Source organism: Thalassotalea montiporae, assembly GCF_053485855.1.
This window is the reverse complement of sequence record NZ_JBQRUO010000004.1, coordinates 1-230,686: the sequence shown is the minus strand read 5'-3', so window position 1 is coordinate 230,686 and position 230,686 is coordinate 1. Positions and strand designations below refer to the sequence as shown.

Sequence of the window (230,686 nt, the reverse complement as noted above, 5' to 3'; positions counted from 1 at the left end):
TTGACGATCTGATAGAGGACCTTGCAAAAGGCTTTGAGCGTTTGGTAGGTAAAAACTAACCAAACAATTAGTGGCTAATTTTGTTTTAGAAACGAAACCATGGAAGTCAAACTTATATCAGTACGTGATGCACAGGCAATCTCTGAATATTACGCTAATAATCACCTACACCTAGGTAAATGGGAACCGCTTAGGCTGGATGGCTACCACGCTATTAGTGCATGGAAAAGTAGACTAGTTACCATGGAAAAGGAACAAAGAGAGGGGCGAACAGCATTTTTTGTTTCTTATAGCCCAGAAACTTCAAAAATCATAGCGACTTGTGTTCTCTCCAATATTGTTAGAGGACCGTTTCAAGCGTGCAATATGGGGTACTCTATCGCCAGAGAATTTGAAGGGATGGGGTTAATGAAAGCGCTCTGTGAGTACGTTATCGCCTATGCGTTTGATGAGTTGGGATTGAATAGAGTAATGGCTAACTATATGCCCAATAATACTAGGTCAGAAAAGTTGTTGTCTGGCCTTGGTTTTGAGATAGAAGGCAAAGCCAAAAACTACTTAAAAATTAATGGGCGATGGGAAGATCACATTCTTACATCGCTGTTGAACCCCAGTAATATTGGGTAGTGAAGCGTGCGAGTTACGATAAGTCGCTAAAACAACATTAAAAACTACTATTAGGCTGAGTAAGAAACTCAATTTCTTCCGGTGTAGATGCTCGGCCCAGTATTTTATTTCGATGTGGGTAGCGACCAAATCGGTCGATAATTGCTTTGTGTTGCTGCTCAAATTTTAAATTATTTTCGTTGCCTAAAGCGGTGTATAGCTTTAATGCTTCTTGGTGGATAAACTTAGATTCAGAGTGCATAAACGGCATATACAAAAAGCTTCGTTGTTCAGCCGTAAGTTCATTATCAAAGCCTTTTTCTATGGCATGTTGTGCAAGCGCTAAAGCCAAATTATCACAGGCAAAGGCTTGAGGGGTATCGCGATAGATATTGCGAGAAAACTGATCGAGTACAATCACTTCTGCTAGCGCGCCTTCGGCGTTATCTCGCCAAGCAAATAATTCACCGACACTAACTTGTTTATGCAAGTCTGCAAAACGTTTTTCAATTGTGGCATCAAGTTCTGCGTCTTTTTGCCACCACTGTTTTGGAGTTAGCTCTTGAAACCAAAAATCGATGACTTTTTTAAACATATTAGGGCCTTTATATGATTATCCTCTAGGGTAATTTTTTATTGCTATGTCACTTAATCCGACTTTATCAAGTAGCGCTAGATATCTAAAGTCGCCTCTTACAGACGCTAAGCGTGGATCATTACGTATAAAAACGAGGCAATTTGAACGATACTCAACAGCTTCTTGTAGTAGCTCAAATGCTTTGTCGAGTTGTTCAAGTTGTATGTAAACAATGGCCGACTCATAGGGGCAAACATAGGCTTTACTTTGATTTGCTTCGGTTAACAAGGACAAAGCACGTTGTTCATCACCCATGGCAGCAAAAGACTGTGCCAAGAAAACCAGTGACAATGGCGAACGATTGCTTAGTTTCACGCCTTTTTGCGCAAGTTTGATGCTTTGTTGGTAATTTCCATTGATGTACAAAGCAACTGCTTGGCTAAGTTTTGGTGAGGGCATATTAGGATGTAGTTTAATTTTTTCTTCGCCCCAATGAATGGCTTCTTCCAGTTCGCCTAGCATCATTAGCGACCATGCTCCCCATTCAGCCAGTTCTTCATTTAACGGGTCAAGAGCATCTGCTTTTGCCAGCGACTGTTTTGTTAGCTTTACTTCACCAAGTGCCGAAAAATATAAAGCAAAGCCAAGTTCAGTTAGCATTATGTCTTGACGACGAAGTTTAGCTTCCGTTAGAACTTTCCATGCATCTGTCCAAAGCCAAGTATGCACGTAAGCAAGACCAAGTGAAGAGCGGGCGATGGCTGAATCAGGGCTAATTTTCAAAAGCTCTACGGTCGATGTAACGACATGAGGCAAAACATCTTTAGGTTTTTCGTACAGTGTCATGATTGCTCGATAAGCATTAGATTTGGCGAGGTAAGCGGCTTCAAAAGCTGCGTCTAATGCAATTGCTTGAGAAAAATATTCTATCGATTTAATCATCGTTTCATGAGTCATCTTTGAAAACAGGTATTGTCCTTCAACATAAAGTTTATAAGCGTCGGTACTTGTGGTGGGAAGTTCAGCTAACTGAGCTTTTTCAGATTCATTCATCAACACCTTAAGCGAAGAGGAAACCGCCGTTGCAACTGCTTCTTGTAGCTGAAAACTGTTGAGTTTATCCAACGTTAATTGATAGCTGCCATCCCAGATAACATTGCCTCGGTTTAAATGCTCAAGCTCTGTATTGATTTGAATCGTCCCCGATTTATCAACGGCTACTATACCGTCTAGCACGTAGTCAATATTGGGAAGCCGTTGACTAATAAAGTCGCGAGTCTTATTAGCTTTGAAGGCAAAAGATGACGGTGGCGGCACAACCTTTAAACCGGAAATTTTTCTAAGCGATTGAATTATTTCTCGCGTAATTTGATCAGCAAATGGGGATAAATGATTGGGGATGTCACCCGAAACTGAAAAAGGCACTACCAGAATATAGGGCCTGCTATCGTGTTCGGAATAAAAGCCAGCTCCCCAATTTATCAAAAATACGAGACCCAACAAAAGTAGGAAAAATAGGAGTGTTTTCTTATTGCTTAATGAAAATAGTAATGTGTGCGGAACTCCCTTTGGCGGACTAGGCTCAGGTTCTTGATTCTCTGCTTTGATTTCATTGACAGGGCAAATAAATTGGTAACCACGTGAGCGAACAGTTTTGATCACAGATTGACGTTCTGCGTCGTCGTTAACCAGCTTACGAATATTTTTAATATGGTTGCTCAAGCTGGTGTCTGAGACGATTCGACCATGCCAAACCTGTTCAAACAGTTCATCTCTGGATATCAAACGATCACGATTTCTTAGCAAGTACAGCAATAAATCAAAAACTTTTGGCTCAACTGATTGTTGTTGACCACGCACTTTAATAACAAAATGCGTAGCGTCAACTTCAATGTCATTGAACCTGTATTTCATTAGATATCCCTGTATTCCCGTCATATTAGCTAATCGTTAGCAAAATATTACCGAGATCTTATGTTTGCCAAGCGATTTCATCGCAGACTTCCTGTTACTCAAATAAGTGCAAATAAACTCAAATAGATGCAATAAACGCAAAAAAAGGAGATCGACAATGCCATCACCACTAGAAGTGTTAATCGACCCTGTAACTATAGGTCAACTCACTATTTATGCGGTGCTTATTACGGTAGAAGTACTATGGCCTGCTCGTCAGCTAGCTAGGGTTCGGGGCTGGTACATCAAAACTGCAGGGTTTTTCATACTTTACTTGTATCTCGCAACTTATCTTCCCTTGTTGTGGGATCCCTATTTAGTTAATTATCAGCTAGTTAGTTTGGAGTCTGTGCATCCGATTATCTCAATTTTTCTTGCACTGTTTGTTTTTGAGCTTTTAGTTTACCTATGGCATAGAGCAATACATAAGTCCGGAGTACTTTGGTGCGTGTTTCATCAGATGCATCACAGTGCAGAGCGTGTAGATACGTTTAGCGCGTTTTATTTTAGTCCATTAGACATGATAGGTTTCACTTTAGTGGGCAGTTTTACGTTAACCATTGGCGTGGGGTTGGCGCCTGAAGCAATCACTTGGTTTTTGTTTATCACAATGTTTTTGGTTGTTTTTCAACATACCAATATTAAAACGCCTCAGTGGCTAGGTTATTTTATTCAGCGGCCAGAGAGTCACTCTGTTCATCATCGTCGTGGCGTGCATGCTCACAACTATTCAGATTTACCAATAATTGACATTATCTTCGGTACTTTCAACAACCCAAGAAATTTCGTTGAAGAAGTTGGCTTTTACAAAGGCGCTTCAAAAAGAGTAGGAGATATGCTTATGTTTCGAGATATTACGAGCGAAAAGCTAGATTCAGAAAACGTCAAAACCACCCTTCTATAACGTGAATATAACGCGAAGGGTGATTAGTGAGACTATGGGAGAGAAGTTACTCTATTCCTTTGGTGATAATTACTTTTTGCCTTTAGCGATAGCTGCTTACCGCCTTTAGCGATAACTATTTACCACCCTTAGCGATAATTTCGCGAGCAATCTCATCGGCTACCATACCGGTTGGTTTGCCCGTAGATGCTGCCTTGGTGAAAACATCTAACAAAGTATCGTAGATTTCTTCAACTTTTTGAGTGGCTTTATCGGGGCAGTAATCATCTTCAAATGAGATATTGATAATGCCACCAGCGTTAATCACGTAATCTGGAGCGTATAAAATACCGCGATCAACCAAAGCTTGATCGTGTTTTGGTGTAGCTAACTGGTTGTTGGCACAGCCACCGATGATTTTGGCTTTAATACGATCAATTGTTGTGTCGTTGATTGTCGCACCTAGGGCACAAGGGGCGTAAATATCGCAGTCCACATCGTAAATATCATTTAGGCCCACCGCTTGTGCGCCAAATTCTGCTTGTGCTTTATTGACGGCTTCTTGATTGATGTCGGTAACTATCAATTTTGCGCCAGCGTTATGTAGGTGTTCACATAAGTAATAACCAACGCTACCTAAGCCTTGTACAGCAACGGTTAAGTCAGTTAGATCATCTCGGTTAAATTTGTGTTTTACCGCCGCTTTTAGGCCTAAAAATGTGCCTAATGCGGTAAAAGGGGCTGGGTTGCCACTTTTGCCTTCTACACCAGCAACAAACTCTGTTTCGGTATTGGCAATAGCAATATCGCCCGTGGTGATGTTGACGTCTTCAGCGCTGATATAGCGACCCGCTAAGCCATTAAGTGCTCGGCCAAAGGCTTTAAACAAGGCTTCAGATTTAATTTTACTAGCATCGCCAATAATTACTGACTTACCACCACCCATCGCAAGGCCGGCCATGGCATTTTTATAGGTCATGCCTTTAGATAAACGAAGTACGTCAACTAGTGCTTCTTCATCGGTAGTGTAATCCCACATTCGACAGCCTCCAACTGCGGCACCTAGGGCTGTGCTATGAACAGCGATAATTGCTTTTAACCCACTTTTCTCGTCACTACAAAATACGACTTGTTCGTGGTTGTCAAAATCTACTAAATCGAAAAACGCCACACTATTTCTCCATGAAATCAAGGCGAAAGCTGTTTGCTTAGCGCACTTGTGATTGCGAAAGTGTCGCGAACATTATCACTTACGTAAACGTCACGCTATATGCTGTGATTAATTAGTCTGAAAAGAGGTGTTAAAAATTGAATACAAGCTCGGCTCAGCTCAGAAAATGCGCGCTTTGTACGAAAATTATCGCGTTGGTTAAATAGGCTTTTTGAAACTAATATAAACTAGTGACTGAGGTAGCACTTTTTGACTGCTGCATCCATTGTCGCGCAGGCCATTTGCTGTTTGGGTAAACCTGCTTCCATAAACACAGCGCCAACAGGATAGAAGTCATGTTTAACAAAATAATCTACCGCATCCAGCGGACTATGAATAAATACTTGTTTGAGGTTGAGATCTTTAGCAACTCGCAATAAACCCGCTAGCACTAACTTATCTAGTTTTTGTTTACGATGTTCTTTAATAACAGCGATACGACCTATCTGGCCTGATGGAAGGATGCGACCAGTGGCGACGGGCTCTTGGCTGATATCGTCGCACACCAGCATATGAATTGCTTTTCGGTCTTTACGATCAAATTCGACGCGTTTAGGTATGCGGTGCTCACAAATAAAAACCCGCTCTCGAACAGTTTTTAACAAGGGAGCGGCATGCTCCCACGGAACTCTACATACACTGTATTGCATACGATTAATCGATATACCAGTACCCCATATTTAACACTTTAGTTAACATTTGTATGTTATTCAAACAGTGTGTGAAACTTTCTAACTGTTTTGTAGCCAAAGCGACATTTTTTGCCAATAGCTGACCTAATTCGCTTGTTTGCTGCGTTAATGAAATCCGATCACCATTAATATACAAGTCACCGTTTTGTTCGTTGATTAGCGCTTTAACACCTAACACAGGGCGAACAAAAATTTCAGGATCTGCTAGATAACCTTTAACCGCTTCTTCGGTAAATGGCTCCATTGGGATCAGCACTTCCAATGCATGATGGCTACGAGTGGTAAAGGTGGCAATCATATCGCTAAACAAATCGATATCACCGGTTTGCGTTAACATAAATTTTTGCAGTTTTTTAATATCTTCAGCGGCAAGTAACTCTGGTTGGCTGGTGACAGTGCGATCCGGATCGTTAAAACGGTGTTCGGCTAATTGCTTATCAATGACTGCATCCGCTAGCGCTGAAATCATGTCTTGGCCACTAGGTGCTTGAAAGCCTACGGAGTAGTTCAATGAATTGTCTATGGAAACACCGTCATGTGGGTGATTCGGTGGAATATATAAAATATCGCCAGGTTCGGTAATAGCATCAATCACAGGCTCAAATGGTGATACTTGTTTTAAGTCTTCATGAGGCAATAACTGTGCTAACGAATCGTCAGGTAAACCCACTTGCCAACGTCTTTTCCCCTCACCTTGGGTGATAAAGACATCGTATTGATCTAAATGAGGGCCTACGCCGCCGCCGGGTGTGGAAAAGCTGACCATGACATCGTCGATGCGCCAGCTCGGTAAAAACTTGAATGGTTCTAGCATTTGAGCGGTAGTTTCAGACCAGTTGTTTACCGCTTGCACTAGTAGAGTCCAGTTTTCTTCACCGAACTCGCTAAAATCTTCGAATGGCCCGTGTTTGACTTGCCAGTTAGTCGGTTCACCACTCTCAGAACCATCATTGGCGATAATACGTGATTCTAACTCTTGCTCCATGGCAAGGCCGGCTAGTTCATCGGCAGAAATTGGATCTTGGAAGGCTTGAAAACCACCTTTGATCAGAAGTGGCTTTTTTTGCCAATATTCGGCAAGAAATAGTTCGGGGGTTAAATCGCCCCAATTAATGGTGTACATAATCTTTGTCTCTGGTTTCTTGCATACTGAGCTCTAGTGATAACTCAGTTTCGCAAACAAAAAAGAAGACCTAAGCCTTCTTTTTGTATCTTTAATTTCCGTTAGCAATTTCTGACCATAGCCTATTGGCTAACAGTCATCAGCTATAATTCGTCGATAAAGGCAACAGCGCGGCCAATATAAGTTGCCGGTGTTAGCTCAGCAAGCTCTGCCTTAGCTGCTTCTGGCATATCAAGATTAGCTACAAACTCGCGCATTACTTCAGCGTTTACGCGCTTACCACGAGTTAACTCTTTTAGTTTTTCATAAGGCTTTTCAATACCGTAACGACGCATTACCGTTTGAATTGGCTCAGCTAAAAGTTCCCAGTTTTGATCTAGTTCATCTGCTAATGATTTTTCATTCACTTCTAACTTGCTGATACCTTTTAGTGTCGCTGCGTAGGCAATTAGAGCATGACCAAAACCAACACCTAAGTTACGAAGTACAGTAGAGTCCGTTAAATCACGTTGCCAGCGCGAAACTGGAAGCTTTTGTGCAAGGTGAGCAAATAACGCATTAGCAATGCCTAAGTTACCTTCTGAGTTTTCAAAATCGATTGGATTAACTTTGTGCGGCATGGTTGATGAACCAATTTCACCCGCAACGGTTTTTTGCTTAAAGTGACCAAGAGCGATGTATGCCCAAATGTCGCGATCGAAGTCGATCAAAATTGTGTTAAAACGCGCTACCGCATCAAACAGCTCTGCAATGTAATCGTGCGGCTCAATTTGGGTAGTAAAAGCATTCCACGTAACACCTAATGACGTGACAAATTCATTTGAGAAGTTGTGCCAGTCCAGGTTAGGGTAGGCAGAAAGGTGAGCGTTGTAGTTACCTACAGCACCGTTGATTTTACCTAATAACTCAACTTGAGCAATTTGCTCGCGTTGGCGTTTTAAACGAATGTAAACATTCGCCATTTCTTTACCCATAGTGGTAGGTGACGCAGGTTGACCATGCGTGCGCGCCATCATAGGAATAGTTTTGTACTCTACAGCCAATGCTTTAACCGCTGCTAAGATTTCATCTACAACAGGTAATAACACTTGTTCACGACATTCTTTAAGCATTAATGCGTGTGACAGATTGTTGATATCTTCTGAGGTACAAGCAAAGTGAATAAACTCTGTGACAGCGTTTAGCTCAGCATTGTCAGCAATTTTTTCTTTTAAGAAGTACTCAACTGCTTTTACATCGTGGTTGGTGGTTGCTTCAATGGTTTTAACGCGTAGTGCATCTTCTTCGCTAAAGTTAGCAACGATGGCGTCAAGCACTGCATTTGCTTCGTCGGAAAATGCAGGAACTTCCGTGATGTCAGCAGTGGCTGCTAACTTTTGTAACCAACGTACTTCGACGGTAACGCGGTATTTGATTAGGCCAAACTCACTGAAAATAGGGCGTAAGGCTTTGGTTTTGCTGCCGTAACGACCATCAACCGGTGAAATTGCTGTTAATGCTGAAAGTTCCATAGTTTTTTCCTACAACAAATGTTTTGGTTTGTTATTAATTAAGTGTGAACGTTAAAAACTTTTCTTGGCGAAATTTATTCTAGTTAATGAATTTACGTGCCTAGTAAATTTCGCCTAATAATTGCTCTGCTTGTGCCAGTATTTTAGTGCGTGAAAACAAAATATTGCGGCGTTTACCGCCTACTTGTCGCCATAAAACAGCGCTACGAATACCTGCTAACAGTAATGCTCGGATTTTATGCTGATTGCTTTCCTGCTTTAATATAGCAGGTTCACCTGCTACCTGAATGCGCGCACCTAGCGGGCTAATAATATCGCTGTAAATGCTAGCAAAGCTGCTTAGTAAGGTATTGCTGTCAACGTCGTAGTGACCACTTTGACGCTTGGCTTGGTCGATACGCTCGCCCAACACGCCAAGTTGTTTGCGGTTTTTAGTTAAACGACGTTCCAGGTTTAACAAGCTAACAATATAGCGGGTTAATTCAGGGTCTTTTTGTTTAGTTTGATCGCCAAGATGGCTGACTAATACCTGTAACCCCGGTTTTATGTTGGCTAAGTTACCGCCATATACCGCTAGTGTATTTTCAGGCGAGGTATTGGTAATGCCGCTTAGCATCATGCCAAGCTGTTGCTCGTCAATTTCCCCTTGACGCGCAAGTTTTTGTACCATGCTGGCTATCTGGCAGATAGCAGCAAAGGTGATAGTTTGATCTCTCATACAGCTTATCGAATTAGTGTATTAATTATGCCGCCACCTAAGCACACTTCGTCTTGGTAAAACACCACTGACTGGCCCGGTGTTACTGAGCTTTGTTGCTCATCGAATAGAATTTCGTACTCGTCATTTTCAAGTGGTGTTACTGTGCAGATTACATCTTGCTGGCGGTAACGTGTTTTGACTGTGCATTTAAATGGTGCTGTGATCTCATTGCGATCCACCCAATGCAGTTGATTAGCAATTAAGCCTTTAGAAAATAGGCGAGGATGATTATGGCCTTGACCCACAATCAGCACGTTGCGTTTTAAATCTTTGTCTACCACATACCAAGGCTCATCACCGGCATTGGCCAAACCTCCAATGCGTAAGCCTTTGCGTTGACCTAACGTGTGGTACATTAAACCGTCATGATCGCCAATCACTTCACCTTCGGCAGATTCAATTTTTCCTGGCTGAGCGGGTAAGAATTTTTGCAAGAAATCTTTAAATTTGCGTTCGCCAATAAAACAGATACCCGTGCTGTCTTTCTTGTTGTGAGTAATCAAATCAGCTTTTTCTGCGATAGCGCGTACTTCAGGCTTTTCAATATGACCCACTGGGAATAGCGTTTGACCTACTTGCTTATGGCTTAATGTGTATAAAAAGTAGCTTTGATCTTTGTTGTTATCTAAGCCGCGGATCATATGCCATTTGCCTTCACCGCTCGCGTCTTCGCGATATTCGCGCTGTACGTAGTGACCTGTGGCAATGTAATCAGCGCCTAAGTCTTCGCAAGCAAATTCTAAAAAGGCTTTAAACTTAATTTCTTTGTTACACATGATGTCTGGGTTAGGAGTACGACCTGCTTTGTATTCAGCAAGGAAATATTCAAATACGTTGTCCCAGTACTCAGTGGCAAAGTTGATGGTGTGTAACTTGATGCCAAGCTTGTCACATACAGCTTGTGCATCTTTTAAATCTTCTTCTGCGGCGCAGTATTCGTCGTTGTCGTCTTCTTCCCAATTCTTCATAAACAAGCCTTCAACCTGATAGCCTTGCTGCTGAAGCAAGTAGGCTGATACAGATGAATCGACTCCGCCAGACATACCAACAATAACGCGCGTGTCTTGTGGCGCCTTTGTGTTGGGAGCGATGGCTAATGATGAAGTTGCAATAGATGACATTAATTAATTGACCACGATAGAAAAAAGGCGCCGAATTATAGCATAGGGATTTTTTATAGCATAGAGGCCACAAGTCGCCTCCATTAAGTTTTAAAGGTTAGTTTTTAGCATAGATAGCGATATCTTATTTCCAGCTAAATAGTCTTCAATACATTCAAGTACCATAGGGCTACGTAGCTGGTTTGCTTTGGCTTTAATTTCTTCTAGTGTTAGCCAATGACAAGCGATGATATCGCTGTCTTGCGGTTGGCTGACAGGCCACTTGTTATCTTCTTTAGTTGAGTCTAGATGGGTCAAATTACTTAGCTTGTAGACAAAACAAAAGCGTAAAAAATAAAGGTTTAACTCAGAGCGATGAAAGTAGTAAATGCCAGAAGCATAAGCAGGCTCACCAGTTAATCCCGTCTCTTCCTGTAATTCTCTATTTGCTGCAGCCACCAGATTTTCGTTTGCTTCTAAGTGACCGGCAGGTTGATTAAAAACAGTGTTGCCATTTTCCCTTTCTTCTACCAAGAGAAACTTACCTTGATGGTGGACGATAGCTGCAACAGTCGTATTAGGCTTAAATTGTGTAACGCCGTGGTCATTCATTGATTTAGGTACGCTCTTTTTGTTATTAACTAGTTTTCTTTTGCTTTTGTAGTACGGTCGGGATTATTACTACGTTTTCTCTGTAACTTGCTTGATAAGCTCAACTTATTCTCAGCTTTTCTTTGGCGCGTCTTTGGCTTGCTAGGAGTTATTGTTTTTGTGCTCGTTGTCGCTTTTTTATTCGCCTTTGTACTAGGTGCGTTCATTGAATCTTGTTTGACCAAAATAAACTCACCATTCGCAATATTATCGAGCGTCCATTCGCCAATGGCATAGCGAACTAAGCGCAGTGTTGGGTGACCAATATGTGCGGTCATGCGTCGTACTTGACGGTTTCGACCTTCGGTAATAATAATTTCCAACCAAGTGGTGGGAATATTCTTTCTTTCGCGAATAGGGGGATTACGAGGCCAAATGTTTGGCGCTGAAATAATTTTTACTTTCGCAGGCTTAGTAGGGCCATCGTTGAGTTCCACACCTTGGCGAAGTGCTTTTAGCTTATCTTCAGTGGGTACACCTTCTACTTGTACCCAGTAGGTTTTCGGCGCTTTGAACTTAGGGCTGGCTATTTTATGCTGCAATTGACCGTCGTTAGTGAGTAGCAATAATCCTTCGCTGTCTTTATCTAAACGACCCGCCGCATATACCTCTGGAATAGGGATAAAATCTTTTAATGTTTGTCGATGTTGATCATCGGTAAATTGGCAAAGCACATCATACGGTTTGTTAAATAAGACAATTTTTCGATTTTCATCTGAAATTGGGGATTTTTTCTTTACTGGTCTGACCTTGTTGGAAAGATGACCTTTAGCCCTTGTTCTTGCGTTTGTGTTGAGGCGTGTCAACGTATCTTGCCTTATTAAATTATGGTTAGGTTGAGTGCCTGCTATTTTAAAGTAGTTTGTTTTTAAGTAATATGCGCCATCGAAAAAAATATTTTGTTGCTGAGTTTGTCACGAGCTTGGTGGCACGTTCTTAACGAAACTAGGATATTCAATGAGTAAAGATACATCAAAGATCATTTACACCATTACTGATGAGGCGCCAGCACTTGCGACTCAATCTCTACTACCTATTATTAAAGCTTATACTGCTTCTTCAGGCATCGATGTCGAAACTCGTGATATCTCATTAGCAGGTCGTGTTATTGCTAATTTCCCTAAGTACTTAACTAAAGAGCAACGTATCGGTGATGCGTTAGCAGAGCTTGGCGAACTAGCGAAAACACCGGAAGCAAACATTATTAAGTTGCCAAACATTAGTGCGTCAATTCCACAATTACAGGCAACGATTAAAGAATTACAAGCGAAAGGTTACAACTTACCAGATTACCCAGAAGAGCCACAAAGTGAAGCGGAAGAGTCAATTAAATTGACTTACGCCAAAGTACTTGGCTCTGCAGTAAACCCTGTACTTCGCGAAGGTAACTCAGATCGCCGCGCACCGGGCTCAGTAAAGCAATACGCGAAAAACAACCCACACTCAATGGGCGCTTGGTCAAGTGAGTCAAAATCTCACGTTGCGCATATGGATGCGGGTGATTTCTACGGTAGTGAAAAATCAACAACAATCAATGGCGCGACTCACGCAAACATTGAATTTGTTGCTGAAAATGGCGACGTCACCTTATTAAAAGAGCATATCGCCCTTGAAGACAAAGAAGTGATTGACGCGTCAGTGATGAACGCAAAAGCACTTGTTGCTTTCTTCGAGCAAGAAATCGAAAAAGCACAAAAAGAAGATGTGTTGTTCTCTTTGCATATGAAAGCAACCATGATGAAGGTTTCTGACCCTATCATCTTCGGTCACTGTGTTAAGGTTTACTACAAAGCGGTATTTGAAAAACACGCTGCAGTATTTGACCAATTAGGTGTTGATGCTAACAATGGTATTGGCGATGTTTACGCGAAAATCGGTCGTTTACCTGCTGAAAAGCAAGCTGAGATTGAAGCTGACTTGCAAGCGGTATACGAAACTCGCCCACCAATGGCGATGGTTGACTCAGATCGCGGCATCACTAACTTGCACGTACCAAGCGATATTATTATCGATGCGTCTATGCCAGCAGCACTGCGTGCATCTGGCCAAATGTGGGGTCCAGACGGTAAGCAAAAAGATACTAAGTTTACTATCCCAGATCGTAACTACGCAGGTGTATACCAAGCAGTAGTTGATTTCTGCCGTGAAAATGGCGCATTTGATCCTACAACTATGGGTACCGTACCAAACGTTGGTCTAATGGCTAAAAAAGCGGAAGAGTACGGCTCACATGACAAAACTTTCACAGCGGCAGCAAACGGCACCATTCGTGTTGTAGACGCAGCAGGTCACGTATTACTTGAGCAAGCTGTGGAAGCGGGTGATATTTTCCGTATGTGTCAGGCGAAAGACGCACCAATTCAAGATTGGGTGAAACTAGCGGTTAATCGTTCACGCTTATCTGGTATGCCAGCAGTATTCTGGTTAGATGAAAACCGTGCACACGATGCTGAGTTAATTAAAAAAGTAAATCAGTACTTGCCAGAGCACGACACTGACGGTTTAGATATTCGTATTCTTGCACCAGTTGATGCGTGTCAGTTCTCGTTAGAGCGCATGAAAAAAGGCGAAGATACCATTTCTGTGACGGGTAACGTGTTACGCGATTACTTAACTGACTTGTTCCCAATTTTAGAGTTAGGTACATCAGCTAAGATGCTATCTATCGTACCACTTATGAACGGTGGTGGACTATTTGAAACGGGCGCTGGTGGTTCAGCACCTAAGCACGTACAGCAGTTTGAAAAAGAAAACCACTTACGTTGGGATTCTTTAGGTGAGTTCTTAGCACTAGCAGCGTCATTAGAGCACTTAGCAAACTTTGCCGGTAATGCCAAAGCACAAGTACTTGCTGATACCTTAGATGCGGCAACAGCAAAATTCTTGCAAGAGAATAAATCACCATCGCGTCGCGTTAACGAGCTTGATAACCGTGGTTCTCACTTCTACCTAGCAACTTACTGGGCAGAAGCACTTGCTGCGCAAGGTAAAGATGCTGAGCTAGCCAAAGCCTTTGGCCCAGTAGCACAAGCATTAACCAAGCAAGAAGAGAAAATTGTTGCTGAGTTAAATGACGCACAAGGCGTTGCTATGGACATTGGTGGTTACTACTTCCCGAACGAAGCGCAAGCATCAAACGCTATGCGTCCAAGCGAAACGTTAAACACTATTTTATCGACACTGCTATAAACCTTAGCGATTAAATGCGATAAATAGTGCGTTTCAACGCAAAATTGACTAAGCCCGCTCAAAGCGGGCTTTTTTATGCATGTAGCAAGTGATATCAGTCATTAATGAGCTTGACAACTTACCGTAATCGTATGTTAATCAAACTCTACTGATTTACTTTCTAACGTGTGCATTCCATTCTTGCAATGCTAGGCAAAAAGGAGTTTTAGATGGGTTTATTTGAGGGCTTGTTGTTAATTACCACGATTCATTTATTAGCTGCGGCATCTCCAGGGCCAGATTTTGTCTTGGTATCACAGCAAACATTAGCGCATGGTAAAAAAACTGGTCTACTTTGCAGTTTAGGAATTGCACTGGGGCTGGCCGTGCATATCGTTTATTCCTCGCTAGGGTTAGCTGCAATTATCGCCAACTCTGAAACGATTTTATGGGGCATTAAGCTGCTTGGTGGCAGCTATTTAATTTATCTTGGTATTCAGGGGCTAAAGGCTAAACAAACCAATGTAATAGATGCTAGTGCATTAAGTACGGAAGTTTCTCCCCAGTTATCTAACAGTAAAACCCTTGCTAAAGGTTTTCTGTGTAATGCGTTAAATCCGAAAGCGCCGATTTATTTTGTTGCTTTGTTCACTATGGTGTTATCGCCCACAATGCCCTTGTATCAATTGGCGATTTACGGTGCTTGGATGATGATCTTGCAGTTTGCTTGGTTTGCGACTGTTGTAATCTTGCTTAGCCGCCCAAGAATAAATAAACAGTTTCAACAATTTGGTCACTGGTTAGACAGAGTATTAGGTGGTGCGATGTTGCTGATGGGGATCAAAGTTATTACCAGTAAAATCAATTAACGAATTCTGGCTGAATGGTTGTTTGCTGCTATGTATTGCTCCTGGTTTAATTCTTGGTTTTTTAAGTGCACCTATACGCTGATCACTGCTCCAATTTGGATGATTCAGGGGGTAGGAACTAAACGCTCTGCTATTCGACTCCCTGAAGCACAAGGTGAGCGCAAATTTGTTGTTGGCAAGCGTAATCATCAAGATAAAACTGCGGCGGCTGAAAAGCCAATTAAGATCACGGTTATTGGTGATTCGGTTGCTGCTGGTGTTGGGATAACATCAATTAAAGATGCTTTGGCAGGACAGCTGGCAGCTGAGCTTAATTCCAGATTCGATGTAGAGGTTAAATTAGCTGTGTTAGCAAAATCGGGCGATAAAATAGCTGATTTACATTCCGCTATACGCAATGAAATTGCAGAAGTTGCCGACTATGTCGTTATTTCCATTGGTGTTAATGATGCAAAAGGGTTTACATCAAGCCGAAAATGGTCACAACAGCTTAATGAATTGATGACGTTAATCGAGCACAAGTATCAACCTCAACAAACTTTATTACTAGCAATACCGCCGCTTGAATGTTTTCCTCTATTAAAAAAGCCACTTGCGAGTATTTTAGGTTTTCGTAGCAGCCGTCTTAATGATGCGACCAACAAACTCCTACAATTAGCTCCTGAGCGTTTCAGTCTTGTTAATTACGAGCTAATTCCTGATGAAAAGTACTTTACGGCCGATGGATTTCATCCAAACGAAACAGCTAGCCTAGCTATCGCTAAGGCGATTGTAAACCAATATTTAATTAACAAAAAAGTTCGCTAAATAATTATCAAATAACAGAGTTTTTTGCTTGGTTTATTGCCAATGGGTAGTTATTCTTAAGTTGAGCCTAAGGCGAGTTTACCGATGTGGATTCTTTATTGGAATATAGTGCTTTATATCATTCATGTGATTTATATTGGTTATCGGTTTTGAAAAATTAGTGTCATTACTCTTTTTCGTTTAGGTTACAACTCTGGTCAGCGTACCTAGTGATAATAACTCAGCATTTCAGGGGAGAGCCTTATGTCTTCGCAAATAACAATTCCAGCAGACGGGCAAAAAATTACCATCGAAAACGGTCGATTGAACGTACCGAACAACCCAATTATTCCATTTATCGAGGGTGATGGTATTGGTATTGATGTCACGCCAACTATGCGCAAAGTGGTAGATGCGGCAGTTAAGGTTGCTTACCAAAGCGAGAAAAAAATTAGCTGGATGGAAGTGTACGCAGGTGAAAAAGCGACGGAAGTCTATGATTCTGAAACTTGGCTTCCAGAAGAAACATTGGCCATGTTTCGCGAATACCGAGTAGGTATTAAAGGGCCTTTAACAACGCCAGTTGGCGGTGGTATTCGCTCACTTAATGTGGCACTACGTCAAGTGTTAGATTTGTATGTGTGTCAGCGCCCAGTGCAATGGTTTACAGGTGTTCCTAGCCCTGTGAAGCATCCAGAAGCCGTTGACATGGTGATTTTCCGCGAAAATTCGGAAGACATTTATGCGGGTATCGAATACAAAGCAGGTACCGAGCAAGCTGATAAGATTATTAAATTCTTAACTGAAGAAATGGGCGTATCATCGATTCGCTTTACTGAGGACTGTGGTATTGGTATTAAGCCAGTGTCAAAAGAAGGTACACAGCGTTTAGTGCGAAAAGCGATTCAATATGCAATCGATAACGATCGCGATTCTGTTACCTTAGTGCACAAAGGTAACATCATGAAGTACACCGAAGGTGCTTTTAAAGAGTGGGGTTATCAATTAGCACACGATGAGTTTGGCGCTGAACTACTGGACGGTGGTCCATGGTTGTCACTTAAAAATCCAAAAAATGGTAAAGAAATTATCATTAAGGATGTTATTGCTGACGCTATGTTACAACAAATTTTGTTGCGCCCAGAAGAGTACAGCGTTATTGCTACGCTAAACCTTAATGGTGATTATTTGTCTGATGCACTTGCTGCGCAAGTCGGTGGAATTGGTATTGCACCGGGGGCAAATATTAGTGATGAAGTGGCAATTTTTGAAGCAACACATGGCACGGCACCTAAATACGCAGGCTTGAATAAAGTGAATCCAGGCTCTGTAATTTTATCTGCTGAAATGATGCTACGCCATATGGGCTGGACAGAAGCGGCCGATTTAATGCTACAAGGTATGTCTGGTGCAATTGGCGCTAAAACAGTGACGTATGACTTTGAGCGTTTAATGGAAGGAGCTACGCTGGTGTCTTGTTCTGAATTTGGTGATGAAATTATTAAGCACTTAGCTTAACGTTTAAGTAATTAGTGGCCTGCTTTTAGTAACAGTACAAGTAACACTAAAAGCAGGCATTAAAAAACACAGCCTAGGCTGTGTTTTTTTATTAGCGCGCTGTTGATTAATTTACTAAATTAATTTTCTGCTTCAGGTTCAATAGGTACTATACTTGCCGCGTGATGCCCTTTAGGGCCTTCATTCAACTCGTAATTAACATCCTGACCTGCTTTTAGTGTTCTGTATCCTTCCATCTGGATGGTAGAGTAATGAGCAAAGATGTCTTCTCCACCATCATCAGGGCGAATAAAACCGAACCCTTTTGCATTGTTAAACCATTTAACCGTACCGTGAGCCATACTTCTACTTCCTTCTATATCCTGCGGTATAATTTAGGTATGCTTCCCATAACATACACGTATAAACGCGGCGGCTAAAAAATAGCCACCTGTAAATCGTAGAATATGTGTGAGAATAGTCAAGATATTTACAATATTTTTTACAATTTTTTAATAACCTATTTTTCATAAAAAGGTTCAGCAAATTTAACCTGTAGAGACTAATATAGATTTATGAGTAACTGGAAAGAACTGACAGAATCCCAGCATGATACGGAAGAGCTAACTAAGGAACGTATTGATGAACCTCCTCGTTATCATGTTGTTTTGTTAAACGATGACTATACGCCTATGGATTTTGTGGTTGAAGTTTTACGTAGGTTTTTTAATATGGATTCTGAAAAGGCTACTGAAATCATGCTAACTATTCATTATAAGGGTAAGGCTCGTTGTGGCACATATTCTGCTGAGATAGCAGAAACTAAAGTAGACCAAGTTGTTCGATACGCTGCAGAAAATCAACATCCGTTGCAATGTTCAATGGAAAAAGCGTAACAGTGCAAGATTTAAGTAAGCTGGAGTATCTATGCTGAATAAAGATTTAGAAATTTCGTTAAACTTAGCGTTCCGTCAAGCTAAGGATTCTCGCCATGAATTTATGACGGTAGAGCACTTATTGCTAGCACTGCTGGATAACCCATCAGCGGTCGAGGCACTTAAAGCCTGTGGTGCTGACATGTCTAAATTGCGCAAGAGTTTAGAAGATTTTATTGGTGAAACAACGCCGGTCATTCCCGCTGGAGAAGATGATCGTGAAACTCAGCCAACACTAGGTTTTCAACGTGTTTTGCAACGTGCAGTTTTTCATGTGCAGTCTTCTGGTAAGAATGAAGTTAATGGTTCAAACGTGCTTGTTGCAATTTTTAGTGAGCAAGAATCACAAGCCGCCTATATTTTGAAAAAATCAGATATTACGCGTTTAGATATTGTTAACTTTATCTCTCACGGTATTTCAAAAATCGAAAATGGCGACAGTGCTAGCCACGAAGAAGTGGAGCAGCAGCAAGATGAAGAACCAAGAGTAGTAGAAAGCTTTGCGGTAAACCTCAATGAAGAGGCGAAAAAGGGCAATATAGACCCGCTGATTGGCCGTGACGATGAATTAGAGCGTACGCTTCAGGTATTGAGCCGTCGTCGCAAAAATAACCCGCTATTTGTTGGTGAAGCAGGAGTTGGTAAAACTGCTATTGCAGAAGGTTTGGCGGCAATGATTGTCAGCGAAAAAGTACCAGACTTTTTAGTAGATGGCACAATTTACTCACTTGACATGGGCGCTTTGCTCGCAGGTACTAAATACCGAGGTGATTTTGAAAAACGCTTTAAATCACTGCTTAAAGAGCTAGAAAAAGAAGCGAATGCGATTCTGTTTATAGATGAAATTCACACTATTATCGGCGCAGGTGCAGCTTCTGGTGGTATGATGGACGCTTCCAACCTTATTAAGCCTTTGCTTTCATCAGGTAAGCTTCGTTGCCTAGGTTCTACGACTTATCAAGAGTATCAAAGTATTTTTGAGAAAGACCGCGCATTAGCTCGTCGTTTCCAAAAAATAGACATAGCCGAGCCTAGTGTTGATGATACGACGAAAATACTGCAAGGATTGAAAGAAAAATACGAAAGCCATCACGGTATTCGTTATACCCATAAAGCATTGAAAGCGGCAGCTCAATTGGCTGACAAATACATTAACGAACGTTTTTTACCTGATAAAGCGATTGATATCATCGATGAAGCTGGTGCTAAGCAACAACTAGTTGCACCGTCTAAGCGTAAGAAAGTGATTAATAACAATGATATTGAGTCAATTGTCGCGAAGATGGCACGTATTCCTGAAAAATCGGTGTCTAGCTCAGAAAAAGATAACCTGCAAAATTTAGATCGTAATCTGAAGTTGGTTGTTTTTGGCCAAGATAAAGCCATTGATGAGTTAACGTCTGTTATTCGCTTATCACGAGCTGGTTTAAGTAATGAAAGCAAACCGATTGGCTCTTTCATGTTTGCAGGGCCAACTGGTGTTGGTAAAACGGAGGTTACGCAGCAGCTTGCTAAAATCTTGGGTGTTGAGCTATTGCGTTACGATATGTCTGAGTACATGGAAAAGCACGCGGTTAGCCGATTAATTGGTGCACCTCCTGGCTATGTCGGGTACGAACAAGGCGGTTTGTTAACAGATGCTGTGATTAAACATCCACATGCCGTTGTGCTGTTAGATGAAATTGAAAAAGCACATCAAGATGTATACAACATTTTGTTGCAAGTAATGGATCACGGTACCTTAACTGATAACAATGGCCGAAAAGCTGATTTTAGAAATGTTATTTTAGTGTTGACCACTAACGCAGGTGTTACTGAAACAACACGTAAATCAATTGGCTTTAAGCAGCAAGATCATAGCCTTGATGCGATGGATGAAATTAATCGCGTATTCACACCAGAATTTAGAAACCGTTTAGATAATATTGTTTGGTTCAATCACTTAGACACAGACATTATCTATCAAGTTATTGATAAGTTTATTGTAGAACTTCAAGCTTTACTTGATGAAAAAGGTGTGTCACTTGAACTTAGTGCAGATGCGAAATCTTGGCTTGCTGAGCGCGGCTACGATAAAAACATGGGCGCACGACCTATGGCTCGGTTAATTCAAGAGCAACTTAAGAAACCATTGGCGAATGAACTGCTATTTGGTGAATTAGTTGGTGGTGGTGTTGTTAAAGTGACGGTTAACAAGAAAGATGAACTTGTGATCAAAGCTGAAAGCAACAAAAAAGAGCTAGTGGAACATTAACCCGCTATCGCTTTGCTGGACAATAAACAAAAGCACATAAACCAAAAAAGCCCTGATATTCAGGGCTTTTTTGTAGATAAATCTTTTAACTCTTTCTAAAAGAAAGGTTTAAACGTTATCTGGCACGGAAAATAATGCGACCTTTCGATAAGTCATACGGCGTTAATTCAACCGTTACTTTGTCACCAGTTAAAATACGGATGTAGTTCTTGCGCATTTTACCTGAGATGTGAGCTGTAACAACGTGACCGTTTTCTAACTCAACGCGGAACATGGTGTTAGGTAATGTTTCTAACACAGTACCTTGCATTTCAATATTTTCTTCTTTCGCCATTGGGCGTTTAACCTCTAAAAGTTCATGGATATAAAGCTGCGCAGATCATGCCCAATTGTGATGACAAAGTAAAGCGTCAAGGCTATTTATTTGTTGCTAACCCGCTTATTTAGCGAGAATAGCTTGGGCTAGGAACGATATGCCACTGGTTGTTATACAGCCTTTGGTGTGGGTAAAACTTAGTTTTATAGTTCATTTTTTGGCAATCATCGATTTGATAGCCTAAATAGAGAAACTCTTTACCCAGTGATTGTGCGACATGGATTTGCTGCAATATAGAATATATACCTAAGCCGTTTTTGCGATAATCAGGATCGTAGAAGGTATAAACGGCAGACAGTGCACTTGGTAATTCATCTGTTACTGCGACACTCACTAACTTGTCACCATCATAGAGCTCAACAAAGTACTGCTTGCAAATATGAGTGAATAAGAAACTTTGATATTGCTCTGCGCTAGCAGGGTACATAGCACCATCAGCATGAAGTTCATTGATATAGCGCTCGAACAATGGGTAGTATTGTTCACTTGGCGTGCGACTTTTTACGAGTCTTAGGTGTTGATTCCTTTTTAACGAACGCTTTTGGCTTTTGCTAGGTGTAAATTCTTGTACCATGACTTTGACCGATTGGCAGGCATGGCAAGTTTTGCAATGAGGGCGGTAGACTTGTTCACCACTGCGACGAAAGCCTTGATGCATTAAATAATCATATTGATTCGCTTGCGCATGTAACTCATCAACAACAATCAATAGTCGCTCTTGGTTACCAGGTAAGTAGTTACAGGAAAATTCTTTGCTGATACCCAAGCGAAAATCATAAATCATTAGCAAAACCTCAGCTAAATTACGGCCAATAATAAAATATTAGCTGCTAATAATACGTGGTGTCCAAAATTCGCTTGGAAGTGATAAATGCAGCATGGCTTGTTGCTGCTGTATAAACTCGTCACGAGAAACTTCAATGCAGCCCATATCTTCGAGAAATGGATTTGTGATCTGACAGTCAATAAACTTTACGCCGCATACTTCTAGCGCTTTAGCCAGAACAACTAGTGCAACTTTAGAAGCGTTCGGTGCTTTATAAAACATCGACTCACCGCTAAAAAAACCATTGATAGCAACACCATATAAACCACCTACTAATTTTTCTTGCTCCCATACTTCAACAGAATGGGCATGACCTAGCAGGTGTAACTGGCGATAACCAGAAATCATCTCAGGTAGAATCCAAGTTTCGTCTTGGCGAAATGGTGCATCTGCACAAAGCTCAATTACTTGGTCAAATGCTCGATTAAATGAAACCTGATAGGGGGTTTTGTTAAGAAATTTACGCAGTGTGCGATTAATGCGAATGTCGCTAGTTGGAATAATGGCACGTGGGTTAGGAGACCACCACATAATGGGCTCGCCGTCACTAAACCATGGAAATATGCCTTCGCTATAAGCTTGAACCAATCGTTGCGGGGTGAGGTCGCCACCCACAGCGAGTAAGCCGTTAGGCTCGGTAAGTGCAGTATCTAAAGGCGGAAAAGCCAAACTATTTGGGTGAATAAAGGAAATAGATTGGCTCATAATTTTCCTGCTAAATACTGCTTGTTATTTAACAATTACTTGCTAGTGCTTGGGCGCTTTTAGCCTTTTGCATCCAAGTAACGTTCTGCATCTAATGCTGCCATACAGCCAGCACCCGCAGACGTGATTGCTTGACGATAGATATGATCTGCTACATCACCTGCAGCAAATACACCTTCAACACTAGTTTGTGTTGCATTTCCGTTGGTACCACTGTTAATGGTTAGGTAGCCATCTTTCATATCCAGCTGACCTTTGAAGATATCAGTATTTGGCTTGTGACCAATGGCGATAAACGCACCTTGCACTTCTAACTCTTCAGTAGCATCTGAATTTGTGTCTTTAATTCGAACGCCAGTAACGCCCATATCATCGCCTAGTACTTCATCTAATGTACGGTCTAAGTGTAAAACAATATTGCCGTTTTCAACTTTGTCCATTAAACGTTGCGTTAAGATCTTCTCTGAGCGGAACGTGTCACGACGGTGAATTAAGTGAACTTCAGAAGCAATATTTGATAAGTACAATGCTTCTTCAACGGCTGTGTTACCACCACCAACAACACATACTTTTTGGTTGCGGTAGAAGAAGCCGTCACAGGTTGCACAAGCAGAAACACCTTTACCCATGAAGGCTTCTTCTGAAGGTAAACCTAGGTATTGTGCTGATGCGCCCGTACAGATAATTAATGCATCACAAGTGTACTCGCTGCTGCCTTTTAAACGGAATGGGCGAGTTTCAAGGTCAACTTCTTCGATGTGATCAAAAATGATTTCGGTATCAAACTTTTCTGCGTGTTTTTGCATACGCACCATTAAGTCTGGACCTGTTAAATCATCTGCATCACCAGGCCAGTTTTCAACTTCAGTCGTCGTGGTTAACTGACCTCCTTGCTGCATACCGGTGATCATGACTGGGTTTAAGTTAGCGCGCGCTGCATATACTGCTGCCGTGTAACCTGCTGGGCCAGAGCCTAAAATAAGAAGAGGAACGTGTCTTGCTTCGCTCATGGGTTCTCCAAAAAATTCGTTTCGATAATATGATTTCTATTGATTGGGATTTTAATAAAGTTATTCAAGAGTGGGAAATAACTTTTCGTAAATAAAAAAAAGCGCCTCTTATATCAAGGGCGCTTTTTTAAACACTGACTAATTTAAGAATTGCAGGCTACTAAGTGCAACGATTAAGCGTTAGCTAAAGCGGTTGCTGGCTCAATAAAGTCAAAACCAAGGTTGTCTGCTACTTCTTTAACTGTCACTTGGCCATTAATGACATTCAAACCATTTAATAAGTGCTGATTGTCATTAAGTGCTTGTTTGTAACCTTTGTTTGCCAATTGGATAATGTAAGGCAAAGTTGCATTGTTTAGTGCAAACGTTGATGTGCGCGGCACAGCACCTGGCATGTTGGCGACACAGTAGTGAACAACATCGTCAACAATATAAGTAGGCTCAGCGTGTGTGGTAGGTGTTGATGTTTCAATACAACCGCCTTGGTCGATAGCAACATCAACAATAGCAGCACCAGGCTTCATGTTTTTAATGTGCTCTTTAGTAACTAGCTTAGGCGCAGCAGCACCTGGAATTAATACGCCACCAATAACAAGATCAGCTTCTAATACGTGCTTTTCTAACGCATCTGCAGTTGAGTAAATTGCTTTCACTTGGTTGCCGAATAAATCGTCAAGCTTACGTAAAACGTTAACATTTCGGTCTAGAATAACTACATCAGCACCCATGCCAACTGCCATTTTAGCTGCGTTAGCGCCAACCATACCGCCACCAATAATCACAACTTTTGCTGGCTCAACGCCCGGTACGCCACCTAATAACATGCCACGGCCAGCATTAGATTTTTCTAGCGCTTGTGCACCCGCTTGAATCGACATGCGACCAGCTACTTCTGACATAGGCGCAAGTAGTGGTAAGCCACCGTGATTATCTGTCACCGTTTCATAGGCGATACAAACGGCTTTGCTTTTTACTAAGTCTTGAGTTTGCGGTAAATCTGGTGCTAAGTGTAGGTAAGTGAAAAGAATTTGGCCTTCACGTAACATTGCACGCTCAACTGCTTGTGGTTCTTTTACTTTAACGATCATTTCTGCCTGCGCAAAAACTTCTTCCGCTGTCGCTAAAATGCCAGCGCCAGCTTCAATATAATCTTGATCGGTAAAACCGATGCCAATACCAGCATTGGTTTCAACAAAAACGCTGTGGCCATGGTTAATTAGTTCACGTACGCTCGCTGGCACCATGCCAACACGGTATTCGTGATTTTTTATTTCCTTTGGTACACCGATGATCATAATTATTTCTCTATGGGTTGAAATTGGTGACTAGTATAGTAGTAAATATGTAGAGCATCCTGTCGTAATTTGCTATTTTGTAGAGAATAAAGCTGCAAAAACGCAAAAAACTAGAGAAATATAAATTATGCCGCTAAGTCGCTCGAATAATCGTCACACTAGCAATAAGAAAATTGATCGTATTGATAGAAACATCCTAGAAGAGCTGCAAAAAAATGGCCGTTTATCTAATGTTGAATTGTCTAAACGAGTAGGGTTAAGCCCAACACCTTGCCTTGAGCGGGTTAAACGTTTAGAAAGTGATGGCTATATCGTTGGTTATCGGGCAATTCTAGACCCAACGCTGCTAGACGCTGCATTGTTGGTAATTGTTGAAATTACCCTTGAGAAAACAAGCCCTGATGTGTTTGATGACTTTTCTAAGGCGGTGCAAGACTTAGATGTGATTCAAGAATGCCACCTAGTTTCAGGCGATTTCGATTTTTTACTAAAAACTCGGGTAAAAGATATGGCAGCTTATCGCGAACTTTTGGGCGATACCTTGCTGCGCTTGCCAGCGGTAAGTGAAAGCCGCACTTATGTTGTCATGGAAGAAGTAAAATCTGCCAATGTAATCCCTGTCGTGCGTTAAACGGCGATTTGTCGTTTTCTCTTGTCTTAATTTTTGTTATTTTACAAAAACTAAAACAATAATTTTCCAAGTGGTAATTCTTTGTCTTCTTCTCGAGAAAAATTAACCGGTGCGCAACGTTTACTTGAAGCAGGTCTACTGATCTGCTCAGTGCTCGCTATGTATTTAATGTTGGCACTATTTACCTTTGACCCGGCAGATCCAGGCTGGTCGCAAACCGGCTATCAAACGCCTGTACGAAATTTAGGTGGCTCGGTAGGTGCGTATTTATCTGATCTATTACTGAATCTATTTGGGGTAATTGCCTATACCTTACCTTTCGTGATTGCCGTTGTTGGTTGGTTATTGTTCCAACGCTTTTATCGTCTTATGCAACTTGATTACCTGACTTTAGGGTTAAAACTGGTTGGCTTTTTTATGTTTTATATTGGCGTAACCTCGCTTGCCAGTATGAATTTTGACGACATTTTTTACTTCTCTGCGGGCGGTATATTAGGCGATGTGCTTAGTGGAGCATTTCTACCATACTTTTCGTTTGTTGGCTCAACGCTACTGTTTTTACTACTAACTTGCACAGGTTTTGTCTTTTTGACAGGTATCTCGTGGTTAGAGGTGATTGATAACATAGGTCGTTATGCAATTGCCGTTGCTTTGTATATCGCAGGGCTACCGAAATTAATTGCTGAGAAATTTAATAGTGAGCCAAAAGAAAAACCGCTAGAAAACAAAAAGGCAATGAAAGAAGCGAAAGCGGATGTCGACGAAAGTGATCCGCTGTTTAATGAGACACATCTAGAAGACAAAACGTTTGAAGAAACACCTGAGCCTGTTAAGCAAGCATTTGAACAATCACGATTTGATGGTGCAGAAGACGACTTGGCAATTGCTGAACAAACAAATCAAAACAAGGATGATTACGACGAACCAGCATTTGCTATCAGTGATGATTTAGATGATAACTTAGGCAATAACTTCAGCGATAAGTTAAGAGAAAACACAGGTGAAAACATAGAGCCAAGTCTTGGCGATATGGGCAAGGAGCGTGTTGAACCATTTATTGAGATAGATGAACTGATGACTGGCCCGCTAACGGTTAACGTGCAAGAAAATGTTAGTGAGTCTGAAATTACTGCCGCATTTGAGCCAGTAGAGAAAATTCAGGTAGAAGAAACGCCAACGCTACACGATAAAATCAATCAGCAGTTAGATGAGCAGGCAAGGGCAGAGGCGGACGCCGCACCTGATTTTGCATCGCTACCGTCTCTCGACTTACTTGATCGTTCAGACAAACAGAAGCATCCGATAGATCAAGCGCAGCTTGAACAAGTATCACGCTTAGTTGAAGCTAAACTTAGTGAGTTTGGCATCAAGGCAGATGTGGTAGATGTATTCCCTGGCCCAGTTATCACTCGTTTTGAATTGGATCTAGCACCAGGGGTAAAAGTTAGCAAGATTACTAATCTATCGAAAGATATTGCCCGTTCGCTATCAGCGAAAAGTGTTCGCGTGGTCGAAGTGATTGAAGGCAAGTCAGTGATTGGTATCGAATTGCCAAATAAACATCGCGAAACTGTGTACTTCTCTGATGTACTCTCTTGTGACACTTTTGAGCAATCAAGTTCAAATTTGGCAATGGCCATTGGAAGTGATATTTCCGGTAAACCTGTCGTGGCTGATCTTGCCAAAATGCCGCACTTACTGGTTGCTGGTACCACAGGCTCTGGTAAGTCAGTTGCGGTAAATACCATGATTGTCAGTATCTTGTATAAGTCGTCGCCTGAAGACGTTCGCATGATCATGATTGACCCGAAACAAGTTGAATTATCAGTTTACGATGGTATTCCACATCTACTATCAGAAGTTGTGACCGACATGAAAGAAGCAGCTAATGCGCTGCGCTGGTGTGTGGGTGAAATGGAGCGTCGCTATCAATTAATGTCTAAGCTTGGTGTTCGTAACCTAAAAGGCTACAACGATAAAGTGGCTAAGGCGATTGCTGAAGGTGAGCCATTAATTGACCCGCTATGGCAACCAACCGATGCATTTAGCAATACACCACCTACGCTAGAAAAGCTGCCATCAATCGTAATTGTCGTGGATGAATTTGCCGACATGATGATGATTGTTGGTAAAAAAGTGGAAGAGCTTATTGCCCGTATTGCACAAAAAGCACGTGCTGCGGGAATCCACTTAATTCTTGCCACGCAACGCCCATCTGCTGATGTTATTACCGGTTTAATTAAAGCAAATATCCCGACTCGTATGGCACTACGTGTTCAGTCGCGTATTGAATCACGCATTATTCTTGATCAACAAGGTGCAGAGCAGCTTCTGGGTATGGGTGATATGTTCTATTTACCGCCAGGTGAAGCAGTGCCAGTGCGTGTGCATGGTGCCTTTGTCAACGACGATGAAGTACATGCTGTAGTCAGCGACTGGAAGTCTCGTGGTGAACCAAATTACCTAGATGAAATCAAATCAGGTGATACTGAGCAAGAAATTTTGCTGCCGGGTGAGCAAGCGGAAACGATGGAAGGCGCAGAGCTTGACCCACTTTATGATGAAGCGCTTGCGTTTGTTAGTGAAACGCGACGTGTTTCAATTTCTAGCGTACAGCGTAAGTTCCGAATTGGCTATAACCGTGCGGCTCGTATCGTTGAAGATATGGAAATGCAAGGCGCTGTATCACCACCGGGTCATAATGGCGCACGTGAAGTATTAGCGCCACCACCGGTCAAAGACTAGTCAAAGACTCGAGAGAATGTAATTTGAAAATGAAGAAGAATTTTGTTGGTATGGCATTGTTTACTAGCATGGCCAATACCATGCTCACTACCGTGCTTACTGCCACGTTGAGTGTTAACTCCTTCGCTGTCGAAGTTAATGAGCAAGTATTAAATAGCGCAAGTGCTAATGAATTAGTTTCGCCTGCAACAAATAACCAGTTGGTAAACAACGAGGCTAAAACAGAGCTGCTGGCAAAACTAGCGCAGCTTGAAAACTTAGCAGCGAGCTTTACGCAAAATGTTTATGATGTAGACAATAATCTGCTACAAACTGGGCAAGGGCAGTTCACCTTAGCAGCTCCCAACTATTTAAAATGGCAAACGACATCACCAGAAGAATCGACCTTAGTTTCTGATGGTGAAACCTTGTGGTTATTCGACCCATTTATCGAACAAGTGACCGCTTATTCCCTAGCGAACAGTATTAGCAATACGCCTATTTTATTGCTAACCAGCACAGATGAGTCACTTTGGCAGCAATACGAAATTAGCCAAATGGCCAATGAAGCATTTAAAGTGGTTGCTAAAAGTGAAGATGCACAGGTGAAAGAGTTATTACTAGCCTTTAGCGGCGATGTGCTTTCAGGCTTTACCATTGTGGATGCAACGGGTCAGCACAGTGAGTTTCTTTTGGAAAATATCGCGGCAAATCAAACATTAGCCAGCGATGTGTTTTCTTTTCAAGTCCCAGAGGGCATGCTGCTAGATGACCAGCGCTAAAGGCTCTCGCAATACTGGCGTCAACTTAGGGCTGGAACTCGATTTAGGCTTTGAGCAGCAAACTGAGTTTATGCCACTAGCTGCCCGACTTCGCCCCAAAACGTTAGATGATTATGTTGGACAGCAACATATTTTGGGGCAAGGGATGCCGCTGCGCCAAGCGATTGAACAGCAGCAAAGTCATTCTGTTATTTTCTGGGGACCACCGGGTACTGGAAAAACCACATTAGCCGAGATCATGGCTAATCACGCCAATGCGGAAATTGAACGTATATCGGCGGTTACTGACGGCATAAAAGAAATTCGTAAGGCAATTGAAGCGGCAAAAGACCGTTTGATTCATCGCCAGCAGCGCACGGTTTTGTTTGTTGATGAAGTGCATCGTTTCAACAAAAGCCAGCAAGACGCTTTTTTACCTCACATCGAAGACGGCACTATAGTGTTTATCGGTGCGACGACAGAAAACCCAGCGTTTGAGTTAAATCGAGCCTTGTTATCTCGTGCTCGGGTATATGTACTGAATAAACTCACGGCTGAGGATTTAAGTCAGGTTTATCACAATGCGCTGACTCACCTTAACCGAGAACGTGCTGATAACAAAGCAGCGGCAATTGTATTTGAGCCTGAAGCCATTAATAGCTTGCTGTCGGTTGCTAGCGGTGACGCTCGTCGGTTACTCAATTTAATTGAAAATAGCCTGACTCACGCCGTTGATGGCTCAGCGATTACTGAGCAGCAAGTGTTAGAAGTAGCGGGCAGTAAAATTGCGCTATACGATAAAGGCGGTGATGCCTTTTATGATTTAATCAGCGCTTTTCACAAATCAGTGCGTGGTTCAGATCCAGATGCGGCGTTATATTGGTTTGCCAGAATACTTACCGCAGGTGGCGACCCGCTATACGTTGCCCGTCGCCTTTTAGCCATTGCCAGCGAAGATGTGGGCAATGCTGACCCAAGAGCACTAACCATTGCCATAAATGCATGGGATACTTTCCAACGTGTTGGCCCAGCAGAAGGTGAGCGAGCAATTGCCCAAGCGGCGGTCTATCTTGCACTTGCGCCAAAGAGTAATGCTGTATACACCGCATTTAAACAAGCGATGGCCATGGCTGCACAAACCAGCGAACTGGATGTACCGATACATCTAAAGAACGCCACCAGCAATATCACCAAAGGGTTAGGGCATGGTCAGGAATATCGGTATGCACATGACGAACCTAATGCTTTTGCCGCTGGCGAGTGTTATTTCCCGCCAGAAATTAGCCAAACGCGATTTTATCAGCCAACCGAGCGTGGCTTAGAAAAACAGTTAAAGGCAAAACGAGAGTATTTAGACCAACTTAACAGGGATAGTGATGAGCAACGCTTTAAATAGTGTCAGTATCTATTTGCTAGTGGCACTTGGTGGTGCCTGTGGTGCCAGTTTACGGTTTTTTATTTCGCAATTAGTCCTAAATTGGCTAGGAAAGGGATTCCCTTTTGCGACATTGATCGTTAATATTTCGGGCTCATTTATAATGGGTCTGTTATACGGGCTTATAGAGCAGGGCGTTATAGAAGTCGCCATTACCCGAACACTGATTGGGATAGGCTTTCTAGGTGCATTAACGACCTTTTCAACGTTTTCATTAGATACTGTGCTGCTTATTCAGCATGGTGAGTATTTTAAAGCGGTTACCAATATACTGCTCAATGTTGTACTTTGTGTGGGTGCAGCAGCACTCGGTATATTTTTAGTAACCCATCGGTAAAGTGACTAACAATGCTTGACGCAAAACTTTTAAGAACTGATTTAGAACAAACAGCAGCAGCGCTCGCGAAACGCGGTTTTACACTTGATGTAGAAAAATTAACAGCGCTTGAAGAACAACGTAAAGCCATTCAGGTAAAGACCCAAGAATTACAAAGTGAACGTAACACACGGTCAAAATCAATTGGGCAAGCCAAAGCTCGTGGTGAAGATATTCAGCCATTGCTTGCACAAGTTAGCCAGTTAGGTGATGACCTAGAAGCTGCGAAAAACGAAGAAAAAGAAGTGTTAAAAGCAATTAATGATATTGCTGCAGCAGTGCCAAATATCACTCATGAGTCTGTGCCAGCAGGCGATAGCGAAGACGATAACGTTGAAGTTCGCAAATGGGGCGAACCAAAAGCTTACGATTTTGAAGTAAAAGATCATGTAGACATCGCGACTGCGTTAGACAAAGGACTCGACTTTGAAAGTGGTGCCAAGCTTGCGGGAACGCGTTTCGTGGTAATGCGTGGTCAAATTGCCAAGCTGCATCGTGCGCTAGCTCAATTTATGCTTGATGTGCATAGCGAAGAGCACGGCTATGAAGAAATGTATGTGCCTTACTTAGTTAACCACGATTCACTATACGGTACTGGTCAATTACCAAAGTTTGGTGAAGATTTATTCCACACTGACTTATCTTCAAAGACTTTCTCACTTATTCCTACCGCGGAAGTGCCACTAACAAACTTAGTGCGTGATGAAATTGTTGATGAGAAAGAATTACCAATTAAGATGACTGCGCATACGCCATGTTTTCGCAGTGAAGCCGGTTCATCCGGCCGTGATATCCGTGGTCTAATTCGTCAGCATCAATTCGATAAAGTTGAAATGGTGCAACTTGTTAAACCAGAGACTTCATTTGATGCGTTAGAAGAATTAACAGCTCACGCGGAAAACATTCTGAAAAAGTTAGAACTTCCGTTTAGAACGGTTGTACTTTGTACTGGCGATATAGGGTTTAGCGCGACTAAGACCTACGATATTGAAGTCTGGTTACCAGCGCAAAACACTTATCGAGAGATCTCGTCTTGTTCGAATATGGGTGACTTCCAAGCGCGTCGTATGCAAGCACGTTTCCGCAATAGTGAAACTAACAAGCCAGAATTGCTACACACACTTAATGGTTCTGGTTTAGCGGTTGGCCGTACGCTAGTTGCGATTTTAGAAAACTATCAGCAAGCTGATGGCTCAATTGAAATACCAAAAGTATTGCAGCCATACATGAAAGGCTTAACTCACATCGGTAAATAGCTTTCATCGCTATAAGTAGAGTTCAGCTAGCTTCGTTAACTTAAGTTAATGATAAAGTTAGTAATATGTAAAAAGTCCGGCTTATGCCGGATTTTTTGTTTCTAACAAATATTAATTACATTTTTAATGTAATGGTTTTAATTAATCTCGGGTCTTGATGAAAAAGTTATTCAGGATTTTGTATTTTGCTTAAAAACCTTTTCGTTCAAGCCATCGTTTTCGTATTAATTTTTCAGTTTGTCTCATGGGTTCGTGAAACGAATATGTTGTCTAGTGATACGCAAGTATCGCAAGATATTGTACTTACTTCGTTAGATGGTGACGAAGTGGCAATTAAAGCAGATAGTAAACCACTGGTTCTTTATTTTTTTGCGCCTTGGTGTCAGATCTGTCATATGAGTATTGGCAACCTACAATCAATTTACGAGAAAAATGGTGATATTGATGTTATTGCCGTTGCACTCGATTATACAGAGCAAGACGAAGTAGTAAGGTTTACTCAGCAGCACCAACTCACATTCCCTGTGGTTTATGGTAATGAACGCCTTAAACAAGAACTGATGGTGAGTGGTTATCCTAGCTACTATGTACTTAACGAAGATAACACAGTGGAAAGTAAATCTATGGGTTATTCAACGGAATTAGGTATTTATTTACGCGCTTTGTAAGATGCGTTTCGTGACTTGCGCTTTCTAACCGACACAATTGTATATCGTATTATTAATATGAGCTTGGCAAACTAGTGTGCGTTAAGCTAGTTTGCTTGGCGTTTTTTGAAGGTATGGTCTATCACAGTGAGCGACTGGATTACCTACACATAGCTTTTACCGCTTTATTAATCAACTAACTTGACAACGCATAGAAGCGCAGTGACACCGCTACAAGGCTAACCAAGCGGATTAGCTTTTCAAGCCAGCAAGTTCTGCCTCAAGTTCTTTAACACGATTATTAGCTTTGGCAGCGCTATTGGTAAGTCGCTCAAAGGTATTAGTTTGGTTGTACTTCATAAACTCGATTTGCTCTTTAAGCTTAACGCGCTCTTCCTTCGCTTCCTTGCCATTCAATTGTTCTTGATGCAGTTGGTTTTCTAGTTCTCTAACTTTTAATAAGGCTTGCTCTGATTTGGTGGTTAGTCTTTCAACCGTGGCAATATTATTGCTTTTTACGAACTCCACTTGGCTAGCAAGCTTGGCATTTTCCTGACGCAGCTCATTAGCTTGGAGCTCAGCGTTACTAATTTTTGCTTCTGCTTGTGAGTATGTTTGTTGTTGCTTGGTGAAGTTTTCTTTATCAACTTGGTGTGCTTGCGTCGATTCTTCCAATTTCTGAGTTAATTGGTTAATTTTCGTCGCGGCATCAGACACAGATCCCTTCAATTGGTCAATGATTTCATCTTTATTAAGTGATGCTTCGTTTAACGCTTGTGTGTTTGCTTCTCGCTGCGCTATTTCACTAGATAGCAAATCATTTTGTTGTTGCGCCTTTTTAAGCTTGTCCTCGCTATCAGTTGCCTGTTGTTTATATTGATTCAGTTCGCTCGTTAATGACTGAATCACATCATCGGAACCTTTAGTCGCTTCAGACAATAAATCAGTTTGGCGGTTGTTCAACTCTGTCACTGTTTGATGGTGAGCTGCTTTTATCGCATCAATGTCACTGTCATGCTGCTGTTTGATATCATCAATCACTGTTTGATGATCGCTCGTCTGCGCTTCTAATTCAGTGAGTCGTGACTGAAATTGCTGCGTTGTTGCTTCTCGCTCGTAGGATAATGCTTGTTCGTGGGCAAGGTTAAGGGATTCGATCGCACTAGAATGCTCATTTTTTACTGTTTGTAAGTGGTGCTCTAAATTTGAAATTTGCAGGTTGCTAGCTTCTGAGGCTTGAGTTATTGATTCCTGGTGGTTTTGCTCCAGTTCAGCTAATTTCTGAGCAGATAATTCCCTGAACTCTGTAAATGCTGTCGTTGTTTCAGAGAGTTCATCCCTTAATTGCTGTGCTTCGCTACTGTGCTGTTTAACGAGTTGCTCTTCTAGCGCACTTAATGCCTTTTGCTTATCGTCTTGTGCTTGCAACTTATATGAGGAAAATTCTTTAGTAACCTTATCTAATGACTCATGAAGTTGTTGCTCAATTTCTTGATGATTTGCTATTAACCTTTGTTCAAGTGCAGTTAAAGCCTCCTCTTGGGCGTGCTTTGCGTGCTCTTTATTTTCTCGTAATTCATTCTTAAGGTGAGCTATTGAGTCATCGCGATCTTTGGTAAAGCTCGCCATGCTTTGCTTATGACGCTGTGTTATCGCGTCAATTTCACTTGTGTGTTCTGATATGCGAGCGGTCATACTTTGCTGATGCTCTTCTTTAATCTGCTGAATGCGTTCAGCTTGTTCTGTTTTTAAAGAAGCAATAATTTCAGTGAGTGATGCATTTTCGCTTTGTACATCAGTTAACAGGTTCTCTACCTTGGCAAGCTTATTCGTTAGGTAGCTTTCTAGCTGACTCGCATGATTAATTTTTTGTTGATATTCACCAACCGCATTAGCTACTGACTTTTCAATATCGGCATTAATTTGCTTTAAAATATGATCGCTTAAAGATGGTAGTTCAGATTGTTGATGGCTAATTTCGGCTCGCCACTGATTGAAAAATTTAACGAGTAGTTGTTGAGGGGCGTCAAAGTGATCAAACAAGGCTTCAATAACATTCCCTTGCTCGGTTTTAGATACTTCATCACAAAAGCGCTTGATGTCTTCGTATGCTACAGACACTCTTATATTCCTTTATTGCGTTTTATTCAGCCACAGTAATTTTTAACATATTATTTACTAAGGTTAAATGTATAGAATTGAATAATATGACAATTAAACGAAGGTTAAGTGGCATATGATCATCAATATTTATTTTCACGTAGACGAATAAATAGGGTTTAGTTAATCTATCAATACCTAATAACAGCGGATAGCTAGGGGCTCGGCGCTAGTTAGCCAATAACAAACTAATTATTCGGGCATTAAACATGACTTCTTCCTTGTCTTCAGTTAATTCAATTCTTTTTGTCTGCATGGGCAATATTTGCCGTTCGCCAACTGCCGAAGCTGTGTTTAGAGCTAAGGCGAATCAAGCTGGGTTGGATATAACAATTGATTCCGCCGGAACAATCGGCGCCCATGTTCGTGAAAAACCTGATCACAGATCACAAAAAGCAGGAATGGAACGCGGTTATTCGTTTGAAGGTATTCGCTCGCGAAAAGTTGCTAGTTCAGATTTTGAAAAGTTTGATTTAGTGTTAGCAATGGATAACCAAAACTTACAAGATCTGCTTAACAATTCACCGACCGAACACCATCATAAAATAAAACTTTTCTTGGAGTTTGCAGATAACTTTGAAGAAACGGAAGTGCCAGATCCATACTATGGCGGTGCAGGTGGTTTTAAATACGTTGTTGATTTAATTGAAGATGCGAGCGATGGTCTGATTAATCGCATCCGTGGGTAGTAAATTGCGTAGTTACAACACCAGATTTAACTTCTGCGTTTTTTCACTGCGTCGGCTAGTACCGCTAACACGTCTTCACTCGTGCTAAAGTTGATACAAGCATCTGTGATACTTTGACCATAAGTTTTCGCTTTGCCATCAATAACCTCTTGGCGACCTTCAACAATAAAGCTTTCAACCATCACACCAAAAATAGCCGTAGATCCGCCAGCAATTTGCGCTGCAATGTCTTGTGCTACCAAAGGTTGTTTGCTGTGGTCTTTACTGCTGTTGCCATGGCTGCAATCAACCATTAATGGCTTATTAATGCCTGAATCAAACAAGGCTTCTTGGGCTGTTTCAACATGGTTTGCTTGATAGTTTGGTTCCTTGCCGCCGCGTAAAATCACATGCGCGTGAGGATTGCCATGTGTTTGGTAAATACACATTTGACCTTTTTTATCCGGTGAGTAGAGTACGTGGGGGACGCTGGATGCCTTAATGGCATCAACGGCAATTTTAACATTACCATCAGTACCATTTTTAAAACCAACAGGGCAGGACAGTGCTGAGGCAAGCTCTCTGTGTACTTGGCTTTCTGTAGTACGGGCGCCAATTGCGCCCCAAGTAATTAAATCAGAGATATACTGGCCCGTGACCATATCTAAGAACTCAGTGCCTGCGGGCAAACCTAACTCGTTAATATCAACTAATAGATTACGCGCCAAGTTTAAGCCTTTTGCTACATGGAAAGATTTATCAAGATCAGGATCACTAATTAGCCCCTTCCAGCCAACGGTTGTGCGCGGTTTTTCAAAATAAACACGCATAACAATCATTAACTCGTCTTGATATTTTTCATGCAATACTTTGAGCTGCTTGGCATAGTCTAGCGCTGCTTCAGGATCATGTATTGAACAAGGACCAATAACAACCACTAAACGGTCATCTTCTTTGTTAATAATACGTTCTACTTGCGCTCTACTTTCGATAATAAATTCAGCGGTTTGCTCAGAAAGTGGGATTTGCTCAGCTAATTCTGCAGGTGAGGCGAGATGCTCAATTAGCGTGGTTCTAATTTCGTCGGTTTTGATAGTCATTTAACTTAGCTTTAATGTGCTGCCGGCAAGTATGCTTTTAGGCTTAAGCGGCAGCATGAATAATTGCGGTTAACATAGCGAAAAAGTTAACTAAAGTGAATTAGTTTTATCGCTAGTTACCGCGTTTTATCGCATTAGTACTTATGACGACGCAGGCCCGTTTCTGCCAGAATTTTTGCAGTGATTTCTTCTACTGAAAACTTTGTTGAATTAATGAACGGAATTTTCTCTTTTTTATAGAGTTTCTCCACTTCTCTAAGCTCCATTCGACACTGTCTGGCCGAGGAGTATTTACTGTTTGCTCTGCGGTTATCACGGATGTCCATCAATCGCTCTGGATCTATCGTTAAACCAAAGATTTTTTTCTTATGCTGCTTAAGGAAGTTAGGCAGCTTAAGCTCGTCCATATCGTCATCAGTGAATGGATAGTTCGCCGCTTTGATACCGTATTGCAGTGCTAAATAAAGAGAAGTTGGCGTTTTACCTGAGCGCGAAACGCCTACTAAAATAATGTCGGCATCGGCGTAGTTGGTAACATTTGAACCATCATCGTTCGCTAGTGCATAGTTAACCGCATCAATACGATAGTCATAGCTATTTTCGTGAATACTATGGGTGCGATGCGCTTTGGGTTTGGCTTGTACGCTTAATTCTTTTTCCAGTGGCGAAACGAAATGCTCTAAAAAATTATAAATAATGGCATCACAGCTATCGATAATTGCTCTTATCTCAGGGTTAACAAAGGTATGAAAAACCAAAGGCTTCTCACCAGAGCGTTTAGAAATAGCATTAATTTTAGCTTTTGCTTCTTCGGCTTTTGCCACAGTTTCTACAAAAGATATCGTATGGTGTTCAAACTCCATGGGGAATAGGGAAAGTAAGGCATGGCCAAAAACTTCAGAAGTAATCGCGGTTCCGTCTGAAATATAGAAAGCTGGGCGCATTTTGATCTCTCTTTTGAAAACTTACAAATTTTGTTTTGGTATTCGTGGGCTCCAGTGTAGAATGGCCGCGCTTTAAATATCAAACATATTTCCAGCTAGTGGTATTGTTTTTGATCGAAGTCTATATTCAAGTGGCTTTTGCTCGTTAGCATTAATAACGTGACTAGAGTTACTTGACTATATACTTTACAAAAATGACTAATCTTGGAGATATTGTCGTGCAAGAAAACGTACTTTGGTATGAACAGCTGGGAATGAATGATGTCGACCGTGTTGGCGGTAAAAATGCATCATTAGGCGAAATGATTTCAAACCTGGCTAATGTTGGGGTGCAAGTCCCTGGCGGTTTTGCCACTACAGCCTTCGCATTTAATGAATTTCTTGAACAAAGTGGCCTAAACGACAAAATTTATCAATTGCTAGATAGCCTAGATGTTAGCGATGTTAACGCGCTAGCTGAGTGCGGCGCTACTATTCGTCAATGGATTATTGACACTCCTTTCCTTCCGCAAATGCAACAAGACATTGAGCAAGCTTACGCAAAGCTCGCTGGCGAATTTACTGAAGACGCTTCATTTGCCGTACGTTCATCGGCAACCGCAGAAGATATGCCTGACGCTTCATTTGCTGGCCAGCAGGAAACTTTCCTAAACGTTAAAGGCCTAGATGCAGTAATGGTAGCGATTAAGCACGTATTTGCTTCGCTATTTAATGACCGTGCTATCTCATACCGTGTTCACCAAGGTTATGATCATCGTGGTGTTGCGCTATCAGCCGGTATTCAGCGTATGGTACGCAGTGACATTGCAGCAAGTGGTGTAATGTTCTCAATTGACACTGAATCTGGCTTTGAAGATGTGGTATTTATCACTTCAAGCTACGGCTTAGGTGAAATGGTGGTGCAAGGGGCGGTAAACCCAGATGAATTTTATGTACACAAGCCAACGTTAGCCAATGGCAAACCAGCTGTGGTGCGCCGTACTATTGGTAGTAAAGCCATTAAAATGGTTTACGCGGATAGCCAAGAGCACGGTAAGCAAGTTGAAATTGTTGACATGGAAGAGTCACTTTCGAATCAGTTCTCTATTACTGATGAAGAAGTGATGGAGCTTGCCAAGCAAGCAGTGATTATTGAAAAGCATTACGGTCGTCCAATGGATATTGAATGGGCGAAAGACGGTTTAGACGGTAAACTTTATATCGTTCAGGCGCGTCCTGAAACGGTTCGTAGCCGAGAAAGCGCTAATGTAATGGAACAGTTCCAGTTACAAGAAACTGCTGCTGTGATTTGTGAAGGTCGTGCGATTGGCCACAAAATTGGTTCAGGTACCGCAAAAGTGCTTTCTTCACTTGAAGAAATGGACAAAATCCAGCCGGGTGACGTGTTAGTAACAGATATGACTGACCCTGATTGGGAGCCAATCATGAAGCGCGCATCAGCGATTGTTACTAACCGTGGTGGTCGTACTTGTCACGCGGCGATCATCGCTCGTGAAATGGGTATTCCGGCGGTTGTTGGTTGTGGTGATGCAACAACGCGTATTAAAGCGGGCGACGAAATTACTGTTTCTTGTGCTGAAGGTGATACCGGTTTTATTTACGACGGTAAATTGGAATTCTCAGTGACCACTTCGCAAGTGGATGAAATGCCTGAACTACCACTTAAAATAATGATGAACGTGGGTAACCCAGACCGTGCGTTTACTTTTGCTCGCCTGCCACATGCTGGTATTGGTTTAGCCCGTTTAGAATTTATCATTAACAAAATGATCGGTGTGCATCCAAAAGCGTTACTTAACTACGATGCACAATCGGCCGATTTAAAAGCGGAAATTGACGACATTATTGCCGGATATGCCAACCCTGTAGAATTCTACATTGCCAAGTTGACGGAAGGTATTTCAACATTAGCTGCAGCTTATGCACCTGAGCGCGTAATTGTTCGTATGTCTGATTTTAAATCAAACGAATATGCGAACCTAGTGGGTGGTGAGGAGTTTGAGCCGGAAGAAGAAAACCCAATGATTGGCTACCGTGGTGCTTCTCGTTATATTTCTGAAGACTTCCGTGATTGTTTTGCCCTTGAATGTGAAGCGGTAAAACGTGTACGTAATGAAATGGGCTTAACCAATGTTGAGATCATGATCCCGTTTGTACGTACCTTGGAAGAAGCGTCAGCAGTCATTGATATTCTTGCTGAGCACGGTTTAGAGCGCGGTAAAGACGGCTTAAAAGTGATCATGATGTGTGAATTACCATCGAATGCACTTTTAGCTGACCAATTCTTAGATTACTTCGACGGCTTCTCTATTGGTTCAAATGATTTAACGCAATTAACCTTGGGTCTAGACCGTGACTCTGGCTTAATCGCGCATTTATTTGACGAGCGTAATCCAGCAGTAAAAGAGCTACTAGCAATGGCGATTAAAGCTTGTAAAGCACGCGGTAAATATGTGGGTATTTGTGGCCAAGGGCCAAGCGATCACGCTGACTTTGCCGCTTGGTTGGTAGAGCAGGGCATCGATAGTGTTTCGCTTAACCCTGATACGGTATTGCCAACTTGGTTGTACCTTGCTGAGCAATACCAAGCTTAAGCAATACAAAAGCTGAGTAGTATCAAAGCTAAGTAAAAATTAGCTTTAAAGGCTCTATAAAAACAAAGCCTAAGCAAGTATAAAAACTGCTTAGGCTTTTTTCGTTTATCACTCCCATTCAGTAAGTGTCATGCTATACTGATTTTCTGTAAATTTTCTTGTTGTTATTGCTGTTCGTATGCTTCCTAGGTTAGACCCTGTTGAATTAATTAAACCGATTTATCAAGACTTTATTAACGCGCTTAAGCAAACTGCCTATAAAGGTGAAATTAGTAGCCAATATAGTGCTCGTTTAGCGGTAGCGACCGACAATAGTGTCTACCAGCAGTTGCCGCAATTGGTGCTTTGCCCACGCACTAAACAAGATGTGCAACTCATTACTGAACTAGCGAGCCAAGCGCGATTTAATGATATTAAGTTCAGCGCTCGCGGTGGCGGGACAGGTACCAATGGCCAAAGCTTAACGCCGGGTGTGGTGATAGATTTATCAAAATTTATGAACCGCATTCTGGAAATCAATGTCGAAGAAAATTGGGTACGAGTTGAAGCAGGTGTTGTTAAAGACCAGCTAAATGACTATTTACGCCCATACGGCTTCTTTTTCTCGCCAGACTTATCAACATCAAATCGCGCCACTATTGGCGGTATGATTAACACTGATGCCTCAGGTCAAGGTTCATTGGTTTATGGTAAAACCTCAGATCACGTATTAGGGCTATCATCAGTATTAGCTGATGGTTCATTGATTAATACTCAACCGATGCCGATTGAGCAGGCGGAAACGCTAGCGTTAGAAAATAGCAGTTTAGGTAAAATTACTAAGCAGCTGCTAGCCAGTTGTCGTGATAACCGTGAGCTCATTCTTAACAAATTCCCGCGCTTAAACCGCTTTTTAACCGGTTATGATTTAGAGCACGTCTTTAATGATGACTTAACCGTATTCGACCCAACTCGTGTCATCACTGGCTCAGAAGGTTCACTGGCGGTGGTTTGCGAAGCAAAACTCAACTTAACGCCAATCTCGAAAGCTAAAGCGCTGGTGAATATTAAGTATGATAGTTTTGATTCTGCGTTACGGCACTCGCCTGATTTAGTTAGAGCAGAGGCAACCTCAGTTGAAACCATTGATAGCAAAGTACTTAACCTTGCCAAAGAAGATATTATTTGGCACACCGTTAGCGACTTGATCACTGACGTGCCGGGTAAGGTCATGGATGGCCTTAACATGGTTGAGTACAACGATGAGTCGACAGAAGCACTAGAACAGCGTATCGAAGTGCTTGAAGGTATTTTGCAACAAGATATGGCGGCCGATAAAGGCATTATTGGTTATCAAATTACATACGACCTTGGCAGTATTGGCCGTTTGTATGCAATGCGCAAAAAGGCGGTGGGTTTATTAGGTAACACGCAAGGTAGCCAGAAGCCGCTAGCCTTTGCCGAAGACACTGCTGTACCACCAGAAAACCTAGCAGATTTTATTGGCGAATTTCGTGAATTGTTAGACAGTCACCAACTAAATTACGGTATGTTTGGCCACGTTGATGCCGGTGTTTTGCATGTTAGACCTGCGCTGGATATGTGCGACCCTGAACAAGAAAAATTACTTCGCACCATTTCCGATCAAGTCGTACAGTTAACCGCCAAATATGGTGGCCTAATGTGGGGTGAGCATGGCAAAGGCTATCGCAGTGAATACGGTCCTGAATTTTTCGGTGAAACTTTATTTAACGAGTTACGCAAAGTGAAAACGGCATTTGACCCGCTCAATAAAATGAATCCGGGAAAAATTTGTACGCCGATAGATTCGCAAGAGTCTTTAGTCTCAGTGGATGACACTAAGCGTGGCTATTTTGACCGCCAAATCTCAACGCCGATTAAAACCTCTTTCGAATCTGTACTTGGCTGTAACGGCAACGGTTTATGTTTCAACTATGATACATCGAGTCCGATGTGTCCTTCATCAAAGGTTACGCGTGACCGAAGACATTCGCCCAAAGGCCGTGCTGGTCTTATGCGTGAATGGTTGCGCTTAATGGAAAACAAAGGTGTTGATTTACTTAAAGTTGAAGAAGACCTTGATGGTTGGTCGGTAAAACGCTTGTTAGATAAAGTTAAAAACAGTATTTCTACTAGCTTATCGGACAAAAACAACAACGACTTTTCTCATGAAGTGATGGACGCGATGCAAGGCTGTTTAGCGTGTAAGGCTTGTGCGAGTCAGTGTCCGATTAAAGTTGATGTACCTGATTTTAGAGCTCGCTTTATTAATCTGTATCACAGCCGTTACTTTAGACCGCTAAAAGATCATTTAGTCGCTAACGTTGAAACATTAACACCTATGATGGCGAAAGTACCTAAGCTGACTAATGCGGTACTTGGCTCAAGTATTTATCAATCGTTTTCGAAAACTGCGATCGGCTATGTTGATACGCCATTGTTGAGTTACCCAACCTTAAAGCAGCGATTAGCTAATCGCGATTTTACCCAGTTTGATTTAGCGAAGTTAATGCTGCGCACAGAGCAGGAGAAGGCGAAAACCTTGCTCGTTGTGCAAGACCCGTTTACAACCTTCTACGATGCAAAATCTGTTGAGGCGCTAATGGTATTGGCGAGAAAACTCGGTTTTGACCCAATATTATTGCCGTTTAAACCTAATGGTAAAGCTCAGCATGTGAAGGGCTTTTTATCTCGATTTGCCAAAACTGCACAGTCGACCGCAGATTTTCTTAATGAGTTGCATGAGCTAGGCATTGCCATGGTCGGGATGGATGCGTCATTAGCGCTATGCTACCGCGATGAATACCGTCAAATATTGGGTGATAAACGTGGTGACTTTAATGTGTTTCTTGCCCATGAATGGTTGGCAAAGGTTGTAGAAACTACAACTCAAGAAGAGCATCCTAGCGTTGCAGCTAGTGTCGATTTTAAACTGTTTGCTCATTGCACAGAAAAAACGGCTTTGCCGAAGTCTGAGCAACAATGGCAGCAAATATTTAGTCACTTTGGTTTGACGCTAGATAAAGTAGTCGTAGGCTGCTGTGGTATGGCAGGTACTTATGGTCATGAAGCCGTGAACCTTGATAACTCAAAAACCTTGTTTGAAATGAGCTGGCAAGGCAAGTTAAACGAGCTAAAAGATGAACAAGTATTGGTAACGGGCTTCTCATGTCGCAGTCAGGCGAAACGTTTTGCCAAAGTACAGGCTAGACATCCAGTAGAAGCGTTGGCGCAACTGTTATCATAGCCGTTTAAAAATTGCCGTTTAAAAAGTAGTTTCATAAAAGCATATAACAGCCGCTAGATGAGTGATAGCTCGTTATTAGCGGCTTTTTTGTCAGCTATTTTTGTGGTTGCAAGTGGTATCAGACAAACCCTAGCTAAACGCTTTTTTCACTAATTCAAAACTCTTTTTACGATCTTCAAAATGGTAAACGTTTGAGACCATCATCACTTCGTCAGCATTAAACTGGGCTTGTATCTCTTCTATGGTGGCTTTTACTTGCGCTGGTGTGCCAATTGCTCGTCTTGGCAGGCGCTGTTGGATAAAAGCACTTAACTGAGGTGATACAGGATATTTTGCCACTTGCTCAGGCGTTAAGAAGTCACCTTGCCACTCACCAGTAATGTAGCGATAGTAATTGACCTCGTAACTCTTAGCGAGCAGGTGTGCATAGTCTTCATCTTCGGCGCAGAAAGTCGCAATTGTTACTGAAGTATATGGCGTTTCTTGCTTAGCACTTGGTTTAAAGTGCTGCTGATAATAATTAGTAACTTGCGTTGATGCATGTGGGTTAATAAACAGCGCTAAATTGTAAGGTAAACCATGCTGCGCAGCTAACACCGCGCTGTCTTGGCTTGAACCTAACATCCACATTGGCAAATGCTTTGGCGGCTTAGGGCTGACGGTTGGCTCTGCGTTTTCATTGTTTAGGTAATGCCACAGCTCCTCAACCTGTTGTGGAAATTTATGAAAGTCCGGACGACCATTGGGTGCAAGTGCTGAAGCGGTTAGCATATCGGTGCCGGGCGCACGACCGATACCTAAATCAATACGATCGGGGTATAAGTTGGATAACATTGAAAATACTTCAGCTACTTTGTAACTACTGTAGTGAGGCAACATAATACCACCCGAGCCCAAGCGAATTTTACTGGTCGACGCGCCCAATGCCGAAAGTAACACTTCTGGAGCACTACCCGCTAGCGCAACAAAACCATGATGCTCTGAAATCCAAAAGCGATGGTAGCCGAGCTGCTCACAAAACTGTGCCATCTCGATGGTTTCTTGTAGTGCTGTTGTGGCTGAGTCAAAGGTGCGCGCGAATGATTGATCTAATACCGAAAGTTTAAAAGTCATAGCTGGGCTTTGTTTTAAATAAGTGGTTAACTGGAAGTTTAAATTAAGTTTTTAACTAGAGTTTTGCTTTGTCACTAGCGCTCAATATAACGAAAACATTTGGTGCGACAAAGCAGTTTACCTATTGGTTTTCGTTATTATTGATATAAGTTAGCGTTGGCAATTTTTGCTAGTGCCAAAATCATGGCTTGCTGGTAGGTAGATTGTCTGGTCACTAAACCATTAGTAAATAATCCCATCGCGCCTGACTTTTGCTTGGCATTATGGGTATTAAAGAGTTTATCAATTACATCGCCTAATTCTTCACCTTGTTGCAATGCTTGATAAACGCCTTCTGGCAACGGAAGTTGGGCACTCAGGCCAATGGCTTCTTGATTTGTTTCGGCACTAGAAATAACGACATAAGCAAACGCGGCAGGGCCGTAATGGTAATGATTAACGCCGCCTTCGATGGCAATATAATAATCGGCGGAATCGCCAAATTCTTGCTGGCAATGCAACACACGATTCTTTGCGCCAAGCAAGGTTTCTGCCTCTGTCATTGGCTGTTCGGCGACGCCCGAAGGTGCATCGACCGAAGTGACAATGATGTCGTGTTCAGGAAAGTAAGATTGAAACGCAGCTTTTGCAGCATTAACTTTAACGGGATTTTTAGAGCCGATGATGAGATTGAGTTTGTTAGTGGTCATTTGATTTTTTATAGATGTTAAATATTCTTTGACAAAATTAGCGCTTTTTATCTGCTTTTACTTGATACATGGCCTGATCGGCAATGCAAATAAGTTCGTCAAGAGTTTTGTTTTTCTCCGCAACGACAGAGCCAATACTAATGGTGTTGGTGGGAAGCGCAAGCTGACGATTTGCTTGTTGATAATGTTCACTAATTTTTTCTGCAATAGTAGCTAGATCTTCGGCGTGATTTATTTGTAACACGCATGCAAACTCATCGCCGCCAATCCTTGCAAGAATATCGCTTTCGCGAATATTGGCTTTGATACTTTCGGCAATGGAAATCAATACTTTATCGCCAATATCGTGACCATATTTGTCATTTAATTGTTTAAAGTTATCAGCATCGATAAATAGTACGCCTAACAATAGCTCCACTCGCTTCGCTAGTTTAAAACGTTGTTCGGCAAGCAGCATAAATGCGCGTCGGTTGTGTATATTGGTAAGTGGATCAACCATAGCGATTTGCTGCATTTTGTCGTAGTTATCAATAATTTCTAAATCATCTTCGATAACCGAACGAAACTCTGATAGTAACTCAATATGATTGTTGTCATAGTCTGTTTTTTGTAAATCCATAACACAAATGGTGCCAAATGGTTTGCCATCGGGCCAGTTAATGGGCATACCAAGATAAGAATTATAGCCGTCGTCACTTACCTCAGGGTTAGTTTGCCATTCTTCAAGTTCAGTGGCGTTTTGTACATAGAGTAACTGGTGTGATTCAACTACTTTTTTGCAAAAAATATTGGTTGCAGTAGGGATGGTACTGCCTGCTGGGTAGGGATTTTCTTCTTGCTGACTGGCAATGACTACCTGATACCCTTGTTCTGTGTATTGCACAATAAAACTTGACGGCACCTGATAAAGTTTCGACATCAGGTTAATGGTTTTTTGCCATTTATTGAGCGGCACATTTTCTTTGGTTTGTTCAAGAATAAATTTGTTGGCGGACAGCATCTAAAATTCAATACTCTTTATTGTTTAGTGGTTGACTAATACCAATTGAAATAAATATTTAATCTTTCAGCGAGAATTAAAAGGCATAAAGGCACAGGTTACAAGCTCCATGCCTAACCTAAGTACCTAAATCCATGTAGGCAAGATAATGGTTGCAGAGAATGATTACTTCTCTTTTTCCTACATCAGAAGTATAGCCAATATCTCTGTATTTATGCCTGGTAAACTCTTCCTTGGGAACCTGGTAGCAGAGCTGATTATTTCGCCCAAATTTATTCGATGAGCAACTATGCCTGTACAAGTTTGCCTAATTCTTCCACCGCTAATAGGGCTATGAATATATCAATTCAATAATTCTTTAATTCAATAATTCTTTAATTCAATAGGTATTAGGCGTTAATTAATGGAAAATGTCTATGGTAATTTGCAAAGCACTTCTCTAAGGAAAATTCTGGAATTAGTATTGTGCGCTTAATAGTTGGGATTAAACCTAGCACTAGAGCATTGCGAAGATATGCCCCAGTGCTAGCGGGCTATTTATTGTTGAACTTCTAGCTTACCACCTGTTCCTAGACCACCTTCAACTTGTTGCGCTTTATAGTTACGTAATGCTTTTACCATTTGGTTGTATGAGTCAGCAAATGCCGCCGTAACAATTTTACCTTCCGGTGTATTCGAATATGCTCCTGCACCTAACAAGGCTCCAGCGAAGAGAGCACCACCGACTCTGAAGTCTTGATTTTCCGCATTACCAACCGCAGCTGATACTTGCACGCCGGATCGGTTATCTATTAACAGCAAGGTGGTCGCGGCTTCATTTTTCTTAAACCCACCGGCAACTGCCGCGCCAACTGACCCAAATAACGCACCTGCTATCGCGCCTATTCCGCCCGTGCCTTTTTCAGAGAATTGGATAGAAGGGGATAAGGTATAGTCAGCGGCAACCATCTGGCCTTTACCAAAATTACTACCGCCTCGAGACTCACCAGATGACATCAGTTCTCGTTCTGCTTTCATTGCCGCCATTGCTGCACCACGTTCAACTACAACAAAACAGTTGGATTGCTGTATCATCAATCGGATAACCGGCACTGTACTGCCTAAGTCAGGTGCTCTGCGTTGATACATTGACCACCAAGGTAGACTGCGATCTTCAAAAACTGACATAGTGCCAAGGGTTTTATCACAGCTTTCAAGTTGGCTGTTTCTATTGTCTGTGTTTGCGCCACCAGCGCCGCCAGTGATAGTACCACCACCTTGACCACCGCCCATTTTAGGATCTGTACTCATACAAGCGCTTAACATAGTGACAGCGCAAGCCACCGTACTAAAGTATAAAAAGCCTTTTTTCATTATTTTTCTCCCGTTTTTTAGCTATTGAATTGCTCAATAAAAGTGTTTGCTAAAAACAACTAAGCAAATTTAAACAATGCCTGTTTTCCAAAAAGCACAGTCAAAAAGTGTTGTTGAAACGGTAAATAACAGCCAAAAGTCCGTTTTCAAAAGGCCACAGCTATTTTTCTGTTAGGAAAAATTCACTATTAATAAACCTTAGACGGGGATGTAAAAGTTGGCAATAAAATGAGGAAATTAGAGTGTTTGTCGCAGGTTGAAGGCATTTAAAAGCTGCCAATGGCAATAAACACTATGCTCAAGATAGGGAACTTGTAACCTTCTTGTAACTTAATTTGTAAATTTAGCTAGCAGGGTTAAGAAGGGGCTGGCTCGGCGCTGAAGAAAGAACGGCGATAAAATAAAAGCTTTTGGAAAAATAGGCAATGAGAATTGATTCAAATACTTCAAAGCTAAATATGTTGCCAAATAAGTTGTTTCGCAGGCTTGCATGTCGTTGAGTAGATTATCGTTTGCCTAAAGGCTACGCCAGAACAAACTATGCCAGAAGAAATTAAACCAGAGCAAGTTATGCTCTGGCTTATTAGTTATTATTTTCGCTGTTTGTTGTATTTGTCTAATAACTTAAATACTTTCTTAGCGATTTGAGTGTTGTCTTGATGGCCAGCAAATTTTTCTGCGTATTTACCAAGTGCAATAACGGGTACATCTATTGCAGTATGACCGCCTGAAGTCCAACCGGTATTTGAACGTGTATCGAGTAATTTCTTAATTGTTTTAGCAACAAGTCTAGTTGTATTAGGCTTACGTGCTTTACCTTGCTCTGGCTTAGACAATTGCTCGTAGGCCGTTAATTGTTGCTCAGCGTCTACTTTCGATTTTACAAGCGCATCGTATTCTGCTTGAGTAAGCGCTAGGTTGAAGAGTTCATCTGCTTGTTGTTTAGTGAATGACTTTTCTAGTAAAACTTTGGCAATATGGGCAGGTGAATGTAATTGCTTTTTAAGCACATCTGGCTGCCATTTGTACTCACCGTGAGCTGCAAGCGTTAAACCACCAGTACTGTGATCCGCAGTTAGAATAACAGTGGTGTTAGGGTGCTTTGCAACATAACCTTCCAAGTATTCAATTGTTTTAGCCAGATCATCCATTTCTGCCATGGCTGCACTAATATCATTGCTGTGGCCAGCCCAATCTACTTGGCTTGCTTCAACGAGTAAAAAGTAGCCTTTATCTTGATTCGCTAGCAAATTAGTCGCCGCTTTTGTCATTTTCGATAAGCGGTGACGATCGGTATCGTCGAGCGCGTGTGGTAGACCGACATCAGCAAACAAACCTAATGCTGGTTGTTTGTTGTGCAAGTCTGATAATTGTTGGTAAGCATCAATGTATTGAACACCTTGTGAAGTAAGCTCTTCAACTAATTGGCGATCGTCACGAATAAAATACTGCCAACCACCACCAAACAGGACATCAAATTTGATTTTACCTTTGATGCGATCGTCTACGTAACTGTCGGCAATTTCATTGTAATTTCGGCGATATTCGTTATGTGCAAGGTATGATGCTGGCGTTGCATGGTTAACTTGTGAAGTCACCACCGCACCAGTTTTCATGCCATAGTGCTTGGCACGCTCTAAAACAGTTTCTACTGGTTGTTTGTTAACGTCCACGCCTATGGCACCATTGTAGGTTTTAATCCCTGCTGAAAGAGCAGTTGCGCCAGCGGCGGAGTCGGTAACGTAACCTGAGACAAGAGCAGGGTAGGTTGACGCCATACCCACTAAGTATTTATCGAAAATTGTCGGTTCAACCGCTTTCGTATTTGGATCATCATTATAGTAGCGGTAACCTGTGGTGTAAGCTGGCCCCATGCCATCAGCTATCACCATAATAATATTGTGCGGTTGTTCTTTTGCTGCAGCACTACATGCTGCTAAAACACATAAAGAAGAGAGTAATTTACGCATTGTGATTCTCAATTATTTTAACGAAAGTTCGACCCAAACGAGGCGATGATCTGAAGAAGCCGCGCGACTATCAATTAAGCGATATAGCGGCGAATCGTTGGTTGGCCAGAAGACGCCGCTATCTGTTAGTTTCCAACCAAACGTTGATGGCAATACATAGTCGGCGCGCATACCCCAATGAGCAGTGTGGTATTGTGCATTTGGGTTATCTGGCTTGCTTTGCTCACCACCTTGACTGCTAGGCGTAGGATCGTTAACGCTAGCATGGGCGAGTAAATTACCTATGCCGTCTTTATTGGCATCGCCATCAGTTGTCGAGGCATTTAAATCACCCAAAATAACAAACGGTGCATCAGGGCTTAATGAACCTTTTACGCCTTTGTCATCATAAATGTAGCTGCCTTTAGTACCTGAGATGTAATCTTGCCAAAAACGTATTTCATCGTGATTACGTTTGCCGTTTCTATCTTCTGGGCCATCAAATACAGGTGGTGTCGGGTGACTAGCTAGTACGTGAATAACTTTGCTGTCAATAATCACAGGCACGTCCCAGTGTGATTTGGATGACAGTCTTAGTTGTTGCCATACCTCATCAGTGTAGTAACCTTTATCTGACTCTGGTTGCATTGGCTTTAATGCGTTTGGCATATCTTGCCATTTAAAATTTTGAAACGTTCGAATATTGGTGTGATCAATAGGGTACTTGGATAACAATGCCATACCAAAATGACCAGGGAAGTAACCAAAGCCATAAGTATCTTGCGGCGTTGTGATCTTACCATCACCATTGATATCAATCGGCGCTTTTACACCCGTATTAACAGTGCCTTGGTAATAGTAGGGGTAGCTAATAGCAGCTTGACCTTGCTGACTTTTAGCTAGGTAATCAGTCAAAAACTTTTGCAATGCAATGGCATTATTGTCGGTACGGTCAAACTCGTTCAACAGTAAAATGTCAGGATTAACTCGCTGAATAATTTCGGCGATGTTTTTGATTTGCTGATGTTGGCTAGCCAAAGCTGCCGTTAGTTCGCTTCCTTTTGGCGTAACTTGGCCGCGCTCACCTCTAGGGAGGTAATTAAGTGCTTCCATGCTAACGTTAAAGGTGGCAATTTTGATTGTATCAGCAGCCATAGCCGTCGCCATTGTTGATAGTATTAAGCCAGTACCGGCAAAGAGTTTTTTCATAGATAAGTTCTTATTTTAAGCCACAACCACGAAGCACAAAATCGGTTAAAAACGCAATAACTTGCTGTTCGTCTTCTTCTTCGTAGTCAGCCTGATTCATCACCGTTAAGATTTGTGTTTCAAAATCTGCGTAGTGTTGAGTCGTTGACCAGATGGCAAAAATTAAATGATACGGATCAATATCAGCCATTTGGCCACTATCAATCCAATGTTGAAATAATGCAGCTTTTTCTCGAACCCACTTTCTTAAATAGGTTCTTGCAAAGTCTTTTAGATGCTGTGCACCTTGGATAATCTCCATGGCGTAAATTTTTGATGCGCCAGGATGTTGAAATGACATTCTAACTTTAGACGCAATAAATTTTTCAATCGCAGCAGCAGGTCCATCTTGTGGATCAATATCACCAATGCCTTCGTCCCACATGTCTAATGTGCGTTCCAATACGGCATGATAAATATTGTCTTTATTTTTGAAGTAATAAAGGATGTTAGCTTTGGGCAGTCCAGCTCGATCGGCGATTGATTGCACCGTCGCACCTTTGAAACCTTGTAAAATAAATTCCTCTTGCGCAGCTTCGAGGATTTTAGCTTCACTTAAAGCGCGAATAGTTCCTTGTTTTGATTCTTTTTTTGCTACATTCATCCTTTACTAACCAATATTTGACCAATTATTAAAATACAATTTGATTTAACTTGTTAAGTTTACAACAAAAATTCAGCCCAAAATAGAGTTTAACCAGATAGTCAAATTATACGAAGAATAATTTAAGTTGGTCTATGGGGCTATTTTAAACTTTTGTGAACTCTGTATGACCACCTACAAAATGTTCTATTTTGTAAAAATCTCGCAAATCATACCGCAACATTCCGCTCGCATAGCTGAAATATTTTTGTTTATTTAAACCGCACAAAATTCCTCTCAAAGTCACTAGAAATCAGGACTAACTGAGCAATTTAAAGGGGTTAGCTAACTTTCTGGAGTGTTAACAAGTGGTTGTTAGTGCATCAAAAAGCACAAAAAACAACCTGACCAAATAGACAAATTGTAATTAAATTGTAAAATAAAGATGCTTTAATGATGCCAGTCATAAAAGTGTAACAAGTGTTTAGTCGTGAACTTCACATGAGCATTAAAAATAAAACCAAGGAAAATATGATGAAAAGTCATCGTCTCTCACAAATAGCTGGTGCGGTAGTTGTCGCGCTTGGCTTATCAACATCAGCAATGGCGGCTGATACAACATCTGCGGGTTTACGCGGTAATGTTGTGTCGCCAGCAGGTGAATTAGTTTCTGGCGCAGAAATTACTGTGTTTGATACTCGTACCGGTAGCGTTAAAACATTAGTTTCTAACGAAACAGGTAGCTTCAACTTACGTGGCTTACCAGTAGGTGGTCCATACATCGTATCAGTGAAAAGTGGTGCGGGTGATAAAGTTATCGAAGATGTATATCTTTCACTAGGTGATACATTAAACCTTAGTTTAAACCTACAGCAGTCTTTTGAAACGATTCAAGTGACTGGTGCACGCATGCATCAAAGTGCCGGTGAAAAAGGTCCTTCGACAAACTTTGGCTTAGCGGATTTAGAAGCAGCGCCAGCTATCAACCGTGATATTAAAGACTTAGTTCGTATCGACCCTCGTATTTACATTAACGAAAGTCGTGACGATGGTATTCAATGTGCGGGTGCAAGTTCACGTTTCAACAGCTTCACGGTTGACGGTATCCGTACTAACGATAACTTTGGTCTAGGCTCGGGTGGCTACCCAACAATTCGTATCCCGTTCTCTTACGATTCAATTTCACAAGTTAACGTAGAGCTAGCGCCATTTGATGTTCAGTATGGTGGTTTCACAGCGTGTAACATTAATGCTGTTACTAAATCTGGTACCAATGAACTTGAAGGTGGTTTCTTCTACGATTACACCAGTGATTCATTACGTGGCGACAGCCTTGAAGGCGAAGATATCGCAACTGGTGACTTTGATGAAAAACGTTACGGCTTTAATGTAGGCGGCGCGTTAATCAAAGACACATTGTTCTTCTTTACTTCATACGAAAAATTAGAAGGCTCTGACTTGTTTGACCGCGGTACAGCGGATTCAAATGCAGCGGTACCAGTAGCTGGTTTATCTCAAGCTCAGTACGAAGAAATTTTAGATATTTCTCGCAATGTATACGGCTATGAGCCAGGTGATTTAATCACCAGCTTGCCAGTTGAAGATGAAAAAATCATGGCTAAGCTTGATTGGGTCATCAATGAGCAGCACCGTGCTTCAATTGTTTACAACTACAATGACGGTAACACCATTCGCGAATCAGACGGCGATTCAAACGAATTTGAATTCTCAAACCATTACTATGATCAATACGCAGAGTTTGAATCATATGTGGCCTCTTTAAATTCAGATTGGACCGATAACTTCTCAACTGAGATTCGTATCGGTACGGCTGATTTTGAACAAAGTGTAACACCACTTGCAGGTACTGATTTTGGTGAAGTACAAATTCGTACTGAAAACAATGGTTCACGTGCCACTGTATACTTAGGTGCAGATGACTCTCGTCATGCAAACCGTTTAACTTACGACACAGATACTTTTAAAATTGCTGGTACTTATTTAGTAGGTGACCATGTAATTACTGGTGGTTACGAGCAAGAGCGTTTAGACGTATTTAACTTGTTCGTTCAGCACACTGAAGGTGAGTTCCGTTTCGATTCAATCGACGATTTCCGTAACGGTTTAGCTGCACGTGTTTATTACTATAATGCCACAGGCACAAACAACCCTGCTGATGCCGCTGCTGAATTTGGTTATGAGATTCATACCGCTTACATTCAAGATGAGTACTTCTCATACGAGCATGACTTAACCGTTACCTTCGGTTTACGTTACGACTGGTACACAAGTGATGACTTCCCAGAAGAAAACCCACTAATTGAAGAGTTATATGGTTTCTCTAACCGTCAAAACTTCGATGGTGAAGGTTTACTTCAGCCGCGTTTAGGTATCAACTGGCAACCACGTGAAGATCTAGAAGTGCGCGGTGGTATTGGCCTTTACTCAGGTGGTAACCCGAACGTTTGGTTAGGTAACAACTACCAAAATAATGGTGTTGTACAAACACAAACGCAATTCCGTGGTGTTGAGCTATTTAACACGCCTCATACTGGCGATGGTCGACCAATTTGGAACGTACCACAAAATCAATTCGACGCGGTTGCTAACGGCGAAGGTGGTGCTGGTGGTATTAACATCTTAGATCCGGACTTCGAGATCCCGTCAGAGTGGAAGTACGCGATTGGTGCAACTTTATACTTGCCAAACGACTACGTATTAATGGCTGACTACTTGTACACAGACGTGAAAGATGCTGCGATTATCAGCGATATCACGCGTCAAGACACAGGTGTTGACGCACCAGATGGTCGTCCAATCTACACTAGTTCAAACGGTCGTAGCCAAGACTTCATGTTAACGAATGTGAAAGGTGACTCTGGTTACCGTAAGTCATTCTCTCTTGCACTATCTAAAACCCACGACTGGGGCTTAGATTGGACATTAGCTTACGCTTACACAGCAACAAAAGAAGTTAGCCCAATGACCAGTTCAGTAGCTTTTTCAAACTACTTGAACAATACCTCGGATCCAGAAAATCCAGGCTTAGGTACGTCTAACTACGAAATTCCTCATCGTTTCACATTAAAAGTGAACTATACACATGAGTTCTTCGAAGGTTACGAAACTAAGTTCAGCGTATTTGCATCAGCTAACGAAGGTCGTCCATACAGCTACACCTTTGACGGTGGCTTCCAGTTCGGTGACTCTGTTGGTTTCATCGACCGTCACTTACTATACATTCCAGACGGCGCAAACGATCCTAACGTAGTATTTGGTGATGACTTTGACCAAGACGCCTTCTTCGCATATTTAGATAGCGAAGGTTTGAGCAAGTTTGGTGGCCGAATCATGCCACGTAACTCAATCAACAGCGATTGGTGGACTAAGTTTGATATCAAGATCTCTCAAGAGCTACCAGGCTTAATGGATGGTCACAAAGCAAGTGCTTTCATCGTAGTTGAAAACTTCGGTAACTTATTAAATGACGATTGGGGCGTGTTGTACGAAACTAGCTTCCCACGCGCTCAGGAAATGGTTGCAGCGTCAATCAACGACAATGGCCAGTACGTATATGAAGAGTTTATTCAGCCACAAGGTCAAACACGTGTTGCTGATGCATCTCTTTGGGAAGTTCGTGTAGGTGTTAAGTACGACTTCTAATCGATTTCCAATATAAATTAATAAACCGCACGTCATGTGCGGTTTTTTTTGACTCAACAATCCTGCTGCAAAGTCTTCTAATTTATGAGGACGGTTAATAATCAACCAACCATATGGTCAGCGCATTTGAAATCAAATTGTCTAAATATGCAGCAACAAACGTACAAAGTATCAACATCATTCCTGTATGTTGTTGAAATATATATGTATGTTTGTTTTTTATTCGTTTCTGCTTAGTCTTAATTAATTGTAATTATCTGTCTAAAAAATACCTGTCCAAATAGACAAAGTGTAATTAATTTGTAAAATACACATGCTTTCATGATGCCAGTCATAAAAAGCATAACAAGTGTTTAGTTTGTATTTCACGAACACCAAATAAAACCAAGGAAAAATTGATGAAAAGTCATCGTCTCTCAAAAATAGCTGGTGCGGTAGTTGTCGCACTTGGTATGACAACTTCAGCTATGGCTGCGGATACTGCGTCGAGTATTCGCGGTACTATTTACGGTCCTAGCGGTAACGTAGCGCCGAATACAACTATTGTTGTAATCCACGAGCCGACAGGCACTCGTAAAACGGTAACAACGAATGAAAGCGGTAGTTTCTTAGCGAAAGGCCTGCGCGTTGGCGGTCCTTATAAAGTTATTATCGACTCTGATGAATACCGCGACGCAGAAGTTAAGAATGTTTATCTATCGTTGGGCGAAACGCAACGCGTAGATCGTCAACTAGAAAGTGACAATGTAGAAACTATCGTTGTTACTGGTAGCCGTGCATTATTTAACTCGAACGCTAGCGACAGTTACTTCAACTCTGAAGATATCACTTCAACACCAAGCTTGAATCGCGATCTTAAAGACGTGGTTCGTAACAACCCGCTAGTTGTTATTAAGCCGGGGAGCGAAAGCCAAATGACTATTGCTGGTGCTAACCCGCGTACTAACTCAATCAGTATCGATGGTATTCCGTTAAACGATGACTTTGGTCTAAACAACAACGGTTACCCAACACAACGTAACCCATTCCCATTAGATGCACTTGATCAAGTAACAGTAAGCGTTGCGCCAACACATGCAAAATCAAGTGGTTTCACTGGTGGTGCTGTTGATGCCGTATTCAAGTCAGGTACGAACGAATTTCACGGCAACATGTTCTTCGAAAGAACAAGTGATGCTTTAGCGGGTACGCCAAAAAATGATGGTGTTGACGTTCCAATTGAGTTCGAAGAAGAGAACTATGGCTTCACGTTAGGTGGCCCAATTTTAGAAGACAAATTATTCTTCTTTGCTGCCTACGAAAAATATGACTCACCACAAGTATTAGAGTACGGCCCAGCAGGTTCTAGTAAAGGTGCTAACAAAACAACTGCAACCGTTGGTGATGTAGCAGCAGTGCAAGAAATTGCTAGCCGAGTGTACGGTGTTTCTGAGATTGGCTCTGCTGAAAGTCAACCACAACTAGAAGATGAAAAATACATCATCAAGCTAGACTGGAACATTAACGATGATCACCGTGCTAACTTCGTTTACATGTTCAACGAAGGTAACGACACGCGCAACACAACGACCAGCGAGCGCGAGCTACGTTTAGACTCTCACTGGTACAACAACACACAAGAGCTAAAGAACTACAGTGCTAAGCTTTACTCTGATTGGACGGCAGATTTCTCATCTGAGATCAGTATCACTCAAAAATCAGTAGAAACAGGCCAAGTTTCACTTCGCAGCGAGCTAGGCTTAGGTGATATCACTATCAACAATATCGATACTGATAATGATGGTGAAACCGGTTCAATCGCTTTCGGTTCTGACCAATTCCGCCACTCAAACTCGTTAAGCAACGACCTAACGATTTTAAAGTTTGACGGTACGTATTTATACGAAGATCACGCAATCGATTTTGGTATCGACTACAAGATCTTAGAAGTTGAAAACCAATTCTTACCTAACTCTCGTGGTACAACGACATTTGATTCACTATCTGATTTCGAAAATCGTTTAGTGTCTGAGTACACGTACGAAAACGGTTTAGGTAATGACCCTCTAGCTGTTGCAGCTAACTTCGAGCGTAAAGATTTAGCGCTATACGTGAACGACACTTGGGATATTACTGACGAGTTAACGTTATCTTTCGGTCTTCGTTATGAGCGCTTTAGCTCAGATGACAAACCTACGTTTAACCAGGGTTTACTTGACCGCACAGGATTCGACAATACTTTCAACCTAGACGGTGTTGACATTGTATTACCTCGTTTCGGTTTCACTTACCTATACAACGATGATGTTACTTTCCGTGGTAGCGTTGGTCGTTTCGCAGGTGGTAACCCGAACGTTTGGATTTCAAATTCATACTCTAACGATGGTGTAAGTGCACAGCGCTTTGGTCAACGTGACTTTGAAGCGCCAGCAAATATCTTAACGACACCAACACCTGATGCGATCGCAGCTATTGATAGCGGTACGCGTGGTAGTGTGACTAACTTTATCGATCCTAACTTCGATATTCCGTCACAGTGGACTTACATGCTTAACTCAGACGTGACGTTAAACATTCCTTACTTAGGTGATGGTTTCGCTTGGACAACAACAGCAATCTACACTGAGAAAGAAAACACAGCAGAGTGGATTAACGCTGCATTGCTTCAAGAAGGTGACGTAGTTGGTTCAACGTTAAGTGGTGCACTTCCATTCTACGACACGCGTGAATTAGAAATTATGCTAACCAATGCGGATCGCGATGGCCGCTCAGTTATCTTAAGCACAGGTATTGCGAAAGAGTGGGATAACGGTTTTAGCTTCGATATGTCTTACACAAACCAAGACATTACAGAAGGTAACCCAGGTGGTTCTTCTACTGCACGCAGTAACTACCGTTTCGGTCACTTCTTAGATCACCAAGAAACGCAAATTGGTACTTCACCATACGAAACAGAGCATCGTTTTGTGCTTAACTTAGGCTTCAAAACTGAGTTCTTCGAAGGTTATGCAACACGCTTTAACTTATTCTTCGAGCGTCACTCAGGCTCTGCGTACAGCCACTTAGTTGACCTAACTAACCTACAAGGCGGTCGCTTCTTCAACCAAGACTTGATCCAACCTTCTGGTTTCTTCACAACATTTGGCGGTAACTACTTAGCATACGTACCAACGGCTAACGATCCTAACGTAAGATACGAAGGTGTTACTGAGCAAGAAGTACTAGCTCACTTCGATAGCTTAGGCCTTTCTGGTTTTGCTGGTAGCCACGTAGATCGAGGTCAAGCGCAATCTCCATGGGTAACTAACTTAGACCTATACGTATCACAAGAATTACCTGGCTTAATGGATGGTCACAAGGGTGAAGTTTACTTCGTAGTAAATAACTTATTAAACCTAATCGATTCATCAAAAGGTAAAGTGTACCGTCAGAACTTCGATACTCGTGAAGTTATCGAAATGGACATCGACGCTTCTACAGGTCAGTACATCTACGGTGATATCTTAAGTGATGACTTCACTTTTGAAGCACGCGATTCAGCATACCGCATTAAGATTGGTGTTAAGTACACTTTCTAAGGTAATCTATACGTAAAGCGTTATCGCTTTAAAATGATAAAAACCGCGCTAATTAGCGCGGTTTTTTGTTTTTCAGCTTGTAATTTTTAACTAGTAATTATGCAAACAGTCATTTATTATATAACCTGACCATATGGTCAGCTATTGAGTTAGTCAAACTAGCACAATGAGCCCCGAAATCTAATACAAATACACAGCAAGTGGTACACAACAATGACAAAAGAAACTTGGCACCAATTAAAGCAATCAGCCAAGCTAGGTTTTGACCGCGCTTACGCCCCGTATAGTAAGTTCCACGTTGGCGCAGCGGCACTAGACAATCAAGGTAACGTATTCTTTGGCTGTAATGTAGAAAATGCATCTTACGGCTTAACCGTCTGTGCAGAGCGCAACTGCATTGCGCAGGCAGTGATTAATGGCAGCCAAACACTCAATCAATTAGTGGTGTATACCGAGCAAGAAAAACTTACGCCGCCATGTGGTGCATGCCGCCAAGTTATTGCTGAATTTATGGCACCAGAGTGTGAAGTTAAGGCAATGAATCATCTAGGTAATGAGAAAACATGGACGGTAGCGCAGTTATTACCTGATGCCTTCACGCCTAAAGACCTTTTGTAATTGACTCAAACTTAAGCAAGTAAAATTAAGCAAACAAAATTAAGAATTTAAAGGGAATAAGTATGTTACTTCCTCAAGAAGTTATTCGCGTTAAGCGCAATGGCGGCGAATTATCAAAAGAACAAATTCAGTGCTTCGTTGATGGCATCACCAATGGTCAATTCAACGACGCACAAGTTGGCTCTATGGCAATGGCTATTTTTCAACAAGGCATGGCAACGCAAGAAATTGTTGCATTTACTCAGGCGATGATGCATTCAGGTACGGTATTAAGCTGGCCAGAATTAGATCGCCCAGTGGTAGATAAGCACTCTACCGGTGGTGTCGGCGATAAAGTTAGCTTTATGCTAGCTGCAATTGTGGGTAGTTGTGGCGCATACATGCCGATGATCGCAGGCCGTGGTCTAGGGCATACAGGTGGTACGGTTGATAAATTGGAAGCCATTGCTGGCTTTAATACACAGCCAACGATTCCTGAATTTAAAGCATTGGTGAAAGAATTGGGTATCGCTATTATCGGTCAAACGAATGACTTAGCACCTGCCGATAAACGCCTTTACGGTATTCGTGATATTACCGCAACCGTAGAATCTATTCCGCTTATTACTGGCTCGATTCTATCGAAGAAGCTTGCCTCTGGTTTAGATGCGTTAGTAATGGACGTTAAAGTTGGCAACGGCGCCATGATGCAGAACATGGATGATGCAATAGCACTTGCACAAAGTATTGCCAATGTTGCAAATGGCGCGGGTGTAAAAACCCAAGCAATTATTACCGATATGAATCAAGTACTAGGTAACAGTGCTGGTAATGCGGTAGAAATTATCGAAACAGTCGATTATCTAACAGGCGCATATCGTGAAGAGCGTTTGCACAATGTAACTGTTCGACTTGCGCAAAGCATGTTGATCAACACAGGCATTGCTGACAATGAAGCACAGGCACTAGAAAAAATTAACCATGCATTAGACTCTGGCGCAGCGGCTGAATTATTTAGCCGTATGATTCATCGCATGGGCGGCCCAGCTGATTTGCTTGAATCACCTTGGCAGTCGATGACGAAAGCTAATGTTATTCAAGACGTAACTGCACCAGTAGATGGTTATATTGCTGGTATGGATACTCGCGATATCGGCTTAACTATCGTCGGCATGGGCGGTGGCCGTACAGCGAACGATCAACAAATTGACCACAGTGTTGGTTTTGATCAGATCAAACCTATCGGCACTAAAGTAGCAAAAGGTGACGTGATTGCTCGCGTTCATGGTAAAGATAAAGCACAAGCGGATACAGCGAGTCAGCAATACCTTGCCGCGTTTAGCTTTAGTGAGCAAGCTGTTGAAACTTCACCAGAGATTTATCAAGTTATTGATTAAAAAATAAAAGTTGATAAGGTTTTTAGTTTAATTAGCAATTTGCGCAAAATAAAAAACGGTCACTTAAAAAGTGACCGTTTTTGTTTTAACTAGCTAAAAAGCTTGGCTCAGAAACTTACTGACATTCAGCAAATTTTGAAATTCGATTTACCAAACCAGTGCTTTAAAATGCTTACGACATAACGACTCGTATCTGTCGTTACCTCCCACTTCAACTTGCTCACCAGCGGTAACGGCTTTGCCAGACTCGTCGATTCGAGCGACAAAGTTTGCTTTTTTACCGCAGTGACAAATGGTTTTCAATTCAATGAGCTTATCAGCCCAAGCGAGTAGGGCAGCGCTTCCTGTAAAGGTATTGCCTAAAAAGTCGGTGCGAATACCATAGGCTAAGACAGGAATTTTTAACAAATCAACCACATCGGTCAGCTGCTTAACTTGTGCCTCGGTTAAAAACTGTGATTCGTCAATAAGCAAACAATCTACTTTTGCCGTTTCATTAACGTGACAAAGTGCTTGATATAAATCGGTTGTTTCATCGAACAACTGTGCATCGGCATCAATACCTAGACGCGATGTGATTTTCCCTTGCTGATAACGGTCGTCGAGTTTAGCGGTAAACAATACACATTGCATACCGCGCTCATTGTAGTTATAGGCAGACTGCAATAAGTGAGTAGATTTACCTGCATTCATCGCAGAATAGTAGAAATAAAGTTGTGCCATAGCGTTAACTTACAATTACTAAAAATCCTAGCGCTTAGTAAGCGCTAGTTGATGTAGTGTTGTCGTCGCTATGCCCTAGCGTGGCTAGCAGGTTGTTAAGCAAGCCGCTTGCGCCAAAACGAAAGCGTTCTGCATTAACCCAATCTTCACCTAATAGTGATGATGCCATATCAATGTATACTTTCGCATCTTCTGCGCTGCGCACACCGCCAGCGGCTTTAAAGCCAACCTTTGGATTTGTTGCTTGAATTGCTTCGAGCATTACTTTTGCAGCTTCTGGTGTTGCGTTAACGGCTACTTTACCGGTTGATGTTTTAATGAAGTCAGCACCTGCGTTGATACAAATTTCGCTAGCTTGGCGAATAAGCGCATCAGTTTTAAGCTCACCGCTTTCAATGATCACTTTTAATACAACATTTACTTGTTGGCACGCTGCTTTACAAGCCTTTACCATGTCAAAGCCAATCTGCTCATTACCGGAGATTAATGCTTGGTATGGAAATACCAAATCAACTTCATCTGCGCCGTAAGCAATCGCTGCATTTGTTTCAGCTACTGCGATGGCAATGTCGTCACCACCTGCTGGAAAGTTAGTGACTGTGGCAATTTTGATGTTGGCTGCGTTGAGGGTCGCTAGCTTCTTTTTCGCGTGTGGAATAAAGCGCGGGTAGATACAAATGGCAGCGGTGTCACCGGCAGCGCTATGTGCTTGCTCACATAGATGTTCAATATCAGCAATGGCTTCGCTATCGGTTAAGCTGGTTAAATCCATTAACGCTAGCGCTTTTTCTGCGTATGTATTTAGTGTTTGTTCGCTCATTGTAAAACTCTTTAATTATAAACTGATAAATACACCGGCAATGGCGGCGCTCATTAGGTTTGCTAAGGTTGCAGCAATCATTGCGCGAACACCTAAGCGGGCAATATCAGGGCGTCGACTTGGCGCCATTGAACCAATACCACCTAATAAAATGGCAATTGAAGACAAGTTAGCAAAACCACATAATGCGAAGGTAATAATAGCTTGTGTGGTAACACTTAAACTTTCTTTAACTTCGATAAATTGTGCGTAAGCAAAAAATTCGTTAACGACAATTTTTTGTCCGATAAAGCTACCCGCTTGCAGCATTTCGTCAACAGGTACACCAACGATAAACGCGATAGGGGCAAATAAATAACCTAAGATCCATTCAATTGTTAAACCTTCAAAACCAAACAATCCACCAATGCCTTGCACTATGCTGTTAAGTAGGGCAATTAACGCAATAAAGGCAAGTAGCATTGCACCCACATTCACTGCAAGTTTTAACCCTGATGCGGCACCTGATGCCGCAGCATCGATAACATTCGCTGGCTTTTCTTCACCATCATTAAAGGCAACGTTTTGCTCTAGTTTTTCGCGTGATTCAGTTTCTGGCATGATGATTTTAGCCATCAATAAGCCGCCAGGTGCTGCCATAAATGATGCTGCGATTAGGTATTTAAGTTCAACACCTAAACCGGCATAGCCTGCCAAAACAGAACCAGCTACCGAGGCTAAACCGCCAACCATAATGGCGAATAGCTCAGAGTTACTCATGTTTTTAATGTATGGACGAACGACTAGCGGCGCTTCGGTTTGCCCAACAAAGATATTTGCTGTTGCCGACAAAGACTCAGGTTTACTGGTGTTGAGTAACTTTTGTAGGCCACCACCAATAACTTTAATCACTTGTTGCATAATGTTTAAGTAATAAAGTACGGCAATCAGTGAGGAGAAGAAAATGATGACAGGTAACACACGAACAGCGAAAACAAAACCGACACCATTTTCAAACATGGCATCAGTACCTAGCCCGCCAAATAAGAAATCGATACCAGCTTTCGCTGAATCAATCACATGTTGAACGCCATTTGACATTGATGCCAGAACATCTTTACCAAATGGAATGTAAAGTACAAAAGCACCAAGCAACACTTGCAAACCGAAAGCTAAGCTAACAGTTCGCCAATTAATGTCTCGACGTTTGTATGACAGTGCATAGGCAATTGCGAGCAGCGCAACAATACCCAGCACGCCACGCAGTGCTGTTAAATCCATAAATTCCTCTAATTATTGTTATAGGTAAGTTGGCGAATCTTGGCTTTTAATACTTCTATTGCCATTCTGTTTTTTCCGCCACGGGTTATGACGATATCAGCATGAGCCTTAGCCGGCTCGATAAACTGATAATACATAGGTCTTACTGTTTCCAGATATTGGTTAGTAATTGAATCAATGCTGCGACCGCGCTCTTGAGTGTCTCGCTTAATACGGCGAATCAAGCAAATATCCAATGGCGTGTCCATGTACACTTTAATGTCAAAACTAGAACGAAGTTGTTCATTAGTCAGTAACATGATCCCTTCAATCAAGATAATCTTGGTTGGATTGATCGTTACTGTCTCTGCTGTACGGGTATGCGTTTTATAGCAATAGGTCGGGCACTCAATTGCTTTACCTGCAGTTAAATCGCTTAAATGTTGATGTAATAACTCATGTTCAAACGCATTTGGATGATCGTAGTTGGTACGAATACGCTCTTCCATTGGCAAATCATCTTGCGCTCGGTAATAAGAATCTTCCTTAATAATAGAGATACCTTGCTCTCCTAGCTCAGGTAATAGTTCATCATATATGGTTTGAGCAAAAAGTGTTTTGCCTGAGGCCGATGCACCAACAACAGCGATAATAGTTGGTTTTGCTAATTGATCAGCATTCACTTGGTTAGAAATCCCACTAAAAAGAAAGTTTATGGCAGCTATAAAAACTACTCTGTTAATTGTCGCGTATTTTGACGCTTTTTTCTCAATTTTGATAGAGCTTGAAGCGTCTGTTATCAAATTCGAACAACTATTTTGTCATTTTGATTGAAAACTAAGCGATCAGCGCAATATTAAACTTGTCTTTGCCTAAAAAGCTGATAAATTACCACATCCTGACCAAACGGTCATGTTTATTTGGTTTTATTAAGTGAAATTTAAAGCAAGACTGGCTGCTTTAAACTAAACACATTTTATTAATGTTTATCTTCGAAACGGATATAATTTAAACATTAAATTTCTTTAATGCCCACGTTTGGGATTTAACACAAAGTTGAGGTTGTAATGGCGCGCGTCATTTTAATGGTCATTGATGGTTTTGGTGTAGGTCATGCACCTGATGCTGAAAAATTTGGTGATGTAAGTGCCAATACATTTGCTAATTTAGCACGTGAATTTGAGGCACAAGAAGGACGTCCATTACATTTACCTCAATTGGCGAGTATGGGCTTGCTGGAACTGGCAGAGCAAGCAAGTGGTACTCGAGTAAACCACGCACCGGTTGAACAAATTAATGGTGCCTATGGTTACGCTGCGGAATTAAGTACTGGTAAAGACACGCCATCAGGTCATTGGGAAATGGCAGGTGTACCTGTACTGTTTGATTGGGGCTATTTTAGTGATAAGCAAAATAGCTTCTCTGCTGAGTTAATGGCAAAAATTAATGAAGCGACAGGTTTTGAAGGCATGTTAGGTAACTGTCATGCCTCGGGTACTGTGATTATTGAACAGCTTGGTGAAGAGCACGTTAAAACTGGCATACCTATTTGTTACACCAGTGCTGACAGCGTCTTCCAAGTAGCTGCACATGAAGAGCATTTTGGCTTAGACAACTTATATAAGTACTGTGAAACAGTACAAAAAATTGTTGAACCAATGAATATTGGTCGTGTTATTGCGCGTCCGTTTGTTGGCGATGATGCAAAATCATTTACACGCACAGGTAATCGTCGCGATTATTCTATTTTACCACCGGCACCAACCATGCTTGATAACATTACTAATGCAGGCGGTACGGTAATTAGTGTTGGTAAGATTGCTGACATCTACGCCCACCAAGGTGTTTCAATTAAAACAAAAGCAACGGGAATTGATGCATTAACAGACGCTACGATTGAGCATATCAATACAGCAGAAGACAATTCATTAATCTTCACTAATTTAGTGAATTTTGACCAAGACTTCGGTCATCGTCGTGATCCTGTTGGATACGGTAAAGCGCTTGAAGCGTTTGATAAACGCATTGTGGAGATAAAAGCAGCAATGCAACCGGGTGACTTGCTCGTTTTTTCAGCAGATCATGGTTGTGACCCAACTTGGCAGGGTACAGATCATACTCGCGAATATGTGCCAGTACTTGCTTATCATTCTTCGATAAAGTCAGTAAATTTGGGCGAAAGAACAACATTTGCCGATATTGGCCAAACAATAGTTGAAATATTTGAGGTCAAAAAACTTTCCTACGGGACAAGTTTTTTAGACGAATTAAAATTTAGCTAGTAGAATGTTTACTCGAAGTCGGGGCTCGCGCACAAAAAAATAACAGCTAGTCCCGTTTTTGCTTATTACTTACGCAACCTTCGGGAGAATATAATGAAACTGTTGAAGCAGTCTTCACTTGCACTTTGTGTGCACGCCGCTCTTTTTTCCACCACTGCGATTAGTTTTAATGCTCAAGCTGAAGAAGCCGAAGCAGAAAAAGTCGTTGGTGTTGAAGTTATTGAAGTAACCGCTCGTAAAAGAACTGAAAACGTAAAAGACGTTCCAATTGCGGTATCAGCATTAACGCCTAAAAAACTAGAAGTGTTAGGTTCATCTGGTATGGATGTACGTGCACTTTCAGGTAAAGTACCAAGTCTACTTATCGAATCTTCTTTCGGTCGTACTTTCCCGCGTTTTTATATTCGTGGTTTAGGTAACACGGATTTTGATTTACTAGCCTCTCAACCTGTTTCTTTAGTTTACGATGATGTAGTACTAGAAAACGCATTAACTAAAGGTATGCCAATGTTTGACATTGAGCGTGTTGAAGTTTTGCGTGGTCCGCAAGGTACACTTTTCGGTCGTAACACGACTGCTGGTATCGTTAAAGTTCAATCTAAAAAGCCAACGCAAGATTTTGATGCTAACGTGTCTGCATCATACGGTACCTATGGTTCAACTGACCTACGCTTAGCAGTAGGTGGCGGTTTAACTGATACATTATCTGGCCGTATTGCACTTCTTCAACAAGATCGTGACGATTACATCGACAACGAAGCGCCTGGTTTTGAAGCTAAAGATCAGCTAGGTGGCTACAGCGAAACTGCTGGTCGTGTTCAGTTACTTTGGGAGCCAAACGACGAATTCAGTGCGTTGTTTAACTACCACTTCCGCGATGCTGAAGCAGATGCTCGTATTTTCCGCGCTAACATCATCAAGCCAGGTACTAATGACTTGATTGACGGTTTTGATCGTGACACTGTTTTCCAAGATGCGGCAAGCCGCAACGAGCAAACAGTTGACATGAAAGGCGCAAGCTTAAAGCTTGAGTACGACATGGGCGATCACACGCTAACTTCTGTTAGTGGTTATGAGTCTGCAGAAATTTTCTCTGTTGGCGATATCGATGGTGGTTACGGCGCTGCGTTCTTACCTAGCGGTTCTGGCCCAGGTGTTATTCCATTCCCATCAGAAACTGGCGCAAGAATGCCAGATCACAAGCAATTAACGCAAGAACTTCGTATTTCAAGCAACGAGCTTGGCAAATTAGATTACCAATTTGGTTTATTCTACTTTGACGAAGACTTAACCATTAACAACTTAAGTTTCGACACCTTAGGTGGCGGCGCTCAAAATGGTATTGCCGTTCAAAACATGGAAACTACAGCATGGGCAGTATTCGCTTCTGTTGATTACGAAATTTCTAACCGTGTAAATGTTAACGGTGGTATTCGTTACTCTGATGATGAGCGTGAGTGGGACGGTACTTTAGTACAATCTCCATTTGGCGCACCAGGTTTTAGCGAAGCAACCAGTGTTGATGACTCACAAGTTTCAGGTGACTTAAGCGTTAACTACCGTTACAGCGATGAGACTAACTTATACGCGCGTATCGCTCGTGGTTACCGTGCACCAAGTATCCAAGGTCGTAACTTATTGTTCTCTGGTAATGCAACAACAGCTGATTCAGAAACCGTTGCGTCAATCGAAACTGGTTTCAAATCAACAACAGCTGACAGAATGGGTCGTTTAGACGGTTCTGTATTCTATTACGAAGTTAGCGATCAACAGTTAACTGCAGTTGGTGGTACTGGCAACTTAGCATCACTATTAAATGCAGACAAAGCAGTAGGTTACGGTTTTGAATTAGACGGTGAATACTTCATCACTGCTGATTTAGTTGTTGCGGGTAGCTTGAGCTACAACAACACTGAAATTCAACAAAGCGATTTAGGTGTAGCACCTTGTGGCGCAAACTGTACTGTTAAAGATCCAATTAACGATCAAGGTTTCGCGCTAATTGATGGTAACTCATTACCGCAATCTCCAGAGTGGATCAGCAACTTATCTGTTCGTTGGTCTAAAGAGTTAGGTGAAGGTGAGTTATACGTTTACTCAGATTGGTCATACCGTAGTGAAGTAAACTTCTTCTTATACGAGTCTGTTGAATTTGAAGGGGATGCATTACTTGAAGGTGGCGTTCGTGTAGGTTACGAATGGTACGGTGACGATGCAGACTACGAAGTAGCTGTTTTCGGTCGTAACATTACTGACGAAGAGCAACTAACTGGTGCAATCGACTTTAACAACTTAACTGGTTACATCAACGAAGGTCGCTTCTGGGGTGTTGAGTTTAAAGCGAACTTCTTCTAAGTTTTACATTACTTAGTTGAGTCACTTTAATGTTTGATAGTTTGTGTTCATAGCTCTTTGGACACAAACTTAAATAAACTCAAATAAATATAAAAGTGCTCTAGATAAACAAAAAAGCCGAACTAATGTTCGGCTTTTTTATGTGTTAACTTTTCACGTGCTAATTGATTTTAGCTAAAAGGTTTAGTCAAAGGCTAAACCTTTTTTATCTATTAAAGTACGCTTTCCAGCGTTAATTCCATCATATCTTTGAAGGTGTTTTCACGCTCATCGGCTGTGGTTTCTTCACCTGTTTTGATGTGATCACTAACCGTTAATACAGTTAATGCTTTTTTACCGTACTCTGCTGCAACACCGTAAAGGCCAGCTGCTTCCATTTCTACGGCTAAAATACCTAAGTTTTCCATTTTAGCGAACATTTCTGGTTTTGGTGTGTAGAACAAATCAGCAGTAAAAATGTTACCAACGTGAACATCTTTACCTAGCTTTTCTGCTGTATCTACAACATTTTTCAATAAACCAAAATCAGCAGTTGCTGCAAAGTCACAATTGTCTAGGCGATTGCGGTTTACATTTGAATCCGTGCTTGCTGCCATACCAACAACAATATCACGAACCTTAATATCGTCACGTACTGCGCCACATGAGCCAATACGAATAATTTTTTCTACGCCGTATTCTTTGTATAGTTCGGTCGCGTAAATTGAAATTGATGGAATGCCCATACCTGAGCCCATCACAGAAACTAGCTTGCCTTTGTATGTGCCGGTAAAACCGAACATGTTGCGTACACGAGTGACGCATTTTACGTCTTCTAAGAAATTGTCTGCAATAAACTTGGCGCGTAGTGGGTCGCCAGGCATTAGTACTGTTTCGGCGAAGTCGCCGACAGCAGCTTCAATATGTGGTGTTGCCATAATAAAACCTTGTGTTGATGAGGTTTCAGTAAGTTTCAAGCCAGAATCGGTTCTGCTATCAAGGATTTTTTACTGAAGCGTTTAAAAAATAATAATGTGCTTTGTTATTTGTTAGCTAAAGAATCGTTCGACAATCCAGTGATAGCCAACGCTGCCTAAGTAAATACCAAAAATACCTACGATGCCTGAAATTACTGGTGGTGCAGGTAATGGTAGCTTAAACAGGGAAAAAATTACCCCAACTAAAGCACCTGTGCCTAAAGATAAAAGCACTTCACTCATAAATGCTCCTTAGCGCATAGTTTACTTTGTACGCAGTGCTCGCTTTTCACTGTCGGAAAGAAAACTCATGGTAATGGCGTTTTCTTGCAGTTTGGTGAACTGCTCAGCGGAAAAATCAAACAACTGCTTCGCTAACTCGAACTCATGCTTAATTTCTATTCCTTCAACAGCTGGATCGTCAGTGTTCAAACACACTAAATTACCATTTGCTAAGAAAGTAGTAATAGGGTGCTGACGTAAATCACTGACCGTACCTGTTTGAAAATTAGACGTCAGGCAAGATTCGAGGCCGATATTATACTTGGCCATATGGTCAAGTAAATCTTTATCTTGATAACTGTTCACACCATGGCCAATTCTTTCTGCGCCCAATAGGTTGATAGCTTGCCAAACGCTCTCTGGGCCTTGGGCTTCACCCGCATGTACTGTAATGCGCATGTCCGCGTTACGCGCTTGCTTAAATAAATCAACAAACATTTCGCAAGGAAAATTGGTTTCATCACCAGCCAGATCAATGCCGGTAATGTGTTGCTTATGAGTAAGTAGGGCGTTTAACTCAGTTGTACAGTGTTCAATGCCAAAGGTGCGACTAAGGATACCGAGTAAATTAATTTGAATGTCATAATCTTGTTGGCCTGATTTAATACCATCGACGACTGCAGCAACAACGTCTGCCACAGGCAGTTTATTGGTCATTGCCATATAAAAAGGCGAAAATCTAAGTTCAGCGTAACTCAACCCTGCATTGTAAGCATCTTCAACATTTTCATAAGCAACGCGTTTTACGTCATCCAATGACGTTAGCACTTTGACACCCCAATCCAATTTAGCTAAGAACGAGAGTAAATCAGGTTCACTTTCTTGGATTTGTACGTGAGGTAAAAAGTCTTGGAGGTTTGCGGCTGGCAATTGAATATTGTTTTGCTGAGCAAGTTCCCAAGTGGTTTTCGGACGAATGTTACCATCGAGATGGCGATGCAGATCAATAAGTGGCAGGTTTGGGTTGTAGCTGGTCATATTTTCCTTATTTTTATCAGTACTTAATAGGTACGTAAGTTTACTTGGCTATGGCTTAGCAAGTGATGATTATAGGCTGCTAATTAGCCAGTCTGTTGTGCAAGTTGCAATTGCTCAACATTATACCGCTTTTTTCGTAGTGAATGGGGGATTTTCGTTTGGTTATTGCAGTTATTCCTGCTAGATTAACTGCGGGATTAATTATTTAGGCGTCTAGACGTAGAAATAGTAATTAAAATAGACAAAGACGTTAAACAAAAGTTTGTTTCAAGCAAAGCAAACGTTAAGTAGTAAGAGAATACACATGTACCAAACCGACGATATCCGCATTAATAAAATCAAAGAGTTATTACCACCAGTAGCGTTAATCGAACGATTTCCAGCTACCGAGCAAGCGTCGGCAACGGTATTTGAAGGCCGACAAGCAATAAGTAATATTTTTAATGGTAAAGATGACCGTTTACTTGTCGTTATTGGTCCATGTTCTATTCATGATACAAAAGCGGCAATTGAATACGGCCAACGATTAGTTAAGCTTCGCGAAAAGTATAAAGAAAATCTTGAAATTGTGATGCGAGTTTATTTTGAAAAACCGCGCACAACGGTTGGTTGGAAAGGGCTTATTAACGATCCTTATCTCGATAACAGTTTTAAGTTAAACGACGGCCTGCGCATGGGGCGAAAGTTGTTGCTTGATGTTAATGATATTGGCTTACCCACTGCCGGTGAATTCTTAGATATGATCACCCCGCAATACATGGCCGACTTTATGTGTTGGGGAGCCATTGGTGCTCGTACTACGGAAAGCCAAGTTCACCGCGAATTAGCCTCTGGCCTGTCGTGTCCGGTTGGTTTTAAAAACGGTACCGATGGCACCATCAAAGTTGCAGTTGACGCCGTTGGCGCAGCAAGTGCTTCACACCACTTTTTGTCAGTAACTAAATACGGCCATTCAGCCATTGTTGAAACCGCAGGTAACCCTGACTGTCATATCATCTTGCGCGGCGGTAAAGAGACTAATTACGATAAAGACAGCGTTAAAGAGGTAACAGACCAACTAGCGAGTGCCAAGCTGAACACTAAAATCATGATTGATTTTAGCCATGCTAATAGCAAGAAAAAGTTTGAAAATCAGATGCTAGTGAGCGATGACGTCGCTGCACAAATTGCTCAAGGTAACCAAGACATTTTTGGTGTTATGGTAGAAAGTCATTTAGTCGAAGGTCGTCAAGACTTAGTTGATGGTAAAGCTGCTAACTATGGTCAAAGTATTACTGATGCTTGCATCGGTTGGGAAGACACGGAAAAGCTGCTTGCTCAACTAAATGATGCGGTTGCAACCCGTAACAAATAGATTGCCAGTTTTTATTTGTAAACAATAACATTTACTATCTCCAAAAAGCCGCTAACTTGAACAGGTAGCGGCTTTTTTTGTGCTTGTCTAATAATTCTGCGATAGTGTGCACAGGCTTTAATCGTTAAATACATAGGTATATGGATCAGTTAATTAATCAAGTTATTAGCCAAGTAAATAGTGTCGTGCTAGGCAAAGACAAAGAGGTTCGCCTTGCAGTAGCGTGTTTGTTAGCGAAAGGGCATCTGTTAATTGAAGACTTGCCGGGCATGGGGAAAACCACGCTTGCTCAAGTATTAGCTAAAGTGTTTGGCTTAAGTTACCAACGTTGCCAATTTACCAGTGACATGCTGCCATCCGATGTGACAGGTATTTCTATTTTTGACGCTGAGCAAAAGCAATTTGTACTTCATCATGGTCCTATATTTAACCAACTCGTGCTCGCCGATGAAATTAATAGAGCCAGCCCTAAAACACAGTCAGCACTTTTGGAGGCGATGGAAGAGCATCAAGTAAGCATTGATGGTGTGACGCATGAATTACCTTCGCCATTTTTTGTGATCGCAACACAAAACCCGCTGTTTCATGCTGGTACAAACCCATTACCAGAGTCTCAGCTTGATCGGTTTATGATGCGTTTATCGCTCGGCTTTCCTGATGTTGAAGCAGAAAAACAAATATTGTTAGGGGAAGGGTTAAAACAAAAAGTTGAGCAGGCAGATTGTGTCCTGAATCATCAGCAACTAGCTGATATTCAAAAAGCGGTTAATGAAGTGAGTGTGTCGGAAGCTGTGCTGGAATATATTATTGCGCTCAGTCATGTATCACGCTCAAGTGATTTTAATGCCAATCCTTTATCACCTCGCGCAGGCAAAGCATTGCTCAATGCAGCTAAAGCTTGGGCTTTTATCCATCAACGTAATTACCTATTACCTGAAGATGTTCAAGCGGTTTTTACTAGCGTATGTGAACATAGATTAGATGCAGGTGTCACTGAGTTGGCGCGCGATGGCGGTTTAGCGTTAGAAGTAATGAAAAAAGTAGATGTACTATCACCATTATCGTGACCGTATCAGTAAGCATTATTCGTTAGTGTCAAAGATCAGGTTATTAAATTGGTGTTGCGACTAATGAAAAGTTTAAACCAAGTTGATTAATCCCCCTTGTTAATTAATAGCTTGAGTTGATCAATAAGCGTAGCTAGATGATAAATACCTTTAAACAATACTGGGCAAATAAGTTCAATCAATGGCTGACAGTACGAGTGCCTGTTGCAAGCGAATTTGAATTATCTAATCGTAATATCTTTATTTTTCCTACTCGTTTTGGCTTAGTTTATATCCTTGTTTTATTGATACTTTTCTTGCTTGGGACGAATTATCAAAACAATGTCATTATTTTGCTAAGCTACTTAATGGGCAGCTTTTTTATTACGGTAAAACTGACTGCTTTTTTTAATTTAAAAGGCTTAGTGATACGAGCAGAGCGCTATGCACAGGGCTTTCAAGGGCAGGATATACCGGTAAAAATAACGCTTGATGCCAACTCAGCAAAACATGGCTTGACGCTCGGGTTTAAAGATCAATCAACCACACAGGTTAAATACGCAGGTAAAACATCAAATTCAAACCCTAAAGACCGTCAAACAGAGGTCACCATTTACTTTCATGCAAACAAGCGCGGCATCATCTCACCTGGTCGTGTAAAGATCTTAAGCGAACATGCGTTTGGTCTGTTTCGGGTTTGGTCTTGGCTAGACTTTGGTCATGAGCTAGTGGTTTATCCTCACCCTAAAGCGATAGCCAGTAAACATTTATTGGAGATGCCAAGCGTGGCGGAAGATGGTGAGTTGGCAGTGAGTCATCGTGAGGGTGATGAGTTTAAAGAATTGGCATCATTCAAACCGGGCGAGTCAATGTCGCGTGTCGCATGGAAACAGTTAGCACGCGGACAAGGTAAACTCACTAAACACTACCATCAATTAACTGGGCAACGGCGACATTTGTCATTAGACATGCTGCCACCAGTATCAATAGAGCAAAAACTGTCCTATTTATGCTACTTGGTGTTGCAATATAGCCAAGCCAGTTACTCTTTTGGCTTGTCACTTACACAAAAGCATATTAACGCCGATCACGGTGAACAACATAAGCAACAATGCTTACGCGCATTAGCTGAGTTTAATGGATAGGGGCTAATGTTGGATTCAATCGTCAAAACTAACCCCAACAAACGACCAAAAAATTTAGCGCAACTTTTAAATGAAAAGCGCGTGAATTTTTCGGTATTTGATTTTAAAAATCGCTCAGGTGCAGAGCATTATCAGTTAAGTTTACTTAATTGCTGGCTACTGCTGCTAGTTCAAACCTTAACATTAGCCTTATTCGTTACCGAGTTAACAACTTGGATGCTAGCACTTATCGCACTAAGTCTATTATGGCAAGTTGCCCGAATTAGCACAGCTAAACATCAAGCTAGTCGCCTAACTAGAGGTCAGGGTCGGCAAGGAAAAATACAAGCAACGCCACGACTGATTGTTGCATTATTTGCTTTAACTGGTGCAGGGATCATTATTCTTAACGGTCAGTCGTTGGGCTTGCTGTCAAGCATGGTGCACTTAATTTGCTTTGCTTATGCCATCAAAGCTTTTGAAATTCGCAAACGGGCTGATTTCTTTCAACTGATTCTCATTGGTCTTTTTTTACATGCATGCGCCTTAATTTTTACGCAAAACATTTGGTTCGCAGCGCTTGTTGTCATGTTAGTAACCTTAAATTTCGCCTTGTTATACCGAGTCTTTGCCAGCGCTATTGGCATCCCTATCGCTTATCGCGAAACGGGTAAGCTGCTATTGCTAAGTATTCCACTTGCCGTTGCGCTATTTGTTTTTTTCCCGCGTTTGTCACCATTTTGGCAAGTACCGCTAGCGAACACGGCTAAAACTGGGTTAGGTAGTGATGTAAGGCCTGGTGATATTGCGAAACTCGCGTTGTCAGATGAGTTGGCATTTCGTGTCCAGTTTGAAGGCGCTATACCCGCCAAAACACAAATGTATTGGCGCGCGATGACTATGCCATTTTATAACGGTCAACGATGGAGCCGAAGCCAAAATAACAAACCACCGCTTTATTTGGCTAGTGAGCCTGAATATCAGATATCTTCGGATGATCGGCGCGCTTACACTTATCAAGTGATGGCAGAGCAAAGCAATCAACATTGGCTATTTGCCCTAGATACAGCTTTGGCGCCGGGAAACGATGCTAGGCAGCTTAACGATTTTTCGCTAATTAATAATCAGCCATTAACCAAAACAAAATCTTATCAGGTAACTAGTTTTCCGAATGCGATACGTGAGCCCGAAATGTCTGAGGCATTTCAACGTTTCTATAAGCGCATACCTGATGATGCTAACCCGCAATTACAAGCGCTAGGACGCGAACTGGCAGCGCAATACCAAAATCCGCAAGCGCTTATCAATCATGTCTTAGCGCAATTTCGAGAGCAAGCGTATTTCTATACGCTAAGCCCGCCGTTACTTTCAAATAACAGCCTTGACCAGTTCTATTTTGATACCCGATCAGGTTTTTGTGAGCATTATGCGAGCAGTTTCGCCTTTTTAATGCGCTCAGCGGGTATACCAGCGAGATTGGTGACCGGATATTTAGGTGGGGAACGCAATGAACAGGGTAATTATTACGCCATTTATCAATATGATGCACACGCGTGGACAGAGGTGTGGCTTGAAGGTCGTGGCTGGGTAGCGGTTGATCCAACCTCTGCGGTAAGTCCGGATAGGGTCAGTGATAATATGGCTGACGCCCTTAGGGAACAACGAATTAATTTAGCTGGCGCATTTAGTTGGCAAGCATTTTCAAGTGCTGCGTGGTTAGCCAATATTCGCATGCAAATAGAAGCAATAGATTATCAATGGAATCGCTTGGTACTGAGTTACAGTGTGGATAAACAATCACGTTTTCTTCGCGAATTACTCGGTAGCGGCAGTTTTTGGAAGTCAACCGCCATCGTGATGAGTGTGTTTCTGCTAATGTTCTTACTGCTCTGGTTGCGGGGTGTATATCAGCAACCATCAGTTAAATTGCCTCGCTGGCAACGGCAGTTTAACAAGTTGTTAGTGAAATTAGCCGAGCAAGGTGTTGAACGAGCGCCGCATCAGGTGCCTAACAGTCTAGTACCGCTAATTGCGGCCCATCATAATGAAGCGAGTATCTTGTTCGCTAAGCTTTGTCAGTTACACGATCTTCTAAGGTATCAAACGCTGTCTCACGATGAATTTAAAACGCAGGAAAAATTGTTTATTCAGACTTGTCGCGAGTGCAATAAAACGCTTGGCTAAACGTTAAGCGCAGAGCCAAGCCTTTAAGGGTAAAGCGTTTGTTATGGCGAGTATTGATGACGGTGCGTTTGGCATTGCTTTAATAATTGTATAAATTCTTCGCCACTTCGGTCTAACGCAGACAATGGCAAATACACGTGATAGCCATACGCTTTTGCAAGTGCTTGCGTGTGGTGCATGTATAACGCAATTGGCCCTTTAAGCAAGTCGTCATGATGCTTATAAGGGGAAAAATTAATTTGTGCCTGTTCAATGGTTAACAGTGATTGTGTTATTGCCATGGTTAACAATGGACGCTGTTCATGAGGAAGCCGGCTTGCCAGTCTTGGGGTAATTGATTCAACTAAACTGTCGCAATTGCTTAGCCTGATACCTATGTAGGGTAAAATTCGGCGGTCTAAATCAACTTGCACATTAAGTTGGTCAAAACGGAGCACATCAGTCCACGGCAGTTTCCAACCACCATATTTGTGCGAAAACTTGATGCCTTGCGGCGATATTAACAGGCTGTACTCAGGTTCAAATCGCTTTGTTAAGCCAACAAATAAAGTCACTAAACTTGCCAGTAATAACAAGGTGATCACTAGCCTAAACTCACTCCAAAAGTGATGGCTAATGGCAATTGTTACAAGTAAACCTATAACCCCGAGTAGGGTTAAAAACTGCCCATGATTGTTGGCTATCGGTTTAATTTTTATTTCTGGCATAAATTGCGAATCAATTCAAAAACTAAGGATAAATTAGCAAAGCAAGTGGCGATTAGCACTTATTTTTGGCTTGTCGCCGAGTTATTTTCTGACTAACTTTAAAGGTGTAGCAGTAGTAACAGGAGCTCAGTTATGCATTTGCACACCAGTACTCATACGGACCATGATTATGCGCGGATGATTGCTTTTTTAAGTTATATCACGATTATTGGTTGGCTCGTTGCCATTGTCCTTTATGGGCAAAACAAGCAAGGTATAAACAAACGCCAATTTACCAGTTTTCATTTGCGTCAATCACTAGGGCTCATTATCACGGCAGCAGTTTTGTCGTTTATTCCTTTGATTGGTTGGATGATGAATCTAGTTGTCGCAGTATTTTGGCTGATTAGTGCTTTTTATGCGTTTAAAGGGGAATATTATCGGGTGCCTTGGCTCGGTAATGAATATCAAAATCAATTGCGCTTTATCACCTAGTATAAGCGTACAGGCTCAGCATAAATTAACGCCATTTGCTCTAGGTACATTAGTTGCCTCAGTTTAATAAAGGATTTATCAAAAATTGGGCAAACAAACATCCCTAACAAAATTAGACTAGTGTTAGCAGGTAGCGTGTGATTAAATTTAATCATCATCGGTTACCTGCGATAACACATTGATTTATATCTATCCTGCTAACAAAATGGAAAATTTGTTAGCGCTGTTTAACAAAATCCAACAAATTTCTCCGCTCTCTCTTTTTGAACAAGAGCACATCATTGTCCAAAACGCTGGTATGCAACACTGGCTTAACATGTCGATTGCCCAATCGCGTGGCATTGCTATGAATATCGAATTTGCGCTGCCTGCTCAATATTTATGGAAATTATTGAGAGAAATAGCCAGTGAAGATGAAGTACCAGAGCAATCTTTGTATTCAAGAGAAGTGCTGGTATGGCGAATCTACCAGTTGCTAAGTGACGATATCATTGCGTTAGATCCCACGTTTGAACAGGCAACACAATACTGGCAAGCAAGCAGCAATGCTAGCGAACAGCAGCAAAAACGCTATCAACTGGCGATGAAAGTTGCTGACTTATACGAGCAATACCTTATTTTTAGACCCAATTGGATAGACAATTGGAGCCAACAAAACTTTATTTTCGCTGATGAAGATAATGTTTCAGACGATACCACAAAGCAAACCTATTATTGGCAAGGGAAGCTTTGGTATTTGTTGCAACAACGTCAAGAATATAACCCTGTTGCTTTGATGTCTGCAGCAGCGCAGCGAATTGCAGAAAAGGCAGGGCAGTTGCCCAAACGCGTTTCATTTTTTGGCATTAACGCGCTACCACCAATGTGGATAAACTTTTTAGAGATGCTAGGTGAGCATATCGATATCCACTTTTTTCACCTCAACCCTTGTGCAGATTATTGGGGTGATATTCAAACAGAAAAGCAATTTGTTAAACAGTTGTTTGATGAGCGCTTAAGCCAATGGACCGATGAAGTTAAGAACCTTGCCAGTGCGGTCGGTAACCCGTTACTTGCCAACTGGGGGCAGCAAGGTCGTGAGTTTTTAGCTCAGCTGCAACAAGTTAGTACCCTCAATATTGATGTTTTTGAACAGCACAAACCAGATGAACAGTTTGTCGATAACGATAAAGGCTTGCCATTACTAACGCAGTTACAACAAGATGTGCTGAATTTAGCTGATGCAAGACAAGCACCGAGTCAATTGGTAGATGACAGTTTAACTGTGACTAGCTGTCACAGCGCGTTTCGGGAAGTGCAGGCCCTGCATGATTGGTTATTGCATCAGTTAAACCAAGACCCTTCGCTAACACCAAAAGATATTTTGGTGATGTGTCCAGAAATAGAACAATATGCACCATTTGTTCATGCGGTATTTACCCGAGGCTGGCAAGATCTTGCGGATGATGTTCCGCCACTTCCATGCTCGATAACCGATCGCAACGTGCACAATGCTGATCCGCTAATTGCTACATTTGTAGATTTACTCACGCTGCCCGATAGCCGTTTTCACGTAACCTCAATTATCGCAATGTTGCGCCTTGAAGCCGTGCAGCAACAGTTTAACTTAACCAGTGAAGACGTCGTTAAGTTGAGTGCTTGGCTAGAACATGCTGCCGTTCATTGGGGGTTATCGAAAAATCACAAAGAACAGGTGCTTGGTGCTAGTGGCTTAACCGATGCATTTACTTGGCAACAAGGCTTGAGCAAATTATTGCAAGGTTTTGCTTATGGTGATGAATTAACGGTTGCTGGCGAACAATTACTCCTGCCAGATGTTGAAGGCCAAGACGCCTTTATTCTTGGGCAGCTAATGCTATTTCTTGAGCATTTAGAAGACAGTAGTCAACAATTAAGCCAACCTAAAACACCTGAAAAATGGCAACAATATCTCACAGAGTTAGTTGCTGAACTTTATCACCCAGCAGCCGTGCAAAGCATTGATATTATTTATCAGGCACTTGGTTTACTAACTGAATACACGCACACCGCCGAATTTAACCAAACAGCTAACACTGGCAAAGGAGCCCCAGAAACACTGGATTTACTTGTTGTACGTGAATTCTTAACCGCTCACTTTTCAACGCCAGACACTGGCCGACAATTTATGATCGGGCAAGTAACGTTTTGTTCTATGTTACCTATGCGCAGTATTCCTTTTAAAATCATTGCGGTACTTGGTCTTAACGATGGCGAATATCCACGTCAGCGCCAACCACTGGCATTTGATTTAATGAATAGCACACCAGCCAAACTCGGCGATCGTTCAAGGCGTGGTGACGACAGATATTTATTTTTAGAAGCGCTAATTTCAGCCCGAGACAAGCTGTACCTCAGCTACCAAGGGCGAAGTGTACAAAATAACAAGGTGCGTGAACCTAGTATTATCTTGCAAGAGCTTTTTGACTATCTAACGGCGGGCTATGGTTGGCAATGCGATCTAAAAACCGGCAGCCATATTCGTCAAATGCCGTTGCAAGCATTTAGTTTAGATAACTATCGCGGCCCGTATCCAAGTTTCGATGCCCATTGGCTTAAATTGGGGTCAGCCAATACAACTAAAGTTGAAGATACTGTACCTTCAAGCCTTGTCGGTAAATGGGATGTTACTGGTGATAATGAAAAGAGCTTTGACAACGACGAGCAAATGCTGCAACTGTTAGAAGAGGACATTGAAATCGAATTAAACGATTTGATCCGCTTCTATCAACACCCGAGTCGTTGGTACGCGCAACGGGTATTAGGCATTTATTATGAACAAACAGAGCCAGCACCAAGTGATGTTGAGCAGTTTAGTTATGACCGTTTAGCAAGTTATCAGTTAAAACAAGCGCTATTAACGGCTAGCTTATCTGAACCTAGTCAATTAGCGAACGAGGAAAAAGCGCAAGCGTTAACTGCAACGTTAGATGATGTTAAAAAACAGGCAAGGCTCTCTGGTCGATTTGCTGACACGCCACTCACCGCCCAGTTGTTTGATAAGTGGCAAGAAGATAACGATGTGTTTAGCCAAGCAATTGTTGACGCAGAGCTTGGCGACACAGAGTTAACGACTTTTTCGTTACCGACAACAATTGATATAACACTAGGGCAATTGAAATCCCCAGAACAACATAAAGAACAAACCAAGCTAAATTGCATTATCCGCGGTAGCTTGCCTGCAAATGAACAAGTGATTGGTTTTTATCGACCATCAACAGCTAAAGCCAAAGACTTATTCAGCTTGTATTTGGCTCGACTTATTTCAACTATTGCTGCTGACAATGGGCACCTTGAATTTGAGAACAAATCCGTAATTGGGCTTTATTTTGATACTAAGCAGCAAAAAGTCAGCCAGTACCTATGCCAACATAGCCAACATAGCCAACATAGCCAACACATAAATGATGCCAAAGCACAGCTAAATAACATTGTTAACTTTTACTTGCTTGGTCAGCAAAAACCGTTGTTGATCAATGCAGATATTGCGCACAAGGCGTTCAATGCACGCAAGTTTGAACAAGTTCAACTCGAAAACTATTGGTACGATGAAAACAACATGCTCGCGCCTGGCTATGACCCGTATATGCAATTTTTCTGGCCTCAGTGCCCAGCTATTGATGACATGATGCCAATGCTCAACGCCATTTATGAGCCCATGTATCAAGTGCTATCTAAATCAAAACGATAGTGAAAATGCTCTAGTTAGCGCACAGAAATTAATGAAAAGAATTTGATGTAATGAAGCTACAACCATTATTTGCAGAGCACCTTCCGCTGTCTGGGCGACATTTAATTGAGGCCAGTGCTGGAACAGGTAAAACCTTTAACATCACGCGAATATACTTGCGGTTGTTATTGGAAAAAGGTCTAACCGTTGAACAGATTCTGGTGATGACGTTTACCAAAGATGCAACGGAAGAAATTAAAAGTCGTATAGGTCAAACGTTGCGAAATACCATTGCTAAGTGGGATGAGTTAACAGCAACAGAGCCGTTTTATCAGGAAATGGCTAAAGATTTAGACAAAACAGAAGCAATGGCAAAACTGCATCGCGCCTTATTGTTTTTAGACGATGCGGCAATTTTTACCATCCACGGTTTTTGTAAGCGGGTATTGAGCGAGTTTGCCTTTGACAGTGGTTTGTTATTTAACTTAGTGATGGAATCAAGCTGCCAAGAACAGACGTTAGAAGCGGTGCAAGATTGGTATCGTTTGATTGCGAAACAAGATCCCGATAGCTACTTAACCATCGCTGAATTTTGGCCTGAGCCTGAACAATTTATACAAGTATTTTCTGGGGCAATTGACAAGCACCATAGTATCACTACGCCATCTACGGCAGAGCTTTGCCAGCAGATAAATGCACTAGCAGTTGATGCAGCGAATTCGCTCTCAAGCCACCAATCATTTTTATTTGAGCATTTAGTCAACAATCAAAAAGGCGCAAAAAAAGAGGAGCGTATTAGCGAGTATGAACAGTTAGCTTCGTGGCTAAACAATGCAACTGCTGCTGAATTATCACAATTACTGGCAATGCCTTCAATGCCTGCAAGTTTTATTGATGGCCGCCGCTTTGGTCGTTCAAAAGCAAAAGCCGAGATTGTAAAAATCGTTTCGCCAGTTAATGAATTAAAACCAGTGATTGCTGATATAGCAGGACAAGTTAAACGAATTCAGGCTTATGAGATTATTGCACGCAGCCTTAAATCGATTGCAAATGCCGTGGCCGAGAAAAAACAGCGTCTAGGTCTATTAAGTTTTGATGATTTGATTGCTATTTTAGCCCAGCAACTATCGTCAGGTGACGCTGGTCGTATATTGGCAAATAAGCTTGCAAAGCAATATCCCGCGGCCATGGTTGATGAATTCCAAGATACCGACCCCAATCAATTCGATATTCTTACGAATATTTACCAAAACACTGACAATGCAGCCTTGTATTTAATTGGCGATCCCAAGCAAGCGATTTACGCGTTTCGAGGTGGTGACATTTTTACCTATTTATCGGCACGAGATTTTTGCCAGCACTTTTGGGTAATGGACACGAATTGGCGATCTAGCGCTGAAATGATCCAAGGTTATAACCGCTTGTTTTATGGCACGGCATTAGATCAGAGCGCAAAGCACATTTTTGGTAAAAACATCCCTTATTTTCCCGTAGCGGCTTCAAATATGGTTAAGCCAGTGGCTCTGGCGGATAATGATTTACCGCTACAGTTTGTACACTTTCCATTTGATGATGAATCCGCAACCGCTAAACCTGCCCAACGCGCTGAAATGGCCCAGTGGTTAGCGCAAAAAATTGTTTCATTGCTCAATGACAACCAACAGCAAGTATCAGCATCAGATATTGCCATTCTAGTGCGAGATGGAACAGAAGCCGCCATCGTTAAAGAAGCATTAACCGAACATCAGCTTGCCAGTGTTTATTTAAGCAACCGTAGTAATTTATGGCATAGCGAGCAAGCTCAACAGTTATTATTAGTGCTTAAAGCAGTGTTGTTTTTAGAGCAAGATCGCTACTTTAATGCCGGCTTAGCTTCGGGCTTGTTAGGACATACGCCGTCAAGTTTATTGGCGCTGTCGGCAAACGAGTTAGCATGGCAAGAAGTTAAATTTTCGTTTAAGGCTATTCGTGACGAGTGGCAGTACAAAGGCTTTATTTCTGCAGCGCTCAAACTACTTCATGAACACGTTGCAGTAAATGGCGAGCACAAAGAAAGGGCACTGACGAACTTATTACATTTGTTTGAATTACTGCAAGCAGCGAGCGCTCGTTACCATCAACCGCTGGAGTTACTTTATTGGTTTGAGCAACAAATTAGCACCGATAGCACAGAATCAGACGCTGAGCTTAGATTAGAAAGTGATGAGCAGCTAATTAAGATCGTCACCCAGCATGGTTCGAAAGGGCTTGAGTATCCTATCGTTTTTGTTCCTTTTGCTTCGCGTCATAAAAATCCGAGTAAGATTGGCAATCGCAACGTTACTGTAATTGAATATCACGATGAACAAGGGCAGCTTCACACCAGCTTATCTGCGAATAAACAGCAAGTTGCACAAATGGCAGAAGAAGCATACGCGGAATCTATTCGCTTGCTTTATGTGGCGGTAACCAGAGCCGTGCAACGTTGTTATTTACTCGTTGCCAATTTTGATAAAGTTGAAAACTCTCCGTTGGGTAAAACCTTAACTTGGTCTGCTGATGTAGTGATAAGCGGTGAACTACAACCCCTGTCTCAGCAGTACCCTAACGCCATAGGATACTGTGCCATTGAGAGTAGCGCGATTACTGATGATAAGATTGGTGAACAAAACACTGAAATCGCAGCCATAAATAATCTAGGCACTAATACTCACATTAACGCTAACGCCTCCCCCAAACTTGCTACGTTCACCAGTAAAATCGAGCGTGACTGGTGGCTAAGTTCGTTTACCGCCTTGAGTAAAAATTTACGCCATGGTGGTGTCTCCCTGCCTGATAGGGATTTAGATCAGCCAATGGCAGTTTCAGCTCCTGCCGTTAATCGCATAGGGTTTGATTTAGCCAAAGGCGCACAAACAGGTAACTTGTTACACGATTTGCTTGAACAAGGAGACTTTCAGCAAGGTGATTGGCGTAGCTTGTCTGAAGCGATGAAAATAAAATATGCTGCTTTGCTTGAGGGCTGGTCTGGCGAGGAACTTGCCGCTTGGTGTGAGCAGCTCGTCACTTATGAAATCGCTGAAGATCTAAGCTTGGCGAATATCGCTCCCAAGGCAGTATTAAAAGAGCAAGAATTTTATTTTCCGATGGAACAAGCCAGCAGTCAAAAACTCGCGGTATTGGTGTATCAGCACCGACAACGGCTACTCGCACGTTCAAACTCACAATCCAAAGCAGTCAAATTACCCGCTTATCAAGCATTGAAAGGCATGATGCACGGCTTTATTGATTTAATTTTTGAATACGAAGGTAAATATTACGTTTGTGACTATAAATCAACGCACTTAGGTGATTCATTTGAACACTACCATGGTGAGGCATTGCAGCAAAACATTGCAGACAACTATTATGATTTGCAGTATTTAATCTACTGTTTGGCGCTGCATCGTTTATTAAAAAGTCGTATTGATGATTACGATCCAGCGCAACACTTTGGCGGCGTATTTTATTTATATTTACGAGGTATGAACAACAAGCAAACAGCGGGTGAACGTACAGGTGTATTTTTTAGTGATATTAGTGGTGAGGAACTTGATGAACTCGACGCGCTATTTTCAAACCACGTATCTTTAAACCAAGTGCCTTCAAAACAAGTATCAGTAAAGAGTGTTGAGTGATGAGTGCAGAAATAGATAACAATCAAAAGCAAAGCTGTCAAAGGCAGATCCGTCAAACAAAATGCTATCGAAAGTTTTCTGAGGCAGCAGCACGTATCTCAGGTATCGCGCCAATTGATTACTTTTTTGCGAACGAACTTACCACGGCGACAGCAGCGAATGAACTGACTGCTGATGAAAAAGAGGTTTGGTATCATTTGCTAATCGCGCTTAGCGCTTCAGTGCGCGATGGTCACACTTGCTTGCCGCTAACACATGTTGCAGGTCAACAATTTGGCTTGGCTAGTGACGACAATGTAATTACTCATCATGGTTTTTCTTTTCCGAATGATAAACAACTACTCACTTTGCTCGCAAAAATTCCTTTCTTAGCGGCTTCGGAGCTAGCTGTAACTCAACCAAACATCTCAAACGCTGAAAAAGCAGAAGTAAATGTTGATGGCACGTTAGCCGTGGTATTTGAGCATAACTGTTTGTATATGCGTCGCAACTATCAATTTGAGAAAGAACTGAAACTAGCATTAGTAGAAAAAACACAGCTAACGCTCGATTACACGCAAGCGGCGATAACTGATGTTGTTGACTCGTTGTTTCCAGAAAACGAAGCTAAAGAACCTAATCAAGCTAGCCAAGCCACTGGTGCTAGGCAAGCACCAGAAGTTGACTGGCAAAAACTAGCGGTGGCAAACAGCGTTAACAAAGGACTTAGTATTATTGCCGGCGGCCCTGGTACAGGTAAAACCTATACGGTCACAAAATTGTTGGCAGCGCTATCAATGCTTAGCCAATCGCGATTAGACATTGCACTAGTCGCACCAACAGGTAAAGCGGCGCAGCGATTATCTGAATCGATTCAAAATGCCGTAACCGGTTTTCGAGGCGTTATCGCAGACAATGTGCTTGATGTTATTCCAAGCAAAGCACAAACACTGCACCGTTTGTTAGGGGTGATCCCAAATCAAGTGAATTTTCGAAAAGGAAGCGACAACCCCTTAGATTACGACGTTATTATTATTGATGAAGTCTCAATGGTGGATTTGCCGCTTATGGCTAGGCTATTTCGGGCAATCCCCGCTAAGTGTCAAGTGATAATGCTAGGCGACGCCGACCAATTGCCTTCTGTTGCACTTGGCTCGGTATTAGCTGATATTGCGGTTAGGCCTCATCTTGGCTATAGCAAAGCAAACCTTAACTACCTAGCAAAAGTATGCCAACTATCGAGTGAACAAGCTAAGCAATTACCAAAAGCAAAAAAACAGGTTGCTGATCATTTATCAATGTTGCTTAAGAGCCGTCGATTTGACGGTGAAGGCGCCATCGGTAACATTGCAATGGCAACAATTGCGGGTGAAGCGCTGCAAAGTTGGCAGTATATTAGTGTTAACAGCACAAGTCGTGACGATATTACGTTATTGCCACCTGTGATGACTCAATGGCTCAATCAGTATGTTAAACGCTACTATCAGCCAGTATTGGAAGCTGAAAACATTACACAAGCATTTGAGCGAATGAGTCAGTTTCGTATTTTGTGTGCCACAAGAGTTGGAAACGACGGTGTTGAGGCAATTAATCAGCAAATAATCTCGCTGTTAAAAGGCAATTACCAGCAAGATAAGTTGTTTCATGGCTTACCTATTATGATCAATGAAAACCATTACGGACTTGGACTTTACAATGGTGATATAGGTATTATTTGGAAAAATGCGCAGGGGCATTTAGTGGCGTATTTCGAGGATACTGCGATAAACGAAGGAGGCGTTTCTTCGAACAACCGAACGCCCGGTTTCAAAACCATTATTCCGTCACGTTTACCGAGTTTTGAACCTGTCTTTGCCATGACCATTCATAAAACACAGGGCAGTGAATTTGAACATGTTGTAATGGTTCTGCCCAATAAAGCTGATAATCAGCTACTGACGCGTGAGCTAATTTATACTGGCGTTACCCGCGCAAAGAAAAAGTTAAGTTTAAGTTGTAGCGAGCCAGTTTGGTATCGAGGTGTTGATGCTAAAGTTGAGCGCTACTCTAATCTTTCAATCTGACAATACACGTCAACACAAATTTGGTTTGATTATTGAACTATTTATGTAGATTTATTTATTGAGAATTATTTATTAAGCACTATGAAAATCCAATCTGTAAACAAAACTGATTACCGTAAAAAGCTAAATCAATTCACCATCGCTTTTGTTATTGCGTTTGCCTTATTGGCACTTACTTTTGGTAGCCTATTTATCGCGTTATTCGCGGCGCCAATCGTTGACCCTGAAACGCAAAGCAATTTTCGTTACAACTTAGGAGGCGTTATCCTAGCGCTTGTCACAATGGCGATGATAATCAACAGTGTAAAAAAGCATGAGTTTTTAAAAGATATTTACTATGTTTGGCAACTCAAACAAGTGCACAACGCTATCTATCGCAAACTTGCTAAAATCAAAGCGGCACAAGCAGAAGGTGACGAAAATACACTTGTTATACTCGCATTTTATTATCAAACACTTAAGCAAGTTTACGAACTTGACGACAATACGTTAACGATTAACAACGTAAATTTAGAAATTGATAAATTGAAGCAGAAGTTAGGCGATGAAACGTATGAACAGCATGTTCATCAGTTCGAAAAAAGCATGCTAAATGCTTATTAAGTAAAACTGCATTCAAGTTGCCGAATTTTGAATAAGAATAACAAGGAGGTTTAATATGCTAGAAACAACAACTTTAACGTCTAAAAGCGTAATACTTGCGCCGCTTGGTGTTGAACATAAAGATGCGTTACTGGACGCAGCGTCAGATGGTAATCTATGGGAGCTTTGGTTTACTTCGGTACCAAACAAAGCAACCATTAATAACTATATTGAACAAGCACTCGCTCAACAGGGAAAAGGACTTTCGCTGCCTTTTGTCGTCATCGAAAAACACACTCAAAAAATTATTGGCACAACACGGTTTTGTAATGCAGATAAGGTTAACCGACGACTTGAAATTGGCTTCACTTGGTATGCAAAAAGCTATCAACGCACCTCAGTAAACACTGAGTGTAAACTGTTGTTGCTAACTCATGCGTTTGAGCATTTAAATGTGATAGCCGTTGAATTTAGAACTCATTGGCATAACCTAAAGTCGCGCAACGCGATTGCGCGCTTGGGAGCAAAGCAAGATGGGGTGCTACGAAACCACCAAAAGATGGCCGATGGCTCCTATCGTGACACAGTTGTTTTCTCTATTACTAATACAGAGTGGCTAGCCGTTAAAAACAACCTTATGTTAAAGCTGAATAATTAACCTCAGTTCTGAATAACCTCAGCGCTGAACAACCAATGTGCTTCTAGCGGCTATTTTTGACCAGAAACTAAGATTAAATAAGGGAAAAACACAGTAAGAGTTAACTTTGTTAACACTACCATTTTCCGCGCATTTTAAACGGTTTTTCACTGCTCGGGTTCATTTGGTTGTAGGTTTTTATTCGCTGGTTTTTGCCTGCAATGATCTTAATTTGGTACCAAGACTCTCTGGCAAGCACAAACGCTTTGCTATGCCACCACGCGTTTTTGTATAGCTTCTTAACTGCAGCAACCGCATCGGGCGATTGCTGACTAATTTCTCTAGCGAGTGTCATCGCAGCTTCAAACGGCACGTCACTGACTTTAGTGATCAAGTTCAGTTTTTGTGCTTGCTTAGCGGTAATTTCTCGCCCCGTCATTGCCAGTAATTTAGCTTTATCGGTTGGTAGGTGCTCTTTTAGCGCAAGCGTACCTCCCATATCAGGAACCAAGCCCCAACGAGCTTCCATAACCGATAAAATAGCTTCTGGGTGTGCAATTCTAAAGTCTCCACCTAGCGCAATTTGTAAACCACCGCCCCATACTCTACCGTGCAATACCATAATGACGGGTACAGTGATTTCTTGCCAACCCGTTGATACGTATTGTGCAAGATTAGCGCTACCTGGGCGCCACTTAAACAACAAGGTCACAAAGTTTTTGGCTGTGCTCATCACCGACTTAACATCAAGCCCTGTGCAGAAATCAACACCTTCGCCTTGCACAATAACCGCTCGAATCGCTAAGTTTTTCTTGAGTGTTTTTATTGTTGTGCGAATCGCCTTGAACATTTCAACGTTTAAAGCGTTGTGTTTGTCTGGGCGGTTCAACGTCACAATCGCGATATTTTCTTCAATACGGGTGGTAACAAGTTGCTGATTCATAAGGCTGTTTTAATTGTTGTTAAGTTAAAGATGACTTGTTTTGTTTTATTTAAAGATCGAAATCATCAGGTAAGACCACTCAACATTAACTAAATCATGTCGCTAAGTAAATCATGCGATAAGTTAAATATAATTTAACCGTAGAATACCGGAGCTTGTGAAGTTAGATTATTAGGTGTAAAACCTGATAACTAACGTACCCACTGTGAAGATGCATTATTTAGGAATGATTATGCAAACGAATAGGCGAGCTAATAAACCAGTTAATCAAAGAATAACAGCTAATACTTGCGCTAGCACTGCCAATAAGAATAACGCCTCAAACCCATATGGCAGGTTAGCTAAATGCTTTCTTTTAGCCGCAAGCTTGAGCGCGGTGCCAACAACTCATGCCTACGAAGAAAAACCGATAGCAATTGCCATTCACGGTGGTGCGGGCACCATCGACAAGTCAAAAATGACACCACAAAAGCGCGCTCTATATGATGCTGCTCTATCCGCTGCTGTTAACAAAGGCTACGAATTATTAGCACAAGGTAAAACAAGCCAGCAAGCCGTTATTGCTGCCATTCAAATTCTTGAAGACTCGCCTTTGTTCAACGCTGGTAAAGGGGCGGTTTACACGTTTGATGAAACGCACGAACTTGACGCATCTATTATGCATGGCAGAACTCTTAATGCTGGCGCGGTTGCTGGTGTGAAAACGGTGAAAAGTCCAATAGCGTTGGCACAAGCAGTAATGGAAAAGTCTGTTCACGTTATGCTGTCAGGAGAAGGGGCTGAGCAATTTGCTAAATCACAGAACCTAATGATGGTTGAAAACAGTTATTTCGACACAGAGCACAGATACAAAGCGTTGATTAGGGCGAAACAAAAGTTAGCGGAAAAAGAGCAAGAGCTTAAAGACTTTCATGCAGCTCACCACGTATTAGATGCTGAGTATAAATTTGGTACTGTCGGTGCTGTCGCTTTGGATAAGTATGGTGATTTGGTTGCTGGCACTAGTACTGGCGGTATGACTGCTAAACGCTACGGTAGAGTGGGTGATGCGCCAATTATTGGTGCTGGCACTTATGCCAACAATGCTAGCTGCGCCGTATCAGCAACCGGTCACGGTGAATATTTTATTCGATATCACGTTGCCGCTGATATATGCGCGCGCATGCAATATCAAGGGGTAAGCCTTAAACAAGCCTCAGATACCGTGGTTAATAAAGTGTTGGTAGAGGCGGGTGGTGATGGTGGTGTTATTGCGATTGATCGCAATGGTAATATTGCTATGCCGTTTAATAGTAAAGGTATGTACCGAGCAAGTCGTAAGCATGGCGAGCAAGCAAAAGTCGCTATTTTTAAAGATGAATAAAAATCTTCTGATAATGGTATGAAATCTTGAGTTTTTATGTCTAAAGTTAAAGTGAAACTAGGAAGTAATTACGCAAAGAAGGTCAGTTATGGAATCAGTACAAATAAAAGAATATATGAACCATTACCCCGTGACATTCACTCCAGATATGGTGATCGAAGAAGCATCGTTTAGGTTGTTGAAAACCAAACAGCTTGGTGGGCCTGTAGTTGATGAGACTAAAAAGTTAATCGGTTATTTATCTGAAAGCGACTTGCTCAAAAATATGCTGGCGTCGAGCTATCATCGAGAACATATTGCCAACGTTTCTGATATCATGCAATGTGATGTGCTATCGGTAAAACCTTATGGCAGTGTGGTCGAACTTGCTCAGCAAATGCTTGATGACAAGCCTAAAATTTACCCCGTAGTTGACGACGACGGCATTTTGCTCGGTACGATAAGCCGTAATGATGTATTACAGGCAGTAGATCGCCATCTTAGGGTTATCTACGCTGCCAGTTAACGGCACAAACAGCAAAGAAATAGAGATAATTCAAAAAGCTATTTGAAAAACAAAACGTTAGTTAAATCATATAAGCGGGAACCTAGTTCCCGTTTTTTATGCCATGTACTAATTTTGTTTCTGTTTCAGGTTACTAAAGCAATTTAGCGCATACTTTGGTACTATCGCTTCCCAGTAAACAATTCGATATAAAACGCGCCGAACGCTATTGACTAATTTAACTTAGTGTTAGTCTAAAGTGGCCAACTAAACGCTAAGAACATACTTAGCTTTGCACAACAAATATAATTCAAACTCAGCAATTCAGATTAATGACCAGCAATAATCACTCGACGCCCAGTCAATCATCACCGAATCAAAAATCACCTAATCAATCAACGTCTCAACTGCACAGTCAGCTACTGACTCAACTTGACCTTGTAAAACTTGCCGACAAAGGCAGACTAAAAAAACGAATTTTTGGTACCAAGAAAATCAAAGATGTGAGTAAACGAGAAAAAGCGCTAGAAAAAATCTCGCATGCAATTGAAAAATCGATTGCTAGTAAGCAAAACAAAATAGCGAACAGGCCAAAGATTAGTTATGCCCAAGGCTTACCTGTTTCTGAGTCCGTTGATGAAATTGCAGAAGCAATTGAATACAATCAAGTGGTTATTATTGCCGGTGAAACCGGTTCAGGTAAAACTACTCAAATCCCCAAAATATGTATGGCCTTAGGTCGAGGTGTCGAAGGCATTATTGGCCACACCCAACCACGTCGAATTGCGGCTAGAACCGTGGCAAGTCGAATTGCGGAAGAGGTTGGCTCTGAGCTTGGCAAAGCCATCGGTTATAAGGTGAGATTTAACGATCAAGTCAGTGACGATAGTTACGTTAAGCTGATGACTGATGGCATTTTACTTGCCGAAATGCAGCAAGATCGCTTATTGCGCCAGTACGATACGATCATTATCGATGAAGCACACGAGCGAAGCCTAAATATTGATTTTATTCTGGGCTATCTAAAGCAAATATTGCCTAAGCGCCCTGATCTTAAAGTGATCATTACCTCAGCTACCATAGATCCTGAGCGTTTTTCTAAACACTTTAATAATGCTCCCATTATTAGTGTATCTGGTCGTACTTACCCAGTAGAAATGCGCTACAGACCGCTTGTAAGGGGTGATGAGTCAATTGATGTGATTTCAGGCATTATCGATGCCGTTGATGAAGTCTCAACATTGAGCAACGGTGACATACTCATCTTTCTCAATGGCGAACGAGAAATACGCGATACTGCCGCTGCGCTAGAAAAACAAAATTATCGCAATACCAACGTACTGCCACTTTATGCGCGATTAACGGTAGCAGAGCAAAACAAAATATTTCAATCCCATGCCGGACGAAATATTGTGTTAGCGACTAACGTTGCTGAAACCAGCTTAACTGTACCGGGCATAAAGTATGTGATTGACCCAGGTACAGCCCGTATTTCTCGATATAGCTATCGAACCAAAGTTCAGCGATTACCGATTGAGCCGATATCGCAGGCCAGTGCAAATCAGCGCGCTGGTCGTTGTGGTCGTGTATCGGCAGGTGTTTGTATACGCCTTTATTCAGAAGACGATTTCCTTTCAAGGGATGAATTCACTGATCCAGAAATACTGCGTACAAACCTAGCAATGGTTATTTTACAAATGTTGTCGCTTGATTTAGGTGATATTCAAGACTTCCCATTTGTACAAGCACCTGACAATCGCAATATCAATGACGGTGTGCGTTTGTTAGAGGAGTTAGCGGCTATTTCACCCGCGCCCAAAGGAGCTAGTCAACGCAAGTTAACCAAAACGGGGCAACAACTAGCACGTTTCCCTATCGATCCGCGTTTGGCAAAAATGGTGCTTACCGGTATTGAACTTGGCTGTTTAGAGCAAGTGTTTGTTATTGTTAGTGCACTGAGTATTCAAGACCCGCGCGAACGTCCTCATGAGAAACAGCAAGCTGCTGACGAAAAGCACAGCCGTTTTAAAGACAAACAATCTGATTATAAATCTTTATTAAATTTATGGCGTTATGTACAAGCGCAGCAGCAAGCACTATCAAATAACCAGTTTCGTAAACTGTGTCAGAAAGAATACCTTTCCTATATTCGTATTCGCGAGTGGCAAGACATTATAGCTCAGCTAAAACAAACAATTGCTGAAATGAATGTATCGCTGAGCCGCATTGATGAAGAAGACGAGAGCCAAATGGCGATAGTCCATCAAGCGCTGCTTTCTGGGCTGTTAAGCCATATTGGCCAGTTAGACGAAAATCGTGAATTTAAAGGGGCACGAGGCAGTAAGTTTTATATATTCCCGGGCTCGCCACTTGCGAAAAAACCACCTAAATGGCTAATGGCAGCAGAGCTAGTCGAAACCAGTCGTTTATTTGGTCGCATGGTGGCGAAAATTGACCCGACTTGGCTTGAATCTATGGCTGACCACTTGATTAAGCGCAGTTATAGCGAACCACACTGGGAGAAAAAACAAGGGGCTGTCATGGCCTATGAGCAAGTATCACTTTATGGTTTGGTCATCGTGCCAAAACGCAAAGTGGTGTTCAACCAAATAGAGCCCGACACTTGCCATGAAATTTTTATTCGCGAAGCGTTAGTTAATGGTGATAGCACCATCAAAGCGAAGTTCTTAGCGGCTAACCAAAAGCTGGTTGAAGAAATTGAAACGCTCGAGCAAAAAGCCCGCACCAAAGGCTTTCTGATTGACGAGCAACTCATGTTTGAATTCTACCAAGCGCGTATTCCACAAGAGGTTATTTGTCAGCGTAGTTTCTTGTCTTGGTGGAAAAAAGCGGAACGTGATAACGCCAAACTATTGAACTTTACCAAAGCATTTTTATTGCAAGAAGACGAAAGTAAAGTTTCTAAAACCCAGTACCCTGATGTTTGGCAGCAAAACAACCTGATCATGCCGCTCACTTACCATTTTTCGCCGGGCGAAGAAGACGATGGTATTTCGGTGCATATTCCGATTGGTATTCTAAATCAGGTTCAAGCGGTCGGGTTTGATTGGTTAATTCCGGCGCTGCGTGAAGAGCTGGCAATTGCGATGATCAAGGCGTTACCTAAAACGCTAAGACGAAACTTTGTACCTGCGCCCAATTACGCACAAGCAAGTTTGGCGAATATGGATGCCAATATGCCGAAAAATCAGTTGAGTTTCGCTGATTCATTAGCGAAACAATTGCTGCGTATGACCGGCGTGCGTCTACCTGAAGATGTTTGGGAACAAGTTCAACTGCCTACGCATTTAACTATGAACTTTAAAGTGGTTAGCGATAAAGGCAAGTTGATTAAGCAGGGGCGTGACTTGGTAGAGTTACAACAAGCACTGCAAGGAAAAGTTAAATCAACAATAAAACAAGTTGCAGAGAAGGGAATTGAGCAGGCTAACTTAACGGAATGGGATTTTGGCGATCTACCGACGGGTTATGAAAAGAAAATGGCGAATATTACTGTTAAAGCCTTTCCCGCACTCGTGGATAAGAAATCTTCCGTTGCCATTGAGTTATTCGAACAACAAAGTACTGCCGAACAAGCCATGTTGTTAGGGGTGACTCGATTGGTATTAATCAACATACCGTCGCCGATAAAATATTTGCAAGAAAAGCTGCCAAACAAAGCCAAACTTGGACTGTACTTCAATCCATTTGGTTCAATTGCCGATTTACTGCAAGATTGTATTCAAGCAACAGCAGGGTATTTGATTAAGCAGCATAAGATCCCTCGCTCACAACAACAATTTAATGAACTACGTGATATTGTTCGCGCAGAAATTGCTGATCATGTGTTAACTGCCGCTATTAAATTAGAGCGCGCGCTGAATCTGCATCACGACATACGAAAGAAGCTCAAGGGCTCAGTGCCACTTAACATGATACAAAACCATGGCGATGTGAAAGATCAGTTGGATAAGCTTATTTTTAAAGGCTTTGTGACTACATCTGGCATTGATAAGTTGGACGATTTAATACGCTATTTGAATGGCATATTGCGTCGCATGGAAAAAATGCCTATCGACCCTAATCAAGATCGACTAAAAATGTTGGAAGTTGAAAAGGTTAGTAAGGCGTTGGAAGCGCTGATAGCTAAGCAACGTAAAGACCAACCGCTTGCTCCAAGCTTTATCGAATGTCGTTGGATGATTGAAGAATTACGGGTAAGTTTGTTTGCGCAGAACCTAGGAACGGCTTACCCAATCTCGGTGAAACGAATAGAAAATCACCTCAAATCAATAGAATCTGACAATAGCTAAATTGACAGCTATTATCATTAACAAGTATAACTAAACTGCAACTTCGAATATTTACAGAATTTATTTCGAATAAAAGGGAGAACCAATGGTTAATTTTGACGATAAGCGCAATTTTTATCGCATGCTACTTAATAGTGAAGTGAAGGTCACTATTATCGATGACGAAATTAACAGTGAATTTGTGGCGACGTGTCGCGATTTAAGTGCAACAGGTATGGCAATTGAAATGAGTCATCCGCTTGAAATGGGCACTCGTGTTAAAGCGAAAATCGAATCGGCAAATGCGTCAGTTCAAGCATTAGACGTGAAAGGCAAAGTCGTTCGCATCGAAGAAGAAGCAACGGATTTATACTTAGTTGGCATCGCCATTGACGATATGGACTAGCCAGCATAGTCGATATTTACTCAGGAGCCGGCGCGCGATCCAATCGTTGGCTAAGGCAGTTAACTCATAGTGTTAACATGGTCAGTTAACACTATGAGTTGATGACAAGCGCTCCTGAGTGATTAGATATTTACTATACGTTTTCCTAACAGACTGATATTTATCGCTGCATCCTAGTGCTAGAGCGTCTTGCCTTGTAAGTATTCGTTTCGCAAATCACTCAGTATACACTCAGTATAAAAGTGCAAAGTCACTTCGATTATTATCCATTTTAAGTACTCTTCATTTAACACCTTTCTGGTATCAAATTATAACTATGTAGGCCCAAGTGCTAATTGCTCAGCCTAGCATGGTCTAGTCTAGTAAGTCCTATTGCTGTTAACTCATCTTGAGGGCAGTAAAAAGAACCGCTAGCAGCTCATTAGCCATACAAAACTGAGATTTTGTAAACCCGATATAAATTTTCCACGTAAATACACATAACAACTATCGTCGTGCTCTAACGCGCCTGCTTTTTATGCACTCAGGTTCAACACCTTTTTGTGATGCCTAAATGAAAGGCATAATTGCTTATGATACTTAACGCCTTGTTATTTAATGTGTGCTGGTTTGGCCTTATCTTTTGGGGTAACTATTTTATACCTGTCGTTTTTGTTTGGTTGGCATGGCACTTGAAAAACTGTCCAAATCCTAAACAAGAGTTTCAGTTGATTTTTCAAGTAGCCGCAATCGGGCTAATTATCGATTCATCGTTAATGCATGTAGGCATATTTAGTTTTGAGCAAGAGTCGTTAATTATTCCTGCTTGGCTGTTGGTACTTTGGGCAGCGTTTGCGGCAACTTTAAACCACAGTATCAAACTTATTTGTCGAAATGTCACCATCAGCCGTTGTATCGGAGCGTTTGTTGTACCGATGAGTTATCTTGCTGGAGAGCGTTTAGAGGCGGTTTATTTCCAATTCTCTTATCTAGCGACTGTCGCCACCATATCCATCGTCTGGATGTTACTTCTCCCATATCTGATGTCTTTGACAGTTGAACAAAAACAAGGCTACGCATAACGCTATGCTGAAAAAAATATTCATTTTACTCATTGGGCTACTACCTATGTTATCAATAGCAAGTAATGCTGCGGCGATGTCTGCGAATGCAAACAGCTTCCCACAAGAGCTAACCGAAATAAAACAACCACTTGTACTCGTTGGTAAAGCAAAGTTCAGCGTTTTATTTTGGCACATCTATGATAGCGCGCTGTTTACTTACGATGGAAAATACCAAGAAGACGCAGCGTTTTTATTTGAGATAAATTACTTGCGTGATATCAGCCGTGACGATTTAATCGAAAGAACTGTGGAGCAGTGGCAACACTTAGGTGTTGATTCTATAAAGTACCAACCTTTTCTAGCCGATTTAGCCAATATCTGGCCTAACATAAGTAAAGGCGATCAACTCGCCATGTGGACAGATGGGCAATCGACGGCATTCTACTTTAACCAAGCTTTTCAGGGGCAAATAGCGGATCCCGCATTTAGCCAATTGTTCGCAAGCATTTGGTTGTCTCCGCAAACAAGCCAGCCCAAACTGCGTAAAAAATTGCTAGGAAACTAATTACCATCAACTAATCATCATGATCGGTTAGTGAAACCATCTGTGCTCAAATGCTAAGGAATTCCGTTTGAAAATCACGATAGCTAAAACCCTATTCGCCATTGCAACTTTCTCATTACTTACAGGGTGTGGTCATCACATCAAAGACTATGATGCTACGCAGCCAAAGTTTGAGCTCGATACCTATTTTGATGGCTCTGTAACAGCATGGGGCTTGGTGCAAGACTATACCAACAAGGTAACTCGTCGATTTTGTGTTGAAATAGAGGGTAGTTGGCAGGGCAATAAAGGTACGCTGGTAGAAACTTTTTATTTTAATGACGGCGAGCGAAGCTTCCGTACCTGGCAATTAGTGAAAGACGGCGATAATTATCAAGGAACCGCTGAAGATGTGACGGGCACTGCCACTGGAATGACCCAAGGTTTTGCATTTCAATGGCAATATCACTTGCAGCTGGCCATTGACGGTACAGATTATGAGTTTTTTCTTGACGATTGGATGTACCAAGTTGATCAATCGCGGGTTTTTAACCGTACGTCGATGAAGAAATTTGGGATAGAAGTTGCAGAGCTGACATTATTCTTTGACAAACAACAACCTGTTCGAGGCTGCCAGTAGGCACTAAACGTTAATTTTTAGCTGCTTTTTCTTGTAAAACATATCAAGACGCTTGGATGCAAAATCTAAGGGTGTTTCTTTTTTCTTTATATCTTAACTAATTGAATAATATAGAAAATAAACGATCAAAAAGTAATCTATTGTGAACTCGTTGGCGTAACTATGTCGTCACTAATAAAAACGAGGGCATAACATTGAAAGCGTCAACTTTATTAATCACGGCATTTGCCAGCCTACTATTTTTGCAGGGGTGCGACGATGATGACGATCGTCCTAATGTAGTAATCCCTGAACCTCCAGCTGCAGAGCCAAACACCGTAGTCGATGTTGCGGTGGCAGACGGTAACTTCACAACCTTAGTTGGTGCATTACAAGCAACAGGCTTAGACCAAACGTTAGATGATGCAACTGCAAGCTTTACGGTTTTTGCACCTACAGATGCTGCGTTTGAACTTCTAGGGCAAGATACCATTAACGCCTTACTAGCGGATACCGATACCTTATCAGACATTCTAACCTACCACGTCATTGCCAGTGAAGTTGATGCGGCTGCGGCGATTGCGAGTGCCGGCATGAAAGTAGAAATGGTAAACGGTGACCAAGTTGGTTTGTCACTTAGTGGTGATAATTTGTTAGTCAACACTTCAACGGTAACAACAACCGACATTATGACGGACAACGGGATTATTCATGTAATTGACGCTGTACTGATGCCCCCGTCAGACCCTGGTATGCCAACGGCAAATATTGTTGATACCGCTGTCGCCGCGGGTTCATTTACGACATTAGTCGCGGCGCTGCAAGCGACTGGATTGGATGCAACCTTGGCAGATGAGAGTGCGACTTTTACTGTTTTTGCGCCGACCGACGATGCTTTTGCAATTCTTGGTAGTGATGTCATCGCCACCTTGTTGGCAAACCCAGATGTTTTATCAAGTATTCTACTGCAGCATGTTGTTGCGGCAAGTGTCGACTCAGTAACTGCTTATACCTTAAACGGACAATCTGCTACGACAGCATCTGAAGCTATGATTGATATCCTTATTAATCCTGACACTGATATGCTGACAGTAGGCGGTGCAAATGTTGTGATGAAAGACATCTACACGACCAACGGCATAATCCATGTCATTGATGCCGTAATAGTGGGAGACGTTGAAGTGCCAACACCGCCAGGCTCAATTGTTGAGGTTGCCGTTGGTGCAGGTTCATTCACAACATTAGTTGCTGCGCTGCAAGCAACCGGGCTGGATACTGTATTAGCCGATACTGACACTGATTTTACGGTATTTGCGCCAAGCGATGCTGCTTTTGCAAAATTGGGTGATGCTACCATCGCAGCACTATTAGCTGATCCAGACACATTATCTGATATTTTGCTATATCACGTAATTTCAGGTAGCGAAATTAAGCGTGATGCTGCGCTAACTGTTGCTCAGTCGGCGGATAAAAAAGTTACCATGGCTAATAGCGATATGGCAGCGCTTTCAATCTCAGGTTCAGACTTATTTATCAATGACAGCGTTGTCAGTACTGCCGATGTCATGGCAAGTAATGGCGTTATTCACGTGATCGATTCTGTTATTTTACCGCCTGCTATGCGCGGCGAACCAACACAATCGATTGTTGATGTTGCGGTCGCTGATGCAAACTTCTCAACCTTAATCGCTGCGCTAACAGCAGCAAACCTAGTATCAACACTTGCTGATGAGAACGCGACATTTACAGTATTTGCACCAACAAATGATGCATTTGCAAAAATTGAATCAGGTGCGTTATCTGCATTACTGGCTGATACCAATGCGTTAAGCGCTGTGTTACTAAAACATGTAGTGTCGTCTCAAATAGGCTCTGTTGATGCGTTTGCTGCTAATGGTGCTATGGTTGAAACGGTGGGTGGTGATAATGTGTCAGTCAACTTAGTAAATTATGCAAGTTTTACTGATGGTGAAAGTGAAGAAGTTGCATACGATTCCGCTAATCAGCGACTAGTCGGTGGCATGGGATCATCAATGGCAGGAATGTCGTTGTATGTATTTAACAATGACCTAGGCAGTGCAGGTAGTAATTGTAATGGTGACTGTGCGACAAACTGGCCACCACTGCTGGTAACTGACGGTTCTGTATCCGATATTCCAGGTGTAGGCACGATAATGCGTAATGACGGAAGTATGCAGGCAAGCTTTTTAGGTCGTCCTTTGTATTTCTACAGCGGTGATTCAGCTCCTGGCGATACAACAGGTCAAGGGCTTGGTGGAGTTTGGTTCCTTGCTGAGCAAAACCAAACGACGCTACAAATTAACGGTAGCAACGTGATAGTAAAAGATATTTACACGACAAACGGCGTTATCCACGTTATTGATACCGTGATCACGAATTAACGGCGTCGTAAATTTTTATTATTATTGATTATTTCTAGTATTTGTTACCAATAATAACCGTTGTAGGCTCACCCAGTTCGGATGAATTAAACAAGAGTTCGGGTGAGTCAAACAAGACTGGGACATTGAAATGGAGGCGCTAACACTCCTTGTTTCAATGTCCCATTTTTTTAATTAGACACATATCTCAACAGCCACATCGCGCTAAATATGCACTCGAATATAATCCCTATTCCTCGTTAAAAAAACCGCGTCGACTTGCATTTAAACTCCTTTTCATACGCCATTACCGCGAGGCTGATCAATAACCGAGAGAGCTACGTAGTAACAAGCAACAGAATACTTTGTTACTAGAAATGTTTGTGACTATAAATGATTGTACCAATTTTTCCTTTACCTGTTTATTTATTGCCTAATGGCATTACCCAACTGCGCATTTTTGAACAGCGCTACCTTAACATGGTAAAGAACAGCCAAAATACCCAAGGCTTTGTTATTGTTCACACACTGCGTGATGGTGAAAAAAGTAAATACAAAACCAATGCCAAAACACGTTTAAGCGAGTGGGGCAGTTGGGTTGATATTGTTGACTTTGACAGCGGTGAAGATGGCATGCTGCTGATAACAGTTCGTTGCAAATCCTTGGTCAATATCGCTGATGTTCACCAGCAAGAAGACAAACTAAATCTTGCGACCATTTTGCCCAAACCACATTGGCAGGCAGAAGTTGAAAATGAGCGTTGTTTACTACTTAAAACGCAACTTGAACGCCTGTTTGATAGTCACGTTGCGTTGCAGAAACTTTACCCAAGTCCTGACTTTGACAGCGATAACTGGGTGTGTGCTCGTTGGCTTGAATTGCTACCTATTGAGTTTTCAGATAAACAGCACTTTTCTCAAGATAACAGTTTTGTTGAAGCTGTAGACTTTCTCACCACTATCTTCGTTAGTGAAACTTCGTCATAATTTAAGTGATCTCCTGTCACTTGCTGCACGTAGTGATTTTTAATAATTCTTGTCTTGGAACAATAATATGGGTCAAAGTACCAACTCTGTGTTGCAAAGTGCTAAACCAAGCGCTAAAGCTATACAGATGAATGAGTCAATTGAGCACCAAACCTTAGCCCAGTTTTTAGTCGACGTTGCCGAGCGCAGAGATCGACAATCGTTTACTGAGCTTTTCAAATTTTTTGCCCCGAAAATACAGCGTATTGCCGCCAGTAAATATGGCAACGAAGTCTTAGCATCGGAAGTGGTTCAAGAAACCATGACGAATGTCTGGCGCAAGGCACACCTCTTCGACGTTTCAAAAGGTTCTCCAACTACTTGGGTTTACACCGTAATGCGTAACGTCACGTTTGATTTGTTACGCAAAATTAAAGCCAAAAAAGAAGACAACCTTAGCGACGACTTCTGGCCTATGGTGGAAGGCATCGCTGCTGAAGATGAAAAAAGTGTTTTCTCAGATCACCTAGCGTCAAAAGAAGTGCTCGCGTGTATCGACAAGCTACCAGAGAACCAACAAAGTGTAATCAAAGGCTTTTACTTTATGGAAATGTCACAAGAACAGTTAGCTGTTCACTTAGACATTCCCCTTGGCACAGTAAAATCAAGATTGCGTTTAGCCCTTGCCAAATTAAAGCAGCATATTGGAGAGCAACATGATTAAGCATCACCCAGACGATATTATGTTGGGTAAATTTGTTGAAGGTGATTTACCCGCTTCAATTGCCGCAGCTGTCGCAGTTCACGTTGATATGTGCCCTAAGTGCAAGACGAAATGTGAAGCATTAACTGAGCAACAAGCGGAACATGTGTTTTCATCGAACGGGCATGTTTCTAGTACTCAGCCAGAAGAAGGTTCACAACCACACACGAGTGAACACAACGCTTTTGAGACTGCAGAGTTCGGATCGAGTTTATCGATAGCACAAATGATCAGTGAAATAACTGAAAATGATGAAATTGATCTTGCTGTTGAATCAAGGGAAGAAACAATTTCCGTTCAAGGTACGCAGTACAAATTACCGCGAGCATTAACAAACCTTGCGATGGGTAAATGGACGAGTATAGGTAACTTAGCAAGAGCTAGGTTAGCACTTGATGAAGAGCCTATTCGCGCAAGCTTATTACAAATACAGCCGGGTGGTTCGGTGCCAGAGCACACTCACAAAGGGTTTGAATTAACGTTATTGCTAGAAGGCCACTTTAAAGATGATATGGGCGAATATGGCCCTGGCGACTTTATTATGCTAGACGGCAGTAAAACGCACAGCCCTATAACAGACGACGGATGCCTTTGTTACACCGTCGCCAATGATGCTCAGCACTTTACGCAAGGCTTGAACAAGTTACTTAATCCAATTGGCAGTTTAATTTACTAGGCAGAGGTTATTCCTATGAATAAACAACAATTAGCAGACATGGATAAAATTACCATTGGCATAAGTGCGTGTGTTCACGGCGAAAATGTGCGTTTTGATGCAAGTTCAAAACCCTCACATTTTTGTATCAAAGAATTAGGTGAGTATGTGACATACCAACCTATTTGCCCAGAAGTGGCTATTGGCTTGCCTGTGCCACGCCCAACGATTCGCCAAATTAGCAAAAATGACGTGATTCACGTTTCCAGACCCGATGGCAGCGGTGATGTAACCGAAGCGCTCAGTGAGTATGGGAAAAAAATTGCCAAGATAGCAAAAAATTTTAGTGGCTTTATTTTCTGCGCAAAAAGCCCAAGTTGCGGCATGGAACGCGTCAAGGTTTATGATGAAGCGGGCAAGGGTTCAGTTTCAACTGGTGTTGGAGTATTCGCAGCGGAGATCATGAAAGCTAATCCACTATTACCATGTGAAGAAAATGGCCGATTAAATGATGCTGTGATTCGTGAAAATTTTGTCGCTCGTGTGTACGCCTATCGGATGTGGCAAAGTTTATCTCGAGAGCCAATGACTAAGCATAAGCTGATGGAGTTTCACACACAGTTCAAGTATACGGTAATGAGTCATGATTTGGTTGCCTATAAGGAACTAGGGCAATTACTTGCAAGGGCAGATCTTGACGTTGAAAGTATGGCAGAGCAGTACATTACTGGCTTAATGACTGCTTTGAAAACAAAAGCGACGCGCAAGAAGCACTCAAATACGCTACAGCATATTCAAGGTTACTTTTCTAACGAATTATCTCCGATGGAAAAACAAGAGTTATCAGGCCAAATTGATGAATACCGAAAAGGTTTGGTACCGCTATTCGTGCCGTTAACCTTAATAAAACATCACTTGATGCGATTCCCTAAAGCCTATCTGCAAAAGCAGTTTTATTTATCACCGCATCCTGCTGAATTAAAGCTTAGGTACAGTTTGTAGTGTAGTTCGCGAATGCTGGAACGCCAGATAATGTGTTTCTAGCATTTATACCAGTTGTTAATCGAGTATTTTATATGTTGTTATGGTTTCGCAATGACCTTCGACTAACCGATAATCCCGCACTTAACTTTGCAATTGAAAATGGCGTCACCGACGCCATTTTCTTTATCTCTCCTAAACAGTGGCAAGCGCACAATTTAGCGCCAATAAAAATAGATTTTATTTATCGCCACGCCTTACTACTTGAACATCAACTTGCTGCACTTGGCATTCAACTTCAATTGATAGAAGCCGCAAGCTTTGACGATCAAACTGACTATTTAAAGGCTAACGAGCATAAGCAAATTATTATTAATCAAGAGCTAGAGCTTAATGAGCAACGCCGTGATGCTGCGCTACGAGATGCGGGTGTTGAACTTATCGCATTTGAAAGTGATGTGGTGGTGCCCAAAGGGCTGATACTAAATCAATCTGGCCAAATGTTTCGCGTGTTTACGCCGTTTAAACGGGCATGGCTTAGTTGGCTGCGTCAACACGGTTTCAACATTGCAACTCACTCTGCGATTCAATCATTAGTTTTTGAGGAGAAAGACCTTCTAGCCAAAATTGAGTCTGGCAGCTTCAAAGCGGGCGCTGAAAAATGGCCGATGTCGTTTCAAGTTGAACAAATGCTTATTCCAATGTTTATGGAAACTAAATTAAGCAAATATCAAGAACAACGAGATGTACCATCAATAAAAGGTACCTCTGGTTTATCCCCTTACTTAGCTATCGGCGCGATAAGCCCCAAATATTTATTAACTATATTGCTATCAAGACATCCAGACATACTTTCAGAACAGCCTGCTTCAGCTTTTAGCTGGTTGAACGAGTTAGTTTGGCGTGAGTTTTATCGCCACTTATTGTTTCACTTCCCACACTTAATAAAAGGCACGGTATTCAACGAGAAATATGCAAGTATTCCATGGCAAACGGATCAAAAATACTTACAAGCTTGGCAACAAGGAAAAACAGGTTACCCAATTGTTGATGCGGCGATGCGCCAACTTAATCAAACTGGCTGGATGCATAACCGGCTGCGAATGATAGTGGCAAGCTTTTTAACTAAGCACTTATTAGTTGATTGGCGAGCAGGGGAAGCTTACTTCACCGAAAAACTGATTGACTTGGACTTTGCTGCCAATAATGGTGGTTGGCAGTGGTCAGCTGGCACAGGGTGTGATGCCCAGCCATACTTTCGAATTTTTAATCCTATAACGCAAAGCGAGAAGTTTGATCCCCAAGGTAATTTTATCCGTAAATATTTACCAGAACTCGCTGATATACCTGACAAATATATTCATTTCCCACATGAGTATATACGCGCTACAGGACTGAAATGTTATTGGTCTGCTATTGTGGAGCACAAAGCAGCGAGAGAAAAGGCGCTCGCTTTTTACAAGCAGCATTTGTAAAGTAATACAATAAGTTATATTAAATTAACTGATTGTAACGTTTGGACCTAACTCATTATGGAACCTGTCAGCCCGTTGAAAGTAAATCACTTACCCCTTTGGTTAGAGCAGTTTATAGAAACTTATCAAAAATTGGGCACCGACAACCTAGGTTTACTTAGCAATATTTATGCTAAAGACGTTGTTTTCATTGACCCAATGCATCATATATCGGGCTTTGACAATCTAGAAGACTATTTCGTTAGTCTATATACAAACTTAACCAGTTGTACTTTTCGTGTTGATGAGGTTATTTACAAAGGGCAAGACGCCGCCATTTATTGGACGATGGAATACTGCCATCCCAAACTTAACAAAAACAAACCTGTTACCGTGCAAGGGCACTCTAAGCTGCGCGGGTATCGAGATAAAGTCATCTACCATCGAGATTACTTAGATCTTGGCGCCATGATATATGAACATGTGCCGCTACTTGGCAGTGTTGTCAAATTGATTAAGCAAAGAGCAAACGCGTGAGAGTCCTAATTACCGGCGCGACTTCTGGTATTGGTGAAGCGCTAGTTGAGCGCTACCTCGAAGCTGGTATGTCAGTGCTAGCCTGTGGGCGCAGCGCAGATAAGTTAAAGCGCTTAGTGAGCAAACATCAAGAAGCAAACGACAGCAATCAGTTAGCAACGCTAACGTTTGATATCACTGACAGTGAGCAAATTCAAAATGCAACGTCAACGCTGACTGAGATTGATATCACCATATTAAACGCAGGTGATTGCGAATACATTGATGATCCTTTTAATTTTGATGCCGAGCTATTTGAGCGAGTAATTAAGGTTAACCTTATCGCGATGGGGCACCTTATCTCAGCATTATTGCCGAAAATTACTAAAGGTGGGCAGCTTGCGCTAATGAGCTCAAGCGTTACTAATTTGCCATTTCCAAGGGCACAAGCCTACGGCGCGTCAAAAGCGGGGGTAGACTACCTCGCAAAAACGATGCAGTTAGAAATGCAGCCATACCAAATATCGGTATCGCTTATTCACCCTGGGTTTATTAAAACGCCACTAACTGACAAAAACGATTTTGATATGCCATTTTTAATCTCTGCTGAACAAGCGGCTCAACGCATATTTATTGGTTTAAGTAAAAGAAAAAACAAAATAGAGTTTCCAAAAAGGTTTATTTATTTGATGAAAATTATCGCCTGTTTACCATCATTTGTATGGGCTGGGCTTAACAGCAAAGCAATTACGGCTAAGTATGCTGAACATCAAAATAAGCCTCATGCAAGGAGTATTAAGCAGTGAAGCGCATTGCAGTGATAGGCTCAGGAATTGCTGGCCTTACTTCCGCTTACTTGTTATCCAAAAAGCATCAAGTCAGCGTATTTGAAAAGAACGATTATATTGGCGGGCATACCGCGACCATTGACGTGAACCACAAAGGTGAGCAATTAGCCATCGATACTGGTTTTATCGTATTTAACAACAAAACCTATCCTTTATTTTTACAATTGCTCGACGAAATTGGCGTTGGCAAACAAGAAACCGAAATGAGTTTCTCAGTGCACAATTTACAAACTGGCTTTGAATACAACGGCCACAATCTCAATACGCTATTTGCTCAGCGCCGCAATATTGTCAGACCCCGTTTTTGGCACCTTATTTCTGAAATTCTACGGTTTAATCGCCACTGCAAAGACTTACACACAAATGGCCTAAAAGATGATGGGCAAACACTAGGTGAGTTTTTAGTTGAGCATAGCTATAGCCGCTTTTTCTGTGAACACTATATTTTGCCGATGGGGGCTGCGATATGGTCAAGCTCCGTCGAAGAGATGGAAGCATTTGAACTAAAGTTCTTTATTCGATTTTTCCATAATCACGGGCTGCTTAATATTGCTGACAGACCTCAGTGGTATGTCATCCCCGGTGGTTCCAAACAATACATAGCTCCTTTAACCAAAAGTTTTGCTGAAAACATTACGCTAAATGCCGATATTCAATCGGTTACTCGCCAAGAAAATAGCGTAACCTTACATTTTGGTAATGGTGATGAGCTCGAATTTGATGAAGTCGTTTTTGCCTGTCATTCGGATCAAGCGTTAGCGTTATTAAGTGATGCTAGTGCTGAAGAAAAACAAGTATTAGGCGATATTCAGTATCAAGCCAATAGTGTCGTGTTGCACACAGATACAAAGTTGTTACCGAAACGCAAAAAAGCATGGGCAAGTTGGAATTACCAGTTAACCAGTAATCGGAGCCGCCCCGCAAGTGTTACGTACAACATGAATATTTTGCAGGGATTGCAGGCAAAAAACACTTATTGTGTGACCCTTAATCAAGAAGAAGATATTAAGCCAGAAAAAATAATACAAAAATTTGAATACCATCATCCGGTGTTCAATCTCACCTCTATGGCAGCTCAACAAAACCGTTCACTCATTTGCGGGCAGCGAAACACTCACTTTGTTGGCGCCTATTGGTACAACGGGTTTCACGAAGATGGCGTACGCAGTGCCAATGACGTTGCCGAACGCTTTGATTGTCAACTGCAATCTTCAGAGCATTTGAGCAAACTTTATGGATAAAGAGTTGGCCGAAAATAACGCCTGTAATAAAAGTTTCGCCTGTAATGAAAATGGTGACCTAAGTTCGAAACGAACGCCTACGCAAATTAGTAAACTTTTTGTTGGCAATGTTCGACACCGCCGATTTTCACCTAAGCCCCATAGTTTCAACTACTCCCTTTATATGCTGGGATTGGATGTTGACCAAGTGACCAGTGGTTATAGCAGCTCTTTTGTATTTAGCAAACTATTTGGTACGCAATGGTATAAGCCTTTGCGTTTTAAACAAGAAGATTATTTGCGCGGTGAACCAGGCGACTTGAAACAACGTATTGTTAACAAAATTAGTACTTTAGGCGGACATGATTCGATAAGTAAAGTGATCATGCTGGTGCAAGTTCGGTGTTTTGGTTTGTATTTTAGTCCCGCAAATTTTTATTTTGCGTATTCAAATCAAGGCAATTGTTTGTACATGTTGGTGGAAGTCAGTAACACGCCTTGGAACAAAAGACACTATTACCTTGTTGATATGGCAAATATAACGCCGACAGAAAAAGACTTTCATGTGTCGCCATTTATGGACTTAGCGATGCAATATCACTGGCGAGTATCACCTCCGAATTTGACAGAACAGGTTGACACTAAGCCAATAAAATCGGATAAACAAGATAAGCTATTGATACACATTGAAAATATTTCGCATCAACGGCAAAAACTATTCGATGCAACGCTGGTGTTAACAGGGCTACCAATAAACAGCAAAAACTTAATGTCTGTAATGCGTAGGTTTCCAGCGATGACGTTAACCGTTGTCACAGGCATATACGTACAAGCGCTTAAGCTTTTTATCAAACGAATTCCGTTTGTCCCATATCAACGCAAAGCGCAAAAACAAGAATTGTAAACGCATATCTGTTCAATGAACTTATAAACGTTAACTAAAAATATCACAACGATAGATATATCAGGAGAATATGGTGGAAAACGTTGCCTCACAATTAGAAAAAACAACAAGTTTTTCGCATTCCAAATTTCAGGATTGGATTAATCAACGTTGTCGACAAATAATATTTAAAATATTTAACCAATTGGTTGATAGTCAATTGGTTATTATTGAGGGCGATCAACAATTTCAATTCGGTGAGCTAAGCGAACATTCTCTACTTTCAGCAACAATCGAAGTGAAAGATCCAAGTACATACAGTGCATTAGTGAAAAATGGCAGTATTGGCGCTGCCGAAGCTTATATTGCAGGGCACTGGGATACCACAAATTTAACTGACCTTATTCGCGTTTTTGCCCGTGCACAACATGTTACCGATCGTTTTGAAAAATATGTTAGCTGGCTTACTAAACTAAAGAATCAGTGGTTTCATTTTAACAATCGCAATTCACATAGCGGCTCTAAGAAAAACATACTCGCGCACTATGATCTGGGAAATGAGCTATACACTCGTTTTCTCGATAAAGAAATGATGTACTCATCAGCCATTTATCCAAGTGGTGAATCGTCACTTGAGCAAGCACAGCTTAATAAGCTGAAACTAATCTGTGAACGCCTTGAACTAACCGCAGACGATCACTTGTTAGAAATAGGCACAGGGTGGGGTGGTTTAGCGATATACGCAGCGACACATTACGGCTGTAAAGTAACAACCACGACGATATCTGATGCCCAATTTGAATATGCTAAAAATCGCGTAGATTCGCTGGGCTTGGGTGAACAAATAACGCTGTTAAAGAAAGACTACCGATTACTAACAGGTGAATTCGACAAGCTAGTGTCGATTGAGATGATTGAAGCGGTCGGTTATCGCTATATGGATAGCTTTTTTGAACAAATCAATCAGCGGTTAAAGCCCGGTGGTAAAATGTTGATTCAAGCGATTACAATAGCGGATCAGCGATTTGATCATTATTTGAATAACGTTGACTTTATTCAGCGTTATATCTTCCCCGGTGGTTTCTTACCGTCGATAGAGCTTATGGCAAGTAAAATTCGTTCACAAACTTCGTTAGTTATCGATGGGTTACACGACATCGGTATTGATTACGCTAAAACGTTAGCAGATTGGCGTGAGCGTTTTCTCGCCTCATGGCCTGAATTACAAACCTTTGGCTATGATGAGAAGTTTAAACGTTTGTGGTTGTTCTATTTAGGCTACTGCGAGGGGGCATTTTTAGAGCGCTCAACCAGCACAGTCCACTTGATCGCTCGAAAGTAAAAAGCTTCTGGCCAATTCAATATACTTCAACTCTCGTTGGCAATAAGTGTGATGCGGCTATTTTTGATAGTCGCATACTACTTTGTTGAAAAGATGCTTGGCATTTACTTAGCAATTCAGCATAGAGATAGCTAAAACGGATAAAGTAGCGTTCAGTTAAGCGATAAATGGCCTAATAGTATAATCGTAGAAATATTATATTAAGAAGTGATCTGTCGCCTTTTAACATTAAGTATATTTTATAACGTTAAAAGAAGTTGGTTGCGGGAGCCGGATTTGAACCGACGACCTTCGGGTTATGAGCCCGACGAGCTACCAGGCTGCTCCATCCCGCGCCAAGTATAGTAACTGTTTATGCTGGTCGGTTACAGACGACCTATGAACTTACAACATGTGTTAGTTGCTTGTTCTTGGAAGCGAGGCGTATGTTAAGTAGAGTTAACTTAATTTGCAACTAGTTTTATCAAAAAAGCTGTCGTTAGTGTGATTAATGAACGTTATGAGTGCAATCTGAGCGTAATTTGAACGCATTGTGTTGCTTCACTCTAAATTCACGCTACAGTTGGCTAGTTGTATCCATTTGTTCATGTTATTAGATCATCAGGTATTTGCCTAAGTGACTATCCCGTCTAGCCTAGTTTGTTTATAATTGCCGCCACTTTTATCTCTAGGCTTTCCTTATGTATCAATTTTTAGCGTTAACTTCTCCTGGCATTGAAATTTTATTGGTGGATGAAATCCAGCAATTAGGTGGAAGTAACGTGGTGCAAAAGCCAGAAGGGGTATATTTTACTGCTAACCTAGAGCGAGCTTATCACATTGTTTTATGGACTCGCCTGGCAAGTCGCGTATTGCTAAAACTAAGTGAAGGCGATGCACAAAACAAAGATGACTTATACCAAGCTGCGAAAGCAGTTGAGTGGGATGATTGTTTTTCACCTGAACATTCTTTTGCTATTGATTTTGTCGGTAAAAGCCGTGAAATACGCAACAGTCAGTTTGGCGGTTTAACGGTAAAAGATGCCATTGTCGATTACTTTAGAGAAAACGATTTAGATCGCCCATCGGTGAGTAAACAAGATCCTGATATTCGAATTCAAGCACGACTATTAAAAGGGCAAGTAAGCTTTTATCTTGATTTCTCGGGGCGTGGCTTATTTCAACGTGGTTACCGTAAAGATAGTGGCGCTGCGCCGTTGAAAGAAAACCTAGCCGCGGCTATGGTGATCCGCTCAGGTTGGTTAGATGATACCAGTCGTCCATTAGTTGATCCTATGTGCGGCTCAGGCACGGTGTTAATCGAAGCGGTTGGTCTGGCTACTAAACAAGCGCCAGGCTTAGAGCGCGATTATTGGGGCTTTGAACATTGGTTTGGTCATGATGATGCCTTATGGCAACAAGCGCGTGATAACGCCAACCAAGCATCAACCGAAAATTTCTCAAATTTTACCGGCAAGGTTTATGGTAGTGATATTGACAGCCGAGTTGTTAATACTGCCAAACAAAATGCCCGTAAAGCCGGTATTTCTGACTTAATTGAATTTAGCTGTAAAGATGCAGGCAAGATCAACAATGTATTTTCAAAGCCCGGCGTAGTGTTGTTTAACCCGCCATATGGTGAGCGTATTGGTGAATTACCAGAGCTAGTCGAACTATTTGGCGAGTTTGGTGGCAAACTAAAACAGCAATATGCCAATTGGCGAGTATCGATATTAACGGCTAATACAGAGCTATTGTCTTTATTAAAACTGGCAACGAGTAAGCGCTATAAATTTAAAAATGGCCCGTTAGATTGTTTGTTAGCGATTTACGATTTAGATGAAAAACAGTTAGCGAAAGATAGCTTACACGGCAGTGTTGATCTCAGTCAGCAGCCATCTGATTTTGCCAACCGTTTAAAGAAAAACCTAAAGGCGTTAAAAGGTTGGGTAAAGGCAGAGAATATTGAGTGTTTCCGTTGTTACGATGCTGATATTCCTGAATACAATGTCGCGGTTGATGTCTATCAAGACTACCTAGTCATCCAAGAATACGCGGCACCTGCCAAAATTTCGCCTGAAAAAGTCGCGAAACGACTACAGGAAGTTTTATTCTGGGCGCCAAAGGTAACTGAAATAGAAACCAGTAAAGTCGTTCTAAAAACTCGTCAGAAACAAAAGGGCAGTAATCAGTACAATAAACTGAATAAAAAGAACCAAGCTTTGGTAGTTAACGAGCACGGTGCCAAACTGAAAGTGAATCTATGGGATTACCTAGATACTGGCCTTTTCTTAGATCACCGAAAAACAAGACAAATTGTTGCGAAATGGGCGAAAGATAAAAGCTTACTAAATTTATTTGCCTACACGGGGTCAGTGTCTGTACAAGCGGCTTTGCATGGCGCAGAAAAAGTTACCACGGTAGATATGTCTAACACTTACTTAAACTGGGCGCAAGAAAACTTTGCCTTGAACCAGTTAGTGAGCCACAAATATGAGTTTATCCAAGCAGACTGTTTAAACTGGCTAAAAGAAAATACTGATAAGTACCAACGTATTTTTATCGACCCACCAACGTTTTCAAACTCAAAACGCATGGAAGATGCTTTTGATGTACAGCGCGACCATGTTGCCATGATAACAGACGCACTTGGTTCGTTAACAGACGACGGTGAAATCATGTTTACCAATAATAAGCGCAACTTCAAAATTGATGTGGATGCACTTGCAGCGCTTGGGTTACAAGCACAAAATCTGACAGACAAAACCCGCGATAAAGATTTTGCTCGCAATAAGCATATTCATAATAGCTGGTTGATCACACGTAAATAGCGCCGGATAAACGTAGAATCTATAAACAAAATGCAACAAACAAAGAATACTGATGATTGAACACGGATTTATTTTATATGGCAGCGAAGGCTGCCATTTGTGTGAAGATGCACTTGCACTGTGTCAGCAACTACCTATGCCAGTAATGCTAACAATCGTAGATATTGTCGATGAAGAAGATTTAGTTGAAGCCTATGGGCAACATATACCTGTAATGCAACGTGACATTGATGGTAAAGAGCTGTTTTGGCCATTTGATCTTGAACAACTGACGCAATTTGTTGCCCAAGGTATAGCGTTAGAAAGCTAGGCAACAGATAAACAAAAATCACGAATAAAAAACTAGAACTAAATTCAAATAGCGAGAAAGAGTAGTAATAACCCCATGGAATTAATTCGTATAACCAATGCTGAACTTGCTTTTGGCGATGCAAAAATTCTCGATGATGCTGAGCTAAGAATTAATCAAGGTGAGCGTGTTTGTTTGGTTGGCCGTAATGGTGCTGGCAAATCTTCGCTATTGAAAATCGTCAGTGGTCGTCAGCAACTAGATGATGGTCAGTTAATTTTTTCGAACGATATTCGCATTGCTATGCTCGAGCAAGATCCACCGCAAACTTGCGATAAAACCGTTTTCGATTATGTTTCTGAAGGCTTACATGCCAATGCTGAGCTAATAAAACAATATCATCAGTTAGTCACGCTTGTGGCAGAGCAGCCGAGTGAGAAAAACTTAGATGCTTTGGCAAATGTTCAGCAGCAGTTAGAACAAGCGAATGCGTGGCAAGATGAACAGCGCATTGAACAAGTGTTAAGTACCTTAGCCCTTGATGCGGATAAAACGGTTGATCAACTCTCTGGTGGTTGGCTTAGAAAACTTGCCTTAGCCAAGGCCTTGGTAACTAACCCAGATGTGTTGTTGCTTGATGAACCAACAAACCATTTGGATATTGACAGTGTTTTATGGTTAGAGCAATTTTTGAAAAACTTTGCGGGTACTATTGTGTTTATTAGCCATGACCGTGCATTTATCCGTCGTTTATCTACCCGCATTGTTGATTTAGATCGCGGGCAGCTAACGAGCTATCCAGGTGACTACGATAAGTACGTTGAACAAAAGCAGCATGACTTACAAGTGGAAGCGCAGCAAAATGCGTTGTTTGATAAAAAGCTTGCGGAAGAAGAAGCTTGGATCCGTCAAGGCATTAAAGCGCGCCGTACCCGCAATGAAGGGCGAGTGCGTGCACTTGAACGCTTGCGTGTTGAGCGTAAACAACGTCGAGATTTAAAATCGCAAGGGGATATCGAAATATCCAGCGGCGATCGTTCAGGCAAGCTGGTCTTTGAAGCACAAGATACTTCAATTGCCTTTGGCGATAAACGTGTGATTAATCATTTAAACCTGCTTGTTAGCCGAGGGGATCGCTTAGCACTGATTGGTGCTAACGGCACAGGTAAATCAACGCTAATTAAGCTGTTGATGGAACAACTAAAACCGACATCAGGTAAAGTGCGTGTTGGCGTTAACCTAGATATTGCTTATTTTGATCAGCATCGCGAACAGCTAGACCCAAATAAAACCGTGCAAGATACGGTCGCTGATGGCAAGCAGGAAGTCACGTTAAATGGCCGCAGTCGTCATGTACTGGGTTACCTGCAAGACTTTTTATTCAGCCCCAAACGCGCACGTACGCCAGTTAGAGCATTATCTGGTGGTGAGAAAAACCGCCTGTTACTTGCCCGATTATTTTTACGTCCAAGCAATTTGTTGATTCTCGATGAGCCAACCAATGATTTGGATATTGAAACTTTAGAACTTTTAGAAGAAGTTGTTGCCAACTATAACGGTACTGTTGTATTGGTGAGCCATGACCGTGACTTCGTTAACAACTGTGTTAATACCTGCTTGTATTTTGATGGTAGTGGCCATGTTGAACAAATTGTCGGCGGTTACGACGACGTTGATCAATATCTAGCCTACAAGGCGGCACAACGAAAAGCTCATGAAGAACAATTAAAACCTACGCAAACTGCTGAAAAACCGAAACAAAAGCAAGATAAACCTGCTGCTAAGAAAAAATTATCTTATAAAGAGGCAAGAGAGCTTGAAGCTTTGCCAGAGGAAATAGATAATCTGGAGTCATTAATTGGTGAGTTACAAGATCAGGTTAATCAACCTGACTTTTTTAGCCAAGACACAGCAACAACTCAGAAAATATTGAACCAGCTGCAAGAAAGTGAGTCAAAGCTCGAAGCTGCTTACGACAGGTGGCAAGAGTTAGATGAAAAATAATAAGTGAGATAAGTAGTTAGATGAAAAGTATTGTGAAATCTCTGGTTGCCCTTAGTGTAGCCAGCGCATTATCAGCAGCTGCGGTAAACGCTGCAACCTATGAAGTCGTTGATCTAGGTGAAGTTAACTCACTTAAATTTTCTTACGGTCAGCAAGTTAATAACCTTGGTGAATCTGCCGTACAAGGTACCGATTTATATAATATTCCTGTTCAATTTCAATACCTTGATGACGATGATTACGATGTAATTGTTAACAATGCTGATCGTACTCATGAGCTAGTTAATAACCTAGAAGATATTGAAGACGAAGCAGCACTTCGCGCAGGCAACCCAACAGCAAATGACTTAGTGTGGGTAACACGCTTCCTAGAAAGCCAAGGCAGCAGCCGTTTTCAAAAAATTGGTGATACCGTTGCCATGATCAATCGTGGTGGCCAATCAGAAGAGTTTGTTGTCTTTGACACAAACTTTGCCAATACCAATACGTTAACGCGCTCAACGGTTGATTTTATTAATGGTATTACCGAAAACGGTTGGGTTTACGGTAATGCATCTGCACCTTTTCTGCCAATCGATTTTACCGAAAGCGACGGTGACGAAGTCACACACTGGGTAAGAGACTTTGAAACTCGCGCATACATCTCGACAGATTACGGCCAAACCATTAAACCAATTTTAGCGCCAGAAACTCGTTTTTATAACGGTCAGTCAGCTATTTTGGATATGAACGGCACAACTGCTGTTGGTTACGCGAGTAATCGATTAAATCAAGACCGAGTTGATGATATTGAAGATGACACAGGTGGCTGTGCTGATCCAAATATTGTTGATGACATTCCGTTTGAAGTTTGTGTGCAAAATTTATCAAGCGACTTGTACTTTTTGACTGCTTATCAGTGGGAATTAGACGACAGTGGTAATGTTGTTAGTGAAAAAGATCTCGGGTTGTTAGTGACACCTAATGAAGATGATGATCGTGTTTTTCGTAGCTATGCACAAGCAATCAATGCCAATGGTGTTGCGGTAGGTTTTAGCCATGGTTGGATTGATGAAACTGAAACATCACCAAGTCAAAATGAACCTCGCCGTCTTTACCCGGTTGTTTATAAAAATGATGAAGTAACCAGCCTTGTCGAAGATCATGGTGAAGTAGGTGAAGGGCGTGCGTACGATATTAACGACAATGGTATCGCCGTTGGTTATGTCACTCGTTCAGTCAATGGCTCAGTTCGTGAAAAGTTTTATCATATTGATACTAACGCACCAGCTGGTGATATGACCATGGTATTTCCAGATGACTTTTTTACGGGTTCATCAAGTACTGCATTTGCTATCAACAACGCTGGCTTAATTGTTGGTGAAGGTGAATTTGAAACGCAAAATAGTACAAGCCAACGTCGCACACATGCTTTCTTGTATGATCTTAACAACGAAACCTTTACAGATATTAATGACTTCTTAACCTGTAACTCTGACTATACCATTATTGAAGCACGTGATATCAATGACAACAATGAAATTTCTGCCACAGCTGTGGTAAAAGTGCCACGTCGAGATGCCAAAGGCGTATTAATGTTAGATGCCGAAGGCAACCAATTAGTTGAAGACGTTGTACGCGCGGTTACGCTAAAACCTATTAATGGCGAAATTGAAGATTGTACAGAAGTGTCTGAAGACAGAGTGGAGCGTCAAGGTGCTGGTTTAGGCGCTGGGCTATTAGCAATACTGTCAGCATTTGGTTTTAGACGTAAGCTTAAGCGTTAAATCGTCGTCAACAAAACCATTGAAACATAAAACGGCTCACTTCGAGCCGTTTTTTTGCACGTAAAATAAGTATTTGATCCTATATGGCAATTATCCGCTGCACGGCTCGCCATTCAAGATAGTTGTTCCAATAGTCAGCTTCGTTAAACATAATGTATTTTGTGCCTGATATTGATGTATGAGCTACAGGTCGATAAATCACTTTGTTTGATGAATAAACAACTTCTTCTGAAATAACTAAAGCTGATTTTAAGTCAAAATCTATTAGTTTTAATTGGTAGTCATCAATATTTTTAGTAATTAATGCTATGGATACAATACCGTTTTCTTCTGAAATAAAAGAAGCTCCAAGTACATAAAAACCTGAGTTTAACGGCTCATTTCGACGCCCAAGAACTCCAATGTTGTCTCCAATACTATAGGTACCTTGGTTTGTATATTCCGAGCTAACTACCGTAATTGAAAGCTCCCAATTTTCTGTTGATGATTCATCGTGAGTTGAAATTAAAGCTAATGATGACTCTTGATTTAGTACATCAAGAATACGAGACGATTTAGTTTTATCTGCTGAGTAAATAGACTCTAAATCAGCATTACGTGTAGCAAATGCGATATTGATTGTAGCACCATTATTTAGATCGTTGGCTGACGTAACGAATCTCTGAGATGGTTCTGACAAGAAAGATATCTGATTATTTCCCGAGGCTGGATGTGAGCCAGTATAAAAGTCGAGTGACTCCGAGTTACTCGATGAAATAACGTAGGCACTTTGTAGAAGAGGTCTCCATGGTGACCAGGTTTGGCCAAAATCATTTGACGTCGAAAAGTGAAAACCTAAATCAGACATTCGGCTATACATGATAACTGTACTATTTGTATACTGGAGCTGTACATAAGTAACCAAGCTTGGCGTAGTAATGATTTGTTGCTTCAGATTGCTAATATTGTTACCCGTATAAATAATTACCTTTTGCTTCCAAGTTTCACTCTCATTAGCATGGCCAGTCGCAGCAATTATAATATTCGAATCAATATTTAATATAGCGGGGGCGTTATGCTCATCATGCTTGAAATTATTATTAAGCTCGACTCTTTTTAATACTTCTACAGAATTATTTACCATACTAACTTCTGCAACCCACTGCACTCCTTTAGAAGCTTTTCTGTTGACTCCTGTCACTAATAAATCAGTGCTATTTGAACTGCTATCTGAAATATAAGGCCCCGACCACCATGAGTAACCCCCGTTCATTTTATTGTTGCTTTCTGAGTTACATGAACTAAGCAGTATAGAAAAAACTAATAGTATTAGAGTCTTTAGTAATCGCATCGAATATTCTTAGTCTGTTAAATCAAATTCTACTACTCAGCTTATCCTCCACTCATATTTTCATCAAGAAACAGTAGCTAAATTTGATAATGCTTACCTAAAGTATCATGGAGTTATCATTAGCAAATAAAGGCATTTCATCTTATACTGTATAAATAAACAGGTGTGCGGTAATGAACAAAATAATAGAGCTTTTGCAGCATCAAAAATTAGTATGGCGAGGTAACAGTACGCTAGGAAACTCACTGACATCAGTCGCAACTGGTTTCAGTGAGTTAGATCACCACTTAAATGGTGGCTTTTCTATTGGTGTTAATGAAATACAAACCTCATACGGGATCGGTGAACTGCGTTTGCTATTACCTTTATTTAAAGAGGCAATATCAGAAGAGCGGTTAGTGGTGTTTGTTAACCCTTTCGGCATCGTTAGTGCCGAAGCCTTAGCACATTATGGTTTATCACTTGATAACTTTTTACTGATTACCCCAGAACGATGGCAAGAAGTGTTATGGGCTGCTGAGCACTGTTTACGTAGTGGTGCTTGTCATACCTTGGTCATGTGGGCTGATCAGCCACTTGAATTGCATCAGGCAAAACGCTTACAAATAGCCTGTGAAACAGGGAATAGCTTGCTGTTTGTTTTACAAGAAAGTAGCACTGCATCTGTTGGTTTACCGCTTGAGCTAAGCCTTTCACTTGCCCCTCAACAGCAAGGATTATCTGCGCGTATTAACAAACGTAAACTTGGTTGGCCATCCTCATCATTTAGTATTGATATGACAAATCAATGGCCAGCTCTGATCATGCCTAACAAAGCAGATAACGTTATTGAATTTCCGCAAATAAAAGCAGGCTAATAATGAACTTGTGGCTTTATCTTCATTTTCCTGCACTACAGCTTAGTTCTATTTATCAACCGGCAGCTCAGCAAGCTTTAATTATTGTTGATGAAAAAAGTAATGAAGTGATTCAACTAAATCAATACGCAAAAAACCAAGGAATTAACCTTGGTATGGGGCTAGGTACGGCAGCTTCACTTTGTCATGAACTTGAGGTGAAAGTGTATGATAAAAAGGTTGAGGAGCGTCTGCTAAAGCATATTGCGCATTGGCTTTACAGCAAAACAGCCGATATTACGATCTTTGCTGCTAATGGCTTATTACTGCGTGTGAGTAACATGTTGAGCTTATATCGAGATCTAGCACATTACTGGCAAGTGTTGTCGCAGCACCTAAATACACTAAAGCTCGAATATCACTACGCCTGTGCTTATTCGCCTTTTGCCGCTAAGCTTTTGGCGACACAGAAATTAGATAAACTGAGCGAGAATCAAGACTGGCTGACTAGGCAAATTAAGCAACAGAGTCTTGTTCATACCGATTTAAATATCAACATGGTTAATCGTCTGCAAAAGGTCGGGATTGGCCACTTGGGTGACTTGCTCAAGGTGCCATTAGCTGAGCTTTCTACGCGATTTGATGTTGAAGTTGTTCATTATATTGGCCAACTCACGGGGAAAATTCCACATCCGGTTCAGTTTTATATTCCACCTGAGCCTTTTGAACACTACCTTGAATTGTATTATGAAGTGAGCAATCAGCAGTACTTATCTAAGCCGCTATTGAAACAATTCTTGCTACTAGAAAAGCATCTACGATTGAAAGATATGCTCGCCACAGAGCTAAACTTATGTCTACATCAACGCAATAGTGAAAACCTTGTATTAACCATTACCGCGTTACAAGGTGAATATAAATCGGATAAATGGCTGGCCTTAACAGAACTAAATTTAGCTTCAATTAAGCTTGTTGAACCCATTATTGGATTAACCTTAACAACCAAACGGCTCACCAGAAAAGGAACACAAGCTAATGACTTGTTTTTGGGGTCTCAAGGAGAATTGTCAGCGCAAGAATTAGTCACTAACTTGATCGCAAAATTAGGGCAAGAGCGAGTAAAAGGCTTAGCGACTAAGCAAGATGCTAGACCAGAAATCGCCAATCAGCTATGCCCTCCGTTTTCAGTCAATAGCCAGCCATCATCGACAAAACTAAGACCAACATTCTTATTAACTACGCCATCACCATTGAAAGAGCCTGTAAAAATAGTTTCTGCGCCAGAGCGTATTATTGCTGGCTGGTGGGATGATTATCAGGTTGTTCGTGATTACTTCATTGGTCGGAGCGAGCAGGGACGTTGGCTTTGGCTATTTCGCGATCACAATCAGCAGTGGTTTATTCATGGGCTATTTAGCTAAAGATTAGAGCGTTTTTGGTAACTAATGGTAATAAATCATGTATAGCGAGCTATTTTGTCAAAGTAACTTTTCTTTTCTTGAAGGTGCCTCTCATCCCGAAGAACTAGTAGTACAGGCAAACTTTCTAGGTTATCACGCCATCGCAATTACCGACGAATGCTCTGTTGCAGGTGTTGTTCGCGCTCATACAGCGATTAAAGAGCATGAACTACCAATACAACTCATCGTTGGCAGCGTATTTTCACTTCAAGGTGAGTTGAAAGTTGTACTGCTGTGCCCAAATCGCCAAGCATATGCTGAGCTTTGTCGTATTATCACCAATGCGCGAAGACGAACAGAAAAAGGCCACTATAGTCTTCAAGAATGGGATCTGATGTCATTAAAACATTGCTTGGTTATATGGCTGCCAGCAGGTAAAGAAAGTGATTACCATTGGGGCAGTTGGCTATTGAAACACCATTCTTCTCGTACATGGCTAGGCGTACAACGACAATTATTACACAATGAATCTGCGCATTTAACGCATTGTTTATCACTTGCTAAGCAACTTAATCTACCTGTGACAGCTTGTGGTGGGGTACTCTTTCACACAGTAAACCGCTTAAAGCTTCAGCATACTTTAACAGCAATTAAAGATGGCATTTCCATTGATGAACTTGGCGATAAGCGTTTATCTAATAGCGAGCGCTGCCTGCGATCATTGGCAAAATTACGTAAATTGTTCAAACAAGAGTGGCTAAATGAATCAATAGAAATTGCTAAACGCTGCCAGTTTAATTTACAAGAGCTGAAATATGAATATCCAGCAGAATTAGTGCCTGCGGGTAAAACGGCCATTGCTCATTTACGTGAATTAGTAGAAAAAGGAGCGGCTAAACGCTTTGAAGGTGCCATTAAACCCAATACTCAGCAGTTAATTCATAAAGAGCTCGATTTAATAGAGGAGCTCAACTATCCCTATTTTTTCTTAACTATTCATGACATTGTAATGTTTGCACAAGCACAGGGAATTTTATATCAAGGCCGAGGTTCTGCGGCTAACTCGGTTGTTTGTTATTGTTTAGAAATAACTGCGGTTGACCCAACCAAGATTGAAGTATTATTTGAACGTTTTATTAGTAAAGAGCGAGATGAACCACCGGATATTGATGTCGATTTTGAGCATGAACGGCGTGAAGAAGTCATTCAGTATATCTATCAAAAATATGGTCGTGAACGTACCGCACTAGCTGCGACAGTCATTACTTATCGCCTTAAAAGTGCAATTCGAGAAGTCGGCAAAGCACTAGGTTTACATTCAACTCAGCTTGAATATTTTATCAAGAACATTAATCGACGTGATAAAAGCTTGGACTGGCAAACTCAAGTGTTTGAGTTAGGGTTAGATTCCAATTCAAAAAAAAGCCAACATTTCATTGAGTTAGTAAATGAAATAAAAGGCTTTCCTCGTCATTTGTCTCAACACGTTGGCGGCTTTATTATCTCATCTGGCCCTTTGTATGAACTAGTGCCAGTTGAAAATGCAAGCATGGCAGAGCGGACTGTCATTCAATGGGATAAAGATGATTTAGAATCCCTTGGCTTACTGAAAGTTGATGTGCTTGCTTTAGGCATGTTAAGTGCAATTCGCAAATGCTTTACACTGATTAGCCAGCATTATCAGCACTCGCTAACAATCGCTAAAATTACTGCACTCCCTGAAGACCCTAACGTGTATGAGATGATCCAGAAAGCCGATACTGTTGGGTTATTTCAAATTGAATCAAGGGCACAAATGAGTATGTTGCCTAGGCTTAAGCCTAGCACCTATTATGATTTAGTGATTCAAATTGCTATTGTTCGGCCAGGACCAATTCAAGGTGATATGGTGCACCCTTTCTTAAAGCGCCGTGATGGAAAAGAAGCTGTTGAGTACCCATCACAAGCGGTCAAAGCAGTGTTAGAACGCACTTTAGGCGTTCCGATTTTTCAAGAACAAGTGATCAAGCTGGCAATGGTTGCAGCTGGGTTTTCCGGTGGTGAAGCGGATCAATTACGCAGAGCAATGGCCAGTTGGAAAAAAACGGGAAAGTTACTTCAGTTTAAAACCAAGCTCATTAACGGAATGAAAAAGCGCGGTTACAATGTTGAATTTGCAGAGCAAATATTTAACCAAATTCTCGGTTTTGGGGAATACGGCTTTCCCGAAAGTCACTCAGCTTCATTCGCTGTATTGGCCTATGTTTCAGCTTGGCTAAAATATTACTATCCGGCAGTATTTTACACTTCGCTACTCAATAGCATGCCAATGGGATTTTATTCACCGTCACAATTAACTCAAGATGCTAAACGCCATGGCATTTTGATACTACCAGTATGCATTAATCAATCTGATTATTGGCATAACGTGGTCGATCAAAACAATACTAAAGCAATACGTTTAGGCTTTTGTCTAGTAAAGGGAGTATCCGAACAAGCAGCAACAACCTTGATTGCCAACAGACCAAAATCAGGTTTTACTCATATGGAGCAGTTAAAGCGAATAGGTATTAGTCGACAAACAATAGAACAATTAGCCAGCGCAAATGCTTTTCAATGTATTGCGGGAAATCGTTATCAGGCTCGGTGGCAATTAATGAGTAAAGAAAATGAATTGCCACTTTTTAGCAAAAATGTAACTGACCAGCAGCAGGATTTTGATTTTTCACCCAATGAATTCGACGCTTTACTGGAAGATTATGATGCCACTGGGCTAAGCCTTAACAGCCATCCAATTACTTTACTCGCTAACGCAGGTAAACTGAGCAAGTTCACTCGAATGAGCGAACTAAGTGAGAAATCGCATAAGTCTATAGTCACTGTTATAGGCGTTGTCACAGGAAAACAAGCACCAGGTACCGCTGGTGGCGTAACTTTTATTACGTTAGAAGACGATACTGGTAATATCAATGTTGTGGTATGGGCGGCAACTTCCAGAGCACAAAAGCAACCTTACATGACAGCTAAAATCTTAAAAGTAACCGGCATTCTTGAACGCGAAGGTAGCGTGACACATGTGATTGCTGGAAAATTGATAGATTTGTCGAAAGAGCTTGATTGTTTGAACACTAAATCACGGGATTTTCACTAAATGCGTTATCAATCTTTTAACAAACGGCGAAAAAAACCTTACGCTATCAAGAAGACAAGCATCAAAGATGAAAATATAGATCGCCAAATAATTGCGATTCATCATGCGATTGCTAAAAAATTATTAGCGGATACTCATAGTGTGCAGCAAGTAAAAAACAGGCTAGAGCAACAGCGCGATGAAAAGAAAATTCGATATAGTCATTTTATTAACTGGTACAGTATTTTAGAACTGATAGATCAACCAGAAGTTTTTCTAAACGCAATGATTGAAGACACACCACAAATGCGGCGACTAAGGCGTAATACGCCATTTGTTGGGGTTTTAACCGAGCAAGAGCGTGAAGCAGCAATTAAACAAGATGCATCGGGTGTTATGAGCACTGTAGAAATTTTATTCTAGCGAATAAAGAACATTGCGAAAAACCGAAAAGAATTACAGACAATATCTATAAGATTCGTATTTTTATACAAACTTTAAATATTCAAGGCTTTGATAAGCATGTGTAGTCGAAGACAAAAAAGAAGAAGGATTAAAAGTAGTAGTGTATGGACTGGCATTTAAACGTAAATCTCTTTACAAGCATCCACCCTTTACTATGTCCAATACTCTTTAGTATTGGACATAGTGATTTAAGGCGTTTAAACTAGTTTCATTGTGATAATCATACTAATTATTTGTTTTTAATAACCTTATATATGGCTGTATCTAAAACCAACCCTGTGCCTTTATATCCAACATACTTCGATCTGATCGAGTTTGATTTTGAAGACTATCCAGAGCTTAACGCCTTCTTTGACGAACAACCGGCTTGGTGGCTTGAACAATTCAATTGGGGAAAAGCTTATCTTGAATATATTGGCAGAAATAAATCTCCACATACATACGACAGATTTAGAAATGAAGTTGAACGTTTCTTACTTTGGTCGTTTCTAGAAAAACAAACACCGATTGATCAATTGCGCAAAGCTGACATTCTTGAATACGCAGACTTTTGTTGGCAGCCGCCAATTAATTGGATTGGTACATCTAACCAAGAACGTTTTAAAGTAGCTGCCGGTTATTCTTCAGCTAATGAACATTGGGCACCATTTAAAGTACAACTTTCAAAAAGCCAATTAAGCAAACTAACCGCAAATGCTCAGACGCTTGACATTAATCAGCTTAAAAAGAAATACCGTCCTTCACAGCAAACTCTCACATCAATGTTCACAGGTATTATTGTTTTCTACAACTACCTAATGAGTGAAGAGTTTTGTTTAGGTAATCCTGCACAAATTGCCAAAAAAGACTGCCGCCACTTTATTACTGACGTACAAGTTAAAGAAGTTAATCGCTTAAGCAGCGCGCAATGGCAATATGTACTTGATGTTGCTGTTGAAATGGCTGATGAAGATGCAGTTTATGAACGGAACTTATTTGTGATTGCTGCTTTGAAAACCTTGTTTTTGCGTATTTCTGAGTTGTCAGAGCGTGCTACTTGGTCACCCATTATGGGACATTTTTGGCTAGACGATGATGATAACTGGTGGCTAAAAGTTTTTGGTAAAGGTAGAAAGCTTAGAGATGTTACCGTGCCTGTTGATTTCTTACCATTTCTTGAGCGATATCGCTTATCGCGTGGGCTTTATGGTTTACCATCGAGTAATGAAAATACAGTACTGGTTGAGAAAATTCGTGGTCAAGGCGGTATGACAGCTCGACATTTACGCCGCATTGTACAAGCTGTATTTGATCAAGCTTACGATAAAATGCGCCAATATGAAGGTGAAAATAAAGCAATGCGATTAAAAGAAGCCACAACTCACTGGTTAAGGCATACAGGTGCTAGTATGGAAATTGAACGAGGCCGCGAACTTAAAGATGTTTCTGAAGACTTAGGCCACGCCAGTATGGCGACAACCGATACCGTTTATGTGCAAACCGAAAACAAACAACGTGCAGCAAGTGGTAAAAAACGTAAGGTTAATTAATAACTTAATTCCTTTAAAATCCCTTCAAAGACAAGTAAGCCCCCTACTGTTTATCTATATGCACTTGGTTAAAAATAAAGCAGTTACTATTTAAAAGTAACTGCTTTGAAACAAGGTTTTTAAAAACGATTTTTAATCTTGCACTGAGCTCTTTATTATTCGCTTAATTATTCGTTTGGATCTTTAGCGCTAACGCTGGGTCAAGGCGAACATTAAACCAGTTTATTCGCCAGTCTAAATGCGGGCCAGTTGACCTTCCGGTTGAACCTACTGCGGCTACTACATCACCTTGTTTTACTTTATCACCAACTTTTACATAGCTATCGCTTAAGTGTAAAAAGGTCGATGATACGCCGTGGCCATGATCAATAATCATAGTGCCACCTGAGTAAAACATATCGGGGACAGTTAAGGTAACAACACCGTCAGCAGGAGCTTTAACGGGATCTCCTTTGTCACCAGCATAATCTAAACCGTAATGTGGTGTTCTTGGCTCGCCATTATAAAATCGTTGGCTACCATAAACCCCCGTCACTATGCCTTTAATTGGCGCAACAAAACCATCAGCAAAATAGGTTAAATCACTATCCGTTGCCCTCGCCGCTCTAACCTGTGCACTGTCTTTCTTAGCTCGTGCAACAGCTTTCGGGTTGGGCTTCATAATGCTTTTTTTAATACCGTTAATCCGCTGAATTTTGTACTCACGCGTTTTTGGGGTTAGTGTTTTTTGCTCATTAGTGCCATCAGGATTGGTTACTATTAATTGATAACTTGTTTTATCATCTCGGCCAAAGCCAAAAGCGAATTCACCTTGTTCACTCACTTTAAGCATTTTATCGTTTAGCTTCACCATAGCCCCAGGTGTCGCTTGGCCAACAATTAAGCCGCCTTGAATCACTTCGCCTGACAACGTTAATTTTGCTTGAGCCGATAAGCTAACCAAGCTCGTTGTAAGTAACAAAGAAAAAGATTTTGAACCGCTGAACAATTTAAACACTGGCGATAGCTCCTTTACCGACACCTTCATATGCAACCACTCTAATAGTGTCATTTGGATGTTGTGTTTTTAGTTGGCGACCAATATAGTCGGCTAATAGCTCAACTGTTGAATCACAATCAACCACTTCCAGTACATGCGCTTGTACCGCGATATCAAAACGACCTTGAGGGGCCATATAGGCAAAGTATTGGTGATCGGGTTGTAAATTGTCACGCGCAAACACAGATAATTCAATTTCTTCTTCGGTTACTTTATCTTCAATCGAGGCTAAGTAAATGTCGCGCCAACGTTCACACCAGTAGGCCTCTAACTCAGTATCTGCTTGGTCATTTTTGAACAAATTAATTTTTGAGCGGTGGCCGTGTGCTATGCGTTGACAGTTACCATCATGCTTTTTAAGGCCGTGAGTATAGTGATAAAAATCGCTTGGAATGACTTCCGGTCTTAAGTTGATGGAAAGACCTTTTACATTATCCGGTAGCTGCTTTTGAATTACTTCAATCAAGTGTTCAGTAACCGCTTCGATGGTAATTGCTTGGCAGTCTAGTTTAGCAAACGCACAGATTGGCGATTGTAAGAAGTAACTGGCTCGGTTTGAGGTAAAGTCAACAAATTCGTGGCCTTCACGAACATGCGAATCAGTAACGCGTAACTTCTTAGAGCCTGTTGGCAGCAGTAATTTATGGTCAACCGCATCATCGATGATGGCTTTGATTTGTTTTTTCACGACACCAAAATCGAGCACCATGCTCATTTCGTTTAAGTCGCCATCGAGCAACACATCGACAACCCAGCTCTCACCCACAATGCCGCGTTGCTCGCACAGGTATGAAAAATCAATAACCGTTAAGTCGTTAACAAATAATTGCATTCAGTTTTTCCTCAGGTTAAACGAGCAGCGTTTAACCTTTTACCTGCCAAGTCATTTGTTCACCCGCTTTAATCGGTACCACAACATCTGAGCCAAATGCCATTGTCTCTGGTACATCCCATGCAGCTTTTTCAAGCGTGATGGTATCGCTGTTAACCGGCAAACCATAGAAAGTCGGGCCATTTAAACTGGCGAATGCTTCTAGTTGGTCTAACGCATTCTCTTGCTCGAATACTTCGGCATAAAGCTCAATTGCAGCATGTGCGGTGTAAGAACCGGCACAGCCACAGGCACTTTCTTTTGCGTGTTTGGCATGTGGCGCAGAGTCTGTACCTAAGAAAAACTTCTTATTGCCACTGGTGGCTGCTTCTACTAAAGCTTGTTGGTGAATATTACGTTTTAAAATCGGTAAACAGAAAAAATGTGGGCGAATACCACCAACTAGCATATGGTTGCGGTTATAAAGTAAGTGATGCGCGGTAATAGTGGCACCAACGTTATCACCTGCTGCTTTAACAAATTCAACCGCTTGCTTAGTGGTAATGTGTTCTAGCACGATTTTTAGGTTGGGATGTGCAGCAACAAGCGGCGTTAAGATGGTCTCGATAAATTCAGCTTCACGGTCAAAAATGTCAACATCGTGCGTGGTTACTTCACCATGTACTAACAGTAAGATGCCTTGACGTTCCATTTCCGCTAATACGTCTTTGATGTTAGCAACATCTGTTACGCCAGATGCTGAATTCGTTGTCGCACCTGCTGGGTATAACTTGCACGCAACTACTAAGCCGCTGTTTTTCGCATCAATAATATCTTGCGGTGTGGTGTTGTCAGTTAAATAAAGTACCATTAATGGCTTAAAGCCTTCACGCGGCTGAGCTGCCATAATGCGATCATAATATTCTTGTGCAAGCGCAGCATTGGTGACTGGCGGCACCAAGTTAGGCATGACAATCGCTCGACCAAAGTAGCGGCTAATATCAGTCACTGTGTTAGGCAGCACTTCGCCATCGCGCAAGTGTACATGCCAATCATCTGGTCGAGTAATAGTTAAACTTGTCATTGGTTATCCTTTCGTTTATCGATAATTATTGGAAATAAGTATTAGGCATGGTTACTGCCAACTTTACTGATCGTTTTGATCATTAAGTAACTTCAATAATTGATCTTTTAAATTAGGTGGGACTTTATAAATCGTTAAGCTGTCATTGGCTTGATTATACACGACATCTTGTCCAAAGTGACTACGCTCAAAGCTAACACTAATACCATTACCGAAGCCTGAATATTTGGTCACCTTGTTCACTACTGCTTGATCGTGCGGGAAAGACTCTTCAATTTGATAGTCTTGAGTTTTGCAGAACTCGTAAAAACTATCGCCACCATCACCGTTAGAAACGATTTTATCAATTTCTTTAATTTGTACGTCTTGTGACGATTCTTTTTGCTCTTTGCAGTAGCTAAGCAGTTCTTTACGTGTTTGTTGCTTTTCATCTGCGTCTAACTGATTAACGGCAACATAATCTTCAACAGCTTCAACCAGTGCTTGGGTTTGCGCTTTGGCATTTAAACCTTCTTCACAGCCTAAAAAGTCTAAAAAGAAGTCTGATACTTTACGACCAGCACGACCGCGAATAAAGGTGACATAGCGATCGCCTGACGGATTTTGCTGATAATCAAACAAATCAATACGCGCTGCTAGTTGCAGTTTGTCGGTATCTAAATGTTGGTCGGCAGATATGTTTAATTCGCTATCCACTGAATAATGCTCAGAAATAGGAATTATAGCGGCTATTAAGTAGCGACCGCCCATGTGCTCGTAATGGCTAAGCACTAAGTAGCCAGTTTCGGCTAAGTCATACTTAGTCAGTTCATTTTTCAATAAGTTAGTGGCTTGTTGGCTAAAGCTGTTGAAATCTTGTACATCGCTTAAGTAACTTTCCATGATATCAACAAAGCGCGCTTCATCGCCTTCTGCTGGCATTGATGAAAAATGGCCGTAACCTTTATTGCCTTTTTTATTGTAAATATTATGGAGTGATTCCATAAAGCTTTGAATTTTATTACTAATTGCTAATGATTCTGCGCCGTAGCGAATCTGCACTTCGCCAGTTTCAGCTTGTTTTGAAAGAAAATGCAGCGCGATATTGGAAATTATTAAACTCATAATTGCTGGTCAGTATGATATTGATAAGGCTTTTGATAAACTATGGCGCTTATCACCTTTCAATCTTATCTAGTGATTTAACTAAACCTAAAAACATCGGCTTTATAAGCTGACAAGCTTTAGCAAGCTGATAGTATGCTGTTAAGTAAAGTCGCTAAGTAAAATGTATTTAAGTAAAAAATTATGCCTATTGTATCTAAGTATTCCAACGAACGTGTAGAAAAAATTATCGACAACCTATTAAATGTCTTAATTGAAGAAAAAGCAGGTGCAGATTTGTCGCTAATGTGTTTAGGTAATGTAGTAACCGAAGTACTAACGCAACAAGTGCCTGAAAAACAACGACAAGCCGTAGTTGAAAATTTCACTAAAGCGCTAAGCCAATCGGTTAACACTACAACTAAATAAGAAGAACAAGAGTTACAAAACGTTATGGTGTCGTTTGAATCGAAAACCTACAGCAAGAAGCTATTACATTTAATTAGCTGGGGGCATTGGTTTACCTTTTTTAATATCATTGCGGCGATATTGCTCGCCACGGTTTATGTGGTTAATGAAGCGGCGCCACAAACCTTGGCTGGCCAAGTTTACTTGGTCAGCACTTGGCTCAGTCATATGGCGTTTTTAACCTTTATGACCTTTGTCTTGCTAGTCTTCCCCCTTACCTTACTTATTCCTAAAACCCGATTTATCAGAGCTGCAGCGTCGATTATTTTTACTGCAATGTTGCTGCTATTACTGCTCGACGCCTTTGTTTATAACCGCTTGGGTTACCATATAAATGCGTCTTCAATTGGGCAAATCATTGATTTAATAGGACAAGAAATACAGGATGATAGACGCACTTTTTGGTTTATTAGCCTAGTTTTGACCTTAGTCATACTGACATTTCAATTAACTGTCAGCAATTACGCATGGAAGCACTTAAGCAAATTACAACGCACAGTATTTGCTAAGTTTGTTGTATTTGGCTTAATCGTTGCCTTTTTTACTAGCCATATGATGCATATTTGGGCCGACGCTAACCTTGAATATGATGTATTAAAGCAAGATACCACTTTACCGCTTTCCTACCCAACCACAGCTAAAACATTGCTAACCAAATACGGAATGTTTAATGAAGGCGACTATATAGCGCGTAAAACTAGCCCGTTAGCCTTTAATCAACCAATGCCAAAATACCCAAATATTGGCCAATGTCAGGCGATTGATAACCAGCAATCAACTTTTGTAATACTGAGTAAGGCAACCTTGTCTGAGCAGCAAATTAGTCAGTTTAGCCAACGTTCTACTGCAACGAGTATCAAGCTTTCTCACCATATCGATAACGCAACCTTTGATAATGCATGGTTTAACTTAGTTTATGGTTTACCAACCATTTATCAGCCATCAATCAAGCAGGAAATGGCCGAATCTGTGCTGTTACAAGCGATAAAGCAGCACAACTTGACAACCAGTTTAACGCTAATCACTGAACAGGCATCACCGATGATGCCTTGGTTTGCTGAGCATTTTGATAGTGTTAATGAGCGAGATAATATTGCTTCTCTTATTTTTCCAGAAGAGTTAGCAGAATTTTCGCAAGGCCTACATTTTATCTACTTTGATCAAGAAGGTACTTACCAGCTTGAGTTGTTTATTGATGCCCTGCTACTTGCACAAAAGCAAAAAGCCCAGCAAGACAACATTATTATCAGTTCACTGGGTAATGCTTCTGAGCAAGAGATGTTATCGATAAAGCCAGCGTTAATTTTATGGCCTGAAAAGCGTAAGCAGCAAATCTCACGCTTAACGAGTCAAATGGATATCGCGCCTACATTACTAACGAACTGGTTAAGCTGCCAAGAGCATTCTGAGCAGCTGACCGGCGGCAAAAATGTGTTTAAGTTAAGAGGCGATCGCGTCATAGCCAATACCACTGAAAATGGCATGGTCGTGTTTAACAAGGATAAATCAGTATTAATTGATCAAAATGGCAACTTCCAAAGTTATTCGCGTCAATTAGCCGCGCCGATTTCGGTGCCGTCAGATTTTCCACTAATGATTGATGGCGTCCACTTCATCAAACGTTTTAGTGAAAATCATCAACAGATTCAAAACGTTCAATAAATCATCGGTTGAACCGAGATAACAAGAAATATGGACTTTTGTGATTGCAAAAGTCCATATTATCGTTAATATACAGCCTGTTTCTTGCGATTCTAATCAAGAAATACATACCAAATAATCGGGATATAGCGCAGTCTGGTAGCGCGTGCGTCTGGGGGACGTGAGGTCGCAGGTTCAAGTCCTGCTATCCCGACCATTTCTACATCACGCTATAAAAAATCAAAAAAAATCGGCAAAAAAATCAAATAGCCATTATTATTCCTACTCCATCACTTAAAACTGACATTAAAATCAGGTCTCAACCACTCCTAATAACATATCGTTTATAACCAGATATTTGTGACAATAAAGTGGCGATAATTCAGTATGTTCAACGTACTTCACCAGCTTAAAGTGTCGATTAAATTTACATTTAATAAACTGCAGTTCTTGTTACAACAAATTTTTAAAGGTTAACTCATTGTTTTTATAACTTATTACATTCTAGGCTTAACATTTGCTTAACACTATATTAACACTAGTTCAAAGTTTGGTATTGATTAGTGTCTAAAATACAAGTTATGCAGGAGATTAAAGCTTGAAAAAAATAATAATAGGACTCACCGCGGCCTTTATAACTAGCCAATCGATGGCAGGGGTAATACGCCATGATGTAAACGAGCAAGCCTACCTTGATTTAGCGCAGAATGCACAGTTTGACCCTGTAGGTCGCATGTTTTTTAACAATAGTCAGGGGAGTTTTATCTGCTCTGGAACATTAATTTCTGACCAGTTTGTGTTAACCGCCGCACACTGTTTAGATGATTCGCAAACATCAGACGTAACATTTGATGTTGGTGGTAATCGCTACAACGGCGAGCGCTGGAGAGTTCATCAAAATTGGGACCCACTTGGTTCACTTTTTGACGGTTGGGATATTGCCTTGCTTAAGCTTGATTCAATTGTTAACAATGTTACTGCAGCAAACTTATACACAGGTAATTCTGAGATTGGCCAAGTAGGTACGCATGTTGGATTTGGTGCGTCGGGCGATGGCTTAACAGGCTCTGTACTTCCACCTGGTAACAAGAGAGCCGGTTTAAATGAAATTGATGAGTTTAATCTCGCAGGAGAAGGCCATGATCGCATCTTGTGGAATGATTTTGACGCTCCCCTTGGCATTGACCCGACGCTAAGCCCGTTATTATTGCAAGATCAGGAATATCTTGAGAATCCAATTGCAGCATTTGGAAGAGTCTCAGGTACAGCACTTGATTTAGAATACATTATCGGTGGTGGTGATAGCGGTGGCGGTTACTTTTTAGAAGAGAATGGTCAGTGGTTTGTTGCTGGTGTTCACTCTTTTGGTGCCTCTATCGATGCCGCTACCGATGATACATATGGAGACTTTTCAGGTTCAACTCGAGTGAGCTCTTTTGTAGATTGGATAGGTCGTACTCAGCAGAGCTTAGCAATTCCTGAACCTAATACCGTTATGTTGTTAGCTTTATCACTGTTCGGTTTATCTCGTATTCGACAGAAAAATTAACGATTAATTTACCTAGTATATAAAACCGGCTTAAATTCCGGTTTTTTATTGTCTTTATTCTTTCATATTTTTTACATTAAGAGCTCTTATGTTACCCGCTTGATATGGATAGTTACGTAACCAATAAGGGGCGGCTTTTCCATCTTTTGATTTGTTTGAAAACTTAAGTTCCCTCACTTTTTTCAGAGCAAACTGTGTAAATATCCCCTGCTCTTTTTGCCCTGAGGCTAGTTTAGCTTCTATTACATCACCGTTTTTATTAACTAGCACATCTAAATAGATTGTGATGAATTCTTGTCTTTGAACTAAGTTTTCTGCACCTTGCGTAAATTGAACTGCGTAGCTTGAAAACACTGCTATATAAAAGCTAGTTGCTAAAAGGGCTCTTATTGCTATTCTCATCGGGATATCTTACTCAGCTGCGTTATTTTTAATGTTCATCAGAACATAATGTTTAACTATTAGGCTGCTGCGCAGCGATTACTTTGTTGCGTAACCAGGTATTTGCAGGATCTTGGTCAACATTGCTATGCCAATAGATATGTACGTCCAACGGTGGCAATTCAATTGGCAGTGGCGCGATACTAATGGGTAAAAGTTCACGGTACATTTTGGCCGATTTCTCAGGTATGGTTAGCAACATGTCATTGTTTGCGATAACTCGACACGCCGATAACAAATGTTGGCACCTTAATGCGACTTTTCGCTGTATGCCAAGTCGCCCCAATTCGTAGTCTTCCAAGCTTGGGCCAGAAGTACGTGTAGAAGCAACGACATGCGTTTGACTTAAATACCTTTGCAAGTCCAACTTACCAGTAAAAATTGGATGGTTTTGCCTCGCCACTACCACTAATTTATCTTTGGTTAACTGTTGGTGCACGACATTGCTACTAACAGGCAACAAAATATCAATGGCAATATCAATATCACCACTCGCTAACTTGTTTTCGAGTTCACTTCGCCTCACTCTTTTACTGGTAAAGTTCATATTTGGCGATTCTGTTAGCAGTTGCTCAGCAAATAGCGGTAAATATGAAGCTTCTAACGAGCCATGTAATGATACTGTGCAATATTTGCGAGATGTTGAAGGTTCAAATTTCTGCGCTTGATACACACTGCTTTGCAGTTGATGAAGTGCTTCTCTGACATCGCCAATAACATTTTTTGCAAGCGCTGTTGGCTTCATTTGATTGCCCTGTCGAATAAAGAGCTTATCATCAAATTGTGCTCTCAATTTTGCCAACGAATGACTAACCGCTGGTTGCGAAAGGTTTAAGGCTGAAGCCGCTTTACTGATATTCCCTTCACAGTAGATGGCTTCAAATACCACAAACAAATTTAAATCCATTTTCATCGTAAATCCTCATATCACTTTGCAATGTCTAACGTTGATGTAACTTTGGCACAGTAATGACTAACGCTTTATTTATTCTTAACACGAATATAATAAGATTACTAATATTCATTTGTTTTATTTATGTAGGCTTTTTAAGATGATTTTATAGCGACTAAATACATACATAAGAAATACATGGCTTCACTTTATTTAATCAGACACGGACAAGCTTCATTTGGTGAGCCTGAGTATGATCGTTTATCGCCCAAGGGTCATCAGCAAGGTTTAATGTTAGGTAAGGCATGGCAAACCATGCCAGCTCCGGATTTAGTCTTTACTGGAGAATTGTGCCGTCACCATCAGACCTATGAAGCATTTAATAAGGCATACAGAAATACCGCGCACCAAGAAGTTACCAACCACCAATTAGCAGCGCTTAACGAGTTTGACCATGTTGATATATTGATGCAAAGCGAAAAACAATGGCAAAGCTATCAAGATCTTGTCGATTATTTTTCGTCGTTACCTGATGCCAAGAACAATTTAAAGCAAGTGTTCGATGATGCTTTCACTAAATGGGCACAGGCTGGCAGTACCAGCAACTACCAAGAATCTTGGGGCGTATTCAAACAAAGAGCAAGCACTGCTCTACAACTGATGATTCAAGCGCGAAAAGCTGAACACCACACAATCGTAGCCTTTACCTCTGGCGGTATTATCGCAGCAATAGTTCAACAATTATTAGCACTATCTGATCAACATTGTTTAACGCTAATGAGACAAATCAGAAACACTAGCGTGACCAAAATAGTGTTCTCTGGTGAACGAATTTCATTAGATTACTTTAATAACTATCAACACCTTGAACAGGTAGGTGCAAGTTGGTCTACGCACCGCTGATAGCAAGATAAATGAACTTACAACTAAATTTATTCAACAAAATTAATATAACTAAACTCATACAACCAAATTTATTCAAAAAATAGTAAAACCCAATTAAGCAAAATTAAGGGATATAAAATGAACAACAACTTATTTGACCTATCAGGAAAAGTCGCACTTGTGACTGGCGCTAGTCGCGGCATTGGTGAAAGCATTGCCAAAACGCTTGCCGCTTATGGTGCTCATGTCATCGTATCAAGCCGAAAAATAGACGGTTGTGAAGCTGTTGTCGAAAAAATCACTAGCGAAGGTGGCAGTGCTCAAGCTATCCCGTGTCATATTGGTGATATGGAGCAAATTGAGCAATTGTTCACTGCAATTACCGAGCAGCACGGCAAGTTAGATATTCTAGTTAACAACGCCGCTGCTAATCCTTACTTTGGCCATATTTTAGAAACTGATCTAGGTGCCTATCAAAAAACGGTTGACGTGAATATCCGTGGTTACTTCTTTATGTCAACCAAAGGCGCGCAACTAATGAAAAAAAATGGCGGTGGCGCAATTGTAAACGTCGCGTCAATTAATGGTGTAGTGCCAGGTGATTTCCAAGGTATCTATTCAATTACTAAAGCAGCGGTTATTTCCATGACAAAGGCCTTTGCCAAAGAGTGTGCCACTTTCAATATTCGCGTTAATGCCCTACTACCTGGCGCAACTGACACCAAGTTCGCAGCAACATTAGTGAAAAATCCGAAAATTTTGGAGCAAGCGATGGCACATGTGCCGATGCGCCGCGTTGCCGAACCTGACGAAATGGCCGGCACTGTGTTGTACTTAGTCTCAGATGCTGCCAGCTACACCACAGGCGCAGCTATCAATGTTGATGGCGGTTACTTAATCGGCTAAGAGCTTGATCGGTTAGGAAGTAATTGGCTTAAGGGATTTCTCGAAAGACTCAATGAACAAAAGCTAAGCCAAGTAGCAACAAACGCAAACGCTCGGCTTAGTTAAAAGGATAAGACAATGAATTTTGAATACTCAGAAAAAGTAGAAGGCTTACTCAATCAACTTCGTGCCTTTATGGATGAGTTTGTTTACCCGAATGAAGATTCAATGAACAAGCAAATCGCAGAGCATCAATGGTCTACGCCGCCGCTAATGGAAGAACTTAAGGCCAAAGCCAAAGCACAAGGCTTGTGGAATTTATTTTTACCACTTAACTATGGTGAATACAGCGCGGGTTTAACTAATCTCGAATACGCTCCATTGGCAGAAGAAATGGGGAAAGTTGCATGGGCACCTGAAGTATTTAACTGCGCTGCACCAGATACCGGCAATATGGAAGTGCTCGCCAAATACGGTAGTGAAGCGCAGAAAAAACGTTGGCTAGTGCCTTTACTTGCCGGTGAAATTCGCTCAGCGTTTGCCATGACTGAGCCAGATGTCGCCTCTTCCGATGCCACTAATATTGAAACCCTTATCGAGCGTGATGGCGATGATTATGTCATTACTGGTAAAAAGTTCTATATCAGTGGTGCTTGCCGTCAACAATGCCAAATCATGATTGTTATGGGCAAAACAGACCCAACTAATGACAACCGTTATGTTCAACAGTCGCAAATATTAGTGCCAATGAACACACCTGGCGTTACTGTGGTTAGGCCAATGAAAGTATTTGGCTACAACGATGCGCCCGAAGGCCACGCGGAAGTGATTTTCGATAAGGTACGCGTGCCTGCAGACAACATCATTGCCGGTGAAGGCCGAGGTTTTGAAATCGCTCAAGGCCGTTTAGGGCCAGGTCGAATTCATCACTGTATGCGCTCAGTCGGCGCGGCACAGCGAGCCTTAGATATGATGTGCAAACGCGTTAATGAGCGCACGGTTTTTGGTCAACCGATGAGTAAATTGCAATCGATTCGAGAAGATATTGCAACGTCTGCTTGCCAAGTTGAACAAGCTCGTTTGTTAACCTTAAAAGCCGCACAAAAAATGGATCTAGCGGGCAACAAAGCTGCACAAGATTTAATCGCGATGATCAAAATTGTTGCTCCCAATATGGCACTTGATGTACTCGACCGTGCCATTCAAATTCACGGCGCGCAAGGTGTTTCGCAAGATACTTTCTTAGCCCATATGTACGCTGGCCAACGCACGCTTAGACTGGCAGATGGTCCAGACCAAGTTCATATGATGCAATTAGGTCGAAACCTTGCCGCAAAGCATGCGTTATAACGTAATTTCAACTGAATTTTTGTCAACGAGCAGGAAAACACATGAAGGAAGTTGATCAATTAAACGAGCACGTGTTGTCAGAATACTTAGCGAGTCAGTTAAGTGATTTTAGCGGCTCAATTACGCTAGAAAAATTCGACGGTGGTCAATCAAACCCAACGTTTAAAGTCACTACATCAGAAAAATCTTATGTATTGCGCAAGCAGCCACCGGGTAAGTTATTAAAATCAGCACATGCGGTCGATCGTGAATTTAGAGTAATTAGTGCGTTATATGGTACTGATGTCCCCGTCGCCAAGCCTTATCATTTATGCACCGACACTAGCGTGCTGGGCGAAATGTTCTATTTAATGGAGTTTGTTGAAGGTGATATTTATTGGGATGCATCTCTTAAAAACGTTACTAGCAACGAACAGCGTGCTGGTATCTATGATGCAATGAACAAAACTCTGGCTGCAATTCATAGCGTTAATGTGAATGACATTGGCCTAGGCGACTACGGCAAGCCAGGTAATTACTTTGAACGCCAACTTTCACGTTGGATAGAGCAATACCGCGCAACAGAATTAGAGCGTATTGAAGAAATGGACATGCTCTACGATTGGCTAGCTCAGCATTTACCTGCTGATGATGGACGCGTTGCGCTGGTTCATGGTGACTATCGCCTCGACAACATGATGTTTGCGCCTAATTCTTCCAGCATACTGGCCGTACTTGATTGGGAATTATCTACCTTAGGGCACCCTTTTGCTGATCTCGCCTATCAATGCATGCAGCTCAGATTACCGGGTGGTATGGGCAGTGTTGACGGCCTCGCGAATGTTAATCGCGCTAGTTTAGGTATTCCAAGCGAGCAAGAATATGTAGCGCGTTACTGCCGACGCATGAATATTTCCAATATCGAACATTGGCCATTTTATTTGGCGTTCAGCTTCTTTCGTCTTGCTGCCATAGTGCAAGGCGTAGCAAAGCGTGCAACCTTGGGTAATGCCTCCAATAAAAATGCCATGAAGCTCGGGGCTTATGTTAAACCACTCGCACAAATGGCGCTTGGTGTAACCCGTGAATAGCAAGAAATAAAAGCACAACAAACATAAAGCTCAGAAAAAACGAAAGTCACAATAAAAAACTAAACAAAAATACAACAGGAACAGCACAAGGAGCACAAAATGGATGCAATGTTAGATTTCACCGGAAAAACTGTCTTAGTTACTGGTGCTTCTCAAGGGCTTGGTCAATTACTTTCAGAAGCGCTAGCCAGTCGTGGCGCGAACTTAGTGATTGGCGATATCAAAGAAGCAGAGTTAAAAGCCGTTGAGCAATCAATGAGTGACAAAGGCTACTCGGTAGCTGCACTTGCAGGTGATGTCTCGCAAGATAGCTATTGCCAAAACCTAGCACAATTGGCCGCTGAGAAGTTTGGCAGCTTAGATATTGCCGTTAATAATGCCGGCATCGCACCAGCCCTTAGCCCGCTGCATCAAACTGACGAAGCGACGATGGACAAGCAATTTGCGGTCAACGTTAAAGGCGTACAATTTGGTATGAAGCATCAAATTCCATTGATGCTCAGTCAAGGTGGTGGCGTTATTTTAAATGTTAGCTCACTTGCAGGTCTAGGCGGCGCGCCAGGTGTATCTTCTTATGCGGCGGCCAAACACGCCGTTATTGGGTTAACCAAAACAGCGGCTGCTGAGTATGGTCGTTACAACATTCGTGTTAATGCCGCCTGCCCTTTCTTTACGTTAACCAATATGGTCACTGATATGTCAGACGATGAAGATCGTAAAAAAATGGCTAGAGGTGCACCAATGAAACGTCTTGCAGAGCCGCAAGAAGTGGTCGCGACTATGCTGTTAATGCTGTCACCAGCAAATACCTACATGACAGGACAAAGCATTGCCATTGATGGCGGCGTAACTGCGCTTTAGTTGAGCCCTGAAATTGAGCCCTGAAATTAGGTGTTGTAATTAAAAGTTTAACTCTTATGGCCACAGCCAACTCAATCATCTTAGGCCAAGTATCTAGTTAAACAAATAGAGATAAAGGCGAAGACAAAGAGAAAGATAATGAATACCAAAATGCTAAATGAGCGTGAAATTGAATTTTTACTTTACGAGCTGTTTGATACTGATGCTTTGTTTGATCGAAGCCGGTATCAAGATCATGATCGCACCACCTTTAAAGAAGTGATTCAAACCGCAAAAAATGTGGCAGAAAAGCACTTTTTGCCACTGCGTCATACCCTAGATAACCAGCAGCCAACCTTCGATGGCGAAAAAGTGCATATCATTCCGGAATTAAAACCTGCACTCGACGCCCTAAATGAATCAGGTTTACCTTCTGCAACCGCCGATTATGAATTCAATGGCATGCAACTACCACCGATTGTCGCCAATCTTGCTGGCGTTTATCTCACTATCGCCGGTGGTACAGCGCTTGGCTACAGCATGCTCACCACGGCAAATGCCAATTTATTGCAAGCGCATGGCAGTGATGAGCTGATAGAAAAATGGGTTAAGCCACTACGAGATGGCCGTTTTGCTGGCACAATGGCGATGACTGAGCCCGACGCTGGCTCTGGGCTTGCCGATTTAACCACAAGTGCAGTAAAAGCTGATGATGGTAGCTATCGCATTACCGGAAACAAAATTTATATCTCAGGTGGCGATCACAACTTAAGCGAAAACATTGTTCATTTAGTGTTGGCAAGAGTAAAAGGCGCACCTAAAGGTGTTAAGGGCATTTCCCTGTTTGTTGTGCCTAAGTATTTAGTTAACAATGATGGCAGCCTAGGCGATAGAAACGATGTAGCCCTTGCGGGTTTATTCCATAAAATGGGCGGTCGTGCTCAAACCTCTACCGCGCTGAGCTTTGGGGAAAAAGGTGGCGCAATTGGCTATTTGGTCGGTGAAGAAAATCACGGCCTTGCTTATATGTTCCATATGATGAACGAAGCACGGATTATGGTTGGCACCAGTGGCGCAGCACTTGCCATGGGCGGTTATCAATACTCGCTTGAGTACGCTAAAAACAGACCACAAGGTAGACTGCCATCGTGCAAAGATCCTTTATCTCCGCCCGTTAATATTATTGAACATGCCGATGTTAAACGCATGCTACTCGCGCAAAAAGCCTACGCCGAAGGCGCACTTGCACTAGTAATGTTAGGTAGCCAGTTATCAGATGATGAAAAAACTGCACAAACTAAAGAGCAACGTGCTTATGCCCACACTCTGCTTGATTTACTAACGCCAGTCATTAAAACCTGGCCATCAGAATATGGCACTAAGGCCAATGATTTTGCCATTCAAGTGCTTGGCGGTGCGGGTTATGTGAACGAACACCCCATTGAAATGTTCTATCGTGATAATCGTCTAAATCCAATTCATGAAGGGACTACGGGCATCCAATCATTGGATTTGTTGGCGCGTAAAGTGCCGATGGGCAGTATGCAAGGCTATCAAGCATTAATGGCTGAAATTAACGACACCATTAAAGACGCAAGATCATACGAAGCCTTAACTGAGTATTCTCAGCGACTAGGCAGTGCTGTCGCAACGTTAAACCTCACTACAGACAAACTACTGACAGCAATGGGCAATAGCAGCACTGAAGGTGCTGCAAGTATTGATCAAGTGCTTGCTAACTCTGTGCATTACTTATCGATGTTTGGCCATGTTGTTGTTGCTTGGTTGTGGTTAAAACAAGCGAAAATTGCCGCAACCGCCCTGCCCAACGCTAATCATGAAAGTGAACAGCACTTCTATCAGGGTAAATTACAGGCGGCGCAGTATTTTTACCGTTATGAGTTAACGCAAATTCAACAATGGGCAAGCTTGCTGAATGAGCTTGATGATACTTGCCACCAAATGCAGGCTAACTGGTTTTAACGAGTTTCAACTGAACAAGTTAACACTGGTACTCAAATAGAGACAAGATAAGGAATTCAGATGACAACATCAGATATAGCAGCGTCAAATGAAGCGAAAGCCGTAGTAGAAAAGGAACCAGCTAGTAGCGCAGCTAAACAGCCCGTTCCAGTGGAAGAAATCGCCAGTTATGTTGGATACAGAGCCAATCCGACTGAGTGGCACCAAGTTACTCAAGCGCAAATTGATCAATTTGCCGATTGCACACTTGACCATCAATTTATTCATATTGACCCTGAAAAAGCGAAAAATACCCCATTTGGCAGCACGATTGCACACGGTTTTTTAACCTTGTCTTTACTCTCTCACTTTGCCGAGCAGTTTAGCATCTCCATCGAAGGCGCCTATATGGGGATCAACTCGGGTTTCGATAAAATCCGTTTTCTCCAGCCGGTTAAAGTTGGCAGTAAGATTCGAGCCCATGCAACCATTGAAAGCATAGACGAAACTAAGCCGGGACAATATCGAGTTAAAACCAATGTTTCTGTTGAAATTGAAGGCGTTGATACGCCTGCATTGATAGCTGAGTGGATAGGCATCCAATTAGTCAAATAACCCACGCTATCTTTCATAATTCAGACAACAACTAATAATTTTAAGGCAAGGAAAAGAAGAATGAGCATAGAGTTTAAAGGCAAAGTCGCTATTGTCACTGGCGCAGGAAACGGTTTGGGTAAATCTCACGCCTTAGCACTGGCCAAACGCGGTGCCAAAGTCGTGGTAAATGATTTAGGTGGTGCACGCGATGGCAGTGGCGGTTCATCGGCGGCATCAGAACAAGTTGTGCAAGAAATCATTGCCGCAGGTGGCGAAGCGATGAGCCATGGCGCTAACGTCGCTGACTTTGCGCAAGTGCAAGATATGGTGCAACAAGCCATGGATAAATGGGGACGCGTTGATATTTTGGTAAACAATGCCGGCATCTTGCGCGATAAATCATTCGCAAAAATGTCGCTTGATGATTTCAAATTAGTCATGGATGTTCATTTAATGGGCTCAGTAAATTGTACCAAGGCAGTATGGGACATTATGCGCGAGCAAAATTACGGTCGCATCGTAATGACTACTTCTTCTAGCGGCATGTATGGCAATTTCGGTCAAACCAACTATGGCGCTGCAAAAATGGCAGTACTTGGTTTGATGAACACCTTAGTGCTGGAGGGCGCTAAACATAACATTCGCGTTAATGCACTTGCGCCAACCGCAGGAACACGTATGACCGAAGATCTTATGCCTGAAAACATACTTGGCATGCTCGCTCCTGAATATGTAACCCCTGGCCTACTCACCTTATGCGATGATGACGCGCCCAATCGCACTATTTTATCTGCGGGGGCTGGTGGCTATGCAACTGCCACAATATACGAAACCGACGGTATTTTCTTATCGCCAGAAGAACAATCTCCTGAAGCTATTCGAGAACAATGGCAAGCGGTAACCGCACCTGATAATCAGCAAGCATTAGAGTCTGGTGTTAAGCAATCAGAAAAATTCCTAACAAAAGCAATGGCGGCAATGCAGCCAAGCTAAGAACCTGCTTACCAATACACGCAAATGTTAACCGGACAAGCTTAAGGAGAAGAACATGACTTCAACGACTAGAGAAGCCGTTATTGTATCTGTTGCCAGAACACCGATCGCAAAAGCGTATAGAGGAGCTTTTAACGATCTTACTTCGCCATCGCTAGCAGCAATCGCTATTAACGCGGCATTAGACAAAGCGGGCGTAAATGGCGAGGAAGTAGACGATTGTATTTTTGGTGCTGCGATGCAGCAAGGTAGCCAAAGTATGAACTTTGGTCGTCAAGCAGCAATGGCCGCCAAGTTGCCGGTTTCAGTTCCTGGCATGACCATAGACCGCCAGTGTGCCTCTGGTCTGATGGCCGTTGCCAGCGCTGCCAATCATATTGTTGGTGATGGTGCTAATGTAGTTGTAGCAGGCGGCTGTGAGTCCATCACGCTAGTACAAAATGAACACATGAACATGCACCGCGCGGTTGATGCTCAAGTTAAAGAGTACGCACCAGCCATTTACATGCCCATGTTAGACACTGCTGAAGTCGTTGCTAGCCGTTATAACATTTCCAGACAAGCACAAGATGAATATGCCTTACTTTCTCAGCAGCGCACCGCCGCCGCACAAGAAGCAGGCTTGTTCGATGATGAAATTGTGCCGGTTACCGCGACTAAGCTAGTGCAAGATAAGGTAACCGGTGATATTTCAAAGCAAGAAGTTACCCTAACGCTCGATGAAGGTAATCGCCCTGACACCACGCTAGAGGGCTTGTCTGGTGTTAGAACAGTGAAAGAAGGTGGCTACATTACTGGCGGCAATGCTTCACAGCTTTCTGACGGTGCGGCAGCGCTAGTGTTGATGGAAAAATCCGTTGCCGAACAAAAAGGGTTAGCGCCACTTGGCGTATATCGCGGTATGGCCGTTGCTGGCTGTGAGCCTGATGAAATGGGTATCGGGCCAATTTACGCTGTGCCTAAACTGCTGGAACGTCACAACCTGACCATTGATGACATAGGGTTATGGGAACTTAATGAAGCGTTTGCCGTACAAGTGCTTTACTGCGCTGATCACTTAGGTATCGACAAAGCGAAACTCAACGTTAATGGCGGCGCAATTTCTATTGGCCACCCTTACGGCATGAGTGGCGCTCGTATGGTGATGCACGCTTTACTAGAAGGTAAACGCCGAGGCATAAAATATGTAGTGATCACTATGTGCATCGGCGGCGGTCAAGGTGCAGCCGGACTTTTTGAAGTGTTATAAATAACGTTATTTAGCTACAAAGTTAACGTAAAAATGCCTAATATAGACAGTGTCTAGTTTGCTAGACACTGTCTATATTAAATAAAAACTAAAAAAATAATAACAACAATAAATATAAAAATTACAACAATCGTTTGATAGAGGATAAGCAATGGAAAAAGTGTGGCTAGAAAAAAGCTACCCACCGGGGGTGCCTTTTGAAATCAATCCTGACAAGTACACTTCATTGGTTGAAATGTTTGAAACTTATACCAACCAATACCGCGACAACACGGCATTCATTAACATGGATGCCAGCATCACCTACCAAGAATTAGCCGACCAAGCCAGAGCATTTGCCGCCTATTTACAAACCAAATGGAATCTAAAACCCGGTGACAAGTTTGCCATTATGATGCCTAACTGTTTGCAGTATCCCGTTGCCTTGTTCGGCGGTTTATTAGCAGGTTTAACGATTGTTAATGTAAACCCGCTTTACACGGCTCGTGAGTTAGAGCACCTGTTGATAGATTCTGACGCCAAAGGCATATTGATCATTGAAAACTTTGCTCATACGCTTGGCCAGATAGTTGATAAAACCAAGGTCGAACATGTCATCGTAACTGGCCTAGGCGATCGTTTAGGTGGTTTAAAAGGCTTTATGGTTAATGCGGTTGTTAAGCATATTAAAAAGATGGTGCCGAAATACCATTTACCTAACGCCGTTAAATTTAACCATGTGATTTCGGTCGGCCAAAATACCCAATTCACACCGGTAGCGGTTAAACCAACAGACCTTGCCTTTTTACAATACACTGGCGGTACAACAGGTCCATCTAAAGGCGTGATGCTAACACATCGTAATATGGTGGCGAACTTAGAACAGTCAAAAGCGATGACGACACCAGTTTTCGAACCCAACCAAGAAATTATGGTGACTGCCCTTCCGCTTTATCACATCTTTGCGCTTAACTCGAATTGCCTGTGTTTTATTGCCTACGGTGGTACCAACTTATTAATCACTAACCCGAAAGATATGCCGGGTTTTGTCAAAGAGTTAGCAAAGTACCGCTTTACTGCAATTACGGGTGTTAACACCCTATTCAACGGCCTGATCCATACCCCAGGTTTTGATAAACTAGATTTTTCTGGGTTAAAAGTTGCGTTAGGCGGCGGCATGGCTGTGCAACGCCCGGTTGCTGAACAATGGCAGGAAATTACAGGTGTTCGCTTGCTCGAAGGTTATGGCCTAACTGAATGTTGTCCTATGGTGACTATTAGTCCCTACAACCAAACTGAATTTAACGGCTCGATTGGCTTACCCGCCGCATCAACTGACATTCGACTGGTTGATGATCAAGGCACCGATGTAGGCATTAATGAACCCGGAGAGCTTTGGGTGAAAGGGCCACAAGTGATGAAAGGTTATTTAAACCGCCCTGACGCTACTGCTGAGGCCATTGAAGACGGATGGTTTAAAACTGGCGATATCGCCACTATGGATGAAGACGGCTATTTCCGCATTGTCGATCGTAAAAAAGACATGATCATTGTCTCTGGCTTTAACGTTTACCCTAACGAGCTAGAAGAAGTAATGGCGATGCACAGTGGCGTATTGGAAGCAGCGGCAATTGGCATACCGTGTACCGTTACGGGCGAAAAAATTCGCATTTATATTGTGAAAAAACAAGCCGATTTAACCGAAGAATCACTTATCGCCCATGCCCGTGAAAATTTAACAAAATATAAAGTACCCAAAGAAATTGTCTTCATTGATGAAATGCCAAAATCAAATGTTGGCAAAATTTTACGGAAAGATTTACGTACGCTAGCTGCAACTAAAGCTGCTGCTTAGTAAAAAGAGTTTATCAAAGGAGAGTTATGATTCAGCTATACGCTGGCACAAGTGCCCTAGAAACAATTAAAGCCGAAGGTTTTCACCAATCTTTGTTTACCGGTTTCTTGGGCGCAAGTGGCGGCCCCAAATGGTTTACCCTATACGGATTAGATAAATACCTGTTTGGTGAATTTTTCAAAGCAAGGAACCAGCCGCTAAACATTATGGGCTCTAGTGCTGGCGCATTTAGAGCCGCATGTTTTGGCCAATCTGACCCTGTTGCAGCCATTACGCGTTTAGCAACCGATTATTCGCAAACGGTGTATGCCTCCAAGAAACCGACTGCGGCAGAAATTACAGAAACAGGCCGCATCCTGTTAGACAAAGTGTTGGGTAAAAACGGCGTTAACGAAATTATTAGCAACCCTATTAGAAAAGCACACTTTGTTGTCGCTAAATCTAACGGCTTTGTCGCTAGTGAAAACAAATTAACGCAAGGCGCAGGGTTACTTAGTAGCTTTGTTCGTAACCGTATGAACAGGCAGTTACTGCGCAGCCAATATGAACGTTACATATTTCAGCCGTCAAGCAGTGATATGACCATTAGCGACCCTGACGAATTTACCACGCACATCACCTACCTGACGCCAAACAATCTTAAGCAAGCGCTATTGGCTTCAGGCTCTATTCCTATGGTAATGCAAGGAATTGCTGATATTCCCGACTGCCCACCGGGGATGTACCGCGACGGCGGCATTGTCGACTATCACTTTGATATTAAAATTCACAACCCAGGATTAGTGCTTTACCCACATTTCAGTCAAACACTGCGTGCTGGCTGGTTTGACAAAAGTTTATCACGCCCGATTCGAGCGCAGAATTACGACAACATTGTCGTGATCTGTCCAACACAAGCATTTGTTGAATCTTTACCACTGAAAAAAATACCTGATCGCAAGGATTTTACGGAATTAGACAGCCAAACCCGCATCAAAATTTGGCAACAAGTACTCAGTCAAAGTGAGCAACTTGCTGAGGGCTTGCACGAACTGATTCAGACACAAAACCTAGATAAAGTTAAGCCGATTTCGCAGTTAGCGATGCACTAAATTTGCAGTTTCTAGCCGACAACTAATTAACACCAAACAAATGCCTAATAAACACCTAAAAAATAGCTAATTACAACAACAGTGATACCAAGGAATAGACATGGAACAAAACACCTATACCGCAATAAAGCTCATCGCTAGACCAACAGGTGGCCCAATTACACAAGACTTGTTTGACGTAGTGCAATTGCCAAAACCAGTGCTTGAAGATGGTGAAATTTTAATTCAACAAACCTACACCTCACTTGATCCTGCGATGTTTGGCTGGATGAGTCCTGACACCAACAGCTATATTCCGCCTGTTGCACTAGGTGATGTGATGCGAAGTGGTGGTATTGGCAAAGTGATAGAAAGTAAACATCCAAGCTTTCAAGTTGGCGATCGCGTTACGGGCTTATTGGGTTGGGCAGAGCTCATAAAATCAGATGGCAAAGGCATTAATAAAGTTGAAAACGACCTACCCGATGAAGCGATATTGTCGATTTTTGCCCTACCCGGCTTAACCGCAACGCAAGGCTTATACGCAATTGGTAAACCTCAAAAAGGCGAAACTATAGTTGTTACCGGTGCCGCGGGTTCTGTGGGCTCGCTTGTAGGTCAGCTAGCTAAAGCTGATGGCCTTAACGTTATCGGTGTTGTTGGTAGTGAAGACAAAGCCAAATGGATCACACAAGAGTTAGGTTTTGATGGCGCCATTAATTACAAAACGGATGATTTAGGGGCGAAACTAGATGAACTTGCACCTAATGGTATTGATGTATTTTTTGAAAATACTGGTGGGCCGATTCAAGAAAAAGTCTACTATCGTATGAATGTGCATGGCCGAATCGCCGTATGTGGCATGATTGCCGACTATGCAACGATGACACCACCGCCTGGCCCTAACTGGATCCAAATGATCAAAAAGCGCTTAACGGTACAAGGTTTTGCAATGCCCGATCATTATGGTGAAATTCCACAGCTATTCCAAAAATTAGCGCCTTACGTAATGCAAGGTAAAATAAAATATCGCGCTCATGTCCTTGACGGCCTGCCGTCTGCTATTGAAGGGTTAAATCTATTTTTTACCGGCGGTAACAAAGGTAAGCTAATGGTTAAGCTGTAAACACTAATCAAATTAATCCCAAAGAACGAAACTAGAACCAGAACAAGAACTGTAACTAGAATAAATAGTAGAACAACAAAGGAAAACACAATGAAATTTGGGCACACATTTCTCAAAACGGCAATGGCAGGTATGCTAAGTACCGCAGCTTTACTAGGCTCGTTAAATGCCTACGCTGACCACAAGGCAGATCATAAACACCAACAAACGCAATTAACATTCGATGAGAGCAGTTTTAGTTGTTTGGCAAAGATGACACCAGTGCGCGGTTTTTTCGTAGATAATTTACTCCCCAACAAATTAAAAGACACCGTCGCAATTGCCGAACAAGGCCAAGGTACATACCCAGCGGGCTCTGTTGTTCAGTTAGTACCTAGTGAAGTGATGATAAAACACCCCAAAGGTACCAACCCGACAACCAATGACTGGGAGTTTATCGAGCTAGCCGTTTCTGCCGACGGTAACAAGTTTACCGCTCGCGGATTTGACGACGTTAAAAATAAATTTGGTGGTAATTGCTTAGATTGCCACAAAAAAGCGAAACCAGAATTTGATTTAATATGTGAAACCGGACATGGCTGTGACCCAATACCAATCACTCGCCCAATGATAGATGTGATTCAAAAAACTGACCCAAGATGTAAAGACAAGCCACAACTTACCGCTGACGAGCTAGTCATTTTAAAACAATTAAAAGCCATGCTCGGCGGAGCATAGCAACACGGTTAAGTCTGAGCCCAGCGATAAGCTGGGCTTTTTAATTTGTTATTCCTTTAGTGTACGTACCTTAGCTAAATTAGTCTTAGCCGTGCGCTAGTACTGGTAGACAAAGCCAATGCTGGCATCGGTTTTACCACTGAGTAAACTCAAATAGCAATCGTTAAGTTGTTCAAAATTGGTGATTTCTTGAACCTTGATATGCTGCTTTATTTCGTCGATAAATAGATTCATTGATTGTGCTATTTGCACAGTAAGTTGCGCGCCGCCAATGGTTTTACTTTTTACCTTTATTTGTGCTGGTGCAAAAAACATTTCTGGCTTAGCCCCGGGTAAAATGGCGTTATGCTCAGTGTTTGTTGATAGATCTTCAATATGTGTCGCGCCAACACTGCAAGAATAGACTAAGTTCTCAGCAAAATGGTTATGCACGCTCGCCAACACTTGCTGGCTGCCGGCCATATCAACAAAAATACTGGCTTTGCGATTGTCTAGTTTGGCTATTTCATCATAACTAATCACTTCATCGTATAGGCCAGTCGATGTCACAAACTCTACCCGTGACGATGACGTTAATCCAAGCAGTTTAACTGCTTTACCGTTGGCACGCTGACGACTGGCAAACGCAAGTGCCATGCTTGTTTTACTCGATGCGCTCGAAATAACATACTGACTTGCACCAAAGAAGTTATGATCGGTCATAAAATCATCAATAAGCCATGACGTTGTGTACAAGCCTTTCACTAGTAATTGATAAGGCTCTGTCGACTCGTTATAAAAAGGATTCTTGGCTACTCGCTCGTAGTTAGCGTAAACACTAGAAAGCTGGTGCCGGTGCTGCACTGTGTCACTAAAGCCAAACGGCGTGATTTGGCCAGCTTGGATCACAAGTGACTGCGTCATCGGAAAAAAACCAAAAACTCGTTCACCTACGACTATTTCATCATGATTCGACTCAACCACTGTGGCAAAGGCCATCACCGGTATTCTGCCCCATTTCTCCTGTTCTTCGCCTGCGGGAAAAAATCGCCAATAACCCAATAGCTCGCCTGCAACCCCATAAGTCACGTTGTTTGCTGTTAACGCAAATTTATCAACGGCTAACCGAATTTGTCCTGATTGCAACGTTAATTTAGGTTCAGAAACAACACGCGTATTTGCAAGATTTAGCTTGTTTATTTCTAAGACTGATTGTTGCTGTTGAGTATCCATAAAAACATTATCCTTTTGGTATTTTTTCTATCTCTCTGTTTTTAACCGACTGTTAGCATTGAGCTGTGTTTGTCACAAAATCACCAATCGCTTGAGTTATCGCGTCTGGCTGTTCATGCTGTAACCAATGGCTATTGTCAGGGAATTGCTTAATCGTTAAGTCTTGTACATAGTCTTCTAAGCCGTCTAGGCACTCGATAACAAATGCTTGGTCTTGTGCTCCCCAAAGCACCAGCGTCGGTACTTTTATCAATATTTTAGGGATAGTAATTGCTTCTAATGCCGTTAATGGTGATTCAGCTTTATCGGTTGAAGCGGCTTGGGATTGCGTATTGTTATTTCTGGTACGAGCTGCGAGCTGAGGCATAGCCCTGTAGTATTGCAACATACCGTTAATCCCGCCGGGTCGTTGCCAAACCGCTAAATATTCACTTCTTAACTGATCTGTGGCGAGATCTTTTGCAAGTCCCTTCATAATTTGATCAAACAAGTAGCTAAATTGGTTTTCGGATAACAAGTTTTCGGCTTGAGGAGAGATAAGTTGGTGGATGTAGCCACTACGCAAGCGTTGCTCGGCATTGTATTTCATCTCTCTGGTAAATGTGCTCGGGTGTGCGGCATTTAAAATAACAAGCTTTTTCACTAGCTGTTGATTAAAGGCCACAAGTGGCCAAGCAATGGCACCGCCCCAGTCATGGGCAACAAGATAAACCGGCTGGTTATGCGACACTTGCGCGATAAATTCGCTTAACACCTTAACCAAGCTTTCTATTTTATAAAAAGCGTTATCACTCGGTTTATCACTAAGGTTATAGCCGGGTAAATCAGGCGCAATCGTATGATATGACTTGCCGAGTACAACTAGCTGATGTCGCCACGTTCCCCAATACTCTGGAAAGCCATGCAGAAAAACGATAACACCGTTGTCGCTATTTTGAACGCCACATTGCGAATAGTGTATTTTTAGTCCGGAGACGTTTGCATAGCTATGTTTAATTTCGGTATTCTGTGATTGTTCAACCGCACTGTTCTTCATTTGTTATCTGCTATGTTTATTCTTGTAAATAATGGCGGTTTATCGTCTATGCGGATTAACTAAGTAAAAAACTGAACCGCATCGTCAGTGCTAGCGCGATCTGTTCTTGCTTGATTTGCATTTGCATCAGCTTTTGCATAGCCAAAAGACATACCAAATAAAATGCCTCGCTCTTGGGGTATTCCCAGCAGTTCTTTTACAGGGTCTGGGAACTGCCCTAACGCGCCTTGCATACAGTTTTGAATACCGTGCTCAGCAAGAATTAACGACAGCGTTTGTGCATAAATACCTAAATCAACCGCCCCCATAATATCTAGATATTTGTCCATGGTGAAAAACGCTGCATGTGGTGCACCGAAAAACTGCCAATTGTTTGCCATCGCCATTTGGCGTGCTTTTTTATCCTCGCGCGCAATTCCTAGCGCTGAATACAACGCATTAGCAGAGCCAAATTGACGTTCGCGATGTATGCCTTGATATTGTGGCATCCAGTTAAACTCTGGATTGGGTTTGGCGCCACTCATTAACGTAGTCATAAATTTATCGCGCAGTGTCGCCAATGTATTACCGGAAACGACACATACCTGCCATGGCTGAACATTGCAGTTAGACGGTGCCTGCTGTGCTTTGGTAAAAATTTGTTGAAGTAATTCACTGTTGACAGGCGTGCTTTCAAACGCTCTAACTGAATATCGATTTGCTAAAATATCGCTTACACTGGTAATGTCTGACATCTTTTTTCCTTTTTTCTTTTTTTACTATGCGCTTCTGTTTTACTTATAACGGTCTAAATAACTGACTAATAAAGTAACGGATCAATAACGTTTATAACACACTGTTTTCTATTCTATTCACTATAAATAAAAAATGGCGTGGCTCAATAATTGATAAAATAATTAATATTAAGCAACACACCATATCGATCATGCTTGTAAGCACTTTTGTAAACTTTGAGGCAATAGTTAAACGGTTTTAGAGATCAAGCGATAAAAGACGCTGGGGACTTCTTTTACCCCCTGCATCTCTAAAACCGAGCCCTTAAAACCGTTTTTTCAAAGTGATACCGTATGTTGCAGGCTCTGATACATAGGCATTTAATTTGCCATCTTGAATCGGTACATTAAAATTCGTTCGATTAATGTATTCCTCATCCAGAATATTTCTGCCCCAAAGTATTACGTCTAGATCTAATTCCTCAAATTTGACAAATATGCGTGCATTCAACAAATTGTAAGCATCTTGTTCTGCATACGGGTCGTTACTCGCATCAAGCACCATATCACCTGTATGGCTATAATCAGCTTGAATATACGAATAAATACCGTCAGCTAAGTTAAACTCTTTTTTAATGCTTAAAATTGCAAAGTCTTCTGGTTCGCCGCCAGGTCTGTCACCTGTTCGGTTACAGAAAGGGTTTGGATTCGCGGGATCTGTGCTTTCTTGCCCAGGGTCAACAATACCTGTGTGCCATGTAAAAGCATTCCAACAGTTACCGCGTTCAAAACTTTTATATTCTGAATTGACCAGCGCATATGCGAAATTAACCTCAATGCTTTCGGTTGGATACCAAGTTGCCTCTAGCTCAAAACCAGATATTTCATAGTCACCCGCATTTTGCAGGTTAAATCCGTTACCGGTAAATGTATTGGCTTGGAAATCGTCAACTGTTGTGTAATGAGCAGCTGCATTGATTCGCAAATCTTGATTGGCAAAATCTTTCTTTAAGCCAATTTCTATCGACTCTGAGGTCTCTGCCTCAAAAATGGGATCAAAACCTGGCGCAATGCGGTCAGTGTTAGTGCCGCCTGACTTGTAGCCTGTACCATAAGACACATAAGCCATAGAGTACTTATCAAATTGATAACTTAGCTTAACCGTGCCCGTAAATTGGACATCATCAAGGGTTTCGATAATATCTTCACGGGTAGATGTTGTCGGCCCTAATGCTTGAAATCCCCAACCCGGCGTTTGAAATGGCACAAAAGCTTGTAGCGCTGCCTGCCCCTGTGGTGAAGTAATATCAATTTGCCCTGCACCAATTCCTTGTAATATTGCAGCAGCAACACCTGCCCCATAAATAAGCGTGCCAGGTACTATAGTGGCAGGATCGCTCGGGTCGCCAATGCTATTGAAGAAAGGTACAAAACTTGAGCCATCAGAGAAGTTCTCACTAAACACTGTGGACAAATCTTTACTTTCATCCGTGTACCTAACACCGGCTGTGAGCGTAAGTTTGTCGGTTAGTGAAAAGTCGAACTGGGTAAATACGGCGTAACTTTCATGTTCTTGGGTGGCAACATGATCAAAACCTACGCCTCCGGGCGCTGCTTGAGCTGTTGGCGCAATTAAGCCACCTGTCGCTGCACTGAGTTGGTCAATACCATTTAACAAAGGATCTAATGCCCCTTGAAAATTCGCCATGAAAAACGTGTTAAATAAATCGTCGGTATATAAGCTGTAGTTTAGGTCAATGTCTTGTGTGAAGTAGTAAAAACCTAAAATATAATCAAGTGAGTCACCCGAGTACGTCAGGCGTAGTTCCTGAGAGAATGAATCTTGCTCAGCATCATTGATGGTGCCGAATAAATCAGCATCGGTAAAATCACTATCAATATTGTCATAGGCTTCAAAGCTGCGATATGCAGAAATAGCCGTTAGAGTATATTGATCGTTTAGATCCCAGTTTATTTCCGCCGACAACCCCTTATCAGTCATTTGCGATTCAGGCAGGAAGGAAACCGCAACTTGGCGATCATAAAATTGATCATCGCGAAATACCGTTGCATTAAACGGCGGCTGGCTCAAAAAAGCATCACTGCCGAATTTTCCTGGTATTTCACGCGCCTGAAAATTAGACACTTGCGTTGGTGCCGCGCAGCAAATTTCATCGATTTCCCCTTGATCAGCGATAATGCGAAGTTCAAAGGAGTCACTTGGGGTAAACAGCATTTGTAAACGTGCGCCCCAGCGATCGCGATCGTTTAAAATATTGTCACCTAAATTAACATCATCAACAATGCCATCTCGCTGACTAGTAAAACCAGTGACACGAAATGCGAGAATATCGTCAATTGCCGACAACGACATGGCACCAGCAACATTCAGTAAACCAAAATTACCAGCGGTTAATTCAACAAAACCATCATCACCATCGTGACTCGGTTTCACTGTGCGCACTAACACCGCACCTGAAGGTGTATTTTTACCAAATAAAGTACCCTGCGGGCCGCGCAGCACCTCAATACCTTCGACATCGATAAGGTTATTGATCATCGAGTTTTGACGAGCGCGATAAACGCCATCAACATATAAACCGACCGATGACTCTAACCCGTAGTTTTGTGACGAAGTACCAACACCGCGAATAGAAAAGCTAGATTGAGTGGCATTTTGTGCTTGAAACGCCCCCAGCCCTGGCACAGATTTTTGTAAATCGAACAGATCTTTAATAACAGCCTCTGCCATTTCCTCACCGCTAAAGGCCGTCATCGCAATAGGTACTTCTTGTTGATTTTGTACTCGTTTTTGTGCAGTTACGGTAATACGCTCTAGAAAAGACTCATCCACTGTTTGTTGTTCTGACTGAGCCTGTTGAGCAATTATACTGGGCGACGTCAAATACGCTGACGCCATCACAGCCAACGCAATTTTATTGCGCTTGAACTGACTTGTTTTCATGTGCTTCTCCCCAAAAGCAATTAGCAAATTATTATTGTTATTAGCAGCCGTTTACGGCCTTATTTTTATTGTTTTCAATTGCTAATTTGTTAAGTGGTCGAGCCAGTGTCAACTATTCAAATAGAGCGCAAACTCTACTCCAGATGCTAATTATGGGTGGGAGATATAAGACGTAGGCTGTTTGTGACAAAAACTGGGCGCTATAGACTATTTAACAACCAAATACTAAAGGCTATAAACTATTAACATGTTCATAATTCATCAGATTTTTAATAAATCATATTAATAGTTTAATTTAAATTTAATGCATAAAGGTGAAGGCGTTGTGGATTAGATTTTAATGAACTTATCTATTTCAATATGGCGACATTTGCTACACTGCGCGAAAAATTTTAGGAGTAGTCCAAATGATCCCTTTAGGTACGTACCAACACTTCAAAGGTAATAAATACCAAGTCACCCAAGTTGCTCGGCACAGCGAAACTGAAGAATGGATGGTGGTTTACTACCCACTTTATGGCCGCATTGAACAATCAGGAACGCCTGAGTTTTGGGTTCGGCCACTGGCCATGTTCGATGAAACCATAGAACGAAACGGTAAAACGATGAAAAGATTCAGCTTTGTTCAGGGCGAATAGCTTAGCCTAGTGGTTAATCATGCCTAGTGGGTAATCATGTTAACCAAGCTCATCAACTGTTAGCACTAGCTTTCCAATATTGGCATTGTTAGACATTCTTTGATGAGCCTGCTCTACATCCTGCCAAGAGTAACACTTATCAATCACAGGTTTTATTGCGCCATTTTGCAGATACAGCTCGTCACTAAAATCGCTGACAAATTGGCTAACAAGCGCGGCTTTATATTGATCAGTGCGGCTACGCAAGGTGCTAGCGGTTAAGCTGATGCGTTTTTGTAGCATACGCGCAACATCAAGCTGTTCTGCATATCGACCACCGAGTATGGCTAATATAACGATGCGCGAGTCTAACGCAGCAACTTTTAAATTTTGGTTAACGTAATTACCGGCAACAACATCCAAAATGACATCAAACGCTATGTCCGCTTGTTTAGCCCAGTCTACAAACGATGAACTCTTATAGTTAATCGCGACATCTGCCCCTAACTCAATACACGCTTTGGCTTTTTCTTCGCTGCTGACAGTTACTGCAACAAAACAACCTCTGGCTTTTGCCAATTGAATAGCTGCACTGCCGACACCACTTGCGCCAGCATGAATGAGCAACTTTTCTTTCTGGTTTAACTGGCTAATAGTAAACAACGCTTGATAAGCGGTTAAATAGGTTTCTGCTAACGCTGCGCCTTGCTCAAATGAATAGCTGTCTGGCAATTTAATCAGGTGATCCGTTTCAATAACCGCATATTGCGCATAACCGCCACCGGCAACAATAGAACAAACGCGATCACCGATTTGAAATTGCCCGGTATTGTCAGCAATAATTTCGCCGGCGACTTCTATTCCTAAGATTTCTGATTCACCAGCTGGTGGTGGATAAAGCCCTGCTCGTTGCAGTAAATCTGCACGATTAATACCAATGGCTTTAACTTTAACTAAACATTGTGACTGACTAGGCTCTGGGATAGTGGTTTGGCTAAACGTTAGGGTGTTGTTTTTTACTTCAATAAAATGCATATTTTTTTCAAAAATCGTCATTTAGCTAAGCTACTAATTAAAAAGAAATTAAAGACGAGTTTATCGGCAGAGCACATGTAAGACAAGGTGACAGCCGATTGAACCTGTGAATGAGTTAGCCAATAGAAAAATGATTAAGAGACTGATATTCAACTTGATTATGAGTCACATTGGCAACCTCAGCCTGGCTCGGCCCTTCTTTAAGCCATTCAAGCATTTTATTGACGTTATCTTCCTCGCCGCACACAAGCACTTGCACATCACCATCTGCCAAGTTTTTTGCATAGCCGCTAAGTTGCAAATCTATCGCCATTTGCTGACATGACGCACGAAAATACACCCCTTGTACTTTGCCGCTAACATTTGCAAGACAACATATCGCCATATTTATACTCCTTTGATTGCACAGGCAAACGGCTTTCACTACAATCTGCCCAATTTTGTTTTCTCTAAGTATAGGCATATGTCAGCAAGAATTTATTTAAATGTTGGTCGTGAAAAATCTTTACGCCGCAAACACCCTTGGGTGTTCTCAAAAGCCGTGAATAAAGTTAAGGGTAAACCTATGCTTGGCGAGACTGTTGATGTATTTGACAGTAAAGACAACTGGTTAGCACGCGGCGCATATTCACCTGAATCTCAAATGCGAGTTCGTATCTGGACCTTTGATCAAAACGAAAATATCGATCGTGACTTCTTCAAACGCAAACTCGAACAAGCTCAAAGCCGACGTGATTGGTTTATCGATCAAGGCGAGCTTACCGGATATCGCCTTATCGCAGGTGAATCTGACGGTATGCCCGGTATAACCATTGATAAATACGACGATATTATTGTTTGTCAGTTACTTTCTGCAGGTGCAGAGTTTCATCGTCATACTTTAGTTGATGTATTAACAGAACTTTATCCTGACTGTGGTGTTTACGAACGCTCTGACGTTGACGTTCGTAAAAAAGAAGGTCTGGAAAAACAAGTGGGTTGGCTAGCAAATGAAAAGTCGTCAACCGAGCGCGTCATTTGTGAGCACGGTATTAACATTATTGTTGATGTTGCTACAGGCCATAAAACAGGCTTTTATCTTGATCAACGCGATTCTCGATTAGCTGCTGGAAAGTACGCAAAAGATAAACACATTCTCAATTGTTTTTCTTACACAGGTACGTTTTCGCTTCATTGCGCGGCGGCAGGTGCGGCTTCAGTAACTAATGTTGATGTATCGCAAGCAGCGTTGGATATTGCCCAGCGCAACTTAGCTGAAAACAACCTTGAAAATGCGCCAGTAGAATTTGTTAAAGAAGATGTATTTAAGCTACTGCGTAAATACAAAGCAGACGGTGTTCGTTTTGACATGATTATCATGGATCCACCCAAATTTGTTGAAAACAAAGCGCAGCTAACCAGTGCTTGTCGCGGATACAAAGATATCAACATGTTAGCGATGCAATTACTGAATCCTGGCGGTTTATTACTTACTTTTAGCTGCTCTGGCCTACTTGACGCCCCGCTATTTCAGAAAGTTGTTGCTGATGCCGCACTAGATGCAGGAAAGTCTTGCCACTTTGTAGAACGCTTACACCAAGCTGCTGATCACCCTGTATCGAGCAACTACCCAGAGGGTTACTACTTAAAAGGCTTTGTTTGCCAGGTTAACTAAGCTCAGGTTTAGTAGATTACGGGAGTGGTTAGCTAAACAACAAAATAAACACCATCAACATAGGGGCTAGTTAACTAGCCCCTTTTAGTTGTATAGCTCATTGTGCGTGCTTATTGGTATACATTCATTCACCAACATTAAGGTGTAGGTGGAGGGTTCAATGGCGGTGGTAACACATCCGCTGAATTTACGGGAATTTTAAGCCCGGTGTTGGCATCATAAGGAAAGCCTGTCGGAATAATGTGAACGCCGACAGGACAGCTGATCAATGCAGCTATACCAAGCACCATTCCTTCGCCACCTGCACCATAACCACCTACTGATATCGCTTTGCAGCCTACCGTTTGACTGCGATTTATAGCCAGTTGTAATTCTTGGGCGGCTTCAACGCCACCAGCATTAGATTCACCAACAATGACAAAACTCTTAGTTGGTGCATTAGAGACAGGCGTGTGTTGACAGCCTGCTAGTGATATCGCAAATGCGAGTACCAAAGAAAATGTCGATAATCTACTCATCTAGCTCTCCTTGGGTTATTACTAAGCTTTAGTTAGTTAATATTGACTTGTTTAACAACAAGATATTTAGTCCTCCCGTATCTAGTGGCTAGTCTATTAACTGTAGACTGTTAAACATTAGGTTCAAGTTATGTTTATTAGGCTGCACTTTAATTAGCGATTGTAGTTAATATTAATAACTAAACTGGCGCTCGCAAGGCACTCCATCTCTATCACCATCCATTTTCGTATTGGGGCAGTTGTTGAGAAAAAACTCTGTTTCTTCACGAGATTTCATCTCGCGACAATATTGACGGCCATCACAGGAAAACTGTTGTGATTTGATAACAGCTTTATCTTGATAATGCTGACTTTCATATGCTGGTTTATTCGGAATGAGTGCCAGCTTATCTACGATCACAAAAACGACTAGTACACCTAGCGCAATAGATAGCCGATAGAGTTTACTAGGCTTGGTTTGCACTCTGTTCGTATGAAAGACATTATTTCGTGCTGACTGTTGATAATTTTGCCTCTGGTGACTCGGGTTTGAACGCGAGTTAAATTCATTTCCAGTGCCATAACTATCTAAGCTTGTTACACCGACAATATTGGCATTTATTGCGCGTTCTTTGCCATCTACTAACGCCACATCAAAATTAATCATGTCGCCGAGCATAGGCTTTCGAGCGATATGCTTTAGCACTGATATATGAATAAAAATGTTGTTTTCTAACACTTGTGACTGAATAAAACCAAATCCTCTGGCATCGTTCCACTTGATTAGCTTTCCTTGGTACTTGCCTAATGACATTCCTTGGTAAGATCCTTTATACATCGTTGAATATTATAGCTTTAATAAAAGGCTGGCTATTCTAGATAAAACCTTTTGCTGTTTCTATGTCATTCGTCAATTTTCTACATAGAGTTGATATCTCGATGATTTATATCAACTTACTTTTATAGAATTGAATAAATTGAAATGTTTAAGTTGAATTGAGTAGATCGAATTTGAGCAAATCTTAAAACGAAAGTTGTATCGTTTAAGCGAATAGAAAAATAAAATTTAAAAATTGTGAAACTTTTTTGCCTAACGCCCTATCTATACCATCACTCATAGCAACAGTGTATTGCTGAATTTTTTCGCCACACAAGTTGTGTCCACTGATCGTTAAAAAATCATATTTTAACGATTTTTTAACATGCTAAATGCCCATTCTTAAAGTTTGTAACACCTTGAGTTACAAACTCGCTATTTCTACGGGTAATCCCTTAGCTTTATTCAGTATTTCTACGGGTTAACACAAATCCACACTTCAAGTATTTTTGCCGTCGGTTTTTCGGCTGCATAGTTCTCACGTCGAGCGCGCATTCATCAGCCGAATTTATTTACATAATAAAGGTAGTATTATGAAGAAGTCTTTGGTTTCAGTAGCAGTGTGCGCAACACTTGCTAGTGCTCCATCATTCGCTGAGTACAGTGTAGAAATAAACGAAGATCACAAACTGTCATTTGGCGGCTATTTTAAAGCAGACTTTAGAAACGTGAACGGAGATCTTGCCTACCGAGATTTTTGGACAGGAAATAACATCGTTAAGCCAGACACTAACGAAACCCGTTTTAACGTTAGAGAATCACGCTTTAATATTAAATATCAAAACGCTGCAGTAAAAGCTGTTTTAGAGTGGGATTTTTACGATGATCAAAACCCAAGCGGCTCAACCGAAACAGTAACAGGCGGTCATTCTCTTCGCTTACGTCACGCCTATATCGATTATGACAAATGGCGTGTTGGCCAAACGTGGTCAACCTTTATGCCATTGGTATCAATCGCAGATGCGCTAGATTTTGGTGGTGCGCATGTTGGTCAAACATTTATTCGTCAAAGCCAAGTACGTTACACAACTGGTGGCTTAGAAGTCGCGCTTGAAAATCCGTCAACACAATCTGGCATTAGCCAATCAGTGCCTGATGTAGTTGCGCGTTACACAGTAAAAGGTGACTGGGGTCAAATGGCAGTTGCTGGCTTAATGCGTACCTTGGACAACGGTGATGACGCTACAGCAGCTGATGGCAGCCAGTTTGCGTACAACATCCATGGTCGTATCAAAACGTTTGGTAAAGATGATTTCCGCTTTTCATACAATGATGGTCGCTCAGGTCGATATGTAAGCCCAGGCGCTAACATCAATGATCTTGCTAAAGATGGTGATATCCACAAAACGCAAGCCTACACCCTAGCTTACCGTCACTTCTGGACAGAAACATGGCGTTCAAGCCTTTATTACGGCGATGTAAAAATTGACGAGTTAGACGTTGAACGCAACCACTGGGGCCTGAACCTGATCAAAAACATCACTCAACACTTTAGTGTCGGTGGTGAAGTTGGTCGCTACCAAACAGAATCTGCAGAGTCAGATTACTTCCAAGTTTCAGCAAAATATATCCTCTAGCAGGGATTCATAAAAAAAGTGCTGCCTATAGCGGCACTTTATTTTACCAAACTAACGTTTCAAGCGACTCAGGAGAACTGCAATGAATCTTAGTATTAAAGCAAAAATGATTTTGCTTACCACAGCTGCCCTAGCAATTATCGGCGGTATTTCTATTATAGAAACAATTCTTACCAAGAATATTGTGCTAGCAACTGAGTCAAAAAACGTTGGTAGCGCAGTAGAAAAAACACTTAAAGAAAACCTGCAAGCACAAATTGATACAGTTACCCTTTCAGCCGACTTGTTCTATCAACAAGCACACAAAGACAAAGTAAAAGAAGAGCTTGCCGAAGAGCTTACGGTTATTCACCAAACTATGGCGGCTATTTATAATAATACCGAGGCTAAATCAGCAGCAAAAGCTCATATCCATGCTTTTTTAAATAATTATACTTGGGGTAACAACCGCTATGTCTTTAGTTACGACAAAGACACTATTAACTATGTTACCCACACGTTAAAGCCTTCACTTATCGGCACATCAGCAAAAGATTCGCAAGATAAGAACGGCGTATTTTATGCGAGAAATATCGTTAATGCTGGTACTTCTAGCGACGTAGGCTTTACCGAATATGCATTTGTAAACCCAAATACGGATCAAGTAGAAAACAAGCTTACCGCCGCAAAATTATTCGAGCCGCTTAATATCGTTATTGCTACCGGCGAATACATCTCTAGTTTACAAGCCGACAAGCAGGCGCAAGCGCTTGCAATGATCACTAAAGCTAAGTTTGGTAAAAATGGTTACTTCTGGGTACAAAACAGCGAGGGTGTTTTACTAGCGCACCCAAAAGCATCGATTGTAGGCACAAGTATTGCGAACACGATTAAAGTTGCTAATCAACTTAGCAGCCATAATGATGCCTTTGTAGATATGGCATTTAACAACCCGGCAACTAACCAAACTGAAAACAAAATTGCTTACGCTCGTAAAGTATTTCCTGATTGGGGTTGGACAATCGCTACCGGCGCCTATGAAACTGATATTATTGAAGCGCAAAACCAGTTAACCACAGCAACCAAAGACATTTTTGAACATCAAACCATTCAAAATATTGTGTTTTTGGTTATTGCAACGGCAGTAGTGATTGGCTTATTCCTCTACTTTATTAATCGTATTACCCATCGTTTATCAGTGCTTAATGAACGTATTACTAGCCTTTCAAGTGGTGAAGCTGATTTGCGTTCACGATTAGAAATTACTGGTCAAGACGAAATTACCGACATCGCAAAATCAGTTAATAATTTTATCGCTTACCTGCAAAACATGCTTAAAGAGCTTGCTTCATCTTCTGCTCACATTACGCAAAATATCGGTAGCTTAACCACTCAGTCTGAGCAGAATCACACTGCATTAAACAACCATGCCAATGAAACTGAGCAAGTTGTTACTGCCATTACTGAAATGAGTGCGACCGCGAACAGTGTTGCTGACAGTGCCAATCAGTCTGCCCATAGCACGAACCAAGCTGAGCAAGAAGCTAACGAAGCGCAAGAGCTAGTCAAATCAACAACTGCAAGTGTTGATAAGCTAAAAGGTGAAATTGAACAAGCGGCGGATAACATTAACACCATGAATGACAACACTCAGGAAATTGTTAATGTGTTAGGGGTCATTGGTGAAATTGCTGACCAAACTAACCTGTTGGCGCTTAACGCCGCAATTGAAGCTGCGCGTGCGGGTGAACAAGGCCGAGGCTTTGCTGTTGTGGCCGATGAAGTTCGCGCCCTGGCCTCTCGCACACAAACCAGTACTGAAGAAATTAGCCATATTTTGGCTAAGGTACAAAATGATGCCGCTAACGCTGTAGCCGCAATGGAAGCGACACAAGCGAGCTGCCAATTAGCGTCTGATAACACAGAGCAGGTATCTACTAGCTTATCTACAATGACTAACGCCATTGTTCATATCAACGACTTAAACAATCAAATCGCGACCGCTGCCGAGCAACAAAGCGCGGTAACTGAAGAAGTCAGCCAGAATATGAACAATATTCAAGTCGTAGTGAATGATTTATCGCAAGGTGGTGAACAAACCATGGCGAGTAGCCGCGAGCTGGCAACAACCAATGAGCAACTGTCTGGGCTGATAAATCAATTTAAAGTTTAACGCTGTTATGTAAGATACATTGATTTGAATAACGACTAAGCAGGCAGTGCCTTGGTAATACTGAGGCACTACTCTGACACTTTTTGGTAATGTTAAGGCTTGGTCGTTAGCTAAAAAGTTAACGAACCTCTTTTTCTAACTCAACTAACTAAGCTAACTTCAAATTACACTTGCTCTAACAACCATTCTAGGGTTGGCAAAAACTCAACGACATTGCTAAAACTATTTATCTAGGCCATAGTCAATGGCATATCGCACAAGCCCAATGGTTGACTCTATTCCTAATTTCTTTTTGATATTACGCTTGTGTGTTTCTACTGTACGAGCGCTAATATTTAACTCTTGTGCAATTCTTTTGTCGTTTAATCCTTGCGATACCAAACGCAATATTAAATGCTCACGACGTGTTAGTGACACCCTCTGCTCACTAGTCAATTCTTGCGAGAGAATATCGGTAACCTCTGCGCTAAAATATGACTTTCCACTCGCAACTTTTTTGATCGCAGAAATAAGCTCATCACCGGGTACATCTTTCAACACATAACCATTCGCACCATGACGCATAGCCGACAAAATATATTCTTTACTGTCATGCATGCTAAGCATGATCACTTTACAATCAAGCTGCTGCTCTCTAATAAGCTCTAATGCATACATACCATCCATTTCAGGCATATTAATATCCATCAGTACGACATCAAATTCAAAATGCTGGAGTAAGGTTAGCGCTTGTTGTCCATTTTCAGCTTGATTAGTTACTTTAATCTCAGGATCAAGGCTGAGTCTGAACATCAATCCTTCGCGAAAAATTGGATGATCGTCAACAAGTAGTACTTTAATCATGTAAATTTATTATTTTCTTAGTCCGTAAGAGAGTTAACGCCGTTATTATAATGTAATTGGTGCTTCGGGATATACGCTATAATGCTTGTTTTTCCCTTCACCGAAGAAACTTCTAAACGCCCTTGATAAAAACTAATGCGCTCTTTCATATTGCGAAGGCCGATCCCCATGCTCGGCTTATTTGAGCGTTGAATACTGTGATAATCAAAACCTTGTCCGTTGTCAGTAATCTCCAAAGTAACCCAGTCTTCATCTAATGTTGACGTCACTAATATTTCTGATGCCTTTGCGTGACGCTCAACATTAGTCATTGCTTCCTGAGCAATGCGATACAGCGCTAACTTGAGCTCTTTTGAAACTAAATTAGCAACAGCTAAACGCTCAACAACCACTTTAATTCCTGATCTTTTACTTAATTTTTGTCCCATTTCATCAAGTGCAGCACTAAGCCCATGATCTTCCAAAATTCCTGGGTGAAGTTGGTGTGAAATACTGCGGATGTCACGCATTACGCTCCCCGTTAAATCAACAGCATGTTCAATATCTTTTGTGGGATCTTGCTGATGTTGAACCTTTAGTTTTATCGTTTCCATTGAATACTTTGCCGCGGCTAACGTTTGCCCAACACCATCATGTAATTCTCTCGAAAAGCGTTTGCTCTCTTCCTCTTGAGTTTGAAAAATGCGTTCGTTTAACTCTCGTAGCTTTTTATCTGCTAGCCGCTTTTCTCCATACCTAAAATAGTGGCTAGTAATAAACACCATGACAGTGGCTAATACACCAATAAGGAAAATGGTTTGTGATGCCGATTGAATGTGTTTGGTGACGGCTGATTCTATTTCAGTGACTTGGTTGTCTATATCATCAATATAAACGCCTGTTCCAAATACCCACTGCCACTCAGGAATTTGTTCCGAATAAGCCATTTTTTTGGCCGTTTCGCCAGTAGACGGTTGGTTAAACACGTATTGTGAATACCCGCCGCCATCACGACTATTTTCTATGATTGACTGAACAATTTTTACACCATTCAGATCTTCCATCTCGTACCAGTTTTTCCCGATACGCCATTCTTGGCCTGGTAGAACAACATTTACACCGTCAAAATCGTAAGCGAAAAAATAGCCATCCGAGCCAAACCGCATCTTGGTTAAAATTGCTTTAGCTTGCGCTTGATAAACATCTTTTTCTAACGCTTGTCCTTGATATAAATGTTCAACCGCACCTCGAGCTAATGAAACATAGTTTTTTAATTCTTCTAAGCGATGATTCACTACATTTTGACGATACGTATTTTCCAGCTGTGTCGATAGCTCATTAAATTCCATGCGTGTCGTGTACAAGACAGTGCATAAAGCAATAAGTAGCGGAACTGTGGTAAACAATTGTAGTTTCAAGTTTATATTCATTAACACGCCTAAAAGCTTAACTTATAAAGAATGTAATTTATCCGGCGCTATTATACGTCTAAGACGATTTCACTCATAGAATTCACTCATAGAAGTTATCTGTTAAGGTGTTTATTTGCTTCCATCTGTTTGAGAAAATAAACAAAGTAAATGCTATTAACTTCCAACTTTACTCATTTTAAACGCCTAAAATCGCAGTCTAGCCACTACCATTAACAACTCTAGTACCTCTTATTATCTAACTGATTTAGCCATTTTTATTGAGCATGCCTCAGGACCTTCAACTTTATAAAAAAAGCTTCAAGTAATTTGTAAGTATACACTAACACGCCTCATAGAGTTATCGGGGTTATCTTAAGTGCAACGCATAGAGTTACCAGGGTTATTTTGATATCAACTTTAGGGGTTGCTGGAGTTACAATCAATTTGCTATAGAGGGTTATAAGGGTTATGGTGTGTTAAGTGGTTAAATTAAGGACAATCTAAGATGCACTACCCGGTTAAATTTGCTGGCAACCTTATGAGTGGTTATCAGGTATTGGTTCCCGATCTACCTGGCTGTGAAGTGAATTGCGAATCAATAGATCAAGGCTTAAAAAAGGTAAAAGACGCGATCACAGCTCATTTAATGATTTTGGCCGAATATGGGGAGCCAGTACCGCCAGCGAGCCAAATCGATAAATGGCTGGAAAAAGAAAGCGACACCAATGCCGCGAATGTTGGGCTAACTTGGGCAATTATCGAAATTGATGTGGCACAATATTTAGGTAAGAGTCATAAAATCAACGTGACACTGCCTGAGTTACTTATCAAGCAAATTGATGATCGAGTAAGCAAATCAGAGCAATACAAAACACGCTCAGGCTTTATTGCCCAAGCATGCTTGGCTGAACTCGCTATAAAAGATTAATGATGCAAACTACTATAACTAATTAAACCAAGCTTTTATTCTTCATGGGAACTAGCGATTTGTTCAATCAAATCTTTTTCTAGGAATTTGCTTGCTTGCTCGGCGTTTTCTACATTAGGTACTACACCAAGCAGCGGCGCATCTAAATATTGACTGAGTTCGGTTATGTTTTCTTGTTGATAATCCATTGGCACAATACAATTTGCGACCCACCCAACAACAGTTAAACCATCACGCTTGATGGCTTCATAACTAAGCAGCGCGTGATTTAAACAGCCCAGTTTCATGTTCACCACTAATATTACGTGCTGTTCAGTTTGTTTGGCAAAATCTGAAAGAAACTGACCTCCTCCCAAAGGCAAGCGCCATCCGCCGGCCCCCTCAGTTAATACCACATCAGGCGCGAAACTATCTAACGATTTAAACAAGTCAGTAACCTGCACTGCGTTGATTTTTTGTCCTAGCGTCTGTGCAGCAATATGAGGTGCAATTGGCTCTTCAAATGCAACAGGGTTAACACTTTCAAGTGGTTGATTACAATTGGCCAGTTGCTGTAATTGTAATGCATCGTGATTCACTAGCTGCCCGCTAACGTTATCGCAGCCAGCTGAAATTGGTTTGAATACGGCAACTTTGCTTGCCTTAGTTAAAATATTGACAATTGCACAGGCAACTAAGGTTTTACCCGCATCGGTATCAGTTGCTGTTACGAAAAGGTGCTTTGTTTTTTTACGGGGCATTTTTTTGAGGCCTTTTTGGCGTTAGCGATTGAAAGGTACGCAAAAAGCGCTACGAGTAATTTCAGGTGTTTTATGCCAAGGGTTTCACGACTTGCCCTGAAAAAACGCGATACGTTGCAGGATATACACCGCTCGGCTCAACAAAGTCTTGATAAGCCTGAGTCATTCGCTGCCATTTGTCTTTGCCAGCCAAACCACGATGCTGTTTCTTAGGTACATGGTTAGCGCCTAGTCCTTTGAGCTCTCGCGCTAAATGAAGCACATTTTCATATTCCAGAATAACATCTTGCACATGATGACATGTTAACTCCCAACCTTGGCTATCTAACGTTGAGAGAATATCGATATCTTTTTTAAAGTCGATAACGTGTTTGTCATCGTCCACTTGTGCCCAAGAAGACTTAAGTTCACTTAAGGTTTGATCAAGTAAAGTCGTAAATACAAATCGACCACCTGGTTTGAGCACTCGCATTAACTCTTCAAATAGGTGCGCTAAGTTATCGCACCATTGAATAACTAGGTTGGAATAGATTAAATCGATGCTGTTGTCTTGAAAGGGTAAATGATAGGCATCACCCGCTACCAAATGGTCTACTTTTCGATGTGACCTTGTGTAATTGAGCATTTTATTAGAAATATCAACACCGATAACGCGTTCAAAATTCCCTGATAAAAGTTCAGTAAAAAAACCTGTGCCGCAACCTAAATCGATAACGGTTAACTGCCGTTCTTGTGGCAGCCAAGGCATTAAATGTTTGCCACTATAACGCTGTAAACGCGCTGAAACATCATAAGAATTGGTTGCTGAATCAAATGATTTAGCAATTTTTATTTGGTTTAACGTATTTGGCATTACACCAATACCTCATTTAAACATTCTGCTAAGTATATGATATCCCTTTCTTTATGGTTCGCACAAATGGTTACACGTAACCTAGATGTACCGCTCGGCACTGTCGGTGGCCGAATTGCTGTCACCCAAATTCCTTTTTGTTTTAGTTTTTCGCTCGCTGCTAACGCTTTAGTTTCTTCTTGAACATTAATGGCATGGATTGATGATGTGGTAGGCACCAAATCTATGCTGCTATCGAGTTGGCAACTAAATAACCTTGTTAGAGAAGAAAGCTTTTCTTGTCGCCAAATTTCTTTTTTTATCGTCTCTATGCTTTTTTTAGTCGCCCACGCTATAGCCGGTGAAATTGCCGTTGAATAAATATAGTGCCTTGCAAAATTAACGAAATAATCATGTAACTCTGCATCGCATGCTACAAATGCCCCACTGGTTGCAATCGCTTTACCAAATGTTGCCATCACGATATCGACATCAGCGGTCGCGATACCTTGTCCTTGTTCACCCTTGATGCCAATACTATGTGCCTCGTCAAGGTAAATCATGGCATCTGCTTTATTCGCCAGCTGCGTTAAGGCGTCAATATCAGCTTCATCACCATCCATACTGAAAACACCTTCAGTTGCAATCAAGGTGTTTAACTCATTGTTTGCCGCCGTCGTTTTCGCGAGTAATGCGGCTAGATGCTGATAATCATTATGGCGATATCGTTTTAAGCTGGCTTGAGATGATAATGCTCCATCAATAATAGATGCATGTGAGAGTTTATCCAGTAGTAACTGCACGTCTTTTTGACCTAGCGCATGCATTACTGCTTGATTTGCTGCAAATCCGCTACTAAAAAGCAAAACACGCTCTCGCCCGAGCCAATTTGCAGCTGTTTCTTCTAATGCTTGATGGGCGTAATTAAAACCAGTGACTAGACTTGACGCACTAGCGGAAACACCGAACTTTTCAGCCCCTTCGATCATCGCCGCTTGAATGTCAGGATGATTATTGAGGCCTAAATAATCGTTAGAGGAAAAGTTCAGGTATTTTTTACCATCAACAATTATCTCTCGACCACTACTACCTGCAATGCTAACTCGCTGACGATACCGATTTAGTTGAGTTTGCTGAGCCAATTGCTCAGCAATAAATTTGAATTTCATCTATCGCGCTAATTGTTAAAACTAGCCAGCGTTATAAAACAGGTCTTGGTTTTCTTGTTCACTAATTGCGGTGTGAATTTTCTTTTCATCACTGCCATCGTCAACAAGCGACTCAATGGTTTCTGTATTGATGCCAAGCTTATTGAACAATGCAATATCTTGGTTAGTTTCTGGGTTCGCCGCTGTTAATAACTTACAGCCGTAGAAAATCGAGTTTGCACCAGCTAAGAAGCAAAGCGACTGCATTTGCTCGTTCATGGCTTCTCGGCCCGCCGATAAACGAACATGGCTTTTGGGCATCATAATACGCGCAACGGCAATACAACGGATAAAATCGAATTCGTCTAAATCGGCAACATCCGCAAGTGGCGTACCGTCAATTTTTACCAACATATTAATGGGTACACTTTCTGGCTGTGGCTGCAAATTTGCCAGTTGCACTAACAGTGAGGCACGATCATTGGCTTTTTCACCTAAACCAACAATACCACCGCTACACACTTTCATGCCGGCAGAACGCACATTGTCTAGCGTGTCTAATCTGTCTTGATAAGTGCGCGTAGTAATAATTTGATTATAGTGCTCTGGCGAGGTGTCCAAGTTGTGATTATAGTAATCTAAACCCGCTTCTTGTAGCGATTGGGCTTGGTCTTTAGACAGCATACCAAGCGTCATACAAGTTTCTAAACCCAGCGCCTTTACGCCTTTCACCATTTCGGTGACATAAGGCATGTCACGCTCTTTTGGGTTACGCCATGCTGCGCCCATACAAAAACGCGTAGAGCCTTGCGCTTTCGCTTGTTTAGCGGCTTCCAGCACTTTCTCAACTTCCATTAAGCGTTCTTTTTCAATATCGGTTTTGTAGCGAGCGCTCTGTGAACAGTATTTACAATCTTCGGGGCAGGCACCTGTTTTAATCGACAACAAGGTGCTGACTTGAACTTCGTTGGCATTAAAGTGCTCACGGTGCACAGTTTGTGCTTCAAACATCAAATCATTAAACGGTTTGTTAAATAATGCGTTAACTTGTTCGATTGTCCAATTGTGTCGAACCTGAGATAAATTTTCTGTCATAGTGTGCCCGTCGTTGCTGTATTGCCAGCGAATAAATTTAGGAGTAGTCTAGCCGCCAAGTAAAAGATGTCAACGCAGACCAGAATAACAAGTTAACATATGAGTAATATATACACAGACGATTTAGCGTTTGACCGCGCACATATTTGGCACCCGTATACGTCAATGACTAACCCTTTACCTAGCTTTAAGGTAAAAAGTGCCAATGGCGTGCATTTAACATTAGAAGGCGGCCGACAAGTTATTGATGGTATGTCGTCTTGGTGGGCAGTTATTCACGGTTATAACCACCCTCGCCTAAATCAAGCGGTATCAAGCCAGCTAGCGCAAATGGCACATGTTATGTTCGGCGGTTTAACTCATGAACCGGCTATTGAACTTTGTAAAAAGCTAGTAACGTTAACACCTGAGGGGCTTGAGAAAGTATTTCTTGCCGATAGCGGCTCAGTTGCGGTTGAAGTTGCGCTTAAAATGGCAATTCAGTATTGGCATAGCTTAGGTCAACCAGAAAAAAACAAATTATTAACGGTAAAAAATGGCTATCACGGTGATACCTTTGCTGCGATGTCGGTATGCGACCCAGTTAACGGTATGCACCAGCTATTTGCCAATTCCATTAACCAACATTTTTTTGCCGACGCGCCACAAACGCGCTTTGATCAGGACTGGCAACCAAACGATATCGCGCCACTAAAAGCCCTGTTTGAGCAACACCATCAAGAAATCGCCGCCTTTATTATTGAGCCTATTGTACAAGGTGCTGGTGGCATGCGGATTTATCACCCGCAGTATTTAGCTGAATGTCGAACATTATGTGATGAGTACAATGTTTTGATGATCGTTGATGAAATCGCCACAGGCTTTGGGCGTACTGGTAAATTGTTTGCCAGCGAATGGGTAGATATCACGCCCGATATTATGTGCTTAGGTAAAGCATTAACGGGCGGCTATATGACACTTGCCGCAACGCTGACCACCAAACACATTGCAGAAACCATCAGTAACGGCGAAGCAGGTTGCTTTATGCATGGCCCAACGTTTATGGGCAATCCACTTGCCTGCGCCGTTGCCAATGAAAGCTTAGCAATGCTGATGGAAAACCAGTGGCAAGCGCAAGTAAGCCGTATTGAAAAAACGCTCACGAGTCTGATTTCGCCTTTAGCTGAACATCAACGTGTTGCTGATGTGCGAGTTTTAGGAGCAATTGGTGTTATTGAAGCCAAGCAAGCGGTAAATATGGAAAACATTCAAGCACTATTTGTTGAGCAAGGTGTGTGGATTCGCCCGTTTGGTAAACTCATTTACTTAATGCCACCTTTTGTAAGTAGTGATGAACACCTACAGAAGCTTGTTTCAGCAATTGCATTGGCGCTAGATAATAAACACTGCTTTCAATAGTTTTATATTGTGTTCAATTACTAAGGATTAGTGTTCAATTGCTTAGGATGAGTGATCTTTGCTAGGAAACATCATACATTTCTAATGAAAGTTTAATATTGGATTTAAGACTGCCAATAAGCATTAATTGCAATATAAAATACCCAAGCCGCGCATATCACAAAAAGTAGTACGAAGTTATAAAACTTATTATCGGTAGCGCGGCGAGTGCGAAAATGACTCAATATGATACTACCGAGGCTTAATAATGCGGTCACCCACAATAGCACATACAAATAATCAGTGAGTGGTGTTACCCAATAGTCTCTTACCTCAATGCCTTTATAACGGGTAATACCGTAAGAACGTTCCGGTGCTGCATAAAATGAAACAACTAAGGCGATAGAAAATAAAAACCAGCCAATTAATGACAACCACTGTAATATGTTAACCCAAGTGTCTTTGTTTTCTCGGCGGTCTACTTCCGGCCATTGCTTGTTTGAATCCATCTTAACTACATCCAAAATAACAACATTTTTAGTGTAAACATTCAGTTCACGAATTAATTAGCTAAATTAAGTAATTATTACTTGTTAAACGCAATAGTCACGTTAACATAATACGCCCTAAAATTATGTATTATTTATAACGAAAAACGAGGTCATTCAATGTCAGTTATTTCAATTACTGATGTCTTAGCAGGCAAATTCCCTGTTAATGAAGAGATCACTGTGCACGGCTGGATCCGCACTCGCCGCGACTCAAAAGCAGGTATCTCATTTTTAGCTATTCACGATGGTTCATGTTTCGACGCCATCCAAGCTGTTGTTCCGAATGATCTGAATAATTACGAAGAAGAAGTTTTAAAACTAACGACTGGTTGTTCAGTAAAAGTTACGGGTACTTTGGTAGAGTCTCAAGGCCAAGGTCAAGCGTTCGAAATTCAAGCAACTGGTGTTGAAGTACTAGGTTATGTTGAAGACCCTGACACTTACCCGATGGCTGCTAAGCGTCACAGCATCGAATTTTTGCGTGAGCAAGCGCACTTACGTGCTCGCACAAACTTAGGCGGTGCGGTAACACGCGTGCGCAACACGCTTGCACAAGCAATTCACCGCTTTTTCCATGAGAAAGGCTACTTTTGGATTGCAACGCCATTAATCACAGCAAGTGACTGTGAAGGTGCAGGTGAAATGTTCCGTGTGAGCACGTTAGACATGGAAAACCTACCACGCAATGACAAAGGCGAAGTAGATTACAGCGAAGACTTCTTCGGTAAAGAAGCGTTTTTAACTGTATCAGGTCAACTAAACGTTGAAACCTACTGTAGCGCCCTTTCAAAAGTATACACTTTTGGTCCAACTTTCCGTGCTGAGAACTCAAATACCTCTCGCCACTTAGCAGAGTTCTGGATGGTAGAACCTGAAATCGCATTTGCTGATTTATCAGATGCTGCAGATCTGGCTGAAGACATGCTGAAGTATGTACTAAAAGCATTACTTGAAGAGCGCGCTGATGATATGGCGTTTTTCCAACAACGCGTTGATAAAACCGTTATCGATCGTTTAAATGCACTAATCAGTACCGACTTTGTACGCATGGATTACACTGACGCTATCGAGATCTTAGAAAACTGTGGTAAGAAATTCGAAAACCCAGTGTCTTGGGGAATCGACTTAAACTCTGAGCACGAGCGTTACCTAGCCGAAGAACATGTTGGTGCGCCAATTATTCTGCAAAACTACCCGAAAGACATTAAAGCCTTCTACATGCGCCTTAATGAAGACGGTAAAACAGTTGCCGCGATGGATATTCTTGCGCCAGGTATTGGTGAGATTATCGGTGGTGCACAACGTGAAGAACGTTTAGATGTATTAGATGCACGTTTAGCAGAAATGGACTTAGATCCAGCTGATTACAGCTGGTACCGTGATTTACGCCGCTACGGTACTGTACCACACGCAGGTTTCGGTTTAGGCTTCGAACGTTTAATCGCTTATGCAACAGGTATTGCAAACGTACGTGACGTAATTCCGTTCCCTCGTACACCAAACAACGCTGCATTCTAAGCAAAATTGTAGCGAGTTAATTAAATTAGAAAGCCCATCTAGTTGATGGGCTTTTTGTTATTTGCCTTTTTATTTTTTGCTTGGCGGTGTTTTTATTTTGGCTCTTTTTTGGGCCATTGGCCAACCAACACAATATGCCGAGCTAATGAACTTATTTAAAGCACTTTTTTAAAGCGCTTAGTCATTGATTCTCGATTCAATTGATTAACAATTCAAGTTCATCTCCATAGCTTAAACCCTCAATAAAAGGCGCAATAAGTTCAACCACGTTACTCGGTTGAAAATGCCCTACTTTAGTTTCTGCTTTGGGTTGATAGATAAACGCTGAATAGCACTTTCCTTGATAAGCAATTTGGCAAGAATAAAAATCAAAATCCTCTGCTGGCCAGTCTGTTGTCCATTTAACGTTTTTAAATTGATAGTCGGCTTTACCTAACTGATCGCTCAGCTCTGCATGCCTCTTTTGACAGGGCTCTTGACTAGTTTCTTGACCGAGCGCTTGAACTAGATCTTGACCAGTTTGCTCAATTTCCAAGTTAATTGTGCCATTGAACATTCGGGATAAATCTAGCCCTAACTTTTTAAAGAAAGGTTTTTGTAACACTATTGTACCTTCAGAAAATGGCGAGTCAGTGGCTTTGCCAGAAGCAACTTGATGGCCCTTAATAACTCGCCCTTTCATTCTCATCGTTATTGTCTAGCTATAAAGTTTAGTTAAAGGTTTATGTATAAGCTTAAGACTTTGCATTAATCAACAATATATTCGTTAATGGCATGCTTGTCTGCTGGCGTTTTTACGCCAATTAATTCTGCGATAAAGTTAAACACGTGAATGTTTTCAAATGCTTCTACCTTTCCTGGCTTGACGTTAGGGCCTGACGCAAAAAATACAGCTTCCATTTGTGCTGTATCGGCAATGTCATAACCATGAGTTGCTGCTGTTTGATATTTTTTTTCGATAAAAATGATACCAGGCGCCGCGTTAACAATTAAATTCGGTAGTACGTCGGCTTGAGCTTGTGTTGTCGGTGCGAAACGCCAATGCTTTGGATAACTTTCAGGTAAATAAGCGTGATAACGCCCTTGGCCTTTTTCATTTATCCGTTTTGCAGACTCCGCTAATATCTTTTTATTGTTCGAGTAAACATAAAGTTGTGTTTGACCATTCACCACTAGGGAGTTTTTCGACAATATTCTTGGCAGTACTTTAGACTGTAAAAGTTTATTCTTGATTGGCGCCATACCGTGATCAGACACAATCACCAAATTGATTTGAATATCATTTTCGTCTAGCACATCAAGAAATTCACCTATTAGCTGATCTACTTCAGCCACTGCTGCTTTAGCTTCGCTCGAATCTATCCCATGTTCGTGATTGGCTGAGTCAACAACCGAAAAGTAACTGGTAATAAATTGCGGTCGTTTGTCTTTAGGTAGTTTTAACCAATCAACTACTTGCATCAACCGTTGACGATTAGAATGGCTGCCATCATAAATTTCGTAAAAAGTGGGACGTGTATTAAATAGATTAGCGTCAGATGTTGGCCAAAAATAAGTGGCCGCAGTTACACCTTGTTCCTCTGCTAACACCCACAAAGGTTTGGCGAGCAACCAGCTTGGATCTTCTTTAGTTTTGCCCATGCTGTAGAGGTTGTTTCGTTTTCGACTGTAAAAACGGTTGTGAATAATACCATGCTCAAGAGGATACTTGCCTGTGACGATAGAGATATGATTTGGAAAGGTTTTTGTTGGATAAACTGGAAGTAACGCGTTACTAGAAAACCCCTTATCTCTTAATGATGATAAGTGTTTTGGGGCAAGTAATTCGAATTGCTCTTGGCTAAAGCCATCAATAGAAAGGAGTACTGTCGGCGCTTTTTCTGCAAAAGCAGGTGTCACTGTGATAACGCTTAAAACAAGCATTATTGTCGTTAAAAATTTCACTATGGTTCCACTTATTATTATGTTGATTTCTCTTTTGTTAACAAGAAAGAGCAAAAGTGCGCTGGTGAATGAATTATTCAAATTGAGTTAACAAACGATCAAAAGGCAAAATTTGGGCAATAAAAAAGGAGCATAATGCTCCTTTTCTGTGGCAGTGCGATTACACGAATAGATCTTTAATATTCGCTAAATCGGTTTTGCCATTAGCAATCTCTTCTGGCGTTAAACCCGAAAGTTCATGTGGGAAGACTAACCACTCTTCCGACTCATGAACATAGTAATCAGGCACAATTTCTACCTTGGAATTTTTAGGCTTATACCAAGGACATGCAACGCGAACATCGGTTGGCATGTTGTTGCGCATTAATACTTTTAATTGTTTGATAAGCGCGTCAATACTGCGGCCAGAATCAAATACATCATCAACAATTAATAGGCCATCACCCGCGTTAGCATTTTCAATAATGTAGTGTAAACCGTGTACCTTAATTTCTTTACTTTGCTGGTTGATGCCGTAGTAAGAAGAAGTACGCACTGCAATATGGTCGGTCTCTACTTTTTTGAAATCAAAAAATTCTTGAACTGCGATACCAATCGGCGCACCACCACGCCAAATGCCAACGATAAACTCTGGTCGGAAGCCATCTTCGTAGACTTTGGCTGCTAATTTAAATGAATCTTCAAGTAACTCTTGCGCTGAAATGTATTTCTTTTCCATTGAGGAAATTACCTATTTATTAAAGCTAAGGTGATAACCAACGATTGTAACAAAGCTTGACTAGTTGGTTAACTACTTTACGCCAATATGTTGATCTAAATAGCGTAGATGTAAATAAATACTATTGCTAGCACGCCAAAAAAATTCTTTATTAATGTTGTCGTAAGTGTCAGACGTTTGGTGATAATGCTGATGTGTACCTACCCCAAAATAGATGAATGGGATGCCTGCTCGATAAAACACGCCGTGGTCACTCGCCAGCTTCCATCGACGTTTATTCCACATGCCTGCCGCCCTTTCACGCTTAAAACCCTTTTGTACCGGCACCCAACTAGAATACTGAAAACGTAAGAATTCTTCTTCCTTATGGTCAGATAATAACTGATCAAGATTATGACTAATGTAACTTAGCTTACTCGTATTCTTAACCCCAGCTATCATGTCCAAATTAACGTTTAGCAAGGTACCTCTTACAATGCCTGGGAATTGGTCTACAAAAGCTTTGGCACCTCGAAGGTTGTCTTCCTCACCATCACTAAAGAGTAAAATAATATCGTGCTTCGTTTTGCCTTTTAGTACCTTTGCCAATTCAAGCAGTGCCGCAACGCCTGACGCATTATCGTCTGCGCCGTTATAGACTTTATCACCACTCTCACCAATGTGATCATAGTGCGCCGAAAGCACAATATAGCGCGGTGACAGTATTTCGTCAGCGTTATTGCCCTTAATGTACGCAATAACATTCGTACCGTTTTTTTGCCTACCAAGGTGGTAACTAAAAGACTGAAAATACCCTCCCACTTGCGGTAAAGGCCCAATTCCATAATTGATAAGTTCATTTTTAATATATTGCGCGCTTGCTCGTGCGCCTTGAGTATCTGTTTCTCGGCCTTTGAGTTGATCACTCGCCAAATATTTAACATGGGCAAGTAATGAGGATTGATTGATAACTGTGCCTGAAAGAGGCGGCGCCTGATAAAGTGTTGTTTTGTTAGTACATGCACTAACGCATACAATTAGCAATAAAATACTTAATTGCTTCATATTAGCTCAGGACACTACTGGTTTAAGATATTGAGCTTCGCCAAGTATTGCTGTTCAACATCTGGATATTTGTTAATCCGAATCGCCCTTTTCATTGCTATTTTCGCAGAGTTTGTTTTGCCTAAGGCACTAAACACTTTAGCTAATCCATAGTGAAATTCATGAATGCTATCATCAAGTTTTATCGCCCGTTGGTAATGACGAGCTGCACTTTCATAATTGCCTTCATAAAAATCTTCATCTGCTAACAAGGCATGGTAATACGGGTTTTTAATACGCTGTTTGAGTATCATGCTGTCGATGCGCCGTGCTTCATCGTAGCGACCTTGAATTGCTAACAATATGGAAAGGTTCGTTAAGGTGTTTAAGCTTCTTGCATCTAAGCTAATCGCATGACGATAAGTTGTTTCTGCTAGCTCGTTTTGATCCGTGAATCGGTAAAGTACAGCCAAATTTCCCCAGCCTGCAGCAAAATCAGGAGCGGTTTTTACTGCTTGAGCAAAATAACGGTAGGCAGTGTCGTAATCGCTTTCAACAAGTGCTTGTGCGCCCTTATTATTATAAAACATCGCTGCAACCGTATTAATACTGACTTTTTTCTTAGGAAAGCGTTTCTTTTTAACGAAAGGATCAAAATCAATTTCGATATCAGCACCACCCCACACAACACTAACATTAGGATCTCGAGATTTAACACCAGGAATTAGTAAGTTAACGTGGCCTGTTAGCAAATTATATTGGCCATTTCTTACCCAGTACTCTGGTACTTGAACATCTTGGAACACAACATCAAGCCCCGACGCTTTTGCCATGGCATACGCCATAATGGTTAACGACATGCAATTGGCCGTCTGGCTTTGATACGTTTCACTCGCGGTTAAATTTGCATTACTTTGATAAGCAAGACCAACATTGTTATCACTAAAAATATGGCGAATAAGCTTCATTGCTTTATTGTGCTTGGTGCGCTCAGACATAAAACTGCTGCGCACAACCGACTTCATTTCATCGCTTAAAGCAAAAATTTCTTCTTTTGATTCAACTTCTATTTGCTGCGCTTTGGGGAAGGCTTTGTCAACTAGGAGTAGGTCTGGATTATAGGCGGCGACACCCGCAGAGTGTTGAGGCACAGTTGAATTGCAACCGCTAAGCGAAAAAAACATGGGGAACAGCAATAAAACCAGTCTATGCATAAGGCACCTCAAACATCACACCTTATTTAAGCATAATGTAAAACTGATAGATTGCTTAATTGAATGCTATACGGTTAATAACTCGTTACATAAAAACTTGTTGAAGAGCAATTAGCTATGTGAAGATGTGTTTGTCCTGTAACTTGTCGATGTGTTGAAAACTGAGGTTTAGTTCAGGCTCCAACCACTAGAGCCCAATAACGAAAAAAGGCTGCACAATGTGCAGCCTTTTCGAATATGGCGGTGAGATAGGGATTTGAACCCTAGAGGGGCTACAAACCCCTGCCGGTTTTCAAGACCGGTGCTTTCGACCACTCAGCCATCTCACCAAACTTGTTCCCTTTGCTTGGGAACGAGGCGCATATTAAAGACAGATTCACAGCTTGTAAAGCCCTAATTTGAAGATTTTTAACGATAAAGAAGATAATTGTACTGTTTGATTAATTAACCTACGCAACTCGTTCAAAAAGTATAAGACAACTCAATTTGCGAGGCACTCTACACCCGATTAATTCGATGTATTAACCTCATGTATCCTTATGTAAGCTTGCAAGTTTGGCGTTATTAATTCACGAATAGTTCAAGATAACTACGTAGCATTCTTCTGAACTGCCTTCAGTTTGATTATAAAATCTGAATTACTAAGCAATTTCATCGCTTTTTTTAGCTGCTTGCCAAGATGTGGTTTGAGGTATCGACTAGCCTCATTGATTGGCAGATCTTTTAGCAGTAGAAATATAGCAAGCGCATAAATATGCTCATTTTCACTGAGGTATCCACTGCGACTTGATTTCCAGCCTTGAGAGTCTGTGTCGGCATATTGGCTAAAGTTAAATGCTGAGTTCGCCATAAATATCCCAAACCCCATAAAAGTCGCAGCAATATCTGTTGCAAACTCCCAGTTATCCCAACCGCCCGGAGGCTCATCTTTAGCCGTTGCTGTTAAATAATGCGCAAGCTCATGTGCAAGCGTGGCAACCAATTGCATAGGTTGCCCTACTAAAACCGGATTGTAGGTAATAATCACTTTATCTGACGCAGTAGCTTGGAAAGTTCCATTAGGGCTAACTGGTGCATTTTGTATGGCAATACCTGCAGAAACGAAAGGGTTGGCATCTTCTTGTTGTGCTTCAAGTATGCATTTCCACGTCGCCATATTGGCGTGTTGCTTAACTGAATTGAACGTTGCTATAGCGGCGGATTCTGGGTTATCTGCTTCAGCAGGAAAATATGCTTTTGTCGGTAAGATTAAACTTGTTGCTTGGTAAAAATCTTCTCCACCAAAATTACGCAACAACCAGCGATATGTCTCAATTTGAAATGTTTGATCTTCTGACGCAAGAAAGGGTTTATTTTTAAATAGGTTAAACATCAATCCATTGAAGCTTGAAAGCAATGAGTTTGATATTACAAAAACAATAAACAGAGGTCTATTGATAACCCCCTGTTTGAATAATTAAAACGAAAAAAGGCTGCACAATGTGCAGCCTTTCGAATATGGCGGTGAGATAGGGATTTGAACCCTAGAGGGGCTACAAACCCCTGCCGGTTTTCAAGACCGGTGCTTTCGACCACTCAGCCATCTCACCAAACTTGTTCCCTTTGCTTGGGAACGGTGCGCATAGTAAAGCGTGCCCACGCGCTTGTAAAGCGTTAATTGCAATAAAATTGCAATATCGTTCCGTTCGCTCACAAACTAATCAATAGCCATATATTTTTCTACAATTTTACGAGTTGCAGGTACATTTATTAGCTTATTAATTTCTTGCTCTAGTACAACATCATCAATTCTTTGCGACTGACGAAGCATAATTAATTGGCTTAGTTTATTGGCATCATAATTAGCCGCCGCTACAGGGTGTTTGTCTTTAACCGACATGAGCTGAGTAACGTTAGTGGCTTTTATCTGCACGGCAAGTGGCAACAAAACACTTTCAGGCAACTGCCATGTTTTTGCAATAATATAAGTCAGCTTAAGTGAATACTTGTCGATAATTTGCTTGAGTACTAAGGCATTTGGTCTGCAGTCAGGATCAACCCAACTAAAGGCCTCTACCATCAATTGGAAAAGCACCATTTCACCAAGGTTTCTGATTAAGCCGACAAAATAAGCACTAGCAGCTGCCTCTGGCGCTTGGCGCTTAATTATTTCCTGCGTGAAATCAGCGGTGTTTTGACTGTGTTGCCAAATTCGCTCACCGAATTGTTTGAAATAGGCACTGGTAACGGGTTTGTAGCCATTGATATAGCCATTAATCGCCCCTTCCAGTAGGCCAGCAGTACCTACGGTAACAAACGCTGTTTTTAGATCAGTTATATCTTTGGTGCCACGTTTATATTTTGTTGTATTAGCCAACTTAATAATATCCGCAGCGATACTGGGCTCTGCAGCTATAATTTTTAAAAGATAATCGGTATCAAAATCACCGGAAGACAGCTGATTAGCAAGATCGGTAATCGTTGCTGGCATCACAGGCAGCTCGTTAATAATTGCCTTTGCCTGTGTGGTAATGATTGTCTCAATTTGCTGTTTAACAAATTGACTGATTTCATCAACGTGACTGCCTGTCACTTCTGAATTAAATAAGTAATTGGTGAACGCTTGACCAAGTTCACAACGCATAGAAGGTATAGAAGACGCTGATACGTTTTGTTGAGCTTCATTGAGTGAAGTAGCATCTACCTCCGTAGTTGCCTTGCTTTGGGCGAACGCTTCATAATTAGGTTTTTTCTGTGATTTAGCTAGTGTAGGAAAAGCTGATTTAATTAATTTACGAAACACAAAGATAAAGCCTGTGAATGATTGAAAACACTAACAATTCCATTGTCTACGAATAAGGTTTACAAATAGTGAATCCTTCAAGAAACTAATTGCTGCTTAATGAAATGATTTGCGAAACAGCGCGGAGAATAGTAACACAATCTGTAGGGACTATTTGTAAACAAAAAGTAAAAGATAAAAAAAAACCTCGCATTTGCGAGGTTTTAGAATATGGCGGTGAGATAGGGATTTGAACCCTAGAGGGGCTACAAACCCCTGCCGGTTTTCAAGACCGGTGCTTTCGACCACTCAGCCATCTCACCAAATTGTTCCCTTTGCTTGGGAACGAGGCGCATATTAAAGTGTTGATATTCGCTTGTAAAGCGTTAATGTTAAAATTAATTTTGTTTGCTTTCATTTTGAGCAAAGCTATTATTTTTAAAGCAAAAAGGCTAAGAATTAATGAATAAATGTCGCTGCCCTTGGCTAGATGAATCTAAACCAGATTATGTAAAGTACCATGATGAAGAATGGGGAGTACCTGTTAAAGAAGACCAAAAGCTGTTTGAGTTTCTCGTTTTAGAATCGGCACAGGCAGGCTTAAGTTGGTATACCATATTGAAACGCCGCGAACACTATCGAACAGCCTTCGCAAATTACGATGTTAACGCGGTTAGCCAATTTACTGAGGATGACGTAGAAAAGTTAATGCTAAATGACGGCATTATTCGCAATCGCAAGAAAATAGAAGCTGCAATAAACAACGCCACCCGCTTTATTGAGATACAACAAGAATTTGGCAGCTTTGCCAACTATCAATGGTCGTTTGTTGGCAATAAAACCATAGTCAATGCCCCAAAACAATTAAGCGACTACCCCGTGACAACAGAAATTTCAGATAAGCTAGCGAAAGACATGAAAAAGCGCGGTTTTAAATTTCTCGGTTCAACAACTATTTACGCGCACATGCAAGCCTGTGGCATGGTTAACGATCATTCGGTAGACTGTTATCGAAGAAAACAAATAATTGATCTCTTTCAGCAAGAAATAGCGTAGTATTTTTAAAATCTGCGTGCCATAATATGTCACGCATTGACAATTTGGGCTTGAACTTTTTGTTATTGCCCAAATCTACATAATTAGAAAATAAGTTCATAGAGGAAAGTTTATGCAAACAAATATGAATCTAGGTACTGCAAGTCAAAGTAGTGCTATTGAAATTAATAAGGTATTGCGAAATACCTACATGCTTTTAGGCATGACCTTAGCGTTTAGTGCGGTTACTGCTGGTGTTTCAATGGCCATGAATTTATCGCATATGGCTGCTTTAGTCATGACGCTTGTTGCTTTTGGTTTACTATTTGTTGTTAACAAGCAAGCAGACAAAGCCAACGGTATTTTCTGGATTTTTGCTTTCACTGGCTTAATGGGCGCCTCACTAGGGCCATTACTTAATATGTATGCTGCTCTACCTGGTGGTCCATCATTAATTATGCAAGCGTTAGGCGGCACGGCATTAATTTTCTTTGCATTGTCAGGCTACGCACTAACAAGTAAGAAAGACTTCTCATTTATGGGTGGTTTCTTAATGGTTGGCTTAATTGTGGTATTAATCGCTGGTATCGCGAATATCTTCTTCGCTATTCCTGCAGTATCACTAGCGTTAAACGCTGCGATTGTAATGATTATGTCTGGTTTAATTTTATTCGATACTAGCCGCATTATTCACGGCGGTGAGCGCAACTATATTCGCGCTACAGTGTCGTTATACCTAAACATTTACAACTTGTTTGTTAGCCTACTTCAACTATTAGGCGCATTTAATTCAGACGATTAATTCTGAATTGATATTAATATATAATAAAGCCCCGTTTTAAAACGGGGCTTTTTTTATTTGCGACTTTTACTTTATGACAACGAGCTATTAGGAAATCTGTGTCTGTTTATACTTTGGTAGTGACTACCCCGCCCCATCAGAACAATACCGCCACGGTAATTGAATTTGCAGAATCAATTTTAACGGCTGGGCATCAAATTAACGGTATTTTTTTCTATCAAGACGGTGTGCTTAATGCGAGCACATTAACGTCAATTCCTAACGATGAATTCCAAGCGCCAGCCGCTTTTGTGAAACTTCATAACGATCACCAAGTAGCGCTACATTTGTGCATAACTGCGGGTGAGAAACGCGGTTTAACCGACCAAGATGGTGCAATAAATATAAATCCAGCATTTACCGTATCTGGTTTGGGCGAAATGGTAGAACTGACATCTACAGCAGATAAGGTGATTCAGTTATGAGTGCAACTTCACTAGCCGTTATTAATACGAAAGCACCTTTTGCGACTAGTCATGGTAAAGATGCGTTAGACCTAGCACTTATCTTTGGCAGTTATGAGCAACAAATATCGCTATTTTTTGTTGGCGATGGTGTTTTTCAGTTACTTCAACAGTGCGATGGTAATACATTAAACGTAAAAGACTTTACCAAAACCTTCGCGGCATTGTCGTTCTACGATATAGAAAACGTTTATGTCAGCCAAGAATCATTAACTAAACGCTCATTAAACAAGAGCTCATTAATTGATGGCGTAGAGGTTTTATCTGATGATGTAATTCAGCAGCGTCTTAGCGAACACAGCGCAGTATTAACATTCTAAAGGTTTATCAATGGCAAGTTTGCACCTTATCCGAACATCTTCATTTAGCAGCGATAGTTTTACGAATGCTTTAACAGTGATGAAAAGCAGTGACCGAATTATTTTATTAGACGACGGCGTTTACAACATTAATCACCCTATCCTACAAAACGCTTTAGCCTTAGTGGGCAAAGAAAACCTTTTTGTGATCGAGCATCACTACTTGGCACGAGGTTTAGCGACTGATGATGCGTTGAATTTTATCTCAATGGCAGCACTTGTTGCACTAACTGAAGCTGCAAATCAAATTATTACATGGCAATAGTATGCAATTTAACAATCAAACAATAGAACTCGATAAACACGGCTATTTAATCGATTTTCAACAATGGAGTGAGGAACTCGCACCTGAATTGGCAAAACAAGACGATGTAGAGTTGACCGAAGCGCATTGGGAAGTGATCCGCTTTGTGCGCGAATTTTATCTGAAATTTAACACATCGCCAGCAATTCGCGCGCTAACTAAAGCAATGAAAGAAGAATTCGGTGAAGAAAAGGCAAACAGCCGTTACTTATATCGATTGTTTCCCGAAGGGCCTGCAAAGCAAGCAACAAAATACGCAGGCTTACCAAAGCCTGCGCGTTGTATATAGTTTGCTAACATCAGTGAGCGATTTAAACAAACGTTAGACTTTGATATTAATGTTGTTACCCGAGCTCGCTGTCGGTGGGCTTACTTGGCCACCAGCAAGGCTAGATTCGATGAGATCAACAGCGATCTGGCCTTCCACTTCTGTTTGACTATTTTCTCGCTGTGCACCTTTTACTTCTAGTGCGTTTCCACCATCCACATTCACTGGTGTTGAAGAACCGATGGTTAAAGCCATAACTACCTCTCATTACATGACATTGTTAACACGTTAGTGTTCCTGATCTATTTATCGGAAAAACTACGCAAAGCTTTAATATTTTTAATGGCTAACTCAGTGAATATTTCTTTAAAATCGCTTTGACTATTAGTTGAAATAAGCTGCCTAAGTTTCAACAAGCACAAAAAAAGCGCCGAAGCGCTTTTTTAATCGTAATCCATAAATGCTAGTTTATGCTGCTGGCAAGTTTGGTACAAAGATACCTGCCATTTCTTGCATAACACGCACAACTTGGCAACTGTAGCCAAATTCATTGTCGTACCATACGTATAATACAGCGCGATCTTCATCAACAATCGTTGCTTGAGAGTCAACAACACCCGCATAACGAGAACCAACTAAATCCGTTGATACAATTTCAGTTGACGCTGTGTAATCTACTTGGTTTTGTAGATCTGAGTTTAATGAAATATCACGTAGGTAATCATTTAAACCGTCAGTGGTAGTTGCTTCTTTAAGGTTTAAATTCATGATTGCCATAGAAACATTTGGCGTTGGAACACGGATCGCGTTACCCGTTAATAAACCTTTTAATTCAGGCAATGCCTTAGCAACCGCTTTAGCTGCACCTGTAGAAGTAATAACCATGTTAAGTGGCGCACTGCGACCACGACGCGGCGACTTGTGGTAGTTATCAATTAAGTTTTGGTCGTTAGTGTACGAGTGAACCGTTTCTACGTGGCCGTTTTTAATACCAAACTTATCGTTTACCGCTTTAAGTACAGGCGTGATTGCATTTGTTGTACAGCTAGCCGCTGACACAATTTTATCTTCCGCTAAGATCATATCGTGGTTTACACCGTAAACAATGTTCTTGATATCACCTTTAGCTGGTGCCGTTAATAGTACTTTAGCCACACCGTTTGATTGTAAGTGCTGGCCTAGACCTTCTTCGTCTGACCAAATACCGGTATTATCAACTACTAGCGCATTGTTAATACCGTATGCAGTGTAATCAACATCAGCTGGTGATTTCGCGTAGATTACTTGGATGAAAGCACCGTTAGCTTTGATAACGTTGTTTTCTTCATCAATAGTAATGCTACCGTTAAACGAACCATGTACAGAATCGCGACGAAGTAAACTAGCACGTTTTGCTAAATCACCTTCTTTACCTGGGCGAATAACAATGGCGCGTAAACGTAATTTTGACGAAGGGCCCGTTTTTTCAATTAACAAACGAGCAAGTAAACGACCGATACGGCCAAAACCATAAAGCACTACATCTTGTGCTGCTGGCTCTTCACTATTGACAGCTAAACTGTCAGCAAGTTCTTTTTCTAAGTACTGCTCAATCGTTAAACCATTTGCACCACCTAAAAATAGGTAATTGTAAGCAAGTTTACCAATATCAACGCGCGCTGGTGATAATGACATCTTGGTTAACGCTTCTAAAAATGGGAAACTCTCGCGTAAGCGTAATTTACTTTCTTCGTGTAATGCGACAGACTTGTGTGCTTTGACGATATCAATAGCCGAAGCATTAACGAGAGAACGACCATAAACAGCAACTTCAATTCCTTTATTACGGAATAGTTGGCTGATAATAGGTAACATATTTTCGGCGAATGTTTGGCGCTCTTGCCAGCTTGCTTGATATTGTTCCTCAAGATGAGAAGTCATTACTTAAACCTTATATTTCCATGAAGTGATCGTTTGACTATTATCAATGTTTTAATATGACGTTATGATTAATAATAGCTACTTGCTTGATGCGGCGGACATTGTAATGCACAGTGAAAGTTTTCGCTACCACCTACATAAAAATTTCCAAGTTTACTTGAGTATTAAATGAAGCATTTACCCTTACTACTACTTTCTCCTTTGCTACTAATGGCTTGCGATACAGGACCAGATCTCGCGAAAATATGCAAAGAATCGCCAGACATGTGTGAAGAGTTTATTGAAGATACTTGGTGTAAGAAAGAACGTGTAAAAACAATTTATCACAACTACGCACTTACACAGACAGGTGCAGATAAGCAAAAGTTCGATTTGTTAATCGCTTACGAAGAGTATGCTGCTTGTATGGATCACGCTTCGCAAATAGAACATATCAAACTCAAGTACAAAAAACGTAACCGTATTGATAATGCAATAAAGGCAAAAGAGCGTATCAAGCAGCTAAGTGAAGAAACACTGCGCTCTGAACACCCCGAGTTATTGTTTTATCACTGGTCACGGTATTTAAATGAAGGCGCGCTCGCAAAATTTTTAGCGATGGAAGGAAGTAAAGCATTAGAAACCGCTGCTTCGCAATTTAACTTGGCCACTTATTATATTAAACGCGATCCCGACAAAACCTTAGATCTGCTATTTCATGCATTGGAATTACAGCCCGATGACGCGCCAGTAAACACTGAGATATTCAAATCTATTACGACCATCTTTACAGATAAAGAAGAGTTTAAACAAGCTTACATTTGGCTAAAAATACTCACCCTTTACGATCCTGAAGATATTGATAGTAGCGAGCAAGGATTAATGGCATTTGCGCAATTCCACAAGTTGGATGCTGACTTTCTCGATAAGGTTGCGAGCGCAACCTTAGATAAGATTACCGATGGTACCTTTACTGCTCCACGCCATTAGGAGCAGTAAGGTGTTCTTTATTCCCTTAGGTGCTAGCTATTCTTAGTCGTTTGATTAGTCTGAACTATAGTTCTTGTTCAAAAACCAAGCTCAAAGAGTTCACGCAATAACGCTTGCCAGTAGGTGCTGGGCCGTCATCAAATACATGGCCGAGGTGCGAGTCACAATGCTTACACTGAATTTCAACCCTTACCATATTGTGAGTCAAATCTTCCAAGTACGAGACATTATCATCTAAACAATCATAAAAACTTGGCCAACCGCACCCAGCATTAAATTTTGTTGCTGACGAAAACAAAGGACGTTCACAACAGGCACAATGATAATTTCCTTCAAGCCAGTGATCATTATATTTGCCCGTAAAAGGCCGTTCAGTCGCCGCTAGTCGACACACAGCATAGGCTTCTGGGCTTAATTTATCTTTATAATGATCCTGGCTCATAGTCTACCTACTAAATTTTTTGAATTGCGCGTTCCTGCGATGACCATTCAACATGATACTTCTTACCCGCTGCTTTATCTAAACGTTCAAATGTATGGGCACCAAAGAAATCACGCTGCCCCTGCAATAAGTTAGCTGGCAACACCGCTGAGCGCATTGAATCGTAGTACGACAATGATGAAGACAACGCCCCTGCCGGAATACCCATCAAAGTAATTTCAGCAACCGCCTGACGCCAGTTCGCTTGGTATGTATTAAGCTGTTCAACAAAGAATTCATCGAGGAATAGATTCTCTAGCTCTTCGTTGCGCTCAAACGCTTCAGTAATTGATTGTAAGAACACAGCGCGAATAATACAGCCTGCACGCCATATTTTAGCGATGCTAGCAAAGTCTAGTGTCCAGTTATGCTCTTTGGCTGCAAGTTTCATTAACTGGAAGCCTTGCGCGTATGCACAAATCTTTGCACAGTAAATCGCGTCATGTAGGCGCGTGATAAATGCTTGTTTGTCTTCATCAGAAAGCGTTTTCTGGGCAGGGCCTTGCAAAAGTTCAGATGCGGTAACACGCATATCTTTGAAAGACGAAATTGAACGTGCGTATACAGCCTGTGAAATTGTCGGCGCTGGGCACCCTACTTCTAAACTACTAACCGCTGTCCACAAACCAGTACCTTTTTGGCCGGCTTTATCCAGAATTAAATCAACTAGTGGCGTTTCATCTTCTATCTTGTGACGTAAAACTTCCACTGATATTTCCATTAGGTAGCTATCTAATGGACCTTGGTTCCACTGTTCGAAGGTATCAGCAATTTCATCACAGCTCATGCCTAAGCCATTTCGAAGTACATGATAGGCTTCACAGATAATTTGCATATCTGCGTATTCGATACCATTGTGCACCATTTTTACGTAATGACCTGCACCTGCTGGGCCAATATAGGCGGCACATGGATCGCCACCTTCTATTATTTGACCTGGCTCAACACGCTCAATTGGCTTACCAGTTTTAGGGTCGACCTTGGCAGAAATAGCCTCCCAAATTGGCTTAATTCGAGTCCACGCATACGGAGAACCACTTGGCATAAGCGCAGGGCCAAATCTTGCACCTACTTCACCGCCAGATACCGCTGACGAGAACAAAATAAATTGATTTTTGTAACGCTCTTCGCGCTCAACCGTATCAACCCATAAGCTATTACCAGTATCGATAACAATATCGTCTGGTTGAATACCGGCGCCTATCAAGCTCTCGCAAACTTGATCTACTGGCTCACCAGCGGGAACAGACAGAACAATTAAATGAGGGGCTTTTAGTTGTGAGAGGAGTTCAGTGTAAGACGAGCAACCATAAACACGTTGGCTATCTGTTTTGTTTTCTTCCTTGTCTTGCTCAATTGCATCATTTACTTTTTCTTGGCTTAAATCAAAAGCAGCAATTTTATAGCCGTTATCCGCAAGGTTAAGTACAAGGTTTTTACCCATTACACCTAAGCCGATAAAGCCGATGTCACACAATGCTTTCTCTTGTGTCATATTCTAATTCCGAGGGTTAATACAGTGGATGTCGGCGCATCAATGCGCCATGTTTCCACTATTTTATCATGGGAATTTCCATAACGCTTCAGTTAAAACGTATAAAGCTGTTAATTTTTCTTGGTTTTTTAGTAACAATCCGAAATTTAATTTAACTAAATTACATAACCAAGTGTTTTGTTCTTGTATTTTTTATTTATTGGTGTAATTTTACTACATTAATAAAATTCAGGAATTCACATGACTATTAAAGTTGGTATAAACGGCTTTGGTCGCATCGGCCGTTTTGTATTTAGAGCGGCGCAAGAACGCCAAGATATTGAAATTGTCGGCATTAACGACTTAATTGACGTAGATTACATGGCTTACATGCTTAAATATGATTCAACTCATGGTCGCTTTAACGGTCAAGTTGATGTCGTTGATGGCAATTTAGTGGTAAATGGTCAAACAGTTCGTGTCACCGCTGAACGCGATCCAGAGCAGCTAAAGTGGAACGACATTGGAGCGGATGTGGTTGTTGAGGCAACAGGTTTGTTCTTAACTGATGAAGCAGCACGCAAACACATTAAAGCTGGCGCTAAAAAAGTTGTCATGTCGGCACCGTCTAAAGACGCCACACCAATGTTTGTTATGGGCGTAAACCATAGCGAATATCAAGGTGAAGATGTGGTATCGAATGCTTCTTGTACCACCAACTGTTTGGCACCGATTGCTAAAGTGCTCAATGACAATTGGGGCATTACAGATGGCTTGATGACTACGGTTCATGCTACAACAGCAACCCAAAAAACCGTCGATGGCCCTTCTGCAAAAGACTGGCGTGGTGGCCGCGGTGCGGGTCAAAATATTATTCCATCTTCAACAGGTGCCGCAAAAGCCGTTGGGAAAGTTATTCCTGAGTTAAATGGCAAGCTAACGGGCATGGCTTTTCGTGTGCCAACGCCAAATGTGTCAGTTGTCGACTTAACGGTCAACCTTGCTAAACCGGCAAGTTATGAAGAAATCTGCACGGCAATGAAAACTGCTTCACAAGGTGAACTAGCGGGCGTTTTGGGTTACACAGAAGACCAAGTAGTTTCAAATGACTTCATCGGTGAAAAGTGCACTTCAGTATTTGATGCTGGTGCAGGTATTGCCTTAACAGATACCTTCGTCAAAGTTGTATCTTGGTATGACAACGAAATTGGCTACTCAAATAAAGTACTCGATTTAGTTGCATACATCGCCAAGTAATCGACAGCGAAATAAGCAAATCAAACAAAGTTAGATTTACGCTAATTGAACACTTAGAAAAGTCGGCACTCGCCGACTTTTTTGTTAACTATTAAGCAATTATTCTATTCATCTACTATCTTCAGGCTATGGACGAACTCGCTCGTCTTATTGAGCATTGCAAAAGTGCTTACAAATCGTTGGGAACAAAGCCAGAGAGGATGATATGCAGAAAAACAAACCAAGCAAGGTAGCTAGTAACCAAGTAAACTCCCCTCAGCGTAAAACAAGAGAGTCACTTAAAGCTCATTCCCCTTCTTCCAATGCTACTACAAGAGAAGAGGAAACGATTTCGAATAAACGTACGATTGCAACGAACACTAATGAAACTAGCGACTTCATTGGCGCCGATAAGTACAATTATTTCACCGAAAAAGACGTCTCACTAATACTTAAAAATTTGGATAACTTGCGAGGTGATGTCTACCCCAATTCGCACACTTCAGAAGATGAAGATCTTATACCACCAAACTTTCCCTCAGTCTGTTTAATTGGTTTGGGTCGCTGTGGTTCAAATATCGCCTTAGATGTTGCCTGCCTTGTTCACAATGCTCGTAATTACTATCTAGATGAATTTCACAACGCGCAGCTGCAAGCGCAAGAAAACGATAGCAAACCACTAAAGTGGATTCAGCGCAGCCTTAATATTCAGCCGTCAAAAGCAGTAAAGCCGGTGTTCCTTATCGAGCCTTTGGTCATGCTTGGTGATTTAGACAAAGACATCGAAGGACGTATTCGATTCTCCTCCAAGGGTTTTGATAATAACTTCCTAAAAGATTACAACAAGCTCAAAATCATGGATCTGTCTGAAGTACATGCAGGCGGTGCGGGCAACGCACCTATCCTCGGCCAATATTTGGCGAAAATAATACTGAACAAAAATACCGATCAATTCACTAATCAAGATTGGAAGTTTATTCACTCGTATTTAATAGATTCATGCGGTATTAAAGCCAACCAATCGCGCTTGTATTTTTACATATTTAGCGCTGGTGGTGGCACTGGCTCTGGCATGGCGTCAGAATTTGGTTTGGCTCAGCAATATTCGTATATGAATAAAACATTCGATACAAAGTCGGAGCGGGATTTAGCCAGTCACAATCAATCGTTTGTATTTGAGCCCATTTTTACTAGCGGTATCTGTATCTTACCCAATATTTCAGATCAGTACGTCGAAACGTCGGAAGCCCTACATATCAACGCAGGCCGCCTGTTATGTAAGTATCTGTCGGAAGAATGGAATTTCTCCTACAGCATGGATAATGAAAATACGTCAATTACTAACATGATACCGCACATACGACCTTGGAATGCGATGATGTTAATTTCCAACGATATCATGCGCTACGCTGAGCAAAACGATAAAGATGGTGGTATGCAATTTATTGATGTTAACTCAATGGAACGACACGCTAATCAATATATTAGTCAGCAGATTTTCAATATTTTAACAGCGCAAGCGGTTACCACAGATTACGACGAAAATTACTTCAGACGCGCGGGTATTGATATCGGCGAAACCATTCGGCTCGACGCCAATGACTTATTTATGAGTTTGGCAGGCCCTGTAGCAATTGCTTATGCAGAATCTGTGGTTGGAGATAGCGAACATTCTGGTGAAAGTAAAAAGCTATTCAATGCCGACGAACAATCACTCGATATTGATGATCTTTTTTATCGCTCAATCGACCTGCCGCACTTTAATAAACAAACTCAAGCCATCGAAGGCATCAGTATTTTACCTATTGAGTCTAATCAATATCGTGTCGCCCTCGAACACTATAAAAAGCATGACTACGATGCTTCAGTACTTAAAAAGCTACACTTTTATAAAAACTGCTCTTCTGTGGTTTCAATCGTATCACTGCCGAAAGACTATAAGCTTTCGTATATGGATTTAAATAAATTAAAAATGCACCTGAATAATTTATTTCCCAATACCACTTTAAAACGCTACGCCCTTGTTATTGGTGCCTCTGCAAACTTGTCACTAACTACGTTAATAGCTAAAAGCCCTTGCCTTAGCGACGACTTCTTAACGCTTTTCGTTGCATATATAAAGCGTTGTTTTGCAAATGATAATTATCGATTTGACGATACAGTAGACAAGCGAATTATTGAGTTTATTAAAGCTGATGAATTCGATGTAAAAGACGTCGACAAGTTGCTATTGGAGTTTGAAAATCCGGCCAAGATTCTCGACACTAACTGGTATGCCATTAAGCCGATGTATGAGAAAAAGTATCGGGAGCTGATTAATGACAACAAACAGTTTACGTCAATTAATGACATCCGCTTAACATTGGATAACGTTAAAAATGCAATCTATTATTTACGCGAAATATATCGCCACCGCATCAGCAAAACAAATGTTATTTCCTTGAATAACACTATCTCAATTAGCGACTTTGACGATAAGAATAAGAATAAGAATAGCGACTAATCCGACACTTTTAGGCTGACCTAACAAAAAACCAGTCAATGACGACTGGTTTTTTATCTTAAAATAACTAACTTAGCCGCTATTTAACAACGCTAGCTTGTTCGACATGAGCCAAAGCTTCTTGCGCCAGCTCAGTAATTGCCGTCCAATTTTTCTGCTTAATGATGTTGTCAGAGACCAACCAAGAGCCACCACAACATGCAACATTACCTAAAGATAAATAGTTGTTAACATTGTTTAGGTTAATCCCCCCCGTTGGACAGAACTTGATGTTAGGGAAAGGCCCACCAATGGATTTAATTGCTTTAACGCCACCTGATGCCTCAGCGGGGAAGAACTTAAAGTGATCATAGCCAAAGTCAATGCCATCCATTAATTCTGAAATCGAGGATATTCCTGGAATTAATGCAATATCACCTTCATTACCCGCTTTAAGCAAATCTTTGGTTAACCCTGGGCTAATAGCAAACTTAGCGCCAGCATCTCGTGATCTTTGCAATAATTCACGGTTAGTCACAGTGCCTGCGCCAACTACAGCATCTGGTAAATTCTTAGCAATGGTCTCAATAACCTGCAACGCAGAAGGTGTGCGAAGTGTAACTTCTAATACGTTAATGTCAGCAGCCATTAGCGCTTCAGCGATTGGCAACGCATCTTCAACATGCTCGATAACAAGTACAGGCACAATTGGTCCCATTGCAAATAGCTCAGATGGCGCCAGTTGCCATTTTTTTAAATCCTTCATAATGCCTCTTTCTTATCTTGTATATCGTCTTGTAAATCGTGTTGAAGGTTGTCTTGAAGAAGGTATGCGGTTGCACCCAAAATTCCAGGTTGAGATTCAGTAATCACATAGGTAGGAATGCTTTGGTTAAAACCAGACATACGGCCTTTTTCTTCGAAACGTTGCCTAAAATCACTGCCTTTAAAATACTCTATAAATCTTGGAACTATGCCACCAGCAATATAAACTCCGCCGAAACTGCCTAGCGTTAATGCTAGATTACCGGCAAAGCTGCCAAGTGTTTTGCAAAACTGTGCTAAAGCTTGAGCACATACTTCACACTCATTTGATAACGCACGAGCGGTAATATCTTGTGCGGTTAGCTCGCTCTCAACCGAGGAATTTTTACTGGCAAGCGCTTGGTATATTTGTTCAATCCCCAAGCCAGAAAGCAACTGCTCATACGAAACATGCTGATATTTCGTCAGTAAAAATTCCAATATGTCGATTTCTTGTTTATCAACAGGCGCAAAGTCGACATGTCCACCCTCGCCGCTCAAACTTAACCAAGTTTCTTGCTGTTGGGCATCTTGCTCTTGAATTAGGTTCGCTACACCTAAACCAGTGCCCGGCCCGCAAACTGAAATAGGTTTACCAGCGACTGACTCACCACCACCAATTTGAACTTTTTGCTCATCACTCAGCATAGGGATCGCGTGAGCAATTGCGGTAAAGTCATTAATAAGCAGTAGCTTGTTGAGTCCAAGAGCAGATTTCAATTGTGTTTTTGAAAATTGCCAAGGTAAATTGGTCATAACCACAAGATCATTTTCGACCGGACATGCTATTGCAAAACATGCATTGATTGTTTTACCCGACAACTGCTCTTTTTCAATAAAATCAGCAACCACTTCCGCCAAACTTGCATATTTAGCACATTGGTAAACAGTTAATGCTTTGCAACTACCATCTTGCTGGGCAATGCCAATTCTTAAATTAGTGCCACCAATATCGGCGACAATATTAACTACATTCTCGAGCATTAATGCTCACCCTCAAGATTACCAAATAGTGAACATGCGCCAGTGTCAGCTGAACTCAAGCTTTGACGCATAAAGCCAAACAACTCACGTCCCATACCTTCATGGTGGCCATTAACATTAAACTTAGCTAACGGACGCTGTGCTAGCTCTTGTTCGTCAACTAACAAGGTTAATTCGCCTGATTCACCATCAACCATGATCATGTCGCCATTTTGTACTTTAGCAATCCAACCACCGTCTAGTGCTTCTGGGCACAAGTGGATAGCAGCAGGCACTTTACCTGATGCACCAGACATACGACCGTCAGTCACTAGCGCTACTTTAAAGCCCTTATCTTGCAAAACACCTAAAGGTGGCGTTAATTTATGAAGTTCAGGCATTCCGCGTGCTTTTGGCCCTTGAAAGCGCACTACCGCAACAAAGTCTTTTTCAAGCTCACCTGCTTTAAATGCAGCTTCTAATTCGTGTTGATCTTCAAAAACAACGGCTGGCGCTTTGATCACTGTACTGCCATCGCGAAGTGCAGACGTTTTTAACACTGAAGTTCCCAAGTTACCTTTGAGTACTTTCAAACCACCGTCTGGCTTGAATGGTTGTGCTGTAGTTGCGATCACTTCTGGATCGCCAGAAACATCAGTACTGTCTACCCATACTAATTTGCCATTCTCTAGCACAGGTTGTTGGGTGTAGCGTGTTAAGCCTCGACCACAAATCGTCTCTACATCTTCATGTAGTAAGCCAGCACCGATTAGTTCTTTGAATAACAACGCCATACCACCTGCTTGTTGGAAGTGGTTAATATCGGCATGACCATTAGGATAAATACGAGTGATCAGCGGAACTGAGTCCGACAAGTCGTTGAAATCTTGGAAATCAATAATGATACCGGCAGCTTTAGCAAATGCGATAATATGCATGGTTAAGTTCGTAGAACCACCAGTGGCAAGTAAGGCCACAATAGCATTAACTACAGAGCGCTCGTCAACCATTTTACCAATTGGTAAATAGTTACCTGATTGCTGTGTTAGACGAGTGACTTGACGTGCCGCTGCTTTGGTTAACTCTTCACGTAGTTCTGTGTTTGGCGCGACAAAAGATGCACCCGGTAAATGCAAGCCCATTACTTCAACGACTAACTGGTTAGAGTTAGCGGTGCCAAAGAATGTACAAGTTCCAGCACTGTGATATGACGCTGATTCCGCTGCTAGCAGCTCTTCTTTACCCACTTCACCTTTGGCAAATTGTTGTCTAACGCGTGCTTTTTCTTTGTTAGGAATACCTGAAGGCATTGGGCCAGCTGGCACAAATACTGTTGGTAAGTGGCCAAAGGTTAAGCTCGCTAATAACAAACCAGGGACGATTTTGTCACAGATGCCAAGCATTAACGCGCCATCAAACATGTTGTGTGATAAGCCAACGGCCGTAGACATTGCAATCACATCTCGGCTCATTAAGCTAAGATCCATACCCGGTTGACCTTGGGTGACACCATCACACATTGCTGGTACACCGCCCGCAAACTGAGCAACACCGCCAGTTTCAGAGACTGCTTGCTTGATAATCGCTGGATACGTTTCGTACGGCTGATGTGCCGAAAGCATATCGTTATAAGCCGATACAATGGCAATATCTGAGTGATTCAAGCCTTTAAGCTTATTTTTATCTTCTTTGCCACATGCAGCAAAGCCATGTGCTAAGTTGCCACAAGACAAACTGGCACGGTGGACTGTGTCCGATTTTGCTCGTTCAATTTTATCTAGGTAAGCCTGACGAGTAGGCTTACTGCGTTCTATGATTCGTTCGGTAATCGCTTGAATTTGGGGATTCATCATTATTCTGCCCAGTATACTTGAGTCTCAAGTGACTCATGGTGCAAAAATGCACGAATTGGCATTTGCGTCGCGTCAGAGTCCGCTAGTGCTTTCTCTAGTACTTCTTTCTTGCTATCGCCACAAATGTGTAAAAAGGTATTTTTACTTTGCGCTAAGTATGCGTAGCTAAAGGTAATGCGCTCGTGTGGCGCCGTTTGCGGTACAACCTTTAACAGCGGTGCTGCGTCGCGTGATAAGGCTGAATGGATTTCGTTGCTGCACGGGAACAGTGACGCTGTATGACCGTCTTCACCCATGCCTAAAATCAGCACATCAAATGGCAACACTGTAGTACCTGCAGCAAGGTTCAAGTCTGAAAGTACTTCAACTGTAAGCTCGTCGCCTTGTTTGATATGGAAGAAATTAGCGTCTAGTGCCTTATTTTGTAGTAGGTTTTCGTGAACTAACTTGGTATTGCTAGCGTCATCAGTAATATCAACCCAACGCTCATCGGCTAACGTTACCGTAATTTGTTTCCAAGGCAGCTCCATGTTGGAAAGTGCGGCAAAAAAACCTTTTGGTGTCGAACCGCCCGAAACGGCAATGCTTGCTTTACCTTTTAACTTTACTGCACTAACTAGAATTTCAGCCACTTGATCAGCAAGCGCTTGGTCTAAGTTTGCGCGAGATTCAAATTCGTTAATTTTATACATCTATTATTCTACCCATTGTCTATCATCACGAGCGATCAGTGAAATTGACGACACTGGTCCCCATGAGCCTGCTGCATATGGTTTCGGCTTATCATTGCTCGCTTGCCACGCATCAATAATGCTATCAGCCCACTTCCATGCGGCTTCCACTTCATCGCGGCGCACAAATAACGATTGGTTGCCATTGATAACTTCCAACATCAAACGCTCATAAGCATCAACCACACGTTCATTTTCATAAGTTTCTGAGAAGCTTAAATCCAACTTGTTTTCGTGGATGTTCATTTGTGATGCGATACCTGGGATCTTATTCATGACCTCAAGCTCTACACCTTCATCTGGTTGCAATCGTATGGTTAATTTATTTGCAGGTAAATCAGCATAGCTATCTTTAAAGATGTTATGTGGCTGCTCTTTAAAGTGAACAACAATTTCACTGTGTTTGGCTGGCATACGTTTGCCCGTTCTCAAGTAGAAAGGAACACCCGTCCAACGCCAATTATCTATTTCTGCTTTAATCGCGACAAAGCTTTCCGTATTGCTATTTTTGTTGGCACCTTCTTCTTCAAGGTATCCAGGTACCGCTTTACCTGCTAAGAAACCTTCAGTGTACTGGCCTCGAACCGTTTTCTCTTTAATGTTCTGGCGAGTAATAGGCAATAGTGCTTTGATAACTTTTAGTTTTTCGTCACGGATACTGTCAGCACTCAAATCGGCTGGTGGCTCCATCGCCAGTAGTGACAGAATTTGCAATAAGTGGTTTTGCACCATGTCGCGCATCTGGCCAGCTTCATCGTAAAAGCCCCAACGTCCCTCAATACCAACACTTTCGGCGACGGTAATTTGGATATGGTCGATATGGTTGCGATCCCAATTATTAGTAAACAAGGAATTGGCAAAGCGTAGTACCAATAGATTTAGTACCGTTTCCTTACCTAAGTAATGGTCGATGCGGTAAATCTGATTTTCTTCAAAATGCTTGGACACCATGTCGTTGATAACTTTAGATGACTCAAGGCAATGACCAATTGGCTTTTCCATGACTACACGGTCTTTTAACTGAATTAAGCCAGCTTTGTGTAAGCCTTCGGTGATGTCACCATAAATAGCTGGCGGTGTTGAGAAGTAATAAATACGTTCTTTGTCTGTTGCTACCGTATTCGCTAAGTCTACGTAACTTTCAGTTTGCTTGAAGTCTAAACGCTGATATACCAAGCGTGCTAAGAAACGACTCAGTACCTCTTCATTTAACCCTTCTTTGACAAACTGCGTTAAATTTTCTTTGGCAAAGTCGACTAAATCTTGGTTTGAATGCTCTTGTCTGGCGACACCTACAACACGAGTGCTCTCATCAAGCAGGCCAGCTAAATCCAGTTGATAAAGTGCAGGGAGTAACTTTCTGCGTGATAAATCTCCAAGTACTCCAAATAGTACGACGTCAACTGCTGGGCTGCTTTGTGCATTTTTCATATATAAATCTCTAGTTTACATGCTGTAACTAAACTACATTTGCGGTTAATTTAGCGCTACTTATAAGCGCAGTAAAGAACTTTCTGTAATTTTACTACACTTCATACGTATGTAGTCGCTACCTTAATGTGTCGCTTGTAATTATAGCAGCTGAGCAATGGCTATTAATTACACATCGAGATTATTTTCAACAGATAAGAGTAATCTAATGAAATATTGTAATAAATTTACATTTTTACTGTTATTTATTGAGAAAATAAATTACAGTTAGCAAAAAAGATCTGGAAAAATTATATGAACATTTTAGAAAAGATCGCTAACGAGCTAGACACCTTTAGTAAGTCTGAACGAAAGGTTGCTGAAGTCATTCTAGCGTCGCCAAATACAGTTATTCACGCAAGTATTGCTGCCTTGGCTAAACAAGCCAATATTAGTGAGCCTACCGTTAACCGGTTTTGTCGCCGATTAGACACTAAAGGTTACCCTGACTTTAAGCTGCATTTAGCTCAAAGCTTGGCAAATGGTACACCCTATGTAAACCGACATGTCGATGAAGATGATACTGCTGATGAATATACAGCAAAGATCTTCGAGTCAACCATGGCGAGCTTAGAATTAGCAAGAAAAAGCTTAAATACAACCGCCGTTAATCGCGCCGTTGATTTGCTCACACAAGCCAACAAAATATCGTTTTTCGGCTTAGGTGCTTCTGCTGTTGTCGCACATGATGCTTTAAATAAGTTCTTCAGGTTTAACGTACCTGTTGTTTACTTTGATGATGTCTTGATGCAACGCATGAGCGCTATCAATAGCCAGCAAGGCGACGTGGTTATAGTGATTTCGCACACAGGTCGTACTAAAGCCTTAGTGGAAGTTGCGGCTCTAGCAAAAGAAAACGACGCCACTGTCATCGGTATTACTACCGACGGCTCTCCACTTGCCAAAGAGTGTAGTTTAGTGCTTTCAGTAGATGTTGCCGAAGATACCGATTTATACATGCCAATGTCTTCTCGCATTGCCCAGTTAACGCTCGTAGATATCTTAGCAACTGGTTTTACTCTGCGCCGTGGCAGTAAATTTAGAGACAACCTCAAAAAAGTTAAAGACAGTCTGCGTAGCTCAAGATTTGAACGCAGAGAATAAAAAACAGGCATACTTAGGTATGCCTTTTTTAGTACCCACTTACACAGGATGAATCACAAAAATGCCTAGAAGAACCAAAATTGTTGCTACCTTAGGTCCAGCAACAGACGATAAAGAAACACTAAAAAAGGTACTGGCAGCGGGCGTGAATGTTGTACGTTTAAATTTCTCGCACGGCACACCTGAAGATCACATCAATCGCGCAAATATGGTGCGTGAACTATCAGCTGAGGTTGGTATTTACGTTGGTATTTTGGGCGATTTACAAGGCCCTAAAATTCGAGTTTCAACGTTTAAAGACGGTCCTATACAGTTAAACGTTGGAGATAAATTTGAGTTAGATGCCACCTTACCTAAAGGTGAAGGCACGCAAGAAAAAGTTGGTATTGATTACAAAGAATTGCCTAATGATGTGACCAGTGGCGATGTCTTGTTACTTGATGATGGTCGAGTACAACTAAAAGTTCTAAACACTCAAGGCACATCAGTATTTACTGAAGTTGTTGTCGGTGGTCCGCTATCGAATAATAAAGGTATCAACCGCCAAGGTGGTGGCCTAACGGCGCCTGCATTAACCGATAAAGATAAAGAAGACATTAAACTAGCGGCTAAACTAGATGCTGATTTTCTTGCTGTTTCGTTCCCACGTGACGCCGCTGATATGCGCGAAGCGCGTTTGCTCGCCCAAGAAGCTGGCTGCAACGCTAGGCTAGTCGCTAAAATCGAACGCGCAGAAGCGGTTAACGACGACCAAGTGTTAGATGAAATTATTTTAGCGTCAGACGTGGTCATGGTGGCGCGTGGTGACTTAGGTGTGGAAATTGGCGACCCTGCCCTAGTTGGTAAACAAAAACACATTATCGCTCGTACCCGTCAGCTTAACCGTGTAGTGATCACCGCAACACAAATGATGGAAACTATGATCAGCCAACCTATGCCAACGCGTGCAGAAGTGATGGACGTTTCAAACGCGGTTCTTGATGGCACTGACGCAGTTATGCTGTCAGCTGAAACAGCTGCTGGTAAATACCCAGTAGAGACGGTAACCGCGATGGCGGCAGTATGTTTGGGTGCGGAGCAACACCGTTCAGTAAACATGTCGAGACATCGTATTGAGTTAATGTTTACTGAAATTTCAGAAACCTTGGCACTTTCAGCAATGTACGCAGCTAACCATTTAGAAGGCGTAAAAGCGATTATCGCCTTAACAGAATCAGGTCAAACGTCGAAAATTATGTCGCGCATTACCTCAGGATTGCCGATTTATTCACTTTCGCGCCATCATAAAACGTTAACGAAAACGGTTATTTACCGTGGTGTTTACCCAGTGCAATTTGATTCAACCGAAAGCACAGATCAATCGTTAACTAAAGATGTACTAAAAGCTGTTGTTAGTCACGGTGATTTTAAAGAAAACGACAAAGTCATATTCACCCACGGCGATTTAATGGAAACAGTTGGTGCAACAAATACTATGAAAGTGCTTAAAGTAACCAAGGATTTGTTAAAGCACTAAATGGCACACTAAAACAAGATGAAATAGGCTTATTGCGCTAATTTTCTTTCATTCAAAAAAGCGAGTACCTGTACCAAAGTACTCGCTTTTTTTATACGGATTTTTTAATACGGATAATATAGAACTGGTGAATTGCAGCTTTAGCCTTTAGCCTTTAGCCTTTAGCCTTTAGCCTTTAGCCTTTAGCCTTTAGCCTTTAGCCTTTAGCCTTTAGCCTTTAGCCTTTAGAAGCCAAATTGCTGGTTTAGAGGTATTCAAGCCCTTGATAAGGTGAACGCTTTAGTGATAATAATCGACTTTTTAAATTTCCGCAGTGTACTTCTAATTTGTGGCCGTCAGGGTCTAGGATATAAAGTGAATTTCCCTCACTTGTGTTTTCCTGCCATTGTTTCACATGCTGTTTGGTGAGTAATTGACGAAACACGTCAAATTTATCCGTCGCAATAGTAAATGCAATATGGCTATAGTCTTCGCTTGGCTTGACCTCTCCAAGCGACAAACAAAACCACAAAGAATCAAGTGTTAGATAAGCCCCTGTATTCCATTTGACTTCCCCTTTCATTCCCAACACTTGTGTGTAAAACCGTAAAGAGCGATCTATATCACTAACAGCGATGGTGATGTGATTCAACGCACTAATCATCTGCTAAGTCGTTCAAATCGTCGATATAATCTTGTAGGCGGTTATTAAAACGATTTTTCTGCTTAGGCGTTAGGCTGTGCATCATATAGTAAAAGATATCGGAAAAGTTTTGATTATTCTGTGTTTGTATTGCGACATACTCTTTACTTTTTAGGTCATCTGGCGAAGAGATAAGCTCGGCAAACAGTTGCTGATACGTTTCTTTATTTAGCTCAGGACTTAGTGCATGGCTAAAGCCTTGATACCAAGCCTGACGATACGTTAACCAATGGCTATAGGTTGATTGAAACCCTTCACTCAAAACACAAAGCTGAGCTTTTTGCTCCTTATTGAGCTTGCCAACCCATTTTCTGAATTGTTCTTGTTGCTCCACACATTCTTTTTTAACCCATTCATCGCGTGTCAGGTTTTGATACTCTGCCTCATACTCCTCTTTATTTTCTCGATTAGTTTCAGCGATACCTTCTAATAAATCCTGACGCTGTTCTTGGTTGAGTAAGCTGGTAAGCTCAATCAAATCTGGCTTTGCATGCTCGCGCAAATTAACCCAATGAGCCCTCATTTGCTGTAAGTGCTCAGCAATTTGCTCTGGCGTAATGCCTTGGTTCACCTGCTCCATTAGCGACGTTAATTGTTTTGCGTAAGCAGTTAATTGTGTTGCTCGGTGCCAATCATGTAACTCGCTAAACTTGGCATCAAACACTTTTTTCTGTGATTTATTTAGTGAGACATAGTCATCTAGATACCAATCAACCCACCAATCAAGATTGTTGTAAACGAAAGTAAAACTACAACCCGTTAAAAATAAAGAACAAAATATGACGGTTGCAAACTGTTTACCACGTTTGATGAAGCTCATCATTAACACAATCCCTCGGTATAAATTATTGATTTAACACAATCTGTGTTTAAGTTAGTTGAATTAAACTACGATAGTCAGAATACAAAGGATTGTAAACATGCGGTTATGTCAGCAAATATTTCAAAAGGCTTAGGAGTGAATAACGATGGCAACACGCGAAAAACCACGTAAGATTGGGCTACTTACCAGCGGTGGCGATGCCCCTGGAATGAACGCTGCCATACGAGCTATCATCCTAGCCGCCGCACACCACAAGCTTACTTGCTATGGTTTTCACCACGGTTACAACGGATTAATCAATCAAGATTACTGCATTTTATCGCCTGATAACGTAACCAATATTATTCATCAAGGCGGTACTATCTTAAAAAGCGCTCGCTGCCCAGAAATGATGACCCAAACGGGCATTAAGCAAGCTGTTAGCTGTTTAATCAAAGAGAATATTGATGCCTTGATTGTGATTGGTGGTGATGGCTCTTTCAACGGCATGTTAGCCATACAAGATCATTGGCAGGGTAAGTTAATTGGCCTGCCTGGCACCATCGACAATGATTTAGATGGCACCGACTTTACAATTGGTTTTTCCACCGCGATTAACACCGCAATTAATGCTATTGATAAAATTCGTGATACCGCTGATGCCTTCGATCGAGTGTTCGTTGTGGAGTTGATGGGGCGTCATAGTGGCCACATCGCATTTAATGTTGGGGTCGCCTGTGCCGCAGAGCAAATTATTTCCTTTGAAAATTTCGATCCACTAGCGCAAGAAGCTAAATTAGCCGAGATAATTGCTGATATTGAACAGCAAAAGCTAAACAAAGCGCACAGTTATTTAATTGTACTTGCAGAGAACCTTTGGCCCGGTGGCGCTCACTCGCTAGGCGAAGCACTAAAGCAACAGGGTAATATCGATGTTGGTATTTGTGTACTTGGCCATATTCAACGAGGTGGTTCACCCGTTGCAAAAGATAGAATATTAGCTACTAAACTTGGGGTCGCCGCAATTGAAGCGATTCTTTTAGAGAAATCCAGCATTATGATTGGCGAGTGCGAAAGCAAAATTACTCACACACCACTTAGCAAAGCCATACAACACAAAAAAGTGGTTAATGATGACTTGGTTAGTATTCACGAAGATATTTTCAAAATAGGTAATCACTAGTCAATAAGAAATGTCGGGCCTGCTGTATGTTCAATAAGGACGAAGATAATCTTCGTCGTATACGGATTATAAGCACTAAGCACAGTTCAAAATCTATGCGCACAGTGCATGCTAACAACTCGTTTAAATTTAATGAGCGTGCCCGTGACTATGACCATGCTCACCAGATTGTGACTTGGCTTCTTTGACATCCAGCACTTTTCCGCCTTTGCTGACGTTAAAAAGCAAGGTTTGTTGGTTATTCGTATTAGTCGCTTTAACAACAATAGCATTATCGGTTTCTTCAACGAGCTTAAACGCACCTTTAGCTACCTTATTCCAAGAACTATCAAGTTTTCCCACTGACATGCCTTTGTCCTTAAAGGTTAACATTTTGGCAGAAGTTTGCGCAGCTTGAATAATTTTACTTTTATCTAGCTTACCGTGGCCGTCGCCATGGGCGAAGGCTGATGAGGTGAAAATAAGCGTCGAGGCTAAAATGATTCGGGTTATTTTTTGAGTTAAAGCTTTCATAATTTTTCCTTATTCGCTGTTATTTAAGACCTTCAATGACATAGTCGCCATTGAAAAGAAGTTGAATGTTGATGTCTTTGTCTGAGTTATTTTTCCAATACCAGCCGTGTGAACCGTCAAAAGGTACAGTGAAACTCCCTTTCATTTCTTCAACACTGGCAATGGTATAAGACTCAAAATAGCCTGTGGTATCGCCTTTTGGCTCGCCATGTAAGTCAACATATAACGCACCACCATCGGTTACCCACTCGTAGGTAGCTTTTTGAAACTTGTTCATACTCAACTTGTATTCAATGCCCTTACCTGCTGGTACGGTAAGTAAAACAGCATCTTGCTCGCCATCAGATGATGCGGTTGTGGTTGGTGTTGAACCGGCTTCATTAAAGACTGTTAGCCCCAATTTTTGACCAACACCTGTCGGGTCGATGTTGTATTCTGCAGGTAGAATGAATAGCACTAATGCGATTGCAGCGACAACGAGTGAACTAATGGTCGCTTTCACTAGCGAGCGACTGGTTTGATTAACTTGACTGGTTTCCATAAAAATGTTTCTCATAATTGTTAACTAAAGATGTAAATTGATAAAACTAGCTGGCATAACCAACTGACAAGGCTAACTGGACAATAAAGCCTGTGAGCTGCATGCCAACTAGCATAAAGCCCGCACTCATCAGCGCGGTGTTGGTGGTTTTGGCAAAACGGTTAAAACTCTCAAATTGACGCCAGAAATTAATGGCCAATAGAATAAACATCAGTGCTAAGAATTGCCCTATCTCTACCCCAAAATTGAACGACAGAAGGTTTGTCGCCAGCCCTTCACTCGGTAATGCAAACTCTTGTATCTTGGTGGCTAGACCAAAACCGTGGAATAAGCCAAAAATCAACACGGCTTTTTTCGGATCCGGCTGTTTACCAAAGAAATGTTTAAAACCACCCAAATTATCAAAACCTTTATAAACAACAGATAATCCAATAATGGCGTCAATCAGGTAGGCATTGACTTGAATGTTGGCTAACACGCCAGTCATCAAGGTCAAGCTATGACCAATCGTAAACATGCTGACATACAGCAAAACATCACGCGTACTTCTTAAAAAGAAGAGCACACCGACCAAGAACAACAAGTGATCGTAGCCTGTTACCATGTGCTTCGCGCCGATGTACATAAACGGTAATATTTGTACGCCGGTATTGTTTTCGAGAAAGTTACGTGTACTGTCATCAACGCCGTGAGCCAAGGTTTCAAAAGAAACCAAGACTGCCAGCATTAACATTGGGTACCACAAATAAGTGAATTTGAATTTCCCTAACATCGATTTACCCTTTTGCTGTTGTTAAGTTGTTGTTTGCTGATACTTGTTGTTTATCGTTTGCATGTAACAAACGATAAAGTGCTGGTAAAACAAACAAGGTTAGAATGGTTGATGAGATAACGCCGCCAATCACCACCGTAGCCAACGGTCTTTGAACTTCAGAGCCAATGCCAGTATTTAATGCCATTGGAATAAAACCTAGTGATGCCACTAAAGCCGTGGTAAGTACGGGACGAAGTCGGGTTAAGGCGCCGGTAATAATTGCTTTTTCTAACGCATAGTTTTGTTTAATCAAATCGCGAATAAAAGACACCATGACCAAGCCATTAAGAATGGCGATGCCCGAAAGCGCAATAAAGCCAACCGCGGCAGAAATTGAGAAAGGTATATCGCGGATCATCAGGGCAAAAACACCACCTGTTAAGGCCAAAGGCACCCCAGAAAAAATAATCAGAGAATCTTTCATTGAACCAAGTGCTAGTAGCAACAAGCCAATAATCAGTACTAGTGTCACAGGCACCACTATGCTTAAACGCTGCGAGGCAGATTGCAATTTTTGATAGGTGCCACCGTACTCAATCCAATAGCCCGCTGGCAGTTTAACATTGGCATCAACCGCTTGTTGAATGTCCTTAACAAAGCTGCCTAAGTCTCGGCCACGGACATTGGCAGTAACTACCACGCGGCGCTTGCCGTTTTCACGATTGACTTGGTTAGCACCCACCACCATCTCGATATTGGCTAATTCTTGCAGCGGTACATAGCTCTTCTCTGACACTGAATTTGGCAATGAGATCGGCACTGAGATCGGTAATTGGGCTAAGGCATCCACGTCTTGGCGCTGTTGTTCAGGTAACCGCACAACAATATCAAAGCGTTTATCACCTTGATAAAATTTACCCGCGGTTTTGCCTCCCATAGCAATTGCTACCTGAGCTTGGAAGTCCGCAAGGCTCAAACCATATAACGCCAGTTGCTCGCGTTTAGGAGAAAAGGTCAACACAGGTAAACCCTTGGTTTGCTCTACTTGCACATCACGAATGCCGTCAACGTTCACAATGGCTTTTTCTAGCGCCTTGCCAAGTTCGGCTAAGGTATCAAAGTCGTCGCCAAATACTTTAATGGCTAGCTCAGCACGCACACCCGCAAGCAGTTCATTAAAGCGCATTTGAATCGGTTGCAAAAACTCATAACGATTACCTGGCACAGGGGTTACTAACGCTTCCAACTCTTTGACTAAAGCTTCTTTAGGCTTGTTTGGGTTAGGCCATTCATCTCGCGGTTTTAAAATAATAAAGTTATCGGCAACGCTCGGTGGCACGGCGTCTGTGGCGACATCTGGCGTGCCCACTTTGGCAAACACTCGCTCAACTTCTGGCAGTTGTTTGATCCGTTCTTCCAGTGCTTTTTGCATCGCAATAGATTGCGATAACGAAGTACCTGGAATGCGCAGCGCATGCATGGCAATATCGCCTTCATCGAGGTTCGGAACAAATTCACTGCCCATTTGTGTGCTCATCACACCGGCATAGCTGACCAACGCCACAGCACCTGCTACCACCAACCAACGTGCTTTTAACACGAACGTTAGAATTGGTTGATAAAGTGAAACGCTTGCTTTAATAATCACGTTTTCTTTTTCTACCACTTTACCTTTAAACGTTAAGGCAATAGCGGCAGGAATAAAGGTAATCGATAAAATCATGGCGCTAATCAAAGCGATCACCACGGTAATCGCCATGGGGTGGAACATCTTTCCTTCTACCCCTGACAAGGCAAAGATGGGCAGATAAACGGCGGTGATAATAAAGACACCAAATAGTGCTGGGCGGATCACTTCTCGGGTTGCGTCATACACCAAAACTAAGCGTTCTTTTACCGGTAATATCTTACCTTTTGAAGCGTGGCTTAAACGGCGCAAACAGTTTTCGACGATAATAATCGCGCCATCGACGAGTAAGCCAAAATCCAATGCCCCTAAGCTCATTAAATTCGCACTCGTACGGGTTTGGGTCATACCAGTTACTGTCATTAGCATGGCAAAAGGAATCACCAGCGCGGTTAGCAATGCTGCTTTGATATTACCAAGCAGTAAAAACAACACGACAATCACTAACACGGCACCTTCGGTCAGGTTCATTTTAACCGTATCTAAGGTTTTATTGACTAACTTAGTACGGTCATAAACCGCGTTAACCACTATACCTTGTGGCAACGACTTGCTGATTTCCTCAAGCTTTTCACCCACTCCTTTGGCAACCTTTTGGCTGTTTTCACCAATTAGCATAAACACTGTACTAAGCACGACTTCACGGCCATTTTGGGTCGCTGCACCTGAGCGTAATTCTTTGCCTTCAGTGACGTCAGCCACGTCTTTAACGCGCAGAATTTGCCCAGCTTTAGCTGTTAAAGAGTTTGATGGCAACGGAATATTAGCCAATTGCTCAACGCTATCGACTTGGCCAGGTAAACGAATCAACCACTGGGCACCACTTTTTTCGATAAAGCCAGCACCGCGATTTTGGTTATGCGTGCCAACAGCCTTGATCAAGTCTTGCTGGCTTAAGCCAAACATCAGCAGTTTATCTGGGTTTATGGCAATTAAGATCTCGCGCTGATAGCCGCCAATGGGATTAACTTCAACCACCCCTTCTACTTGCATTAGTTGCGGGCGAATAACCCAGTCGTGAACAGTTCTTAAATCGGTTGATGTGATTACGCTGCCATCTGAGTTAGTTGCCCCTGCTTTAGCGTCCACCGTAAACATAAAGATTTCACCAAGCCCCGTTGATATAGGGCCTAATTCAGGCTCGAATCCAGCGGGTATTTCTGACTTAGCGGCACTTAAACGCTCATTCACTAACTGGCGCGCAAAATAAATATCAGTTTCATCACTAAAAACGGCAACCACTTGAGACAAGCCATAGCGTGACACGGAGCGGGTGTAGGTTAGGTTGGGAACACCTGAAAGCGCGGTTTCAATCGGAAATGTCACCCTTTGCTCGACTTCCAATGGTGTAAAGCCCGCAGATTCCGTGTTTATAACTACTTGCACGTTAGTAATGTCTGGTACGGCGTCGATCGGTAGTTTTTGGAAATTCCAAAGCCCTAACATGGCAATCGCAAACACAAATACTAGTATCAGCTTACTGCGCTCAATAGAAAATTTTAAAATCGATTCCAACATATCATCAATTCCTAGTGATCGTGTGAAGCGCCAGACTTTTCAATGTCGGCCTTGATGATGTAACTATTGGTGGTCACGTATTCTGTGCCCAGTGGTATACCGCCAAGCACTTCCACCCAAGGGCCTGCTTTACGGCCGAGTTCAAGCATGCGTACTTCGTATTGGTCACCAAATTTACCGTAGACCACGGTAAAATCACGAAATGCCTGTAACCCTTCGGCTTTAACCGCTTTTTCGACCGTATAGGTATCTACCAGTACTTGCCCTGTGACAAATTGCCCGAGGCTAAACAACCCTTGGCTATTATCGATTACCGCGCGGTAAACTTTCGCTTGCAGCGCAGTTAATTGATAAAGCGACTCCGTTAACACAGTTTTTATGGGTGTTTCGCTACCAGCAATATGAATATCAACTTTGGCACCTAATGTGACTTTCGCTTGATCCATAGGGTAAACATTGACATCCGCTAACAGCTTGCTGGTGTCAGTGATGCTAAACAGCACACGATCACCAGACTGCTCGCCAACACCAACATTTTGTTGGGTAATCACACCGCTAATTGGCGATGTTATTTGGTAAGTTTGTAGGCTTTCATTGGCTTCGATGGTCATGAGCACTTGGCCTTTTTTGACCTTCTCACCCATTGATGCGCTTAGTGATTTCACCTCGCCGGCAAAGCGTGCAGCAATATTACGAGTCGCGTTGGCGGGTAACGAAAGCGTGCCATAAACTTTTAACCGCTCTTCCATTTTTTGACTCGCGACCACTTCCGTTTCAATCCCCATCGACTGTGCAAGTGCGTTTGGAATTTGAGTACGTCCCTCAAAGTTATCATAAGACCATTGGTAGCTTTTTCCTTGATAGTTCGCCGTTAACGTCACCAGAAATGAATGTGGCTCGTAAATTTCCATGTTGCCGCGCTGATAGTCGTTTTCAACGAAGAAGTTAATGTCGTCAACACCGCAGCCAAGGCGCGTTAGCTTAACGTTAACCTCAACGTCTTGTGCGTTTATCAGCTGACCGGATTTAGTAGCGTAAACACGAAATTCGGGGGGCACACCCGTTTCGAAGATCGCCAATTCAATGGCAAAATCACCATCGCGCAGCATACGACCATTGTTTGGCCCCTTCTCTACTTCTGCTTGAATTTCAACTGGCTGACTTTCGGCATTGGCACTTTGGCTATATATCGAAAATCCGAAACCTAGCTGACTTAACGCGATAACTGCGGCTATTGATTTAAGTTTCATTATCTTCTCTCTTACCTTGACACTGACGTGCCAGTTAATCGTTCTAACTCAATGTTAAATTGTTGAATATTGGTATAAGCATCTATCAATTGTGACTGCGCATTAATCAGCTCTTGCTGAACCGCATAGAGGTCGGTATAGCGATAGCTGCCTAATTGATAGGCTTCACTAGCTTTGCTGCTCGCTTGTTGCAAATAAGGAATCGACTGATTTGTCAGGCCGTCGATAACGTGAAGGTTGTGCTTTAGTTTATGGGTTAACAGTAACGCCTGTGTTGAGATGCGCTGATACAGCGCATCTGACTCGGCTCTGCTTTGGTTTTGCTTGGCTTTAAGCGCTGCAATTTGCCACTTATTCCGATGATTGGTGCCAAATGGAATGGTTATGCCTGCGGTAAACGAGTAATCATCAACGACCTCATTGCGTCTTATTCCGGTTGATATATGCCAAGCTGGATCTTGTTCCGTTATGGCTAAATCAATGGCAGATTGATTAGTCTCTTGTTCGGCTAAGAAGCGCTTAAACACAGGGTTGGATGTTAACTTTGCCAATGCAGTATCCAGTGATTTAACGCTTGGAATGTCAGCCAAGTTCCCAACAACATCAAAGTCAGTACCGCTGACATTCTCGCCACTCCAGCTATCAGAAAACTGCGCCGCAAGCTGCGCCTTTGAAGCGGCTATTTCATGGGCTAAGTCTTCCACCTCTAGGGTAAACATTGACAGCGCCGCTTTTGCTCGCAACTCATCAACAACAAACAGCTTACCGGCACTAACTTTCTTACTGATTTGCTTAACTACAGCTCGCGCTTGTTGCTCGGCCAGTTTGGCAAGCTTTAGCTTTTCCTGCAGGGAAAGTATGGTGATAAAAATACTCGCTGTCTCAGCTGCGATATCAATGGCTTTAATTTCCCGCTCGATCGTTGCGGCTGCGACTTCACTGTTTGCGAGCTTTACCCGTGAACGAATAATATCGTCTTCGAGTAGCCACGAAATACTCAGTGTCGTTTGCAGTCCTTTAATACCAGAGTTACTCCCTGTACCAAACGCATCTTCGACCATAGCATTTACCGCTAGCGGTGTTCCTACCCCAGCTTGTTCAACAAGTGCCTGTGCGGCCTCAGTCTTATAAGTAAATGTTGCCAGCTCTGGGTGCTGCTTTAACGACAAGGCAATAGCTTTATTCAACGAAATGGCTTCTGCGGCATTAGCTGATGCTGCCACCAATAAATTGACGGACAGTGCGATACAACAGAGTCCTACGCGGCCAACCCCCTTTAAATACCGATTCACAATCGGTTTTGAGTTTAAATTTTTCCCACAAAACATGCGTCTAACCTTTAAGTTATAAGTGTATAAGTGCTTAACCTCATTCATTTGAGGTTATTTATCCTTGAACCAATCTGTGCTTTGCTTACACAAAACGGCATTGAGCTCCACAAAATAAGTTTTAGTACGAATAGTAGAAACAGGCAGCTAAAACCCACCAAGAATCGGTTTTAAATATAAAAAATGCCTAGCTTTTAATGCTTAGCTTTTAATGGCTAGCTTCTAATGACTAAATAAGGTCTCCATAAAGTGATGAATACCGTCGATAGAAGTTGTTGAAATAACCACTAACAAGGTCAATAAGATGACTGTAATGCCTTTATGTACAGGGGCTAATTTCAGTTTATCAAGCAGAAAATAAATGCGTTGCTCGAGTACATCAGCGCCAAAATTCACGACCAAGTCATTACTCTTGAACAGGCTACTTTGGGCATTAAATTTAGCAATTTTGACTAGAGTGCTAGCTACAAATAGCTTTGGTGTGCCGCTTTCAATCACAGCATTGTCTGCTGCTTGCTCCATCGCAAGCGTCATATGTAATTTAAGCCGTTGCCCTATCGGTTTAATAAAAAACGCACATAGCAGCGAAAACAGCCATTTCTTAAATGGATCATTGGCTAAGCTGTGTGCTTTTTCATGCTTGATCACCACATCATATTCTTCAGCAGATGTTTGATTGATAAGCCCTGTGGTGACAAAGCATTTTTTAGTAAAAAAACCTGTGGTAAATGCTGAGGCGTTATCCGTTTCTAGTTGGTAGACGCCAGCTTCTTTTTCATTGGCAAAATTTAATAAAGCTGCCACTTCTTTTTTATGAAGCCAAAGTTTTTTGCAACTACGAGCAAGCACAAAGACAACATAGCTAACCAAGACGATCACACTGACGCCATGCCAGCTATACCAATGAAAGTCAGCCATATGATGCCAATGGGGAAAACCATAGCCAGTTAATGAATCATTGGTGTGATAGGAGGTAAACAAATACCCAGAAGTTGCTAAGCTAACTAGCCAAGGTAAAAGCACAATAGACCATAGCATGAGCTTGCGAGAGTTTACTTGAATATTGAGAACTTGTTGGCTGATCATGGAAAATAGCGCAGACAAGAAAATATTTGCCACGACAAAAGTGATCGAGAAAATTGCCAACACGTTCAACAACACTTCCATCGTGAAATCCTAATCGTTCTCGTCAGTTAGCTTTTGTTTCTGCGCTTCAATTAATGCTTCTAACTTAGACAGTTGTTCGACATTAAAGTCTTTCGACATAGAAGAAAATGCAGCAATTAGGCTGTTATCGTCTTCAGTGACAAAATCGCTAGTGACCGACTTGATTAATTGACCAATCAATTCGTGTCTTTCAACGCGAGGACGATAGTGAAAGGCATAGCCAATTTTCTCTCTGGCCAGCAGATCTTTCTTAAACAAACGATCTAACGTGCTTTGATAAGTATTTAAACTACCACCGCGAATTCTTTCAAAGTGAGCAAATACCTGTTTCACATCTGCGGACTTGTGTTGCCACAAGTACTGCAGCACTAATTTTTCTAACTCACCTAATTTCATATGAGCCTCTACTAAAACCGATTGACGATGGGTATTAAGCCAAAAATAAAACCGACAGTCAATGGGTTTTAATGTAAAGAAGGGTAAATCGAATCTACAGGATAGCTGTGGTTATGGCCTAATATAGAAAATCAAGCAAACCTATGCAATTTGACAAAAGATGGGATAGTCAGAAAAATAGCTGCATTCAGGTGAAAACAGCTATCTATAAAATGGATAAACTACTGAGTAACCGCCTGTTTAACCTTGTCTTTATAACTGCGACTAACTTTGAGCTCTTTACCACTGTTCATCACTAGGTAGTATTCGCCGTTAAGCTGGCTACAAAACTTCTGCACGTAATTTTTATTGACGATAGTCGAGCGGTGGCTGCGAATAAATATACGTGGATCAAGCAACTCTTCTAGTTGCTTCATAGTTTTACGTAAAATGTGCGTACCCTCTTCAGTATGTACACACATATAGTCGCCCGCTGCATCAATCCATGAAATAGTGTTTACGGGAACTCGGCTTAATTCACCGCCGTCTTTAATGGGTAAAACATCAGAATACTGTGAAAGTGACACTGTTTGCTTGTTAGCTAACTCTTCCAAAATAGTGTTTTGATCGTTACCTGTCACATCGCTAACCAGTTTAACGAGCTTATTCTTGTGCTCTGCATCGGTTTTACTTTGCAGGTGTTCACGAATGCGATCCATTGCTTGGGCAAGGCGTGCATCGTCAGCAGGTTTCATTAAGTAATCAACCGCATGTACGTCAAAGGCTTTAATCGCATATTGATCAAAAGCGGTAACAAAAACCACCATAGGCATAGGTAAACCTTGCGCTATTAGTGCGTCTATGACTTCAAAGCCATTAATGCCTGGCATTTGAATATCTAGAAAAACAAGATCAGGGCGATGCGTTTTAATCGCCTCAATCGCCTCACGACCATTGCTACATTGAGCAACGATATTAATGTCATTGTGGGCAGCTAAACGAATGGCAAGACCTTTACGTGCTAACGGCTCATCATCCACTATGATGGTAGACAGCGTGGCAGTCATATTAACGTCCTATTAATGTCCAAGTTCGTAGGGAATTCTGATATTTACTTTAACACCTGAAGGCTTGTTTGAGGATACTACCAGTGAAAAATTATCTTTATAAAGCGCAGCTAAACGCTCTCGAGTATTTGCTAAACCAACGCCATTTTCGCGATGTAAATTACCATTTTTGATCTCGGCACCCGGGCCATTGTCGGCTAGCTCGATCAACAAATCATTGCCAAAGCGATTTACTGTAATAGCTATCGTACCGCCTTCTTCTTTTACTGCTATCGCATATTTGATGGCATTTTCAGCCAATGGCTGCAAAACCATACTCGGCACTAAAGCATTAGCACAGTCATCGGTGATATTTATATCGACTTGCAAGCGCTCTTCAAATCTGACTTTTTCAATATCTAAATAAAGCTGTAGCGCCTGTATTTCATTAGTTAAAGTGACTCGCTTCATTGGGTCTTTATCCAATGAATAGCGCAAGAACTCGCTAAGTTTGGTGACCATACCGTTAGCGGTATCATTTTCTTTGACCAAGATTAACGTAGAAATGGCATTAAGGGTGTTAAACAAAAAGTGTGGGTTTAACTGATAACGCAACATTTTTAACTGTGCTTGATGGGCAGCGGTATTCGCTTGTAATACATTTTGCTTTTCTTTTTGCAGCATCTGGTAGTACTTGATGCCAAAATACAAACAGCTCCAGCTCAAAATAATGTAGAACGACCAGACACTCGATTTGGTGTAATACAACCAAAATTCAGGCTGCCAACCGTGCTTATAGATTTCCCAATAATTGATGTTTTTAATCACCTGCCAAATTACAGCGGTAACGTAAGAACTTAAGATAACAACGGCGACAAGCTTTATTGGTGACAAGTTCCAAGCACGACGATAAACGTAGCGCAAAGGTACAGTTAGCATCCAACCAGCATAACTGTTTAAGAAGATAACGATAACAAATAAGTCACGTAAATCATGCAGCAAAGAGCCAAGGAACTGAACTAAGGCAAAGCCAAACCAGCCTGCAGTATGCAGCAGCCAGAAAAAGCGATTGCGGTTTTCAATAAGTGCTTTCCAGTTCACAAACAACGACCAACACAGGTTAATAATTTAGTTACTGTAATTATGCGAAAATAGCAGGAAAGGCGCATTACGGTTAATCGTAACTTTTTGGCACCCTGTCTCAATTTAGCCTCAATTTAGCCTCAATTTGGTCTCAATTTGCGCCCGCTTTACGTCTTTTTACATGATTTACCTTAGTTATTGTTAGTGGTCGAACGCGGTTAACCGACTTTTATTTTAGGTTAAGGCAAAATAGTGAAGTATTTATAAAGCAGCTAATGCTAAACCGCAGAAAGTACCATTTTTGCGTAACCTTTTTGCTTCAAGGCCATCGCCCGATAACTTTCTACACGGCTACTGTTAATTTTAATACCCGTTTGTCCTAAAAACCATAACCAGTTGATTATTGAAGAAATAAATACGTAACGCGTAACCTTTTCGAGATTAATTTCACGCAGTTTAGGCGAAGATTTCAAGTATTTTTTCACAGTTAATTCAGTTAAAGACAAAGGAACATTATTTATCGCCATCAACATGCCAAGATCATATTCAATTGGCGCTAGTGCCACTGATTCAAAGTCAATAATATAAGCGTCAGTGTTTTTATTGGTTTGACTGACTAATAGGTTGGTGTAGTTCAAGTCTCCGTGAACAACGACAAGGTTTGCGGAATGCTGAAGCTGTTGATGTGACTTATTAGTGGCCGTGCACTGGGTTATTGAGTTGCTCGTTTCAACCTTGCTTGCTTTAACCTTGCTGGCTTTTATTTTGGTAGCTTTACTTTGAATAGAGAATAAATCAACATCATGTTGCAACGCTTTCGCAAAGGAGACTGCCTTGCTAATGAGCTGCTGATCACTTTCAGCCAAACGTATCTCCAACTCCTTGACCTTTAACACTATATCACTAAGTACCGCGACTAAATCTAGCTTAGTAATATTTCTCGCATCTAAGTCGATGTTAAACGTACTGTGAAACTTGGCTAGTGCGCTTGTCGCAATGGTTAACTTTTCTTCTTCACTGATTGCTAACTGGCTCAATAATGGTTTATCGATAAATTCTGAAACTAGCCACTGTCCTTCGCAGTAAATAGTTTTTGGGGATAACGCTTTGCCAGTTAAAAGCTGCTGAATAAAAGCTTCTAATTGTGCTGTCTTTTTATCGCTAAAGCACTTAGCAATATAAAATTCAGTTTCAATGGCAGTATCGGACGATTTTAAGCAAGTTGCAGGCTTATTTTCCTTACTCTTGTCCTTGTTTTTGTCATTGTCCTTTCCTGTAAAACTTACTTCAACGGTAGATACTTTAAAAACTTGTTGGCTAAAGCCCGAATTAATTTTAGTGATCTCAAGTGATTTACCTACAAAGCAATTTAGCCTAGCAAGCTCAGAATTAATACTTTCAATGAATCTAGGTGAACTTTTGTTACTCTTTTGTTCACTGTATCTAATGTGTTTGCTTTGCTTATTGTTCATTCCAATCGTTACTGGCATAAAGTACTAAAAACACTCAAACCTAACAGCCAAACCTGACACACAAGCTTGCTAGCTTTTACCTTGTACTATTTTGTTATCGACACCTGCAAAGCTGTCGTGACCTTCAGCTAACGCTTGATAGTTCCTTTTATATTTATCAAGCCACGTGAAGTAACCAACAATAGCAACAACCACATAGACAACGAATAACAGTGCCGTTGGCGTTAACCCTTTTTCGATATAAATGTAGATGGAGACAAGATCGATCACTATCCAGTACAGCCAGTTTTCAAGTACTTTTTGAGTCACCAAGTAAGTCGCATAGACAGCGAAAACCGTAGTTGCTGCGTCTAAGTATGGGAAAGTCGTTGGCGTATTGTTTGCCATGAAATGGCCCACAAGAATTGACGTGATCGAAAGCGCAACTATCGCTTTAAGATGCTTAATTAGTGGCTGTTGATGAATAACGGTCGCTGTTTGCTGCTTGTTTTGGGCAAGAGCGCCATCATTTGCCCGCACCTTACGCCAACAATAAAAACCATAAATTGCCATGGCAAAGTAATAAACTTGCAGCGCACTATCCATCCATAAGTACACATCATAAAAAATAATGGTATATAAAAGCGTGCTGATGAGTGCTGCTGGCCAACACAAAATATGCTCACGCGCAGCCAAAATTACGTAAGCCATAGCGGTAATCACCGCGATTATTTCCAGAACAGCCATTTGGCTATAATATTGATAGGTTTCTTGCCACATATAGTTATGCTTATAGTCTTATTTGCTTATTGCCTTATCTTGTACAGATTAGTTTTGATATTCGCGAAAGCGGTCGTCGGCAATTATCTTGAGAATAAACACCGCACTGCCAACCGTTTGATGTACTTTTTTCATTTCCGCCATAACAAAATTGAGTGTGTGATCATACTCACCAAACACCTGAGTACTCATGCCATTGGAAACGACTTTCACTTGCGCGTCTGCTTTCAAGGCGTTAATAAATGCCCATATTTCGGTTTTATAGGCCTGCTGTGCCAACGGATAAAGGCTTAAATCGATGGATATTTGCATTACCTTCTCCACTATGTCGTCTTTTTAGATGCGGTTTTTGATGCATTTTTTGATGTACTTATTGATGCAAAGATTAAGCGCATCAAATTTTTACGTTTGATGCGCTGGTCATTTTACTTGTTACGTTGCTGGTTACTTTGCTAATTAAGTAGCGTACTGCTTAATTTGTGAAAAGCTTACTAGAACTGATAGTCCAGTGTAACGCCATAAACTCTTGGCTCACCTAGCTGATAATATTGCTTAGCTTGATAGCCATCGCGCGGATCATTACCAAAGAAGAAGCCACGAGTTTTATAATCTTCATCGGTGATATTACGCGCCCAAATTTTGACTTGCCAGTCATTCATTTCATAAGTTAAGGACGCATTAAGCGTCTCATAGCCGTCTGATTGCTCGTTATGGCTGTCTGAGAAATAAAAGTCGTCTTTGGCAATAATATTAGCGTTAAATGTCACTTGATCATTAATAAACGCATTTACGCCCAATGTCGCTTGGTAATTTGGTGCATGAGCTTGATCACGGCCAGTTAAATCAACGCCTTCCTGATTGACAAAATCACGTAGTTCAGTGTCTAAATAGCCAAACGCACCATAAACTTCTGCACTTTCAGTTAGTTGCCAGCTAGCATCAAGTTCAACCCCTTGGTTTTTCCCTTCTGCAGCATTACCTAAATAGCTAATGAACTCTGCGCTACCGTCAGGTCTAACGTCTGTGCGACTACTGTTGACCTGCATATCAGTGCGATCCATGTAAAACGCTGTCACGCGAACATAACCCGAGTTGTCGTCGAAGCTATATTTGTAGCCTAATTCGTAGTTCCATAAATATTCTGGATCAAATTCTCGAAGTTCAGCAGGCAAACTACCATCGGTATTAACGCCACCGGCTTTATAACCGCGGTTGATTGAAGCAAAGACTAATGCTTGTTCAGTTTGCTGATAAGACAAGACTAATTTACCACCTACCATAGTATCGTCTGGGCTAAATGTTAAACCGTCGGTGTTATCGTAGTCGGCACTGCGTTCTTCTACACGTAAGCCTGAGGTTAACGTCAGCTTTTCCGTTAATTGGCTGTCTAGTTGAACATAAGCAGCAATCGTATCGGTATCGAAGTTTGACCCAAAGTCGCCATCAGCAAAGGTGTATTCACGCAGCAACTCTTCTGATTCTGCTTTAGCGTATAATCCAGCAACCCATGCCGTTGTACCATTGAACAATTTACTTTGGTTATTTGAAACAGCTCTTAATTCAAATGTTGAGCTCGATTTTTCACGGAAATAATGGTCAGTTGAACTGTACTCGAATGGATGCAAGCCAACAAAACTCCAGTCCTCGTCATAACCGTAGTCAATATCACTGTCGGCATGAGTAACTATGGTAACAAGCTCACCAAAATCAAAACCTGAATAATGAGATTTAGCGCTTAATGCATAAGTTTCTTGGCGATCAAAGCCCGGTTGATCTGAGCGTGTTTGACGGTTGTTATCGAGCGAAAATGCATCATATCCATTGTCAAAATCAAAATAGTACAAGCCTAAATCTAGGTGATGGTCATCGCTAAGTGTAATGGCAAGTTTACCTCGAGCAGTAAGCTCATCGCGATCATTGGTATCATCACGGTTTAAGTGAATATTGTCGATAAAGCCATCACTTTGGTATTTTTCTAATGCAAAGCGATAGTTAACGCTATCTGTTGCAGGGCCAGATAAAGCAAGGCCAGCACCATAGCTACCGTAATTACCCGCTGTGAGCTTAGCTGCGCCTTCAAAATCATTACTTGGCGCATTTGTGGTGATGTTGATTAAACCAGCTAACGCGTTGGCGCCAAAGCGGGTTCCTTGTGGCCCGCGAAAAACTTCAGTTTGGTTAACATCAAATAATGAAGCAATGCTGCCAACGCCAGTAAAGTCGATATCATCAATAATAATACCAACCGATGGGTTAATTGGCTCACGGAATTGGCTGCGTTCGCCAATGCCACGAATTTGGTAATAACGCGCTCGCTGAGTGCCTGCCGAAAAGTTCACGTTAGGCGCGATAGAGATCACTTCCTCTAAGTTTTGTGCGTTTAAACTGGCAATGTCTTGTGCCGATAACACGCTTAATGAAGCAGGAATTTTATGTAAGTTAGTGTCGCGAAAATCTGAAGTAACGGTAATCACCTCTACTTCTTCTAGCGAAGTCGTGTTGTTATTTTCAGCATAAACAACAGAAGAAAAAATGGCACTGGTAATCGCAGCGGCAAGAATTGATTGTCTTGTTTTCATTATACTCTCGTTCGATTTCTCTAAAATCGGCGTTTTGTTATAGGAAATTGAGTAAAAACCAAAACAGACGCAGATATCGTTAGAGCGACAGCATAATGCTTAGGTGCCAAACGGCGGAGAATGCAGATATGATGTGCTAACCATCCCTACGCCAGTATTAACCGGATCAGGTAATAAGGGTTCTGCATTTCAACACAAAGTAAACAATACAATGTGAGAAGTCAGCAATCTCAGCAGGTATACATTACTAAAAGTAATTTCGATATACCCGCACCCCTTGGTTTTCGCGGCATATTATCAAGTATTAACGAAAAGTATACAAACTATTTCAAATAGCTTATGCGTAAATACTCATCATTTTATTGATCTTTTTTACAGCCGCTTCTTTGCAAAGTAAAAATCAATCAACCTTTAGTCGAATGAATATTTAATTGAATGATGTTGGTATAAGGTAGCTACACACTTACCATAGGCCCCATGGGTTGACCGCCTAATAAATGCATATGAATATGATAAACCTCTTGGCCGCCATGTTTATTGCAATTCATGATCAGCCGATAGCCATCTTCAGCAATGCCTTCTTGCTCAGCCAGTTTCTTAGCCACAGTAAATAAACGACCAAGCGCCAATTCGTCATTTTCAGTGACATCATTGACCGTTGGAATTAATTTATTGGGAATGATCAGTATATGTGATTTGGCTCTAGGTGAAATATCACGAAAAGCCGTAACTAACTCATCTTGATAAAGTAATTCGGTTGGGATCTCTTGGCGAATAATTTTAGAGAAAATGGTTTCTTGCCAGTCAGTATTATCCATTTTGTATCCTTAGTTCATCGCAATGTTGAGTGGTAATGGCACTAAACCAAGACCTCTGAACACTGCGACTGATTAATTGACAGCAGAGAGCTGCCCAGCGTCTTTACTAAATTTTAACGCGCTTTTTAGATCTTCCACCAGCAAATAATTAACGGGTACTAAAACTAAGGTAATCAAGGTAGCAAATATAATCCCAAACCCTAGCGATACCGCCATTGGAATTAGGAACTGAGCTTGCGTCGCTTTTTCAAACAATAGCGGCATCAAACCAATAAAGGTCGTCAGCGACGTGAGCATTACTGGGCGAAAACGTGCAGCTCCAGCAATTAACACCGACTCCATTAGCTTTGCCCCTTCTGCCCGTTTTTTATTGACAAAATCAACGAGTACCAAGGAGTCATTCACAACCACACCGATGAGTGCCATTAATCCCAGTAGACTCATAATGGTTAAATTCATGCCCATGATCCAATGGCCAATCACTGCACCAATAGCGCCAAATGGTATAACAGACATGACAATAATTGGCTGCAAGTAAGATTTAAACGGAATCGCTAATAAACAATAGATAATAAAGAACACAAAAATTAAGCCGTAAAACAGACTGCCAAACGAGTCTTGTTGCTCACGCGCTTCCCCTTCCAGTGAGTAGCTTACCCCAGGGTATTTAACGACAAGTTCATCCAAGAAAGGTTTTAAGTCTGCATTAAGTACCGTCATGTTAGTGCTTTCTTTTTCAACATCGGCTGTAACATTAACGGTTCGGTAGCGATCAATGCGGCTGATGGTTGACGGACTTTTACCAGCCTTAAATGTGGCAACGTGAGACAATGGCACATTGCCACCTTGTGGAGTTGATATTTGCATATCGGCGAGATTTGCTATTGCTGAACGCTCTGCTAATGGAAAACGCAGCATCACACGCACATCATCTCGGCCCCGCTGAATACGCTGAATTTGCGCGCCAAAAAAGGCGTTGCGTACTTGCTGGGTGACACTGCTGACCGACAAGCCCATGGCGTGACCTTGCTCTGTTAATTCGATTTGTATCTCTTCTTTACCATTGGATAAGCTATCGGCAATTTCAAACACTGTCGGATAAGTTGCCAAGCGCCCTTTAACTTCTTCTGCGACTGTTTTTAACAAACCGAGATCGGTAGCAGATAGCTGAACATCAATGGGATCACCGCCGCGCCCGATTTCTGCGCGAAAAGTTAAACTTTCAGCGCCTGGTAATGCCCCTATCAACCCGCGCCATTCATTGACGAGTTGGCGAATAGTAACACCTGACTCATTTTTGTCTGCTGGCAAAATTTCAAATCGAACGCGACCAATATTAGTATTATTACCGCCGGTAATGGCAAGCACATTGGTGATCACGCTATTCCCTTGTTCATCAAGATACTTTTCTTGTAATTCAATGGCTGCATTCGCCATTTTCTCAACATAGCCATCTATGACGTCAAAGCTGGTGCCAACCGGCATAACTAAATTAGCACGTGCTGTTTCGCTAGGAATACGTGGAAAAAACGTAAACTTAGTCCAGCCACTGGTGATAAAAGATAAAATTAAAATAAAGACGCCGATAAAGCCCATTAAGGTGGTTAAACGGTTGCGCACGGCAAGCGCTAATATCGGCTGATAATACTGAATAATGGCTTGCTCAAAACCATCGGCGAATTTCTGTTGTAGTGCCTGTAATTTAGATGTGTTTTCTTTTTCGTGTCGCAATTTTAAATGGCGTAAATGGGACGGTAAAACAAATTTAGATTCAATGAGTGAAAACAGTAAAACTGGAATCAACACAATCGGAATTTGCGCGAATAAAGCACCGCGGGTGCCTTCAATAAATGCCAGCGGCAGAAACGCCGCGATTGTGGTTAAAATGCCAAAAGTCACTGGAGTTGCGACTTCTTCCGTGCCTTTAATCGCTGCCTGTAAACCTGATTCGGCAAACTGGCTATGACGATAAATATTCTCACCAGTGACAATGGCATCATCAACAACGATGCCCAACACTAAAATGAAGCCAAATAGGCTCATGATATTGAGCGAAATATCAAAAATTGGCATAAATACAAAGGCGCCCATAAAGCTGACGGGAATACCAATAAAAACCCAAAATGCGATGCTTGGACGCAAGAACAAGGTTAATAACAGCAGTACCAAGAAGCCGCCCTGCAAGGCATTGCTAATCAGCGTGTTTAAGCGGCTTTTAACAATTTCTGAGTCATCATCCCAATAGCTTAGGGTAAAGCCAGCAGGCAAGCTATATTGCTGCTGCTCAATGTAATCTTTGACCGCATCAGCGACTTCAATCGCATTTTGCTGACCAATTCGATAAACCTCAATTAATGCCGCTTGCTGGCCGTTAAAACGCGCTCTCATCGGGGTTTCTTCAAAACCATCATTGACGTTGGCGATATCACCTAGCTTAACAATCGTGCCATCAGGATTTGTTTTTACAACAATACTTTCAAATTCATCTTGTCGATAAGCTTGGCCTTTACTGCGGACCAGTACATCACCACCTTCGGTTTTAATGTTACCGGCAGATAAATCGACAGAGCTATTACTGATAGCATTCGCCACAGCGTTAAGCGATAAATTAAACTCGCGCAGCTTGTCTTGTGATAAATGAATGCCGATTTCATAGTTTCGCACGGCATCAAGTGAAAGTTGGGTTACTTCAGGCAGCCTGAGTAGATCATCACGCACTTTTTCCGCAAACTCTCTAAGCTCTTTTTCACTGTAGTTTGAGGCTATGGTGACGGCAATAACTTCACGTTGACGTTGACGAAGCGCAATTACCGGCTTTTCCGCGTCAGCCGGAAAGGTATTTACTGCATCGACTCGACTTTTAATATCAGCCAATAATTCACGGGCATCATAGCCAGATTCTGCTTCAATATTAATTGTCGCTGCACCTTCAACCGAGCTACTAGTGATCTTTTTGATCCCTTCAAGATCTTGCACTGCCTCTTCCACTTTAATGGCCACACCAAGCTCAACATCTTCTGGCGTCGCGCCGCGTAAGCTGATATTGACGGAGACCACATCAGAATCGAATGACGGGAAGACTTCGAGCGGTATGCGTAAATTCATTGACATCAAGCCCACCATTAAGATGGTGATCATCAATAAATTTGCCGCGACATGATTACGGGCGAACCAAGCTATCATAGTGCCTGCTCCTTATTCGTCCGTGCGCTTTTCGACACTTGCTCTTTACCAGCATCGAGGTTTTTAGCTCGACGCTGTTTTTGATGGCGATCAACTTGCCCAGAAGCGTTTGTTACTTGGTTTTTGTTTTGGCTTAGTTTTAGGTTGAGGTTAAGACCATCTTTAGCCACTACAGCAACCGGTGTTCCTGAATTTACCTGCCCTAAAGGCGTCAATACTAATAAATCGCCTTCCGTAAGCCCTTGTTCCTCTTGCGTATATCCTTGTTCCCCTTTCGTATACCCTTGTTCTAACAGCGCAAACTCTTTGTTTTGCCATGCAATATTGATTGCCTGCCTTTTTAACAAACCGTCTTTAACCACAAACACATAGCTGCCCTGGTAAATGGCTTTATTTGGGATTTTAATGACCTTGCTCAGCGATTTACCTTCGATATCAGCTCGTACGTATTGGCCAATTTTAAGCGGTAAGCCATTGGTAGAAGCCACGCCGTAAGGGTCATCAATTTGCGCAACAACAAAGAGTTGTTGCGAATTTTGATCAAACGCGCCTTCAGTTCTAATCACTCGTCCTTGCCACTGCTGTTCATTCACGAGTTCTGAATATATGGTGACACTCGGCAGTTGAACTTTTGCTTGGTTATCAAAGCGAGTGCGCTCTGGCAGATTCATATAGGGCAGATCATTGTTCTTAATTGGCAATCGGACTTCCACATAATCAACTGCGAATATTTCGGCAAGCTCAGTGTTCGCTGACACAACTTGCCCTAGGTCTGCAGCTTTATTGAGAATTCGTCCCGTATAGGGTGCTTTAATTTCAGTGCGTTCTAGTGACAATTGTGCCTTTGCTAGTTGCGCCTCTGCCGAATACACAGCAGCTTCGGCGGCAAGTAACTGTGGCTTTCGTAACACTAACTCCGAGGCTTGCTCACTGTTACCTAACCGCTGCCAATCCTGTTTTGCTTGCTCTGCACGCGCTAATTCTTCTGTTAACGCTTGCTTAGCACTATATAAATTGGCTTTGGCGATATTAATATCTGCCAGGTAATCTCTATCGTCTAACTTAACCAGCACTTCACCTTGTTCAAAAAAACCACCTTCACGAAAGTTGTCGCTAATTGCGGTGATCTCACCAGCAACTTGCGGCATTAATATGCTTTGTGTTCTTGGCTGTACCGTGCCGTAACTGCTAATTTTTAGCGTTAGTTTTTCATTGTTAATGGTTTGCACGGCAACATTAAGTTGTGGTGCAGCACTCGGTTTACCGCGTTTAGCTTGCGGCGGATTACTTGCCACTAGATTAGCCGCAATAATAAAGGTTGCCAATACAAGGATTGGCACACCAAATCGGGTTAGTTTTTTATTGAACGTCATGATGTTTTTCTACACGGTTAGAGTCTGTATTCACTTGCTGAGTTTCTGCTAGCGTGCTCGATGCCAATGCTATCGCGTCGTTATTACTTTTAGATAAATTACCGTCAGCGAGCAAAGCGCCTATGTTTTTACCGCCAATACTGGTTAGCATGGCAATGCGGTTTTGAATAATTTGATGGGTGATTTCGACCAAGTTGGTTTGTGCGTCAAATGCTCTACGCTGAGCTTCAAGCACAGTTGTGTAATTCACCAAGCCTTTTAAATACTGATCAAAAGACAAGTCTTCCGCTGCAATGGCATTATCCTTCGCTTGCTGAATATGGTTAAGTTGTTTGGTTAATGCTGTGTGGTTGCTAATTTGGTTTTCGATATCAGCAAACTTGCTATACACCTGATCTAAATAGGCTTGCTCTTGCGCTTTAACTTGCAAACGCGCTTGTTGTTCAAGGGATTTAAGTCGACCCGCATTAAACAAAGGTGCTGTGATTGCACCACTAATTGACCAAGTGAACGGGTTTCCTGAAAGTAGATTTCCCAGCTCGTCACTACTATCTCCGCCTGATGCCGTCAATCTAAGTGATGGAAAACGCTGCTTATGAGCAACGGCAACACCCGCATCGGATGCGAGCAAAGACAACCAGCTTGATTGCAACTCAAAGTTATTGGTTAACACGCTAGCAGGTAATTCACTCAAGGCTTGTTTGGCAAATGTTGGCAATTCAAAGCGTGTATTTTTAACCAAACGCCCTATGGGGTAATTAGCAACTAATAATTCCAGTTCCCGTTGACGCTCCAATACCACTTGCTGCTGAGCATCAACACGTGCTTGCTCACTGTTAAGTTCATTTTGTGCAAGGTAAACATCAAGCGCATCAGTTAAACCAAGTTTATAAGAAGCATTGATAATATCGAGGTTATTTAATAAGTTAGCCGCACGCTCTTGGTACAAGTTAACCAGCGATTGGGCTTGTGCCAAGGCATACCATGAAGATACGATTTGCGAGATAAGGGCGTTTTGTCTTTGGCTAAAATCAAGTTTAGCCGCTGAATATTCAAGCTGCGCTTGCCGCTGCTCCGCTGACAATTTGCCCCAAATGTCTAGCTCGTAACTTAGCTGTAAACTTAGGTCGGCGCTATTGGAAAAACTTGCTTGCTCAGCACTAACCGATTTTCGCCGGCTTTGATTGATGGCAAGTGATAGTTCGAGAAAGTCGCTAGCGTCTGCAATATTTAACTGTTCTTTCGTAACTAACAAATTTTGGTAGCTAGCCTTTAGCTGATAGTTACTAACTAAGCCAGCGCGAATAAGTTTATTGAGTAATTCATTGTTGACAATTAACTGCCATTCATCCGCTACACCTTGATTCGATGTTAGCTCACCCACTGCTAATTGAGTATCTGACGCAGATCCCGTTGTTCTTTCTATAGCGTGTTGTGGTTGGTCGGTTAGTGTTTTAGCGGCTTGTGTTTGCCACTCCTCTGGTAATGGCGGCTTTTTTGCTAATTCTGATATCGCTGACTGAGAAGCACAACCTGTTGCAAGTAATATCAGCCCAGTGCACACAATAGTATTGGATACTTTCGTGATTGCGCGTGCTGTCGGCCGATATGTCAGAATTGAACAAGGTTTAGAACTCGATTTCTTCACACATTATTCCTAATTTTGTAGTACTCGCCAAAATGAAGGTCGATTAACGACTGTCATAGTAATTGTGAGCTGTAGAGAACAAAATTAGATTTACGATACTTTACAATCGTAAGTTTATGAAAGTTCGAACTTTGAGGTGCTAGCCAAACAACTTGCCTAGGTATCAATACGCAACTGATACCATTAAAAACATTTGACCAGTAAAGAGCTTTGAATAGAGAAGACTTAAAAATCGAAAGTTATGAATTAACTTAATGCCGAGCTCACAACGCGTGACTTTTGTGGTGGCCAGACACCAGTACCAGTCATAGAAAGGTGACTAACACTTTGTTTTAACACTTTATCACCAACATGTGCTGAAGTTTGCGGGCGGCTAATCAAATAGCCTTGGATATAAACAATACCTAAAGACTTGAGCAGTTCTAATTGTTCGATATCTTCAATACCTTCGGCAACGACTTTTAAATCTAGTTGCTTAGAGAGATCGGCTATTGATTGGATAATTTTATTGTACTTGGTATTTTTTGTTGCTTGGCTAACAAATAATTTATCGATTTTTAGCACATCGACTGGCAAATTAGCCAATAACGATAACGAACTAAAGCCTGTGCCAAAATCATCAATCGCAATAATAATCCCCTCATTGCGCAACTTGTTAAGCTCATCAACAGTATTATCAGATAAATCGATAAATGAGGATTCGGTAATTTCAAGCATCAATGAACTTGGTGGCAGGCCAATTTTATTCAAACTCGCCATCACCCATTGATACAAAGAACGATGCTTTAGCTGCACACCCGATAAATTTACCGAAATACGAGTTTTAGACATACCCGCATTATACCAAGCGGCCATTTGTCGGCAGGCTTCATCTAATATCCAATCGCCCAGTTTTAAGATTAAGTTAGAGTCTTCTGCAATTGGAATAAATTCGCTTGGTGCAATGCTACCTTCAGCTGGGTGGTGCCAACGAACCAATGCCTCAAAATAGCTAATGGCACTGCCATCTACATTAATTATCGGTTGAAACGAAAGTGTAAAACTATTGGTATCAAGTGCGACACGCATTTCTTCCAGTAAATAATGGTATCGCCTCATGTTACTGCCCATTTCTGGAGAGTAGATGCGATAAATACCACGGCCTTCTTTCTTTGCACGGTACATAGCAACATCTGCCATTTGAACCAATGCCTCTGGAGAATTAGCACTGTCTGGATAGATAGCAATACCAATGCTTGCACTGATCTTGATCTCTTTATTACCAAGCACGAAATCTTTTTCTATTTCTTTTAGTACATTTTTGGCAATTTCAATCATTCGTGAAGACTCAGATAAATCCTCCACAAACAAGGTAAATTCATCACCACCTAAACGGGCAAGGCTGTATTCAAGACCTGAATTGTCGTTACATTCATAAGACAACTTTTCAGTGCGTACTATTGTTAATAAACGCTCCGCAACTTGAATAAGTACTTCGTCACCGAAGGAGTGACCAAATGAATCATTAACTTGCTTAAAGCCGTCTAAATCTATAAACAGCAAACCGCTTTTTTTAGTTTCCTGCCCGTTCTCCCCCAACCTTTCCGTGATATGCTCTAAAAAGCGATGGCGATTCACTAAACCAGTTAAACGATCGCGATGGGCATTATTAATCGAGCGCGCGTGATATTCGTTTGCAAAAGACGATAAGCCATCCAAGGCCATGTTGATACGAGTAAGAGATGATTGGCCTTCGTCAGGTTTTAATTCCTTACCAAAAACATCTGCGGTTTGCTCTGCTTTACTAACTAAAGCTGCCATTTTGACATTTAAGCGAGTGCGATGATATTTCCCCGACATCATAAACATGATCGCAGCGACAGCGACCAAGGCAGTTAGCGGCAGAACAATATCAACGAAGGTTTTAAGCAGTACAGGCCTTAAGGCGATTGTTTTTCGTTGCCCGGTTTCATCAGTAAAACTGATCGCTAATGTATTATCTATTTTGGTGATATTACTGAGTAGCAAGGCATCTGTGTAGACTTGCTCTAAGGTAGAAAGCGGTTGTACGCTTTGTTGTTTGAGTTCAATACTTGGGAACTTGTTAGGTTGCTCTAGCTCTTTCGATAAACTAGACACAAATAACACATAAGACATAATGCTGATCATTATCAGCGTTGTCATAAAAGTATTAAAAAGTTTTACTGCCAGCTTTTTCAAAAACTAAACCTATTTAATGCTTCCAGCACTTATTCTTTTCTAGCAACCAATCGATTCATTCGACTGCACGCCCTATATAGACGCCTGAAAAAGTACTAACGTAAAATTACATATTAGCTACATATTGCATTCAAACTACAGAAAAGTGAATAGCAATTTATAAACAATTGCGGAATTAAGGTAACTTTTTTTCACACTTGTTAACACTTTGTTAAATACGGATTACATATTAACCGTTATAGGTTAGCCACTAAAATAATTACCCAATTGAGTTTTCAAAGGCGCTATACATTGAGGCTTTAGCATGCGTAAATTATTCGATGAAAGTAGTTGTAGCGAGGACAAACTGGTAACAACGTTTTTTAGCGTAACGAGTGAAAAAATACAAATAAGATAAGAAATGAATACGGAGAATTATATAGTGAATATTATCTGTGTATTTTGATAAGAGCTTATTAGGAAGTTGGAGCGGCTGACGAGGCTCGAACTCGTGACATCCACCTTGGCAAGGTGGTGCTCTACCAACTGAGCTACAGCCGCAATATAATGAAACTTAGTTACTAACCGCTGATCATAGTGAAATGGTACCCAGGGCCGGACTTGAACCGGCACGCTCTTACAAGCGAGGGATTTTAAATCCCTTGTGTCTACCAATTCCACCACCCGGGCATTATGGAGGCGGGTCCCGGAGTCGAACCGAGGTCCACGGATTTGCAATCCGCTGCATAGCCACTCTGCCAACCCGCCATATCACTACGACTCGGGGGTAGTATTTTAGCTTCTCTTTGAGAAATTGGAGCGGCTGACGAGGCTCGAACTCGTGACATCCACCTTGGCAAGGTGGTGCTCTACCAACTGAGCTACAGCCGCTTCTTGTCAAATAGTCTAGTCGACTATTCTTTCTTTGTTATCGTTGGCATAACAAAGTCTATTTTAACCTAGGATATATAGAAACCTGAGATTTAAAATTTGGAGCGGCTGACGAGGCTCGAACTCGTGACATCCACCTTGGCAAGGTGGTGCTCTACCAACTGAGCTACAGCCGCTTCGTGTGTTTACTATTCGATTCAGATGAAATGGTACCCAGGGCCGGACTTGAACCGGCACGCTCTTACAAGCGAGGGATTTTAAATCCCTTGTGTCTACCAATTCCACCACCCGGGCACTGTGTTTACAACTAACAACTAGTTAATTGTTAATGCCACTATTCATCTAGAATGAGCAGTAAAATTTGGAGCGGCTGACGAGGCTCGAACTCGTGACATCCACCTTGGCAAGGTGGTGCTCTACCAACTGAGCTACAGCCGCTTCGTGCTTATCCCTTATAAAAACAAGGCAAGCGAATCTCAAAACTTGAGATGCTTTACTAATGCTAAATTAGCAAAGACTTTGTTTCCTAAGAGGAATTGGAGCGGCTGACGAGGCTCGAACTCGTGACATCCACCTTGGCAAGGTGGTGCTCTACCAACTGAGCTACAGCCGCTTCATGTGTTTACTATCCGATTCAGATGAAATGGTACCCAGGGCCGGACTTGAACCGGCACGCTCTTACAAGCGAGGGATTTTAAATCCCTTGTGTCTACCAATTCCACCACCCGG

At 41.7% G+C, this 230,686-nt stretch carries 190 protein-coding genes, 14 tRNA genes, 1 pseudogene and 1 riboswitch (1 of these 206 cut by a window edge); of the genes and pseudogenes, 98 read left to right on the top strand and 107 right to left on the bottom strand.

Annotated features, from left to right (window positions below; translation table 11 throughout):
• Window positions 1–59 carry the 3' end of a cystathionine beta-lyase gene (locus tag ACSLUR_RS13805; protein WP_448555465.1) on the top strand. The gene continues 1,162 nt to the left of window position 1, outside the view, so 59 of the gene's 1,221 nt are visible here — the last part of the coding sequence; its start codon lies beyond the left edge, outside the window; it ends in the stop codon at window positions 57–59.
• Window positions 60–99: 40 nt separating this feature from the next.
• Window positions 100–627, top strand: coding sequence for a GNAT family N-acetyltransferase (locus ACSLUR_RS13800; RefSeq protein ID WP_448555463.1), 528 nt, complete (start codon window positions 100–102; stop codon window positions 625–627).
• Between the two features lie 37 nt (window positions 628–664).
• On the opposite strand, the gene ACSLUR_RS13795 is transcribed toward ACSLUR_RS13800, so the two are convergent.
• Window positions 665–1,201 carry a DUF924 family protein gene (locus ACSLUR_RS13795; RefSeq protein ID WP_448555461.1) on the bottom strand — a complete coding sequence of 179 codons (537 nt, stop codon included), beginning with the start codon at window positions 1,199–1,201 and terminating at the stop codon, window positions 665–667.
• 18 nt (window positions 1,202–1,219) lie between these two features.
• Window positions 1,220–3,097, bottom strand: a complete 1,878-nt coding sequence (locus ACSLUR_RS13790) for a winged helix-turn-helix domain-containing protein (RefSeq protein WP_448555459.1) — start codon at window positions 3,095–3,097, stop codon at window positions 1,220–1,222.
• 157 nt (window positions 3,098–3,254) lie between these two features.
• Between ACSLUR_RS13790 and ACSLUR_RS13785 the strand changes: the two genes are divergently transcribed.
• Window positions 3,255–4,040: a sterol desaturase family protein gene (locus ACSLUR_RS13785; RefSeq protein WP_448555457.1), complete on the top strand. Its 786-nt coding sequence runs from the start codon at window positions 3,255–3,257 to the stop codon at window positions 4,038–4,040.
• A gap of 115 nt (window positions 4,041–4,155) precedes the next feature.
• Here the strand turns inward: ACSLUR_RS13785 and ACSLUR_RS13780 are convergent, their stop codons facing one another.
• From ACSLUR_RS13780 to ACSLUR_RS13745, 8 genes and pseudogenes are all read right to left on the bottom strand, one after another.
• Window positions 4,156–5,190, bottom strand: coding sequence for a Leu/Phe/Val dehydrogenase (locus ACSLUR_RS13780; protein ID WP_448555455.1), 1,035 nt, complete (start codon window positions 5,188–5,190; stop codon window positions 4,156–4,158).
• Window positions 5,191–5,417: 227 nt separating this feature from the next.
• Window positions 5,418–5,834, bottom strand: coding sequence for a GNAT family N-acetyltransferase (locus tag ACSLUR_RS13775; RefSeq protein ID WP_181901456.1), 417 nt, complete (start codon window positions 5,832–5,834; stop codon window positions 5,418–5,420).
• Between the two features lie 49 nt (window positions 5,835–5,883).
• The gene (locus ACSLUR_RS13770; protein ID WP_448555452.1) at window positions 5,884–7,044 is read right to left on the bottom strand and encodes a cupin domain-containing protein; all 1,161 of its coding nucleotides are present in this window, start codon (window positions 7,042–7,044) and stop codon (window positions 5,884–5,886) included.
• 143 nt (window positions 7,045–7,187) lie between these two features.
• Complete coding sequence (gene purB / locus ACSLUR_RS13765; protein WP_116000163.1) at window positions 7,188–8,555, bottom strand: adenylosuccinate lyase; 1,368 nt, start codon at window positions 8,553–8,555, stop codon at window positions 7,188–7,190.
• Between the two features lie 100 nt (window positions 8,556–8,655).
• Complete coding sequence (hflD, locus tag ACSLUR_RS13760; RefSeq protein ID WP_448555450.1) at window positions 8,656–9,273, bottom strand: high frequency lysogenization protein HflD; 618 nt, start codon at window positions 9,271–9,273, stop codon at window positions 8,656–8,658.
• Between the two features lie 5 nt (window positions 9,274–9,278).
• Window positions 9,279–10,436: a tRNA 2-thiouridine(34) synthase MnmA gene (gene mnmA, locus ACSLUR_RS13755; RefSeq protein ID WP_448555448.1), complete on the bottom strand. Its 1,158-nt coding sequence runs from the start codon at window positions 10,434–10,436 to the stop codon at window positions 9,279–9,281.
• 90 nt (window positions 10,437–10,526) lie between these two features.
• Window positions 10,527–11,027, bottom strand: a complete 501-nt coding sequence (locus ACSLUR_RS13750) for an NUDIX hydrolase (RefSeq protein ID WP_448555446.1) — start codon at window positions 11,025–11,027, stop codon at window positions 10,527–10,529.
• A gap of 227 nt (window positions 11,028–11,254) precedes the next feature.
• Window positions 11,255–11,872, bottom strand: a pseudogene (locus tag ACSLUR_RS13745) (rRNA large subunit pseudouridine synthase E); the annotation flags it as partial.
• 151 nt (window positions 11,873–12,023) lie between these two features.
• Here ACSLUR_RS13745 and ACSLUR_RS13740 point away from each other — a divergent pair.
• The 4 genes from ACSLUR_RS13740 to icd all read left to right on the top strand — a co-directional run bounded on the left by ACSLUR_RS13740 (window position 12,024) and on the right by icd (window position 17,407).
• Entirely contained in the window at window positions 12,024–14,255 is a 2,232-nt protein-coding gene (locus ACSLUR_RS13740) for an NADP-dependent isocitrate dehydrogenase (protein WP_448555444.1), read from the top strand.
• Window positions 14,256–14,464: 209 nt separating this feature from the next.
• On the top strand, window positions 14,465–15,103 hold the full coding sequence (locus ACSLUR_RS13735) for a LysE family transporter (RefSeq protein WP_448555442.1): 639 nt from the start codon (window positions 14,465–14,467) through the stop codon (window positions 15,101–15,103).
• Between the two features lie 99 nt (window positions 15,104–15,202).
• Window positions 15,203–15,910, top strand: coding sequence for an SGNH/GDSL hydrolase family protein (locus ACSLUR_RS13730; RefSeq protein WP_448555440.1), 708 nt, complete (start codon window positions 15,203–15,205; stop codon window positions 15,908–15,910).
• 243 nt (window positions 15,911–16,153) lie between these two features.
• Window positions 16,154–17,407, top strand: a complete 1,254-nt coding sequence (gene icd / locus ACSLUR_RS13725) for an NADP-dependent isocitrate dehydrogenase (protein ID WP_448555438.1) — start codon at window positions 16,154–16,156, stop codon at window positions 17,405–17,407.
• Window positions 17,408–17,526: 119 nt separating this feature from the next.
• Here the strand turns inward: icd and cspD are convergent, their stop codons facing one another.
• Window positions 17,527–17,748, bottom strand: a complete 222-nt coding sequence (gene cspD, locus ACSLUR_RS13720) for a cold shock domain-containing protein CspD (protein WP_116000172.1) — start codon at window positions 17,746–17,748, stop codon at window positions 17,527–17,529.
• Between the two features lie 213 nt (window positions 17,749–17,961).
• Here cspD and clpS point away from each other — a divergent pair, with 213 nt between their 5' ends.
• Window positions 17,962–18,282, top strand: a complete 321-nt coding sequence (gene clpS / locus ACSLUR_RS13715) for an ATP-dependent Clp protease adapter ClpS (protein ID WP_116000173.1) — start codon at window positions 17,962–17,964, stop codon at window positions 18,280–18,282.
• Between the two features lie 31 nt (window positions 18,283–18,313).
• Window positions 18,314–20,575 (top strand): ATP-dependent Clp protease ATP-binding subunit ClpA, encoded by a 2,262-nt coding sequence (gene clpA, locus ACSLUR_RS13710; protein WP_448555435.1) that lies wholly within the window; start codon window positions 18,314–18,316, stop codon window positions 20,573–20,575.
• A 115-nt stretch (window positions 20,576–20,690) separates the two neighbouring features.
• Here clpA and infA read toward each other — a convergent pair whose 3' ends face one another.
• From infA to ald, 5 genes are all read right to left on the bottom strand, one after another.
• A complete protein-coding gene (infA, locus tag ACSLUR_RS13705) occupies window positions 20,691–20,909 on the bottom strand; it encodes a translation initiation factor IF-1 (RefSeq protein WP_093328826.1) in 219 nt (72 codons plus the stop codon).
• Window positions 20,910–21,018: 109 nt separating this feature from the next.
• Window positions 21,019–21,735 carry an arginyltransferase gene (locus ACSLUR_RS13700; protein WP_448555433.1) on the bottom strand — a complete coding sequence of 239 codons (717 nt, stop codon included), beginning with the start codon at window positions 21,733–21,735 and terminating at the stop codon, window positions 21,019–21,021.
• Between the two features lie 39 nt (window positions 21,736–21,774).
• Window positions 21,775–22,482 carry a leucyl/phenylalanyl-tRNA--protein transferase gene (gene aat, locus ACSLUR_RS13695; RefSeq protein ID WP_448555431.1) on the bottom strand — a complete coding sequence of 236 codons (708 nt, stop codon included), beginning with the start codon at window positions 22,480–22,482 and terminating at the stop codon, window positions 21,775–21,777.
• A 59-nt stretch (window positions 22,483–22,541) separates the two neighbouring features.
• Entirely contained in the window at window positions 22,542–23,492 is a 951-nt protein-coding gene (trxB, locus tag ACSLUR_RS13690; RefSeq protein WP_448555429.1) for a thioredoxin-disulfide reductase, read from the bottom strand.
• A 173-nt stretch (window positions 23,493–23,665) separates the two neighbouring features.
• Entirely contained in the window at window positions 23,666–24,787 is a 1,122-nt protein-coding gene (gene ald, locus ACSLUR_RS13685) for an alanine dehydrogenase (RefSeq protein WP_448555427.1), read from the bottom strand.
• 127 nt (window positions 24,788–24,914) lie between these two features.
• On the opposite strand from ald, the gene lrp reads away from it, so the two are divergent.
• The 7 genes from lrp to ACSLUR_RS13650 all read left to right on the top strand — a co-directional run bounded on the left by lrp (window position 24,915) and on the right by ACSLUR_RS13650 (window position 32,638).
• Entirely contained in the window at window positions 24,915–25,418 is a 504-nt protein-coding gene (lrp, locus tag ACSLUR_RS13680) for a leucine-responsive transcriptional regulator Lrp (protein ID WP_448555425.1), read from the top strand.
• 81 nt (window positions 25,419–25,499) lie between these two features.
• The gene (locus ACSLUR_RS13675) at window positions 25,500–28,163 is read left to right on the top strand and encodes a DNA translocase FtsK (protein ID WP_448555423.1); all 2,664 of its coding nucleotides are present in this window, start codon (window positions 25,500–25,502) and stop codon (window positions 28,161–28,163) included.
• Between the two features lie 29 nt (window positions 28,164–28,192).
• On the top strand, window positions 28,193–28,924 hold the full coding sequence (gene lolA, locus ACSLUR_RS13670; RefSeq protein WP_448555421.1) for an outer membrane lipoprotein periplasmic chaperone LolA: 732 nt from the start codon (window positions 28,193–28,195) through the stop codon (window positions 28,922–28,924).
• A gap of 70 nt (window positions 28,925–28,994) precedes the next feature.
• Window positions 28,995–30,299, top strand: coding sequence for a replication-associated recombination protein A (locus ACSLUR_RS13665; protein ID WP_448555601.1), 1,305 nt, complete (start codon window positions 28,995–28,997; stop codon window positions 30,297–30,299).
• Window positions 30,280–30,675 (top strand): fluoride efflux transporter CrcB, encoded by a 396-nt coding sequence (gene crcB / locus ACSLUR_RS13660; protein WP_448555419.1) that lies wholly within the window; start codon window positions 30,280–30,282, stop codon window positions 30,673–30,675. The genes ACSLUR_RS13665 and crcB overlap by 20 nt, the downstream gene beginning before the upstream one ends.
• Before the next feature lie 11 nt (window positions 30,676–30,686).
• Window positions 30,687–31,970, top strand: coding sequence for a serine--tRNA ligase (gene serS, locus ACSLUR_RS13655; RefSeq protein ID WP_448555417.1), 1,284 nt, complete (start codon window positions 30,687–30,689; stop codon window positions 31,968–31,970).
• Window positions 31,971–32,155: 185 nt separating this feature from the next.
• The gene (locus tag ACSLUR_RS13650) at window positions 32,156–32,638 is read left to right on the top strand and encodes a TlpA family protein disulfide reductase (protein WP_448555415.1); all 483 of its coding nucleotides are present in this window, start codon (window positions 32,156–32,158) and stop codon (window positions 32,636–32,638) included.
• Between the two features lie 231 nt (window positions 32,639–32,869).
• On the opposite strand, the gene ACSLUR_RS13645 is transcribed toward ACSLUR_RS13650, so the two are convergent.
• Window positions 32,870–34,738, bottom strand: a complete 1,869-nt coding sequence (locus ACSLUR_RS13645; protein WP_448555413.1) for a coiled-coil domain-containing protein — start codon at window positions 34,736–34,738, stop codon at window positions 32,870–32,872.
• A gap of 248 nt (window positions 34,739–34,986) precedes the next feature.
• Here ACSLUR_RS13645 and ACSLUR_RS13640 point away from each other — a divergent pair, with 248 nt between their 5' ends.
• Window positions 34,987–35,466, top strand: a complete 480-nt coding sequence (locus tag ACSLUR_RS13640) for a low molecular weight protein-tyrosine-phosphatase (RefSeq protein WP_448555411.1) — start codon at window positions 34,987–34,989, stop codon at window positions 35,464–35,466.
• 26 nt (window positions 35,467–35,492) lie between these two features.
• Here ACSLUR_RS13640 and ACSLUR_RS13635 read toward each other — a convergent pair whose 3' ends face one another.
• A complete protein-coding gene (locus ACSLUR_RS13635; protein WP_448555409.1) occupies window positions 35,493–36,545 on the bottom strand; it encodes a 3-deoxy-7-phosphoheptulonate synthase in 1,053 nt (350 codons plus the stop codon).
• A gap of 134 nt (window positions 36,546–36,679) precedes the next feature.
• Window positions 36,680–37,489, bottom strand: coding sequence for a phosphoenolpyruvate synthetase regulatory kinase/phosphorylase PpsR (gene ppsR, locus ACSLUR_RS13630; RefSeq protein ID WP_448555407.1), 810 nt, complete (start codon window positions 37,487–37,489; stop codon window positions 36,680–36,682).
• A 218-nt stretch (window positions 37,490–37,707) separates the two neighbouring features.
• Here ppsR and ppsA point away from each other — a divergent pair, with 218 nt between their 5' ends.
• Window positions 37,708–40,083 (top strand): phosphoenolpyruvate synthase, encoded by a 2,376-nt coding sequence (gene ppsA / locus ACSLUR_RS13625; protein WP_448555599.1) that lies wholly within the window; start codon window positions 37,708–37,710, stop codon window positions 40,081–40,083.
• A gap of 178 nt (window positions 40,084–40,261) precedes the next feature.
• Window positions 40,262–43,330, top strand: a complete 3,069-nt coding sequence (gene ydiJ / locus ACSLUR_RS13620) for a D-2-hydroxyglutarate dehydrogenase YdiJ (RefSeq protein ID WP_448555405.1) — start codon at window positions 40,262–40,264, stop codon at window positions 43,328–43,330.
• 129 nt (window positions 43,331–43,459) lie between these two features.
• Here the strand turns inward: ydiJ and ACSLUR_RS13615 are convergent, their stop codons facing one another.
• From ACSLUR_RS13615 to ACSLUR_RS13585, 7 genes are all read right to left on the bottom strand, one after another.
• Window positions 43,460–44,443: an LLM class flavin-dependent oxidoreductase gene (locus ACSLUR_RS13615; protein ID WP_448555403.1), complete on the bottom strand. Its 984-nt coding sequence runs from the start codon at window positions 44,441–44,443 to the stop codon at window positions 43,460–43,462.
• A 137-nt stretch (window positions 44,444–44,580) separates the two neighbouring features.
• A complete protein-coding gene (gene yjjX / locus ACSLUR_RS13610; protein ID WP_448555401.1) occupies window positions 44,581–45,132 on the bottom strand; it encodes an inosine/xanthosine triphosphatase in 552 nt (183 codons plus the stop codon).
• A 37-nt stretch (window positions 45,133–45,169) separates the two neighbouring features.
• On the bottom strand, window positions 45,170–46,132 hold the full coding sequence (locus tag ACSLUR_RS13605; RefSeq protein ID WP_448555398.1) for a sensor domain-containing diguanylate cyclase: 963 nt from the start codon (window positions 46,130–46,132) through the stop codon (window positions 45,170–45,172).
• 537 nt (window positions 46,133–46,669) lie between these two features.
• Window positions 46,670–47,422 carry a CsgG/HfaB family protein gene (locus ACSLUR_RS13600; protein WP_448555396.1) on the bottom strand — a complete coding sequence of 251 codons (753 nt, stop codon included), beginning with the start codon at window positions 47,420–47,422 and terminating at the stop codon, window positions 46,670–46,672.
• 653 nt (window positions 47,423–48,075) lie between these two features.
• Complete coding sequence (locus tag ACSLUR_RS13595; protein WP_448555394.1) at window positions 48,076–49,455, bottom strand: alkaline phosphatase; 1,380 nt, start codon at window positions 49,453–49,455, stop codon at window positions 48,076–48,078.
• 12 nt (window positions 49,456–49,467) lie between these two features.
• On the bottom strand, window positions 49,468–50,643 hold the full coding sequence (locus ACSLUR_RS13590) for an endonuclease/exonuclease/phosphatase family protein (RefSeq protein ID WP_448555392.1): 1,176 nt from the start codon (window positions 50,641–50,643) through the stop codon (window positions 49,468–49,470).
• Between the two features lie 10 nt (window positions 50,644–50,653).
• Window positions 50,654–51,286 (bottom strand): TetR/AcrR family transcriptional regulator, encoded by a 633-nt coding sequence (locus ACSLUR_RS13585; RefSeq protein ID WP_116000195.1) that lies wholly within the window; start codon window positions 51,284–51,286, stop codon window positions 50,654–50,656.
• A 510-nt stretch (window positions 51,287–51,796) separates the two neighbouring features.
• On the opposite strand from ACSLUR_RS13585, the gene ACSLUR_RS13580 reads away from it, so the two are divergent.
• The 4 genes from ACSLUR_RS13580 to deoA all read left to right on the top strand — a co-directional run bounded on the left by ACSLUR_RS13580 (window position 51,797) and on the right by deoA (window position 60,479).
• The gene (locus ACSLUR_RS13580) at window positions 51,797–54,928 is read left to right on the top strand and encodes a TonB-dependent receptor (RefSeq protein WP_116002367.1); all 3,132 of its coding nucleotides are present in this window, start codon (window positions 51,797–51,799) and stop codon (window positions 54,926–54,928) included.
• Window positions 54,929–55,326: 398 nt separating this feature from the next.
• The gene (locus ACSLUR_RS13575) at window positions 55,327–58,485 is read left to right on the top strand and encodes a TonB-dependent receptor (RefSeq protein WP_448555389.1); all 3,159 of its coding nucleotides are present in this window, start codon (window positions 55,327–55,329) and stop codon (window positions 58,483–58,485) included.
• Window positions 58,486–58,698: 213 nt separating this feature from the next.
• A complete protein-coding gene (locus ACSLUR_RS13570) occupies window positions 58,699–59,103 on the top strand; it encodes a cytidine deaminase (protein WP_116000197.1) in 405 nt (134 codons plus the stop codon).
• A 62-nt stretch (window positions 59,104–59,165) separates the two neighbouring features.
• A complete protein-coding gene (gene deoA, locus ACSLUR_RS13565) occupies window positions 59,166–60,479 on the top strand; it encodes a thymidine phosphorylase (protein WP_448555386.1) in 1,314 nt (437 codons plus the stop codon).
• 147 nt (window positions 60,480–60,626) lie between these two features.
• Here deoA and ACSLUR_RS13560 read toward each other — a convergent pair whose 3' ends face one another.
• From ACSLUR_RS13560 to udk, 4 genes are read right to left on the bottom strand one after another with little or no spacing between them, the layout of a single operon-like run.
• Complete coding sequence (locus ACSLUR_RS13560) at window positions 60,627–61,202, bottom strand: thymidine kinase (protein WP_448555384.1); 576 nt, start codon at window positions 61,200–61,202, stop codon at window positions 60,627–60,629.
• A 34-nt stretch (window positions 61,203–61,236) separates the two neighbouring features.
• Window positions 61,237–62,022, bottom strand: coding sequence for a deoxyribose-phosphate aldolase (deoC, locus tag ACSLUR_RS13555; RefSeq protein WP_448555382.1), 786 nt, complete (start codon window positions 62,020–62,022; stop codon window positions 61,237–61,239).
• A 15-nt stretch (window positions 62,023–62,037) separates the two neighbouring features.
• Complete coding sequence (locus ACSLUR_RS13550; protein WP_116000201.1) at window positions 62,038–63,282, bottom strand: NupC/NupG family nucleoside CNT transporter; 1,245 nt, start codon at window positions 63,280–63,282, stop codon at window positions 62,038–62,040.
• Window positions 63,283–63,290: 8 nt separating this feature from the next.
• Window positions 63,291–63,944 (bottom strand): uridine kinase, encoded by a 654-nt coding sequence (gene udk, locus ACSLUR_RS13545; RefSeq protein ID WP_116013417.1) that lies wholly within the window; start codon window positions 63,942–63,944, stop codon window positions 63,291–63,293.
• Window positions 63,945–64,328: 384 nt separating this feature from the next.
• On the opposite strand from udk, the gene ACSLUR_RS13540 reads away from it, so the two are divergent.
• Window positions 64,329–65,543, top strand: coding sequence for a phosphopentomutase (locus ACSLUR_RS13540; RefSeq protein WP_448555379.1), 1,215 nt, complete (start codon window positions 64,329–64,331; stop codon window positions 65,541–65,543).
• 93 nt (window positions 65,544–65,636) lie between these two features.
• Window positions 65,637–67,898, top strand: coding sequence for a TonB-dependent receptor (locus tag ACSLUR_RS13535; protein WP_448555377.1), 2,262 nt, complete (start codon window positions 65,637–65,639; stop codon window positions 67,896–67,898).
• A 212-nt stretch (window positions 67,899–68,110) separates the two neighbouring features.
• On the opposite strand, the gene deoD is transcribed toward ACSLUR_RS13535, so the two are convergent.
• The 3 genes from deoD to add all read right to left on the bottom strand — a co-directional run bounded on the left by deoD (window position 68,111) and on the right by add (window position 70,114).
• Entirely contained in the window at window positions 68,111–68,815 is a 705-nt protein-coding gene (gene deoD, locus ACSLUR_RS13530; protein WP_448555375.1) for a purine-nucleoside phosphorylase, read from the bottom strand.
• Window positions 68,816–68,926: 111 nt separating this feature from the next.
• The gene (locus ACSLUR_RS13525; protein WP_116000205.1) at window positions 68,927–69,097 is read right to left on the bottom strand and encodes a XapX domain-containing protein; all 171 of its coding nucleotides are present in this window, start codon (window positions 69,095–69,097) and stop codon (window positions 68,927–68,929) included.
• Window positions 69,098–69,118: 21 nt separating this feature from the next.
• Window positions 69,119–70,114: an adenosine deaminase gene (gene add, locus ACSLUR_RS13520; protein WP_448555373.1), complete on the bottom strand. Its 996-nt coding sequence runs from the start codon at window positions 70,112–70,114 to the stop codon at window positions 69,119–69,121.
• Between the two features lie 304 nt (window positions 70,115–70,418).
• On the opposite strand from add, the gene aroG reads away from it, so the two are divergent.
• The 4 genes from aroG to ACSLUR_RS13500 all read left to right on the top strand — a co-directional run bounded on the left by aroG (window position 70,419) and on the right by ACSLUR_RS13500 (window position 75,822).
• On the top strand, window positions 70,419–71,468 hold the full coding sequence (gene aroG, locus ACSLUR_RS13515) for a 3-deoxy-7-phosphoheptulonate synthase AroG (protein ID WP_448555371.1): 1,050 nt from the start codon (window positions 70,419–70,421) through the stop codon (window positions 71,466–71,468).
• A 140-nt stretch (window positions 71,469–71,608) separates the two neighbouring features.
• Window positions 71,609–72,535, top strand: a complete 927-nt coding sequence (locus ACSLUR_RS13510) for an AAA family ATPase (RefSeq protein ID WP_116000208.1) — start codon at window positions 71,609–71,611, stop codon at window positions 72,533–72,535.
• A 137-nt stretch (window positions 72,536–72,672) separates the two neighbouring features.
• Complete coding sequence (locus ACSLUR_RS13505) at window positions 72,673–73,659, top strand: DUF58 domain-containing protein (RefSeq protein ID WP_448555369.1); 987 nt, start codon at window positions 72,673–72,675, stop codon at window positions 73,657–73,659.
• 6 nt (window positions 73,660–73,665) lie between these two features.
• Window positions 73,666–75,822 (top strand): transglutaminase TgpA family protein, encoded by a 2,157-nt coding sequence (locus ACSLUR_RS13500; RefSeq protein ID WP_448555367.1) that lies wholly within the window; start codon window positions 73,666–73,668, stop codon window positions 75,820–75,822.
• Window positions 75,823–75,863: 41 nt separating this feature from the next.
• Here the strand turns inward: ACSLUR_RS13500 and ACSLUR_RS13495 are convergent, their stop codons facing one another.
• Window positions 75,864–76,529, bottom strand: coding sequence for a DUF2982 domain-containing protein (locus ACSLUR_RS13495; RefSeq protein WP_448555365.1), 666 nt, complete (start codon window positions 76,527–76,529; stop codon window positions 75,864–75,866).
• Window positions 76,530–76,661: 132 nt separating this feature from the next.
• Here ACSLUR_RS13495 and ACSLUR_RS13490 point away from each other — a divergent pair, with 132 nt between their 5' ends.
• The 6 genes from ACSLUR_RS13490 to ACSLUR_RS13465 all read left to right on the top strand — a co-directional run bounded on the left by ACSLUR_RS13490 (window position 76,662) and on the right by ACSLUR_RS13465 (window position 87,629).
• Complete coding sequence (locus tag ACSLUR_RS13490) at window positions 76,662–77,003, top strand: DUF4870 domain-containing protein (RefSeq protein ID WP_448555363.1); 342 nt, start codon at window positions 76,662–76,664, stop codon at window positions 77,001–77,003.
• Window positions 77,004–77,181: 178 nt separating this feature from the next.
• On the top strand, window positions 77,182–80,712 hold the full coding sequence (recC, locus tag ACSLUR_RS13485; protein ID WP_448555361.1) for an exodeoxyribonuclease V subunit gamma: 3,531 nt from the start codon (window positions 77,182–77,184) through the stop codon (window positions 80,710–80,712).
• A 50-nt stretch (window positions 80,713–80,762) separates the two neighbouring features.
• Window positions 80,763–84,347, top strand: a complete 3,585-nt coding sequence (recB, locus tag ACSLUR_RS13480; RefSeq protein WP_448555359.1) for an exodeoxyribonuclease V subunit beta — start codon at window positions 80,763–80,765, stop codon at window positions 84,345–84,347.
• Entirely contained in the window at window positions 84,347–86,389 is a 2,043-nt protein-coding gene (recD, locus tag ACSLUR_RS13475; protein ID WP_448555357.1) for an exodeoxyribonuclease V subunit alpha, read from the top strand. The genes recB and recD overlap by 1 nt, the downstream gene beginning before the upstream one ends.
• Before the next feature lie 81 nt (window positions 86,390–86,470).
• Window positions 86,471–86,992, top strand: a complete 522-nt coding sequence (locus ACSLUR_RS13470) for a DUF3087 family protein (protein ID WP_448555355.1) — start codon at window positions 86,471–86,473, stop codon at window positions 86,990–86,992.
• A gap of 55 nt (window positions 86,993–87,047) precedes the next feature.
• Entirely contained in the window at window positions 87,048–87,629 is a 582-nt protein-coding gene (locus ACSLUR_RS13465) for a GNAT family N-acetyltransferase (protein WP_448555353.1), read from the top strand.
• A gap of 115 nt (window positions 87,630–87,744) precedes the next feature.
• On the opposite strand, the gene ACSLUR_RS13460 is transcribed toward ACSLUR_RS13465, so the two are convergent.
• Complete coding sequence (locus tag ACSLUR_RS13460; RefSeq protein ID WP_448555351.1) at window positions 87,745–88,551, bottom strand: crotonase/enoyl-CoA hydratase family protein; 807 nt, start codon at window positions 88,549–88,551, stop codon at window positions 87,745–87,747.
• A 232-nt stretch (window positions 88,552–88,783) separates the two neighbouring features.
• Here ACSLUR_RS13460 and ACSLUR_RS13455 point away from each other — a divergent pair, with 232 nt between their 5' ends.
• From ACSLUR_RS13455 to ACSLUR_RS13370, 18 genes are all read left to right on the top strand, one after another.
• Window positions 88,784–89,914 carry an isoaspartyl peptidase/L-asparaginase family protein gene (locus ACSLUR_RS13455; protein WP_448555349.1) on the top strand — a complete coding sequence of 377 codons (1,131 nt, stop codon included), beginning with the start codon at window positions 88,784–88,786 and terminating at the stop codon, window positions 89,912–89,914.
• 88 nt (window positions 89,915–90,002) lie between these two features.
• Window positions 90,003–90,419, top strand: coding sequence for a CBS domain-containing protein (locus ACSLUR_RS13450; protein ID WP_448555347.1), 417 nt, complete (start codon window positions 90,003–90,005; stop codon window positions 90,417–90,419).
• Between the two features lie 311 nt (window positions 90,420–90,730).
• The gene (gene hrpA / locus ACSLUR_RS13445) at window positions 90,731–94,711 is read left to right on the top strand and encodes an ATP-dependent RNA helicase HrpA (RefSeq protein ID WP_448555345.1); all 3,981 of its coding nucleotides are present in this window, start codon (window positions 90,731–90,733) and stop codon (window positions 94,709–94,711) included.
• 85 nt (window positions 94,712–94,796) lie between these two features.
• On the top strand, window positions 94,797–95,096 hold the full coding sequence (locus ACSLUR_RS13440; protein WP_116000221.1) for a PilZ domain-containing protein: 300 nt from the start codon (window positions 94,797–94,799) through the stop codon (window positions 95,094–95,096).
• Window positions 95,097–95,668: 572 nt separating this feature from the next.
• Entirely contained in the window at window positions 95,669–96,157 is a 489-nt protein-coding gene (locus ACSLUR_RS13435; protein WP_448555342.1) for a DUF2878 domain-containing protein, read from the top strand.
• Window positions 96,158–96,203: 46 nt separating this feature from the next.
• Entirely contained in the window at window positions 96,204–96,704 is a 501-nt protein-coding gene (locus ACSLUR_RS13430) for a chalcone isomerase family protein (RefSeq protein WP_448555340.1), read from the top strand.
• 67 nt (window positions 96,705–96,771) lie between these two features.
• Window positions 96,772–97,323 carry a DUF3833 domain-containing protein gene (locus ACSLUR_RS13425; RefSeq protein ID WP_448555338.1) on the top strand — a complete coding sequence of 184 codons (552 nt, stop codon included), beginning with the start codon at window positions 96,772–96,774 and terminating at the stop codon, window positions 97,321–97,323.
• A gap of 194 nt (window positions 97,324–97,517) precedes the next feature.
• Window positions 97,518–99,704, top strand: coding sequence for a fasciclin domain-containing protein (locus ACSLUR_RS13420; protein WP_448555336.1), 2,187 nt, complete (start codon window positions 97,518–97,520; stop codon window positions 99,702–99,704).
• A gap of 372 nt (window positions 99,705–100,076) precedes the next feature.
• Complete coding sequence (locus ACSLUR_RS13415) at window positions 100,077–100,670, top strand: LON peptidase substrate-binding domain-containing protein (RefSeq protein WP_448555333.1); 594 nt, start codon at window positions 100,077–100,079, stop codon at window positions 100,668–100,670.
• Between the two features lie 67 nt (window positions 100,671–100,737).
• Window positions 100,738–101,373 (top strand): sigma-70 family RNA polymerase sigma factor, encoded by a 636-nt coding sequence (locus tag ACSLUR_RS13410; RefSeq protein ID WP_116000226.1) that lies wholly within the window; start codon window positions 100,738–100,740, stop codon window positions 101,371–101,373.
• Window positions 101,366–102,088, top strand: coding sequence for a ChrR family anti-sigma-E factor (locus ACSLUR_RS13405; protein ID WP_448555331.1), 723 nt, complete (start codon window positions 101,366–101,368; stop codon window positions 102,086–102,088). The genes ACSLUR_RS13410 and ACSLUR_RS13405 overlap by 8 nt, the downstream gene beginning before the upstream one ends.
• A gap of 15 nt (window positions 102,089–102,103) precedes the next feature.
• Window positions 102,104–103,069: a YbgA family protein gene (locus ACSLUR_RS13400; RefSeq protein WP_448555329.1), complete on the top strand. Its 966-nt coding sequence runs from the start codon at window positions 102,104–102,106 to the stop codon at window positions 103,067–103,069.
• A 74-nt stretch (window positions 103,070–103,143) separates the two neighbouring features.
• On the top strand, window positions 103,144–104,523 hold the full coding sequence (locus tag ACSLUR_RS13395; RefSeq protein WP_448555327.1) for a cryptochrome/photolyase family protein: 1,380 nt from the start codon (window positions 103,144–103,146) through the stop codon (window positions 104,521–104,523).
• A gap of 57 nt (window positions 104,524–104,580) precedes the next feature.
• Window positions 104,581–105,039 carry a nuclear transport factor 2 family protein gene (locus ACSLUR_RS13390; protein WP_116000229.1) on the top strand — a complete coding sequence of 153 codons (459 nt, stop codon included), beginning with the start codon at window positions 104,581–104,583 and terminating at the stop codon, window positions 105,037–105,039.
• Complete coding sequence (locus tag ACSLUR_RS13385; RefSeq protein WP_448555324.1) at window positions 105,036–105,824, top strand: SDR family NAD(P)-dependent oxidoreductase; 789 nt, start codon at window positions 105,036–105,038, stop codon at window positions 105,822–105,824. The genes ACSLUR_RS13390 and ACSLUR_RS13385 overlap by 4 nt, the downstream gene beginning before the upstream one ends.
• Window positions 105,821–107,107, top strand: a complete 1,287-nt coding sequence (locus ACSLUR_RS13380; protein ID WP_448555322.1) for an NAD(P)/FAD-dependent oxidoreductase — start codon at window positions 105,821–105,823, stop codon at window positions 107,105–107,107. The genes ACSLUR_RS13385 and ACSLUR_RS13380 overlap by 4 nt, the downstream gene beginning before the upstream one ends.
• Window positions 107,100–107,990 carry a DUF1365 domain-containing protein gene (locus ACSLUR_RS13375; protein WP_448555320.1) on the top strand — a complete coding sequence of 297 codons (891 nt, stop codon included), beginning with the start codon at window positions 107,100–107,102 and terminating at the stop codon, window positions 107,988–107,990. The genes ACSLUR_RS13380 and ACSLUR_RS13375 overlap by 8 nt, the downstream gene beginning before the upstream one ends.
• 70 nt (window positions 107,991–108,060) lie before the next feature.
• Window positions 108,061–109,311, top strand: a complete 1,251-nt coding sequence (locus tag ACSLUR_RS13370; RefSeq protein WP_448555318.1) for a class I SAM-dependent methyltransferase — start codon at window positions 108,061–108,063, stop codon at window positions 109,309–109,311.
• Between the two features lie 258 nt (window positions 109,312–109,569).
• On the opposite strand, the gene ACSLUR_RS13365 is transcribed toward ACSLUR_RS13370, so the two are convergent.
• A tRNA-Met gene (locus ACSLUR_RS13365) sits at window positions 109,570–109,646 on the bottom strand.
• A gap of 345 nt (window positions 109,647–109,991) precedes the next feature.
• On the opposite strand from ACSLUR_RS13365, the gene rlmKL reads away from it, so the two are divergent.
• The 4 genes from rlmKL to ACSLUR_RS13345 all read left to right on the top strand — a co-directional run bounded on the left by rlmKL (window position 109,992) and on the right by ACSLUR_RS13345 (window position 116,180).
• Window positions 109,992–112,121, top strand: coding sequence for a bifunctional 23S rRNA (guanine(2069)-N(7))-methyltransferase RlmK/23S rRNA (guanine(2445)-N(2))-methyltransferase RlmL (rlmKL, locus tag ACSLUR_RS13360; RefSeq protein WP_448555316.1), 2,130 nt, complete (start codon window positions 109,992–109,994; stop codon window positions 112,119–112,121).
• Between the two features lie 52 nt (window positions 112,122–112,173).
• Window positions 112,174–112,431 carry a glutaredoxin family protein gene (locus ACSLUR_RS13355; protein WP_116000235.1) on the top strand — a complete coding sequence of 86 codons (258 nt, stop codon included), beginning with the start codon at window positions 112,174–112,176 and terminating at the stop codon, window positions 112,429–112,431.
• Between the two features lie 75 nt (window positions 112,432–112,506).
• Window positions 112,507–114,414, top strand: coding sequence for an ATP-binding cassette ATPase Uup (gene uup, locus ACSLUR_RS13350; RefSeq protein ID WP_448555313.1), 1,908 nt, complete (start codon window positions 112,507–112,509; stop codon window positions 114,412–114,414).
• A 20-nt stretch (window positions 114,415–114,434) separates the two neighbouring features.
• Window positions 114,435–116,180, top strand: coding sequence for a DUF3466 family protein (locus ACSLUR_RS13345; protein ID WP_448555311.1), 1,746 nt, complete (start codon window positions 114,435–114,437; stop codon window positions 116,178–116,180).
• A gap of 79 nt (window positions 116,181–116,259) precedes the next feature.
• Here ACSLUR_RS13345 and ACSLUR_RS13340 read toward each other — a convergent pair whose 3' ends face one another.
• On the bottom strand, window positions 116,260–117,432 hold the full coding sequence (locus tag ACSLUR_RS13340; RefSeq protein WP_448555309.1) for a hypothetical protein: 1,173 nt from the start codon (window positions 117,430–117,432) through the stop codon (window positions 116,260–116,262).
• A 251-nt stretch (window positions 117,433–117,683) separates the two neighbouring features.
• Between ACSLUR_RS13340 and imuA the strand changes: the two genes are divergently transcribed.
• The 5 genes from imuA (at window position 117,684) to ACSLUR_RS13315 (ending at window position 124,849) form a co-directional block, all read left to right on the top strand.
• Window positions 117,684–118,367, top strand: coding sequence for a translesion DNA synthesis-associated protein ImuA (gene imuA, locus ACSLUR_RS13335; protein WP_448555307.1), 684 nt, complete (start codon window positions 117,684–117,686; stop codon window positions 118,365–118,367).
• A gap of 2 nt (window positions 118,368–118,369) precedes the next feature.
• Window positions 118,370–119,767 carry a Y-family DNA polymerase gene (locus ACSLUR_RS13330; RefSeq protein WP_448555305.1) on the top strand — a complete coding sequence of 466 codons (1,398 nt, stop codon included), beginning with the start codon at window positions 118,370–118,372 and terminating at the stop codon, window positions 119,765–119,767.
• A gap of 37 nt (window positions 119,768–119,804) precedes the next feature.
• Window positions 119,805–122,876: an error-prone DNA polymerase gene (locus tag ACSLUR_RS13325; RefSeq protein ID WP_448555303.1), complete on the top strand. Its 3,072-nt coding sequence runs from the start codon at window positions 119,805–119,807 to the stop codon at window positions 122,874–122,876.
• Window positions 122,877–123,278 carry a hypothetical protein gene (locus tag ACSLUR_RS13320; protein WP_448555301.1) on the top strand — a complete coding sequence of 134 codons (402 nt, stop codon included), beginning with the start codon at window positions 122,877–122,879 and terminating at the stop codon, window positions 123,276–123,278. It abuts the gene before it with no gap.
• A 296-nt stretch (window positions 123,279–123,574) separates the two neighbouring features.
• A complete protein-coding gene (locus tag ACSLUR_RS13315; RefSeq protein ID WP_448555299.1) occupies window positions 123,575–124,849 on the top strand; it encodes a tyrosine-type recombinase/integrase in 1,275 nt (424 codons plus the stop codon).
• Between the two features lie 163 nt (window positions 124,850–125,012).
• Here the strand turns inward: ACSLUR_RS13315 and ACSLUR_RS13310 are convergent, their stop codons facing one another.
• The 4 genes from ACSLUR_RS13310 to yejK form a co-directional block, all read right to left on the bottom strand.
• Entirely contained in the window at window positions 125,013–125,846 is an 834-nt protein-coding gene (locus ACSLUR_RS13310; RefSeq protein ID WP_448555297.1) for a M23 family metallopeptidase, read from the bottom strand.
• A complete protein-coding gene (locus ACSLUR_RS13305) occupies window positions 125,839–126,720 on the bottom strand; it encodes a 6-carboxytetrahydropterin synthase (protein ID WP_448555295.1) in 882 nt (293 codons plus the stop codon). Before ACSLUR_RS13305 ends, ACSLUR_RS13310 begins: the two co-directional genes overlap by 8 nt.
• Before the next feature lie 31 nt (window positions 126,721–126,751).
• Window positions 126,752–127,783: a dihydroorotase gene (pyrC, locus tag ACSLUR_RS13300; RefSeq protein WP_448555293.1), complete on the bottom strand. Its 1,032-nt coding sequence runs from the start codon at window positions 127,781–127,783 to the stop codon at window positions 126,752–126,754.
• A 63-nt stretch (window positions 127,784–127,846) separates the two neighbouring features.
• Window positions 127,847–128,887, bottom strand: a complete 1,041-nt coding sequence (gene yejK / locus ACSLUR_RS13295) for a nucleoid-associated protein YejK (protein ID WP_448555291.1) — start codon at window positions 128,885–128,887, stop codon at window positions 127,847–127,849.
• 183 nt (window positions 128,888–129,070) lie between these two features.
• Here yejK and ACSLUR_RS13290 point away from each other — a divergent pair, with 183 nt between their 5' ends.
• The 4 genes from ACSLUR_RS13290 (at window position 129,071) to ACSLUR_RS13275 (ending at window position 132,524) form a co-directional block, all read left to right on the top strand.
• Entirely contained in the window at window positions 129,071–129,295 is a 225-nt protein-coding gene (locus tag ACSLUR_RS13290; protein ID WP_116000248.1) for a YejL family protein, read from the top strand.
• A 24-nt stretch (window positions 129,296–129,319) separates the two neighbouring features.
• Window positions 129,320–130,996, top strand: coding sequence for a DUF3413 domain-containing protein (locus ACSLUR_RS13285; RefSeq protein ID WP_448555289.1), 1,677 nt, complete (start codon window positions 129,320–129,322; stop codon window positions 130,994–130,996).
• Between the two features lie 119 nt (window positions 130,997–131,115).
• Window positions 131,116–131,192, top strand: a tRNA-Pro gene (locus ACSLUR_RS13280).
• A gap of 381 nt (window positions 131,193–131,573) precedes the next feature.
• On the top strand, window positions 131,574–132,524 hold the full coding sequence (locus ACSLUR_RS13275) for a trypsin-like serine protease (protein WP_448555287.1): 951 nt from the start codon (window positions 131,574–131,576) through the stop codon (window positions 132,522–132,524).
• Window positions 132,525–132,578: 54 nt separating this feature from the next.
• Here the strand turns inward: ACSLUR_RS13275 and ACSLUR_RS13270 are convergent, their stop codons facing one another.
• Both ACSLUR_RS13270 and ACSLUR_RS13265 read right to left on the bottom strand, forming a co-directional pair.
• Window positions 132,579–132,926, bottom strand: a complete 348-nt coding sequence (locus ACSLUR_RS13270) for a hypothetical protein (RefSeq protein ID WP_448555285.1) — start codon at window positions 132,924–132,926, stop codon at window positions 132,579–132,581.
• 52 nt (window positions 132,927–132,978) lie between these two features.
• Window positions 132,979–133,878 carry a LysR family transcriptional regulator gene (locus ACSLUR_RS13265; RefSeq protein WP_116013474.1) on the bottom strand — a complete coding sequence of 300 codons (900 nt, stop codon included), beginning with the start codon at window positions 133,876–133,878 and terminating at the stop codon, window positions 132,979–132,981.
• A gap of 177 nt (window positions 133,879–134,055) precedes the next feature.
• Between ACSLUR_RS13265 and ACSLUR_RS13260 the strand changes: the two genes are divergently transcribed.
• From ACSLUR_RS13260 to ACSLUR_RS13200, 13 genes are all read left to right on the top strand, one after another.
• On the top strand, window positions 134,056–134,760 hold the full coding sequence (locus ACSLUR_RS13260) for a histidine phosphatase family protein (RefSeq protein WP_448555282.1): 705 nt from the start codon (window positions 134,056–134,058) through the stop codon (window positions 134,758–134,760).
• 120 nt (window positions 134,761–134,880) lie between these two features.
• The gene (locus tag ACSLUR_RS13255; RefSeq protein ID WP_448555280.1) at window positions 134,881–135,648 is read left to right on the top strand and encodes an SDR family oxidoreductase; all 768 of its coding nucleotides are present in this window, start codon (window positions 134,881–134,883) and stop codon (window positions 135,646–135,648) included.
• Between the two features lie 117 nt (window positions 135,649–135,765).
• Window positions 135,766–136,977, top strand: a complete 1,212-nt coding sequence (locus ACSLUR_RS13250) for an acyl-CoA dehydrogenase family protein (RefSeq protein WP_448555278.1) — start codon at window positions 135,766–135,768, stop codon at window positions 136,975–136,977.
• A gap of 41 nt (window positions 136,978–137,018) precedes the next feature.
• Complete coding sequence (locus ACSLUR_RS13245) at window positions 137,019–138,047, top strand: phosphotransferase family protein (protein WP_448555276.1); 1,029 nt, start codon at window positions 137,019–137,021, stop codon at window positions 138,045–138,047.
• 99 nt (window positions 138,048–138,146) lie between these two features.
• Window positions 138,147–138,908: an SDR family NAD(P)-dependent oxidoreductase gene (locus ACSLUR_RS13240; protein WP_116000255.1), complete on the top strand. Its 762-nt coding sequence runs from the start codon at window positions 138,147–138,149 to the stop codon at window positions 138,906–138,908.
• Window positions 138,909–139,046: 138 nt separating this feature from the next.
• Entirely contained in the window at window positions 139,047–140,870 is a 1,824-nt protein-coding gene (locus ACSLUR_RS13235; protein WP_448555273.1) for an acyl-CoA dehydrogenase, read from the top strand.
• Between the two features lie 60 nt (window positions 140,871–140,930).
• A complete protein-coding gene (locus ACSLUR_RS13230) occupies window positions 140,931–141,464 on the top strand; it encodes a MaoC family dehydratase (RefSeq protein ID WP_448555271.1) in 534 nt (177 codons plus the stop codon).
• A 60-nt stretch (window positions 141,465–141,524) separates the two neighbouring features.
• Entirely contained in the window at window positions 141,525–142,439 is a 915-nt protein-coding gene (locus tag ACSLUR_RS13225; protein WP_448555269.1) for an SDR family oxidoreductase, read from the top strand.
• A 55-nt stretch (window positions 142,440–142,494) separates the two neighbouring features.
• Window positions 142,495–143,688 (top strand): acetyl-CoA C-acyltransferase, encoded by a 1,194-nt coding sequence (locus ACSLUR_RS13220; protein ID WP_448555267.1) that lies wholly within the window; start codon window positions 142,495–142,497, stop codon window positions 143,686–143,688.
• A gap of 151 nt (window positions 143,689–143,839) precedes the next feature.
• Window positions 143,840–145,522 carry an AMP-binding protein gene (locus ACSLUR_RS13215; RefSeq protein ID WP_448555265.1) on the top strand — a complete coding sequence of 561 codons (1,683 nt, stop codon included), beginning with the start codon at window positions 143,840–143,842 and terminating at the stop codon, window positions 145,520–145,522.
• A gap of 26 nt (window positions 145,523–145,548) precedes the next feature.
• Entirely contained in the window at window positions 145,549–146,613 is a 1,065-nt protein-coding gene (locus tag ACSLUR_RS13210; protein WP_448555263.1) for a patatin-like phospholipase family protein, read from the top strand.
• A gap of 100 nt (window positions 146,614–146,713) precedes the next feature.
• Complete coding sequence (locus ACSLUR_RS13205; protein WP_448555261.1) at window positions 146,714–147,718, top strand: NADP-dependent oxidoreductase; 1,005 nt, start codon at window positions 146,714–146,716, stop codon at window positions 147,716–147,718.
• Between the two features lie 90 nt (window positions 147,719–147,808).
• Window positions 147,809–148,435, top strand: a complete 627-nt coding sequence (locus ACSLUR_RS13200; protein ID WP_448555259.1) for a hypothetical protein — start codon at window positions 147,809–147,811, stop codon at window positions 148,433–148,435.
• 96 nt (window positions 148,436–148,531) lie between these two features.
• Here the strand turns inward: ACSLUR_RS13200 and ACSLUR_RS13195 are convergent, their stop codons facing one another.
• The 4 genes from ACSLUR_RS13195 to ACSLUR_RS13180 form a co-directional block, all read right to left on the bottom strand.
• Window positions 148,532–149,647: a DUF2855 family protein gene (locus ACSLUR_RS13195; protein ID WP_448555257.1), complete on the bottom strand. Its 1,116-nt coding sequence runs from the start codon at window positions 149,645–149,647 to the stop codon at window positions 148,532–148,534.
• Window positions 149,648–149,699: 52 nt separating this feature from the next.
• Window positions 149,700–150,683, bottom strand: a complete 984-nt coding sequence (locus ACSLUR_RS13190; RefSeq protein WP_448555255.1) for an alpha/beta fold hydrolase — start codon at window positions 150,681–150,683, stop codon at window positions 149,700–149,702.
• Window positions 150,684–150,742: 59 nt separating this feature from the next.
• On the bottom strand, window positions 150,743–151,417 hold the full coding sequence (locus tag ACSLUR_RS13185) for a nitroreductase (protein WP_448555253.1): 675 nt from the start codon (window positions 151,415–151,417) through the stop codon (window positions 150,743–150,745).
• Between the two features lie 304 nt (window positions 151,418–151,721).
• A complete protein-coding gene (locus ACSLUR_RS13180) occupies window positions 151,722–154,361 on the bottom strand; it encodes a TonB-dependent receptor (protein ID WP_448555251.1) in 2,640 nt (879 codons plus the stop codon).
• 407 nt (window positions 154,362–154,768) lie between these two features.
• On the opposite strand from ACSLUR_RS13180, the gene ACSLUR_RS13175 reads away from it, so the two are divergent.
• On the top strand, window positions 154,769–154,999 hold the full coding sequence (locus tag ACSLUR_RS13175) for a DUF1653 domain-containing protein (RefSeq protein ID WP_448555249.1): 231 nt from the start codon (window positions 154,769–154,771) through the stop codon (window positions 154,997–154,999).
• A 39-nt stretch (window positions 155,000–155,038) separates the two neighbouring features.
• Here ACSLUR_RS13175 and ACSLUR_RS13170 read toward each other — a convergent pair whose 3' ends face one another.
• The gene (locus ACSLUR_RS13170) at window positions 155,039–156,034 is read right to left on the bottom strand and encodes an NAD(P)H-quinone oxidoreductase (RefSeq protein ID WP_448555247.1); all 996 of its coding nucleotides are present in this window, start codon (window positions 156,032–156,034) and stop codon (window positions 155,039–155,041) included.
• Between the two features lie 94 nt (window positions 156,035–156,128).
• The gene (locus ACSLUR_RS13165; protein WP_116013505.1) at window positions 156,129–156,398 is read right to left on the bottom strand and encodes an acylphosphatase; all 270 of its coding nucleotides are present in this window, start codon (window positions 156,396–156,398) and stop codon (window positions 156,129–156,131) included.
• 78 nt (window positions 156,399–156,476) lie between these two features.
• Between ACSLUR_RS13165 and ACSLUR_RS13160 the strand changes: the two genes are divergently transcribed.
• On the top strand, window positions 156,477–157,667 hold the full coding sequence (locus tag ACSLUR_RS13160; protein ID WP_448555244.1) for a class I SAM-dependent methyltransferase: 1,191 nt from the start codon (window positions 156,477–156,479) through the stop codon (window positions 157,665–157,667).
• A 137-nt stretch (window positions 157,668–157,804) separates the two neighbouring features.
• On the opposite strand, the gene ACSLUR_RS13155 is transcribed toward ACSLUR_RS13160, so the two are convergent.
• Together ACSLUR_RS13155 and ACSLUR_RS13150 are read right to left on the bottom strand one after the other, a co-directional pair.
• Window positions 157,805–158,185 (bottom strand): hypothetical protein, encoded by a 381-nt coding sequence (locus ACSLUR_RS13155; RefSeq protein ID WP_448555242.1) that lies wholly within the window; start codon window positions 158,183–158,185, stop codon window positions 157,805–157,807.
• 172 nt (window positions 158,186–158,357) lie between these two features.
• Window positions 158,358–158,978 carry an excalibur calcium-binding domain-containing protein gene (locus ACSLUR_RS13150; protein WP_448555240.1) on the bottom strand — a complete coding sequence of 207 codons (621 nt, stop codon included), beginning with the start codon at window positions 158,976–158,978 and terminating at the stop codon, window positions 158,358–158,360.
• Between the two features lie 596 nt (window positions 158,979–159,574).
• Between ACSLUR_RS13150 and ACSLUR_RS13145 the strand changes: the two genes are divergently transcribed.
• Together ACSLUR_RS13145 and ACSLUR_RS13140 are read left to right on the top strand one after the other, a co-directional pair.
• Window positions 159,575–160,618, top strand: coding sequence for a DcaP family trimeric outer membrane transporter (locus ACSLUR_RS13145; protein WP_448555238.1), 1,044 nt, complete (start codon window positions 159,575–159,577; stop codon window positions 160,616–160,618).
• Between the two features lie 82 nt (window positions 160,619–160,700).
• Window positions 160,701–162,770 carry a methyl-accepting chemotaxis protein gene (locus tag ACSLUR_RS13140; RefSeq protein ID WP_448555236.1) on the top strand — a complete coding sequence of 690 codons (2,070 nt, stop codon included), beginning with the start codon at window positions 160,701–160,703 and terminating at the stop codon, window positions 162,768–162,770.
• A 222-nt stretch (window positions 162,771–162,992) separates the two neighbouring features.
• On the opposite strand, the gene ACSLUR_RS13135 is transcribed toward ACSLUR_RS13140, so the two are convergent.
• Both ACSLUR_RS13135 and ACSLUR_RS13130 read right to left on the bottom strand, forming a co-directional pair.
• The gene (locus ACSLUR_RS13135; RefSeq protein WP_116000274.1) at window positions 162,993–163,613 is read right to left on the bottom strand and encodes a response regulator; all 621 of its coding nucleotides are present in this window, start codon (window positions 163,611–163,613) and stop codon (window positions 162,993–162,995) included.
• 17 nt (window positions 163,614–163,630) lie between these two features.
• Window positions 163,631–165,022, bottom strand: coding sequence for a cache domain-containing protein (locus ACSLUR_RS13130; RefSeq protein ID WP_448555234.1), 1,392 nt, complete (start codon window positions 165,020–165,022; stop codon window positions 163,631–163,633).
• 487 nt (window positions 165,023–165,509) lie between these two features.
• Between ACSLUR_RS13130 and ACSLUR_RS13125 the strand changes: the two genes are divergently transcribed.
• The gene (locus tag ACSLUR_RS13125) at window positions 165,510–165,932 is read left to right on the top strand and encodes a type II toxin-antitoxin system HicB family antitoxin (RefSeq protein WP_448555232.1); all 423 of its coding nucleotides are present in this window, start codon (window positions 165,510–165,512) and stop codon (window positions 165,930–165,932) included.
• A gap of 35 nt (window positions 165,933–165,967) precedes the next feature.
• Here ACSLUR_RS13125 and bioD read toward each other — a convergent pair whose 3' ends face one another.
• From bioD to bioB, 4 genes are all read right to left on the bottom strand, one after another.
• Window positions 165,968–166,672 (bottom strand): dethiobiotin synthase, encoded by a 705-nt coding sequence (gene bioD, locus ACSLUR_RS13120; RefSeq protein WP_448555230.1) that lies wholly within the window; start codon window positions 166,670–166,672, stop codon window positions 165,968–165,970.
• 70 nt (window positions 166,673–166,742) lie between these two features.
• Entirely contained in the window at window positions 166,743–167,525 is a 783-nt protein-coding gene (bioC, locus tag ACSLUR_RS13115) for a malonyl-ACP O-methyltransferase BioC (protein ID WP_448555228.1), read from the bottom strand.
• Window positions 167,525–168,673 carry an 8-amino-7-oxononanoate synthase gene (gene bioF / locus ACSLUR_RS13110; protein ID WP_448555226.1) on the bottom strand — a complete coding sequence of 383 codons (1,149 nt, stop codon included), beginning with the start codon at window positions 168,671–168,673 and terminating at the stop codon, window positions 167,525–167,527. The genes bioC and bioF overlap by 1 nt, the downstream gene beginning before the upstream one ends.
• 21 nt (window positions 168,674–168,694) lie before the next feature.
• Complete coding sequence (bioB, locus tag ACSLUR_RS13105; protein ID WP_448555224.1) at window positions 168,695–169,747, bottom strand: biotin synthase BioB; 1,053 nt, start codon at window positions 169,745–169,747, stop codon at window positions 168,695–168,697.
• 99 nt (window positions 169,748–169,846) lie between these two features.
• On the opposite strand from bioB, the gene bioA reads away from it, so the two are divergent.
• Window positions 169,847–171,145, top strand: coding sequence for an adenosylmethionine--8-amino-7-oxononanoate transaminase (bioA, locus tag ACSLUR_RS13100; protein ID WP_448555222.1), 1,299 nt, complete (start codon window positions 169,847–169,849; stop codon window positions 171,143–171,145).
• A 104-nt stretch (window positions 171,146–171,249) separates the two neighbouring features.
• Here bioA and ACSLUR_RS13095 read toward each other — a convergent pair whose 3' ends face one another.
• A complete protein-coding gene (locus ACSLUR_RS13095) occupies window positions 171,250–171,633 on the bottom strand; it encodes a hypothetical protein (protein ID WP_448555220.1) in 384 nt (127 codons plus the stop codon).
• A gap of 159 nt (window positions 171,634–171,792) precedes the next feature.
• On the opposite strand from ACSLUR_RS13095, the gene asnS reads away from it, so the two are divergent.
• The gene (asnS, locus tag ACSLUR_RS13090; protein WP_448555218.1) at window positions 171,793–173,193 is read left to right on the top strand and encodes an asparagine--tRNA ligase; all 1,401 of its coding nucleotides are present in this window, start codon (window positions 171,793–171,795) and stop codon (window positions 173,191–173,193) included.
• A gap of 196 nt (window positions 173,194–173,389) precedes the next feature.
• On the opposite strand, the gene ACSLUR_RS13085 is transcribed toward asnS, so the two are convergent.
• The 10 genes from ACSLUR_RS13085 to ACSLUR_RS13040 all read right to left on the bottom strand — a co-directional run bounded on the left by ACSLUR_RS13085 (window position 173,390) and on the right by ACSLUR_RS13040 (window position 181,176).
• Complete coding sequence (locus ACSLUR_RS13085) at window positions 173,390–173,875, bottom strand: hypothetical protein (RefSeq protein ID WP_448555216.1); 486 nt, start codon at window positions 173,873–173,875, stop codon at window positions 173,390–173,392.
• A 65-nt stretch (window positions 173,876–173,940) separates the two neighbouring features.
• Window positions 173,941–175,137, bottom strand: coding sequence for an alkaline phosphatase family protein (locus tag ACSLUR_RS13080; RefSeq protein WP_448555214.1), 1,197 nt, complete (start codon window positions 175,135–175,137; stop codon window positions 173,941–173,943).
• 160 nt (window positions 175,138–175,297) lie between these two features.
• Window positions 175,298–175,855, bottom strand: coding sequence for a phosphoribosyltransferase (locus ACSLUR_RS13075; RefSeq protein WP_116000286.1), 558 nt, complete (start codon window positions 175,853–175,855; stop codon window positions 175,298–175,300).
• Window positions 175,856–175,927: 72 nt separating this feature from the next.
• A complete protein-coding gene (locus ACSLUR_RS13070; protein ID WP_448555211.1) occupies window positions 175,928–176,899 on the bottom strand; it encodes a M20/M25/M40 family metallo-hydrolase in 972 nt (323 codons plus the stop codon).
• A gap of 14 nt (window positions 176,900–176,913) precedes the next feature.
• Entirely contained in the window at window positions 176,914–178,092 is a 1,179-nt protein-coding gene (locus ACSLUR_RS13065) for a tetratricopeptide repeat protein (protein WP_448555209.1), read from the bottom strand.
• Window positions 178,093–178,330: 238 nt separating this feature from the next.
• Window positions 178,331–178,421: transfer RNA gene (locus tag ACSLUR_RS13060), tRNA-Ser, on the bottom strand.
• A 260-nt stretch (window positions 178,422–178,681) separates the two neighbouring features.
• Window positions 178,682–179,464: a hypothetical protein gene (locus ACSLUR_RS13055; RefSeq protein WP_448555207.1), complete on the bottom strand. Its 783-nt coding sequence runs from the start codon at window positions 179,462–179,464 to the stop codon at window positions 178,682–178,684.
• Window positions 179,465–179,590: 126 nt separating this feature from the next.
• A tRNA-Ser gene (locus ACSLUR_RS13050) sits at window positions 179,591–179,681 on the bottom strand.
• A gap of 107 nt (window positions 179,682–179,788) precedes the next feature.
• Window positions 179,789–180,874: an HDOD domain-containing protein gene (locus ACSLUR_RS13045; RefSeq protein ID WP_448555205.1), complete on the bottom strand. Its 1,086-nt coding sequence runs from the start codon at window positions 180,872–180,874 to the stop codon at window positions 179,789–179,791.
• Window positions 180,875–181,085: 211 nt separating this feature from the next.
• A tRNA-Ser gene (locus ACSLUR_RS13040) sits at window positions 181,086–181,176 on the bottom strand.
• Between the two features lie 139 nt (window positions 181,177–181,315).
• Here ACSLUR_RS13040 and ACSLUR_RS13035 point away from each other — a divergent pair.
• From ACSLUR_RS13035 to ACSLUR_RS13010, 6 genes are all read left to right on the top strand, one after another.
• Window positions 181,316–181,909: a DNA-3-methyladenine glycosylase I gene (locus ACSLUR_RS13035; protein WP_448555203.1), complete on the top strand. Its 594-nt coding sequence runs from the start codon at window positions 181,316–181,318 to the stop codon at window positions 181,907–181,909.
• 112 nt (window positions 181,910–182,021) lie between these two features.
• A complete protein-coding gene (locus ACSLUR_RS13030) occupies window positions 182,022–182,690 on the top strand; it encodes a Bax inhibitor-1/YccA family protein (protein ID WP_116000292.1) in 669 nt (222 codons plus the stop codon).
• Window positions 182,691–182,788: 98 nt separating this feature from the next.
• Window positions 182,789–183,154 (top strand): sulfurtransferase complex subunit TusD, encoded by a 366-nt coding sequence (tusD, locus tag ACSLUR_RS13025; RefSeq protein WP_448555201.1) that lies wholly within the window; start codon window positions 182,789–182,791, stop codon window positions 183,152–183,154.
• The gene (tusC, locus tag ACSLUR_RS13020) at window positions 183,151–183,513 is read left to right on the top strand and encodes a sulfurtransferase complex subunit TusC (protein WP_448555199.1); all 363 of its coding nucleotides are present in this window, start codon (window positions 183,151–183,153) and stop codon (window positions 183,511–183,513) included. Before tusD ends, tusC begins: the two co-directional genes overlap by 4 nt.
• 10 nt (window positions 183,514–183,523) lie before the next feature.
• Window positions 183,524–183,817: a sulfurtransferase complex subunit TusB gene (tusB, locus tag ACSLUR_RS13015; protein ID WP_448555197.1), complete on the top strand. Its 294-nt coding sequence runs from the start codon at window positions 183,524–183,526 to the stop codon at window positions 183,815–183,817.
• A gap of 1 nt (window position 183,818) precedes the next feature.
• Entirely contained in the window at window positions 183,819–184,145 is a 327-nt protein-coding gene (locus ACSLUR_RS13010; RefSeq protein WP_448555195.1) for a TusE/DsrC/DsvC family sulfur relay protein, read from the top strand.
• A gap of 33 nt (window positions 184,146–184,178) precedes the next feature.
• Here ACSLUR_RS13010 and ACSLUR_RS13005 read toward each other — a convergent pair whose 3' ends face one another.
• Window positions 184,179–184,379 carry a cytoplasmic protein gene (locus ACSLUR_RS13005; protein ID WP_448555193.1) on the bottom strand — a complete coding sequence of 67 codons (201 nt, stop codon included), beginning with the start codon at window positions 184,377–184,379 and terminating at the stop codon, window positions 184,179–184,181.
• A gap of 213 nt (window positions 184,380–184,592) precedes the next feature.
• Window positions 184,593–186,044: a glyceraldehyde-3-phosphate dehydrogenase gene (locus tag ACSLUR_RS13000; protein WP_116000298.1), complete on the bottom strand. Its 1,452-nt coding sequence runs from the start codon at window positions 186,042–186,044 to the stop codon at window positions 184,593–184,595.
• Between the two features lie 168 nt (window positions 186,045–186,212).
• On the opposite strand from ACSLUR_RS13000, the gene ACSLUR_RS12995 reads away from it, so the two are divergent.
• Entirely contained in the window at window positions 186,213–187,013 is an 801-nt protein-coding gene (locus tag ACSLUR_RS12995; protein WP_448555191.1) for a DUF2989 domain-containing protein, read from the top strand.
• Window positions 187,014–187,077: 64 nt separating this feature from the next.
• Here ACSLUR_RS12995 and msrB read toward each other — a convergent pair whose 3' ends face one another.
• The gene (gene msrB, locus ACSLUR_RS12990) at window positions 187,078–187,455 is read right to left on the bottom strand and encodes a peptide-methionine (R)-S-oxide reductase MsrB (protein ID WP_448555189.1); all 378 of its coding nucleotides are present in this window, start codon (window positions 187,453–187,455) and stop codon (window positions 187,078–187,080) included.
• A 10-nt stretch (window positions 187,456–187,465) separates the two neighbouring features.
• Window positions 187,466–188,989: an NADP-dependent phosphogluconate dehydrogenase gene (gnd, locus tag ACSLUR_RS12985; RefSeq protein WP_448555187.1), complete on the bottom strand. Its 1,524-nt coding sequence runs from the start codon at window positions 188,987–188,989 to the stop codon at window positions 187,466–187,468.
• Between the two features lie 240 nt (window positions 188,990–189,229).
• Here gnd and gap point away from each other — a divergent pair, with 240 nt between their 5' ends.
• Window positions 189,230–190,225 (top strand): type I glyceraldehyde-3-phosphate dehydrogenase, encoded by a 996-nt coding sequence (gene gap, locus ACSLUR_RS12980; RefSeq protein ID WP_448555185.1) that lies wholly within the window; start codon window positions 189,230–189,232, stop codon window positions 190,223–190,225.
• A gap of 205 nt (window positions 190,226–190,430) precedes the next feature.
• Window positions 190,431–192,707 (top strand): hypothetical protein, encoded by a 2,277-nt coding sequence (locus tag ACSLUR_RS12975; RefSeq protein ID WP_448555183.1) that lies wholly within the window; start codon window positions 190,431–190,433, stop codon window positions 192,705–192,707.
• A gap of 79 nt (window positions 192,708–192,786) precedes the next feature.
• Here ACSLUR_RS12975 and ACSLUR_RS12970 read toward each other — a convergent pair whose 3' ends face one another.
• The 5 genes from ACSLUR_RS12970 to zwf are packed head-to-tail and all read right to left on the bottom strand — an operon-like array spanning window position 192,787 to window position 198,468.
• Window positions 192,787–193,452, bottom strand: a complete 666-nt coding sequence (locus tag ACSLUR_RS12970) for a bifunctional 4-hydroxy-2-oxoglutarate aldolase/2-dehydro-3-deoxy-phosphogluconate aldolase (RefSeq protein WP_448555181.1) — start codon at window positions 193,450–193,452, stop codon at window positions 192,787–192,789.
• Window positions 193,449–194,474, bottom strand: coding sequence for a glucokinase (locus tag ACSLUR_RS12965; RefSeq protein ID WP_448555179.1), 1,026 nt, complete (start codon window positions 194,472–194,474; stop codon window positions 193,449–193,451). Before ACSLUR_RS12965 ends, ACSLUR_RS12970 begins: the two co-directional genes overlap by 4 nt.
• On the bottom strand, window positions 194,474–196,303 hold the full coding sequence (gene edd / locus ACSLUR_RS12960; protein ID WP_448555597.1) for a phosphogluconate dehydratase: 1,830 nt from the start codon (window positions 196,301–196,303) through the stop codon (window positions 194,474–194,476). Before edd ends, ACSLUR_RS12965 begins: the two co-directional genes overlap by 1 nt.
• Before the next feature lie 2 nt (window positions 196,304–196,305).
• A complete protein-coding gene (pgl, locus tag ACSLUR_RS12955; protein WP_448555177.1) occupies window positions 196,306–196,998 on the bottom strand; it encodes a 6-phosphogluconolactonase in 693 nt (230 codons plus the stop codon).
• Window positions 196,999–197,001: 3 nt separating this feature from the next.
• On the bottom strand, window positions 197,002–198,468 hold the full coding sequence (gene zwf / locus ACSLUR_RS12950) for a glucose-6-phosphate dehydrogenase (RefSeq protein WP_448555175.1): 1,467 nt from the start codon (window positions 198,466–198,468) through the stop codon (window positions 197,002–197,004).
• 294 nt (window positions 198,469–198,762) lie between these two features.
• Here zwf and ACSLUR_RS12945 point away from each other — a divergent pair, with 294 nt between their 5' ends.
• Window positions 198,763–199,611, top strand: coding sequence for a MurR/RpiR family transcriptional regulator (locus tag ACSLUR_RS12945; protein WP_448555173.1), 849 nt, complete (start codon window positions 198,763–198,765; stop codon window positions 199,609–199,611).
• A 61-nt stretch (window positions 199,612–199,672) separates the two neighbouring features.
• The gene (pyk, locus tag ACSLUR_RS12940) at window positions 199,673–201,127 is read left to right on the top strand and encodes a pyruvate kinase (RefSeq protein ID WP_448555171.1); all 1,455 of its coding nucleotides are present in this window, start codon (window positions 199,673–199,675) and stop codon (window positions 201,125–201,127) included.
• A gap of 244 nt (window positions 201,128–201,371) precedes the next feature.
• Here the strand turns inward: pyk and fos are convergent, their stop codons facing one another.
• A complete protein-coding gene (fos, locus tag ACSLUR_RS12935) occupies window positions 201,372–201,770 on the bottom strand; it encodes a fosfomycin resistance glutathione transferase (protein WP_448555169.1) in 399 nt (132 codons plus the stop codon).
• Window positions 201,763–202,632, bottom strand: a complete 870-nt coding sequence (locus ACSLUR_RS12930; protein WP_448555167.1) for a DUF6279 family lipoprotein — start codon at window positions 202,630–202,632, stop codon at window positions 201,763–201,765. Before ACSLUR_RS12930 ends, fos begins: the two co-directional genes overlap by 8 nt.
• Before the next feature lie 145 nt (window positions 202,633–202,777).
• Here ACSLUR_RS12930 and ACSLUR_RS12925 point away from each other — a divergent pair, with 145 nt between their 5' ends.
• On the top strand, window positions 202,778–203,794 hold the full coding sequence (locus ACSLUR_RS12925; RefSeq protein WP_448555165.1) for a 6-phosphofructokinase: 1,017 nt from the start codon (window positions 202,778–202,780) through the stop codon (window positions 203,792–203,794).
• 129 nt (window positions 203,795–203,923) lie between these two features.
• Here ACSLUR_RS12925 and ACSLUR_RS12920 read toward each other — a convergent pair whose 3' ends face one another.
• From ACSLUR_RS12920 to ACSLUR_RS12785, 28 genes are all read right to left on the bottom strand, one after another.
• Window positions 203,924–204,307, bottom strand: coding sequence for a DUF6488 family protein (locus ACSLUR_RS12920; RefSeq protein ID WP_448555163.1), 384 nt, complete (start codon window positions 204,305–204,307; stop codon window positions 203,924–203,926).
• Window positions 204,308–204,326: 19 nt separating this feature from the next.
• Window positions 204,327–204,848: a hypothetical protein gene (locus tag ACSLUR_RS12915; RefSeq protein WP_448555161.1), complete on the bottom strand. Its 522-nt coding sequence runs from the start codon at window positions 204,846–204,848 to the stop codon at window positions 204,327–204,329.
• A 46-nt stretch (window positions 204,849–204,894) separates the two neighbouring features.
• Window positions 204,895–205,581, bottom strand: a complete 687-nt coding sequence (locus ACSLUR_RS12910; RefSeq protein ID WP_448555595.1) for a HupE/UreJ family protein — start codon at window positions 205,579–205,581, stop codon at window positions 204,895–204,897.
• 43 nt (window positions 205,582–205,624) lie between these two features.
• Entirely contained in the window at window positions 205,625–208,807 is a 3,183-nt protein-coding gene (locus tag ACSLUR_RS12905) for an efflux RND transporter permease subunit (RefSeq protein ID WP_448555159.1), read from the bottom strand.
• A gap of 11 nt (window positions 208,808–208,818) precedes the next feature.
• Complete coding sequence (locus tag ACSLUR_RS12900; protein ID WP_448555157.1) at window positions 208,819–210,057, bottom strand: efflux RND transporter periplasmic adaptor subunit; 1,239 nt, start codon at window positions 210,055–210,057, stop codon at window positions 208,819–208,821.
• Between the two features lie 11 nt (window positions 210,058–210,068).
• Window positions 210,069–211,385, bottom strand: coding sequence for a TolC family protein (locus tag ACSLUR_RS12895; RefSeq protein WP_448555155.1), 1,317 nt, complete (start codon window positions 211,383–211,385; stop codon window positions 210,069–210,071).
• 222 nt (window positions 211,386–211,607) lie between these two features.
• Complete coding sequence (locus ACSLUR_RS12890) at window positions 211,608–212,552, bottom strand: M56 family metallopeptidase (RefSeq protein ID WP_448555153.1); 945 nt, start codon at window positions 212,550–212,552, stop codon at window positions 211,608–211,610.
• Window positions 212,553–212,561: 9 nt separating this feature from the next.
• A complete protein-coding gene (locus ACSLUR_RS12885) occupies window positions 212,562–212,948 on the bottom strand; it encodes a BlaI/MecI/CopY family transcriptional regulator (RefSeq protein WP_116000319.1) in 387 nt (128 codons plus the stop codon).
• A 221-nt stretch (window positions 212,949–213,169) separates the two neighbouring features.
• A complete protein-coding gene (locus ACSLUR_RS12880; RefSeq protein WP_448555150.1) occupies window positions 213,170–213,994 on the bottom strand; it encodes a LytR/AlgR family response regulator transcription factor in 825 nt (274 codons plus the stop codon).
• A gap of 12 nt (window positions 213,995–214,006) precedes the next feature.
• Window positions 214,007–215,074 (bottom strand): sensor histidine kinase, encoded by a 1,068-nt coding sequence (locus tag ACSLUR_RS12875; RefSeq protein ID WP_448555148.1) that lies wholly within the window; start codon window positions 215,072–215,074, stop codon window positions 214,007–214,009.
• A gap of 260 nt (window positions 215,075–215,334) precedes the next feature.
• On the bottom strand, window positions 215,335–216,528 hold the full coding sequence (locus ACSLUR_RS12870; protein ID WP_448555146.1) for a phosphotransferase: 1,194 nt from the start codon (window positions 216,526–216,528) through the stop codon (window positions 215,335–215,337).
• A 69-nt stretch (window positions 216,529–216,597) separates the two neighbouring features.
• Window positions 216,598–217,287, bottom strand: coding sequence for a nicotinamide riboside transporter PnuC (gene pnuC, locus ACSLUR_RS12865; RefSeq protein WP_448555144.1), 690 nt, complete (start codon window positions 217,285–217,287; stop codon window positions 216,598–216,600).
• 48 nt (window positions 217,288–217,335) lie between these two features.
• Window positions 217,336–217,599, bottom strand: coding sequence for a hypothetical protein (locus ACSLUR_RS12860; protein ID WP_448555142.1), 264 nt, complete (start codon window positions 217,597–217,599; stop codon window positions 217,336–217,338).
• Between the two features lie 179 nt (window positions 217,600–217,778).
• On the bottom strand, window positions 217,779–219,866 hold the full coding sequence (locus ACSLUR_RS12855; RefSeq protein ID WP_448555140.1) for a TonB-dependent receptor: 2,088 nt from the start codon (window positions 219,864–219,866) through the stop codon (window positions 217,779–217,781).
• Between the two features lie 126 nt (window positions 219,867–219,992).
• Window positions 219,993–220,154: riboswitch (TPP riboswitch) on the bottom strand.
• 167 nt (window positions 220,155–220,321) lie between these two features.
• Entirely contained in the window at window positions 220,322–220,684 is a 363-nt protein-coding gene (gene hinT, locus ACSLUR_RS12850; protein ID WP_116013578.1) for a purine nucleoside phosphoramidase, read from the bottom strand.
• 72 nt (window positions 220,685–220,756) lie between these two features.
• Window positions 220,757–223,867 carry an efflux RND transporter permease subunit gene (locus ACSLUR_RS12845; RefSeq protein ID WP_448555137.1) on the bottom strand — a complete coding sequence of 1,037 codons (3,111 nt, stop codon included), beginning with the start codon at window positions 223,865–223,867 and terminating at the stop codon, window positions 220,757–220,759.
• Entirely contained in the window at window positions 223,864–225,240 is a 1,377-nt protein-coding gene (locus ACSLUR_RS12840; protein ID WP_448555135.1) for an efflux RND transporter periplasmic adaptor subunit, read from the bottom strand. The genes ACSLUR_RS12845 and ACSLUR_RS12840 overlap by 4 nt, the downstream gene beginning before the upstream one ends.
• Window positions 225,227–226,888, bottom strand: a complete 1,662-nt coding sequence (locus ACSLUR_RS12835) for a TolC family protein (RefSeq protein WP_448555133.1) — start codon at window positions 226,886–226,888, stop codon at window positions 225,227–225,229. The genes ACSLUR_RS12840 and ACSLUR_RS12835 overlap by 14 nt, the downstream gene beginning before the upstream one ends.
• Before the next feature lie 246 nt (window positions 226,889–227,134).
• Complete coding sequence (locus tag ACSLUR_RS12830) at window positions 227,135–229,024, bottom strand: putative bifunctional diguanylate cyclase/phosphodiesterase (protein WP_448555131.1); 1,890 nt, start codon at window positions 229,022–229,024, stop codon at window positions 227,135–227,137.
• Window positions 229,025–229,551: 527 nt separating this feature from the next.
• Window positions 229,552–229,627: transfer RNA gene (locus tag ACSLUR_RS12825), tRNA-Gly, on the bottom strand.
• A 42-nt stretch (window positions 229,628–229,669) separates the two neighbouring features.
• Window positions 229,670–229,756 (bottom strand) — tRNA-Leu (locus ACSLUR_RS12820).
• Between the two features lie 4 nt (window positions 229,757–229,760).
• Window positions 229,761–229,834 (bottom strand) — tRNA-Cys (locus ACSLUR_RS12815).
• Between the two features lie 47 nt (window positions 229,835–229,881).
• Window positions 229,882–229,957, bottom strand: a tRNA-Gly gene (locus tag ACSLUR_RS12810).
• Between the two features lie 100 nt (window positions 229,958–230,057).
• A tRNA-Gly gene (locus ACSLUR_RS12805) sits at window positions 230,058–230,133 on the bottom strand.
• Window positions 230,134–230,164: 31 nt separating this feature from the next.
• Window positions 230,165–230,251 (bottom strand) — tRNA-Leu (locus ACSLUR_RS12800).
• Window positions 230,252–230,319: 68 nt separating this feature from the next.
• A tRNA-Gly gene (locus ACSLUR_RS12795) sits at window positions 230,320–230,395 on the bottom strand.
• Between the two features lie 99 nt (window positions 230,396–230,494).
• Window positions 230,495–230,570, bottom strand: a tRNA-Gly gene (locus ACSLUR_RS12790).
• A 31-nt stretch (window positions 230,571–230,601) separates the two neighbouring features.
• A tRNA-Leu gene (locus ACSLUR_RS12785) sits at window positions 230,602–230,682 on the bottom strand.
• Between the last annotated feature and the right edge of the window lie 4 nt (window positions 230,683–230,686).

Coding starts and splice junctions, on each gene's coding strand:
- ACSLUR_RS13800 (WP_448555463.1), top strand. CDS start 100: ATGGAAGTCAAACTTATATCAGTACGTGATGCACAGGCAATCTCTGAA.
- ACSLUR_RS13795 (WP_448555461.1), bottom strand. CDS start 1,201: ATGTTTAAAAAAGTCATCGATTTTTGGTTTCAAGAGCTAACTCCAAAA.
- ACSLUR_RS13790 (WP_448555459.1), bottom strand. CDS start 3,097: ATGAAATACAGGTTCAATGACATTGAAGTTGACGCTACGCATTTTGTT.
- ACSLUR_RS13785 (WP_448555457.1), top strand. CDS start 3,255: ATGCCATCACCACTAGAAGTGTTAATCGACCCTGTAACTATAGGTCAA.
- ACSLUR_RS13770 (WP_448555452.1), bottom strand. CDS start 7,044: ATGTACACCATTAATTGGGGCGATTTAACCCCCGAACTATTTCTTGCC.
- purB (WP_116000163.1), bottom strand. CDS start 8,555: ATGGAACTTTCAGCATTAACAGCAATTTCACCGGTTGATGGTCGTTAC.
- hflD (WP_448555450.1), bottom strand. CDS start 9,273: ATGAGAGATCAAACTATCACCTTTGCTGCTATCTGCCAGATAGCCAGC.
- mnmA (WP_448555448.1), bottom strand. CDS start 10,436: ATGTCATCTATTGCAACTTCATCATTAGCCATCGCTCCCAACACAAAG.
- ACSLUR_RS13750 (WP_448555446.1), bottom strand. CDS start 11,027: ATGAATGACCACGGCGTTACACAATTTAAGCCTAATACGACTGTTGCA.
- ACSLUR_RS13740 (WP_448555444.1), top strand. CDS start 12,024: ATGAGTAAAGATACATCAAAGATCATTTACACCATTACTGATGAGGCG.
- ACSLUR_RS13735 (WP_448555442.1), top strand. CDS start 14,465: ATGGGTTTATTTGAGGGCTTGTTGTTAATTACCACGATTCATTTATTA.
- ACSLUR_RS13730 (WP_448555440.1), top strand. CDS start 15,203: ATGATTCAGGGGGTAGGAACTAAACGCTCTGCTATTCGACTCCCTGAA.
- icd (WP_448555438.1), top strand. CDS start 16,154: ATGTCTTCGCAAATAACAATTCCAGCAGACGGGCAAAAAATTACCATC.
- cspD (WP_116000172.1), bottom strand. CDS start 17,748: ATGGCTCACGGTACGGTTAAATGGTTTAACAATGCAAAAGGGTTCGGT.
- clpS (WP_116000173.1), top strand. CDS start 17,962: ATGAGTAACTGGAAAGAACTGACAGAATCCCAGCATGATACGGAAGAG.
- clpA (WP_448555435.1), top strand. CDS start 18,314: ATGCTGAATAAAGATTTAGAAATTTCGTTAAACTTAGCGTTCCGTCAA.
- infA (WP_093328826.1), bottom strand. CDS start 20,909: ATGGCGAAAGAAGAAAATATTGAAATGCAAGGTACTGTGTTAGAAACA.
- ACSLUR_RS13700 (WP_448555433.1), bottom strand. CDS start 21,735: ATGATTTATGATTTTCGCTTGGGTATCAGCAAAGAATTTTCCTGTAAC.
- aat (WP_448555431.1), bottom strand. CDS start 22,482: ATGAGCCAATCTATTTCCTTTATTCACCCAAATAGTTTGGCTTTTCCG.
- trxB (WP_448555429.1), bottom strand. CDS start 23,492: ATGAGCGAAGCAAGACACGTTCCTCTTCTTATTTTAGGCTCTGGCCCA.
- ald (WP_448555427.1), bottom strand. CDS start 24,787: ATGATCATCGGTGTACCAAAGGAAATAAAAAATCACGAATACCGTGTT.
- lrp (WP_448555425.1), top strand. CDS start 24,915: ATGCCGCTAAGTCGCTCGAATAATCGTCACACTAGCAATAAGAAAATT.
- lolA (WP_448555421.1), top strand. CDS start 28,193: ATGAAGAAGAATTTTGTTGGTATGGCATTGTTTACTAGCATGGCCAAT.
- ACSLUR_RS13665 (WP_448555601.1), top strand. CDS start 28,995: ATGCCACTAGCTGCCCGACTTCGCCCCAAAACGTTAGATGATTATGTT.
- crcB (WP_448555419.1), top strand. CDS start 30,280: ATGAGCAACGCTTTAAATAGTGTCAGTATCTATTTGCTAGTGGCACTT.
- serS (WP_448555417.1), top strand. CDS start 30,687: ATGCTTGACGCAAAACTTTTAAGAACTGATTTAGAACAAACAGCAGCA.
- ACSLUR_RS13640 (WP_448555411.1), top strand. CDS start 34,987: ATGACTTCTTCCTTGTCTTCAGTTAATTCAATTCTTTTTGTCTGCATG.
- ACSLUR_RS13635 (WP_448555409.1), bottom strand. CDS start 36,545: ATGACTATCAAAACCGACGAAATTAGAACCACGCTAATTGAGCATCTC.
- ppsR (WP_448555407.1), bottom strand. CDS start 37,489: ATGCGCCCAGCTTTCTATATTTCAGACGGAACCGCGATTACTTCTGAA.
- ydiJ (WP_448555405.1), top strand. CDS start 40,262: ATGCTTCCTAGGTTAGACCCTGTTGAATTAATTAAACCGATTTATCAA.
- ACSLUR_RS13615 (WP_448555403.1), bottom strand. CDS start 44,443: ATGACTTTTAAACTTTCGGTATTAGATCAATCATTCGCGCGCACCTTT.
- yjjX (WP_448555401.1), bottom strand. CDS start 45,132: ATGACCACTAACAAACTCAATCTCATCATCGGCTCTAAAAATCCCGTT.
- ACSLUR_RS13605 (WP_448555398.1), bottom strand. CDS start 46,132: ATGCTGTCCGCCAACAAATTTATTCTTGAACAAACCAAAGAAAATGTG.
- ACSLUR_RS13600 (WP_448555396.1), bottom strand. CDS start 47,422: ATGAGTACAGATCCTAAAATGGGCGGTGGTCAAGGTGGTGGTACTATC.
- ACSLUR_RS13595 (WP_448555394.1), bottom strand. CDS start 49,455: ATGCGTAAATTACTCTCTTCTTTATGTGTTTTAGCAGCATGTAGTGCT.
- ACSLUR_RS13590 (WP_448555392.1), bottom strand. CDS start 50,643: ATGAAAAAACTCTTTGCCGGTACTGGCTTAATACTATCAACAATGGCG.
- ACSLUR_RS13585 (WP_116000195.1), bottom strand. CDS start 51,286: ATGAATGTAGCAAAAAAAGAATCAAAACAAGGAACTATTCGCGCTTTA.
- ACSLUR_RS13580 (WP_116002367.1), top strand. CDS start 51,797: ATGATGAAAAGTCATCGTCTCTCACAAATAGCTGGTGCGGTAGTTGTC.
- ACSLUR_RS13575 (WP_448555389.1), top strand. CDS start 55,327: ATGAAAAGTCATCGTCTCTCAAAAATAGCTGGTGCGGTAGTTGTCGCA.
- ACSLUR_RS13570 (WP_116000197.1), top strand. CDS start 58,699: ATGACAAAAGAAACTTGGCACCAATTAAAGCAATCAGCCAAGCTAGGT.
- deoA (WP_448555386.1), top strand. CDS start 59,166: ATGTTACTTCCTCAAGAAGTTATTCGCGTTAAGCGCAATGGCGGCGAA.
- ACSLUR_RS13560 (WP_448555384.1), bottom strand. CDS start 61,202: ATGGCACAACTTTATTTCTACTATTCTGCGATGAATGCAGGTAAATCT.
- deoC (WP_448555382.1), bottom strand. CDS start 62,022: ATGAGCGAACAAACACTAAATACATACGCAGAAAAAGCGCTAGCGTTA.
- ACSLUR_RS13550 (WP_116000201.1), bottom strand. CDS start 63,282: ATGGATTTAACAGCACTGCGTGGCGTGCTGGGTATTGTTGCGCTGCTC.
- ACSLUR_RS13540 (WP_448555379.1), top strand. CDS start 64,329: ATGGCGCGCGTCATTTTAATGGTCATTGATGGTTTTGGTGTAGGTCAT.
- ACSLUR_RS13535 (WP_448555377.1), top strand. CDS start 65,637: ATGAAACTGTTGAAGCAGTCTTCACTTGCACTTTGTGTGCACGCCGCT.
- deoD (WP_448555375.1), bottom strand. CDS start 68,815: ATGGCAACACCACATATTGAAGCTGCTGTCGGCGACTTCGCCGAAACA.
- ACSLUR_RS13525 (WP_116000205.1), bottom strand. CDS start 69,097: ATGAGTGAAGTGCTTTTATCTTTAGGCACAGGTGCTTTAGTTGGGGTA.
- add (WP_448555373.1), bottom strand. CDS start 70,114: ATGACCAGCTACAACCCAAACCTGCCACTTATTGATCTGCATCGCCAT.
- aroG (WP_448555371.1), top strand. CDS start 70,419: ATGTACCAAACCGACGATATCCGCATTAATAAAATCAAAGAGTTATTA.
- ACSLUR_RS13510 (WP_116000208.1), top strand. CDS start 71,609: ATGGATCAGTTAATTAATCAAGTTATTAGCCAAGTAAATAGTGTCGTG.
- ACSLUR_RS13505 (WP_448555369.1), top strand. CDS start 72,673: ATGATAAATACCTTTAAACAATACTGGGCAAATAAGTTCAATCAATGG.
- ACSLUR_RS13500 (WP_448555367.1), top strand. CDS start 73,666: ATGTTGGATTCAATCGTCAAAACTAACCCCAACAAACGACCAAAAAAT.
- ACSLUR_RS13495 (WP_448555365.1), bottom strand. CDS start 76,529: ATGCCAGAAATAAAAATTAAACCGATAGCCAACAATCATGGGCAGTTT.
- ACSLUR_RS13490 (WP_448555363.1), top strand. CDS start 76,662: ATGCATTTGCACACCAGTACTCATACGGACCATGATTATGCGCGGATG.
- recB (WP_448555359.1), top strand. CDS start 80,763: ATGAAGCTACAACCATTATTTGCAGAGCACCTTCCGCTGTCTGGGCGA.
- recD (WP_448555357.1), top strand. CDS start 84,347: ATGAGTGCAGAAATAGATAACAATCAAAAGCAAAGCTGTCAAAGGCAG.
- ACSLUR_RS13470 (WP_448555355.1), top strand. CDS start 86,471: ATGAAAATCCAATCTGTAAACAAAACTGATTACCGTAAAAAGCTAAAT.
- ACSLUR_RS13465 (WP_448555353.1), top strand. CDS start 87,048: ATGCTAGAAACAACAACTTTAACGTCTAAAAGCGTAATACTTGCGCCG.
- ACSLUR_RS13460 (WP_448555351.1), bottom strand. CDS start 88,551: ATGAATCAGCAACTTGTTACCACCCGTATTGAAGAAAATATCGCGATT.
- ACSLUR_RS13455 (WP_448555349.1), top strand. CDS start 88,784: ATGCAAACGAATAGGCGAGCTAATAAACCAGTTAATCAAAGAATAACA.
- ACSLUR_RS13450 (WP_448555347.1), top strand. CDS start 90,003: ATGGAATCAGTACAAATAAAAGAATATATGAACCATTACCCCGTGACA.
- hrpA (WP_448555345.1), top strand. CDS start 90,731: ATGACCAGCAATAATCACTCGACGCCCAGTCAATCATCACCGAATCAA.
- ACSLUR_RS13440 (WP_116000221.1), top strand. CDS start 94,797: ATGGTTAATTTTGACGATAAGCGCAATTTTTATCGCATGCTACTTAAT.
- ACSLUR_RS13435 (WP_448555342.1), top strand. CDS start 95,669: ATGATACTTAACGCCTTGTTATTTAATGTGTGCTGGTTTGGCCTTATC.
- ACSLUR_RS13430 (WP_448555340.1), top strand. CDS start 96,204: ATGTTATCAATAGCAAGTAATGCTGCGGCGATGTCTGCGAATGCAAAC.
- ACSLUR_RS13415 (WP_448555333.1), top strand. CDS start 100,077: ATGATTGTACCAATTTTTCCTTTACCTGTTTATTTATTGCCTAATGGC.
- ACSLUR_RS13410 (WP_116000226.1), top strand. CDS start 100,738: ATGGGTCAAAGTACCAACTCTGTGTTGCAAAGTGCTAAACCAAGCGCT.
- ACSLUR_RS13405 (WP_448555331.1), top strand. CDS start 101,366: ATGATTAAGCATCACCCAGACGATATTATGTTGGGTAAATTTGTTGAA.
- ACSLUR_RS13400 (WP_448555329.1), top strand. CDS start 102,104: ATGAATAAACAACAATTAGCAGACATGGATAAAATTACCATTGGCATA.
- ACSLUR_RS13395 (WP_448555327.1), top strand. CDS start 103,144: ATGTTGTTATGGTTTCGCAATGACCTTCGACTAACCGATAATCCCGCA.
- ACSLUR_RS13390 (WP_116000229.1), top strand. CDS start 104,581: ATGGAACCTGTCAGCCCGTTGAAAGTAAATCACTTACCCCTTTGGTTA.
- ACSLUR_RS13375 (WP_448555320.1), top strand. CDS start 107,100: ATGGATAAAGAGTTGGCCGAAAATAACGCCTGTAATAAAAGTTTCGCC.
- ACSLUR_RS13370 (WP_448555318.1), top strand. CDS start 108,061: ATGGTGGAAAACGTTGCCTCACAATTAGAAAAAACAACAAGTTTTTCG.
- rlmKL (WP_448555316.1), top strand. CDS start 109,992: ATGTATCAATTTTTAGCGTTAACTTCTCCTGGCATTGAAATTTTATTG.
- ACSLUR_RS13355 (WP_116000235.1), top strand. CDS start 112,174: ATGATTGAACACGGATTTATTTTATATGGCAGCGAAGGCTGCCATTTG.
- uup (WP_448555313.1), top strand. CDS start 112,507: ATGGAATTAATTCGTATAACCAATGCTGAACTTGCTTTTGGCGATGCA.
- ACSLUR_RS13345 (WP_448555311.1), top strand. CDS start 114,435: ATGAAAAGTATTGTGAAATCTCTGGTTGCCCTTAGTGTAGCCAGCGCA.
- ACSLUR_RS13340 (WP_448555309.1), bottom strand. CDS start 117,432: ATGAACGGGGGTTACTCATGGTGGTCGGGGCCTTATATTTCAGATAGC.
- imuA (WP_448555307.1), top strand. CDS start 117,684: ATGAACAAAATAATAGAGCTTTTGCAGCATCAAAAATTAGTATGGCGA.
- ACSLUR_RS13330 (WP_448555305.1), top strand. CDS start 118,370: ATGAACTTGTGGCTTTATCTTCATTTTCCTGCACTACAGCTTAGTTCT.
- ACSLUR_RS13325 (WP_448555303.1), top strand. CDS start 119,805: ATGTATAGCGAGCTATTTTGTCAAAGTAACTTTTCTTTTCTTGAAGGT.
- ACSLUR_RS13320 (WP_448555301.1), top strand. CDS start 122,877: ATGCGTTATCAATCTTTTAACAAACGGCGAAAAAAACCTTACGCTATC.
- ACSLUR_RS13315 (WP_448555299.1), top strand. CDS start 123,575: ATGGCTGTATCTAAAACCAACCCTGTGCCTTTATATCCAACATACTTC.
- ACSLUR_RS13305 (WP_448555295.1), bottom strand. CDS start 126,720: ATGCAATTATTTGTTAACGACTTAACGGTTATTGATTTTTCATACCTG.
- pyrC (WP_448555293.1), bottom strand. CDS start 127,783: ATGACAAGTTTAACTATTACTCGACCAGATGATTGGCATGTACACTTG.
- yejK (WP_448555291.1), bottom strand. CDS start 128,887: ATGAGTTTAATAATTTCCAATATCGCGCTGCATTTTCTTTCAAAACAA.
- ACSLUR_RS13290 (WP_116000248.1), top strand. CDS start 129,071: ATGCCTATTGTATCTAAGTATTCCAACGAACGTGTAGAAAAAATTATC.
- ACSLUR_RS13285 (WP_448555289.1), top strand. CDS start 129,320: ATGGTGTCGTTTGAATCGAAAACCTACAGCAAGAAGCTATTACATTTA.
- ACSLUR_RS13270 (WP_448555285.1), bottom strand. CDS start 132,926: ATGAGAATAGCAATAAGAGCCCTTTTAGCAACTAGCTTTTATATAGCA.
- ACSLUR_RS13265 (WP_116013474.1), bottom strand. CDS start 133,878: ATGAAAATGGATTTAAATTTGTTTGTGGTATTTGAAGCCATCTACTGT.
- ACSLUR_RS13260 (WP_448555282.1), top strand. CDS start 134,056: ATGGCTTCACTTTATTTAATCAGACACGGACAAGCTTCATTTGGTGAG.
- ACSLUR_RS13255 (WP_448555280.1), top strand. CDS start 134,881: ATGAACAACAACTTATTTGACCTATCAGGAAAAGTCGCACTTGTGACT.
- ACSLUR_RS13250 (WP_448555278.1), top strand. CDS start 135,766: ATGAATTTTGAATACTCAGAAAAAGTAGAAGGCTTACTCAATCAACTT.
- ACSLUR_RS13245 (WP_448555276.1), top strand. CDS start 137,019: ATGAAGGAAGTTGATCAATTAAACGAGCACGTGTTGTCAGAATACTTA.
- ACSLUR_RS13240 (WP_116000255.1), top strand. CDS start 138,147: ATGGATGCAATGTTAGATTTCACCGGAAAAACTGTCTTAGTTACTGGT.
- ACSLUR_RS13235 (WP_448555273.1), top strand. CDS start 139,047: ATGAATACCAAAATGCTAAATGAGCGTGAAATTGAATTTTTACTTTAC.
- ACSLUR_RS13230 (WP_448555271.1), top strand. CDS start 140,931: ATGACAACATCAGATATAGCAGCGTCAAATGAAGCGAAAGCCGTAGTA.
- ACSLUR_RS13225 (WP_448555269.1), top strand. CDS start 141,525: ATGAGCATAGAGTTTAAAGGCAAAGTCGCTATTGTCACTGGCGCAGGA.
- ACSLUR_RS13220 (WP_448555267.1), top strand. CDS start 142,495: ATGACTTCAACGACTAGAGAAGCCGTTATTGTATCTGTTGCCAGAACA.
- ACSLUR_RS13215 (WP_448555265.1), top strand. CDS start 143,840: ATGGAAAAAGTGTGGCTAGAAAAAAGCTACCCACCGGGGGTGCCTTTT.
- ACSLUR_RS13210 (WP_448555263.1), top strand. CDS start 145,549: ATGATTCAGCTATACGCTGGCACAAGTGCCCTAGAAACAATTAAAGCC.
- ACSLUR_RS13205 (WP_448555261.1), top strand. CDS start 146,714: ATGGAACAAAACACCTATACCGCAATAAAGCTCATCGCTAGACCAACA.
- ACSLUR_RS13200 (WP_448555259.1), top strand. CDS start 147,809: ATGAAATTTGGGCACACATTTCTCAAAACGGCAATGGCAGGTATGCTA.
- ACSLUR_RS13195 (WP_448555257.1), bottom strand. CDS start 149,647: ATGGATACTCAACAGCAACAATCAGTCTTAGAAATAAACAAGCTAAAT.
- ACSLUR_RS13190 (WP_448555255.1), bottom strand. CDS start 150,683: ATGAAGAACAGTGCGGTTGAACAATCACAGAATACCGAAATTAAACAT.
- ACSLUR_RS13185 (WP_448555253.1), bottom strand. CDS start 151,417: ATGTCAGACATTACCAGTGTAAGCGATATTTTAGCAAATCGATATTCA.
- ACSLUR_RS13180 (WP_448555251.1), bottom strand. CDS start 154,361: ATGAAAACAAGTCAGTTCAAGCGCAATAAAATTGCGTTGGCTGTGATG.
- ACSLUR_RS13175 (WP_448555249.1), top strand. CDS start 154,769: ATGATCCCTTTAGGTACGTACCAACACTTCAAAGGTAATAAATACCAA.
- ACSLUR_RS13170 (WP_448555247.1), bottom strand. CDS start 156,034: ATGACGATTTTTGAAAAAAATATGCATTTTATTGAAGTAAAAAACAAC.
- ACSLUR_RS13165 (WP_116013505.1), bottom strand. CDS start 156,398: ATGGCGATATGTTGTCTTGCAAATGTTAGCGGCAAAGTACAAGGGGTG.
- ACSLUR_RS13160 (WP_448555244.1), top strand. CDS start 156,477: ATGTCAGCAAGAATTTATTTAAATGTTGGTCGTGAAAAATCTTTACGC.
- ACSLUR_RS13155 (WP_448555242.1), bottom strand. CDS start 158,185: ATGAGTAGATTATCGACATTTTCTTTGGTACTCGCATTTGCGATATCA.
- ACSLUR_RS13150 (WP_448555240.1), bottom strand. CDS start 158,978: ATGTCATTAGGCAAGTACCAAGGAAAGCTAATCAAGTGGAACGATGCC.
- ACSLUR_RS13145 (WP_448555238.1), top strand. CDS start 159,575: ATGAAGAAGTCTTTGGTTTCAGTAGCAGTGTGCGCAACACTTGCTAGT.
- ACSLUR_RS13140 (WP_448555236.1), top strand. CDS start 160,701: ATGAATCTTAGTATTAAAGCAAAAATGATTTTGCTTACCACAGCTGCC.
- ACSLUR_RS13135 (WP_116000274.1), bottom strand. CDS start 163,613: ATGATTAAAGTACTACTTGTTGACGATCATCCAATTTTTCGCGAAGGA.
- ACSLUR_RS13130 (WP_448555234.1), bottom strand. CDS start 165,022: ATGAATATAAACTTGAAACTACAATTGTTTACCACAGTTCCGCTACTT.
- ACSLUR_RS13125 (WP_448555232.1), top strand. CDS start 165,510: ATGCACTACCCGGTTAAATTTGCTGGCAACCTTATGAGTGGTTATCAG.
- bioD (WP_448555230.1), bottom strand. CDS start 166,672: ATGCCCCGTAAAAAAACAAAGCACCTTTTCGTAACAGCAACTGATACC.
- bioC (WP_448555228.1), bottom strand. CDS start 167,525: ATGCCAAATACGTTAAACCAAATAAAAATTGCTAAATCATTTGATTCA.
- bioF (WP_448555226.1), bottom strand. CDS start 168,673: ATGAAATTCAAATTTATTGCTGAGCAATTGGCTCAGCAAACTCAACTA.
- bioB (WP_448555224.1), bottom strand. CDS start 169,747: ATGACAGAAAATTTATCTCAGGTTCGACACAATTGGACAATCGAACAA.
- bioA (WP_448555222.1), top strand. CDS start 169,847: ATGAGTAATATATACACAGACGATTTAGCGTTTGACCGCGCACATATT.
- ACSLUR_RS13095 (WP_448555220.1), bottom strand. CDS start 171,633: ATGGATTCAAACAAGCAATGGCCGGAAGTAGACCGCCGAGAAAACAAA.
- asnS (WP_448555218.1), top strand. CDS start 171,793: ATGTCAGTTATTTCAATTACTGATGTCTTAGCAGGCAAATTCCCTGTT.
- ACSLUR_RS13085 (WP_448555216.1), bottom strand. CDS start 173,875: ATGAAAGGGCGAGTTATTAAGGGCCATCAAGTTGCTTCTGGCAAAGCC.
- ACSLUR_RS13075 (WP_116000286.1), bottom strand. CDS start 175,855: ATGGAAAAGAAATACATTTCAGCGCAAGAGTTACTTGAAGATTCATTT.
- ACSLUR_RS13070 (WP_448555211.1), bottom strand. CDS start 176,899: ATGAAGCAATTAAGTATTTTATTGCTAATTGTATGCGTTAGTGCATGT.
- ACSLUR_RS13065 (WP_448555209.1), bottom strand. CDS start 178,092: ATGCATAGACTGGTTTTATTGCTGTTCCCCATGTTTTTTTCGCTTAGC.
- ACSLUR_RS13055 (WP_448555207.1), bottom strand. CDS start 179,464: ATGTTTAACCTATTTAAAAATAAACCCTTTCTTGCGTCAGAAGATCAA.
- ACSLUR_RS13035 (WP_448555203.1), top strand. CDS start 181,316: ATGAATAAATGTCGCTGCCCTTGGCTAGATGAATCTAAACCAGATTAT.
- ACSLUR_RS13030 (WP_116000292.1), top strand. CDS start 182,022: ATGCAAACAAATATGAATCTAGGTACTGCAAGTCAAAGTAGTGCTATT.
- tusC (WP_448555199.1), top strand. CDS start 183,151: ATGAGTGCAACTTCACTAGCCGTTATTAATACGAAAGCACCTTTTGCG.
- tusB (WP_448555197.1), top strand. CDS start 183,524: ATGGCAAGTTTGCACCTTATCCGAACATCTTCATTTAGCAGCGATAGT.
- ACSLUR_RS13010 (WP_448555195.1), top strand. CDS start 183,819: ATGCAATTTAACAATCAAACAATAGAACTCGATAAACACGGCTATTTA.
- ACSLUR_RS13005 (WP_448555193.1), bottom strand. CDS start 184,379: ATGGCTTTAACCATCGGTTCTTCAACACCAGTGAATGTGGATGGTGGA.
- ACSLUR_RS13000 (WP_116000298.1), bottom strand. CDS start 186,044: ATGACTTCTCATCTTGAGGAACAATATCAAGCAAGCTGGCAAGAGCGC.
- ACSLUR_RS12995 (WP_448555191.1), top strand. CDS start 186,213: ATGAAGCATTTACCCTTACTACTACTTTCTCCTTTGCTACTAATGGCT.
- msrB (WP_448555189.1), bottom strand. CDS start 187,455: ATGAGCCAGGATCATTATAAAGATAAATTAAGCCCAGAAGCCTATGCT.
- gnd (WP_448555187.1), bottom strand. CDS start 188,989: ATGACACAAGAGAAAGCATTGTGTGACATCGGCTTTATCGGCTTAGGT.
- gap (WP_448555185.1), top strand. CDS start 189,230: ATGACTATTAAAGTTGGTATAAACGGCTTTGGTCGCATCGGCCGTTTT.
- ACSLUR_RS12975 (WP_448555183.1), top strand. CDS start 190,431: ATGCAGAAAAACAAACCAAGCAAGGTAGCTAGTAACCAAGTAAACTCC.
- ACSLUR_RS12970 (WP_448555181.1), bottom strand. CDS start 193,452: ATGAAGGATTTAAAAAAATGGCAACTGGCGCCATCTGAGCTATTTGCA.
- ACSLUR_RS12965 (WP_448555179.1), bottom strand. CDS start 194,474: ATGCTCGAGAATGTAGTTAATATTGTCGCCGATATTGGTGGCACTAAT.
- edd (WP_448555597.1), bottom strand. CDS start 196,303: ATGAATCCCCAAATTCAAGCGATTACCGAACGAATCATAGAACGCAGT.
- pgl (WP_448555177.1), bottom strand. CDS start 196,998: ATGTATAAAATTAACGAATTTGAATCTCGCGCAAACTTAGACCAAGCG.
- zwf (WP_448555175.1), bottom strand. CDS start 198,468: ATGAAAAATGCACAAAGCAGCCCAGCAGTTGACGTCGTACTATTTGGA.
- ACSLUR_RS12945 (WP_448555173.1), top strand. CDS start 198,763: ATGAACATTTTAGAAAAGATCGCTAACGAGCTAGACACCTTTAGTAAG.
- pyk (WP_448555171.1), top strand. CDS start 199,673: ATGCCTAGAAGAACCAAAATTGTTGCTACCTTAGGTCCAGCAACAGAC.
- fos (WP_448555169.1), bottom strand. CDS start 201,770: ATGATTAGTGCGTTGAATCACATCACCATCGCTGTTAGTGATATAGAT.
- ACSLUR_RS12930 (WP_448555167.1), bottom strand. CDS start 202,632: ATGATGAGCTTCATCAAACGTGGTAAACAGTTTGCAACCGTCATATTT.
- ACSLUR_RS12925 (WP_448555165.1), top strand. CDS start 202,778: ATGGCAACACGCGAAAAACCACGTAAGATTGGGCTACTTACCAGCGGT.
- ACSLUR_RS12920 (WP_448555163.1), bottom strand. CDS start 204,307: ATGAAAGCTTTAACTCAAAAAATAACCCGAATCATTTTAGCCTCGACG.
- ACSLUR_RS12915 (WP_448555161.1), bottom strand. CDS start 204,848: ATGGAAACCAGTCAAGTTAATCAAACCAGTCGCTCGCTAGTGAAAGCG.
- ACSLUR_RS12910 (WP_448555595.1), bottom strand. CDS start 205,581: ATGTTAATGCTGGCAGTCTTGGTTTCTTTTGAAACCTTGGCTCACGGC.
- ACSLUR_RS12905 (WP_448555159.1), bottom strand. CDS start 208,807: ATGTTGGAATCGATTTTAAAATTTTCTATTGAGCGCAGTAAGCTGATA.
- ACSLUR_RS12900 (WP_448555157.1), bottom strand. CDS start 210,057: ATGAAACTTAAATCAATAGCCGCAGTTATCGCGTTAAGTCAGCTAGGT.
- ACSLUR_RS12895 (WP_448555155.1), bottom strand. CDS start 211,385: ATGTTTTGTGGGAAAAATTTAAACTCAAAACCGATTGTGAATCGGTAT.
- ACSLUR_RS12890 (WP_448555153.1), bottom strand. CDS start 212,552: ATGGAAGTGTTGTTGAACGTGTTGGCAATTTTCTCGATCACTTTTGTC.
- ACSLUR_RS12885 (WP_116000319.1), bottom strand. CDS start 212,948: ATGAAATTAGGTGAGTTAGAAAAATTAGTGCTGCAGTACTTGTGGCAA.
- ACSLUR_RS12880 (WP_448555150.1), bottom strand. CDS start 213,994: ATGACTGCCACGCTGTCTACCATCATAGTGGATGATGAGCCGTTAGCA.
- ACSLUR_RS12870 (WP_448555146.1), bottom strand. CDS start 216,528: ATGAACAATAAGCAAAGCAAACACATTAGATACAGTGAACAAAAGAGT.
- pnuC (WP_448555144.1), bottom strand. CDS start 217,287: ATGTGGCAAGAAACCTATCAATATTATAGCCAAATGGCTGTTCTGGAA.
- ACSLUR_RS12860 (WP_448555142.1), bottom strand. CDS start 217,599: ATGCAAATATCCATCGATTTAAGCCTTTATCCGTTGGCACAGCAGGCC.
- ACSLUR_RS12855 (WP_448555140.1), bottom strand. CDS start 219,866: ATGAAAACAAGACAATCAATTCTTGCCGCTGCGATTACCAGTGCCATT.
- hinT (WP_116013578.1), bottom strand. CDS start 220,684: ATGGATAATACTGACTGGCAAGAAACCATTTTCTCTAAAATTATTCGC.
- ACSLUR_RS12845 (WP_448555137.1), bottom strand. CDS start 223,867: ATGATAGCTTGGTTCGCCCGTAATCATGTCGCGGCAAATTTATTGATG.
- ACSLUR_RS12840 (WP_448555135.1), bottom strand. CDS start 225,240: ATGACGTTCAATAAAAAACTAACCCGATTTGGTGTGCCAATCCTTGTA.
- ACSLUR_RS12830 (WP_448555131.1), bottom strand. CDS start 229,024: ATGTCTTATGTGTTATTTGTGTCTAGTTTATCGAAAGAGCTAGAGCAA.